General features: G+C 72.5%; 194 protein-coding genes, 3 rRNA genes, 2 pseudogenes and 2 riboswitches (2 of these 201 only partly in view). Of the genes and pseudogenes, 136 read left to right on the plus strand and 63 right to left on the minus strand.

All coding sequences use genetic code 11. The features are described 5' to 3' along the window. From AC3IX6_RS31345 to AC3IX6_RS31390, 10 genes are all read left to right on the plus strand, one after another. Positions 1–1,082, plus strand: the 3' portion of a protein-coding gene (locus AC3IX6_RS31345) for a quinone-dependent dihydroorotate dehydrogenase (RefSeq protein WP_489366623.1). 28 nt of this gene lie to the left of the window's left edge; only the last 1,082 of its 1,110 coding nucleotides appear in the window; its start codon lies off the left edge, out of view; its stop codon occupies positions 1,080–1,082. Positions 1,083–1,087: 5 nt separating this feature from the next. Then, the gene (gene pyrF, locus AC3IX6_RS31350; protein WP_489366624.1) at positions 1,088–1,930 is read left to right on the plus strand and encodes an orotidine-5'-phosphate decarboxylase; all 843 of its coding nucleotides are present in this window, start codon (positions 1,088–1,090) and stop codon (positions 1,928–1,930) included. 257 nt (positions 1,931–2,187) lie between these two features. Then, positions 2,188–3,045: a dihydroorotate dehydrogenase electron transfer subunit gene (locus tag AC3IX6_RS31355; protein WP_489366626.1), complete on the plus strand. Its 858-nt coding sequence runs from the start codon at positions 2,188–2,190 to the stop codon at positions 3,043–3,045. A 26-nt stretch (positions 3,046–3,071) separates the two neighbouring features. Continuing rightward, positions 3,072–4,007: a dihydroorotate dehydrogenase gene (locus AC3IX6_RS31360; protein WP_489366628.1), complete on the plus strand. Its 936-nt coding sequence runs from the start codon at positions 3,072–3,074 to the stop codon at positions 4,005–4,007. Positions 4,008–4,252: 245 nt separating this feature from the next. Continuing rightward, positions 4,253–4,576: an integration host factor, actinobacterial type gene (gene mihF, locus AC3IX6_RS31365; RefSeq protein WP_243334344.1), complete on the plus strand. Its 324-nt coding sequence runs from the start codon at positions 4,253–4,255 to the stop codon at positions 4,574–4,576. A gap of 61 nt (positions 4,577–4,637) precedes the next feature. After that, positions 4,638–5,201, plus strand: coding sequence for a guanylate kinase (gene gmk, locus AC3IX6_RS31370; RefSeq protein ID WP_243334346.1), 564 nt, complete (start codon positions 4,638–4,640; stop codon positions 5,199–5,201). A gap of 79 nt (positions 5,202–5,280) precedes the next feature. Continuing rightward, a complete protein-coding gene (rpoZ, locus tag AC3IX6_RS31375; RefSeq protein ID WP_266910431.1) occupies positions 5,281–5,553 on the plus strand; it encodes a DNA-directed RNA polymerase subunit omega in 273 nt (90 codons plus the stop codon). Between the two features lie 108 nt (positions 5,554–5,661). Further along, complete coding sequence (gene coaBC / locus AC3IX6_RS31380) at positions 5,662–6,891, plus strand: bifunctional phosphopantothenoylcysteine decarboxylase/phosphopantothenate--cysteine ligase CoaBC (protein WP_489366631.1); 1,230 nt, start codon at positions 5,662–5,664, stop codon at positions 6,889–6,891. Between the two features lie 195 nt (positions 6,892–7,086). Beyond that, positions 7,087–8,295 (plus strand): methionine adenosyltransferase, encoded by a 1,209-nt coding sequence (metK, locus tag AC3IX6_RS31385; RefSeq protein WP_266876502.1) that lies wholly within the window; start codon positions 7,087–7,089, stop codon positions 8,293–8,295. Between the two features lie 243 nt (positions 8,296–8,538). Further along, positions 8,539–10,641: a primosomal protein N' gene (locus AC3IX6_RS31390; RefSeq protein ID WP_489366633.1), complete on the plus strand. Its 2,103-nt coding sequence runs from the start codon at positions 8,539–8,541 to the stop codon at positions 10,639–10,641. Between the two features lie 422 nt (positions 10,642–11,063). On the opposite strand, the gene AC3IX6_RS31395 is transcribed toward AC3IX6_RS31390, so the two are convergent. Next, on the minus strand, positions 11,064–11,588 hold the full coding sequence (locus tag AC3IX6_RS31395) for a hypothetical protein (protein WP_489366635.1): 525 nt from the start codon (positions 11,586–11,588) through the stop codon (positions 11,064–11,066). 261 nt (positions 11,589–11,849) lie between these two features. On the opposite strand from AC3IX6_RS31395, the gene fmt reads away from it, so the two are divergent. From fmt to AC3IX6_RS31430, 7 genes are all read left to right on the plus strand, one after another. After that, complete coding sequence (gene fmt / locus AC3IX6_RS31400; protein ID WP_489366637.1) at positions 11,850–12,797, plus strand: methionyl-tRNA formyltransferase; 948 nt, start codon at positions 11,850–11,852, stop codon at positions 12,795–12,797. 69 nt (positions 12,798–12,866) lie between these two features. Beyond that, entirely contained in the window at positions 12,867–14,315 is a 1,449-nt protein-coding gene (locus AC3IX6_RS31405; protein WP_489366639.1) for an RsmB/NOP family class I SAM-dependent RNA methyltransferase, read from the plus strand. A 174-nt stretch (positions 14,316–14,489) separates the two neighbouring features. Beyond that, on the plus strand, positions 14,490–15,176 hold the full coding sequence (gene rpe, locus AC3IX6_RS31410; RefSeq protein ID WP_266910447.1) for a ribulose-phosphate 3-epimerase: 687 nt from the start codon (positions 14,490–14,492) through the stop codon (positions 15,174–15,176). 138 nt (positions 15,177–15,314) lie between these two features. Beyond that, positions 15,315–16,328, plus strand: a complete 1,014-nt coding sequence (locus AC3IX6_RS31415; RefSeq protein ID WP_250741550.1) for a sugar-binding transcriptional regulator — start codon at positions 15,315–15,317, stop codon at positions 16,326–16,328. A 136-nt stretch (positions 16,329–16,464) separates the two neighbouring features. Further along, complete coding sequence (locus tag AC3IX6_RS31420) at positions 16,465–16,689, plus strand: hypothetical protein (RefSeq protein ID WP_243334368.1); 225 nt, start codon at positions 16,465–16,467, stop codon at positions 16,687–16,689. A 49-nt stretch (positions 16,690–16,738) separates the two neighbouring features. Continuing rightward, complete coding sequence (locus tag AC3IX6_RS31425) at positions 16,739–17,224, plus strand: guanyl-specific ribonuclease (protein ID WP_489366641.1); 486 nt, start codon at positions 16,739–16,741, stop codon at positions 17,222–17,224. Next, positions 17,221–17,652 (plus strand): barstar family protein, encoded by a 432-nt coding sequence (locus AC3IX6_RS31430; RefSeq protein WP_489366643.1) that lies wholly within the window; start codon positions 17,221–17,223, stop codon positions 17,650–17,652. The genes AC3IX6_RS31425 and AC3IX6_RS31430 overlap by 4 nt, the downstream gene beginning before the upstream one ends. A gap of 51 nt (positions 17,653–17,703) precedes the next feature. Here AC3IX6_RS31430 and AC3IX6_RS31435 read toward each other — a convergent pair whose 3' ends face one another. From AC3IX6_RS31435 to AC3IX6_RS31455, 5 genes are all read right to left on the minus strand, one after another. Further along, the gene (locus AC3IX6_RS31435; RefSeq protein WP_489366644.1) at positions 17,704–18,183 is read right to left on the minus strand and encodes a group II truncated hemoglobin; all 480 of its coding nucleotides are present in this window, start codon (positions 18,181–18,183) and stop codon (positions 17,704–17,706) included. Continuing rightward, positions 18,180–18,509 carry a putative quinol monooxygenase gene (locus tag AC3IX6_RS31440; protein ID WP_382969922.1) on the minus strand — a complete coding sequence of 110 codons (330 nt, stop codon included), beginning with the start codon at positions 18,507–18,509 and terminating at the stop codon, positions 18,180–18,182. Before AC3IX6_RS31440 ends, AC3IX6_RS31435 begins: the two co-directional genes overlap by 4 nt. 90 nt (positions 18,510–18,599) lie before the next feature. After that, positions 18,600–19,097, minus strand: coding sequence for a hypothetical protein (locus AC3IX6_RS31445; protein WP_489366646.1), 498 nt, complete (start codon positions 19,095–19,097; stop codon positions 18,600–18,602). A 70-nt stretch (positions 19,098–19,167) separates the two neighbouring features. Next, on the minus strand, positions 19,168–20,811 hold the full coding sequence (locus tag AC3IX6_RS31450) for an FAD-dependent oxidoreductase (RefSeq protein WP_489371616.1): 1,644 nt from the start codon (positions 20,809–20,811) through the stop codon (positions 19,168–19,170). 131 nt (positions 20,812–20,942) lie between these two features. Then, on the minus strand, positions 20,943–21,215 hold the full coding sequence (locus AC3IX6_RS31455) for a UBP-type zinc finger domain-containing protein (protein ID WP_489366648.1): 273 nt from the start codon (positions 21,213–21,215) through the stop codon (positions 20,943–20,945). A 287-nt stretch (positions 21,216–21,502) separates the two neighbouring features. On the opposite strand from AC3IX6_RS31455, the gene AC3IX6_RS31460 reads away from it, so the two are divergent. The 28 genes from AC3IX6_RS31460 to AC3IX6_RS31595 all read left to right on the plus strand — a co-directional run bounded on the left by AC3IX6_RS31460 (position 21,503) and on the right by AC3IX6_RS31595 (position 50,253). Beyond that, positions 21,503–22,327: a type 1 glutamine amidotransferase domain-containing protein gene (locus AC3IX6_RS31460; protein WP_274547903.1), complete on the plus strand. Its 825-nt coding sequence runs from the start codon at positions 21,503–21,505 to the stop codon at positions 22,325–22,327. 53 nt (positions 22,328–22,380) lie between these two features. Further along, positions 22,381–24,045 (plus strand): thiamine pyrophosphate-binding protein, encoded by a 1,665-nt coding sequence (locus tag AC3IX6_RS31465; RefSeq protein WP_489366651.1) that lies wholly within the window; start codon positions 22,381–22,383, stop codon positions 24,043–24,045. 66 nt (positions 24,046–24,111) lie between these two features. Beyond that, positions 24,112–24,543 (plus strand): nuclear transport factor 2 family protein, encoded by a 432-nt coding sequence (locus AC3IX6_RS31470; protein WP_489366653.1) that lies wholly within the window; start codon positions 24,112–24,114, stop codon positions 24,541–24,543. Between the two features lie 20 nt (positions 24,544–24,563). Continuing rightward, positions 24,564–25,019: a nuclear transport factor 2 family protein gene (locus AC3IX6_RS31475; RefSeq protein WP_489366655.1), complete on the plus strand. Its 456-nt coding sequence runs from the start codon at positions 24,564–24,566 to the stop codon at positions 25,017–25,019. 13 nt (positions 25,020–25,032) lie between these two features. Then, positions 25,033–25,404, plus strand: coding sequence for a nuclear transport factor 2 family protein (locus AC3IX6_RS31480; RefSeq protein ID WP_489366657.1), 372 nt, complete (start codon positions 25,033–25,035; stop codon positions 25,402–25,404). An 11-nt stretch (positions 25,405–25,415) separates the two neighbouring features. Continuing rightward, positions 25,416–27,020 carry a GMC family oxidoreductase gene (locus tag AC3IX6_RS31485; RefSeq protein WP_489366658.1) on the plus strand — a complete coding sequence of 535 codons (1,605 nt, stop codon included), beginning with the start codon at positions 25,416–25,418 and terminating at the stop codon, positions 27,018–27,020. After that, complete coding sequence (locus AC3IX6_RS31490) at positions 27,013–27,663, plus strand: DJ-1/PfpI family protein (RefSeq protein WP_489366660.1); 651 nt, start codon at positions 27,013–27,015, stop codon at positions 27,661–27,663. The genes AC3IX6_RS31485 and AC3IX6_RS31490 overlap by 8 nt, the downstream gene beginning before the upstream one ends. 8 nt (positions 27,664–27,671) lie before the next feature. Next, positions 27,672–28,127: a VOC family protein gene (locus AC3IX6_RS31495; protein WP_489366662.1), complete on the plus strand. Its 456-nt coding sequence runs from the start codon at positions 27,672–27,674 to the stop codon at positions 28,125–28,127. Between the two features lies 1 nt (position 28,128). Continuing rightward, on the plus strand, positions 28,129–29,949 hold the full coding sequence (locus AC3IX6_RS31500; RefSeq protein WP_489366664.1) for an AGE family epimerase/isomerase: 1,821 nt from the start codon (positions 28,129–28,131) through the stop codon (positions 29,947–29,949). A gap of 36 nt (positions 29,950–29,985) precedes the next feature. Beyond that, the gene (locus tag AC3IX6_RS31505; protein WP_489366666.1) at positions 29,986–30,360 is read left to right on the plus strand and encodes an STAS domain-containing protein; all 375 of its coding nucleotides are present in this window, start codon (positions 29,986–29,988) and stop codon (positions 30,358–30,360) included. Next, a complete protein-coding gene (gene glgX / locus AC3IX6_RS31510; protein WP_489366668.1) occupies positions 30,357–32,492 on the plus strand; it encodes a glycogen debranching protein GlgX in 2,136 nt (711 codons plus the stop codon). Before AC3IX6_RS31505 ends, glgX begins: the two co-directional genes overlap by 4 nt. A 24-nt stretch (positions 32,493–32,516) precedes the next feature. Beyond that, positions 32,517–32,828, plus strand: a complete 312-nt coding sequence (locus AC3IX6_RS31515; RefSeq protein ID WP_266959239.1) for an STAS domain-containing protein — start codon at positions 32,517–32,519, stop codon at positions 32,826–32,828. 5 nt (positions 32,829–32,833) lie between these two features. Beyond that, complete coding sequence (locus AC3IX6_RS31520; protein ID WP_489366671.1) at positions 32,834–33,298, plus strand: ATP-binding protein; 465 nt, start codon at positions 32,834–32,836, stop codon at positions 33,296–33,298. After that, entirely contained in the window at positions 33,280–34,539 is a 1,260-nt protein-coding gene (locus tag AC3IX6_RS31525; protein WP_489366673.1) for a PP2C family protein-serine/threonine phosphatase, read from the plus strand. The genes AC3IX6_RS31520 and AC3IX6_RS31525 overlap by 19 nt, the downstream gene beginning before the upstream one ends. Continuing rightward, entirely contained in the window at positions 34,539–35,291 is a 753-nt protein-coding gene (locus tag AC3IX6_RS31530; protein WP_489366675.1) for a MinD/ParA family ATP-binding protein, read from the plus strand. Before AC3IX6_RS31525 ends, AC3IX6_RS31530 begins: the two co-directional genes overlap by 1 nt. 88 nt (positions 35,292–35,379) lie before the next feature. After that, positions 35,380–36,120 carry a type 1 glutamine amidotransferase domain-containing protein gene (locus AC3IX6_RS31535; RefSeq protein ID WP_489366678.1) on the plus strand — a complete coding sequence of 247 codons (741 nt, stop codon included), beginning with the start codon at positions 35,380–35,382 and terminating at the stop codon, positions 36,118–36,120. Positions 36,121–36,163: 43 nt separating this feature from the next. After that, the gene (locus AC3IX6_RS31540; RefSeq protein WP_489366680.1) at positions 36,164–37,648 is read left to right on the plus strand and encodes an aldehyde dehydrogenase family protein; all 1,485 of its coding nucleotides are present in this window, start codon (positions 36,164–36,166) and stop codon (positions 37,646–37,648) included. A 38-nt stretch (positions 37,649–37,686) separates the two neighbouring features. Next, complete coding sequence (locus AC3IX6_RS31545; RefSeq protein WP_489366682.1) at positions 37,687–38,301, plus strand: NADPH-dependent F420 reductase; 615 nt, start codon at positions 37,687–37,689, stop codon at positions 38,299–38,301. Beyond that, positions 38,286–38,810, plus strand: a complete 525-nt coding sequence (locus tag AC3IX6_RS31550) for a (2Fe-2S)-binding protein (RefSeq protein ID WP_489366684.1) — start codon at positions 38,286–38,288, stop codon at positions 38,808–38,810. The genes AC3IX6_RS31545 and AC3IX6_RS31550 overlap by 16 nt, the downstream gene beginning before the upstream one ends. A gap of 5 nt (positions 38,811–38,815) precedes the next feature. Then, positions 38,816–41,230, plus strand: coding sequence for a xanthine dehydrogenase family protein molybdopterin-binding subunit (locus AC3IX6_RS31555; RefSeq protein WP_489366686.1), 2,415 nt, complete (start codon positions 38,816–38,818; stop codon positions 41,228–41,230). After that, complete coding sequence (locus AC3IX6_RS31560; protein WP_489366688.1) at positions 41,227–42,051, plus strand: FAD binding domain-containing protein; 825 nt, start codon at positions 41,227–41,229, stop codon at positions 42,049–42,051. Before AC3IX6_RS31555 ends, AC3IX6_RS31560 begins: the two co-directional genes overlap by 4 nt. A gap of 35 nt (positions 42,052–42,086) precedes the next feature. Then, a complete protein-coding gene (locus tag AC3IX6_RS31565) occupies positions 42,087–43,421 on the plus strand; it encodes an MFS transporter (RefSeq protein WP_489366690.1) in 1,335 nt (444 codons plus the stop codon). Beyond that, positions 43,418–44,977, plus strand: a complete 1,560-nt coding sequence (locus AC3IX6_RS31570) for an ATP-binding protein (protein WP_489366692.1) — start codon at positions 43,418–43,420, stop codon at positions 44,975–44,977. The genes AC3IX6_RS31565 and AC3IX6_RS31570 overlap by 4 nt, the downstream gene beginning before the upstream one ends. Before the next feature lie 12 nt (positions 44,978–44,989). Beyond that, a complete protein-coding gene (locus AC3IX6_RS31575; RefSeq protein ID WP_243334431.1) occupies positions 44,990–45,331 on the plus strand; it encodes a nuclear transport factor 2 family protein in 342 nt (113 codons plus the stop codon). Positions 45,332–45,432: 101 nt separating this feature from the next. After that, on the plus strand, positions 45,433–46,080 hold the full coding sequence (locus tag AC3IX6_RS31580; protein ID WP_469685446.1) for a TMEM175 family protein: 648 nt from the start codon (positions 45,433–45,435) through the stop codon (positions 46,078–46,080). Between the two features lie 72 nt (positions 46,081–46,152). After that, positions 46,153–47,466 (plus strand): IS701 family transposase, encoded by a 1,314-nt coding sequence (locus AC3IX6_RS31585; protein ID WP_489366695.1) that lies wholly within the window; start codon positions 46,153–46,155, stop codon positions 47,464–47,466. Then, complete coding sequence (locus tag AC3IX6_RS31590) at positions 47,466–48,674, plus strand: XdhC family protein (protein ID WP_489366697.1); 1,209 nt, start codon at positions 47,466–47,468, stop codon at positions 48,672–48,674. The genes AC3IX6_RS31585 and AC3IX6_RS31590 overlap by 1 nt, the downstream gene beginning before the upstream one ends. Before the next feature lie 70 nt (positions 48,675–48,744). After that, positions 48,745–50,253 carry a GuaB1 family IMP dehydrogenase-related protein gene (locus AC3IX6_RS31595; protein WP_266910514.1) on the plus strand — a complete coding sequence of 503 codons (1,509 nt, stop codon included), beginning with the start codon at positions 48,745–48,747 and terminating at the stop codon, positions 50,251–50,253. 237 nt (positions 50,254–50,490) lie between these two features. Here the strand turns inward: AC3IX6_RS31595 and AC3IX6_RS31600 are convergent, their stop codons facing one another. Beyond that, positions 50,491–50,844, minus strand: coding sequence for a hypothetical protein (locus AC3IX6_RS31600; RefSeq protein ID WP_489366699.1), 354 nt, complete (start codon positions 50,842–50,844; stop codon positions 50,491–50,493). Between the two features lie 212 nt (positions 50,845–51,056). Here AC3IX6_RS31600 and AC3IX6_RS31605 point away from each other — a divergent pair, with 212 nt between their 5' ends. Both AC3IX6_RS31605 and AC3IX6_RS31610 read left to right on the plus strand, forming a co-directional pair. After that, on the plus strand, positions 51,057–51,854 hold the full coding sequence (locus AC3IX6_RS31605) for a VOC family protein (RefSeq protein WP_489366701.1): 798 nt from the start codon (positions 51,057–51,059) through the stop codon (positions 51,852–51,854). 283 nt (positions 51,855–52,137) lie between these two features. Continuing rightward, complete coding sequence (locus tag AC3IX6_RS31610; protein WP_489366703.1) at positions 52,138–52,707, plus strand: sigma-70 family RNA polymerase sigma factor; 570 nt, start codon at positions 52,138–52,140, stop codon at positions 52,705–52,707. 36 nt (positions 52,708–52,743) lie between these two features. Here the strand turns inward: AC3IX6_RS31610 and AC3IX6_RS31615 are convergent. From AC3IX6_RS31615 to AC3IX6_RS31655, 9 genes and pseudogenes are all read right to left on the minus strand, one after another. Continuing rightward, positions 52,744–55,647, minus strand: a pseudogene (locus AC3IX6_RS31615) (ATP-binding protein); the annotation flags it as partial. Between the two features lie 56 nt (positions 55,648–55,703). After that, complete coding sequence (locus tag AC3IX6_RS31620; protein WP_489366704.1) at positions 55,704–56,939, minus strand: sensor histidine kinase; 1,236 nt, start codon at positions 56,937–56,939, stop codon at positions 55,704–55,706. Further along, positions 56,936–58,738, minus strand: a complete 1,803-nt coding sequence (locus AC3IX6_RS31625; protein ID WP_489366706.1) for a sodium/solute symporter — start codon at positions 58,736–58,738, stop codon at positions 56,936–56,938. The genes AC3IX6_RS31620 and AC3IX6_RS31625 overlap by 4 nt, the downstream gene beginning before the upstream one ends. A 318-nt stretch (positions 58,739–59,056) precedes the next feature. Further along, entirely contained in the window at positions 59,057–59,332 is a 276-nt protein-coding gene (locus tag AC3IX6_RS31630; RefSeq protein ID WP_489366708.1) for a hypothetical protein, read from the minus strand. 295 nt (positions 59,333–59,627) lie between these two features. Further along, entirely contained in the window at positions 59,628–60,500 is an 873-nt protein-coding gene (locus AC3IX6_RS31635; protein WP_489366710.1) for a LytR/AlgR family response regulator transcription factor, read from the minus strand. Between the two features lie 218 nt (positions 60,501–60,718). Then, entirely contained in the window at positions 60,719–61,663 is a 945-nt protein-coding gene (locus AC3IX6_RS31640; RefSeq protein ID WP_489371617.1) for an SCO0930 family lipoprotein, read from the minus strand. A 153-nt stretch (positions 61,664–61,816) separates the two neighbouring features. Continuing rightward, on the minus strand, positions 61,817–63,025 hold the full coding sequence (locus tag AC3IX6_RS31645) for a GDSL-type esterase/lipase family protein (RefSeq protein WP_489366711.1): 1,209 nt from the start codon (positions 63,023–63,025) through the stop codon (positions 61,817–61,819). Next, positions 63,022–63,885: an SDR family NAD(P)-dependent oxidoreductase gene (locus AC3IX6_RS31650; protein ID WP_489366713.1), complete on the minus strand. Its 864-nt coding sequence runs from the start codon at positions 63,883–63,885 to the stop codon at positions 63,022–63,024. The genes AC3IX6_RS31645 and AC3IX6_RS31650 overlap by 4 nt, the downstream gene beginning before the upstream one ends. Further along, positions 63,882–65,006: an LLM class flavin-dependent oxidoreductase gene (locus AC3IX6_RS31655; protein WP_489366715.1), complete on the minus strand. Its 1,125-nt coding sequence runs from the start codon at positions 65,004–65,006 to the stop codon at positions 63,882–63,884. The genes AC3IX6_RS31650 and AC3IX6_RS31655 overlap by 4 nt, the downstream gene beginning before the upstream one ends. Before the next feature lie 310 nt (positions 65,007–65,316). Between AC3IX6_RS31655 and AC3IX6_RS31660 the strand changes: the two genes are divergently transcribed. Together AC3IX6_RS31660 and AC3IX6_RS31665 are read left to right on the plus strand one after the other, a co-directional pair. Then, positions 65,317–66,795 carry an amino acid permease gene (locus tag AC3IX6_RS31660; protein ID WP_489366717.1) on the plus strand — a complete coding sequence of 493 codons (1,479 nt, stop codon included), beginning with the start codon at positions 65,317–65,319 and terminating at the stop codon, positions 66,793–66,795. A 10-nt stretch (positions 66,796–66,805) separates the two neighbouring features. Further along, the gene (locus tag AC3IX6_RS31665; protein WP_243334460.1) at positions 66,806–67,261 is read left to right on the plus strand and encodes an Lrp/AsnC family transcriptional regulator; all 456 of its coding nucleotides are present in this window, start codon (positions 66,806–66,808) and stop codon (positions 67,259–67,261) included. A gap of 39 nt (positions 67,262–67,300) precedes the next feature. Here the strand turns inward: AC3IX6_RS31665 and AC3IX6_RS31670 are convergent, their stop codons facing one another. From AC3IX6_RS31670 to AC3IX6_RS31695, 6 genes are all read right to left on the minus strand, one after another. Further along, on the minus strand, positions 67,301–67,492 hold the full coding sequence (locus AC3IX6_RS31670; RefSeq protein WP_489366719.1) for a DUF1059 domain-containing protein: 192 nt from the start codon (positions 67,490–67,492) through the stop codon (positions 67,301–67,303). Positions 67,493–67,578: 86 nt separating this feature from the next. After that, the gene (locus AC3IX6_RS31675) at positions 67,579–68,712 is read right to left on the minus strand and encodes an LLM class flavin-dependent oxidoreductase (protein WP_489366721.1); all 1,134 of its coding nucleotides are present in this window, start codon (positions 68,710–68,712) and stop codon (positions 67,579–67,581) included. 47 nt (positions 68,713–68,759) lie between these two features. Further along, positions 68,760–70,139 (minus strand): NtaA/DmoA family FMN-dependent monooxygenase, encoded by a 1,380-nt coding sequence (locus AC3IX6_RS31680; protein ID WP_489366723.1) that lies wholly within the window; start codon positions 70,137–70,139, stop codon positions 68,760–68,762. 26 nt (positions 70,140–70,165) lie between these two features. After that, positions 70,166–71,374, minus strand: a complete 1,209-nt coding sequence (locus tag AC3IX6_RS31685; RefSeq protein ID WP_489366726.1) for an LLM class flavin-dependent oxidoreductase — start codon at positions 71,372–71,374, stop codon at positions 70,166–70,168. 69 nt (positions 71,375–71,443) lie between these two features. Continuing rightward, a complete protein-coding gene (locus AC3IX6_RS31690; RefSeq protein ID WP_489366728.1) occupies positions 71,444–71,554 on the minus strand; it encodes a putative leader peptide in 111 nt (36 codons plus the stop codon). 98 nt (positions 71,555–71,652) lie between these two features. Beyond that, positions 71,653–72,360 (minus strand): GNAT family N-acetyltransferase, encoded by a 708-nt coding sequence (locus AC3IX6_RS31695; protein ID WP_489366730.1) that lies wholly within the window; start codon positions 72,358–72,360, stop codon positions 71,653–71,655. 168 nt (positions 72,361–72,528) lie between these two features. Between AC3IX6_RS31695 and AC3IX6_RS31700 the strand changes: the two genes are divergently transcribed. The 4 genes from AC3IX6_RS31700 (at position 72,529) to AC3IX6_RS31715 (ending at position 75,929) form a co-directional block, all read left to right on the plus strand. Then, positions 72,529–72,657 carry a hypothetical protein gene (locus tag AC3IX6_RS31700; RefSeq protein WP_489366732.1) on the plus strand — a complete coding sequence of 43 codons (129 nt, stop codon included), beginning with the start codon at positions 72,529–72,531 and terminating at the stop codon, positions 72,655–72,657. A 44-nt stretch (positions 72,658–72,701) separates the two neighbouring features. Next, positions 72,702–73,136, plus strand: coding sequence for a hypothetical protein (locus AC3IX6_RS31705; RefSeq protein WP_489366734.1), 435 nt, complete (start codon positions 72,702–72,704; stop codon positions 73,134–73,136). 210 nt (positions 73,137–73,346) lie between these two features. Then, positions 73,347–74,147 carry a carbon-nitrogen hydrolase family protein gene (locus tag AC3IX6_RS31710; protein WP_489366735.1) on the plus strand — a complete coding sequence of 267 codons (801 nt, stop codon included), beginning with the start codon at positions 73,347–73,349 and terminating at the stop codon, positions 74,145–74,147. A gap of 84 nt (positions 74,148–74,231) precedes the next feature. Further along, positions 74,232–75,929: a flavin monoamine oxidase family protein gene (locus AC3IX6_RS31715; protein ID WP_489366737.1), complete on the plus strand. Its 1,698-nt coding sequence runs from the start codon at positions 74,232–74,234 to the stop codon at positions 75,927–75,929. A gap of 72 nt (positions 75,930–76,001) precedes the next feature. Here AC3IX6_RS31715 and AC3IX6_RS31720 read toward each other — a convergent pair whose 3' ends face one another. The 4 genes from AC3IX6_RS31720 to AC3IX6_RS31735 all read right to left on the minus strand — a co-directional run bounded on the left by AC3IX6_RS31720 (position 76,002) and on the right by AC3IX6_RS31735 (position 80,170). Further along, a complete protein-coding gene (locus tag AC3IX6_RS31720) occupies positions 76,002–76,613 on the minus strand; it encodes a hypothetical protein (RefSeq protein WP_489366739.1) in 612 nt (203 codons plus the stop codon). A 99-nt stretch (positions 76,614–76,712) separates the two neighbouring features. Beyond that, positions 76,713–77,363, minus strand: a complete 651-nt coding sequence (locus tag AC3IX6_RS31725) for a DUF5995 family protein (protein ID WP_388498396.1) — start codon at positions 77,361–77,363, stop codon at positions 76,713–76,715. Between the two features lie 76 nt (positions 77,364–77,439). Further along, entirely contained in the window at positions 77,440–78,864 is a 1,425-nt protein-coding gene (locus AC3IX6_RS31730) for a uracil-xanthine permease family protein (RefSeq protein WP_489371618.1), read from the minus strand. Between the two features lie 88 nt (positions 78,865–78,952). Further along, positions 78,953–80,170 carry an MFS transporter gene (locus tag AC3IX6_RS31735; protein WP_489366741.1) on the minus strand — a complete coding sequence of 406 codons (1,218 nt, stop codon included), beginning with the start codon at positions 80,168–80,170 and terminating at the stop codon, positions 78,953–78,955. A 54-nt stretch (positions 80,171–80,224) separates the two neighbouring features. On the opposite strand from AC3IX6_RS31735, the gene AC3IX6_RS31740 reads away from it, so the two are divergent. Next, positions 80,225–81,415 carry an ROK family transcriptional regulator gene (locus tag AC3IX6_RS31740; RefSeq protein ID WP_489366743.1) on the plus strand — a complete coding sequence of 397 codons (1,191 nt, stop codon included), beginning with the start codon at positions 80,225–80,227 and terminating at the stop codon, positions 81,413–81,415. Positions 81,416–81,484: 69 nt separating this feature from the next. On the opposite strand, the gene AC3IX6_RS31745 is transcribed toward AC3IX6_RS31740, so the two are convergent. Further along, the gene (locus AC3IX6_RS31745) at positions 81,485–82,231 is read right to left on the minus strand and encodes an SDR family oxidoreductase (protein ID WP_489366745.1); all 747 of its coding nucleotides are present in this window, start codon (positions 82,229–82,231) and stop codon (positions 81,485–81,487) included. A 193-nt stretch (positions 82,232–82,424) separates the two neighbouring features. Next, positions 82,425–84,797, minus strand: coding sequence for a chitinase C-terminal domain-containing protein (locus tag AC3IX6_RS31750; protein ID WP_489366747.1), 2,373 nt, complete (start codon positions 84,795–84,797; stop codon positions 82,425–82,427). 409 nt (positions 84,798–85,206) lie between these two features. Beyond that, positions 85,207–85,337: riboswitch (FMN riboswitch) on the plus strand. Between the two features lie 153 nt (positions 85,338–85,490). Here AC3IX6_RS31750 and ribD point away from each other — a divergent pair. The 10 genes from ribD to AC3IX6_RS31800 all read left to right on the plus strand — a co-directional run bounded on the left by ribD (position 85,491) and on the right by AC3IX6_RS31800 (position 94,247). Further along, complete coding sequence (gene ribD, locus AC3IX6_RS31755) at positions 85,491–86,648, plus strand: bifunctional diaminohydroxyphosphoribosylaminopyrimidine deaminase/5-amino-6-(5-phosphoribosylamino)uracil reductase RibD (RefSeq protein ID WP_489366748.1); 1,158 nt, start codon at positions 85,491–85,493, stop codon at positions 86,646–86,648. Beyond that, positions 86,649–87,287: a riboflavin synthase gene (locus AC3IX6_RS31760; RefSeq protein WP_489366749.1), complete on the plus strand. Its 639-nt coding sequence runs from the start codon at positions 86,649–86,651 to the stop codon at positions 87,285–87,287. Then, on the plus strand, positions 87,284–87,937 hold the full coding sequence (locus tag AC3IX6_RS31765; RefSeq protein WP_489366750.1) for a nicotinamide mononucleotide transporter family protein: 654 nt from the start codon (positions 87,284–87,286) through the stop codon (positions 87,935–87,937). Before AC3IX6_RS31760 ends, AC3IX6_RS31765 begins: the two co-directional genes overlap by 4 nt. Continuing rightward, a complete protein-coding gene (locus tag AC3IX6_RS31770) occupies positions 87,934–89,232 on the plus strand; it encodes a bifunctional 3,4-dihydroxy-2-butanone-4-phosphate synthase/GTP cyclohydrolase II (protein ID WP_489366751.1) in 1,299 nt (432 codons plus the stop codon). Before AC3IX6_RS31765 ends, AC3IX6_RS31770 begins: the two co-directional genes overlap by 4 nt. Before the next feature lie 63 nt (positions 89,233–89,295). Then, complete coding sequence (ribH, locus tag AC3IX6_RS31775) at positions 89,296–89,784, plus strand: 6,7-dimethyl-8-ribityllumazine synthase (protein ID WP_150520523.1); 489 nt, start codon at positions 89,296–89,298, stop codon at positions 89,782–89,784. A gap of 32 nt (positions 89,785–89,816) precedes the next feature. Next, on the plus strand, positions 89,817–90,095 hold the full coding sequence (locus tag AC3IX6_RS31780; RefSeq protein ID WP_266876437.1) for a phosphoribosyl-ATP diphosphatase: 279 nt from the start codon (positions 89,817–89,819) through the stop codon (positions 90,093–90,095). A 111-nt stretch (positions 90,096–90,206) separates the two neighbouring features. Then, positions 90,207–91,055, plus strand: a complete 849-nt coding sequence (gene hisG / locus AC3IX6_RS31785; RefSeq protein ID WP_266876436.1) for an ATP phosphoribosyltransferase — start codon at positions 90,207–90,209, stop codon at positions 91,053–91,055. A 77-nt stretch (positions 91,056–91,132) separates the two neighbouring features. Continuing rightward, positions 91,133–91,597: a PH domain-containing protein gene (locus AC3IX6_RS31790; protein ID WP_489366752.1), complete on the plus strand. Its 465-nt coding sequence runs from the start codon at positions 91,133–91,135 to the stop codon at positions 91,595–91,597. 200 nt (positions 91,598–91,797) lie between these two features. Beyond that, a complete protein-coding gene (locus AC3IX6_RS31795) occupies positions 91,798–93,207 on the plus strand; it encodes a hemolysin family protein (protein WP_489366753.1) in 1,410 nt (469 codons plus the stop codon). Continuing rightward, positions 93,204–94,247: a hemolysin family protein gene (locus tag AC3IX6_RS31800; protein WP_489366754.1), complete on the plus strand. Its 1,044-nt coding sequence runs from the start codon at positions 93,204–93,206 to the stop codon at positions 94,245–94,247. The genes AC3IX6_RS31795 and AC3IX6_RS31800 overlap by 4 nt, the downstream gene beginning before the upstream one ends. Positions 94,248–94,300: 53 nt before the next feature. Here the strand turns inward: AC3IX6_RS31800 and AC3IX6_RS31805 are convergent, their stop codons facing one another. Together AC3IX6_RS31805 and AC3IX6_RS31810 are read right to left on the minus strand one after the other, a co-directional pair. Continuing rightward, positions 94,301–96,253, minus strand: a complete 1,953-nt coding sequence (locus AC3IX6_RS31805; RefSeq protein ID WP_489366755.1) for an AAA family ATPase — start codon at positions 96,251–96,253, stop codon at positions 94,301–94,303. Between the two features lie 400 nt (positions 96,254–96,653). Beyond that, entirely contained in the window at positions 96,654–97,289 is a 636-nt protein-coding gene (locus tag AC3IX6_RS31810) for a uridine kinase family protein (RefSeq protein WP_489366756.1), read from the minus strand. A gap of 362 nt (positions 97,290–97,651) precedes the next feature. On the opposite strand from AC3IX6_RS31810, the gene AC3IX6_RS31815 reads away from it, so the two are divergent. The 3 genes from AC3IX6_RS31815 (at position 97,652) to AC3IX6_RS31825 (ending at position 99,873) form a co-directional block, all read left to right on the plus strand. Further along, complete coding sequence (locus AC3IX6_RS31815; protein ID WP_489366757.1) at positions 97,652–99,082, plus strand: C39 family peptidase; 1,431 nt, start codon at positions 97,652–97,654, stop codon at positions 99,080–99,082. 85 nt (positions 99,083–99,167) lie between these two features. Further along, the gene (locus AC3IX6_RS31820) at positions 99,168–99,593 is read left to right on the plus strand and encodes an SPW repeat protein (protein WP_382969758.1); all 426 of its coding nucleotides are present in this window, start codon (positions 99,168–99,170) and stop codon (positions 99,591–99,593) included. Between the two features lie 121 nt (positions 99,594–99,714). Beyond that, positions 99,715–99,873: an SCO1431 family membrane protein gene (locus AC3IX6_RS31825; RefSeq protein ID WP_243341628.1), complete on the plus strand. Its 159-nt coding sequence runs from the start codon at positions 99,715–99,717 to the stop codon at positions 99,871–99,873. Here the strand turns inward: AC3IX6_RS31825 and AC3IX6_RS31830 are convergent. Genes AC3IX6_RS31830 through AC3IX6_RS31840 form a run of 3 tightly spaced genes read right to left on the minus strand, consistent with a single transcriptional unit; the run spans position 99,870 to position 102,282 of the window. Next, a complete protein-coding gene (locus AC3IX6_RS31830) occupies positions 99,870–100,784 on the minus strand; it encodes a hypothetical protein (RefSeq protein WP_489366758.1) in 915 nt (304 codons plus the stop codon). The two genes, AC3IX6_RS31825 and AC3IX6_RS31830, sit on opposite strands and share 4 nt — an antisense overlap. Then, positions 100,781–101,743: a DUF6114 domain-containing protein gene (locus tag AC3IX6_RS31835; RefSeq protein ID WP_489366759.1), complete on the minus strand. Its 963-nt coding sequence runs from the start codon at positions 101,741–101,743 to the stop codon at positions 100,781–100,783. The genes AC3IX6_RS31830 and AC3IX6_RS31835 overlap by 4 nt, the downstream gene beginning before the upstream one ends. Next, complete coding sequence (locus AC3IX6_RS31840; RefSeq protein WP_489371619.1) at positions 101,734–102,282, minus strand: DUF6230 family protein; 549 nt, start codon at positions 102,280–102,282, stop codon at positions 101,734–101,736. Before AC3IX6_RS31840 ends, AC3IX6_RS31835 begins: the two co-directional genes overlap by 10 nt. A gap of 208 nt (positions 102,283–102,490) precedes the next feature. On the opposite strand from AC3IX6_RS31840, the pseudogene AC3IX6_RS31845 reads away from it, so the two are divergent. From AC3IX6_RS31845 to AC3IX6_RS31855, 3 genes and pseudogenes are all read left to right on the plus strand, one after another. After that, a pseudogene (locus AC3IX6_RS31845) lies at positions 102,491–103,012 on the plus strand (TetR/AcrR family transcriptional regulator); the annotation flags it as partial. Positions 103,013–103,573: 561 nt separating this feature from the next. Further along, positions 103,574–104,743, plus strand: a complete 1,170-nt coding sequence (locus AC3IX6_RS31850; RefSeq protein WP_489366760.1) for an acyl-CoA dehydrogenase family protein — start codon at positions 103,574–103,576, stop codon at positions 104,741–104,743. 62 nt (positions 104,744–104,805) lie between these two features. Further along, positions 104,806–105,138 carry a GNAT family N-acetyltransferase gene (locus AC3IX6_RS31855; protein ID WP_489371620.1) on the plus strand — a complete coding sequence of 111 codons (333 nt, stop codon included), beginning with the start codon at positions 104,806–104,808 and terminating at the stop codon, positions 105,136–105,138. 4 nt (positions 105,139–105,142) lie between these two features. Here AC3IX6_RS31855 and AC3IX6_RS31860 read toward each other — a convergent pair whose 3' ends face one another. Further along, on the minus strand, positions 105,143–105,358 hold the full coding sequence (locus tag AC3IX6_RS31860) for a hypothetical protein (protein ID WP_450910404.1): 216 nt from the start codon (positions 105,356–105,358) through the stop codon (positions 105,143–105,145). A gap of 86 nt (positions 105,359–105,444) precedes the next feature. Beyond that, the gene (locus AC3IX6_RS31865; RefSeq protein WP_489366761.1) at positions 105,445–106,314 is read right to left on the minus strand and encodes an AraC family transcriptional regulator; all 870 of its coding nucleotides are present in this window, start codon (positions 106,312–106,314) and stop codon (positions 105,445–105,447) included. Between the two features lie 511 nt (positions 106,315–106,825). On the opposite strand from AC3IX6_RS31865, the gene AC3IX6_RS31870 reads away from it, so the two are divergent. After that, complete coding sequence (locus tag AC3IX6_RS31870; RefSeq protein ID WP_489366762.1) at positions 106,826–107,959, plus strand: Rv3169 family protein; 1,134 nt, start codon at positions 106,826–106,828, stop codon at positions 107,957–107,959. A 52-nt stretch (positions 107,960–108,011) separates the two neighbouring features. Beyond that, the gene (locus AC3IX6_RS31875) at positions 108,012–109,115 is read left to right on the plus strand and encodes a phosphotransferase family protein (protein WP_489366763.1); all 1,104 of its coding nucleotides are present in this window, start codon (positions 108,012–108,014) and stop codon (positions 109,113–109,115) included. Between the two features lie 27 nt (positions 109,116–109,142). On the opposite strand, the gene AC3IX6_RS31880 is transcribed toward AC3IX6_RS31875, so the two are convergent. Beyond that, positions 109,143–109,592 carry a hypothetical protein gene (locus AC3IX6_RS31880; RefSeq protein ID WP_489366764.1) on the minus strand — a complete coding sequence of 150 codons (450 nt, stop codon included), beginning with the start codon at positions 109,590–109,592 and terminating at the stop codon, positions 109,143–109,145. A gap of 218 nt (positions 109,593–109,810) precedes the next feature. Here AC3IX6_RS31880 and AC3IX6_RS31885 point away from each other — a divergent pair, with 218 nt between their 5' ends. The 4 genes from AC3IX6_RS31885 to fxsA all read left to right on the plus strand — a co-directional run bounded on the left by AC3IX6_RS31885 (position 109,811) and on the right by fxsA (position 113,957). Beyond that, on the plus strand, positions 109,811–110,251 hold the full coding sequence (locus AC3IX6_RS31885) for an Lrp/AsnC family transcriptional regulator (protein ID WP_326593949.1): 441 nt from the start codon (positions 109,811–109,813) through the stop codon (positions 110,249–110,251). A gap of 215 nt (positions 110,252–110,466) precedes the next feature. Then, positions 110,467–112,116, plus strand: a complete 1,650-nt coding sequence (locus tag AC3IX6_RS31890) for an amidohydrolase (protein WP_489366765.1) — start codon at positions 110,467–110,469, stop codon at positions 112,114–112,116. A gap of 337 nt (positions 112,117–112,453) precedes the next feature. Next, the gene (locus tag AC3IX6_RS31895; protein WP_489366766.1) at positions 112,454–113,248 is read left to right on the plus strand and encodes a polyprenol monophosphomannose synthase; all 795 of its coding nucleotides are present in this window, start codon (positions 112,454–112,456) and stop codon (positions 113,246–113,248) included. A gap of 115 nt (positions 113,249–113,363) precedes the next feature. Further along, complete coding sequence (gene fxsA / locus AC3IX6_RS31900) at positions 113,364–113,957, plus strand: FxsA family membrane protein (RefSeq protein WP_489366767.1); 594 nt, start codon at positions 113,364–113,366, stop codon at positions 113,955–113,957. A gap of 147 nt (positions 113,958–114,104) precedes the next feature. Here the strand turns inward: fxsA and AC3IX6_RS31905 are convergent, their stop codons facing one another. From AC3IX6_RS31905 to AC3IX6_RS31915, 3 genes are all read right to left on the minus strand, one after another. Next, on the minus strand, positions 114,105–114,479 hold the full coding sequence (locus AC3IX6_RS31905) for an RNA polymerase-binding protein RbpA (protein WP_007262928.1): 375 nt from the start codon (positions 114,477–114,479) through the stop codon (positions 114,105–114,107). 320 nt (positions 114,480–114,799) lie between these two features. Then, the gene (locus tag AC3IX6_RS31910) at positions 114,800–116,182 is read right to left on the minus strand and encodes an MFS transporter (RefSeq protein ID WP_489366768.1); all 1,383 of its coding nucleotides are present in this window, start codon (positions 116,180–116,182) and stop codon (positions 114,800–114,802) included. A 68-nt stretch (positions 116,183–116,250) separates the two neighbouring features. Then, positions 116,251–117,021, minus strand: coding sequence for a glycerophosphodiester phosphodiesterase family protein (locus tag AC3IX6_RS31915; protein WP_489366769.1), 771 nt, complete (start codon positions 117,019–117,021; stop codon positions 116,251–116,253). Positions 117,022–117,234: 213 nt separating this feature from the next. On the opposite strand from AC3IX6_RS31915, the gene AC3IX6_RS31920 reads away from it, so the two are divergent. Next, positions 117,235–118,737 carry an SCO1417 family PLP biosynthesis transcription factor gene (locus tag AC3IX6_RS31920; protein WP_489366770.1) on the plus strand — a complete coding sequence of 501 codons (1,503 nt, stop codon included), beginning with the start codon at positions 117,235–117,237 and terminating at the stop codon, positions 118,735–118,737. A 27-nt stretch (positions 118,738–118,764) separates the two neighbouring features. Here the strand turns inward: AC3IX6_RS31920 and AC3IX6_RS31925 are convergent, their stop codons facing one another. After that, positions 118,765–120,402: a P-loop NTPase family protein gene (locus AC3IX6_RS31925; RefSeq protein WP_489366771.1), complete on the minus strand. Its 1,638-nt coding sequence runs from the start codon at positions 120,400–120,402 to the stop codon at positions 118,765–118,767. Positions 120,403–120,452: 50 nt separating this feature from the next. Further along, positions 120,453–120,647 (minus strand): hypothetical protein, encoded by a 195-nt coding sequence (locus tag AC3IX6_RS31930; protein WP_007262923.1) that lies wholly within the window; start codon positions 120,645–120,647, stop codon positions 120,453–120,455. 280 nt (positions 120,648–120,927) lie between these two features. On the opposite strand from AC3IX6_RS31930, the gene AC3IX6_RS31935 reads away from it, so the two are divergent. Beyond that, entirely contained in the window at positions 120,928–121,380 is a 453-nt protein-coding gene (locus AC3IX6_RS31935; protein ID WP_489366772.1) for an ankyrin repeat domain-containing protein, read from the plus strand. 344 nt (positions 121,381–121,724) lie between these two features. Then, positions 121,725–123,131 carry a HEAT repeat domain-containing protein gene (locus AC3IX6_RS31940; protein WP_489366773.1) on the plus strand — a complete coding sequence of 469 codons (1,407 nt, stop codon included), beginning with the start codon at positions 121,725–121,727 and terminating at the stop codon, positions 123,129–123,131. 344 nt (positions 123,132–123,475) lie between these two features. Here AC3IX6_RS31940 and AC3IX6_RS31945 read toward each other — a convergent pair whose 3' ends face one another. The 3 genes from AC3IX6_RS31945 to AC3IX6_RS31955 are packed head-to-tail and all read right to left on the minus strand — an operon-like array spanning position 123,476 to position 125,780. Then, positions 123,476–124,339, minus strand: a complete 864-nt coding sequence (locus AC3IX6_RS31945) for a 5-oxoprolinase subunit C family protein (protein ID WP_489366774.1) — start codon at positions 124,337–124,339, stop codon at positions 123,476–123,478. After that, on the minus strand, positions 124,336–124,968 hold the full coding sequence (locus AC3IX6_RS31950; RefSeq protein ID WP_489366775.1) for a 5-oxoprolinase subunit B family protein: 633 nt from the start codon (positions 124,966–124,968) through the stop codon (positions 124,336–124,338). Before AC3IX6_RS31950 ends, AC3IX6_RS31945 begins: the two co-directional genes overlap by 4 nt. Then, a complete protein-coding gene (locus AC3IX6_RS31955) occupies positions 124,965–125,780 on the minus strand; it encodes a LamB/YcsF family protein (RefSeq protein WP_489371621.1) in 816 nt (271 codons plus the stop codon). The genes AC3IX6_RS31950 and AC3IX6_RS31955 overlap by 4 nt, the downstream gene beginning before the upstream one ends. A gap of 116 nt (positions 125,781–125,896) precedes the next feature. Here AC3IX6_RS31955 and AC3IX6_RS31960 point away from each other — a divergent pair, with 116 nt between their 5' ends. The 3 genes from AC3IX6_RS31960 (at position 125,897) to AC3IX6_RS31970 (ending at position 134,211) form a co-directional block, all read left to right on the plus strand. Continuing rightward, complete coding sequence (locus AC3IX6_RS31960) at positions 125,897–127,402, plus strand: hypothetical protein (protein ID WP_489366776.1); 1,506 nt, start codon at positions 125,897–125,899, stop codon at positions 127,400–127,402. Between the two features lie 1,114 nt (positions 127,403–128,516). Continuing rightward, a complete protein-coding gene (locus AC3IX6_RS31965; RefSeq protein WP_489366777.1) occupies positions 128,517–129,440 on the plus strand; it encodes a hypothetical protein in 924 nt (307 codons plus the stop codon). A gap of 109 nt (positions 129,441–129,549) precedes the next feature. Further along, complete coding sequence (locus AC3IX6_RS31970) at positions 129,550–134,211, plus strand: hypothetical protein (protein WP_489366778.1); 4,662 nt, start codon at positions 129,550–129,552, stop codon at positions 134,209–134,211. A gap of 54 nt (positions 134,212–134,265) precedes the next feature. Here AC3IX6_RS31970 and AC3IX6_RS31975 read toward each other — a convergent pair whose 3' ends face one another. Beyond that, positions 134,266–134,739 (minus strand): hypothetical protein, encoded by a 474-nt coding sequence (locus AC3IX6_RS31975; RefSeq protein WP_489366779.1) that lies wholly within the window; start codon positions 134,737–134,739, stop codon positions 134,266–134,268. Positions 134,740–135,098: 359 nt separating this feature from the next. Here AC3IX6_RS31975 and AC3IX6_RS31980 point away from each other — a divergent pair, with 359 nt between their 5' ends. Genes AC3IX6_RS31980 through AC3IX6_RS31995 form a run of 4 tightly spaced genes read left to right on the plus strand, consistent with a single transcriptional unit; the run spans position 135,099 to position 139,704 of the window. Further along, positions 135,099–138,212 (plus strand): sensor histidine kinase, encoded by a 3,114-nt coding sequence (locus AC3IX6_RS31980; RefSeq protein WP_489366780.1) that lies wholly within the window; start codon positions 135,099–135,101, stop codon positions 138,210–138,212. After that, a complete protein-coding gene (locus AC3IX6_RS31985) occupies positions 138,209–138,646 on the plus strand; it encodes a roadblock/LC7 domain-containing protein (protein ID WP_243341589.1) in 438 nt (145 codons plus the stop codon). Before AC3IX6_RS31980 ends, AC3IX6_RS31985 begins: the two co-directional genes overlap by 4 nt. Positions 138,647–138,656: 10 nt before the next feature. Continuing rightward, positions 138,657–139,100, plus strand: coding sequence for a DUF742 domain-containing protein (locus AC3IX6_RS31990; RefSeq protein ID WP_489366781.1), 444 nt, complete (start codon positions 138,657–138,659; stop codon positions 139,098–139,100). Further along, positions 139,081–139,704, plus strand: a complete 624-nt coding sequence (locus tag AC3IX6_RS31995; RefSeq protein WP_489366782.1) for a GTP-binding protein — start codon at positions 139,081–139,083, stop codon at positions 139,702–139,704. The genes AC3IX6_RS31990 and AC3IX6_RS31995 overlap by 20 nt, the downstream gene beginning before the upstream one ends. A 444-nt stretch (positions 139,705–140,148) precedes the next feature. Here the strand turns inward: AC3IX6_RS31995 and AC3IX6_RS32000 are convergent, their stop codons facing one another. From AC3IX6_RS32000 to AC3IX6_RS32015, 4 genes are all read right to left on the minus strand, one after another. Continuing rightward, the gene (locus AC3IX6_RS32000; RefSeq protein WP_489366783.1) at positions 140,149–141,348 is read right to left on the minus strand and encodes a lipid-transfer protein; all 1,200 of its coding nucleotides are present in this window, start codon (positions 141,346–141,348) and stop codon (positions 140,149–140,151) included. Then, the gene (locus tag AC3IX6_RS32005) at positions 141,345–141,785 is read right to left on the minus strand and encodes a Zn-ribbon domain-containing OB-fold protein (RefSeq protein ID WP_489371622.1); all 441 of its coding nucleotides are present in this window, start codon (positions 141,783–141,785) and stop codon (positions 141,345–141,347) included. The genes AC3IX6_RS32000 and AC3IX6_RS32005 overlap by 4 nt, the downstream gene beginning before the upstream one ends. Positions 141,786–141,849: 64 nt before the next feature. Then, positions 141,850–142,230, minus strand: coding sequence for an Mpo1-like protein (locus tag AC3IX6_RS32010; protein ID WP_489366784.1), 381 nt, complete (start codon positions 142,228–142,230; stop codon positions 141,850–141,852). Positions 142,231–142,243: 13 nt separating this feature from the next. Then, the gene (locus AC3IX6_RS32015; RefSeq protein WP_489366785.1) at positions 142,244–142,969 is read right to left on the minus strand and encodes a M15 family metallopeptidase; all 726 of its coding nucleotides are present in this window, start codon (positions 142,967–142,969) and stop codon (positions 142,244–142,246) included. 416 nt (positions 142,970–143,385) lie between these two features. Here AC3IX6_RS32015 and AC3IX6_RS32020 point away from each other — a divergent pair, with 416 nt between their 5' ends. After that, on the plus strand, positions 143,386–143,904 hold the full coding sequence (locus AC3IX6_RS32020) for an NUDIX domain-containing protein (protein ID WP_489366786.1): 519 nt from the start codon (positions 143,386–143,388) through the stop codon (positions 143,902–143,904). Between the two features lie 90 nt (positions 143,905–143,994). On the opposite strand, the gene AC3IX6_RS32025 is transcribed toward AC3IX6_RS32020, so the two are convergent. Then, positions 143,995–146,610, minus strand: coding sequence for a glycoside hydrolase family 31 protein (locus AC3IX6_RS32025; RefSeq protein WP_489366787.1), 2,616 nt, complete (start codon positions 146,608–146,610; stop codon positions 143,995–143,997). 249 nt (positions 146,611–146,859) lie between these two features. Here AC3IX6_RS32025 and AC3IX6_RS32030 point away from each other — a divergent pair, with 249 nt between their 5' ends. Together AC3IX6_RS32030 and AC3IX6_RS32035 are read left to right on the plus strand one after the other, a co-directional pair. Then, the gene (locus AC3IX6_RS32030) at positions 146,860–148,839 is read left to right on the plus strand and encodes an acetoacetate--CoA ligase (RefSeq protein ID WP_489366788.1); all 1,980 of its coding nucleotides are present in this window, start codon (positions 146,860–146,862) and stop codon (positions 148,837–148,839) included. A 70-nt stretch (positions 148,840–148,909) separates the two neighbouring features. Beyond that, complete coding sequence (locus AC3IX6_RS32035; RefSeq protein WP_489366789.1) at positions 148,910–149,827, plus strand: DUF8829 domain-containing protein; 918 nt, start codon at positions 148,910–148,912, stop codon at positions 149,825–149,827. 103 nt (positions 149,828–149,930) lie between these two features. Here AC3IX6_RS32035 and ptsP read toward each other — a convergent pair whose 3' ends face one another. Continuing rightward, a complete protein-coding gene (ptsP, locus tag AC3IX6_RS32040; RefSeq protein WP_489366790.1) occupies positions 149,931–151,601 on the minus strand; it encodes a phosphoenolpyruvate--protein phosphotransferase in 1,671 nt (556 codons plus the stop codon). A 74-nt stretch (positions 151,602–151,675) separates the two neighbouring features. Continuing rightward, positions 151,676–152,125 carry a PTS sugar transporter subunit IIA gene (locus AC3IX6_RS32045; protein WP_250751358.1) on the minus strand — a complete coding sequence of 150 codons (450 nt, stop codon included), beginning with the start codon at positions 152,123–152,125 and terminating at the stop codon, positions 151,676–151,678. Positions 152,126–152,866: 741 nt separating this feature from the next. Between AC3IX6_RS32045 and AC3IX6_RS32050 the strand changes: the two genes are divergently transcribed. The 13 genes from AC3IX6_RS32050 (at position 152,867) to AC3IX6_RS32110 (ending at position 169,063) form a co-directional block, all read left to right on the plus strand. After that, positions 152,867–154,391: ribosomal RNA gene (locus AC3IX6_RS32050) — 16S ribosomal RNA — on the plus strand. A 283-nt stretch (positions 154,392–154,674) separates the two neighbouring features. After that, positions 154,675–157,798: ribosomal RNA gene (locus AC3IX6_RS32055) — 23S ribosomal RNA — on the plus strand. 74 nt (positions 157,799–157,872) lie between these two features. After that, positions 157,873–157,990, plus strand: a 5S ribosomal RNA gene (gene rrf / locus AC3IX6_RS32060). Together the 16S, 23S and 5S rRNA genes form the textbook arrangement of a ribosomal RNA operon. Before the next feature lie 130 nt (positions 157,991–158,120). Next, a complete protein-coding gene (clsA, locus tag AC3IX6_RS32065; RefSeq protein ID WP_250745186.1) occupies positions 158,121–158,711 on the plus strand; it encodes a cardiolipin synthase ClsA in 591 nt (196 codons plus the stop codon). A gap of 100 nt (positions 158,712–158,811) precedes the next feature. Then, a complete protein-coding gene (locus AC3IX6_RS32070) occupies positions 158,812–161,307 on the plus strand; it encodes a sugar phosphate nucleotidyltransferase (protein WP_489366791.1) in 2,496 nt (831 codons plus the stop codon). A gap of 133 nt (positions 161,308–161,440) precedes the next feature. Then, the gene (locus AC3IX6_RS32075; RefSeq protein ID WP_489366792.1) at positions 161,441–162,343 is read left to right on the plus strand and encodes a DUF881 domain-containing protein; all 903 of its coding nucleotides are present in this window, start codon (positions 161,441–161,443) and stop codon (positions 162,341–162,343) included. Continuing rightward, positions 162,340–162,672 carry a small basic family protein gene (locus AC3IX6_RS32080; protein ID WP_112452698.1) on the plus strand — a complete coding sequence of 111 codons (333 nt, stop codon included), beginning with the start codon at positions 162,340–162,342 and terminating at the stop codon, positions 162,670–162,672. Before AC3IX6_RS32075 ends, AC3IX6_RS32080 begins: the two co-directional genes overlap by 4 nt. 5 nt (positions 162,673–162,677) lie before the next feature. After that, on the plus strand, positions 162,678–163,568 hold the full coding sequence (locus tag AC3IX6_RS32085; protein WP_489366793.1) for a DUF881 domain-containing protein: 891 nt from the start codon (positions 162,678–162,680) through the stop codon (positions 163,566–163,568). A 483-nt stretch (positions 163,569–164,051) separates the two neighbouring features. Next, positions 164,052–164,591 carry an FHA domain-containing protein gene (locus tag AC3IX6_RS32090; protein WP_302171634.1) on the plus strand — a complete coding sequence of 180 codons (540 nt, stop codon included), beginning with the start codon at positions 164,052–164,054 and terminating at the stop codon, positions 164,589–164,591. Between the two features lie 19 nt (positions 164,592–164,610). Then, positions 164,611–165,384 carry a transcriptional regulator FtsR gene (gene ftsR / locus AC3IX6_RS32095; RefSeq protein ID WP_489366794.1) on the plus strand — a complete coding sequence of 258 codons (774 nt, stop codon included), beginning with the start codon at positions 164,611–164,613 and terminating at the stop codon, positions 165,382–165,384. A 107-nt stretch (positions 165,385–165,491) separates the two neighbouring features. Then, complete coding sequence (locus tag AC3IX6_RS32100; protein WP_250745191.1) at positions 165,492–165,965, plus strand: bifunctional nuclease family protein; 474 nt, start codon at positions 165,492–165,494, stop codon at positions 165,963–165,965. Positions 165,966–166,145: 180 nt separating this feature from the next. Continuing rightward, a complete protein-coding gene (locus AC3IX6_RS32105; RefSeq protein WP_489366795.1) occupies positions 166,146–166,811 on the plus strand; it encodes a MerR family transcriptional regulator in 666 nt (221 codons plus the stop codon). A gap of 167 nt (positions 166,812–166,978) precedes the next feature. Then, positions 166,979–169,063 carry a DNA polymerase IV gene (locus tag AC3IX6_RS32110; protein WP_489366796.1) on the plus strand — a complete coding sequence of 695 codons (2,085 nt, stop codon included), beginning with the start codon at positions 166,979–166,981 and terminating at the stop codon, positions 169,061–169,063. A 511-nt stretch (positions 169,064–169,574) separates the two neighbouring features. Here AC3IX6_RS32110 and AC3IX6_RS32115 read toward each other — a convergent pair. Next, positions 169,575–169,940, minus strand: coding sequence for a PRC-barrel domain-containing protein (locus AC3IX6_RS32115; RefSeq protein ID WP_489366797.1), 366 nt, complete (start codon positions 169,938–169,940; stop codon positions 169,575–169,577). A gap of 119 nt (positions 169,941–170,059) precedes the next feature. Continuing rightward, positions 170,060–170,158, plus strand: a riboswitch (glycine riboswitch). 198 nt (positions 170,159–170,356) lie between these two features. Between AC3IX6_RS32115 and gcvP the strand changes: the two genes are divergently transcribed. Beyond that, complete coding sequence (gene gcvP / locus AC3IX6_RS32120) at positions 170,357–173,242, plus strand: aminomethyl-transferring glycine dehydrogenase (RefSeq protein WP_489366798.1); 2,886 nt, start codon at positions 170,357–170,359, stop codon at positions 173,240–173,242. Positions 173,243–173,313: 71 nt separating this feature from the next. Here the strand turns inward: gcvP and AC3IX6_RS32125 are convergent, their stop codons facing one another. Both AC3IX6_RS32125 and AC3IX6_RS32130 read right to left on the minus strand, forming a co-directional pair. Further along, on the minus strand, positions 173,314–173,520 hold the full coding sequence (locus AC3IX6_RS32125; protein ID WP_112451479.1) for a DUF5999 family protein: 207 nt from the start codon (positions 173,518–173,520) through the stop codon (positions 173,314–173,316). Positions 173,521–173,789: 269 nt separating this feature from the next. Then, positions 173,790–174,410: a hypothetical protein gene (locus tag AC3IX6_RS32130; RefSeq protein ID WP_469688305.1), complete on the minus strand. Its 621-nt coding sequence runs from the start codon at positions 174,408–174,410 to the stop codon at positions 173,790–173,792. Positions 174,411–174,923: 513 nt separating this feature from the next. Here AC3IX6_RS32130 and AC3IX6_RS32135 point away from each other — a divergent pair. Together AC3IX6_RS32135 and AC3IX6_RS32140 are read left to right on the plus strand one after the other, a co-directional pair. After that, positions 174,924–176,471 (plus strand): glutamate-cysteine ligase family protein, encoded by a 1,548-nt coding sequence (locus tag AC3IX6_RS32135; protein WP_489366799.1) that lies wholly within the window; start codon positions 174,924–174,926, stop codon positions 176,469–176,471. A gap of 226 nt (positions 176,472–176,697) precedes the next feature. Next, positions 176,698–177,441, plus strand: a complete 744-nt coding sequence (locus tag AC3IX6_RS32140; RefSeq protein ID WP_489371623.1) for a CPBP family intramembrane glutamic endopeptidase — start codon at positions 176,698–176,700, stop codon at positions 177,439–177,441. Positions 177,442–177,472: 31 nt separating this feature from the next. Here the strand turns inward: AC3IX6_RS32140 and AC3IX6_RS32145 are convergent, their stop codons facing one another. Then, the gene (locus tag AC3IX6_RS32145) at positions 177,473–178,291 is read right to left on the minus strand and encodes a PhzF family phenazine biosynthesis protein (protein ID WP_489366800.1); all 819 of its coding nucleotides are present in this window, start codon (positions 178,289–178,291) and stop codon (positions 177,473–177,475) included. 281 nt (positions 178,292–178,572) lie between these two features. Here AC3IX6_RS32145 and AC3IX6_RS32150 point away from each other — a divergent pair, with 281 nt between their 5' ends. Next, positions 178,573–179,184 (plus strand): PadR family transcriptional regulator, encoded by a 612-nt coding sequence (locus AC3IX6_RS32150; RefSeq protein ID WP_489366801.1) that lies wholly within the window; start codon positions 178,573–178,575, stop codon positions 179,182–179,184. 92 nt (positions 179,185–179,276) lie between these two features. Here the strand turns inward: AC3IX6_RS32150 and AC3IX6_RS32155 are convergent, their stop codons facing one another. Beyond that, on the minus strand, positions 179,277–179,705 hold the full coding sequence (locus tag AC3IX6_RS32155; RefSeq protein WP_266910679.1) for a type II toxin-antitoxin system Rv0910 family toxin: 429 nt from the start codon (positions 179,703–179,705) through the stop codon (positions 179,277–179,279). Between the two features lie 202 nt (positions 179,706–179,907). Here AC3IX6_RS32155 and AC3IX6_RS32160 point away from each other — a divergent pair, with 202 nt between their 5' ends. Together AC3IX6_RS32160 and AC3IX6_RS32165 are read left to right on the plus strand one after the other, a co-directional pair. Next, positions 179,908–180,867, plus strand: coding sequence for an EamA family transporter (locus tag AC3IX6_RS32160; protein ID WP_489366802.1), 960 nt, complete (start codon positions 179,908–179,910; stop codon positions 180,865–180,867). Positions 180,868–181,032: 165 nt separating this feature from the next. Next, positions 181,033–182,091 (plus strand): DMT family transporter, encoded by a 1,059-nt coding sequence (locus tag AC3IX6_RS32165; protein WP_489366803.1) that lies wholly within the window; start codon positions 181,033–181,035, stop codon positions 182,089–182,091. Here AC3IX6_RS32165 and AC3IX6_RS32170 read toward each other — a convergent pair. Next, a complete protein-coding gene (locus AC3IX6_RS32170; protein ID WP_489366804.1) occupies positions 182,078–182,809 on the minus strand; it encodes a pyridoxamine 5'-phosphate oxidase family protein in 732 nt (243 codons plus the stop codon). The two genes, AC3IX6_RS32165 and AC3IX6_RS32170, sit on opposite strands and share 14 nt — an antisense overlap. A 37-nt stretch (positions 182,810–182,846) precedes the next feature. Here AC3IX6_RS32170 and AC3IX6_RS32175 point away from each other — a divergent pair, with 37 nt between their 5' ends. Beyond that, positions 182,847–184,178 (plus strand): aminotransferase class I/II-fold pyridoxal phosphate-dependent enzyme, encoded by a 1,332-nt coding sequence (locus AC3IX6_RS32175; RefSeq protein WP_489366805.1) that lies wholly within the window; start codon positions 182,847–182,849, stop codon positions 184,176–184,178. A 32-nt stretch (positions 184,179–184,210) separates the two neighbouring features. Here AC3IX6_RS32175 and AC3IX6_RS32180 read toward each other — a convergent pair whose 3' ends face one another. Then, positions 184,211–185,221 (minus strand): DMT family transporter, encoded by a 1,011-nt coding sequence (locus tag AC3IX6_RS32180; RefSeq protein ID WP_489366806.1) that lies wholly within the window; start codon positions 185,219–185,221, stop codon positions 184,211–184,213. Between the two features lie 75 nt (positions 185,222–185,296). On the opposite strand from AC3IX6_RS32180, the gene AC3IX6_RS32185 reads away from it, so the two are divergent. Continuing rightward, complete coding sequence (locus AC3IX6_RS32185) at positions 185,297–186,253, plus strand: LysR family transcriptional regulator (protein WP_489366807.1); 957 nt, start codon at positions 185,297–185,299, stop codon at positions 186,251–186,253. Here the strand turns inward: AC3IX6_RS32185 and AC3IX6_RS32190 are convergent. After that, on the minus strand, positions 186,250–186,675 hold the full coding sequence (locus AC3IX6_RS32190; protein WP_489371624.1) for a pyridoxamine 5'-phosphate oxidase family protein: 426 nt from the start codon (positions 186,673–186,675) through the stop codon (positions 186,250–186,252). The two genes, AC3IX6_RS32185 and AC3IX6_RS32190, sit on opposite strands and share 4 nt — an antisense overlap. A gap of 169 nt (positions 186,676–186,844) precedes the next feature. On the opposite strand from AC3IX6_RS32190, the gene AC3IX6_RS32195 reads away from it, so the two are divergent. Beyond that, positions 186,845–187,459 (plus strand): cysteine hydrolase family protein, encoded by a 615-nt coding sequence (locus AC3IX6_RS32195; protein WP_489366808.1) that lies wholly within the window; start codon positions 186,845–186,847, stop codon positions 187,457–187,459. Between the two features lie 63 nt (positions 187,460–187,522). On the opposite strand, the gene AC3IX6_RS32200 is transcribed toward AC3IX6_RS32195, so the two are convergent. Together AC3IX6_RS32200 and AC3IX6_RS32205 are read right to left on the minus strand one after the other, a co-directional pair. Continuing rightward, positions 187,523–189,550, minus strand: a complete 2,028-nt coding sequence (locus AC3IX6_RS32200) for a glycosyl hydrolase family 8 (protein WP_489366809.1) — start codon at positions 189,548–189,550, stop codon at positions 187,523–187,525. 270 nt (positions 189,551–189,820) lie between these two features. Continuing rightward, positions 189,821–193,192, minus strand: coding sequence for a CHAT domain-containing protein (locus tag AC3IX6_RS32205; RefSeq protein ID WP_489366810.1), 3,372 nt, complete (start codon positions 193,190–193,192; stop codon positions 189,821–189,823). Between the two features lie 536 nt (positions 193,193–193,728). Here AC3IX6_RS32205 and AC3IX6_RS32210 point away from each other — a divergent pair. The 23 genes from AC3IX6_RS32210 (at position 193,729) to AC3IX6_RS32320 (ending at position 228,326) form a co-directional block, all read left to right on the plus strand. Then, positions 193,729–197,232, plus strand: coding sequence for a CHAT domain-containing protein (locus AC3IX6_RS32210; protein ID WP_489366811.1), 3,504 nt, complete (start codon positions 193,729–193,731; stop codon positions 197,230–197,232). Next, complete coding sequence (locus AC3IX6_RS32215; RefSeq protein ID WP_489366812.1) at positions 197,229–197,972, plus strand: hypothetical protein; 744 nt, start codon at positions 197,229–197,231, stop codon at positions 197,970–197,972. The genes AC3IX6_RS32210 and AC3IX6_RS32215 overlap by 4 nt, the downstream gene beginning before the upstream one ends. Positions 197,973–197,986: 14 nt before the next feature. Then, complete coding sequence (locus tag AC3IX6_RS32220; RefSeq protein WP_489366813.1) at positions 197,987–198,658, plus strand: RES family NAD+ phosphorylase; 672 nt, start codon at positions 197,987–197,989, stop codon at positions 198,656–198,658. Between the two features lie 73 nt (positions 198,659–198,731). Further along, entirely contained in the window at positions 198,732–199,853 is a 1,122-nt protein-coding gene (locus AC3IX6_RS32225) for a hypothetical protein (RefSeq protein WP_489366814.1), read from the plus strand. 138 nt (positions 199,854–199,991) lie between these two features. Further along, complete coding sequence (locus AC3IX6_RS32230; protein ID WP_489366815.1) at positions 199,992–200,234, plus strand: hypothetical protein; 243 nt, start codon at positions 199,992–199,994, stop codon at positions 200,232–200,234. After that, positions 200,227–200,997: a vWA domain-containing protein gene (locus AC3IX6_RS32235; RefSeq protein WP_489366816.1), complete on the plus strand. Its 771-nt coding sequence runs from the start codon at positions 200,227–200,229 to the stop codon at positions 200,995–200,997. Before AC3IX6_RS32230 ends, AC3IX6_RS32235 begins: the two co-directional genes overlap by 8 nt. Further along, on the plus strand, positions 200,994–201,842 hold the full coding sequence (locus tag AC3IX6_RS32240; protein WP_489366817.1) for a protein phosphatase 2C domain-containing protein: 849 nt from the start codon (positions 200,994–200,996) through the stop codon (positions 201,840–201,842). The genes AC3IX6_RS32235 and AC3IX6_RS32240 overlap by 4 nt, the downstream gene beginning before the upstream one ends. A gap of 2 nt (positions 201,843–201,844) precedes the next feature. Continuing rightward, complete coding sequence (locus AC3IX6_RS32245) at positions 201,845–203,050, plus strand: hypothetical protein (protein WP_489371625.1); 1,206 nt, start codon at positions 201,845–201,847, stop codon at positions 203,048–203,050. Then, positions 203,038–203,688 carry a 4Fe-4S single cluster domain-containing protein gene (locus AC3IX6_RS32250; RefSeq protein ID WP_489366818.1) on the plus strand — a complete coding sequence of 217 codons (651 nt, stop codon included), beginning with the start codon at positions 203,038–203,040 and terminating at the stop codon, positions 203,686–203,688. The genes AC3IX6_RS32245 and AC3IX6_RS32250 overlap by 13 nt, the downstream gene beginning before the upstream one ends. Beyond that, positions 203,685–205,142, plus strand: a complete 1,458-nt coding sequence (locus tag AC3IX6_RS32255; RefSeq protein ID WP_489366819.1) for a hypothetical protein — start codon at positions 203,685–203,687, stop codon at positions 205,140–205,142. The genes AC3IX6_RS32250 and AC3IX6_RS32255 overlap by 4 nt, the downstream gene beginning before the upstream one ends. Beyond that, positions 205,139–207,238, plus strand: a complete 2,100-nt coding sequence (locus AC3IX6_RS32260; protein ID WP_489371626.1) for an AAA family ATPase — start codon at positions 205,139–205,141, stop codon at positions 207,236–207,238. Before AC3IX6_RS32255 ends, AC3IX6_RS32260 begins: the two co-directional genes overlap by 4 nt. Then, a complete protein-coding gene (locus tag AC3IX6_RS32265) occupies positions 207,235–209,412 on the plus strand; it encodes an Hsp70 family protein (protein WP_489366820.1) in 2,178 nt (725 codons plus the stop codon). Before AC3IX6_RS32260 ends, AC3IX6_RS32265 begins: the two co-directional genes overlap by 4 nt. Then, positions 209,412–210,602: a TRAFAC clade GTPase domain-containing protein gene (locus AC3IX6_RS32270; protein WP_489366821.1), complete on the plus strand. Its 1,191-nt coding sequence runs from the start codon at positions 209,412–209,414 to the stop codon at positions 210,600–210,602. The genes AC3IX6_RS32265 and AC3IX6_RS32270 overlap by 1 nt, the downstream gene beginning before the upstream one ends. Next, positions 210,599–213,139: a GTPase-associated protein 1-related protein gene (locus tag AC3IX6_RS32275; RefSeq protein WP_489366822.1), complete on the plus strand. Its 2,541-nt coding sequence runs from the start codon at positions 210,599–210,601 to the stop codon at positions 213,137–213,139. Before AC3IX6_RS32270 ends, AC3IX6_RS32275 begins: the two co-directional genes overlap by 4 nt. 6 nt (positions 213,140–213,145) lie before the next feature. Continuing rightward, positions 213,146–214,693: a TRAFAC clade GTPase domain-containing protein gene (locus AC3IX6_RS32280; RefSeq protein WP_489366823.1), complete on the plus strand. Its 1,548-nt coding sequence runs from the start codon at positions 213,146–213,148 to the stop codon at positions 214,691–214,693. A 285-nt stretch (positions 214,694–214,978) separates the two neighbouring features. After that, entirely contained in the window at positions 214,979–216,820 is a 1,842-nt protein-coding gene (locus AC3IX6_RS32285; RefSeq protein ID WP_489366824.1) for a hypothetical protein, read from the plus strand. A 29-nt stretch (positions 216,821–216,849) separates the two neighbouring features. Further along, on the plus strand, positions 216,850–218,064 hold the full coding sequence (locus tag AC3IX6_RS32290; protein WP_489366825.1) for a hypothetical protein: 1,215 nt from the start codon (positions 216,850–216,852) through the stop codon (positions 218,062–218,064). After that, on the plus strand, positions 218,061–220,640 hold the full coding sequence (locus AC3IX6_RS32295; protein ID WP_489366826.1) for a hypothetical protein: 2,580 nt from the start codon (positions 218,061–218,063) through the stop codon (positions 220,638–220,640). The genes AC3IX6_RS32290 and AC3IX6_RS32295 overlap by 4 nt, the downstream gene beginning before the upstream one ends. Then, positions 220,637–222,034, plus strand: a complete 1,398-nt coding sequence (locus tag AC3IX6_RS32300) for a serine/threonine-protein kinase (RefSeq protein WP_489366827.1) — start codon at positions 220,637–220,639, stop codon at positions 222,032–222,034. The genes AC3IX6_RS32295 and AC3IX6_RS32300 overlap by 4 nt, the downstream gene beginning before the upstream one ends. Beyond that, positions 222,031–223,608: a vWA domain-containing protein gene (locus tag AC3IX6_RS32305; RefSeq protein WP_489366828.1), complete on the plus strand. Its 1,578-nt coding sequence runs from the start codon at positions 222,031–222,033 to the stop codon at positions 223,606–223,608. The genes AC3IX6_RS32300 and AC3IX6_RS32305 overlap by 4 nt, the downstream gene beginning before the upstream one ends. Next, positions 223,605–224,264 carry a 4Fe-4S single cluster domain-containing protein gene (locus tag AC3IX6_RS32310; RefSeq protein WP_489366829.1) on the plus strand — a complete coding sequence of 220 codons (660 nt, stop codon included), beginning with the start codon at positions 223,605–223,607 and terminating at the stop codon, positions 224,262–224,264. Before AC3IX6_RS32305 ends, AC3IX6_RS32310 begins: the two co-directional genes overlap by 4 nt. Continuing rightward, positions 224,254–225,642, plus strand: coding sequence for a hypothetical protein (locus AC3IX6_RS32315; protein WP_489366830.1), 1,389 nt, complete (start codon positions 224,254–224,256; stop codon positions 225,640–225,642). Before AC3IX6_RS32310 ends, AC3IX6_RS32315 begins: the two co-directional genes overlap by 11 nt. After that, a complete protein-coding gene (locus AC3IX6_RS32320; protein WP_489366831.1) occupies positions 225,639–228,326 on the plus strand; it encodes an AAA family ATPase in 2,688 nt (895 codons plus the stop codon). Before AC3IX6_RS32315 ends, AC3IX6_RS32320 begins: the two co-directional genes overlap by 4 nt. Here AC3IX6_RS32320 and AC3IX6_RS32325 read toward each other — a convergent pair. Then, a complete protein-coding gene (locus AC3IX6_RS32325) occupies positions 228,304–229,272 on the minus strand; it encodes a hypothetical protein (protein ID WP_489366832.1) in 969 nt (322 codons plus the stop codon). The genes AC3IX6_RS32320 and AC3IX6_RS32325 overlap by 23 nt on opposite strands. A gap of 112 nt (positions 229,273–229,384) precedes the next feature. Here AC3IX6_RS32325 and AC3IX6_RS32330 point away from each other — a divergent pair, with 112 nt between their 5' ends. Both AC3IX6_RS32330 and AC3IX6_RS32335 read left to right on the plus strand, forming a co-directional pair. After that, complete coding sequence (locus AC3IX6_RS32330) at positions 229,385–229,714, plus strand: CU044_2847 family protein (protein ID WP_489366833.1); 330 nt, start codon at positions 229,385–229,387, stop codon at positions 229,712–229,714. A gap of 5 nt (positions 229,715–229,719) precedes the next feature. Beyond that, positions 229,720–230,686, plus strand: partial view of a tetratricopeptide repeat protein gene (locus AC3IX6_RS32335; protein WP_489366834.1) — the start only. Its footprint extends 3,413 nt past the window's final position; 967 of the gene's 4,380 nt are visible here — the first part of the coding sequence; it begins with the start codon at positions 229,720–229,722; its stop codon lies off the right edge, out of view.

The raw sequence follows: 230,686 nt of genomic DNA on the forward strand, positions 1-230,686 counted from the left end.
TCAAGCGGATGGACCCGGAGCAGGCCCACTACATGGCCTTCCGCTGGATCCGCCTCGCGGCCCGCACCCCGGTGCTGCGCACCTTCGTCGCCGCCTACCTGGCCCCCCGGTACGCCTCCCTGCGCACCGAGGCCCTCGGCCTGCGGATGCACGGCCCCTTCGGGCTCGCGGCCGGCTTCGACAAGAACGCCGTCGCCATCGACGGGATGTCGATGCTCGGCTTCGACCACATCGAGATCGGCACCGTCACCGCCGAGGCCCAGCCCGGCAACCCGAAGAAGCGGCTGTTCCGGCTGGTCCCGGACCGCGCCCTGATCAACCGCATGGGCTTCAACAACGAGGGCTCGGCAGCCGTGGCGGACCGCCTGGCGGCCCGCGTGCCGGTCTTCAAGACGGTCGTCGGCGTCAACATCGGCAAGACCAAGGTCGTCCCCGAGGAAGAGGCCGTCGCCGACTACGTCGCCTCCACCGAGCGCCTCGCCCGGCACGCGGACTACCTCGTCGTCAACGTCTCCTCCCCGAACACCCCGGGCCTGCGCAACCTCCAGGCCACCGAGTCGCTGCGGCCGCTGCTCAGCGCCGTGCGCGAGGCGGCCGACCGCGTCGTGACCGACCGGCGGGTCCCGCTGCTCGTCAAGATCGCGCCGGACCTCGCCGACGAGGACGTGGACGCGGTCGCCGACCTGGCCCTGGAGCTGGGCCTGGACGGCATCATCGCGACGAACACGACCATCGCCCGCGAGGGCCTGGGCCTGAAGTCCGACCCCTCGCTGATCAAGGAGACCGGCGGCCTGTCCGGCGCCCCGGTCAAGGAGCGCTCGCTGGAGGTCCTGCGGCGGCTGTACGCCCGCGTGGGCGACCGGCTGGTCCTGGTCGGGGTCGGCGGCATCGAGAACGCCGAGGACGCCTGGCAGCGGATCCTGGCCGGCGCGAGCCTGGTCCAGGGCTACAGCGCCTTCATCTACGAGGGCCCCTGCTACGCCCGCGCCATCCACAAGGGCCTGGCCGCGCGCCTGGCCGCCAGCCCGTACGCGACGCTCGCCGAAGCGGTGGGCGCGGAAACCCGAAAGGCCGCGCTGTGACCTCTGTGACTTCTGTGATTCCCTTCGGTACGCGGCTGCGCGAGGCGATGGACACCCGCGGGCCGCTGTGCGTCGGCATCGACCCGCACGCCGCCCTGCTGGCCTCCTGGGGCCTGAACGACGACATCGCGGGCCTGGAGAAGTTCTCCCGCACGGTCGTCGACGCGCTCGCCGACTCCGTCGCGGTCTTCAAGCCGCAGGCGGCGTTCTTCGAGCGGTTCGGCTCGCGCGGGATCGCGGTGCTGGAGCAGACGGTGGCCGACGCCCGTGCGGCGGGCACGCTGGTCGTCATGGACGCCAAGCGGGGTGACATCGGCTCGACGATGGCCGCGTACGCGGAGACCTTCCTCTCGCCCTCCTCGCCGCTGTTCTCCGACGCGCTGACGGTCTCCCCGTACCTCGGCTACGGCTCGCTGAAGCCGGCCGTCGACCTGGCGCGGGAGTCGGGGGCCGGTCTGTTCGTGCTCGCCCTGACCTCCAACCCGGAGGGCGCGGAGGTCCAGCGGGCGGTGCGGGCCGACGGCCGGACGATCGGCGCGACGATGCTGGCGCACCTGGCGGCGGAGAACGCCGGGGCCTCCCCGATGGGCTCCTTCGGAGCCGTGGTCGGGGCGACGCTCGGGGACCTGTCCTCCTTCGACCTGGACATCAACGGGCCGCTGCTGGCCCCCGGCATCGGGGCGCAGGGCGCCACCGCGGCGGACCTCCCGGCGGTGTTCGGCGCGGCCGTGCGCAATGTGGTGCCGAACGTGTCGCGGGGCGTGCTGAAGCACGGGCCCGACGCGGCCGCGCTCCGCGCTTCGGCGCAGGCCTTCGCGGACGAGATCCGCGCGGCCGTAGCGGCGTAGCCCTGCGGGGCCGTCCCCGACCCGCCCTTCCCCCGTTCCCCCGTTCCCCGGTGGTCCGGGGGTCCGGGGGTCCGGGCGCAGCCCGGGGAACGGGCGAAGGGCGGGGAGGGGAACTTCGCCCCGCGCAGCGGGGAAGCGGGGCGGGCCAGGGCGTAGGGCCCGGAGGGTCGGGGCTTCGGACCGGTGCGGTGGCGGGTGGCCCCGGGCGATCATGGGGTGGGGGGTTACACCCCCTACCCCCGATCGGAGCGCCCCGCGTGCCCCCAGTACAGACCGCCGCCACCATCCGGCGGATCACGCCCGTCGGGGCCTACCACCACCTCGTCCTCGACGCCCCCGGCGTCACGGGAGTGCGCCCCGGCCACTTCGGCGCCCTGGCCATCGGCGGCGCCGACACGAGCACACTGCTCCGCCGCGCCTTCTCCATCCACCGCGCCGACCCCGCCACCCGCACCGTCGAGTTCGTCTTCGCCGAGGCCGGCCGCGGAACCAGGGCGCTGGCCGCGCACCGCCCCGGCGACACCGTGGACCTCATCGCCCCCCTCGGCACCCCCTTCCCGCTCCCCGACGGCCCCGTCGGGGCGGTCCTGGTCGCCGGGGGCTACGGCAGCGCCCCGATGTTCGGCCTCGCCGAGGAGATCGTCGGGCGTGGCGGCCGGGTCGCCTTCGTGCTCGGTGCGGCCACCGAGGACCGGCTGTTCGGGGTCGAGCGGGCCGAGGCCCTCGCCGAGCACGTGTACGTGGTGACCGACGACGGTTCGGCCGGTCGGCGGGGCCGGGTGACCGACGTGCTCCCCGAGGCCATGACGGTGACCGGCGCCACCGAGGTCCACTCCTGCGGTCCGATGGGCATGCTCAAGGCCGTCACGGAGATAGCCACCGCCGCCGGAGCCGCCAGCCACACCGCCGTCGAGGAGGCCATGGCCTGCGGGATCGGGATCTGCATGAGCTGTGTCCTGCCCGTCACCGGCCCCGACGGCGTCACCCGTTTCCTTCGCTCTTGCACATCGGGCCCCGTTTTCGACGGCACCACCGTCCGCTGGGACGACGCCGGAACCCTCCCCGACGACCTCGAAGGCGCGGCCGCCATGACCCCGAAGGCGAGCGACCGGTGAATCCGCTGAACCCCGAAGATGTCGACATGTCGGCCCCCCTCGGTGCCCGTGTCGTCCTCCCCAACCCCGTCTCCACCGCCTCCGGCTGCGCCGGCTACGGCCGCGAGCTGCACCGGTTCACCCCTCTGCACGAGCTCGGCACCATCACCACCAAGACCGTGATGCCCTACGTCCGCTCCGGCCGAGCCACTCCCCGGATGGCCGAGACCCCCAGCGGGATGCTGAACTCCATCGGGCTCCAGGGGTCCGGCATCGACCACTTCGTCGAGCACGAGCTGCCCTGGTTGGCCGAGCGCGGGGCGCGGGTGCTCGTATCGGTCGCGGGGGAGCGGACGGAGGAGTTCGCCGAGGCGGCCGCCCGGCTGACCGGGCAGCCCGGCGTGGTCGGCATCGAGGCCAACATCTCCTGCCCCAACGTCGCGAACCGCGGTCTCGTCTTCGCCTGCGACGCCGACGCCTCCTTCGAGGTGGTCAAGGCCGTCAAGGCGGCCGCCGACCCCGCACTGCCCGTCTACGCCAAGCTGACCCCCGACGTGACGCGGATCACCGACATCGCGGCCGCGTGCACGGAGGCGGGCGCCGACGGCCTCTCGATGATCAACACCGTCCTCGGAATGGCCATCGACACCGACACCATGCGCCCGGCCCTCGCCGGGGTCACCGGAGGCCTCTCCGGCCCGGCGATCCGGCCCGTGGCCGTCCGCTGCGTCTTCCAGGTGTACGGGGCGATGCTGGCCGGCGCCGTCCGGCGGGTCCCCATCCTCGGGATGGGCGGGATCGCCTCCGGCCGGGACGCACTCGAATTCGTCCTCGCGGGTGCTTCGGGGGTGGCGGTCGGGACCGCCCTGTTCAACGATCCGTCCGCACCCCTGAGGATCCGCGACGACCTGCGCGCGGCACTCGCCGTCCGCGGGATCGGGGCGTTCGAGGACGCCGTCGGACGGTCTCATCGCACTCTCTGACGAAATTCGAACGTCTTTCACCGGACAAATCCGGGGTGGTTTGTCCGTGATGTACGGTTCAGTGGAGGCTGACCAGGACTTTTCGTCCGTTCTCGCTGACTGGAGCGGTCATGGCCGCTAGTCTCCGAGCAGAGTGAACGAGCAGCGATCGAGCACCACCGCTGTTCGGGCACTCGCCTGGTGTGATGCCTTCCGGCATTCCACTGGTCCGTATCCGACAGTTCGACATCCGAGGTGACGTAGGCGTGGCTCTTCCGCCCCTTACCCCTGAACAGCGCGCAGCAGCGCTCGAAAAGGCCGCCGCGGCTCGCCGGGAGCGGGCCGAGGTGAAGAATCGACTCAAGCACTCCGGCGCCTCCCTGCACGACGTCATCAAGCTGGGGCAGGAGAACGACGTCATCGGCAAGATGAAGGTTTCCGCTCTCCTGGAGTCCCTGCCTGGCGTCGGCAAGGTGCGCGCCAAGCAGCTCATGGAGCGCCTCGGCATCTCCGAGTCCCGGCGTGTCCGAGGTCTCGGTTCCAACCAGATCGCCTCTCTGGAGCGTGAGTTCGGCGGTAACGCCGCCTAAGGCGTCGTCCGAAGTTCTCCCGGCGTTCTCAGGCAGTCCCGAGAAGCTGGATAATCGCTCTATGGCAGCAGAGGTTCGTCCGCGGCTGACCGTGCTCTCCGGCCCTTCGGGGGTCGGCAAGAGCACGGTCGTCGCGCATATGCGCAAGGTTCACCCCGAGGTCTGGCTCTCGGTGTCGGCCACCACCCGCAAGCCGCGGCCCGGTGAGCGACACGGAGTCCACTACTTCTTCGTCAACGACGACGAGTTCGACAAGCTGATCGCCAATGGCGAGCTGCTGGAGTGGGCCGAGTTCGCGGGCAACCGCTACGGCACACCGCGCGGCGCAGTGCTGGAACGCCTGGAGAACGGCGAGCCGGTCCTGCTGGAGATCGACCTCCAGGGCGCACGGCTCGTACGCGAGTCCATGTCCGAGGCACAGCTGGTCTTCCTGGCTCCTCCGAGCTGGGACGAGCTGGTCCGCCGGCTCACCGGCCGGGGCACCGAAACCGCGGAGGTCGTCGAGCGCAGGCTCGGCGCCGCCAAGATCGAACTGGCTGCCGAATCCGAGTTCGACACCACCCTGGTCAACACCTCGGTCGAGGACGTCGCGCGCGAGCTGCTAGCCTTGATGAATGTCGTCTGATCGTTGACCGGTGTTCAACCGGTCCGGACGGTCCGGATTCGACATTTCTAGGTCTTACCCCATCTTCGGAAGGTAGAGCGTGTCCTCTTCCATTACTGCGCCCGAGGGCATCATCAACCCGCCGATCGACGAGCTGCTCGAGGCCACGGACTCGAAGTACAGCCTCGTGATCTACGCGGCCAAGCGCGCGCGTCAGATCAACGCGTACTACTCGCAGCTCGGTGAGGGCCTGCTCGAGTACGTCGGCCCGCTGGTGGACACCCACGTCCACGAGAAGCCGCTTTCGATCGCGCTGCGCGAGATCAACGCGGGTCTGCTGACCTCCGAGGCCATCGAGGCCCCGCCTCAGTAAGGCACGAGTTTTCCTTTCACCACAGGCCCGGCAGAACATCTGCCGGGCCTGTGGTGTGTCATAGGTGCATAGGTGTCAGAGCGGTCGTCCGTCGAAGGGGCGTGTGTGGTGGGTAAGCCGAAGGTCGTGCTCGGAGTCAGCGGCGGGATCGCCGCTTACAAGGCCTGCGAGCTGCTGCGCCGGCTGACCGAGTCCGGGCACGACGTACGCGTGGTGCCGACGGCGGCGTCGCTGAACTTCGTCGGGGAGGCCACCTGGGCCGCCCTCTCGGGGAACCCGGCCTCCACCGAGGTCTGGGAGAGCGTCCACGAGGTGCCGCACGTGCGCATCGGGCAGAGCGCCGATCTCGTGGTCGTCGCCCCGGCCACCGCCGACATGCTCGCCAAGGCCGCCCACGGGCTGGCCGACGACCTGCTCACCAACACCCTGCTCACCGCACGGTGCCCCGTGGTGTTCGCACCCGCGATGCACACCGAGATGTGGGAGCACCCGGCCACGCAGGAGAACGTGGCCACGCTGCGCCGTCGCGGAGCCGTCGTCATCGAGCCCGCCGTCGGCCGGCTCACCGGCAAGGACACCGGCAAGGGGCGGCTGCCCGACCCCGAGGAGATCTTCGAGGTGTGTCGCCACGTCTTGAGAAGGCACGGTCTGGCCCGCGGGGTGGCCGAGCCCGACCTCGCCGGCCGGCACGTGGTGATCAGCGCGGGCGGTACCCGCGAACCGCTGGACCCGGTCCGCTTCCTCGGCAACCGCTCCTCCGGCAAGCAGGGCTACGCCCTCGCCCGTACCGCCGTCGCCCGCGGGGCCCGGGTCACCCTGGTCTCCGCCAACACCGCGCTCGCCGACCCCGCCGGGGTGGACCTCGTACGGGTCGGGACGGCCCTGCAGCTGCGCGAGGCCGTGCTCAAGGCCGCAGCGGACGCCGACGCGGTGGTGATGGCCGCGGCCGTGGCCGACTTCCGGCCGGCCGAGTACGCGGGCGGAAAGATCAAGAAGAAGGACGGGCAGGAGCCCGCACCGGTCACCCTCGTACGGAATCCGGACATTCTCGCGGAGATTTCCGCCGACCGCGCCCGGGAGGGCCAGATCGTGGTCGGTTTCGCCGCCGAGACCGACGATGTACTCGCCAACGGGCGGAGCAAGCTCCTCCGCAAGGGGTGTGACCTTCTCGTCGTCAATGAGGTGGGTGAGGCGAAGACCTTCGGTTCCGAGGAGAACGAGGCGGTCATCCTGTCCTCCGACGGAAGCGAGCTCGCCGTCCCCTATGGTCCGAAGGAATCGCTCGCAGACGTGATTTGGGATCAGGTGGCACCGCGCCTCGGCGCGCGACGCGCCTGAGCGGAGGCCCTTTCCGCGGGCTGCTCCTTGGGTAAGAATGGAGTGTCGCAGGTCACACGGCTCCCATAGGGCGAGACGGGTGGTCCGGCGAACGGTGGCGACCGATAAACTGCAGCCGGAACGTGATCGGGCGCAGCCTCCGATGTGGTTCCACCAATATTTCAGCCAGCAGCCGCTGCAACCCCAGGGAGCGTTGTGTCCCGTCGTCTCTTCACCTCGGAGTCTGTGACCGAGGGTCACCCCGACAAGATCGCTGACCAGATCAGCGACACCATCCTCGACGCGCTCCTCACCGAGGACCCGACCTCGCGCGTCGCCGTGGAGACCCTCATCACCACCGGTCTCGTCCACATCGCGGGAGAGGTGACGACGAAGGCGTACGCGCCGATCGCGCAGCTCGTCCGCGACAAGATCCTCGAGATCGGCTACGACTCCTCGAAGAAGGGCTTCGACGGCGCCTCCTGCGGCGTGTCGGTGTCCATCGGTGCGCAGTCCCCGGACATCGCGCAGGGCGTCGACACCGCGTACGAGAAGCGGGTCGAGGGCGACGAGGACGAGCTCGACAAGCAGGGTGCCGGCGACCAGGGCCTGATGTTCGGGTACGCCTGCGACGAGACCCCCGAGCTCATGCCGCTCCCGATCCACATCGCGCACCGCCTGTCCAAGCGGCTGTCCGAGGTCCGCAAGAACGGGACCATCCCGTACCTGCGTCCCGACGGCAAGACCCAGGTCACCATCGAGTACGACGGCGACAAGGCCGTCCGCCTCGACACGGTCGTCGTGTCCTCGCAGCACGCGGCGGACATCGACCTGGACTCGCTGCTCGCCCCGGACATCCGCGAGTTCGTCGTCGAGCACGTCCTGAACCAGCTCGTCGAGGACGGCATCAAGCTCGACACCGAGGGCTACCGCCTCCTGGTCAACCCGACCGGCCGCTTCGAGATCGGCGGCCCGATGGGCGACGCCGGCCTGACCGGCCGCAAGATCATCATCGACACCTACGGCGGCATGGCCCGTCACGGTGGCGGCGCCTTCTCGGGCAAGGACCCGTCCAAGGTCGACCGCAGCGCCGCGTACGCCATGCGCTGGGTCGCCAAGAACGTGGTCGCCGCCGGTCTGGCCTCGCGCTGCGAGGTCCAGGTCGCGTATGCGATCGGCAAGGCCGAGCCCGTCGGTCTGTTCGTCGAGACCTTCGGCACGCACAAGGTCGACGTCGAGAAGATCGAGAACGCCATCGGCCAGGTCTTCGACCTGCGTCCGGCCGCGATCATCCGCGACCTCGACCTGCTGCGCCCGATCTACGCCCAGACCGCCGCCTACGGCCACTTCGGCCGCGAGCTGCCGGACTTCACCTGGGAGCGCACCGACCGCGTGGACGCCCTGCGCGCCGCTGCCGGCCTGTAGGACCCGCCTGATCGACGGACGGCCCCGGACCCTCGCGGTCCGGGGCCGTATTCGTTGGTGCGGCCGCTCCCGCGCGGATACGCTGGCGCAGCCCTCCCGGTGCGAGGGGCGACGGCTTCATCTGGAGCGGGGTGCGAACCCCGTGTTGAAGGACCGCAGGACCGCCGCCGCCCGACCAGATCTCGGGAGGGCCCGCCCGCACCCCACCCGCCGCTGTCGGTGGCGTTTGGTAAGAATGCTGGTGTGAGCAGCGCGAATGATTCCCCGCCGGAGCAGCTGGCGCTGATGCGGGAGATGGTCGCCGAGGCGAAGGCCAAGGCGCCCAAGGCCAAGCCGCGGACCTGGCGCGGGGCCTCCGTCGCCGAGGAACTGCCCGTGGCCCGGGTCCTCGTGAACAAGGGCGTGCTCCACCTCGACCGGCTCTTCGACTACGCGGTCCCCGCCGAGCTCTCCGAGTCCGCCCAGCCCGGCGTCCGCGTCCGGGTCCGCTTCGGCGCGGGCTCCCACCGGGTGCACGGCGGCCGCCGCGAGGGCGGCGGACTCATCGACGGCTTCGTCATCGAGCGCCGCGCCGAGTCCGACTACAACGGAGCCCTCGCGGCCCTCGCCCAGGTCGTCTCGCCCGAGGTCGTGCTCGGCCCCCGCATGCTCGCCCTCGCCCGCGCCGTCGCCGACCGGTACGCCGGCAGCCTCGCCGACGTGCTCCAGCTCGCGCTGCCCGCGCGCAGCGCCCGCGCCGAGGCCAAGCCGTCCCCCGAGCCGCTGCCCCCGCCCCCCGCGCCCGAGCCCGCGGGCTGGGAGCGGTACGGAGCGGGCCCCGGCTTCCTGCGGGCCCTGGCGGGCGGCGGCACCCCGCGCGCCGTCTGGACGGCCCTGCCCGGCCCCGGCTGGGCCGACGAGCTGGCCCGCGCCATGGCCGCCACCCTCGCCTCCGGACGCGGCGCCCTCGCGGTGGTCCCCGACGGGCGCACCGCCGCCCGCGTCGACGCGGCGCTGACCGCCCTGCTCGGCGAGGGGCGGCACGCGCTGCTGACCGCCGAGTCCGGGCCGGAGAAGCGCTACCGCGAGTGGCTGGCCGTCAGCCGGGGCTCCGTGCGCGCCGTGGTCGGCACCAGGGCCGCGATGTTCGCTCCCGTACGGGACCTCGGGCTCGTCGCCGTCTGGGACGACGGCGACTCCAGCCACAGCGACGTGCACGCCCCCTTCCCGCACGTGCGGGAGGTACTGGAACTGCGCGCGGTCACCGACGGCTGCGGCTTCCTGGTGGGCAGCACCAGCTGCACGGTGGAGGCCGCGCAGCTCGTCGAGTCCGGCTGGGCCCGGCCGCTGGTCGCCGACCGCGAGACGGTGCGCACGTACGCGCCCCGGATCCGGACCGTCGGAGACGAGCTGCTGGCCCGGGACGGGGCCGCGCGGGCCGCCCGGCTGCCGAGCCTCGCGTGGGAGACCGTACGGGAGGGGCTGAAGACCGGGCCCGTGCTCGTCCAGGTGCCCCGGCGCGGGTACGTGCCCCGGCTGGCGTGCGAGCGGTGCCGGACGCCGGCGCGGTGCACGGTCTGCGCGGGGCCGCTGGAGGCGCCCGACGCGCGGGACCTGCACTGCGGGTGGTGCGGGCGGGCCGAGTCGGCCTGGCACTGCGAGGAATGCGGATCGTTCCGGCTGCGGGCCCAGGTCGTGGGCGCGCGGCGGACCGCCGAGGAGCTGGGGCGGGCCTTCCCGGCCGTCCCCGTACGGACCTCCGGGCGCGACCACATCCTGGACGAGGTGCCGGACCGGCCCGCGCTGGTGGTGTGCACGCCCGGCGCCGAGCCGGTCGCGGCGGGCGCCGGGTACGCGGCGGCGCTGCTGCTGGACGGCTGGGCCATGCTGAGCAGGCCCGACCTGCGGGCGGGCGAGGACGCGCTGCGGCGGTGGATCGCGGCGGCCTCGCTGGTACGGGGGGACGGACAGGTGGTGGTCGTCGCCGAGCCGACGCTGCGGCCGGTCCAGGCGCTGGTGCGGTGGGACCCCGTCGGGCACGCGGTCCGGGAGCTCGCGGAGCGGGCGCAGCTCGGGTTCCCGCCGGTCTCCCGGATGGCGGCGGTCGCCGCGGGCAGTGCGGAGGCCGTGCAGGCCTTTCTGGCGGGGGCCGGGCTGCCGCCGGACGCGGAGGTGTTGGGGCCGGTGCCGGTTCCCGGGCGGCGGGGGGAGGCCTCGCCGGGGGAGCGGGCGCTCGTGCGGGTGCCTCCGGGGAGCGGGGCCGTGCTCGCCGGCGCGCTGAAGGCGGCGCAGGCCGCGCGGATGGCCCGGGGGGGCCCGGCGGAGGAGGCGGTCCGGATCCGGATCGATCCGCTGGACATCGGCTGAGCGTGCCTTGCGCGGCGCTGGCCGGGCCCGGGCGGATGGCCCTGCGGGGCGGAGTCCCCGCTGCGACCCTTGCCGCTGCGCGGGGCGGAGTTCCCCTACCCGCCCTTCCACCGTTCCCCGGGCGCTGCCCGGACCCCCCTGGGGCTCCGCCCCGGACCCCGGTCCTCAAACGCCGGACGGCTGGAAAGCCCTGGGGCTCCGCCCCGGACCCCGGTCCTCAAACGCCGGACGGGCTGAGAGGGACCCCGGTCCTCAAACGTCGGACGGCCGGAAAGCCCAGCCCGGGGAACGGGTGAAGGGTGGGTAGGGGACCGCTCTGTTCCGTCGCGGTGCCGGGAACGACGGAGCCCCCGGCGGGGCGGCCCTGGGGGCGCTCCGGCGGGGGCCGGTCGTCGGGGGTCGGCGTCCCGACGGGGGGTGGGTCAGCCGTTGCGGGGGCCGGGGAAGGCGGCGGGGCGGGACGAGGCGCCCGCCTCCTCGCGCACCGGCTGCGGCGGCACCGAGCGCGCCGCCGGGACGGTGGGCAGGGGCCCCAGGGTCCGGGTCGTCGTGCCCTCGGCCAGCGGCTCCCGCTCGGCGCTGCCGGGCTCGGCGCTCTGCGCCCGCCGGGCGCCGTAGCGCCGGTGGACGGCCTGCTTGGTGACGCCGAGCGCCGAGCCGACCGCGTCCCACGAGAAGCCGAGCGAGCGGTCGAAGTCCACCGCGGCGGTGACCAGCGTCTCGACGCTGTCCCGGAGCTCCTGCGCGAGGCGGACGGTGGGTGCGGGTGCCCGGCCGTAGACGACGAAGCCCGTGGAGGGCCCTGAGCGGCGCGGGCGGTAGACGTTGCCGAGCTGGGCGGTGAGCGTACGCAGAGCATCCACCTGCCGGCGAACCCGCTCGATGTCCCGCACCAGGAGGTGCAGGCTGGCCCGTGCTTGGGCGTCGTGGGTGGCGTGGTCGGCCATGAAGAAGCCTCTCGAACCGGTGCTGAAGAGCGGATAGGGCCGCAGACACCGTTCTGTTTCGCGGCCCGTTTCGGTCAATCTCTTTTGACCAACGCGCTACCCGGTGGGCAGGTCACGCTATGGGGGCGTGTCGGCATATGCGAGGAGCGCGCGTGTGTGCGTACGCCCCCTCGGGCGGGCGGCGCGACGCAGGTGGGACCGTGGGCGGTCAGACCATAGACTGGTGTGCTGCTGACAGCCGAGATAGCGAGGTAGACCCCAGTGAAGCTCGTCTTCGCAGGCACCCCCGAGGTCGCCGTGCCCGCCCTGGACGCTCTGATCGCCTCCGGGCGCCACGAGGTCGCCGCCGTCGTCACCCGGCCCGACGCGCCGGCCGGCCGGGGCCGTCGCCTCGTCGCCAGCCCCGTCGCCGAGCGCGCCGAGGAAGCCGGCATCGAGGTGCTCAAGCCCGCCCGGCCGAGGGACCCGGAGTTCCAGGCCCGGTTGAGGGAGATCGGGCCCGACTGCTGCCCCGTGGTCGCGTACGGCGCGCTGATTCCCAAGGGCGCCCTGGACATCCCCAAGCACGGCTGGGTCAACCTGCACTTCTCGCTGCTGCCCGCGTGGCGCGGCGCCGCGCCCGTGCAGCAGTCGATCATGGCGGGGGACGAGGTCACCGGTGCCTCCACCTTCCGGATCGAGGAGGGGCTCGACACCGGCCCGGTCTTCGGGATCCTCACCGAGGAGATCCGGCCCACCGACACCAGCGGTGACCTGCTGACCCGCCTTGCCTTCGCCGGCTCCGGGCTGCTGGTCGCCACCATGGACGGCATCGAGGACGGCACCCTGCGCGCGGTGGAGCAGCCCGCCGACGGGGTCTCGCTCGCGCCGAAGATCACCGTCGAGGACGCCCGGGTCGACTGGAAGGCGCCCGCGATGCGCGTCGACCGGCTGGTGCGCGGCTGCACCCCGGCGCCCGGCGCGTGGACGGTCTTCCGGGGGGAGCGGCTCAAGCTGGTCTCGGTCGCACCGGTCGCGGACCGGACCGACCTGGAGCCGGGCGACCTGGGCGTGGCGAAGAACAACGTCTACGTCGGCACCGGCTCGCACGCCGTGGAACTGCTCTGGGTGCAGCCGCAGGGCAAGAAGCCGATGAAGGCCGCCGACTGGGCGCGCGGGGTGCGGATCGCTCCGGGTGAGCGGCTGGGCGGCGGGGCCGACGTAGGCTGATTTCGCAGTTCTTCGCGTTCCCCTTTCTGTTTCTTGCAGTTCTTCCCGTAACCCCGGAGCACCTTTCACGTGAGCGAGCAGCCTCGTAGCAAGCCGGCCAAGTCGGCCAAGCCGCACCGCAGGCCCAAGAAGGACCCCGTCCGCATGCTGGCCTTCGAGGTGCTGCGGGCGGTGGACGAGCGCGACGCGTACGCGAACCTCGTGCTGCCGCCGCTGCTGAAGAAGGCCCGCAAGGACGAGACCTTCCAGGCGCGGGACGCGGCGCTGGCCACCGAGCTCGTCTACGGGACCCTGCGCCGCCAGGGCACGTACGACGCGGTCATCAAGGCCTGCATCGACCGGCCGCTGCGCGAGGTCGACCCGCCGGTGCTCGACGTGCTCTCGCTCGGCGCGCACCAGCTGCTCGGGACCCGCATCCCCACCCACGCGGCGGTGTCCGCGAGCGTGGAGCTGGCCCGGGTGGTGCTCGGCGACGGGCGGGCGAAGTTCGTCAACGCGGTGCTGCGCAAGATCTCCGCGCACGACCTGGAGGAGTGGCTGGAGAAGGTCGCCCCGCCGTACGAGGACGACGCCGAGGAGCACCTGGCGGTGTTCCACTCGCACCCGAGGTGGGTCGTCAGCGCCCTGTGGGACTCGCTGGGCGGCGGCCGCGCCGGGATCGAGGACCTGCTGGAGGCCGACAACGAGCGGCCCGAGGTGACGCTCGTGGCGCGGCCCGGCCGGTCCACGGCGCAGGAGCTGCTGGAAGCGGTGGGCGAGGACTCGGCGCTGCCGGGACGCTGGTCCCCGTACGCGGTCAGGATGGCCGAGGGCGGCGAACCGGGCGCGCTGGAGGCGGTCCGCGAGGGCCGCGCCGGCGTGCAGGACGAAGGCAGCCAGCTGGTGGCGATGGCCCTGGCGGCCGTCCCGGTCGAGGGCCGCGACGAACGCTGGCTGGACGGCTGCGCCGGACCGGGCGGCAAGGCGGCGCTGCTCGCGGCGCTCGCCGCCCAGCGCGGTGCGTTCCTGCTGGCCTCCGAGAAGCAGCCCCACCGGGCGCGGCTGGTCGAGCGGGCGCTCGCCGGCAACCCGGGCCCCTACCAGGTGATCACGGCCGACGGAACGCGCCCGCCGTGGCTGCCGGGCTCCTTCGACCGCGTCCTGATGGACGTGCCCTGCTCGGGCCTGGGCGCGCTGCGCCGCCGTCCCGAGGCGCGCTGGCGCCGCCGGCCGGAGGACCTGGAGAGCTTCGCGCCGCTCCAGCGCGGGCTGCTGCGCGAGGCGCTCTCGGCCGTCCGGGTGGGCGGCGTCGTGGGCTACGCGACCTGCTCGCCGCACCTCGCGGAGACCCGGGTGGTGGTGGAGGACGTACTGAAGGGACGCGGTGCGGGCGCGGCCCCGATCGCGGCGGAACTGATCGACGCACGGCCGTACATGCAGGAGGTTCCGGCACTGGGCGACGGCCCGGACGTACAGCTGTGGCCGCACCTGCACGGGACGGACGCGATGTACCTGGCGCTGATCCGCAGGACCGGATAGCGGGTCGCCGCGGTCGCGGCGCCCTGCGAGCGCCCGCCGCCGCAGGGCGGCGGGCCCCCGGTCCCGCCCGCGGGGATCCCCGATCCGGCCCGCGGGGATCCCCGATCCCGCACCCCCGCCCTCCAGTTCCGGGGTAGTGGCCGGAAGGCGTTGGCGGCATGGCACGCTTGGGGCATGGCCGTTCAGATCAATCCCAGCATCTTGTCCGCCGACTTCGCCCGGCTCGCCGAGGAGGCGAAGGCCGTTCAGGGGGCCGACTGGCTGCATGTCGATGTCATGGACAATCACTTCGTCCCGAACCTCACGCTCGGCGTGCCGATCGTGGAGTCGCTCAGCCGGGCGACGGACATCCCGCTCGATCTGCACCTCATGATCGAGGACCCCGACCGCTGGGCGCCCCAGTACATCGAGGCCGGCGCCGGTTCCGTGACCTTCCACGCCGAGGCCGCGGCCGCGCCCGTACGGCTGGCGCGGGAGATCCGGGCCAAGGGGGCGCGGGCGTCCATGGCGCTGAAGCCCGCGACGCCCATCGAGCAGTACGAGGACATCCTTCCCGAGCTCGACATGCTGCTGATCATGACCGTGGAGCCCGGCTTCGGCGGTCAGCCCTTCCTCGACATCATGCTGCCCAAGATCCGCCGGACCCGGGAGCTCATCTCCAAGCACGGTCTGGAGCTGTGGCTCCAGGTCGACGGAGGCGTCTCCGCCACGACCATCGAGCGGTGCGCCGAAGCCGGCGCCGACGTGTTCGTGGCGGGCAGCGCGGTCTACGGAGCGGTCGATCCGGCGGCAGCCGTACGCACGCTGCGTGACCAGGCGGGTGCGGCGATCGCCGCCGCGCCCTGGGCTTGCGACCACTGAGACAAGGCTTGGTGAACAGCTCGGTGAACGGGAGCTGTCCAGGCTGATCAACGGCCGTCGGATCTGACAGGATGAACGGCGAGTCGAGAGTGTGAACACGATGGTGTGAACAGCAGTGAGGAGAACGCGGTGTCTGCAATGTCGGCGGGACGGTCAGCCCTGCGGATGGGACCCGCGGAGCTGGTGCAGGCGGCGGCCATGGCGCGCCGCTTCTACCTGGAGGGGAAGTCCAAGATCCAGATCGCCGAGGAGTTCGGCGTGAGCCGCTTCAAGGTGGCCCGGGTCCTGGAGACCGCTCTGGAGCGCGACCTGGTACGCATCGAGATCCGCGTACCGGCCGAGCTGGACGCGGAGCGGTCCGACGCGCTGCGCGCCCGGTACGGACTGCGGCACGCCGTGGTCGTGGAGTCTCCGGCCGATGCCACCGAGGACGCGCCGGACCCGGAGAACCTGGGTGCCGTGGCGGCCGATCTGCTGGGTGAGCTCGTCAACGAGGGGGACGTGCTCGGCCTCGCGTGGGGGCGGTCCACCATCCACATGGCCGCCTCCCTGCACCGGCTGCCCCCCTGCACCGTCGTCCAGCTGACGGGCGTCTACGACGCCGGTACGGCCGAGCGCGGGTCCGTGGAGGCCGTGCGCAGGGCCGCGCAGGTGTCGGGCGGCGACGCCCACCCCATCTACGCGCCGATGCTGCTGCCCGATCCGGCCACCGCGGCCGCCCTGCGGAGCCAGACGGGGATCGCGCGGGCCTTCGAGTACTTCGACAAGGTCACCGTCGCCGCCGTCTCCATCGGGTCCTGGGAGCCGGGCATCTCGACCGTCCACGACATGCTGAGCGACGAGGAGCGGGCGCACTACGCCTCGCTGGGCGTCGCCGCCGAGATGTCCGCCCATCTCTTCGACGCCGAGGGGCGCCGGGTCGGGCGGGACCTCGGCGAGCGCTGCATCACCGTGGAGGCGGACCGGCTGCGCCGGATCCCCGAGGTCGTCGCCATCGCCGGCGGGCTGCGCAAGGCGTCCGCGATCGGGGCGGTGCTGCGCTCCGGCCTGGTGACCAGTCTGGTCACGGACACGGCCGTCGCGGACTATCTGCTCACCGAATCGGAGCCCGGTCTGCGGCCGGCACTGGAGCGGGCCGACCCCGACGAGTGATTGTTCGGATTGGTCCGATTGTCCGGACGAATGCCGGTCAAACGCGGGCACGTGAGGTTCGCCGATGCGGATGGTGCCGTAATTGAGATCCGAACGGCGGACCGTTCGACGGCCTGCTGGGCGCATACTGGGTGCAATGACAAAGTCCGCAGTACCTCGCCGCCATCTGCCGTCCAGCCCGTTCAAGGCCCCCGTGGAAGCGCCCCTCCGGCACTTCAGCGTCGGCGACCGGGTTTCTCACGATGAGCACGGCCTCGGCCGTGTCGTCGCCGTTGAGGAGGGGATCGCTGTCCTCGTCGAATTCGGGCCTGAGGTCCGTAAGCGCATCCTGAGTCCGTACACCAAGATGTCCGCCCTCTGAAGACACCGCGCGATTCGCGGGAGAATCGGATATTTGGCACGATCGGTGCATGATCTTTCGGAACGTGCCCCGATCGTTGCTGCGTGTGCTGGGGGCCGTGTTCCTCTGCGCGGCGCTGGTCGGTGCGGTGGGTTGCAGCGGGAAGAAACCCGCGCCTGCCGCGGCCACCAGTACGAGCGCGAGCGCCGGCTCCGGCGTTGACGTTGCCCCGAGCGGGGCGGCGAGTTCCGCCGTGCCGACGCCCGGATGGGCGAAGGGCATGGCGACGGTACGGGCTTCGGCATTGCCGCAGCAGGCCCGGGACGTGCTGGCGCTGATCGACAAGGGCGGGCCGTACCAGTACCGGCAGGACGGGACCGTCTTCGGCAATTTCGAAAAGGTCCTGCCGCAGAAGAAGCGCGGCTATTACCACGAGTTCACCGTGAAGACGCCCGGTGAGCGGGACCGTGGGGCCCGGCGGATCGTGACCGGTGGGGGCGGGGAGTTCTTCTACACGGACGACCACTACGAGACCTTCAGGGCGGTTCTCCGATGACCTTGGACCCGCGGCCCCTGGCCCCCGCGCTCGAAGCGGCCGAGGCCGCCGGATGGGCGACCGTACGGCTGGATCTGGACGGCGTACGGAGCAAAGCGGAGCTGATGCGGCGGTGTGGGGCCGCGCTGGAAGTTCCCGAGTACTTCGGGGGGAACTGGGACGCGCTGGCCGATGCGCTGCGGGATCTGTCGTGGTTGCCGGCCGCGGAGGGGCGGCTGCTCGCGGTGACCTCTTGGCGGGGATACGCGGAGGCTCGGCCCGCGGACTGGGAGACCCTGCGCGAGATCCTGGAGGAGGCCGTCGACTTCTGGCGGGCCGAGGTCGGGGGCGATGCGCCGGGGCTGACGGTGCTGCTCGCCGAATCCGGCCCGGGCCCGGCCGCCGGGGCTCCGCCCCGGACCCCGCGCCTCAAACGCCGGCGGGGCTGAATTCGGGCTGGATGGGTCCGGCGGAGCCCGGGGGCTCCGCCGGGTTCCGGATCAGGACTTCGGGATCCACGGTGGGGTCTGGCCCCAGGACCAGACCGGGATGTCGGCCGCGTCGACCGGGGGTGGGTTGGGGCCCGAGTAGATCAGGGCCATGCGGGTGCCCCACTCGATGTAGTACGCGAAGACCGCGCGGAACTCCGGGTCCGTGGGCAGGCCCACCTCGTCGGCCGTGTCCGTCAGGAGGTCCACCCAGCGGCGGCGCTGCTGTTCGGTGATGCCGCGGCCCAGGTGCTTGGTGGCCATGTGCTGGTGGCCGCCGTGGGACGCGGTGTACTGCTTCGGGCCGCCGAAGACCTCCGCCAGCCAGACCGCCACGTGCTGGGGGTGTTCCGCGTCCATGCCCGCGAAGACCGGGGCCAGGATCTCGTCCCGCAGGGCGTGGGCGTAGAAGACGTCCGTGAGGCGGTCCATCGCCTCCGCGCCGCCCATCCATTCGTAGATGGTGGGCGTGGTGTCGGGTGTGGTGCTCATGACGGGGTGGAAGCCTTTCCGGGGCCGGCCACCTTGGTGACGAGGTAGTGCTTCATTTCCTCGATGGCCGTGACGTACGGGCGGATCGCGCTGAAGAACGCGGGGAAGTGCTCGCCCTTGCGGAATCCGTTCAGGTGGGCGTCGATCGAAGTCCAGCGGATGCGCAGGATGTAGCGCTCGGGCTCCTCCTCGCTGCGGGCGAGTTCGTAGTCGATGCACTCCGGCGAGGCGGCCAGGGACTCGGAAGCCCTGACGTACGCGTCTTCGAAAGCCGGCTGATCGTCCAATGCGATCCGGTAACGGATGTATTCGACGGTGGTGGTCATGGTGCGGCCTCTCCCTGGGGTCGGGCGTTGATCGCCGGTGGTCCGTGTCAGGCTTGCGCGATCTTGCGGGCGCCGGGGGATCTTTCGCCGTTATGACCCGGACTTCTGGGAGTCGGCGAGGTCCGGACCCTCCGCGCGGACCTGCTGGACCCGGTCCAGGGACTCGCGCAGGTCCGTCAGCCAGGTGTCGGTGTTGCGTCCGACCAGGCGGACGCACCAGGCCAGGGCGTCGGCGCGGCTGCGGGCGACGCCGCCCGCGACCAGGGTGTCGAGGACCTGGCGCTCGGGCTGGCGCAGGCGGGTCATGACGGGGACCGCGAGGTGGGTGAAGAGGGTCCGCTCCTCGCCCGACTGGGCGGCCCAGGACACCTTGCGGCGGTAGAGCTCCTCCGCCTCGCGGGCCACCTCGACGCGCTGTTCCCGGGTGCGCTCGCGGAAGGCCGCCACCGATTCGGTCGCGGGGACCTCACCGACGACGGTGATCTCCTCCCGGTCGACCGTGACCGAGAGGAGCGACGCGTAGACGTCCACCGGCAGCCGCTCGGCGAACCAGGAGCGGAGCTGCTCGTTCTGCTCGGATGTAATCATGTAATCAACGGTGCGTCCGGGCAGAGCTTGATCGCAAGTGGGCCGGCGCGGTGTTCCGCGGTGTTCGCTCTCAGCCCATCGAGCGGTAGCGGTGGATCAGGGAGACCGCCATGGCTCCCTCGCCCACGCCCGAGGCGACGCGCTTGACCGAGTGGGCCCGTACGTCCCCCGCAGCGAAGACCCCGGGGACGCTGGTCTCCAGCGGGTACGGGGCGCGCTCCAGGCTCCATTCCTCCGGGAGTTCGCCGCCGTTGGAGATCAGGTCCGAGCCGGTGAGCACGAAGCCGTACTCGTCCCGCTCCACCACCCCGGCCAGCCACCCCGTGTGCGGGCGGGCGCCGATGAAGGTGAACATGAACCGGGCCGGGATCTCCTTGTCCTCGCCGGTCTCGGAGTTGTGCAGGGTCAGGCGTTCGAGGTGGTCCTCGCCGTGCAGGCGGACGACCGTGGTGCGGACCCGCACCTCGATGTTGGGCGTGCGCTCGATCTCGTCGATCAGGTAGCGGGACATGCTGTCGTCGAGCGAGGCCGCGCGGACCAGGATCGTGACCCGGGCGGCGTACTTGGCGAAGTGCACGGCGGCCTGGCCGGCCGAGTTGGCCCCGCCCACGATGAACACGTGCTGGGAGATGCACGCCGAGCTCTCCGTGGTCGCCGCGCCGTAGTAGAGCCCGGCGCCCTCGAAGCGGTCGGCGCCCGGGGCGTCCAGGCGGTTGTACGAGACCCCGGTCGCCAGGAGCACCGTCTCGGCGCTGATCTCCGTACCGTCCGCCAGGGTCAGGATCTTCGCCGGATCGTCGCGGGTCAGCGAGGTCACCTCCACCGGGTGCAGGATCTCGGCTCCGAAGCGGGACGCCTGGATGGTGGCGCGGCGGGTCAGGTCGCCGCCGGACAGGCCCGAGGGGAAGCCGAGGTAGTTCTCGATCAGGCTGGAGGTGCCGGCCTGGCCGCCCGGGGCGCGGGAGTCCAGCATGAGCGTGGACAGGCCCTCGGAGGCCGAGTAGACCCCGGCCGCGAGGCCCGCCGGGCCCGCGCCGACGATGACGCACTCGTAGTGCGGGCGCGAGGCGGTGGTGGCCAGCCCCAGGCGCTGGGCGAGCTGCGTGTCCGTCGGCGCGGAGAGCACCGAGCCGTCCGGGAAGCGGACCAGGGGCAGGGCGGCGTCGGGCTGGGCGGCGGCGATCACGGTCAGCGCCTCGGGGTCCCGCTCCACGTTCAGGAAGCGGAAGGGCTGGCCGTTGCGGGTGAAGAAGTCCCGGACGGCGTGCGTGCCGGGGGAGACCAGGTGACCCGCGACGATGATCCCGTCGTACGCCGGGCGGTAGGTGGCGAGCCAGTCGGAGAGCAGGTCGTCCAGGACCGGGAAGAGCCGCTCGTGCGGCGGGTCCCAGGGCTTGAGCAGGTAGTAGTCCAGGCGGACCCGGTTGATGGCGGTGATCGCCGCGTCCGTCTCGGCGTACGCGGTGAGGAGCACGCGGCGGGCGTCGGGGAAGCGGCTGACGGCCTCCAGCAGGAACTCGACCCCGGTGACGTCCGGCATCCGCTGGTCGACGAGGAAGAGCGCCGGGTCGTGGCCGCGCTCGTCGAGGGAGTCCAGGATCTTGAGGGCGTCGGCGGCCGAGGAGGCGCCGAGCACCCGGTAGCGGTCTCCGTACGCGCTGCGCAGGTCGCGGCGGACGGCGCGCAGCACCTGCGGGTCGTCGTCCACGGCCAGGATGACGGGCTTGCGGTTCTCCGCGCGCGCCGCGGCTTCGGCGGTCGCGGTGGCGGTGCTGGTGGGTGCGGTGCTCGTGGGCGCGTTGCCCGTGGGCGAGGTGCCCGCGGCGGCGCTCTCCGGGGCCGCGCTCACGCCGGGTCCAGCATCAGCTTGTCGGCGTAGCACCAGGCCCAGTCCTCGCCGGGCTCGTGGGAGGCCGCGATGGGGTGCTCGGTGGCCCCGTAGTGCCTGGTGGCGTGACGGTTCTTCGAGGAATCGCAGCAGCCGACGTGCCCGCAGCTCAGGCACATCCGCAGGTGCACCCAGGTGTCACCGGAGACGAGGCACTCCTCGCAGCCCTCGGTGCCCGGTTTCACCGGACGTATCCGATCGATGTGGGTGCACAACAGGTCCATCGTCATCGTCCCCGTCCCTCTCTCGCGCTCTCGCGCTTCGCGCCCGTGATTGCAGCGCGCCCGTGATTCCGGCGCGTCCAGACCATAAGGCGGGGCCCCTGCGACGGTTCAGGGATTCGGACGAAGTCAGGTAGTCCGGAAGCTACTTCATGACATCGCCGGACGACTTCCTGAGGTGCCCCCACGACCTGGCCGACTACCTCACGAAGTCGCACACCAGCGCTTTGACGGGAACCCCGGGCGCGGCCAGTGTGGGGGACGCCAACGACAACAGGCGGCGCCTGGAGGAATCCGTGAGCAGAAAGATTCTGGTCATTGTCTCCGAACATGGTTACTGGGCCGAAGAACTGATCGGCCCCGTATCCCAGTTCGACGAGCAGGGCTATGAAGTCGTATTCGCCACGCCGACCGGAAAGCGTGCCCACGCTCTCCCGCCGAGCCTCGACGCGAACTACATCGATCCTCCGCTGGGACGCTCGGTCACCACCGAGGAGAACGCCCGGCTGGGCCGGGAGTTCGAGCAGTCGAGCCGGCTCGACTCCCCCCTCGACATCGAAGCCTGGGCCCCCGAGCGCCCGTACACGAGCGACTCGGCCTATCTGCCCAAGCTGGAGCAGTACCACCGCGATCTGGACAAGCTCCAGGCCGACATCGCCGGCTTCGACGCGGTGCTCATCGTGGGCGGCAGCGGTCCGATCGTCGACCTCGCCAACAACGAGCGCGTGCACGCCCTGATCCTCGCCTTCAAGAACGCGGGCAAGGTGGTCGCGGCCGAGTGCTACGGCGTCGCCTGCCTGGCCTTCGCCCGGGACTGGGGCGACCGCCGCAGCATCATCTGGGGCAAGCACGTGACCGGCCACTGCAAGGAGTACGACTACAAGGACGGCACCGGATTCCTCGGCACCGATTTCAACATGGGGCCGCCGCCGTATCCGCTGGAGTACATCCTGCGCGATGCGACCGGGCCGCGCGGCGCGTACCACGGGAATTTCGGCCACCCCCTGTCGGTGATCGTCGACTTCCCGTTCGTGACCGGTCGTTCGACCCCCGACTCGTACCTCACGGGGCAGAAGATCGTGGAAGTCCTGGAGAACGGTCTCACCCGGTACGGCTGGTAATTCCGGTAACTCCGGCAATCCGGAACGACGGTACGCAAAGGAGGGGGAGTTCGATGAGTTCTGGAGCCACTCCCGGACGGGAAAGGCTGATCGACCAGTTCAAGGCCGACGGCCTGAACGTCATGTTCGGAAATCCGGGGACGGTGGAACAGGGATTCCTCGACGCGGTCGACGCGGCGGAGGACTTCCACTACGTCCTCGCCCTCCAGGAGACGGTGGCCGCCGGGATCGCCGACGGCTACGCCCGCGCCACCGGCGGGGCGGCGCTGCTCCAGCTCCACTCCGGGGTGGGGCTGGGCAACGGCATCGGCATGCTCTACCAGTCGCTGCGCGGCCACACCCCGCTCGTCGTGGTCGCCGGCGACGCCGGGGTGCGCTACGACGCCATGGACGCGCAGATGGCGTCCGACCTCGTGGCGATGGCGAAGCCGGTGACCAAGTACGCGACCCGGGTCACCGACCGGCACTCCGTGCTGCGCACGATCCGCCGGGCGGTGAAGATCGCCCTGACCCCGCCGCGCGGCCCGGTGTTCGTGGCGCTGCCGATGGACGTGCTGGACGAGCTCAACTCCGAGCTCGTGCTGCCCGCCACGGTGCCGCTCACGGACGTGGCGCCCTCGCCCGCCTCGGTGGGGCGGGCCGCCGAACTGCTCGCCTCCGCCGAGCGGCCGGTCGTCCTCGTCGGGGACGGGGTCGCGCTCTCCGGGGCGCAGCGCGAACTCGTCGCCGTCGCCGAGCTGCTCGGCGCCGACGTGTACGAGGTCGACTCCTCCGAGGTGAACATCGCGGCCTCGCACCCGCTGCGCCGCGGTCAGACGGGCCACATGTTCGGCCCGCACAGCAAGGAGCTGATCGGGCGGGCGGACGGGGTGCTGATCGTCGGCACCTACGTCTTCCCCGAGGTGTTCCCGGAGCTGGAGAGCCCCTTCCGGGCCGGCGCGCGGGTCGTGCACATCGACCTGAACGCCTACGAGATCGCCAAGAACCACCCGGTGGACCTCGGGCTCGCCGCCGATCCCCGGCAGGCGCTGCGCGCGCTGGCCGGCGTACTGGAACACCTGCTCACCCCCGCGCAGCGGGCGGCGGCGGCCGGGCGGCTGGACGCGCGGACCCGGGAGCGGGTGCGGGCGGACCAGGCCGAGCGGGAGGCCAAGGCCTCCGAAGAGGCAGCCGGTTCCCCGATGGCGGTGTTCCTGCGGACCCTGGCCGAGCGCACGGGCGGGGACCTGATCGTCTTCGACGAGGCGCTGACCACCTCCCCGCTGGTCACCCGGTACCTGCCGCCGGAGCGGCCGGGCGACTATCACCTCACCCGGGGCGGATCGCTGGGCGTGGGCTTCCCGGGCGCGGTCGGCGTGAAGCTGGCCCGGCCGGAGCGGCTCGTCGTCGGCTTCGCCGGCGACGGCGGCTCGATGTACACCTACCAGGCGCTGTGGACCGCGGCCCGGCACGGCATCGAGGCCAAGTTCGTGGTCTGCAACAACCGCAAGTACCGGCTGCTGGACGACAACATCGCCCAGTACTGGCGGGAGCGGGAGATCCCGCAGCACGGCTTCCCGGGCTCCTTCGACCTCTCGCACCCCGAGATCGACTTCGCCGCCCTGGCCCGGTCGCTCGGGGCGGGCGGGATGCGGGTGGAGAAGCCCGACGAGGCCATCGCCGCCGTGGGCCGGATGCTCGCCCATCCCGGGCCGTTCCTGGTCGACGTCCAGATCTGACACCGCCGGATCCGACGCAGCACGACCGCCATCCCACACGCGCACGGACAGACAGGAGGAGACCGCATGCCCGCCGAGCGGCTGACCGAGGACGCGATCCGCGCCTTCGCCGAGAAGTGGTACGTGGCCCTGGACCAGCACGTCCAGCCGGACCAGGTGCTGGCCCTGATCACCGAGGACCTGGAGTTCAAGGTCCCGGAGGACACCTTCCTCGGCCACCAGGGCTTCGGCCGCTGGTACGAGGCGGTCACCAACCGCTTCTTCGACGAGGTGCACACGGTCACGAAGGTGGAGCCCGTCATCGAGGGCGACCGGGCGATCGTCCGGGTCCTCGTCAACTGGCAGGCCAAGATCTGGGACCCGCCGGCCGCCCGCAGCGTGTGGCTGGGCTTCGACGCCGACCAGACCTGGACCGTGGTCGCCGGCCCCGACGGGCCGCTGATCCGGCAGTACACCGTCAACGAACTGGCGGCCATGCCCGGTTCCGCCTCCCTCTGAACGCCGAAGGAGAAGCGACGATGACCGAAGTGACACGGGAACGGGTCGAGGCGGCGTACCGCGCCCTCGGCTCCGGCGACCGGGCCAGGATCCTGGAGTACTACGCCGAGGACCTGCGCTGGCAGGTCCCCGGCAACCACCCGCTCGCCGGCTGGTACGAGAGCCTGGACGCCTTCCTGGAGCTGATGGGCCAGACCCACAAGCTCACGGGCGGCACCTTCCGCATGGACATCGAAGCGGTCCTCGTCGGCGAGGACTGCAGCGCGGACGTCTGCCGCAACGTCGCCGTGCGCGGCGGCGCCGACGAGTCGAGCGGGTCCCCGTACGAGCGGATGGACTACCCGGTCTTCCACTTCATGCGCTGGCAGGACGGCCGGATCGTCGAGGGCCACGACGGCCTGTTCGGCGACAACGCCACCGCCTTCAGCCAGTTCTGGGCGCCCTTCGCGCCCGACGGAACCCGCAGGGACCAGTAGGGGGTTGAGCGCCATGGACGCACGGCAGATCTTGCAGAAGTACTACGAGTACGCCAACGCCGGTGACTGGGACAGCTGGTGCGACCTGTTCGCCGAGGACCAGGTCATGGACGAGCAGCTCGCCGGCCACATCGAGGGCCTGGAGACGCTGCGGTCGATGATGAAGGGCATGGGGACGATGTACCGGGTCTTCCGCAACGAGCCCGTGCACTTCCTCGTCGACGGGGAGAAGGCCGCGGCCGTCTCCCACCTGACCGCGGTCACCCCCTCCGGGGACGAGATCGAGGCCGAGGTCATGAACTTCTTCCGGATCGTGGACGGAAAGATCGCCTACATGGCGAACTACCACGACACGGTTCCCTTCCAGGTGCTCGGCCAGGGCTGAGGGGGCGCGCGATGGCCGTGGATGAGTACGACTACATCGTCGTGGGGTCCGGCACCGCCGGCAGCGTCCTGGCGAACCGCCTCTCCGAGGACCCGGACGTCACCGTCCTGGTCCTGGAGGCGGGAGCGGGCCGCATCCCTCCCGAGGTGGACGATCCGTCCTCCTGGTACAAGCTGCTCGGCGGGCCCGTCGACTGGGGTTACACCAGCGTCCCGCAGCCCGGCCTGGACGGCCGCCGCACCTACGAACCGCGCGGCAAGGCCCCCGGAGGCAGCAGCAACCTCTACATCATGATGCACATCCGGGGCCACGCCTCGGACTTCGACAACTGGGCCTACCAGGGCGCGGCCGGCTGGGCACACGAGGACGTACTGCCCTACTTCGCGCTGCTGGAGGGCCAGGAGGACGCCACCGCGCCCACCACCGGCACCCGCGGGCCGCAGCGGATCACCCACGCCGGGCGGCACGGCCCCAACCCGGTCTCCCGCGCCTTCATCGACGCGGCCGTCGAGCTCGGGCACGAGGAGATCGCCGACTTCAACACCGACGGGCCGCGGCGCGGACTCTTCGGCACCGGCTGGCACCACATCGACGTGGCCGACGGCCGCCGCCAGGGCGTCCTCGCCGCCTACCTGGAGCCGGCCCTCGACCGGTCCAACCTGACCCTGCGCACCAGTGCGCAGAGCACCCGGCTGCTCTTCGACGGGGACACCTGCACGGGCGTGGAGTACGTCCAGCTCCAGGCCCCGGCGGAGATCCCCGGCCGGACCGTGCGCGACGGGCACAGCACCACCTCCGAGCCCGGGTTGCACACCGTACGGGCCCGCCGGGAGGTGATCGTGGCCGCCGGGGCGATCGAATCGCCGAAGCTGCTGCTGCTCTCCGGGATCGGGCACCCCGAGCAGCTGCGCGAGCACGGCATCGCCGCCGTCGCGGAGCTGCCCGGGGTCGGCGAGAACTTCCACAACCACGTACTGACCGGCCTGATGGCCGAGGTCACCCAGGAACTGCCGCCGCCCGCACAGAACTTGTCGGAGAGCGCGCTGTTCCTCTCCTCCCGGCCCGGTCTGCCGGCGCCGGACCTGCAGATCGCCTTCGTCCACGTGCCCTTCGACGTGATCGTCGGCCAGGACCACCCGAACACCGTGTCCATCCTGCCCGGTGTCGTCCGGCCCGTGTCGCGCGGCTGGATCAAGCTGGCGAGCGCCGATCCGCTGGCCCACCCGCTGATCCACCCGAACTACCTGGGCGACCGCTGGGACCTGGAGCGGATGGTGCAGGGCGTCAAGACCGCCCGGGAGCTCTTCGCGACCTCCGCCTTCTCGCCCTGGTACAAGCAGGAGCTCCAGCCCGGACCGGGCTACGTGTCCGACGAGGACCTGCGCACCTTCGTGAAGCAGAAGTCGGAGAGCTACCACCACCAGGCCGGCTCCTGCCGCATGGGCATCGACGACCTCTCCGTCGTCGACCCCGAACTGCGGGTGCACGGCGTACGGAACCTGCGCGTCGTCGACGCGAGCGTGATGCCCGCCGTCCCGTCGGGCAACTGCCACACCGCCATCGCGATGATCGCCGAGCGCGCGGCGGACTTCCTGAAGGGGGTGTCCCGTGCCTGATGTGGTCCTGCGCGAGGGTGCGCTGACCGGAACCCGGATCGCGGTCCTGGTCGAGAGCGACTTCTACGAGCCGGAGATCTTCTACTACGGCCACCGGTTCGCGGAGGAGGGCGCCGAGGTCGACTTCCTGACCCGGCTGTGGGGCAACGACTCCATCACCTTCCTGGGCCACGAGTACCGGGCGCCGTTCACCGCCGACAAGTCCCTGGAGGGGCTGAGCGACGAGGAACTGCGCCGGTACGCGGCGATCATCGTGCCCTCGGGCATGGTGTCCGACCGGCTGCGCTACACCGAGGACGTGGACGTACTGGCCCCGGCGACGGAGCTGCTGCGCCGGGCCTTCGAGGAGCCCACGGTCCTCAAGGCGGTCATCTGCCACGGCATGTGGCTGGCCGCCTCGATCCCGGACAAGATCCGCGGCCGCAAGGTCGTCTGCCACAACAACCTCATCGGCGACGTCCGGAACATGGGCGCCGAGTACGTGGACGAGGACGTGGTGGTCGACGGCGACCTGGTCACCGGCCGCACCGGGGCCCACCACCACCTGTTCGCCCGCCGGATCATCGAGCTGATCGCCGCCGACCGGGGCGCCCGGCGCGCCCAGGGCGTGCAGGACGCCCGGGCCGCCCGGGGCACCGGCTGATGGCCCCGATGGTCTGGTCGCACGTGGGCCTGAACTGCGCGGACCAGAAGACCACCGAGGACTTCTACACCCGGTACTTCGGCTTCACCCGGGCCCGGGTGGTCGATCTCGGAGACGCACAGATCATCTTCCTCCGTCAGGGGGACGTGTACCTGGAGCTCTTCGCGGCGGGCACCGAGCCGGCCGGCACGGCCCAGCACGACGGGCCGGCGGCGCCGGGCCGGATGCGGCACCTGGCCTTCCAGACCGACAGCGTGGACGCCTTCCTGGCCACGCTCGGCGAAGCGGCCGAAGTGACCCTGGGGCCACTGGACTTCGACGACTTCATCTGCGGGTGGCGGACCGTGTGGGTCCGCGATCCCGACGGGGTGATCGTCGAGGTCAGCCAGGGATTCGAGGACGAGCACGGCCACGAGCACGGCCACGAGCAAGGCCACGACCACGAAGAAAAGGACGGTGTATGACATGGCGGACGCCGTGAGCTTCTCCTTCTCCGACACGATCGCCGGCTACGTCGGCCGCTTCGACTCCGAGTCCCGGCTGCTGCGGCTGAAGACCTCGGACGGCCGCGAGTTCGACGTCTCCCTGACCGGGGACCCCAGCGCCGAGCTGGTCCGCAACCTGGACGAGCCGTACATCGACGCCTCCGGGCACATCGACGAGATGCTCTCGCCGGGGCGGTTCCTCTACGTCTACGGGGTGCACTACCCCGAGCAGGGCGGCCGCTTCGAGGCCAAGCGCCTGGTGTTCCTGGGCCGCGGGGCCGAGGACTACCGCTTCGAGGAGCCCAGCTGGTGGATCAAGCAGATCGAGTCGCTGGCCGACTTCTACAAGCGGGCGCAGTTCGGCGACGGGCCGGTGGACTTCACCGAGTACCGCACCGAGATCCGGCTCGGCGGTGACAAGACCGCCAGCCACGTCCAGGAGACCGACACGATCTCCCGCCTGGTCTACGGCATGGCCTCGGCCTACCTGCTGACCGGCAAGGACGAGTACCTGGAGGTCGCCGAGCGCGGCACCGAGTACCTGCGCAAGCACATGCGCGTCGTGGACAGCGAGGAGGACGTGGTCTTCTGGTACCACGGCATCAGCGTCGACGGGGACAGCGAACGCAAGCTGTTCACCTCGGAGTTCTCCGACGACTACGACGCGATCCCGATGTACGAGCAGATCTACGCGCTGGCCGGCCCGATCCAGACCTACCGGGTCACCGGCGACATCCGGATCAAGAACGACGCGGACGCCACCATCCGGCTGTTCGACAAGTTCTTCAAGGACCCGGAGCAGGGCGGCTACTACTCGCACATCGACCCGATCCTCTTCAGCGCCGACCACGAGTCCCTCGGGGAGAACGCGGAGCGCAAGAACTGGAACTCGGTCGGCGACCACGCGCCCGCGTACCTGATCAACCTGTACCTGGCGACCGGGGAGCAGCGCTACGCGGACTTCCTCGAGTACACCTTCGACACGATCGCGGACAAGTTCCCGGACTACAAGAACAGCCCCTTCGTCCAGGAGCGCTTCTTCCGCGACTGGTCCCACGACACCGCGCACAGCTGGCAGCAGAACCGCGCGGTCGTCGGCCACAACCTCAAGATCGCCTGGAACCTGATGCGGATGAACTCGCTGAAGGCCAAGCCGGCCTACGAGGAGCTCGCCCGCAAGATCGGCGAGATCATGCCGGCCGTCGGCAGCGACGTGCAGCGCGGCGGCTGGTACGACGTGGTCGAGCGCGTCAAGTCGGGGGACGAGGAGACGTATCGTTTCGCCTGGCACGACCGCAAGGCCTGGTGGCAGCAGGAGCAGGCGATCCTCGCCTACCTCATCCTGAACGGCACCGTCGGCGGTGACGGATTCCTGCGCGAGGCCCGGCAGGCGGAGGCCTTCTACAACACCTTCTTCCTCGACCACGACGAGGGAGCCGTCTACTTCAACGTGCTCGCGAGCGGGACCCCGTACCTGCTCGGGACCGAGCGGCTCAAGGGCAGCCACTCGATGTCCATGTACCACTCGGCGGAGCTCTGCTACCTGTCCGCCGTCTACAACAACCTGCTCATCAACGGCCGGGAGATGGACTTCCACTTCCAGCCCGACCCGACGAACCTGCCCGACCGCGTGCTGCGCGTCTCGCCCGACCTGCTCCCCGCCGGCTCGGTGCGGATCGCGTCCGTCGAGATCGACGAGAAGCCGTACACGGACTTCGACGCCGACGGACTCACCGTCCGGCTGCCCGACGTCCAGGGCCGGGTCAAGGTCAAGGTCCGGCTGCGCCCGACCGCCCAGTAGCGCTCAACGGGGGCGCCCCACTCAGAGGGGAAAGCAATGACCCTGAACGTGAAGGAACGCCGCAACAAGGCGGGCACCGTGCTCGTCGCCACCGGCGAGATCAACAGTGAGACCTCCGGATCGCTGCTGCAGAGCCTGCTGCCGCTGGTCCGTGAGGGCCGGCCGCTGCGCATCGACCTGACGGCCGTCAGCTACGTCTCCAGCGCCGGGCTGCGCACCCTGCTCGTCGTCTACCGCGAGGCCCAGCACGCCGGGGTCGCCGTCACCCTCTACGGGGTGAGCGAGGAAGTCCGGTTCGTCATGTCGGCCACCGGCTTCCTCGACTTCTTCTCCACCGGAGAGGCCGAGGCGGCCGCCGCCAAGGCCGCCGCCAAGACGGCCGCGAAGCCCGCCGCAAGGGCCGCGCGATGAGCGAGCCGGCGTCCGAACAGGTGCTGCGCGTCGACGCGTACCCGACCCACGAGGTGGGCGGGTACCGCGTCCGCGCCGGCAAACCGTTCCCCTTCGGGGCCAACGTGGTCCCCGGCGGGGTCAGCTTCTCCGTCTTCTCCGACCAGGCCACCTCCATGACCCTGGTCATCTTCAAGCGCGGAGAGCCCGAGCCGATGGCCGAGCTGGAGTTCCCCCAGGAATTCCGCACCGGCAGCGTCTTCGCCATGACGGTCTTCGGCCTCGACCACGAGAACATCGAGTACGGGTACCGGGCCGACGGCCCCTACGACCCGGTCACCGGCCACCGCTTCGACGCCCGCCAGGTGCTCTCCGACCCGTACGCCCGGCTGATCGCCGGCCGCGACGTGTGGGGCGTGGAGCCGGACCGCAGCCGCGGCTACCAGTACCGCTCCCGCGTCTGCCTCCAGGACTTCGACTGGGGCGACGACACCCCGCTGGGCATCCCCGCCGAGGACCTCGTCGTGTACGAGACCCACGTGCGCGGCTTCACCCGGCACCCCTCCTCGCAGGTCACCGCCCCCGGCACCTTCGCGGGGCTGCGGGAGAAGATCCCGTACCTGAAGGAGCTCGGGATCAACTGCATCGAGCTGCTGCCGGTGTTCGAGTTCGACGAGAGCGACAACCCGCGCACCAACCCGGAGACCGGCGAGCAGCTCTTCGACTACTGGGGCTACAACACCGTCTCCTTCTTCGCCCCCAAGGCCGGCTACGCGGCCACCGGACGCTACGGCATGCAGGGCGACGAGTTCCGCACCCTGATCAAGGACCTGCACGCGGCCGGCATCGAGGTCATCCTCGACGTCGTCTTCAACCACACGGCCGAGGGCAACGAGCACGGCCCCACGATCTCCTTCAAGGGGCTCGACAACGCCACGTACTACATGCTCACGCCCGAGGGGTACTACTTCAACTTCAGCGGCACCGGCAACACCGTCAACTGCAACCACCCCGTCGTGCGCAACTTCGTCCTCGACTGCCTGCGCCACTGGGTCGCCGACTACCACATCGACGGATTCCGCTTCGACCTCGCGGCCATCCTCGGCCGCTCCCCGGACGGCACGCCGCTGCCCAATCCGCCGCTGCTGGAACTGCTCGCCTTCGATCCCGTCCTGCGGCACACCAAGCTCATCGCCGAGGCCTGGGACGCCGGCGGCCTCTACGAGGTCGGCAACTTCCCGGCGTACGGCCGCTGGGCGGAGTGGAACGGCAAGTACCGCGACACCGTGCGCAGCTTCCTCAAGGGCGACCCCGGGGTCACCGGGGAACTCGCCACCCGGCTCGCCGGCTCGCCCGACCTCTACTCCAGCCGCGGGACCTCGGCATCGGTCAACTTCCTGACCGCGCACGACGGTTTCAGCCTGGCCGACCTGGTCTCGTACAACGACAAGCACAACGAGGCCAACGGCGAGGGCAACAACGACGGCGGGAACGACAACGCGAGCTGGAACTGCGGAGCCGAGGGACCGACCGAGGATCCCGAGGTCAACGCGCTGCGGCTGCGCCAGATGAAGAACGCCCTGGCCATCCTCTTCACCAGCCAGGGCATCCCGATGCTGCTGTCCGGCGACGAGGTGGCGCGCACCCAGCAGGGCAACAACAACACGTACTGCCAGGACAACGAACTGTCCTGGTTCGACTGGAGCCAGGTCGACGAGAACTCCGAACTGCTCCGGTTCACGCGGGAGATGATCGCCTTCCGCAAGCACCACCGCGAGCTGCGCTCCACCTCGCACCCCACCGGACAGCTCCGGGACACCCTGGGGCTGCCCGACATCAGCTGGCACGGGGAGCGGGCCTGGCAGCCCGACTGGTCGGCGGAGAGCCGGCTCCTGGCGGTCGCCCGCTGCGGCACCGGTGACGACGACGTGGTGTACGCGGCCATGAACTCCCACTGGGAAGCGCACGACCTGGAACTGCCCGCCCTCCCGGGCGGCCGCAGCTGGCACCTCTTCGCGGACACCGGGGCCGAGGCCCCGCACGACATCCGCACCCCCGGCGCCGAACTCGAACTGGAGAACGCCGGGAAGTACCTCATCGGTCCGCGCTCGGTCGTGATCCTGGTCGGCCGCACGCCCGACACCGAGCTCTAGCCCCCGTACCGAAGGAGACCTGACATGCCGCTTTCCGTGTCCCTGAGCGTCGAGGGCGACACCACCGTGATCGAGCTGGAGGGCGAACTGGACGCCAAGACCGCGCCGGACTTCCACCAGACCATCGAGAAGGCCGCCGGCCACGGCACCAGCACCGTCGAGATCCGCATGGCCGGCGTCGGCTACATGGCCAGCGCCGGACTGCGCTCCCTGGTCTTCGCCCAGCAGAAGGTGGGGGAGCACGTCACCATCAAGGTGGTCGGTGCCATCGAGCCCGTGTCCCGGACCATCCGGACGGCCGGTCTCGACCGCAGCATCGTGCTCTCCGACGACTGAGTCCGATGGACGAGGCGGTCAAGACGGCGAGGATGTCCGCCGAGCTGGAAGTGCCCGCCACCCTGGGGGCACTGGGCGACATCGCCGCGCTCGTCCGGCGGCTGGCCGGCAGTGCGGGCCTGGGCAAGGGCGCCTCGTACCGGATCCGGCTGGCGGTGGACGAACTGGCCACCAACATCGTGATGCACGGGTACCGGGGCGGCGACGGACGGATCACCGTCCGGGGCCGCTCCGGGCCGGGCCGGGTACGGATCTCCATCGAGGACCGCGCCCCGGCCTTCGACCCCGTCCAGGGGCGACTGCCGCCCGACCCGCAGACCGCTCCCGAGCGGCGGCGGATCGGCGGACTCGGCATCCACCTCGCACTGACCAGCGTGGACGAGTTCGACTACGTACGCAGGGACGGCCGCAACATCAGCACGCTGACTGTGATGGCTGAGGGGACGGACCCATGCCCTCCACGACCGTGATCATCCTCGACGAGTACCCGCCGCCGCCTCTCGAACTCCTGGGAGCACTGGAGGAGATGGGCGCGGCACTCGTCCCGCGCACGCTGGCCGAGCTGCTGGCCGGCCCACTGGAGGAGCTGCCCGAAGCGGACGTGCTGCTCGCCCCGGCCCAGGCCGACGGAGAGGCCGTACGGACCGCCGTGCGCCGACTGCGCCGCTGGGCCGGGGCGCCCATCGTGGTCGTCTGGACCGTGACGGAGTTCGCCGCCCTGGAGGAACACGTCCGGATCGGCCACGACTACCTCGTACCCCCCTTCCTGCCCGCCCTCGTCGGGGCCCGGCTGCACAGCTGCTCGGAGCGCGCCGGACTCGGCCGCACCCTGCGCGAAGCCGATGCCCGCGCCGAACTCATGGGCTACGAGAAGGAGTTGGAGATCGGCCGGGAGATCCAGGCCGGCTTCCTGCCGGAATCACTGCCGGTCCCCGAAGGCTGGGAGATCGACGTGTGCTTCCGGCCCGCCCGGCAGGTCGCCGGGGACTTCTACGACGTCTTCGAGCTCTCCCGCGGCAGACGCCTGGCCTTCGTCGTCGCCGACGTCTGCGACAAGGGGGTCGGAGCCGCGCTCTTCATGGCGCTCATCCGCTCCCTGCTGCGGCACACCGCCGAGAACAGCGGCCTCCAGCACCTGGTGGCCGCCGGCCGCACCGGCAACAGCCGGCGCATCCCCGTGGTGGGCGCCACGCCGCTGCTCAACGCGGTCACCGCCACCAACGGCTACCTGACCCGCAACCACCTGCGGCAGGGCTACTTCGCCACCCTCTTCTTCGGGGTGCTCGACCCGCTCACCGGATCCCTCGTCTACATCAACGGCGGCCACAACCCACCGCTGCTGCTGGACGCCGACGGCGGCGAGCCGCGCGCGCTCGAGGTCACCGGCCCCGCCGTCGGGGTGCTCCCGGACTGTGTGTACACGCTCGGCTACGCCCAGTTGAACCCGGGCGACACGCTCTTCGTGTTCACCGACGGAGTGCCCGAGGCACGCTGCCCCAGCGGCGGCTTCCTCGGCGACGAGCGGATGCTGCAGCTGCTGTCCGGGCCCCCGGTCAGCGGCAGGGAGGTGGTCGACCGGATGGACACGGCCGTACGCGAGCACACCGGAACAGCCGAACAGCACGACGACGTCACCATGCTGGCCCTGCACCGGCCACGCGCGGCGCGGGGGCCGCACGCGGGCGGGGCCGATCGCCAGGTCGTGGCCTGATGACCCTGACCATCGTGGTGCACTCGTACCGCGGCGGTACCGGAAAGTCCTCGGTACTGGCGAACCTGGCCCTGCTCCTCGCGGGCGAGGGGCGCCGGGTGGGGGTGATCGACACGGACATCCAGTCGCCCACCCTGGACCTGCTCTTCCGGCTCGGCCCCGGCCCCTCGCTCGCCGACTACCTGCTCGGCCGGTGCGAGATCGAGGCCGCCGCCCAGGAGGTCGCCACGAGCTGCGGCCGCAGCCTGTACGTCGTACCGGCGCGGACCGGGACGGCGGCCCTGCGCGAGCTCATGACCACCGGCTACGACGTGGGGCTGCTGCCCGAGGGCTTCGACCGGCTGGCCCTGCACCACGCCCTGGACGTCCTGCTGCTCGACACCCATGCCGGGCTCAACAACGAGTCGGTCACCGCGATGGCCAGCGCCGACGTACTGCTGATCATGGCCCGGGCCGACCGGATCGACCTCCTCGGCGTCGAGGAGACCATCGCCCTGACCGGCCGGCTCGCCTGCCGGCGGACCCTGGTGATGAGCATGGCGCCCGAGGGCATCGACCGGCAGGCGGCCCGGCGGCGGGCCGAGGAGGTCTACCGCACCCCGCTGGCCGGAATCCTTCCCTATGTTCCGGAAATGGCCGCGCTCTACGGGGAACGCATATTCTCCGAAGCTCATCCCGACCACCCCCTGGTCGGTGAATTCCGCACCATCATCTCGGCGTTGGACGCACGTGACGAAGTATCGCGTGCCTGACGTCTCCCCCTTACGCCCCTAGCGGGGGGCGTGTTGAATCGGCAGCGAATCCAGCGCAGCCGGAACATCCGGAAGAAGGAGAAGAGTCATGAAGATTCTCGTCGTCATGACGGCCAAGGCCACGCTTCATCTGCTGGACGGGGAACAACACCCCTCGGGATTCTGGGCCGAGGAATTCGCCGTTCCCTACACCCTCTTCAAGAACGCGGGCCACACCGTGGACGTGGCCACGATCGCCGGCGAGACGCCGACGGTCGACGCGACCAGCATCGACCCGCAGTTCCTCCAGTGGGTCCGCCCCCAGGGCTCCGCCGACACGGACACGGCCAGCGCCCTGGAGTACAGCCGCGTCATAGAGAGCACCCCGCAGCTGAGAAACCCGATCGCCCTGGAGACCCTGGGCGAGAAGGACATCGCCGACTACGACGGCATCTACATCAGCGGCGGCCACGGGGCCATCGGCGACCTGCCCAAGTCCGACGAGCTCGCGCAGATCCTGCGCTGGGCCATCGCCCAGGACAAGCCCCTGGCCACCGTCTGCCACGGGCACACCGCCCTGCTGGCCCTGCGCGACGGCGAGGGCCAGTGGCCCTTCGCGGGCTACCGGATGACCGCCTTCTCGCACAGCGAGGAGCTCGTCACCAACATGGCCGGCCGCCTCCCGCTGATCCTGGAGGCCGAACTCACCCGGCTCGGCGCCCGCTACGAGAAGGCCGACGCGATCTGGGACTCGCACGTGGTGGTGGACCGCAAGCTCACCACCGGCCAGAACCCCTACTCCTCCAAGGCCCTCGCGGAGACGTTCTTACGTCAGCTCGCGCAGGGCTAGCCGTAGAGCCCCTCGTACCCGAAACCGGAAGGCAGCCACAGCCATGACCAAGCGCGCGCTCAGCGACCAGCCCTTGGCCAACCCCGGGAAACTGTTCATCGGCGGCACCTGGGTCGAGGCCCGGGACGGCCGTACCGAACCGGACATCAGCCCCGTGGACGGCCAGGAGATCGTGCCGGTGGCCCAGGCGGCCGCCGCGGACGCGGACGCGGCCGTGGCCGCCGCCCGTACGGCGTACGAGGAAGGTCCCTGGAGCAGACTGTCCGCCCAGGAACGCGCGCTGCGGCTGAACCGGGTCGGGGAGCTCATCGAGCGCGACCTGGAGGAGATCGCCCTGCTGGAAACGGTGGACATGGGCAAGCCGTTCGCCTTCTCCTCCACGGTCGACGCCCCCATGGCCGCCCAGCTCATGCACTACTACGCCGGCGCCGTGACCCGGGTGGACGGTTCCTCCCGGGCCCCGGCCGGCGGGCAGCTCGCGTACACCCTGCGCGAACCGCTTGGCGTGGTCTGCGCCATCACCCCCTTCAACTTCCCGCTGCTGCTGTCGATGACGAAGATCGCCCCGGCCCTCGCGGCCGGGAACACGGTGGTCCACAAGCCCTCGCCCGCCACCCCGCTCACCGCCCTGAAGATCGCCGAGCTGTTCCAGGAGGCGGAGATTCCGGACGGAGTGCTGAACGTCATCACCGGTCCGGGCGTGGAACTGGGTGAGACCCTCACCGGACACCCCGGCATCGACAAGATCGCCTTCACCGGATCCACCTCCGTGGGCCAGTCGATCATCCGCAAGGCGGCCGGCACCCTGAAGAAGGTGACGATGGAGCTCGGCGGCAAGTCCGCCAACATCGTCTTCGCCGACGCCGACCTCGACGCCGCCGAGGAACTCGCCTTCTTCGGCATCTACTACAACAAGGGCGAGATCTGCACCGCCGGCTCCCGGCTGCTGCTGCACCGCCCGATCCACGACGAGATGGTCGAACGGCTCGTGGCCCGCGCGGCCGCCCTGCTGCCCGGCGACCCGCGCGACCCGGCCACCCTCTTCGGACCGCTCGCCCACCGCGGCCAGTTCGACAAGGTCAGCTCGTACATCGAGGTCGGCGAGAAGGAAGGCGCCGTCCTGCGCACGGGCGGCACCGGCTGGACCCCCGAGGGGGCCTCGTCCGAAGGCCTGTACTTCCTGCCGACCATCTTCACCGGCGTCGACAACGGCATGCGGATCGCCCAGGAGGAGATCTTCGGACCCGTCCTGTCGATCATCCCCTTCGACACCGAGGAGGACGCCGTGCGCATCGCCAACGACAGCGCGTACGGCCTCGCCGCCGGCGTCCACACCAAGGACCTGCGGCGCGCCCACCGGGTCGCCTCGCAGATCAAGGCCGGGACCGTCTGGGTCAATTGCTACAACCAGTACGACCCCTCCGTGCCCTACGGCGGCTACAAGGCCTCCGGCTACGGGCGCGAGTGCGGCCCCGAGTCCCTGGAGAGCTACACCCAGACCAAGTCGGTCTGGATCGGAATGGACTGACATCCCCCGCCCGTACTGAGACCACCTGAGGAGCCCCCATGCGGATCGGCGTCATCGGAACGGGCCGGATCGGATCGACCCTGGCCAGGATCCTCGTGGCGGCGGACCACCAGGTCGTGCTCGCCAACGCCCGCGGCCCGCAGAGCCTCGCGGCCCTGCTGGCCGAACTGGGCCCCGCGGCCTCGGCGGCGTACCCCGCCGAGGCCGCGGCCCGGGCCGAAGTCATCGTCCTGATGGTGCCGTTCGACAGCGTCCAGGGACTGCTGCCGCAGGAAGCCGTACGGGACACCGTGCTGGTGGACGCCACCAACGCGTTCACCGGCCCGGGCAACGCACGTGATCTCGGCGGCCGGGGATCCAGCGAACTCGTCGCCGAATGGTATCCGGGGACCCGGATCGTGAAATCCCTGAACACCATGCATTTCGAGACGCTCGCCGTCGCCGGCACCGCGCCGGGCCCGCGTCTGGCCCATTTCACGGCGGGCGACGACGGGAAAGCCAAAGAAATAGTCGCGGGAATCATCACGGATCTCGGATTCGCTCCCGTGGACACCGGTCCGCTGCACTCCGGAGGAATTCTCCAGCAGCCCGGCGGGCCCCTCTTCAACCGGCCGCTCACGGAAGCGCAGGCGCTGGCATGGACCTCTCACTGAACGTCAACGGCAGACCCGAGCAGTTCTCGGCGCAGCCGAACGAACTGCTCGTGGAACGGCTCCGCGACGGCCTCGGACTGACCGGCACCAAGGTCGGCTGCGACACCGGCCAGTGCGGAACCTGTGTCGTCCGGCTCGACGGCCGCTCCGTCAAGAGCTGCCTGATCCTCACCGCGGCAGCCGCCGGCTCCGCGGTGACCACCATCGAGGGGGTCACCACCCCCGGCGGTGAACTCACCGGCCTCCAGGAGGCCTTGCGCGAGGAACACGGCACCCAGTGCGGCTTCTGCACCCCCGGGATGGTCATGGCCCTGGGCGAGCTCGTGGAGAACACCGAGCACCGCGAGCCGCCCACCGAGCCCGAGATCCGCGAGTGGCTCACCGGCAACCTGTGCCGCTGCACCGGCTACCACAGCGTGGTACGAGGAGTGCAGCGCGCCTGCTCCGCGGCCCGCGCGGACGCGTCCGCGCAGCCGGCCACGGCCGCCGTGTCCGGACAGGAGGGGTGAGGGAGATGACCGCAGTCACGGGGGAGACCCCGCTCCAGGGCAACGGCCTGCTCGGACAGCCGCTGGACAGCCGCGAGGACCCGCAGCTCCTGCGCGGCGAGGCCACGTACGTGGGCGACATCGATCTGCCGGGCACCGCCCACATGGCGATCCTCGGCAGCCCCGTCGCCCACGCGAAGATCCTCTCCATCGACACCAAGGCCGCCGAGCAGCTGCCGGGCGTGCTGAAGGTGGCCACCGCGGCCGACTTCACCGACGTCATGCCGCTGCCCTGCATCTGGATACCCGGCGGGGTCGAGAGCCACTTCCCGCCCCACCCCTACGGACTTCCCGGCTCCCGCCCGGTGCTGTCCGGCGACACCGTGCGCCACGTCGGCGACCCCATCGCCGCGGTCGTCGCCGAGACCCCGCGCCAGGCCGCCGCGGCGCTCGCCGCCATCTCCGTCGAGTACGAGCCGCTGACCGTGGTGACCCGCGCCGACGAGGCCCTCGCCGAAGGCGCCCCCCAGCTCCACGAGGCCGTGCCCGGCAACCTGAACGCGTACTGGACCTGCGGCGACAAGGACCGCACCGACGCGGCCATCGCCGCGGCCGAGGTCACGGTAGAGCTCGATCTGGTCAACCAGCGCACCATCAACAGCCCCATCGAGCCGCGCGGCGCGGTCGGCGACTACAACGCGGCCACCGGCGAGTACACGCTGTACGCCTCCACCCAGGGACCGCACAACCACCGCTTCCTGCTCTCCGCGCTGGTCCTCGGCATCCCCTTCAACAAGCTCCGGGTCGTGGCCCCGACCGTCGGCGGCAGCTTCGGCACCAAGGGGTACCTGTACCCCGACATGCCGCTGGTCCTGCTGCTCTCCAAGGCGCTCGGCCGGCCCGTGAAATGGGTCGACACCCGCACCGGCCTGATGAACTCCACCGTCCAGGGCCGCGACCACCGCCAGCACGTCACCCTGGCCGGCACCCGCGACGGCCGGATCACCGCCGTGCGCTGCACGAGCTACGCCAACCTCGGCGCCTACCCCTCCACCATCGGCCCCGGCGTCGCCACCGCCCTGATGGGCCGCTCCATCAGCGGCATGTACGACATCGACGCCGCCTTCTGCGAGGTGTACGCCGCCTTCACCAACACCGTCTCGCTCGGCGCCCAGCGCGGCAGCGGGCGCGCCGAGGCCGCGTTCCTGATGGAGCGGCTCGTGGACCGCTACGCCTCCGAGATCGGCATGGACCCGGCGGCGGTGCGCCGCAAGAACCTGGTGCCGAAGGAGAAGTTCCCGTACGACAACGGCCTCGGCTGGACCTACGACTCGGGCGACTACCAGCTCAACTTCGACCGGGCGATCGAGCTTTCGGGCTACGCCGACATGCCCGCCCGCAAGACCGAGGCCCGCGCCCGCGGCAAGCGGCTCGGCGTCGGCATCGCCTCCTACGTGGCGATCTGCGGGGTCGGGCCCTCCACCCGGATGTCCAAGGAGGGCATGCTCGGCGGCACCTGGGAGAGCGCGAACATCCGCGTCCACCCGACCGGCGAGGTCACCGTCACGGTCGGCTCCGCCTCCACCGGCCAGAGCCACGGCACCGTCTTCGCGCAGGTCGCCGCCGACGAGCTCGGCATCGACCCGGCGACGGTCCAGGTGTACGAGGGGGACACGCTCAAGGCCCCGTACGGGCAGGGCACTTACGGCTCGCGCTCCTACAGCATGGCCGCGCCGGCCATCGCCCTCACCGCCCGGAAGATCAAGAGCAAGCTGGTCAAGGCCGGAGCCGTCTTCCTCGGCGTCCCCGAGGACAAGGTCGTCTACGCGGACGGCAAGGTCTTCGAAGAGGGTCACGAAGGCGACCCCGAGAAGACCAAGACCTTCGCCGAGCTGGCGATGGCCATGTGGTACGGCTGGGGGCTCCCGCCCGAGATCGAGCCCGCCCTCGACGAGACCACCCACTTCGACCCGCCGGACTTCAACTACCCCTTCGGGACGCACGTCGCGGTCGTCGAGATCGACGAACTGACGGGCGAGACCGAGGTGGTGGCCTACACCGCCGTCGACGACGCGGGCAACATCGGCAACCCGAAGATCGTCCTCGGCCAGATCGAGGGCAGCATCCTGCACGGCCTCGGCCAGGCCCTCATGGAACACGCCGAGTACGACCCGGACGGGCAGCTCGTCAGCCGCGACCTGAACCACTACGCGCTGCCGCGCGCCATCGACGCACCCTTCTTCACCCTCGACAAGACCACCACCCCCTCCCCGCACAACCCCCTGGGGGCCAAGGGCGCGGGGGAGATCGCCACCGTGCCGCCCGCCGCGGCCGTCGTCAACGCCGTCGTCGACGCCCTGTCCGACCTGGGCGTCCGGCACATCGACATGCCCGTCACCCCCGAGAAGGTCTGGCGCCGCCTGAGAGGGGAATCCCAGTGATCCTCACCGAGTTCGACTACGTACGCCCCGTCGGCCTCGACGAGGCCCTGACCCTGCTGGCCGGCCGGCCCGGCGCCCGGGTGCTGGCCGGCGGGCAGAGCCTGCTGCCCGGTCTGCGCACGGGAGAGGACCGGGCCTCCCTGCTCGTCGACCTCCGCCGGCTCGAAGAGCTCCGCGGGATCGAGCGGACACCCGCGGGGATCCGGATCGGCGCGCTGACCACCCTGGCCGAACTGGCCTCGGACCCCCTGGTGCTGGCCGAGGCCCCGGAACTCGCCGCCGCGGCCCGCGCCAACGGCGACCCCCAGGTCCGCAACCTCGGCACGGCCGGCGGCAACCTCGCCGCCACCGGCCGGGCCACCGACCTGCCCGTCGCGGCCATCGCCGCCGGAGTCACGGCCGAACTGGCCGGCCCCGGCGGGGTGTCGACGCTCCCCGCCGAGGAACTGGCCGCCTCCGGCGTCCCCGCGGGCACCGTCATCACCGCCCTGCTCGTCCCGGCCGCCGGCCGCGCCGCCGCCTTCGAGAAGACCGCCGACCGGGCGACCCGCTACCCGGTCTGCGCCGCCGCCGTACGGATCACCCCCGACGGGCCGCGCATCGCGGTCACCGGAGCCACCGCCCGCGCACTGCGGCTGCGCGGGGTCGAGGAACGCATCGGCGGGGGCCCGTACACCACCGAGAACGTGCTCGCGGCCTTCCGCGCCGAACCCCGGGAGCTGTTCGTCCCGGGGCGCGGCACCTCGGCCGAGTACCTCGGCCACCTCGCGGGCGTACTCACCGCCCGCGCGCTCACGAGGGCCGTGCAGGCACCCGCCTGACCGCCCACGACGGGGGAGTTGAAGCAGTGGAACCGTTGCCCACGACAGCACGGACCGCGCCGTCCGCGACCACCACGGGGGTCACCTTGCGCCCAGCCGCCGGCGCCGCAGACGCACCGGGAAGCTCAGGCTTCTGGGTGGTGGGCGCGGTCCTCGTCCTGCTGATGCTCTCCTCCTCCGTCCCCTCCGCCCTCTACGTGCTCTACCAGCAGGAGTGGGGCCTGTCCTCCGGCGTGATCACGGTGGTCTTCGCCCTGTACGCCGTCACCGTGCTCGCCGGACTCCTGCTGTTCGGCTCGCTGTCCGACACCCTCGGCCGGCGGCCCGTACTCGCCGCGGGGCTGGTCCTCGCGATCGTCTCCATGGGGCTGTTCGCCTCGGCCCGGGGGCTCGGCCTGCTGCTCGCCGCCCGCGCCGTGCAGGGGCTCGCGGTGGGCCTGGCCACCGGGGCCATGGGCGCCGCCCTGCTGGAACTGGCCCCGCGCTCCCGGCCCGCGCTCGGCGCCCAGGTCAACAGCGCCGGGCCGACCGTGGGCATCGGCCTCGGCGGCATCGGGGCCGGGCTGCTGGTGCAGTACGCACCCGCTCCGACCGTCCTGACCTACGTGCTGCTCGTGGGGGCCTTCGCGGTCTCCCTGGTCGGTGTGGTCCGGATGGCGGAGAGCGCCCCGGGGCGGGCGGGCGGCGGGCCGGGTGGCGGGGGGCCGGGCGGCAGCGGACCGACCGGTGGCGGACCGGGTGGCGGCCGGTTCAAGATCACCCCGCACCGGATCCACATCCCCGCCGCCGTGCGCGGCCGCTTCGCCGTGCTGATCCTGACCATCGTGGCCGTCTGGTCGGTCGGCGGCTTCTACCTCTCCCTCGGCCCGCACCTGGCCCTCTCCCTGCTCGAGAGCACCAACTACCTCGTCGGCGGAGCCACCGTGGCCCTCCTCGCCGGAGCCGCCACCGCCGCGCAGCTCCTGCTGGGCCGCACCGAGGCGCTGCGCACCGCCGTCCTCGGCCTGCTGGGCCTGCTCGGCGGGCTGACCCTGGTGCTCCTCGCGCTCGGGCTCGGCTCGGCCCCCGTGTTCCTCGTGGCCACCGCCGTGCTCGGAGCCGGCTGGGGCGCCGCCTTCCTCGGCTCCTTCCGCGCCCTGAGCGCGCTGGCCGAGCCCGCGCACCGGGGCGAACTGACCGCCGCCGTCTACGTGTTCGCCTACCTCGCGATGAGCGTGCCGGCCGTGCTCGCCGGACTGCTCACCAACATCCACGGGCTGCACCGCACCTCGGTCGGCTTCATGGCCACTGTCGCCGCGGTGTGCGCGCTGGCCCTGCTGGTCACCCTGCGGCTGGCGGCCCGGAACAGGACGCAGGGGAGTACCGCATGAGCGGGACCCCGGGCACGGCCGCGCTGCGCACCGCCCTGCGCGGGCTGGAGATCTTCGAGGGTCTCACCGAGGAGCAGCTGGACTGGCTGGTCTCGGTCTCCGAACCCCGGGTGCTCGCCGACGGCGAGGTCCTCTTCCGGGACGGGGAGGAGGCCACGGGCTTCCACGTCCTGCTCTCCGGGGGCCTGGTGGTGACCAAGGTCGTCGACGGCCGCGAGGAGGTCCTGACCCGGCACTCCACCGAGGAGGAGAGCGCGGCCGCCGAGGACCACGACGGCAAACCCTCGGCCGCCCACCGGTTCACCGGCGAGCTGCCGCTGCTGACGGACGGGGCGTACGTGGCCACGGCCGCGGCGAGCGGCCCGGCCACCACCGTGGTGGCGTACGCGAAGCCGGTCTTCTTCGAGATGCTGACCCGCTGTCACGGGGTGGCCGCGGTACTGATCCCCGTGCTGGCCTGGCGGATCAAGTCCTCCGAGGTCCAGGCCCGCAAACGGGCCACCGTCGAAGCGCTGGGCACCCTCGCGGCCGGCCTCGCGCACGAGCTGAACAACCCCGCCGCCGCCGTGGCCCGGGCCGCGCAGGAACTGGCGCCCGCCCTGGACCAGCTCACGCGCACCGCCCAGGCCTGGGGCGCGGCAGCCACCCACGCCGAGCGCTCCGTGTTCGACCAGCTCGCCGACGAGCTGGACAAGGCGGCCCCGCCGGTGGTCACCGACCCACTGGCCCAGGCGGACGCCGAGGAGGAGATCGCCGACTGGGCCGAGGAGGCGGGCGCGGAGCGGGCCGGGCTGCTCGGCTCCGGGGTCTCCGACCTCGGACTGGACCTGGGCGGGCTGCTGGAGCGGCTGGAGGGGGTCGGTGAGCCGGCCCTGCCCGCGGCCCTGGACCACCTGGCGGCCCTCCTGGAGATCCGCTCGCTCGCCGCGGAGCTGCGGGCGGCCGGTCCGCGGATCTCCCAACTCGTGTCGGCCACCCGGGATTACGCCAATCTCGACCGGGCCCCCGAGCAGCGCTTCGCCGTGACCGACGGACTGGAGAACACGCTGGTCGTGCTGCGATCGAAGCTCGCGGGGATCGGGATCGTGCGCGCGTACGACCCGGATCTGCCCGAACTGACGGGCTATCCGAGCGAGTTGAACCAGGTGTGGACCAACCTGGTCGACAACGCCGCGGCCGCCATGGAAGGCGCCGGAACCCTCACCCTGCGCGCCCGGGTCGAAGGCGTCTGCCTGGTGGTGGAGATCGCCGACACCGGCTCGGGCATCCCGGAGGAATCCCTGCCGCGGATCTTCGAACCCTTCTACACGACCAAGGACGTGGGCAAGGGCACGGGCCTCGGCCTGCACCTCAGCTACCGCATCGTGACCCAGCGCCACCACGGCTCGATCACGGCCCGCTCGCGCCCGGGGGAGACCCGGATGACCGTCAGGCTGCCGCTGTCCGGGACCGATCCGTCCTGCGCCGTGCCGGCCGTGGACCCCACGGATCCCATCGATCTCACCGATCTCACCGATCCCACAGATTCCACCGATCCATCCCCATCGAAGAGCTGAAAGGGAGTCGACATGCCCAAGTACGACATCTCCACGCTGCACCCGGTGTTCGTCCGGCAGATGGACGCGCTCGCCGCCCTGGACATCGAGGCGGTCATGAAGAACTACACCGACGACGCCGTGCTGTTGCGCTTCGAGGGCGTCTCCGTCGGCATCGACGCGGTGCGCGAGACGTTCACCGGCTACCTGACGGTGAAGCCCACCCTCGTGGAGCTCCAGGAGTACGTCGAGACCGACGACACCATCTTCTACCGGGCGATCATGAACCTGAACGGCGAACCGGAGCACGCGTTCGGGACGCTCGTCGTCCGCGATGGCCGGATCTGGCGGCAGACTGCCGGATTCGGCGGCTGATTGCGGAAATCTGGGTAGCGTGTGCGGGGAGGGTGGGGATGTACGCCCTCCCCGTATGTGCGACAACCGTAGATATATGCAAGAAGCGTGAAGGGGAGGTCATGGAAACGGAAACCGGCCGGGTCGAGGCATTCAGTGATGGCGTATTCGCGGTCATCATCACCATCCTTGTCCTGGAATTGAAAGTTCCGGAAGAAACCGGATCCGACTTCTGGCACGGAGTGCGCGAGCAGTGGCCGCACTACGCCGCCTATGTGGTGAGTTTCCTCATCATCGGCGTGATGTGGGTGAACCACCACACCATCTTCAGTCACATCAAGCGCGTCGACCGTCCCTTGCTGTTCCTGAACCTCCTGGTGCTGATGGTCGTCTCGGTGGTCCCGTACACGACCAATGTGCTCGCCGAGCACCTCATGGAAGAAGGCGGATCGGCCAATGCCGCGGCCGTCCTCTACAGCCTGCTCACCGTGGCCTACGCCTTGGCGTTCCTGGCCTTCTGGTGGTACGTCACCCGGCTCGGACACCTCTTCCACGATCAGGTGGACAAGGCCGGCGCCCGAGCCACCAGGGTCCGCTTCGGTCTGGGTGCCATCGCCTACCCTTTGACCGTCGTCCTGGCCTTCGTGTCCGCTCCGCTCACTCTCGTCGCACACTTCCTGATCGCGCTCTACTATGCGGCGAACCAGATCCCCATCCCCCTCGTGGTAGAGGAAGAGCGGCTCGAAACTGCGAGCGACCTCAGGAAGTAGCCGCCGGGACCTACGGCCGTTCTCCGCGGTCAAGTAGGGTATTGGATCTAGCTGGTCGCGGGGGAGGCCCAGATGTCTCGCGTAGTCCTGCCGGAGGAATCCACGAAGGAAATCTCCGAATTGATCGACGTTCTGATCTCGCTCTTCTTCGAGTCGTTACCGCGGCGGGACCAGCGAAACTGGGCCCGCGTATACCTGAACGGCCTGGTGCGGACCAACGGCAAGAAAACAATTCGTAACATCGCCGGAACCGGGGCCAGTTCCGTCGAGCAGAGCCTCCAGCAGTTCATCAGCAAATCCCCCTGGGACTGGACACCCGTCCGCCGCTCCCTCGCCCAGCACCTCGAACGCACCGCGCAGCGCCCGCTGGCCTGGGTGGTGCAGCCCATGGTCATCGAGAAGGCCGGCGACCGATCGGTCGGTGTGGGGCGGCAGTTCGTCCCCCAGCTGGGACGTACCGCCAACTGTCAGCAGGCCAGCGGGATCTGGCTCACCTCCAGCGATGCCGGCTTCCCCGTCGAATGGACCCTCACCCTCCCCGGTCCCTGGACGGCGGAACTCCTGCGGCGCCGCCGGGCCGGGATCCCCGACACGGCCCGCTCGCTCACCCCCGCCCAGGACGCGATACACGCGGTCCAGCGGATGGCCGCCACCTGGCAACTCCAGCGCAGGCCCGTGGTGATGGAAGTCTCCAACAGCGAACTGCCGCAGTGCATCGAGTCGTTCGCCATGCAGGACATCCCCTTCGTATTCAAAGTGGACGGCACCCTGCCCGTCTCCTTCGGCGGGGCGGGCCGGCACAAGCCCGGCCCGCACACCGCGCCGGCCCGCGAGCTCATCGACTCCCTGCGCTCCCAGCGGCGCGTCGTCGAATGGACCCGGCACGGCCGCGCCGAGGGAGCGGTCACCCTGCTCACCTCGGCCGCCATCTTCGCCACCCCCGGCGAGGACCGCCTCGTACCGGCCCCGCCCACCCCGCTGCTGCTCGTCGGGGCCTGGACCGAGGCCGCCCTGCTGCCCACGGAGTTCTGGATCACCAACATCGGAGACCGGCCGCTCGCGCAGCTGTTCCTCCTCGCCAAACTCACCGACCGGGTCGCCCTCGACTTCGCCGAGGTCTGCGAACCCGCCGGGATCCGCGATTTCGAGGGCCGCTCCTTCCGCGGCTGGCACCACCACGCCACCCTCGCCAGCGTCGCCCACGCCGCGATGCTGCTGGGCGCCCGCGGACGGGGCCCCCACCCGTCACAGGCCGAGCCGTACCCCGGCCCGGCCCGGATCGCCCCCACCCGTACGGTCGCCGCCGCGCACGCCGCCGGAGCCCCGACGCTGCCGCCGAGACCGGTCATCCCCGGGCAGAGCCCGCGCCGCGAGTACATCCGCTGATGCTCGACATCGCCGAAGAGCTACGCGCGTGGTGCGCCGCCGGCCGGGACTTCGCGGTGGCCACGGTGGTCGCCGTCAGCGGCAGCGCGCCGCGCGGTCCGGGCGCCTCACTGGCCGTCGACACCGGGGGCACCGCGCTCGGCTCCCTCTCCGGGGGCTGCGTGGAATCCGCCGTGCACGAGCTGTGCCTGGAGGCGATCACCTCCGGGCAGAGCAGCGTGCACCGCTTCGGATACAGCGACGACGACGCCTTCGCGGTAGGGCTGACCTGCGGGGGAGTCCTCGACGTCCTGATCACCCCGGTGCGCCGGCACGACCCCGTGCGCCCCGTCATCGGCGCCGTGCTCGACGCGGCCTGCGGCGGAGCCCGCTCCGCACTGGGCCGGGTGGTCCGCGGGGCGCCGGAGCAGCTGGGCCGGGCCATCGCCGTGCACGCCGACGGTTCCTACGAGGGCCGCCTCGGCGGGGGCGCCGAGCTGGACCGGGCCGCCGCCGAGCGGGTCCGGGGCTGGCTCGCGGCCGGCCGCACCGGCACCGCCGAGCTGGGCACGGCGGGCGGGCTCTGCGGGCAGCCGCTGACCCTGCTGGTCGAATCGGCCGCCGAGCCGCCCCGGCTGCTGGTCTACGGGGCCATCGACTTCGCCGCCGCCCTCACCCGCGTCGGCGCCTTCCTGGGCTACCGGGTCACGGTGTGCGACGCCCGGCCCGTCTTCGTCACCGCGGCCCGGTTCCCCGACGCGGCCGAGGTGGTCGTGGACTGGCCGCACCGGCACCTGTCCGCGGAGTGGGAGGCGGGCCGCCTGGATTCCCGTACGGCGGTGTGCGTCCTGACCCACGACGCCAAGTTCGACGTCCCGCTGCTGACGCTCGCGCTGCGGCTGCCGCTGGGCTACGTGGGAGCCATGGGCTCGCGCCGCACCCACGAGGAGCGGACGCGGCGGCTGCGGGCGGAGGGCGTGCCGGCGGCCGCGCTGGCCGGGCTGCGGTCACCGATCGGCCTGGACCTCGGCGGGGCCACCCCCGAGGAAACCGCGCTCGCCATCGCCGCCGAGTTCACGGCCGTGCGGTACGGAGGAACGATTCTCCCGCTGGCCTGGAGCCGGGGCGCCGTCCACGGCCGAGCCGTCCCGCCGGTGCCCGTCCCGCCGGTGCCCGTCCCGCCGGTGCACGCCCCGGCAGTGCCCGTCCCCAGGACCAAGGTCCCGTAGGAAGCGACCATCCGGCCCCAAATGTCCTGGACGATCGGCCGGGGCGGTGTGAACTCCAGGTCGTGTGAGAATGAAGTACGTGCGTTCCTCGACTGCCCTGTCGGGGTCACCTCCGAACGACTGGGATGTTCAGCACGTGCGTTTTCTCAATGACCTGAAGCCGCCGTACGACCTTACGTACGACGATGTATTCATGGTGCCGAGCCGCTCCGCGGTAGGTTCCCGCCAGGGCGTCGACCTTTCCGCGCCTGACGGCACCGGCACCACCATTCCGCTGGTCGTGGCCAACATGACCGCCATCGCCGGCCGCCGGATGGCCGAGACGGTCGCCCGCCGCGGCGGCATCGTCGTCATCCCGCAGGACATCCCGATCGACGTCGTCACCGACGTGATCTCCTGGGTGAAGACCCGCCACCTCGTGCTCGACACCCCGATCACGCTGGCCCCCACCCAGACCGTCGCCGACGCGCTGTCCCTGCTGCCCAAGCGGGCCCACGGCGCCGGCGTCGTCGTCGACGCGGACGGCCGCCCGGTCGGTGTCGTCACCGACCACGACCTGACCGGCGTGGACCGCTTCACCCAGCTCTCCGAGGTCATGTCGAAGGAGCTCCTGCTCATCGACGCCGACATCGACCCCCGCGAGGCCTTCACCAAGCTCGACGCCGGCCACCGCAAGCTGGCCCCCGCCGTCGACAAGGACGGCAAGCTCGTCGGCATCCTCACCCGCAAGGCCGCGCTGCGCGCGACCCTGTACACCCCCGCCACCGACGCCAACGGCAAGCTGCGCATCGCCGCTGCCGTCGGCATCAACGGCGACTTCGTGGCCAAGGCCAAGCAGCTGCTCGACGCGGGCGTGGACACGCTCGTCATCGACACCGCGCACGGCCACCAGGAATCGATGATCAGCGCGATCAAGGCCGTCCGCGCCCTCGACCCGCAGGTCCCGATCGTGGCCGGCAACATCGTCGCCGCCGAAGGCGTCAAGGACCTGATCGACGCCGGCGCCGACATCATCAAGGTCGGTGTGGGCCCGGGCGCCATGTGCACCACCCGCATGATGACCGGTGTGGGCCGCCCGCAGTTCTCCGCGGTGCTGGAGTGCGCGGCCGAGGCGAAGAAGCACGGCAAGCACGTCTGGGCCGACGGCGGCGTCCGTCACCCGCGCGACGTGGCGATGGCGCTGGCCGCCGGTGCCTCGAACGTCATGATCGGCTCCTGGTTCGCCGGTACGTACGAGTCCCCGGGCGACCTCCAGCAGTCGGCCGACGGCCGCCTGTACAAGGAGTCCTTCGGCATGGCCTCCGCGCGCGCGGTCCAGAACCGCACCTCGGAGGAGTCCTCCTACGACCGCGCCCGCAAGGGTCTCTTCGAGGAGGGCATCTCCACCTCGCGGATGTTCCTGGACCCGGCCCGTCCGGGCGTCGAGGACCTGATCGACTCGATCATCGCGGGCGTCCGCTCCTCCTGCACCTACGCCGGTGCGGCCTCCCTCGCGGAGTTCGAGGAGAAGGCCGTCGTCGGCATCCAGTCCGCGGCGGGCTACGCCGAGGGCAAGCCGCTGCACGCCAGCTGGAGCTAGTCGCTCGACACCACACTGCGCCGGGGTCCCCACGGGGGCCCCGGCGCAGTGCTGTCCGCCGCTCGGTCGAGTGGTGCGCTGGCGCCCCGGCCCAGAATGTCGAGCGCCGAGGACGCGTCGCGCCGACCCGGGCCGTGGAAAGGTGAAGACAGGTGGACACGTTCAGCCGAGACTTCGGGCGGACTTCCGTCGTTCCTCCAGGGAAGGTGGTGCGGGACTGGAGCCGTGGGGGAAACCTCACCCGTGCCCGCGGACCCGGCGCGGGAGTTCCTCGTTCCCGACTACATGCGGTTCAGCCACGGCGAAACCGCGAGGCACCTCCACCACCTGCTCGAAGAGGATTCCCACGCGAACATGTGGGTGGACCACGTCTTCGGCGAGGAGGGCTTCAGGCTCTTCACCAAGAAGGTGGAGGGAATGCTCGACGCGTACCCGCTCTCCGAAACCCTCGTCGCCCTGTATTTCCTCGTGATCAGGCGCCCCGAATCGGCCACGCCCTTCGTCCTCGCGCCCGTGGTCGACGCCCCGGTCCAGTACCTGATCGGCATCTTCACGGCGGCCGGAACGGCCGATTCCCGCGGGATAGCGCATCTACGGAGCTCCGGCCCTCCAGCGCCTCCGGGAACTGCGCGAGGAGCACGCGCTGACCCGCTTCGCCCGCCGGGCCTTCGGGGACGTGCGGCCGTAGCTCCCGCCCTCCGCGTCAGCTCCCGCCCTCCGCGTTCCGCGCCCTGCGGACCGACGGGCGGGGGCAGGTGTCCGGTGCCACGCTGGTCGTACTCGATCCGCGAAAGGCAGTCGTCATGATCACCACTGACTTCGTCCCCGGCTCCCCCTGCTGGCTCGACCTCGGCGCACCCGACGTCCCCGCCGCCGTGGCCTTCTACGGGGCCGTCCTCGGGTGGGACTACGAGTCCATGGGCGCGGGGGAGGACATGGAAGGCGGCATGTTCCGCAAGGACGGCAAGATCGTCGCCGGGCTGGGCAAGCTCACCGAGGAGGGCGCCCGCCCGGCCTGGATGATCTACTACAGCGTCCCCGACGCCGAGGCCACGACCCGAGCCGTCCGGGACGCCGGCGGCACCGTCCGGGTCGAGCCGCGGAAGCTCGACGAGTGGGGCACGATGGCGCAGTTCAGCGACCCGCTGGGGGGCCAGTTCGCCGTCTGGCAGCCCGGGGAGAACAAGGGCGTCGACCTCGTGGACCAGCCGGGCTCGCTGTCGTGGACCGAGCTGTACACCAGCGACGCGACGGCCTCCCGGGAGTTCTACGGGAGCGTCTTCGGCTGGCAGTTCAGCGATATGCCGATGCCGGGCGGCGAAGGCACGTACACCCTGATCACCCCCGCCGGGCAGCCCGAGGGGAGCATGCAGGGCGGACTCATGGAACTCTCCGCGGACGACCTCGCCGTGGCGGGCGGACGGCCGTACTGGCACCCGGTCTTCCACGTCACCGACTGTGACGCGGCCGTCGCCGGGGTCACCGCGGGCGGCGGCAGCGTGCAGATGGGGCCCGCGGACGCCGAGGGCGTCGGCCGCCTCGCCGTCTGCCTCGACCCGTCGAACGCCGACTTCGTGGTGCTGGACCCGTCCCAGGACTGAGCCCCCGTCCCGGGCCCGGACCTCCGCGGATTCCCTCCGGCTCCCGTTTCCCCGGCCCGGCCCCCCTTCCCCCGGCCCCGCAGCCGTCCGCCCGGACGGCCGCGGGGCCGTTCGCGTACCGCCGGGACCGCCGCCGCCCGCCCCGTCGCTGGACAGGGGACGACCGTTCACCGACGGGGGACGACCGGTGGGCGCAGGGCGCGCCGGGATACGTCAGGCGGCGGATAACTCCACGCGCGCGGTCAGGCACGCTCGGTACATCCCGACCCGGAAGGGGCAGCCCATGTCGCCCATGTTCGCGACCGCCGGCACCGTCACGGTCAGCCGCCGCCGCACCGACGCGTACGCCCTCGCCCGGCTGGAGAGGGAACACGGCAAGGCGCTCTACGGATTCCTCCTCGGCCTCACGTTCGGTGACCGCCACCGGGCCGAGGACCTCGTCCAGGAGACCCTGTTCCGCGCGTGGAAGCACCCCGAGGCGCTGGAGAGCGGAGCCCACGCCTCCATGCGGCCCTGGCTGTACACCGTCGCCCGGCGCGTGGCCATAGACGCCCGCCGGGCCCGCCTGTCGCGCCCCGCGGAGGTCGGGCCCGACGGGCTGGAGCAGTCGCCCGCCGACGAGGACCGCACCGAGCGGTCCGTCGCCGTCCTCGACGTCCGCGAGGCCCTGCGATTACTCAGCCCCGATCACCGGGCCGTCCTCCTGCTCATCTACTTCCGCGGGGCCAGCGTCTGCGAGGCCGCCGAAGCGCTCGGAGTGCCGGCCGGCACGGTCAAATCCCGTACGTACTACGCCCTGCGGGCCCTGCGCGCCCTCCTGCCCGGCTACGATGACGGCCACCTCCGCGCGTGAGCGGACCTCCAGCTTCGCCAGGATGTGCGAGACGTGGGTCTGCACGGTCCGGCGGGACAGGAACAGCGCCGAGGCGATCTCGGGGTTCGTCCGGCCCCGCGCGACCAGCAGCGCCACCTTCAGTTCCGCCGGAGTCAGCGCCTCCCACCCCCGCGCCGGCCTGCGCCGCGCGGCCCGGCTGCCCCTGCGCACACCCAGGCTCCGCAGCCGTGCGTCGGCCCGGGCGATGTCCCACCGGGCGCCGAGCAGCTCGTACGAGGCCACCGCGCCGGTCAGCGCCGACCGCGCGCCCGGCAGGTCCCCGTGCCAGGCCCGGGCCACCGCCAGGTCCTCCAGGGTCTGGCCCGCCACCAGACCGCCCCGCGCCAGCGCCGCCGTCTCCGCCAGCAGCTCCGGGTCCTGCGCGAACAGCCCGCGGCAGCGCAGCAGCGCCAGCGCCGGACCCGGCTGCTCCGGCAGGGCCGCCGCCGTGCGCGCGCAGGCGGCCACCGCCGACCGGGCCGCCTCGGTGTCCCGGTCCTCCAGCGCGAGCCGGACGGCCTCCGACAGCGCCCAGGGACGGTCGAAGGCCACCGCCTCGTCCACCCCGTCCTCCAGCGCGGGCAGCAGCGCGTCCAGTGCCTCGCGGGGGCTCCCGTCGCGCTCCGCCAGCAGGGCGCGGGCGAGCAGGACGTGCGCGGTGTGCCGACGGGCCGCGGGCGGCTCGTACGCGTCCGGGCCGAGCACGGCCAACTCCGCCCGGGCGGCGTCCCGTTCGCCCCGGTGGCCCAGGATCAGGGCGCGCAGCCCGCGGGTCAGCACCGGCAGCCAGCCGTCCGAGACGGGCATGCCCTCCGCCCGGGCCAGGCCGGCCAGCGCGGCGTCCCAGTCGCCGAGCCGGTAACGGAGATCGGCCAGCAGGGCCTCCGTGACCACGAGCCGGCCCGTCGAACCGGTCCGGGCCGCCAGCTGCCGGGCCTCCCGCAACGCCGCCGCGGCGGCGTGCGGCTCGTCGAACCGCAGATGGCCCTCGGCCTGGTTGGCGAGCAGCAGCAGCCGCATGTCGTTGGCGGCCGGGCTGCGGCGGGCGTGCGCGATCCCGGCCGCCACGTGACGCAGTGACTCCCGGCCCCGGTTCAGGTGGAACAGCGCGAAGGACATGGCGTGTTCGGCCTCCGCGCCGCAGAGCGGATCGCCGAGCAGTCGCGCCCGCGCGACCAGCGGCCCGGCCAGCGCGTACGCCTCCTCCGGCCGGTGCAGATCGGCCAGCGCCAGGACCCGACACGCCTCCAGCCGCAACCGCAGCCCCGCACGCCACGCTCTCCCGCCGGCGGCCCCTTCGACCAGAGCCTCTTCGACCAGAGCCGCCTCGGCCTGTGCCTCCTCGACCGGCGTCCCCTCGATCGGTGCCTCTTCGGTCAGAGCCTCCCCGATCGGTGGTTCCCCGGGCGTCACCGCATCGGACAGGGCCTCCTCGGACAGGGCTTCCTCGGTGACCTTCAGGGATTGGGCCATGTCTCCCTGGATCATCAGCGCCGACACCAGCTTGAAGGCGAGTGCGGTCCGGCGCCCGGGATCCTGGGCCCGCTCCCGCAGTGTGCGGAGCAGTTCCACGGACTCGGGTCGGCGCAGCATCAGTGCGGCGTCGGCGAGTCCGTCCTCCAGGGCCTCCCGGTACGGACTCCCGGCCCGGCCGGGCGGCCGCTCCGCGGCCTGTTCCACGGCGCGGCCCAGCAGAGCGGCCGCCGTTTCGGGCGCCACCGCGATCAGGGCCTGCGCCGACTCCGCCGTCCACCGCACCGCCCACGGGTCCAGCGCCCCGCCGGCCAGCAACTGCCCCGCGGTCCGGGCGGGATCGAGCCCGGCCTCGGCGAAGGCCCGCGCGGCGTCCTGGTGGAGGACGCTGCGGGCGGCCCGGGGCAGCTCCTCGTACAGGGCCAGCCGCACGGCCGGCTGCCGGAACCGCAGGGCCTCGCCACCGGCCGGGAGCCCGCCGGGCAGCGGCCCCGGTTCCAGTACGCCGGTCAGGAGGGGGGTCTCCAGGTCCGCGAGCAGGTCCCGGACCGGGAGCATCCGTACGAGGGCCAGCTCGCGCGCCGTGAAGGCCGGTCCGAGCAGCGCCGCGTGCCGGAGCGTGGCCAGGGCCGCCGGGGGGAGCCGGCTCAGCTCCCGGGTCGCCGCCTCCGGGGGCGGCGGCAAGTCCGCGACGGGGAGCGTCAGTTCGGCGGTGCCCGCACCGACTTCGATGATCCCGGACCAGTGCGCGAGCAACTCCCGCAGCAGCCGGGGATTGCCGCCCGCGTGCCCGGCGGCCTCGCGCAGCCGGGGACCGGGCGCCGCCCCCAGCACCTCCCGCACCAGCGCGGCCGACTCCGCCCCCGTCAGCGGATCCAGCCGGAGCGTCCGGCCGCCCGGCCCGCCGCCCAGGGAGGCGCACAGCTCCTCCACCTCCGCCCGCCGGGGCAGCCGCCGCCGGGCCGCGAGCAGCAGCAGCGGCAGCCGCTGTGCCGCGCGCGCGAGGTGGCGCCACAGCAGCAGGGAGGCCGGATCCGCCCACTGGAGGTCGTCCAGGGCCAGGAGCAGCGGCCGCCGCGCGCACCACTCCTCCACATCGGCCGCCAGCAGGTCCACGGCCGCCAGCAGCGCCCCGCCGGGTTCCGCCGACCGGGCGGCCTCCCGCAGCAGGGCCAGCGCCCGCGCCCGCCCGGGGCCGTCCGGATGCAGGCAGTCCAGCGCCGCGCGCAGCGGAAGTCCGGTGCCCAGCGCCTCGGCGGCCCCGTACCGGACCCGGCAGCCGAGCGCGGCCGCCTCGGTCAGCCCCTCGCGCAGGAAGGAGGTGCGGCCCGCGCCCGGCTCCCCCTCCACCACCAGGCAGGCTCCGCCGCCCTCCGCACCTGCCCGTACCCATGTCCGCAACGCGTCACGGCACTCGTCACGGTGTTGTTCTCGCCCGACCCGCACGTCGGCGATCCCTCCGGTCGTTCGCGCCCCCTCCAGGATGGCAGCTCACGGTCCGGTCAGCGCCGGGGAATTCGGCCAGGTGGGGCCGAACTGTGCACCCCCGCACGGTATTTGGGAATCCGCACCGTTATCTTCATGCCCGCGCCCACACCCGTTTCGATGACCAGCCCGTGGCCGTCCCCGTAGACCTGGCGCAGCCGCTCGTCCACATTGGGCAGTCCGATGCCCGAGGAGGAACCCGGCTGCTCCCCGGCCAGGATCCGGCGCAGCAGGGACGGATCCATCCCGACGCCGTTGTCCTCGATGGTGATCAGCGCCTCCGCGCCCGCGTCCCGGGCCGCGATGGTGATCCGGCACTCCTCGGTGGAGTCCTCCAGCCCGTGCTTGACCGCGTTCTCGACCAGCGGCTGCAGGCACAGGAAGGGCAGCGCCACCGGCAGCACCTCCGGCGCCACCTGCAAGGTCAGCTTCAGTCGCTCCCCGAACCGGGCCCCGGCCAGCGCCAGGTACTGCTCGATGGACCGCAACTCCTCGGCCAGCGTGGTGAACTCCCCGTGCCGCCGGAAGGAGTAGCGGGTGAAGTCCGCGAACTCCAGCAGCAGGTCCCGGGCCCGCTCCGGATCGGTGCGCACGAACGAGGCGATCGCCGCAAGGGAGTTGAAGATGAAGTGCGGGGATATCTGCGCGCGCAGCGCTTTGATCTCGGCCTCCATCAGCCGGGTCCGCGAACGGTCCAGCTCGGACAGCTCCAGCTGTACGGACACCCAGCGCGCGACCTCGGTGGCGGCCCGCACCAGCACCGCCGACTCCCGTGACCCGTAGGCCACCAGCGCGCCCAGCATCCCGTCCTCGCCGGTCAGCGGGGCGACCACGGCCCACTTGAGGGGGCAGTCGGGACGCTCGCACTCGGTGCGCACGCTCTGGCTGCGCCCCGAGTCCAGCATCACCGCGACCCGAGCCATCGCGCGGCGCTCGTGGTGGTCGGCGCCGGGGCCGTCCCAGGCGAGGACGCTCTCGCGGTCCGTCAGGCACAGGGCCTCGGTGCCGAGGAGGGAGCGCAGGCGGCGGGCGGCCTTGCGGGCGGCGTCCTCGGTGAGTCCGGCGCGCAGCGGGGGAGCGGCGAGCGAGGCGGTGTGCAGGGTGTGGAAGGTGGCGCGTTCGACGGGGGTGCCGAGGTCGAGGCCGAGGGCGCGCTCGCCCCGGCGGGCCTGCCGGCGGCCGCCGATCCAGCCGAGGCCGAGCAGCAGTGCCCCGCCGGCCGCGCCGAGCACCGAGAGCAGTGCTCCGGTCATGGTGTGCCGCCCTTCGCCCAGCCCGTGCCAGCTCCCGTGCCCGCTCCCGTGCCCGCGGCCCCGCCCCCGACACCGCCGGCCGCGGGGGCCAGGTCCGCCACGTCCTCCGGCAGGTGCAGCCGTGCCAGCGTCGCCGCCGTGCCCGGCGGGATCCGCCCGCGCGTACCCAGCGACACCAGCACCATCGTCAGGAAGCCGAGCGGCACCGACCACACCGCCGGCCAGGCCAGCAGCGTGTTCGCCCACCCCGCCGGAGCCAGCCCGGCCCGCGTCGCCAGCACCGCGCTCAAGGCTGCCCCGCCCCCCGTCACCAGCCCGGCCACCGCCCCGGGCGGCGTCAGCCCGCGCCACCAGATCCCCAGCACCAGCAGCGGACAGAAGGACGACGCCGACACCGCGAAGGCCAGCCCCACCGCGTCCGCCACCGGCACCTCGGTCACCGCCAAGCTCCCGGCCAGCGGCACCAGGATCGCCACCAGCACCGCGACCCGGAAGCTCCGCACCCCGCGCGAAGGCAGCACGTCCTGGTGCAGCACTCCCGCCACCGCCATCGTCAGCCCCGAGGCCGTGGACAGGAACGCCGCGAACGCGCCCCCCGCCAGCAAGGCCCCCAGCAGCTCCCCGGCGAGCCCGCCCACCACCCGGGCCGGCAGCACCAGCACCGCCGCGTCCGCCTCCCCGGTCAGGGCCAGCTCCGGGGCGTAGATCCGGCCCAGCGCCCCGTACACCGGCGGCAGCAGGTAGAAGGCGCCGACCAGGCCGAGCACCACCAGCGTGGTGCGCCGCGCCGCCCGGCCGTTCGGGCTCGTGTAGAAGCGCACCGCCACGTGCGGCAGCCCCATGGTCCCGAGGAAGGTGGCCAGGATCAGCCCGTACGTCGCGTACAGCCGCAGCTCGGGCCGGTCCCCGGACAGCGGCTCCGACCAGCTCGACACGCCGGGCGCGGCCTCCGCCCGGCTCTGCGGCACCGCGGAGTCCGGGGCGAACTCCAGCCGCGCGTGCGCCCGTACGGAATGCTGCCCGGCGCCGAGGGTCACGGACTGCCCCGCGTACGCCTGCCCGTCCACCTGGCCGGTGACCGTCACCGTCAGCGGTGCGTCCAGGGACAGCCGTACGTCCTCGGCCAGCGTGACGGCGGTGTGCTCGCGGAACACCGCCGGGGCGTCGAAGGAGGCGCGCGGGGCGCCGTCCCCCGCCCAGGCGGCCAGCAGGAAGAACGCGGGCACCAGCAGGGCGGTGAGCTTCAGCCAGTACTGGAAGGCCTGCACGAAGGTGATGGACCGCATCCCGCCGGCCGCCACCGCCGCCGTCACCACGCAGGCGACGACCACCCCGCCCACCCAGTGCGGGGCCCCGGTCAGGATCTCCAGGGTCAGGCCCGCGCCCTGGAGCTGCGGCAGCAGGTACAGCCAGCCGACGCCGAGCACGAACAGCACCGCGATCCGGCGCACCGCCTGCGATTCGAGCCGTGCCTCGGCGAAGTCGGGCAGGGTGTACGCGCCCGAGCGCCGCAGCGGGGCCGCGACCAGCACCAGCAGCACCAGGTACCCGGCGGTGTAGCCCACCGGGTACCAGAGCATCTGCGGCCCCTGGAGCAGCACCAGCCCGGCCACGCCGAGGAAGGAGGCCGCCGAGAGGTACTCGCCGCCGATGGCCGCCGCGTTGAGGCGCGGGCCGACCGTGCGCGAAGCCACGTAGAAGTCCGAGGTGGTCCGGGAGATCCGCAGGCCCAGCGCGCCGACCAGCACCGTGACCAGGACGACGACGGTGACCGCGGTCAGCGCGTACGTCTGGTTCACCGGCGGGTCCTTCGGCTGGGGCGCGGGCGCGCGGGGCGGCCCGCGGGGGGTGTCGGGTCCCGGCCGTCTGCCGGGGCTCCGGGAGTCTACGCACGCGCCCGGAGCGGGCAACAGGCCCTCTGGGGCCCGTCGCCAAACTCCCGTCTGCCCCGCGGCGTCTGGTGCGTGCTCTCGCCGCACCGGGCGAAAGCCCAGGTACGTCCAGTACGCGGACTTCCGCCCGGCACGCCGAGAGCACGCACCAGACGCCGCAGGGCCGCCCTTCGGGCGACGACGGGAGTTTGACGACAGGCCCCGGCAGATCAGGCCGGATATGGCTCAGCGGGCGGGATCGCGGTGCTCCGCGCAGTCCCGCAGGGCGATCTCCAGCTCCACGTACGATTCCTCGGCGCGCCGGAAGGCCAGCGTCAGGGCCGCCTCGGCCCGGGGCGGCAGGTGTCCGTATACGCCCTCGTGGGCCTCGTAGAGCACGTCGGCCCAGCGCGCGGCCGCACTCCGCAGCCGGGCCAGCAGCGCTTCGGCCTCGGCGGGGCCGGCCGGGCGGGTGCGGGGCAGTCCGGTCAGTGCGTCGAGCAGCGCCTGGATTTCGGACATCTGCCACCTCCCAGGGCCGAAGATCCACGATACCCGCGGGGGCCCGCGCGGGTGGCCGGTCCGGCCGGTGCTGCGGCCGACGGCCCGGGCGGATCGCCGTACGCCGCTCCGGGCGCGGTGAACGGCGCCTCAGCGCGCCGGACGGTCGGCGCGCCCCCGCCGGGTCGGCTCCGCGCACTCGGGGGCGTGGCCGGAGGGGGCGGGCCCTGCGGGGCTGTCCCCTACCCACCCTTCTCCCGTTCCCCGGGGCTGCGCCCCGGACCTGCTCGGGGCTGTGCCCCGGACCGGGGTCGGTTCAGCTCATTGCCTGGCGCATCAGCAGGTCCCTCAGCTCCCGTGTGTGCCTGCGGCTCACCTGGAGTTCGGCCGTGCCGACGCGGACCGTGGTGGTGCCGGCGTCCAGGCGCAGTTCGTCGATGCGGGCCAGTGCGACCAGGTGGCGGCGGTGAATGCGGACGAAACCGCGGGGTGCCCACCGCTCCTCCAGCGTGGACAGCGGGATCCGCACCAGGTGGCTGCCCTCGTCGGTGTGCAGCCGGGCGTAGTCGCCCTGGGCCTCCACGTACGCGATGTCCGCGATCGCCACGAAGCGGGTGACGCCGCCCAGTTCGACGGCGATCTGGTCCGGCGCGCGGTCCGCGCCGCGGGCGGCGGCGGCCGCGGCGGCCGCGGCGGCCGCCGCGACGGGGGCCCCCGGGGCCTCGGGAGCGGCGGCGCGGGCGGCCGGTACGGTGGGCACGGCCTCGGGGGCGGCCGCCGGGGGCTGCTCACCGGACCGGCCGGACTGCGCGCAGGCCCGCCGCACGGCCTCGGCCAGCCGCTCCGGCCGGACGGGCTTGAGCACGTAGTCCACGGCCTTGAGGTCGAAGGCCTGTACGGCGAACCCCTCGTGCGCGGTGACGAACACGATCAGCGGCGGCCGCGCGAACCCGGCCAGCAGCCGGGCGATGTCCAGCCCGGTCAGCCCCGCCATGTGGATGTCGAGGAAGACCACGTCGATGACGTCGGCCCCGTCCGGGCCGCTCTCCAGCGCCCGGGTGATCCGGCGCAGGGCCTCGGTGGCGTCCGAGGCGCCCTCGGCGCTGAGCACCCGGGGGTCCGAGCGCAGCAGGTAGAGGAGCTCTTCGAGCAGGGGCTTCTCGTCGTCGACGGCCAGTACGCGCAGCATGATGCGGAGTCTAGGTTCCGCCAGGCCGGGGCGAAACGGTGCGCGGCCCCCGCCCCGGGGGGAGGGGAGGCGGGGGCCGCGCGGTCGGTTGGTCCGGGGAGCCGGGCCCGGGGGACCGGCTCAGGGGACCGGCCTCAGGGGACCGGCCTGAAGAGGCCGGTCTCAGCGAGCCGGTCTCAGGAGGACGGTCTACTGGAGGCCGGGCCCAGGGGGACGGTCTACTGGACGGTGATGAGCTTGCCGTCGGGGGCGACCGCGTACCAGGTGCCGCCGACGCCCTGCCCGTTGATGTCGCCGGCCTTCTTGTCACCGGTGAAGGTGTAGACGGGCCAGCAGTTCACCGTCTGCTGCTTCTTGCCGTCGGGGCGGTCGAGCACGAGGTAGTTCTTCTCGATGATCCCCTTGGCGTTCGCCTGGTCCACCGGCGGCACGACCGGCCACTTGGCCACGCAGTCGCCCTCGCACTTGGAGACCATGGGCCAGGCGGTGTCGGGCTTGAACCGGTAGACCGTCATCCCGTTGCCGTCGACGATGTGGTCGCCGAGCTTCGGGTCCTTGGCCACGGTCAGCGCACCGGAGGTCTGGCCGCCGCCGCTGGGCGTGGGGGCAGCCTTCGCCGCCTTCTTGCCGTCGGGGGCCGCCGCGAACCAGGTGCCGCCGACGCCCTGTCCGTTGGTGTCGCCCGCCTTGGTGTCCTTGCTGAACCGGTACACGGGCCAGCCCGCCACCGTCAGCTGCTTGCTGCCGTCGGTACGGACCACCTCGCCCAGCAACGCCGGGTCCATGCCCGCCGCGGCGGTGGCATCGCCGGCCGCGACCACCGGCCAGGTCTTCGCGCAGTCCCCGTCGCAGTTGGACTTGGACGGCTTCGCGGTGTCCTTGTCGAAGCGGTAGAGGGTGAAGCCCGCGCTGTCGGCGAGGACGGAGCCGAGCTTCTCGTCCTGGGCGATGGCCAGTTGACCGCCGGGCTTGGCGGCGCCCGCCGTATCGGCGCCCGAGCCCGAGCCGTAGCCGTCGCCCGAGGAGGGGGCCTGGGAGGGAGCGGCGACCGCTCCGGCCGGCTTGGCGGTGTCGCCCGCCGAGTCGCTCCCGCCGCACGCGGTCGCGGTGAGTGCGACGACGACCGCCACGGCCGCCAGGGTGGTTCCGCGCTTGATGCCCATCTTGATCTCTCCCACGTGTGTGTCCCTGCCTGCGCCGCCGCGTCCGTCCATCCGTCCGAGTGGAGCGGAGTGGAGTGGAGCGGCGGCAACTGTGTGCAGGACACGCCCGGTCGGAGCCGATCTGTTCAATTCCTCCGATGTGGGCTGTTTCACTCACCCCGGGCCGAACCCGGCCCGCTTCATGGCCGTGGCCACAGCGAGGCCGAGCGTGCGGTGTCCGGCGTCGTTGGGGTGCAGCCCGTCCGCCAAGTGCTCGGGGCCCAGCAGCTCCCGCCCCGGCAGCAGCACGAGCCGCTCGTCCCCGGCGGCGATCCGCTCCCGGGTGGCGCGCTCCATCGCGTCGCGCAGGGCGCCCAGGGTGGCGCCCAGCTTGTTCGGGGTGCGCTCCGCGTCGGGGCGCAGCACGGGGGAGAGGAGGAGCAGCGGTGTCCGGGGGTGGCCCTGGCGGACCAGTTCGAGGAACGCGCGTGTGGTCTCGTACAGCAGGGGGGCCGAAAAGGGCACGCGGGACCAGCAGTTGGTGCCGAAGGCGAGGGTGAGGGCGTCGGCGGGGAGTCCGGCGATCTGCTCGGCGCAGGCCAGCTCCCCGCGCGCGGCGCCCGCGTAGCCGAGGTTGACGGTGTCCCAGCCGAGCGCGCGCCCGGCCACCGAGGGCCAGCCGTGCGCGGGCCGGGTCGACCACCAGCCCTCGGTGATGGAGTCGCCGTGCACCACCCAGCGGGTGGCGGGCGGTGCGGGGGCGAGCGGGCCGCCGATCCCGCGCAGGCCGAGGATCAGCGGGGACTGGGTCTCGGGCGGATGGATGGTGAACGGGCCGGAGCTGCCCGGCAGTTCCAGGCGTACGACGGCCTCGGCGGCCGGCTCGGTGTACAGCTCGCCGACCACCCCGTGCCGGTCCCACAGGGCGAATCCGTGCGCGAGGTCGCGCAGCGCGTCGGTGGGGCCGGGCACGGTAGCCCGGTAGTGGATCTCCACCGCCCGGGCGCCGGGCGCGGTGAACTCCAGGCGCACGCCGATGGGCAGGGTGGCCCGCTCGCCGGTGTCCCAGGGCAGCCGCATGGTGTCGGCCGGGTCGGCCCGCACGGGGCGGCCCCCGTCCAGCCAGGCCACACCGCGCAGGAAGGGCGCCGGGTCCAGCCACGGCCCGGCCTCCGCGCCGCCGGGCGCGGGCGCGGGCACGGAGGCGGCCGCGCCGACGCCTGCACCCATGCCGGCGCCGGCGCCTGCACCCGCACCCGCACCCGCACCGAAGCCCGCGCCCGCCCCTGCACCCGCGTCTGTGCCCGCCTCTATGTCTACGCCCGCCTCTATGTCCACGCCTGCCTCCGAGTCCGCGTCCGGCCCGGCTTCCCGTGTGCTCATCGTGCGCCTCCGACCGTCGGGTACGGGAACTTCACGCCGACGCCGCCGTCCACGACCAGCGTCTGGCCCGTCATGTACGAGGACTGCGGCGAAGCCAGGAAGTACAGCGCGGCCGCGATGTCCCGGGTCTCCGCGACCCGGCCCAGCGGGGAGTTCTCCGCGTTGAGCCGGCGCCCCTCGGGACCCAGCAGGGCGGCCACCCGCGGGGTCCACACCACCCCCGGTGCCACCGCGTTGACCCGTACCCCGCGCGGGCCCAGCTCTACCGCCGCCGAGCGCACCAAGGACATCAGGCCGGCCTTCGCGGCCCCGTACGCGGCGTGCAGCGGGGCGGCGGTGAGCCCGGAGACGGAGGCGACGAAGACCAGCGGTCCGCCGCCTGCCGCGGCGACGGCCTCGCCGCCGTACTGGACGGCCAGCCAGGCGTGCCGCAGCACCAGATCGAAGTGCCAGTCCCAGCCCTCGTCGTCCAGCTCGGGCAGCGCGGCGTACCGGGCCATGCCGACGATGTCGACGACCCCGCCGACCGGGCGGCCGCCGAGCAGTTCCGGCGCCGCGGCGAAGAGCTCCCGTACGGCCTCGCGCCGCGTGACGTCGGCGGCGTACGGGACGCCCCCGGTCTCGGCGGCGACCGCCCGGGCCCGCTCCTCGTCCACGTCCACGCACAGCACGCGGGCGCCGCCCGCGGCCAGCGCGTGCGCGGTCTGGCGGCCGATGCCGTTGCCCGCGCCGAGCAGGACGAGGGCCCGGCCGTCGAGCCGGTGCAGGGCGGCGTAGTCGGGCACGGGGGAGGTGTCGGGGGACGCCTCGGGGGACGCCTCGGGGGTGGCGTCGGGGACCGTGGAGGGGTCGCTGCTCACGCGGAGGCCCTGCGGGGTGTGTAGCGGGCCAGTTCCGGGATGACTTCCTTGCCCAGGATCTCCAAGGTCCGCAGGATCTCCCGGTGTTCGAGGTACCCCCACTGGACGTAGCAGATGAGCTGGTCGACGCCGAGGTCCGCGTACCGCTTGGCCTTGGCGACGATGGTCTCCGCGTCCCCGATGAGGATCATGTCCCCGTCGCTGAACTCCCGTACGGGTACGTTCCCTTCGAGGATCGGCCTGAGCAGCGGGAAGGTCCGCTCCCGCTCCTCGGGGCTCAGGTGGGGCAGTTCCCACTCCAGGGTGAACTGCGCCAGGTTGGAGTACCACCAGGCGACCGAGTCCCAGACCCGGGCGCCCGGGGCGGTCCGCGCCGGGGTGGCGTGGACCAGGGTGTAGGCGGCGACCCGGTCCGTGGTGACGTCGGTGAGCGGGCGCGGGGTGGCGGCCGCGGCCCGGTAGGCGGCGACCTGGGCGGCCATCGCCTCCAGCGGCTGCATGATCGAGAAGGAGAGCAGCCCGAGGCCGTGCCCGCCCGCGACCTCCGCGGAGCCGGGGGAGGTGGCCGCCATCCAGGCCGGCGGGTGCGGATCCTGCACCGGCTTGGGGGTGACCATGCGGCGCGGGAAGCTGAAACGCTCCGATGCGTACGCGAAGTACTCCTCGCGCCACATTCCGGTCACGATCTCGACGGCCTCGCGCCAGTCGTCGCGGGACTTCTCCCGGTCCACCCCGAAGGCCGTCTGCTCCATGGGTGTGGACCGGCCGGTGCCCCATTCCACCCGGCCGCCGGAGAGCACGTCGACGGTGGCGACCTTCTCCGCGATGCGCTGCGGCGGGGTGAAGGCGAAGGGGGTCAGGGTCACGCCGAAGCCCAGCCGGATCCGCTCGGTGAGCCCGGCCAGGTGTCCGAGGAGCACCTCGGGGGCCGGGCAGTGCGAGCGGCCCTCGCGGAAGTGGTGCTCGACCGCCCAGACGGTACGGAAGCCCATCCGGTCGGCGAGCCGGATCTGCTCGACCGCCTCCCGGTAAGCGCGCTGCTCAGCGGCCCGCTGGCCGTGCGGGTGGGCTCCCCGCCAGGGCCGCGGCACGTCGATCTCGTAGAGCACGTCCAGGTCCATGGCGGCACGCTGCGGCAGATCTGACGAAGTGTCAAGAATGCGGGTCAGGATCGCCCGCGCACTGATCGATCATCCCCGCGCAACAAAGGACCATCCAGGACAGATCCGCGCAACGATCAGTCGCCAATGTGCAAGGATGGTGCATTACGGGCGGTATCACTCAGCTCGTAGGCTCACTCGCTGTACGTGGAGTGGCGTGGACCGCCTGCTCGGCGGTCCCCCATGCCCAGGCCCTTCTCGGCCTGCTCCTGCTCCGGACCGCTGCGGTCGACGCCTGAAACCCCACCCGCAGTGACAAAGGAGTCCCCTCGTGCTCGACCACGGCCAGGCGCCACCGCTCGCCCCCGCCCCCGAGGCGCCGCGCAAGCCCGCCCACCCGCTCCTGCGCCGCAAGCCGGTGGAGCAGCTGGTCGCCGAGGGCGGCCAGGGTGAGGGCGGCTCCCTGCGCCGCTCGCTCACCATGTGGCAGCTGACCATGATCAGCATTGGTGCGACGCTCGGCACCGGCATCTTCGTCGTCCTCGGCACCGCGGCCCCCAAGGCCGGCCCCGCCGTCACGATCTCCTTCATCATCGCGGGCCTGACCGCCCTGTTCTCGGCGCTCTCCTACGCGGAGCTGGCCGGATCGGTGCCGGTCTCCGGATCCTCGTACTCGTACGCGTACGCCACCATGGGCGAGCTGGTCGCCTGGATCTGCGGCTGGTGCCTGATCCTGGAGTACGGGGTCTCCGTCGCGGCGGTCGCCGTCGGCTGGGGCGAATACCTCAACGAACTCCTCGACGGCACCATAGGGATCACCATCCCCGAGCGGTTCGCCGCACCCCTGGGCGACGGCGGTTACATCAACCTGCCGGCGCTCGTCGTCGTCCTGCTCGCCATGGTCTTCCTGATGCGCGGAGCCAAGGAGAGCGCCCGGATCAACTCGATCATGGTCGCCGTGAAGATCGTCACGCTGCTGCTCTTCATCTGCATCGGCTTCATGGGCTTCAAGTCCGGCAACTACGCGAACTTCAACCCGCTCGGCAACATGGGCGTCGTCGCCGGGGCCGCGACCCTGTTCTTCTCCTACATCGGCTTCGACGCCGCCTCCACCGCCGGTGAGGAAGCCAAGAACCCCAAGCGCGACCTGCCCCGCGCGATCATGCTCTCGCTGCTGATCGTCACCGTCCTCTACGTCCTCGTCGCCTTCGTCGCCATGGGCGCCATGCCGTGGACCCAGTTCGAGGGCACCGAGGCCGCGCTCGCCCAGATCATGACCGACGTCACCGGGCACAGCATCTGGGGCGTCGTCCTCGCCGCGGGCGCCGTCGTGGCCATCGCCTCGGTCGTCTTCGCCGTGCTCTACGGCCAGACCCGCATCCTCTTCGCCATGTCCCGCGACGGTCTCGTCCCCAAGGTCTTCGCCCGGGTCAACCCCCGCACCGGCGCCCCCCGCGCCAACGTGGTGATCGTCTCCCTCTTCTGCGGACTCCTCGCCGCCACCGTCCCGCTCGGCAAGCTGGCCGACGCCACCAGCATCGGCACCCTCTTCGCCTTCGGCCTGGTCAACATCGCCGTCATCATCCTGCGCTTCACCCGCCCGGACATGCCGCGCACCTTCAAGGTGGCGCTGTTCCCGCTGACCCCGATCCTCGGGTTCATCGCCTGCGGCGGCATGATGACCCAGCTCGACGTCGCCACCTGGAAGGTCTTCGGTGGCTGGATGGCAGCCGGGCTCGTGATCTACTTCCTGTACGGCATCCGCCGCTCCCGTCTGGCCGCAGCAGACCCGGCCGCAGCAGAGAAGTGATCCACGCGCAGTGCGACTGAACGATCTCGACGAACGCATCGTGCACGCCCTGGCCAAGGACGCCCGCCGCTCCTTCGCGGACATCGGCTCCGAGGTCGGACTCTCGGCCCCCGCCGTGAAGCGGCGCGTCGACCGGCTGCGCGCCGAAGGAGCCATCACCGGCTTCACCGTCCGCGTGGACCCCGCCTCGATGGGCTGGGAGACCGAGGGCTTCATCGAGATGTACTGCCGCCACAACACCTCGCCGGACGACATCCGGCGGGGGCTGGAGCGCTACCCCGAGGTGGTGTCCGCGTCGACCGTCACCGGCGACGCGGACGCCCTCGTCCAGATCTTCGCCTCCGACATGCGGCACTTCGAGCGGGTCCTGGAGCGGATCGCGGGCGAGCCCTTCGTGGAGCGCACCAAGTCCGTGCTCGTCCTCTCCCCGCTCCTGCGCCGCTTCACCTCGGGCGCACCGGCGTAACACCCCTGGGGCCACGCCGGCGCGCCGTACCTACGGGCCTCAGGCGTGCTGCGGGACCTCGTCCTTCATCAGGCCGCGCAGCTGCTCGCGGAACTCCGGGGTGTCCGTGTGGCTGTGCACGTCGACGGCGTGCTGCACGGAGGCGCGCAGGAGCTCCTCCTCCTCACCCGCAATGGTGAGGGAGCAGTTCATCTCGCTCGGGTACTCCCTGCAGTCCAGAACCTTGCGCATGATGTACCTCCCGGGGACAGGCGGACTCACCTCCCACGATGCTCTCCCCGGGCCCGCGGCGAAAGTCGGGGCGTCCCCCCACCGCGTCACCCCCGCCGGGCCCACTCCGCGGCCAGCAGGCGGTACGAGCGCACGCGGTCGGCGTGCGCGTGCGTGATCGTGGTGATCAGCAGCTCGTCCGCGCCGGTCGCGTCCCGCAGCCGCTCCAGCTGATCGGCGACGGTGGCCGGCGAACCGGCGAACTGCGTCTCCACCCGGTCCGCGACCAGCTCGTGGTCCGCGGCCTCCCAGCCCCGGGTCAGCGCACGGGCCTCCTCCGGTGCGGGGAAGGGGATCGCGCCCTCACCGGACCGGATGCCGTGCACCCAGGGCGCGTACCCGGTGGCCAGCTCCCGGGCCTCGGCGTCGTCCGGGGCCACCACGACATCGGCGGACACGGTCAGGTGCGGCCGGTCCAGCCCGCCCGGCCCGGCCGAGGGCTTGAAGGCCGCCCGGTAGGCCTCGGCGGCCTCCAGCACGCTCGCCGGGCTGACGTGGTAGTTCGCCGCGAACCGCAGCCCGTTCGCACCGGCCGTCTCCGCGCTCACCCCCGCGCTGCTCCCCAGCACCCACACCTGCACCTCGGCGCCCTCCCCGGGCACGGCATGCGCCTCCACCCCGTCCGCCGAGCGGTACTCCCCGCGCAACAGGGCCAGTACGTCGCCCACTTGCTCGGAGTACTCCTGCGCCGTGGCCCCCGGCAGCTGCAGCAGCCGCTGGTGGAGCGCGATCCGCGGATGGTCGCGCAGGTGGGCGAAGGAGAAGGGCTTCGGTATGCGCAGGCCGTTCTCCGTGGTGTACGCCACCGGCGGCTCGGCCCCGGCACGGCGCGCCGGCGGGCCGCCCGCCGAGCGGCCCAGCCCCAGGTCGATCCGCCCCGGGTGTACCGCGTCCAGCAGGCCGAACTCCTCGACCGTCGACAAGGCCGTGCGGTGCCCGAGCTGGACCGCCCCCGAGCCGATCCGGATCGTGGAGGTGGCCGAGGCGGTCAGCGCCAGCACCACGGCGGGCGAGGTCCCCGCGACCCCCGGATTCAGGTGGTGCTCGGCGAACCAGTAGCGGGCGTAGCCGAACCTCTCGGCCTGCCGGGCCAGGTCGACGCTGGCGCGCAGGGCCTCGGCCGCCGTGGAGCCGGACGGGATCGGGACGAGGTCGAGGACCCCGAGCGGGATACCGGGCATGGTGTGCCCCCTTCTGTGGGACGGGCTTCGGACGGGGTCCTGCGCGGTCAGCCGCGCGCGGGGGCGAGTACGGGGGCGCCGGCGCGGGGCGCGGCCAGCCCGAGGTGGTCGCGCAGCGTCGGGCCGTCGTACTCCCGGCGGAACACCCCGCGCTCCTGGAGCAGCGGGACGACGGTGTCCGCGAAGGCGTCGAGCCCGCCCGGGGTCAGGTGCGGGACCAGGATGAACCCGTCGGCCGCGTCCGCCTGGACCAGGGTGTCGATGGCCTGGGCGACGGTGAGCGGCGAGCCCACGAAGGACTGCCGGGCGGTGGTCTCGATCACCAGCTCCCGGATCGACAGGCCCCGGGCGGCCGCCCGCTCCCGCCACTCCCGTGCGACGGCCACCGGGTCGCCGTGCATGCGCACGCTCGCCCGTCCTTGCGCGATGGTGTTCTCCCCGGGCTCGGGATCCACGTCCGGCAGCGGCCCGTCCGGGTCGTAGCCCGACAGGTCCCGGTTCCACACGTGCTCCAGGTGCTTGATCGCGGTCGCCCCGCTGACCTGAAGGCGCCGCACCTCGTGCGCCAGCTCCCGCGCCTCGGCGTCCGTGTCGCCGAGCACGAAGGTCGCCGCCGGGAGGATCTTCAGCTCGTCGGGGGTGCGCCCGTACCGGGGCAGGCGCCCCTTGACGTCCGCGTAGAACGCCCGGCCCTCCTCCAGCGTGCCGTACCGGCCGAAGACGGCGTCCGCGGAGGCCGCGGCGAACTCCCGCCCCTCGTCCGAATCGCCCGCCTGGAAGATCACCGGCCGGCCCTGGGGGCTGCGCGGCACGTTGAAGTGCCCGGAGATGTCGAACTGCTCGCCCCGGTGGGCGAAGGCGCCGGGGCCCGCGTCGCGCAGGAACTCCCCGGAGACCGGGTCGGTGAGGATCTCGCCGCCGTCCCACGCGTCGAAGAGCTCGTGGGCGGTGTCCAGGAACTCCCGTGCCCGCTCGTAGCGTTGCTCGCGCGGCAGGAACCCGCCGCGCCGGAAGTTCTCCCCGGTGAAGGCGTCCCAGGAGGTGACCACGTTCCAGGCGGCGCGGCCGCCCGACAGGTGGTCGAGGGAGGCGAACTGCCGGGCCACCTCGTACGGTTCGTTGAAGGTGGAGTTGATCGTGCCGGTCAGCCCGAGGTGTTCGGTGACGGCGGCGAGCGCCGCCAGCACGGTGAAGGTGTCCGGGCGGCCCACCACGTCCAGATCGTAGATCTCGCCGCCCTGTTCGCGCAGGCGCAGGCCCTCGGCGAGGAAGAGGAAGTCGAACTTCGCGCGCTCGGCGGTCCGCGCGAAGTGGACGAAGGAATCGAAGTCGATCTGGCTCCCGGCGGCGGGGTCGCTCCACACGGTGGTGCTGTTGACCCCGGGGAAGTGCGCCGCGAGATGGATCTGCTTGAGCGGCTTGCTCATGGGTGCTGTCGGTCCTTCCTGGGGGATCAGGCGGCGGGGGAAGCGGTGGCGGCGGGCGCCGGCGGGCCGGCGGCGTACCGGTTCGCCGGGCGCGCCAGCCCCAGCAGGCCGCGGAGCGAGGAGGCCTCGTAGGAGCGCCGGAACGCCCCGCGCCGCTGGAGTTCCGGGACCAGTCCGCGGGTGATCGCGGGCAGGTCGTGGGCGAGCACCCCCGGCCGCAGCCGGAAGCCGGTCAGCCCGGCCTCGCGCCACTCCAGCAGCAGGTCGGCCAGGTCCGCCGGAGTGCCCGCGAAGACACGGGCATCGCCCGTGTACGCGGCTCCGTGCGCGGCGTCCAGCCGCTGGAGGCGCCGCTCCGCCGTCGCCGGCTGCTCGTCGAGGAAGACCGTCAGCTCGCCGAACAGGTGCGGGGTGGCGGGGAGCGCGGCGACGGCGGCCCGGACCTCGCCGGCATCCCGCGCCGTCACGTAGCCGATGTCGGCCGACCGGGCGAGGAAGGGGTACACGGCGGCGTCCGAGGCCAGTGCGCTCACCGGGGGCAGGCCCTGGGGCGGCCGCGGGGTGATCGAGGGTCCCTTCACGCTGAACCGGGGGCCCTCGAAGTCGATGTAGTGCAGCTTGGCGCGGTCGATGAACCGTCCGGTGGCCACGTCGCGGATCTCGGCGTCGTCCTCCCAGCTGTCCCACAGCCGCCGCACCACCTCGACGTGATCGGCGGCCTCCCCGTACAGCTCGGCCGGGTCCAGGGGCCCCGTGCGGCGCCCGAAGTGGCGTACCTCGTCGGGCCGTTCGGAGATCTGGATGCGCAGCCCGGCGCGCCCGCGGCTCACGTAGTCCAGGGTGGCGAGCGCCTTGGAGACGTGGAAGGGCTCGGTGTGGGTGGCCACCACGCTCGGCACCAGCCCGATGTGCCGGCTCAGCGGCGCCACCCGGGCGGCGACCAGCACCGCATCGAGCCGGCCCCGCACCAGGTCGGTGCGGCCGTCGGGCCCGGCCGGATCGGTGGACTGCAGGCTCAGCGAGTCCTCGAAGGTGACGAAGTCCAGCAGTCCGGCCTCGGCCTCGGCGACGAGCGCGGCCCAGTAGCCGGCGGTGAACAGCCGGTCGGCGTCCGCACCCGGTTCGCGCCAGGCGGCGGGATGCCAGCCCGCCCCGTCGAGGGCCACGGCGAGGTGCAGCGCGGGGGAGGGGGAAGGGAAGGGGGAAGGGGAGGGGGAAGAAGGGTGCACGGGCATGACGGAACTGCCTCCTGATCGGGCGGCGCGGCGAAGGACGGAGCGATGCGCGGAAACGCGGAACGCTGATCAGGAACGACAGAGGGAACCGGCGACGCGCAGCAGGTCGATGTGCGCGCGGGAGTGCAGGTGCACGGCACGGCGCGGGGTGAGGGCGGCACCGGCGGTTCGTACGGTCATGCCGGCACCCCCTTCGCTCGTCGGTCGTGATCCCCGGTCGTGCTTCCGACGCTAGATCAGAGGGGACCGGGTCACAACGAACGGAATGTCAATCCGTGTTAATGCTTCGTGTCGGGCGTGCGAAGCCCGATGAAGACCGGCTCGCGGCGCAGGGCGAACCCCATCGAGAGGTACAGCCCCACGGCCGCGGTGTTCTCCGCCGCGGCGTGCAGGAACGGGGAGTCCCCGCGTTCCTCCACGGCGGCCACGACCGCGCGGATCAGCCGCCCGGCGAGCCCCTCGCCACGGTGACCGGGATGCGTGCACACGGCGCTGATCTCCGACCAGCCCGGCGGCCGCATCCGCTCGCCCGCCATCGCGACGAGCCGGCCGCCGCGGCGGATCCCGAGGTACGTGCCCAGCTCGACGGTGCGCTCCCCGAACGGGCCGGGCCGGGCCAGCTCGACCAGCTCCAGCATCTCGGGCACGTCGGCCGGCCCCAGCAGGACCGCCTCCGGCTCCTCCTTGCCCCGTACCGCCCGGCCGTCCAGCTGTACGCCCGGTATCGACATCAGGGTCTCCCAGCCCGCGGGCGGGGTCGGCAGCCCGGTCACCCAGACCTCCTGACCCGGGCCGGCGAGCTCGGCCAGATCCGCCCAGGCCCGCGGATCCTCCGGGTCGCGGAGCGCGGCGAAGGGCGACACCCCGGCCGCGTACCGGGCGGCGAGCCCGGCCGGACCGGTCTCGGCGAAGTCCCGGTGCGGGCCGTCGAGCGCGGCCCAGACGGGGTTGTCGAGGACCGCACCGGGCCGGGACTCACGGGACATGGGCGGGAGCTTCCTTCCATCGGGCGCGGGCACTCGGGCGGGCGCTCGGCCGGGCACGCGTACGGGCACGCGTACGGGCACTCTTGCGGGCGGTCTTGACGGCCCCTGGCGGTGCCATGAGACTGCGAACGCCAGCCTAATGGGGGCAGCGCACAGGAGGGGGGCCCGGTGGACCAGCTCACCACACCCTCCACCCCACCCTCCTGCGCCACCACCCCGCTGCGCCGCTCCTGGCTCACCCGCCGGCTGCACATAGACCTCCTCCGCGTCTGCAGCGCCACGGCCCCGGCCTCCTGAGGCCCCGCCGAACACGCGCGTACGCACACCGACCGAGGAGACCCATGTCCCAGACCCATGTCCACACCCCTGTCCACACCCATGTCCAGACCCCTGCCCGGACCCCCCTCCAGGCGCCTGCCCGGGCCGCCGCCCTCCGCGGCCGCATCGGGACCGGGTTCTCGCCCGAGCCGCACCGCTACCGGCTCTACGTCGCCGCCGACGACTGTCCGAGCTGCCTCGGCGTCATCGCCGCCTTCGCCGACCTGGGCCTGCGGGACACCGTGGCGCTGACCGTCCTGCGGCCCGGATCGGACCCGGCGGGACACGAAGCGCTCCGCCGCGCCTACGAGGCCGCCGGGCACGACCACGACGGCACGCTCACCGTCCCCGCCCTCTGCGACGGCTGGAGCGGCCGGGTGGTCTCGAACCACGCTCCCGACATCCTGGAAGACCTGCGCAGGCTGAGCGTCCACCCGGCCTTCCGCCCGGCCCCGTAGAAGATCTGCAGAAGATCCGTAGAAGACCCGTAGAACAGCCGAAAAGGCCTTCCGGACCGTTCGCGGAGCCTTCGCGCAACGAATCGCCGCTTCCTCCCGTCAATGCGCAACGAATCGATGCGCGGAGCGCAACGGTCACGGCTTGTCCCGGTCGAACGCGCGAACGTACCGTCTAAGGACCCCCACCCCTCCTGCCACAGAGGTACGCCCATGCCCCCGCTGCGCACCGCCCTCCTCCAGAGTTCCGGACGGCTCGGCGACACCGCCGACAACCTGAAGGCGCTCGAAGAGGCCGCGGCACGCGCCGCACAGGCGGGGGCCGGGCTCCTCGTGACCTCGGAGATGTTCCTGACCGGCTACGCGCTGGAGCTCGAGGACATCGCCCGGCTCGCCGAACCGGCCGACGGCATGTCCGCCCGCGCCATCGGCGAGATCGCCCGCCGGCACGGGCTGGCCGTGCTCTACGGCTACCCCGAGCGGGACGGCGACGCCGTCTACAACGCGGCGCAGCTCGTCGGCCCCGACGGGGAACGGCTCGCGAACTACCGCAAGACCCATCTCTTCGGCTGCTTCGAGCAGGCGGCCTTCACCCCCGGTGACACCCCGGTGGTCCAGGCGGACCTCGGGGGCCTGCGCGTCGGCGTCATGATCTGCTACGACGTGGAGTTCCCCGAGAACGTCCGGGCGCACGCGCTCGCCGGCACCGACCTCCTCCTGGTGCCGACCGCGCAGATGCACCCCTTCCAGTTCGTCGCCGAACAGCTGGTCCCCGTACGGGCCTTCGAGAACCAGATGTACATCGCGTACGTCAACCGCACCGGTCCGGAAGGCGAGTTCGAGTTCGTCGGCCTCAGCTGCCTGGCCAGTCCCGACGGGGTCACCCGGACCCGGGCCGGCCGCGGCGAGGAGCTGGTGTTCGGCGAGGCCGACCCCGAGCTGCTGCGCGTCTCGCGCGAGACCAACCCGTACCTGCGCGACCGCCGCCCCGGTCTGTACGCCTCGCTCGTCTGACCGCGCCCCCCGCGAACGGCCGTCGCCTCTCCCCCCCCGCTTGCCCTTCCCCCCCCTGCCCCACCCCGCTAGGAGTCGTACCCCATGACGTCCACGGTGCCCACCACCGCCGTCCCGCACAGCGACGGTCAGATGCCGATCACGATGTTCGGACCGGACTTCCCCTACGCGTACGACGACTTCCTCGCCCACCCGGCGGGCCTCGGGCAGATACCGGCGACCGAGCACGGCACGGAGGTCGCCGTCATCGGCGGCGGGCTGTCCGGCATCATCTCCGCGTACGAGCTGATGAAGATGGGCCTCAAGCCCGTCGTCTACGAGGCCGACCAGATCGGCGGCCGGCTGCGCACCGTGGGCTTCGAGGGCGCGGGCACCGAGGAGCTGACCGCGGAGATGGGCGCCATGCGCTTCCCGCCGTCCTCCACGGCCCTCCAGCACTACATCGACCTCGTCGGCCTGGTCACCGAGCCCTTCCCGAACCCGCTCGCCGAGGCCACCCCCTCGACGGTGGTCGACCTCAAGGGCGAGACCCACTACGCCGAGACCATCGCCGACCTCCCGCAGGTCTACCGCGACGTGTCCGCCGCGTGGAACGCCTGCCTGGACGAGGGCGCCGACTTCTCCGACATGAACACCGCGATGCGCGAGCGGGACGTCCCGCGCATCCGGGAGATCTGGGCGAAGCTCGTCGAGAAGCTCGACGACGAGACCTTCTACGGGTTCCTCTGCAAGTCCGAGGCCTTCAAGTCCTTCCGCAAGCGCGAGATCTTCGGCCAGGTCGGCTTCGGCACCGGCGGCTGGGACACCGACTTCCCGAACTCGATCCTCGAGATCCTGCGCGTCGTCTACACCGAGGCCGACGACCACCACCGCGGCATCGTGGGCGGCTCGCAGCAACTCCCGCTGCGCATGTGGGACCGCGAGCCGGAGAAGATCGTGCACTGGGCCCAGGGCACCTCCCTCTCCTCCCTGCACGGGGGCGCCCCGCGCCCGGCGGTCACCCGCCTGCACCGCACGGCGGGCAACCGCATCACGGTCACGGACGCCACCGGCGACATCCGCACGTACCGCGCCGCGATCTTCACGGCCCAGTCGTGGATGCTGCTCTCGAAGATCGCGTGCGACGACACGCTCTTCCCGATCGACCACTGGACGGCGATCGAGCGCACCCACTACATGGAGTCCTCGAAGCTCTTCATCCCGGTCGACCGCCCCTTCTGGCTCGACAAGGACGAGGAGACGGGCCGCGACGTCATGTCGATGACCCTGACCGACCGCATGACCCGCGGGACGTACCTCCTGGACAACGGCCCCGACAAGCCCGCCGTCATCTGCCTCTCCTACACCTGGTGCGACGACAGCCTGAAGTGGCTGCCGCTGTCCGCGAACGAGCGGATGGAGGTCATGCTGAAGTCCCTCGGCGAGATCTACCCCAAGGTCGACATCCGCCGCCACATCATCGGCAACCCGGTGACCGTGTCCTGGGAGAACGAGCCCTACTTCATGGGCGCGTTCAAGGCCAACCTGCCGGGCCACTACCGCTACCAGCGCCGCCTGTTCACCCACTTCATGCAGGACCGCCTCCCCGAGGACAAGCGCGGCATCTTCCTCGCGGGCGACGACATCTCCTGGACGGCGGGCTGGGCGGAGGGCGCGGTCCAGACGGCCCTCAACGCCGTCTGGGGCGTCATGCACCACCTCGGCGGCTCCACGGACTCCACCAACCCCGGCCCGGGCGACGTCTACGACGACATAGCCCCGGTCGAACTCCCGGAGGACTGACCCCACCGGTCCCCTCCGGCCCCCTGACGCGGGCCGCCACCCGCGCGCGCGAGCGCGGGCGGCGGCCCGTACTCATGTCCGGGGCGGCCGCTCCCACTCCGCGTCCCCGCGCCAGACGGCCCGCCAGCGTGCCTCGCACGCGCTCCAGCGGTTGGCGTCGTCGACCGCCTCCACGACCGGCGCTCCCTGCGCCACCCCGCAGTGCGCGCACAGCGCGTACACGCGGTGGCCGTCGCTCCAGCTCAGGCGCGAGTGATCGGCCTCGCACACCGCGCAGCCCTCGCCCGTGTACTCCCGCGCGCGCAGGATCCGCGGCATCGCCTCGGCCAGCGGGCCCAGCGGATGGAACTCCGGGTTCGGACACGGCACCAGGGGCCGCGGCTCGGGCGGGTTCGCCAGGCGCACCCCGGCCCGCTTCTGGAGCCGTCTGGCCTCCTGCCAGTCCAGGATGCCCGCGACCCACACCTCCCGGGCGGCTTGCAGCTCCTCCACTGCCCGCCCCAGCGAGTCGGGGTCCCGGGCCGGGTCGCGGGGGATGCGCGCACTGCCCCGCAGGTGGTGGAACGTCGCGCGGAGCCCGTACGGGGCGAACTGGGTCAGGCAGGTGCGCAGGGCCGACATCCGCCGGTAGGCCGGCAGCGCGGCGTCGTGCACGCGCAGCCGGTGCGTGGCGAAGCTGGTCACGGCCCGAGCCTAAGGGGTGGCCCGTAAGGCTGTCCGTCTCCAACGGGAGACAGCCCGTTTCGGTCAGCAGAAGATGAGCTCGACGTCGATCACGGGGTTTCACCCCGTAGGCGTCAGCAGGCAGCGGCCGACCAGGCCGACGCCCGCGTCGAGGGACTCGGTGAACTCCTCCGCCAGGTCGGGGGAGCGGCGCAGCGACCAGAGCAGGCGGGCCGACGCCCAGGCCCCCGCGCGGGCCCGCTCCAGGCTCCAGGCGCCGAGGAGGTGCGTCAGCGGGTCCGCGATCTCCAGCAGGTCCGGGCCCGGCATCAGGTCCTCCCGGATGTGCTCCTCCAGGGAGACCAGGGTGTCGCCGACCCGGTCGAAGTCCGCTTCGAGCGCGGCCGGTTCGCAGTCGAGCGAGCGGCAGGTGGCGACCACCGCCAGCGCCAGGTCGTGGCCGATGTGGGCGTTGATCCCGGCCAGCGCGTGCTGGAGCGGCCGGATCCCGGGGTGGCGGCGGTACTGGAGGAGCGGCCGCCAGCACGCCGGGGCCCGGTCGGCCTCCACCGCCGTCAGGTAGCGCTCGGCGAAGCGGACGCTGAGCGCTTCCGCCCGGCGGGGCGAGGGGAACGCGCCGTGCGCGATCCCCTCGTGCAGGGTCTGCGTCACCGTGAGGTACACCCGGTTGAAGACGGCGACGCCGTCCCGCTCGGGGAGCCGCTCGTCCAGGGCGCGCATCCGCGCCAGCACCGCTTCCATGGGGACCATGGGACGCAGCGTCGCAGCCGCCGGCCGGGATCAGGGGAACTTGGCCGTACGCTTCGCCGGTTCGGGCGAAACTCCGTCAACCCCGCTTGTCGCCGGGCTCCCCGGCAGGGCTCCCGCCCGCTCCGGCGGCCGTCTCGTCGTACGCCGACGTACCCGAGTCCAGCAGCGGCTCCTGCTGCTTCAGGTGGGCCGGCGCGAAGTACCGCAGCGCGTGGTAGCCCGTGATCACGACGATCGTGCCGAGCGCGATCCCGCCCAGCTCGAAGCTGTCGCTGATGTTCAGCTTGACCCCGCCGACGCCGATGATGATGCCCGCCGCGGCCGGCACCAGGTTCAGCGGATTGCGCAGGTCCACCCGGCCGTTGATCCAGATCTGCGCGCCGAGCAGGCCGATCATGCCGTACAGGATCACGGTGATCCCGCCCAGCACCCCGCCGGGGATCGCGGCGACGACCGCGCCGAACTTGGGGCACAGGCCGAAGAGGAGGGCGAAGCCGGCCGCCGCCCAGTAGGCCGCCGTGGAGTAGACGCGGGTGGCGGCCATCACGCCGATGTTCTCGGAGTACGTGGTGTTGGGCGGGCCGCCCACCGCCGTGGACAGCATCGAGGCGGCGCCGTCGGCCGCGATGGCGGTGCCGAGCTTGTCGTCGAGCGGGTCGCCGGTCATCTCGCCGACGGCCTTGATGTGTCCGGCGTTCTCCGCGATCAGCGCGATGACCACCGGCAGCGCGATCAGGATCGCCGACCACTCGAAGGCCGGCGCGTGGAAGGTCGGCAGCCCGACCCAGTCGGCCTTGGCGACCCCCGACAGGTCGAGCCGCCAGTGGTCCACGGCCTCGGGACCGCCCACCGTCGAGTGGATCTTGCCGAAGACGAGGTCGAAGACCCAGGAGATGCCGTACCCGAAGATCAGGCCGAGGAAGATCGCGATCCGCGACCAGAAGCCCCGCAGGCAGACCACGGCCAGCCCGGTGAACAGCATCGTCAGCAGGGCCGTCCACTGGTCCTGCGGCCAGTACGTGGACGCCGTCACGGGTGCCAGGTTGAAGCCGATCAGCATCACGACCGCGCCCGTCACCACCGGCGGCATCGCCGCGTGGATGATCCGGGCGCCGAACCGCTGGACCGCCAGCCCCGCCAGGAACAGCGCCGCGCCGACCACGAAGACCGCGCCCGTGACGACCGCGCTGTCCCCGCCGCTCGCCCGGATCGCCGCCGCGACGCCCACGAAGGAGAGCGAGCAGCCCAGGTACGAGGGGACCCGGCCGCGGGTCGCCAGCAGGAAGATGACGGTGGCGACACCCGACATCATGATGGCGAGGTTGGGGTCCAGCCCCATCAGGACCGGGGCCACGAAGCTCGCCCCGAACATCGCCACGACGTGCTGGGCGCCCAGCCCGGCGGTCCGCGGCCACGACAGCCGCTCGTCCGGCCGCACCACCGCGCCGGGGGCGGGGGTCCGCCCGTCTCCGTGCAGGGTCCAGCGCACGCCGAGGCCCATGTTCCACCGCTTTTCGTTCGTTCTTCGTTCTTCGTCGTGCATCAGGAGCGTGGCCACGCTACGAGGCCGTAGGTGACCAGGCGACATATTACGGCCGGATAGGTGCAGGTTCGTCCCGGTTGACGGCCGGGACCTCCGCCGCCACCGGCCGCTGCCGCAGTACGGTCGCCCCCACGATCAGCGCGAAGGACAACAGTGTGACCAGCCCGAACGACACCACCAGCGAGGTCGCGTCGGCCACCGCGCCGATCGCCGACGGGGCGATCAGCCCCGAGGTGTACGTGATCGTCGCGACACCGGCGATGGCCTGCGCCGGGGCCGGCCCGCTGCGCGCGGCCGCCGCGAAGGCCAGCGGGACCACCACCGCGATGCCGAGCCCGATCAGCCCGAACCCGGCCAGGGCGGCGGCCGGATGGTGGACCGCGACCACGAGCAGCCCGCCCGCGGTGGCCAGCGCGCCGCCCACGCGGACCGTGCGTACGGCCCCGAACCGGTCCACGACCTTGTCCCCGACCAGCCGGGCGAGCGCCATCGTCAGCGCGAAGGCCGTGGTCGAGGCGGCGGCGAGACCGGCGTCCGTGTGCAGCACGTCCCGCAGGTACACCGCGGACCAGTCCAGGCTCGCGCCCTCCGCGAAGACCGCGCAGAAGCCGATCGCGCCGATGAACAGCGCGGACTTGGGGGGCAGCGCGAAGTGCGGCGGCGCCTCCTCCCCGGCCGTGTCGGTCCGCAGGTCCAGGACGCCCCGTACGGCGATCAGCCCGGCCAGCGTCAGGGCGAGCGCGGCGACCAGGTGGTGCAGCCGGGCATCGGCGCCGGCGTGCGCGGCGACCGTGCCGGCGGCCGAGCCGATCAGGGCGCCCACGCTCCACATGCCGTGCAGCGAGGACATGATCGAGCGCCCCAGCCGGTTCTCGGTCTCCACGCCCAGCGCGTTCATGGCCACGTCCGACATGCCGGCGGTGGCTCCGTAGACGAAGAGCACGAAGCAGAGCGTCCACAGGTTCGGGGCGAGGCTCGGGAGGATGAGGGCGAGCGTCCACAGGCTCAGCAGCATCCGCAGGGCGGTGCGGGCGCCGAACCGGTGGTTGATGCGGCCGGCCAGCGGCATCGTGAGCGCCGCGCCGAGCGCGGGGAAGGCGAGGGCCAGGCCCAGGGTGCCCGCGCTGAGCTGCGCGTGGTCCTGGATCCAGGGGATGCGGGTCGCGAAGGAGCCGGTGACCGCGCCGTGTGCGCAGAAGACGCCGGCGATGGCGAAGCGGGCATGGCGCAGTCGCGCCGGGCTGAGGTCGGTTTCCCCGGTCATGACTCGTAAACTATCAGGGACCCTGCCTGATAGTTAGACCCCGGAACTCCTAGGATGGGCTTCGTGACTCCTGCCAAGGCCCTGACCACCGCCGCCACCGCCACCACCCGCGCCGCGTCCCCCGCTCCGTCCCCCGCCTCGCCGAGCACGGCCCGCGCCATCAACGACCGGCTCGCCCTCCAACTCCTCCAGGAGGAGGGAGCCCTGACGGCGCCCCAGCTCAAGGAGCTGACCGGCCTGTCCCGGCCCTCCGTGGCCGACCTGGTGGAACGGCTCACCGGAGCCGGACTGATCGAGGTCGTCGGGGAGTCCGGCGAACAGCGGCGCGGACCCAACGCCAAGCTCTACGGGATCGTCGCGCGGCGGGCCCACCTCGCCGCGCTCGACGTACGGACGGACAGCGCCACGGCGGTCGTCGCCGACCTCCTCGGCCGGCCGCTGGCCCAGGCGGCCCTGCCGGTGGACGCCGTGGAGGAAGCGGTGGACCGGCTGGAGGAGCTCGTCCGGGAGGCGGGCGCCGACCGGCTCCACACGGTGGTGATCGGAGCGCCGGGGCTGGTGGCCCCGGGCACCGGAGAGCTCCGCGACACCGCGGGCCTGCCCGCCTGGCACCGGGACCTGGTCGCGGCGGTGCAGCGGCGGCTGCCGGCGGTGGTCGTGGTGGAGAACGAGACCAATCTGGCCGCCCTGGCCGAACAGCGGGTCGGAGCGGCCCGGGACCTGGACTCCTTCGTGCTGCTCTGGCTCGGCGAGGGGGTCGGCGCCGCCGTGGTCCTGGACGGGCGGCTGCGCCGGGGCGCCTCCGGCGGAGCCGGGGAGATCGGCTTCCTGCCGGTGCCCGGGACGGGCGGCCTCCCGTCGGCCACGAACTGCGACGGCGGCTTCCACGAGCTGGCCGGGCGGGCCGGGGTGGCCGCGCTCGCCGCCGCCCACGGCTACGACGGGCCGGTCGAAGAGGCCGTCGCGGGCGCCGCCGGACCGGCCTTCCTCGACGCCCTGGCCGACCGGCTGGCCCTCGGGGCGGCGGCCGTCGCGGCGATCCTGGACCCCGGCTGCGTCGTGCTCGGCGGGGAACTCGGCCGCGTGGGCGGACCCGCCCTGGCGGCCAGGGTCGCCCGCCGCCTCACCGCGCTGAGCCCGGTCCCGACCGAGGTCCGGGCCGGCACCCTCGGCGACACGGCCGTGCTCACGGGGGCCCGGCTCGCCGCCCGCGAATCGGCACAGTCCGTCCTCTTCCCGGCCTGAGGCCCGGGGCCCGCCCGCTCCGGCCTGCCCGGCCCCGCGCCGATGGTCCGTAGAAAGCCCTCAGCCGGATCAGCCGGCTCCGCGGGCGGCCAGGTACTGCGCGAAGGTCTTCTTTCCCACCGCGTGCGCGGGCGCCAGGTTGCCGCCGCGGACGAATCCGGCGTACGCCTTGCCGGCCAGGGGGAGCGGCACCACGCGCCGGTGGATGCCCCGGGCGGCCAGGTACGCGCGGCCCAGATCGGTCAGCGTGTGGGTCTCGGGGCCGCCCATGTCCGGGACCCGGCCCGCCGGGTCCGCCGTCGCCAGCTCCGCGAGCCGGTCCGCGACCTCCTCGGCGGCGATCGGCTGGACCCGTACCCCCTTGGGCAGCAGGACCACCGGCAGCTTCGCCGCCGTTCCGGACACCCGGGCCACCAGGTCGTGGAACTGCGTCGTCCGCAGAATGGTCACGCCGAGCCCGGAGGCCTCCAGCAGCCGCTCCACGGCCAGCTTGCTCCGGTAGTAGCCGAGGGGGACCGCGTCCACCCCCACGATCGAGATGTAGACGACGTTCCGGACCGTCCCGGCCCGCCGGGCCGCCTCGATCAGGTGTCCGGCGGCCACCTCGTCACCGCCGCGCGTCGCGGTCGCGCAGTGCACGACCACCTCGGCGCCCGCCATGGCCGCGTCGAGTCCGGCGCCGTCCATCAGGTCCACCGGGTGGACGGGTGCGTGCCGGCTCAGGACGCGGACGTCCTCGTGGCCCGTCTCCCGCAGCCGGGCGACGACCAGCGCCCCCAGGTTCCCCGTGCCTCCCGTGACCAGGATGCCGCCCATGGTGTCCGCTCCCTTCCCAGGCCGGCGCGCTCAGGTCCGAGCCCGCCACCTGGGACCGTACAGCCCGCGGGGCCGGGGGAGTTGGCGGGACCCGGCAAGATCACCGGACCGTCCGGGGAAACGCGAGGACCCGGTGGCCGCCGGGCCACCGGGTCCTCACACCTCTTCGCCTACGCGGTCACCGCGCGGGTTGTCAGCAGGCGCCCTGGTCCTTCCAGACGCCCCACTCGCCCGTGGTGCCGGGCGTTTCGTTCTGCGTCCACCACTGGGCCTTCCAGTTGCGGCCCTGGTGCGAGACGACGTTGCCGCTGTTGTAGACCGTGCCCGCCACGTACGCCGGGTTGGTGCACGTGCCGCCCGGAGGGGTCGTGGGCGGGGTGGTCGGCGGCGTGGTCGGGGGAGTCGTCGGCGGGGTGGTGGGCGGCGTGGTCGGCGGGGTCGTGGTGCTGCCCGGCTGGACCACCGTGGTGCCGCGCGCCAGGTCACCGGCGAGCGCGTACGTCGTGCCGGAGATGTTCACCGTCCAGTTGGAGGGCGTCGAGACCGGCAGGTAGTAGTTGAAGGCCAGGTCGACCGAGGCGCCCGGGGCGAGCGTCTGCCACGCCGGGAGCTTCAGCGAGACCCGGTGGAAGTCGCCCTTCAGACCGCCGACGTTGCTGCCGGTGTGGTCGCTCTTGATCACCTTGGTGCCGAAGCCCGACTGGTCGGAGGCGTTGGCCGGCGACGAGGTCGAGTAGTCGAACTGGAACTCCGTGCCGCCCGGAAGCGTCGCGTTCGTGTTGTTGGTGATCTTGAGCTTCGGGGTGATCGGGTAGTTGGAGTCGCCGAGCTTGAACTCGTTGAACTCCGTCTTGATGTCCACGGCCTGCGTCGGCAGCGCGGTGTTCGACTTCTTGGCGCCGTACGGAGTGGCCGCCTTGAACTTGTCGTACATCACGGAGGTGAGCGTGTCGCCCATCTCGTACTGGCCCTTGGCGGCGTTCCAGCCGTAGTCGCCCGCCATCTCCCAGACCATGGTGCCGCCGATGCCGCGGTCGACCACGTAGTCGGCCTTGGCCGCCACCGACTGCTCGTCCTCCGTGGAGAGGAAGACCTTCTTCTGCGCGTTCCACAGCCACGGCGCGACCAGGGTCGAGTCGTACTTGCGGGCGTAGGTGCCGGTCAGCGTGGTGTTCGCGGGGAAGCCGTACGTGGTGACGTAGTCGCCGACGATCCCCTTCTCGAGGTTCTTGGCGTGCCACATCGGGTTGGAACCGGCCGGCGACTCGACGCCGTTGGTGTCCTTGTCGTGCCACAGGTTGTCGATGCCGGTCGCGCCGTCACCGCACTTGGTCAGACCCGCGCCTGCCGGGCAGGTGGTCGCGGAGGCCTTGCCCCACAGACCGTCGGTGCCGCCCTGGACGTTCTTGTGGCCGCGGGTGTAGTAGGGCAGGCCGATGTTGATGCGGCCGGCCGGCATGGAGCCGCGGAAGTAGTGGTAGGCCCAGTCGGTGTTGAGGTAACCGATGTTGCCGTACTGCGAGCTGCCGTAGACGTTGGCGGCCGCCAGTTCGGCGTCCTTGCCGTCGTCGAAGAGCGAGGCGTTGGGACCGACGTACTCGTTCCAGGCGCCGTGCAGGTCGTAGGACATGATGTTGACGTAGTCCAGATACTTCTGCATCTGGAAGGTCTCCATGCCGCGCAGCAGGTAGCCGGAGGACGGGGCGGCGACGGTCAGCAGGTAGTGCTTGCCGTCGGTGGCGCCGGCCCGGTCGAGCTTCTCGCGCAGGGACTTCATCAGGACGTCGTAGCCCTTGACCAGCCCGGCCCGGCGGGCGTTGGACAGCTGCCAGTCGAGCGGGTTGCCCGCGTCCTTCATGGTGGTCGGGTACTCGTAGTCGATGTCGACGCCGTTGAACCCGTACTTGCGGATGAACTCGACCGAGGAGTCCGCGAAGGTGTCGATGCCGGCCTGGTTGACCGAGCCGTCGGCGTTGGTGGCCATCGAGTAGAAGCCGCCCGACGCGACGCGGTTGCCGTCGTCACCGAAGTAGCCGCCGGTCTCCGCCCAGCCCCCGACCGAGATCAGCGTCTTGACGTTCGGGTTCTGCTTCTTGAATTTGTTCAGAAGGTTGAAGTTGCCTTTGTAAGGGAGGGCGGGGTCCATCTCGGCACCCGCGACGCCCGGCCAGGTCATCCCGGTGGCGGAGTTGTTCGCGTTGTCCGCGCCCACCGAGATCTTGTTGTTGCCGTCGACGTGGGCGAAGGCGTAGTTCAGGTGGGTGACCTTGGACCACGGGATGTTGCCGGGCAGGTAGGCGGGAGTGCCGTCCTTGCCCGTGCGCCAGCCCGTGAAGTAGCCGATGACGCGGCGCTGGTGGTCGGCGCCCATCTTCTCGCGGCCCTCGGTGTCGTAGACCGAGCAGTACGGGACGTCCACACCCGCGGTCTTGTACAGACCGTCGGGACGACAGGACTCGTTGTCGGCGGCGTGCGAGACGCCCGCCGAGAGCCCCGCGACCAGAAGCCCGGCGATTGCGGCGCCGGACGTCAGGAGCATGGCCCTCGTCTTGGTGGGGGACAGCATTGTGCCTCCTGGGGAGGGGAGGATGGCAGGACACAACAGGCTCATACGTGGTGCGTGTTGGCCCGTGACGTGCGCACATCTGACGGGCTGTCTCCCGGGGAAGATGAAGGGAACGTTAAGAGGACTAGACCAACCCGTCAATAGGTCTGGACCAAAGTGCGCGATCCGGCAAGACCCGTCGCGGTCTCCGGCAAGCTGCCGGCGGGGGCTCGGCAAGCCCCGGGGAGGGTTCGGTGAGCGCCCGGCGGGGACTCGGCAAGGGGGGTGGCGGTGATCCGGCAAGGGGGCGCGGATCGGCCGAACGGCGCAATCGGCGCGCTCGGGAGTGACCCGAGGTGTGACCCAGGCCACATTGACTCACCTGTATGGCCGCCGATCACCCGTGGCACACTGGCTTCAGTACCAGTAGCAGCGCACTCCGGGGTCGGTGTAATTCCGAACCGGCGGTTATAGTCCGCGACCCGTCCGCAGCCAGCGGCCGGTTGACCAGGTGAAATTCCTGGACCGACGGTTAAAGTCCGGATGGGAGGCAGTGCGCGGCGGGCCAGTTCACCGGTACGCCGCCGTCGGCGGTCCACAGGCGCGTCCCTCGGGACGTGCCGTCGAGCGGACCGTGTTTTCCGGCCTCGGCGTCCCCGCGTGCGCTTCCCGCTTCATCTGTCGTATCCCGACAGGCCCCGGAGTCCGTGCCCGATGAGGCAGGAGGACCCGGTGGCGACACACGCCGCGCACGCAGCACCCGACGCGGGCACCCGCGCCATGCGCCGAGCCATCGAGCTCGCCGCCCGCGGACTCGGCTCCACCAGCCCCAACCCGGTCGTCGGCTGCGTCATCACCGACGCCTCGGGCAGCATCGTGGGCGAGGGCTGGCACGAGCGGGCCGGCGGCCCGCACGCCGAGATCCACGCCCTGAACGCCGCGGGCCCCGCCGCCCGCGGCGGCACCGCCTACGTCACCCTCGAACCCTGCAACCACACCGGCCGTACGGGCCCCTGCGCGCAGGCCCTCATCGCCGCCGGGATCACCCGCGTGGTCTACGCGGTCCGCGACCCGAACCCGCAGGCCAGCGGCGGCGGCGCCACCCTGCGTGCCGCCGGGATCGACACCGCGGCCGGACTGCTCGCCGAGGAGGCCGAGGCGGGCAACGCCGCCTGGCTGACCTCCGTGCGCCTGGGCCGCCCGTACATCCTGTGGAAGTACGCCGCGACCCTCGACGGCCGCATCGCGGCCGCCGACGGCACCAGCCGCTGGATCAGCTCCCCCGAGTCCCGCGCCGACGTCCACCGGCTGCGCGCCGAGTCCGACGCCGTCGTCGTCGGCTCCGGCACCCTGCGCGCCGACGACCCGCACCTCGCGGTCCGGGGGATCGACGGCTTCACCGCCGCCGACCAGCCCCTGCGCGTGGTCCTGGACACCCACGCCACCATCCGGCCCACCGCCCGGGTCCTGGACGAGGCCGCGCCCACCCTGATCGCCGTCGCCGAGGATGCCGACACCCGCCACCTCGCCGGAGTGGAGCTGGCCCGGCTCCCGTACGACAAGTACGGGATCTCCGTGGACGCCCTGCTGCGCGAGCTGTACGGGCGCGGCATCCGCTCCGTCCTCCTCGAAGGCGGCCCCACCCTGGCCGGCGCCTTCGTCGCCGCGGGGGCCGTCGACAAGGTCGTCGGCTACCTCGCCCCCGTCCTCCTCGGCGCGGGCCCCCTCGCCCTCGCCGACGCCGGCATCGGCACCCTCGCCGACGCGCTCCGGCTCCGGATCACCGAAACCGTCCGCATCGGCACGGACATCCGCGTCACCGCCGTCCCCGCGTCGGCCCCCTCCGCCCCCACAGCCCTCAAGGAGCACTGAGTGTTCACCGGAATCGTCGAAGAACTGGGCGAGGTCGTCGCCGTCGAGGAGCTCGCCGAAGCCTCCCGCTTCCGCCTGCGCGGCCCGGTCGTCACCGACGACGCCAAGCACGGCGACTCCATCGCCGTGAACGGCGTCTGCCTGACGGTCGTGGAGACCGGTGACGGCGAGTTCACCGCCGACGTCATGCAGGAGACCCTGAACCGCTCCAGCCTCGGCGCCCTCACCCGGGGCTCCCGGGTCAACCTGGAGCGCCCGATGGCGCTCGGCGGACGGCTCGGCGGCCACCTGGTCCAGGGGCACGTGGACGGAACCGGCGAGATCATCTCGCGGACCCCCTCCGAGCACTGGGAGATCGTCAAGGTCGCCCTCCCGGAGAACCTCTCGCGCTACGTCGTCGAGAAGGGCTCCATCACGGTCGACGGCGTCAGCCTCACCGTGGTCGAGGCCGCCGCCGACTGGTTCACCATCAGCCTCATCCCCACCACCCTCGCGCTGACCACCCTGGGCATCAAGAAGCCCGGCGACCCGGTCAACCTCGAGGTCGACGTCCTCGCCAAGTACGTGGAGCGGCTGCTCGCCGCCGGGGTCACGCCCCTGGCCTCAGACGTGCTGCACGGTGAGGGGGAGTCGAAGTGAGCGCCCTGACCTGGCTCAACACCGAAGCCTTCGAGATCTTCGACCAGAAGGTCATCTGGTCCGACATGATCGGCAACCTGATCGGCCTGGGCGCCCTCGCCCTCGGCTGGCGGCGCTCCATATGGACCTGGCCCGCCCAGCTCCTCTCCGGCCTGATCCTCGTCGGCGCCTACGCCTCCGCCCATCTCGCGGGCGGGGTCGGCAAGCAGCTCCTCGTCATCGGCGTGGCCGTATGGGGCTGGCGCGCCTGGCAGCGCGGCAAGCAGGACGCCCAGGACGGCTCCATCGCCGTCCGCACCGCCTCCTGGAAGGAGCGCGGGCTCCTGCTGGCCGGCGCGGCCGCCGGGACCCTGGCCGTCGGCGGACTGTTCACCCTGTACCCGAGCCTGTCGTGGAGCCCGTGGGCCGACGCCTACATCTTCGTCGGCACCATCGTCGCGATGGTCGCCCAGGCCCGCGGCCTGGTCGAGTTCTGGTTCGCCTGGCTCCTCGTCGACCTGGTCGGCGTACCCCTCGCCTTCAACAGCGGACTGGCCTTCTCCGGCCTCGTCTACGTCGTGTACTTCGCCCTCGTCGTCTGGGGCGCCTACGACTGGTACCAGCGCTCGCGCACCACCACCGCCCCGGCTCTGGAAGGAGCAACGGCATGACCCCGAACCCCGTCCTGAAGCCCGTGCCCGACGTCGAGCAAGAGGTCTTCCGGCTCGACCCCGTCGAGCAGGCCATCCGCGACATCGCGGCCGGCCGTCCCGTGGTCGTCGTCGACGACGAGGACCGCGAGAACGAGGGCGACCTCGTCATCGCGGCCGAGAAGGCCACCCCCGAGATCATCGCGTTCATGATGAGCGAGTGCCGCGGCCTGATCTGCGCCCCGCTGGAGGGCGACGAGCTGGAGCGGCTCGAACTCCCGCAGATGGTCCAGCACAACACCGAGTCGATGCAGACCGCCTTCACCGTGTCGGTCGACGCGAGCGGCGCCCACGGCGTCACCACCGGCATCTCGGCCGCCGACCGCGCCACCACCCTGCGGCTGCTGGCCGACGGGGTCTCGGGCCCCGAGGACTTCGTCCGCCCCGGGCACGTCTTCCCGCTGCGCGCGAAGCCCGGCGGCGTCCTGGTCCGCAACGGCCACACCGAGGCCGCGGTCGACCTCGCCCGCCTCGCGGGCCTGCGCCCGGCCGGCGCCATCGTGGAGATCGCCGGCGAGGACGGGGTGATGCTGCGACTGCCCGAGCTGATCCCCTTCGCCCGCAAGCACGGTCTGACGATCATCTCCATCGAGGACCTGATCGCCTACCGCCGCTCCGCCGAGCCGACCGTGCGCCGCGAGGCCCAGGTCAGCCTGCCGACCTCCTTCGGCCACTTCACCGCGTACGGGTACCGCTCCACCGTCGACGGCGTCGAGCACGTCGCCCTCGTCCACGGCGAGATCGGCGACGGCGAGGACGTCCTGGTCCGCATGCACTCCGAGTGCCTGACCGGGGACATCTTCCAGTCGCAGCGCTGCGACTGCGGCCCCCAGCTGCACACCGCCATGGAGCGGGTCCAGGCGGCCGGCCGCGGTGTGATCGTCTACCTGCGCGGCCACGAGGGCCGCGGCATCGGCCTGCTGTCCAAGCTGCGCGCGTACGAGCTCCAGGAGCGCGGCCGCGACACCCTCGACGCCAACCTCGAACTGGGCCTGCCGGCCGACGCCCGCGACTACGGGGCCGGCGCCCAGATGCTCGCCGACCTCGGAGTCCACAGCGTCCGGCTGCTGACCAACAACCCCGAGAAGGCGGAAGCCCTCATCAGCCACGGCATCAAGGTTTCCGACCGGGAGCCGATGCCCATGGAGGCGGGCGAGCACAACCTGCGCTACCTGCGCACCAAGCGGGACCGGATGGGCCACGACCTGCCCTGGCTCGACGGGGCAGCGACCACGTCCGCCTGCGGCAACCAGTAACACCACACCCGAGCACCACCCCACACGCGGTAACACCGTACGAATGCAACGAGGAGCAGAGCTGTGAGCGGCAAGGGCGCACCCGAACTGAGCGTGAAGAACTGCGGAGACCTGCGCGTCGCAGTGATCGCGGCCCAGTGGCACGAGAAGGTCATGGACGGCCTGGTGGACGGCGCCCTGCGGGCCCTGCACGAGCTGGGGATCGACGAGCCCACCCTGCTGCGCGTCCCGGGCAGCTTCGAGCTCCCGGTCGTGGCGAAGGTACTGGCCGGTCGCGGTTACGATGCCATCGTCGCCCTCGGCGTGGTCATCCGCGGCGGCACCCCGCACTTCGACTACGTCTGCCAGGGCGTCACCCAGGGCCTGGTGCAGGTGTCGATCGACACCGGAGTCCCCGTCGGCTTCGGCGTACTGACCTGCGACAACGACGAGCAGGCGCTGGACCGCGCCGGGCTCGAGGGGTCGAACGAGGACAAGGGGCACGAAGCGGTCACCGCCGCCGTCTCCACCGCCATGACCCTGCGGACCGTCAGCGAACCCTGGCGCCAGTAGGCGGCCGCGGACCCCGTATTCTGAGGACCATCATGGCGAACAAAACCCCCAAGAGCTTCGAAGAGCTCTTCACCGAGCTCCAGCTCAAGGCCAACGGTGACCCCAGCACCTCCCGTACCGCCGAGCTGGTCGGCAAGGGCGTCCATGCCATCGGCAAGAAGGTCGTCGAAGAGGCCGCCGAGGTCTGGATGGCCGCCGAGTACGAGGGCAAGGAAGCCGCCGCCGAGGAGATCTCCCAGCTGCTCTACCACGTCCAGGTGATGATGGTGGCGCGCGGGATCACCCTCGAAGACGTCTACGCGCACCTCTAGGCCGCAGCAGTTCTCAGGCCGCGCGGGCCCCGGCACACCCTGCCGGGGCGTCCGCGCGTCCACCACACGTACCAGCACACCCTTTCGCACCTACGCACCCGAGGAAGCCCCATGCTGCGCATCGCCGTCCCCAACAAGGGTTCACTCTCCGGACCGGCGTCGGCGATGCTCCATGAGGCCGGCTACCGGATGCGCAAGGAGTCCAAGGAGCTCGTGGTCGTCGACCCCGAGAACGAGGTGGAGTTCTTCTACCTCCGCCCCAAGGACATCGCGATCTACGTGTCCTCCGGCAAGCTCGACATCGGCATCACCGGCCGCGACCTGCTGCTCGACTCCGGCGCCAGCGCCGAGGAGATCCTGCCGCTGAACTTCGGCCGCTCCACCTTCCGCTACGCCACCATCCCCGGCACCGCGAAGGGCCCCGAGGACTTCCACGGGATGACCATCGCGACCTCGTACGAGGGAATCGTCGCGAAGCACCTCGCCGACCAGGGCATCGAAGCCTCCGTCGTCCACCTCGACGGCGCGGTCGAGACCGCCATCCAGCTCGGCGTCGCCCAGATCATCGCCGACGTCGTCGAGACCGGCACCAGCCTGCGCAACGCCGGACTGGAGGTCATCGGCGAGCCGATCATGACCTCCGAGGCCGTCGTCATCCGCGGCAACGGCACCGACCCGGAGGACCCGCGGGCCCAGCAGTTCCTGCGCCGCCTCCAGGGCGTCCTGGTCGCCCGCAGCTACGTGATGATGGACTACGACTGCCGCGCCGAGCACCTGGAGCGCGCGGTCGCCCTCACTCCGGGCCTGGAGTCGCCGACCGTCTCCCCGCTGCACAACGAGGGCTGGGTCGCCGTCCGCGCCATGGTCCCCGCCAAGGAGGCCCAGCGGATCATGGACGACCTGTACGAGCTCGGCGCGCGCGCCATCCTCACCACCTCGATCCACGCCTGCCGCCTCTGACGCGTACGACGGCACCACGCCGCTCGCACCCTCACCGCTCGGCACCACCCGGCACCACCCGAAGGCACCTGACGAACATGGCCGACGCCACCGCCCAGCCCGCACCGCCCGCCCTCCCGGTCACCTTCCGGCCGACCCGCACCCGGGCCGTCCTGCTGGGCGTGGGCGCCGTCATGTTCGTCACGATCACGGCCATCGCCCTGGGCCTCGAAACCCTGCACCCCGGTGAGCGGATCGCCTTCGTCTTCACCGCGGCCCTGCTCTCCTCCGTCCTCGTCCTGCTCAGCCGCCCCAAAGTGGTGGCCGACGAGACCGGGGTCACGGTCGTCAACCTGACGACCACCCGCCGCCTGGAGTGGGCGCAGATCCTGCGCGTCAACCTCCGCCCCGGCGACGCCTGGGTGTTCCTCGATCTGAGCGACGGCACCAGCCTGCCCGCCCTCGGCATCCAGCCCGGGGTCGCCAAGGCCCAGGCGATCGGCGACGCCCGCGCCCTGCGCGCCCTGGCCGAAGCCCGCGGAACCGGCTCAAAGAACGACTGAGCCCGGCCGACCTCGTCGCTGCGTCCCATTGCGGCGGCGATCTCAATGACTAACCTGGTGTGGGGGCGCGACCGTGCGCCCTCCCACCGGCCCCGGGACCCCGAGGCCCGTGGGCACCTGCGACTCGAGGAGTGACTCCCTCCAGCAATGGACGGATCGTCCGGTAGTACACGCGCCGCCCTCCCCACGGAGGCGGCGGCATGACCATCCCGCTACTCCTGCTCGTGGCGGCATTCGCCCTGATCCTCGCCAACGGTTTCTTCGTGGCAGCCGAATTCGGCCTCGTCACCGTCGAGAGACCCGAGGCCGAACGCGCCGCGGCCGAGGGCGACCGCCGTGCCCGCACGGTCGTCGCAGCCCTGCGGGAGCTGTCCTTCCAGCTCTCCGGCACCCAGCTCGGCATCACCATCACCTCCCTCGTGGTCGGCATGCTCGCCGAGCCCGCCCTCGCCGCCCTGCTGGCCGGGCCGCTCGAAGCGACCGGCCTCCCCAAGGGCGCCGTACCCGGCGCGGCCGTCGTCATCGGCATGCTGCTCGCCTCCGCCGTCCAGATGGTCGTCGGCGAGCTCGTCCCGAAGAACTGGGCCGTCTCCCGGCCGCTCCAGGTGGCCCGTTTCGTGGCCGGCCCGCAGCACGTCTTCTCCCGGGTCTTCCGGCCCGTCATCGCGGGCCTCAACGCCGTCGCCAACCGGCTCGTCCGGGCGCTCGGCGTGGAGCCCACCGAAGAGATGGCCTCCGCCCGCACCCCCGGCGAACTGGTCTCCCTGGTCCGCCATTCGGCCCAGGCCGGAGCCCTGGAACAGGACACCGCCGACCTCTTCGTACGGACCCTCTCGCTGGGCGAGCTCACGGCGCAGCTGGTCATGACCCCCCGGGTCAAGGTCAGCGCCCTCCAGCACACGGCCACCGCGGCCGACGTGCTCAACCTGACCCGCGCCACGGGCCTGTCCCGCTTCCCCGTCTACCGCGAGCGCATCGACGAGATCACCGGGGTCGTCCACCTCAAGGACGCCCTCGCCGTGCCCGAGTCCGAGCGCGCCCGCACCAGCGTCAGCGGGATCTGCGTGGCCCCCCTGCTGGTGCCCGGCTCCCTGCCGGTGCAGCCCCTGCTGGAACGGCTGCGCAGCGAACAGCCCATGGCCGTGGTCGTCGACGAGTACGGCGGCACCGCCGGCGTCGTCACCCTGGAGGACATCGTGGAGGAGCTCGTCGGCGAAGTCCGCGACGAGCACGACCTCGCGGAGGACGGCAGCCCCGAACTGGCCGCCGTACCCGCCGAGGACGGCCGCCCCTCCTGGGAGGCCGACGGGAGCTGCCGCGTGCAGACCCTGCGCCGCATAGGCCTGGAGGTCCCCGAAGGGCCGTACGAGACCGTCGCCGGGCTCGTCGCCGACCTGCTCGGCCGCATCCCCGCCCCCGGGGACCGCGCCGAACTCCCCGGCTGGAAGCTCTCCGTGCGCCAGGTCCGCCGCTACCGCGCCGAGCGGGTCCGCCTCGTGCGCACCGCTCCCGCGGGCCCCGGCGCACCGGGTTCCGACGGGCAGAGCTTCTACGGGTTCGGCCCGGGCCCTGCCGCCCCCGCGGAGCTGGCACGGGTGGGTGGCCGGTGAACGCGCTCCAACTGCTGTTCGCCCTGCTCCTCGTCCTGGCCAACGGCTTCTTCGTCGGCGCCGAGTTCGCCCTCGTCTCCGTCCGCCGCAGCCAGATCGAACCCCTGGCCGCCGACTCCAAGCGAGCCCGCCAGGTGCTGCACGGCCTGGAGAACCTGCCGCGCATGATGGCCGCCGCGCAGTTCGGCATCACCATGTGCTCGCTCACCCTCGGCGCCGTGGCCGAACCCACCGTGGCCCGGCTCCTGGAGCCCGTCTTCCACGCCGCCCACGTGCCCGAGGGGCTGATCCACCCGCTGGGCTACGCGGTGGCCCTCACCGCGGTGATCTTCCTGCACCTGGTCATCGGCGAGATGGTCCCCAAGAACCTCGCCATGGCCGCCCCCGAGAAGACGGCCCTGTGGTTCAGTCCCGGACTGGTCGCCTTCGCGCGGGTCTGCGGGCCGGTCACCACGGCGCTGGGCGCCTGCGCCACGCTGATCCTGAGGCTCTTCAAGGTGGAGCCCAAGGACGAGGTCGAGGCCGTCTACACCTCCGCCCAGCTCGGCCGCCTGCTCAAGGACTCCCGGCAGGCGGGTCTGCTGGAGCCGGTCGAACAGGAGCGTCTGGAGGACGCGCTGGAACTGGGCAGCCGCCCGGTCACCGACGTCCTCCTCGCCCCGGACCGGCTGGTCACGGTCGGTCCGGCCGTCACCCCGCGCCAGATCGAGCAGCTGACGGTCCGCACCGGGTACTCCCGGTTCCCCGTCCGCACCGACAGCGGTGCCTTCATGGGCTACCTGCACGTGAAGGACGTCCTCGACCTGGAGGACCGGGAACGGGCCGTGCCCCAGCGGGTCTGGCGCCGGATGACCACGGTCTGCTCGACGCTCCCGCTGGACGACGCGCTGACGGTGATGCGCCGCGACGCGACCCACTTGGCGCAGGTCGCGGACCCCTCCGGCCGGGTCCTCGGCCTGGTCGCCATGGAGGACGTCCTGGAGACGCTGGTAGGGGAGGTCCGCGATCCTGCCCACCGGGGGTACGCGCGAAGCGCGTAACGGGCCGCCCTGCGGGGGCTGGTAGGGGACAGCCAGCCCCGCGCAGCGGCGCGCTACAAGGGCGGCGGGTCCGGCCGCTCCTGGGGGCCCCGGCCCGACAGGACCTCCCCGTAGGCCTGCATCAGGTCCGCCAGCCGCAGGGTGGAGAGGTCCTCCCGGGAGGGATCGCCGGTGAAGCCGGACAGCCGCAGGTCCCGGTACGCGCAGCTCTTCTCGTACAGCGTGCGCAGGAACCGCCCGTTGCCCAGCTCGTCGATCCACCCCTGCTCCACCACGTGCCCGCTGATGCTCCGCAGCTCCTCCAGCGCCTCCTCGTCCCACCGGTCGCCGTTGGCGTCCGCGAGAACCCCGCCGATCGACGTGAGTTCCAGCGGCCGGTAGCTGGGGAAGTCCACCCGCGTGGTGAACCGCGAGGACAGCCCCGGATTCGTGGCGAGCAGCCGGTCCATCCCCGCCGGATAGCCCGCGAGGATCACGACCAGGTGGTCGCGGTTGTCCTCCGCCCGCTTCAGGAGCACCTGCAGGGCCTCGTCGCCGTACGCGTCACCCTTGCTGTAGCCGGAGTTGGACAGGCTGTACGCCTCGTCCACGAACAGCACCCCGCCGATCGCCGAGTCGATCAGCTCGTTCGCCTTCACGGCGGTCTGCCCGAGGAACTCGCCGACCAGGTCCGCGCGCCCGGCCTCCACGAGATGGTCGCCGCCGAGCAGGCCCAGCGCGTAGAAGACCCGGCCCAGGATCCGCGCCACCGTGGTCTTCCCCGTGCCCGACGGCCCGGAGAAGACGAAGTGCCGTTTCGGCGGCTGCACCGGCAGCCCCTGCCCCGTCCGCAGCCTGGCCATGTGCAGCTGCGCGGAGAGCGCCTTCACCTGCCGTTTGACCGGCTCCAGGCCCACCATCCGCTCCAGCTCCGCGAGCGCCTCGGCCAGCGCCGCCGGATCAGCCGGCCCGGCCGGCAGTCCCACCGGTCCCGGCTGGGCGGGCAGCGAGGCCTTGTGCCGCACACCGGCGGGCAGACCCGCGCCGGGCCCCGGCGCACCCGGGCCGTGCCGCGGCTCCGGCGGATCGGCCGCCGTCAGCGGGTCCGGATCCGGCTGTCCGTCGGCGGCGATCCCCTGGACCGGTCCGCCGCCGCCCAGGGCCACCGCCGCGAAGTCCCCGCCCGACGGGGCCGCTCCGTGCCCGCCGAAGGCCTCGTAGCCGGCGCCGCTCGCGTACCCGGCCAGGCCGTCGGCGTCCTCGCTGTCCTCGATCGCCGTCAGCCGGGCCGCCGTGTCCATGAACGCCGGGTCCACCCGGTGCACCGCCCGGTACAGCGGCAGCGCCGCCGCGCTGCGCCCGGTCCCCTCGTGCGCCCGCGCCAGCCAGTACCGCAGCTCCTTGCGCTGGGGCTGCTCGCTGCGGCAGCGCATCAGCGAGGCCGCCAGCAGCGGCTCGGCCTGCCCGTACATCTCCAGCCGGACCCGGGCCATCCCGCCGAACAGGCCCGCCTCGATGCCCAGGAGCGGATCGTCGACCAGCGATTCGGTGGAGCGCACCAACTGCTCCCAGTCCTTGACCAGGTAGGCCCGGCAGGCGTGCAGGAAGCGCACCTGGGGGTCGGTGTCCACGGGCGGCAGGGCCGCCAGCGCCTGGTCCAGCTCGGGCACGTGGCGCCCGTCGAGCCAGTGCGAGGCGTGCGCCAGCAGCAGGTCCCGCCTGGTCTCCAGGACCGGCTGCACCCACCAGCCCAGCCAGTACCAGGAGTTCAGCGTCCGCCGGTGGCGGGCCCGCTGCTCCCCGAAGCGGTCCCGGTGGGCGTACATGCGCAATAACGCGTTGGTGGTGTCGACGCGGAGCGCGTGCAGGCCCAGCCAGGCATCGGCCATCCCGGGATCGAGTCGTACGGCCGCCCGGAACTCCTCCTCGGCCTGCGGGTAGGCGCCCATCGTGCAGGCGTCCACTCCTCGCAGCCAGGCGAGTTCGGCCGGGGCGTGCGCGCTGCTGCCGTGCGCGGCGAAGTCCATCACATCCCCCACAAGCCTGCCCCCGTGGTGCCCAGCAACCCCCGCGATGCGTACGCGAGTTGTCCCTGCGCCGATGAAATCAGGGGTGCATCGTACCTGCGGTTACGCACCTTACGTAGGGTGCGTCGAAGAAGGGCCGGACGCAGATCCGGAGGGTCCTCGGTGACTCAGGGTGAGGAATCGGCCGCGATGTGCCCCGTGCGACGCCGTGACGGAGGTGCGCCGGGCGGGATTTCACGGAGCGCCGGAGGGCAGAACGAAGCCCCCGATCACGGGGGAACAATCGGGGGCTTCGCGTCCGCGGCGGCCGGTGAGGGCCGCTTCTTCAGAACGTAAGGCCGTCCCCGCCCCGGGTCAAGCGGCCGGGAGGCACCCGCGAAGAGGGCCCTTCCATCACCCCTCAGGCCTGGGGGGCCTCGTCACCCTCCGTCACGCGCGCGCCGGTTCCCGTCGCCCCGGCCGCCCCGGAAGTCCACTCGTATCCCGTACTGCTCTGCCGCACCAGGGTGTCCGCGAAGGGGCGCGAAGGATCATCCGAGAAGTGCGCGCGCTCCGCGCGCTCCCATCCGTCCCAGAAGTCGGAAAGTTCGCGCCCGTCCCGGTTGCGCCCGCGCCCCCAGGACTTCGCACGCGGCGTCTCCATCCACAGCAGCCGCGCCAGGTGCGGGCGCAGGGCGCGCCGTCCGGCGCCGACCCCCTCGACGAGCAGCACCGGACCGGGCTCCAGCACCCGCTCCGGCCCGAACCGCCGCTCGACCCAGTCGTACGGCGCCCAGTGCGCGGCCCGCCCCGCGGCGAGCGGCTCCAGCACCTGCGCGCGCAGCCGCCCCACCCAGCCGAACAGCTCCTCATGGGTGGCCACATCGTCCAGCCGCAACACGGGAACCCCGCCCAGCGCCTCGGCGAGCGCCCCCGCGAAGGTGGTCTTCCCGGACCCGGCGTGCCCGTCGATCCCGACGAGGCGGACGGGCCCGAGAGAGGGCGGCAGGGCGAGGATCTCGCGCGCGAGGGGCTGAAGTCCCGACTGATCTTCCACGCCCCCACCGTATGACCTCCGCCCCGCCGCGTGCCGGCATGCCCCTGCGGGAGCTGTCCCCGACCCACCCTTCCCCCGTTCCCCGGGCTCCGCCCGGACCCCTCGCCGGAGGTCTTTTCAGCCGTCCGGCGTTTGCGGACCGGGCTCTGGGGCGGAGCCCAGGAGGGGTCCGGGCACAGCCCGGGGAACGGTGGAAGGGGCGGGTAGGGGACAGCCCCGCAGGGCCCGCCCCGGGGGACGGGGGAGAGAGGGGCCGCGCGCCGTCACCCCGACACGGCCCCCCGGCTTCACGGCCCCGCACGCGGGAACTGGAAGGGTGGGCGGGAGCCGACCCGCCGCACCGACCCCTGGGGGCCACGCCGATGACCGCACCCACACCCCGCCGCGCCCTACTGGCGGTAGCCCTGGCGGCAGCCACCGCCGCCACCGTCCCCGGCGGCCGAGCCTCCGCGGCCGGCCCGAAGCCCGCCCCCGGGGACCCGGGGCGGGCCCCGGCCAGCCCGCCCCCGGCCGGGGCCCCGGGAGGGGCTCCGGCGGAGGCCGCCGCCGGAGCCACCCGCAAGACGGTGGACAACCGCTTCTGGTACTCGTACGCCCACTGGACCGCCGGCCTCCACCAGGGCACCACCGCCATCGGCGGCGCCCGCCCCGGCCTGGAGATCAAGACCCCGACGGGCCGCACCGAGTACAAGGACCCGCACACCGCGAAGAAGAGCACCTGGGAGTACGCCACCTGGACCTCCCCGGTCCACACCTCGACCGTGCCCGCCACCGAGGCCATCGCCTCCTGGAACGCCCGCACCCCGGCCGGCACCTGGATCCAGGCCGAACTGCGCGGCACCTACACCGACGGCGTCGCCACCCCCTGGTACGTGATGGGCCGCTGGGCCTCCGGCGACGGGGACATCCGGCGCACCTCCGTGGACGGGCAGACCGACGGCAAGTCCACCGTCTGGACCGACACCCTGGCCGTGGACGCCCCCGCGAGCGGGCTGCGGATCAAGGACTGGCGGCTGCGCCTGACCCTGTACCGCAAGCCCGGTGCGAGCCGCGGCCCCACGGTGTGGCTGGCCGGCGCCATGGCCTCGGACGTACCGGACCGGTTCACCGTCCCGGCCTCCACCGCCGCCGGCGGGGCCCACGAGCTGAAGGTGCCGAGGTACTCGCAGGAGACGCACGCCGGCCAGTACCCCGAGTACGACAACGGGGGCGAGGCCTGGTGCAGCCCCACCTCCTCGCAGATGATCATCGAGTTCTGGGGCCGCAGGGCCAGCACCTCCGCCGTGTCCTGGGTCGACAAGGGCTACGCGGACCCCCAGGTCTGCCACGCCGCCCGCTCGACCTACGACGCCGCGTACAAGGGCTGCGGAAACTGGCCCTTCAACGCCGCCTACGCGGCGACCTACCGGCAGCTCGCGGGCGTCGTCACCCGCCTGGGCTCCCTCGCCGACCTGGAGACCCTGGTGCGGGCCGGGGTGCCGGTCATCACCTCTCAGTCCTTCACGGCCGAGGAGCTCACGGGCGCGGGCTACGGCACGGCCGGCCACCTGATGACCGTCATCGGCTTCACCGCCTCGGGCGACGTGATCGCCAACGACCCGAACTCGGCCGACAACACGGCCGTGCGCCGCGTCTACCGGCGCCGGCAGTTCGAGAACAACTGGCTGCGGACCAAGCGCCACAACGCGGCCGGCAAGGTCGTCTCCGGCACCGGAGGCGTCTGCTACCTCTACGGTCCGATCCGGCCGAACCCGGTCCAGGTCCTCGCGCTGCGGGCGGTCGGCGTGCTCTGAGATTTTCGCGTTGCCCCGAATGGCATGTAAGTGGAACATAAAGGGCAAAAGGGCAATAGGAGCTTCTCATAGGAGGCAGCCCGCCATGACCACCCAACCGAGAATCGAACACCACCCCGACCTCGCTGAGATGCGCTCGCGGTTCGAGCGGGTCACCAGCACTCCGAGTGCCCAGATCGTCGAGGCACTGGCCCTGATGACGGGCCTGTACATCGCCGCCTCGCCGTGGATCGCCGGATTCAGCGGGCTCAGCTCGCTGGCGATCAACAACCTGATCGCGGGCCTGGCCTACTGCCTGTGCATGAGCGGACTCGGCTCCGCTTACGAACGCACCCACGCCATGGCCTGGACGGCGGTCGGTCTCGCCGCCTGGACGATCGTCGCGCCCTTCGTCATCTCCGGCGACGTCAGCACCACCCGCACGGTGTGGAGCAACGTCCTCGCCGGCGGTATCGCCTTGTGCCTGGCCCTGGCCATGGCGGGCATGGCGGGCCGCGACCGCACCACCTGATCCGGTACGCACGCACCCTTCGCGCCCCCGGTCCGCAGCACGCGGACCGGGGGCGTGAGACATGCCACCAGTGACCATCGTCTCTACCGCGAAGGGCGCCCCCGCTGTCACATTGGAGGGCATGACCGCACACAGCGCCGCCCTGACCGCCCGCGCCCGCAACCTGGTCCGCACCGGCGGCCCCGAGGACGATTCTTCCTCCTGGCTGGAGCACGTGCTCGGCTGGACCCTGGTCGTGGTCGTGGCCATGTTCGTCACCCAGGTCGGCTGGTTCTTCTAAGCCCCTGCCCGGCCCCCGCCCCCGCCCCCGCCCGGCTCCGGCTCCGGCTCCGGATCCACCGTCCAGTGCCGGTCCGGCACCCCCACCAGCCCGTACAGCGCCCGCACGGGCGAGCGCGCCGGCAGCAGCACCACCCCGGCCACCAGGGCGAACACCCCGAGCCCGGCCCACCAGCCCAGCAGCCGGACGAGCACGCTCGCGCCCAGCGCCCCCGCGAACGGCAGCCCGTAGACCCCCGCCCCGGCGATCGCCACCGCGACCACCCTGGGCACCTTGAGGTCCGCCGCGGCGCCCGGCAGCCGCCAGCCCTCCACCAGCCAGCCGATCTCGGCCAGCAGCATCGTGCCGATGACGGCCGTCCCGAAGATCAGCACGGCCAGGAAGGTGCCCGAGGTCGCGAAGGCCAGGACGCCGTTCACGACACCTTCCGCCGACCAGTCGGCCAGGGCCCGCGGATCGGCGCTCAGCAGCCGCTCGTACCCCCTGCCGTCCCACCCGTGGATCAGGGTGAAGAACAGCAGGAAGTACCCGGCCACCGCCTGGAGATACCCCCAGTACCCGGCACCGACCAGGACGAACAGCCGCGCCGCCAGGAATCCGAGCAGCGCGCCGACCACCACCGAGGCCCCGTAGAAGAGCGCGAAACCGGCCCACACCCCGTCGTGGTCGCGGGCCGCGTGCATCGTCGACCAGGCCGGGTTCTGCCAGAGCAGGTACGCCCCGGTCGGGGCGGGCAGCAGGGCCGCGTAGAGCAGGGTGAGCGCCAGGTACGGATGGGACGCGCGGCTCCTCGTACGGACCCCCTCGCCCCGGACCGACCGCTCCCACCACTGGAGCTGGCGCCCGGCGGCCACCGCGAAGGTGGCGCCGATGCCGTACGCCCACAGCGGTGCGGCCTGGAGGGGGATCACGAGGCCACCAGCCGCAGGTCGTCGGTCTTGATCACGTCGGAGGTGACGAGCGCCTGCTCCGCGCTCACCTGGGTCATGAAGACGAACGGCGGGATGACCGGGGGAGCGGGCAGCCCGTCCGGGCTGAAGGTCACGCACAGCAGTCCCTCGATGCACCCGCTGAACCTCGTCAGGTACAAGGTCACGTCGCCGCTCAGGTCGAGCCTCTTCGCGGCGAGCCCGTACTCCTCGCGGCCGTCACGGCTGCGCAGCCTGTAGTCGGTGAGCGTGGCCGCCCGCATCCGCAGCACCAGCACCTTCAGCGGGCCGTCCACCGTGGGCACGTGCGTGATCCCCGCGAAGGCGAACCCCTGCGGGGCGAAGAGCGAGGTGGTCACGGTCGGGGGAGTGCGCGCGGCCATCGGCGGACCGGCCGCGGCGGCCCTCGCCTCCCCGGCGCCCGCCACCAGCGAGGCGAGCAGCACCACCGGCAGCGCGGCCGCCAGCGTGCGCGGCCCGCTGCCGTCCAGGCTCGGGACGTACGGGCCCTGCTCGCCCGCCTCGGGATCGGGCAGCGGGGTCCAGCCGAAGGCCAGCGCGCTGCCCGCGATGCCGAGCAGCATCCCGACGAGGAAGCCTCCGAGGTTGGTCGCCACGAAGGACAGTACCGAGAGCAGCAGCGCGTGGATCGAGACGTAGGCCCGGGCCTGGGGCAGCAGCCACAGGAACAGACCGGCGGCGATCAGCGCGATCCCGATCCCGATGGCGGCGATCCCGCCGAGACCCAGGCTGACCAGTACGGTGAGCGGGGAGAGCGGGACCAGCAGCAGCTCGGTCCCGCCCAGGATCACCAGCAGCCCGCCCCAGAAGGGGCGGGTGCGGCGCCAGGCGCGCAGCCGCCGCCGCGGGCCGGGCAGCGGGAGGCGGCGATCCAGCCACCCGCTGCCCGGCCCGGCGGGCCCGCGCAGGCCTAGAAGCACTTCCTGCCGTCCAGGCTGACGTTCAGCTTCAGGCCCTTGAGGTGGAAGTTGCCGCCGGTCGCCGACCAGGCGTGCGACTTCACGTCCACGACCTCGATGTCCCCGGCCTGCAGGCCGAACTTGCCGGCCTCGCCCTTGATCCCGCCGACCTGGTCGAGGGTGGAGGCGTCGCGGCCGATCTGGGCCGTCCCGAAGACGGCGTCGCCGGCCAGGTCCTCGCCGTCGATGACGAGATTGCTGGCGGTGACGTTGCCGGCCGGGCCGCCGGCGGTCAGCTTGAAGACCACCTTGCCCACCGGGGTGTCCACCTCGGCGGCCTGGCAGATGTCCGTGAGGGTGGCCTCGCCGATGCCGAGCAGCGCGACGGGATGGCCCTTGCCGTCGACGGAGCGGTCCGTCTGCACGTAGGAGGCCAGGCCCTTGCTGCTCAGCTTGGACGAGGAGACCTGGAAGCTGGTCCCCGAGACGGCGAAGGAGGCGGCGAGCGCGCCCTGCGCCATGACCATCGCCATCGCCCCGACCGCGACGACCGCGGGCATCGCGACGGCGGCCGTCTTCTTCCAGTTGGCGCGTCCCTCGGGGGTTCTGCCCGGTGTACTCGATGTACTCGGTGTGCCCGTCCTGCCGTTGCCCATGATGGTGTTCCTCCCGTACGTCGTCCGGTGCGCAGGGGGAGTGCAAAGGGGGGGTGCCCAGGGGTCTGCCATACTGCGGGCTTCCTGTGGCAGTTCGAGGCTAGGGCTGAATTTGAATAATAGTCAACAGCGCGGAACGACCGGACGTTCGCAGGTTCGGCGGGCCGAACTCATAGCGATCGGGCGGAAGTTGTTCGCCGACACCTCGTACGACGCGCTTTCCATGGATGACATCGCCAAGCACGCGGGCGTGGCCAAGGGGCTCATCTACTACTACTTCAAGAGCAAACGCGGCTACTACCTGGCCATCGTCGAGGACTCGGTGGCCGAGCTCGTGGCCCGTGCCGCGGGCGAGAGCGAACTGCCCAACGCGCAGCGGGTGCGCACCACCATCGACGGCTACCTGTACTACGCCGAGCACCACCAGGCCGCCTACCGCACCATCGTCACCGGCGGCGTCGGCTCGGACTCCGAGGTGCTCGCCATCCGCGACGCCGTCCGCGAGGAACTCATCGCGACCATCGCGGAAGGCGCGTACGGCCGCCGCGAGATCCCGCCGATGGCCCGGCTGGCCCTGGTCGGCTGGCTGGCGGGCGTCGAGGGCAGCACCCTCGACTGGATCGGCCCGGCGGACGCCCCGGCGCAGGCTCCGGTCCCGGCTCAGGCCCAGGTCCTGGTCCAGGCCCAGGTCCAGGTCCCGGTCCAGGTCCCGGCTCAGGGTCCCGACCAGGCCCTGACGCAGGTCCCTGCCCAGTCCCCGGCCGAGGTCCCGACGGAGGCGGACGTGGACGTGGACGTGGACGCGGACGTGGAGGCGGACGCGGACGCGGGCCCACCGGCCCGGGCCGAGACCCCGGCCCCGGGACCGGCCAGGGAGGGCCGCGGGCCAGGAGCTCCCGGCGACCCCGGCCACCCCGACCGGGCCGAGTTCGGCGCCTTGCTGGTGCGCACGCTGCGCGCGACCCTGACGGTGATCGAGGATTTCGTCCCCGAGTGCCCGGCCCCGCCCGTCCCCGAGGAGGATCTCGTACCCGTGACGGGAAGCCCCTGATCGGGCATACTCAACCGCCGCAGCCCCTTGAACTGGACCTTCCCGCGATCCGGGAGGGCACCATCGGCTGTGAGCCCCGAGACCCGGCGACGCGTACCACCCTCACGCGCCGCCCCGTGCTTGACGAGTGAGGAGAGCGCAGCCATGACCGACCGCGCGCCGCAGGTGGACCGATCGCTGCCGACCGAGGAGTCCCGCGACCTGCTCGCGCTCGTACGCGAGATCGCGCAGCGGGAGATCCGCCCCCGGGCCGCCGAGGAGGAGGACGCCGGCCGCTTCCCCCGGGAGGTCTTCGCGCTCCTCTCCGAGTCCGGTCTGCTGGGGCTCCCGTACGCCGGTGAGTTCGGCGGCGGCGACCAGCCGTACGAGGTCTACCTCCAGGTGCTGGAGGAGCTGGCCGCGGCCCGCCTGACCGTCGGGCTCGGTGTCAGCGTGCACTCGCTGGCCTGCCACGGCCTGGCCGGCTACGGAACCAAGGAGCAGCAGGGCGCCCACCTGCCCGCCATGCTCGGCGGCGGGCTGCTCGGCGCGTACTGCCTCTCCGAGCCCGCCTCGGGCTCGGACGCGGCCTCCCTGACCACCAAGGCGGTCCGGGACGGCGACGACTGGGTGATCAACGGCACCAAGGCCTGGATCACCCACGGCGGGGTGGCCGACTTCTACACGGTGCTGGCCCGCACGGGCGTGGACGGCCCGAAGGGCATCACCGCCTTCCTGGTCCCGGGCGACGCGCAGGGCCTCACGGCGGCGGTCCCCGAGAAGAAGATGGGCATGAAGGGCTCGCCCACCGCCCAGCTGCACTTCGACGGCGTACGGGTCCCCGACACGCGCCGCATCGGCGAGGAGGGCCAGGGCTTCACCATCGCCCTGGCGGCCCTGGACGCCGGCCGCCTCGGCATCGCCGCCTGTGCGATCGGCGTGGCCCAGGCCGCGCTCGACGAGGCCCTGGCGTACGCCCTGGACCGCAAGCAGTTCGGGCACCCCATCGCGGACTTCCAGGGCCTGCGGTTCATGCTGGCCGACATGGCGACGAAGATCGAGGCGGGCCGCGCGCTGTACCTGGCGGCGGCGCGGCTGCGGGACGCGGGCAAGCCCTTCTCCCGCCAGGCGGCGATGGCGAAGCTCTTCTGCACCGACGCGGCGATGGCCGTCACGACGGACGCGGTCCAGGTCCTGGGCGGCTACGGCTACACGGCGGACTTCCCGGTCGAGCGGCTGATGCGCGAAGCGAAGGTCCTCCAGATCGTGGAGGGCACGAACCAGATCCAGCGCATGGTCATCGCCCGCCACCTGGCGGGCCCGGAATCCCGCTGACCGGCCGGCCCGGGGCGGAGCTGACCGTACGGGAGGCCCTGTCCGACGCCGAGCTGAACGGACTGTTCTCCGCGTCCTGGCCGGGGCACCGGGACGCGTCCTTCGCGCCGGTCCTGGCCCGCAGCCTGACCTGGATCGCGGCGCGCGGCGGCGGGCGGCTCGTCGGCTACGTCAACGTGGCCTGGGACGGGGGCGCGCACGCCTTCGTCCTCGACACCACGGTGCACCCGGACGAGCGCCGCCACGGGCTCGGAGTGCGCCTGGTCCGGGCGGCCGCCGAGGAGGCGCGGGGTGCGGGCGCGCAGTGGCTGCACGTGGACCACGAGCCGCACCTCGGCGCGTTCTACGCCCGGTGCGGTTTTCGCCCGACGGCGGCGGGCCTGCTCGCCCTGTGAGCGGTCAGCCGCCGAAGAGGGGGCCGGTCGGCCAGATGGGGGAGGAGGCGATCCGGGACCACTCCGGATCGCGCTGCCCCGGTACGGTCCGGCCGTCCTCCTCCCACCGGGTGAGCAGCGCGCGGTAGATGGGCGGGTCGGGTGCCTGCCGAACCGATTCTTCGTACCCTGCGGCGGGCGCCCGCCGGCGGCGCCCCACCCTCGGCGTGGAAGTCTCCATCGTGGTCATACCGGGCCAACGCGCCACCGGACCCACGGGTAACCCCGCCCATCCGTTCGAGCTTTCCCCTCGGTGGCCGCAATCCGTCACGCCGGTTCGACGGGCAGCCACAGCTCGCAGGTCGCGGTGCTGAAGTCGTCCGCGCGCTCGAGGAACGCGACGATCGAGGGGCCGGGCCGCAGGCGCCACGGGTTGGAGGGGAACCACTCGGTCGCGGTCGCGGCCCAGGTCGTCTGCAGGGCCTGCGGATGGGGTCCGGAGGTACGGAAGACCGCCCACCTCCCGGCCGGCACCTCGATGGCGTCCAGGTCGCCGGGGGCCGCCGTCTCCCGGGACACGGCGACTCCGTGCAGGTAGGTCAGCTCGCTCCCCTCCGCGCCGTCGGGGTCGACGTCGTCGGACACTTGCAGCAGGCCGCCCGGCTCGGTGTCGCCGAGGGCCTTGAGCCGGAGGTGCTCCCCGGGCGGCAGTGCGGTGATGTGCCGCTGGATGTGCGGGTTGACGCCCTGGTGGACGAGCGGGACCCGGGCGGCGTGTCCGACCAGCCGGAACGCGGGGCGGTCGACGAGGCGGGTGTCCATGGGGATGCTCCCTTCGACGGTCAGGCGGATCCTGAGCCGTGGCTGTGTGCGCAGGGGGCCTCCGTCGCGGCGCACGTCACGGGGGGCGGCACCGTGGACCGCGCGGAACGCGCGCCCGAACGCCTCGGTCGAGCCGTACCCGTACCGGACGGCGATGCTCAGCAGATCGCCGTGGCCGCGGACGACATCGGCGGCGGCGACGGTCATGCGGCGCCGGCGCACGTACTCCGACAACGGCATGCCGGCCAGCGACGAGAACATCCGGCGCAGGTGGTACTCGGTCGTGCCGAGCTCCCCGGCCAGTCCGCGGACGTCGAGCTCCTCCGCGAGGTGTTCCTCGACGAGATCGACGAGCCGGTTGAGTGCCGAGATCACGAGGCCCCCTTTCACCGCCAACCCTGCCCGCCCGCACCCCACCGGGACCCGACCCCTCCGATCCGATCCGATCCGATCATGCACCCCAACCCAACACCAACCCCGCTCCCACCCCGGCCGCCCCCAGTCGGCCCCCTCCCGGGTCCCGGGAGGGTCCCGGAGGATCCCGGAGGGGTCCGGGAGGATCCCGGAGGGGTCCGGAGGGGTCCGGGAGGGTCCGGGAGGGACCTGGGAGGGTCCGGGAGGGACCTGGGAGGGACCCGGAGGGCTCCGGGAGGGTTCCGGAGGGGGCCGGGAGGGACCCGGAGGGGTCCGGGAGGGGTCCGGGAGGGGTCCGGGAGGGGTCCGGGAGGGGCCCGGCCACCCCGTCCACGGCCCGGCCCCAACCGGGCCCCCGCACGACGTGTCTCCCTGCCAGTTCGTGCCACAACCCTGTTCCGCACCCCCCGATCTGACGTACCGTCATTTCCGCCCAGGTGTCATCCCTCGCACCTATCCCCGGAGGTTCGCCATGCCCGCCGACCGGCCCGTACCGCTCGACGAATACCCCATCCACCAGGCCCCGTTGTCGATGAAGCACCTCGTCACCGGCGACCGGAACGCCTACGACCGCTGCATCTTCCACGTCTTCGACCACGCGGGCCGCGCCGTCCTGATCCTCGGCCTCGGGGTCTACCCCAACGCCGGTGTCATCGACGCCTACGCCACCCTCCGCGTCGGCGACGAACTGCTCGCGGTCCGCGCCTCCGACGCCCTCACCGACGACCGCATGAACCTCTCCGTCGGCCCGCTCCGCATCACCGTCGACGAACCCCTCCGGCGGATCACCCTCTCCTGCGCCGCCGACCCCGAGGACCCCGACGGGCTCTCGTACGACATCACCTGGACCGCCGAGTTCCCCGCCGTCTGGGAGCCGCACCACACCCAGCGCCGGGGCGACCGCCTGATCCTCGAAGGCCGCCGCTTCGTCCAGGCGGGCGGCGTCACCGGCACCATCCGGGCCAAGGGTGAGGAGTTCATCCTCGACGCCGACTGGACCGGCACCCGCGACCGGAGCTGGGGGGTGCGCCCGATCCCCGGCGAGGAGGGCGGCCGGGCTGCCGAGGAGCACCGGCCCGAGGGCTTCCACTGGCTCTGGATACCCGTCCGGTTCGAGGACCGCTTCCTGATGGTCATCACCCAGGAGGACGCCGACGGCCACCGGGCCCTCAGCGAAGCCGTCCAGGTCTTCCCCGAGGGCAGCGGCCGTCACGACGTACAGCTCGGCTGGCCGCACACCGACGTCCGCTACCGCCCGGGCAGCCGCCACCCCGAGAGCGCCGTCGTCCACCTCACCGATCCGGCCGGCCGCAAACCCCTGGAACTCGGCGTGGAGATCCTGGCTTCCTCCCCGCTCGCCGTCGGAGCCGGCTACCCGCCCGCCTCCGACTGGCAGCACGGCACCTGGCAGGGCCGCGGCTGGACCGACCGCCGCACCTACGACCTCTCCGACCCCGCGGCCCACCCCATGGCCGCCTTCGGGGTCACCGACCACTCGGCCCGCTTCACCCTCGAAGGCCGCACCGGCTACGGCATCTTCGAACACGGCAGCTTCGGCCGCCACGACCCCAGCGGCTTCGCGGACTACAGCTCGGTGGCCCCGTAACACAAGCACCTCAACCTCAACCTCAACAGCCAAGCCAGAGAAGGGGTTTCCCATGGCAGGACCGGCACCGCGCCCCCGTACCTCCACCCGCGAACCCGAGGAGCTGGGCCGGCGCCTCGCCGCCTGGCTCGACACCGAGCTCCCCGGCGCGAAGGTCACCAACATCTCCGTCCCCGGTTCCAACGGCATGTCCAGCGAGACCCTGCTCTTCGACATAGAGCACCCCGACGCCCCGATCCACGCCTGCGCGCTGCGCCTCGCCGCCGACCCGGCCGCCTACACCGTGTTCCCCACCTACGACATGCCCCGCCAGCACCGGGTCATGAGCCTGGTCGCCGCCCACACCGACCTGCCGGTCCCGAGCGTGCAGTGGCTGGAAGAGGACCCCGGCCCGCTCGGGGCCCCGTTCTTCGTGATGGCCCGCGCCGAAGGGCGCGTACCGCCCGACGTGATGCCCTACACCTACGAGGGGAACTGGCTGCACGCCGCGACCGACGCGCAGCGCGCCGTGCTGCAGGAGTCGAGCATCGCGCTGCTCGCCCGGCTGCACGACCAGTTCCCGCCCGAGGAGGCGCGGTTCCTCCTCCCGGAGGGCGACGGGAGCCCGCTTCGCCACCACGTCGAAGCCCAACGCGCCTACTACGACTGGGTGGTTGAGGGCAAGTCCCGATCACCCCTCCTGGAGCGGGCGTTCGCCCGGCTCGAAGAGCTCTGGCCCGCGGACGAGGGCGGCCCGGCCGTCCTGAACTGGGGCGACGCGCGCATCGGCAACGTCATCTACCAGGCCGACGGCTTCGAACCCGTGGCCGTCCTCGACTGGGAGATGGCGGCCTGCGCCCCGCGCGAGGTCGACCTCGGCTGGACCGTCTACCTGCACCGGTTCTTCCAGGACCTGACCGTCGGTTTCGGCCAGCCGGGCCTGCCGGGCTTCCTGCGCCGCGAGGACATCGAACGCCGGTACGCCGAACTCACCGGGCACGCGCCGCGGGACATGGAGTTCCACACGCTCTACGCCGCCCTGCGGCACGGGATCGTGATGCTGCGCATCGCCTACCGGCAGGCGCACTTCGGCGAGGTCGAGATCCCGGCGGATCCCGACAGCCTGATCCTGCACCATGCCAGCCTCACCGCCATGGTGCAGGGAACGTACTGGTAGACGGCCCGGCAGCCGTCCGGCCCGGGCTCAGGCGGCCTGCGCGTGCTGGCGCATCTGCGGCATCGCCGCGGGCGCCGGCATCCGCACGGGGCGCGAGCCGGGGCCGCCGACGTGCGAGAAGGGCTGCGTCCGCCAGTCCAGGCCCTGCGGAAGCGCCAGGTGGACGACGGGCTCCAGCTCCGGGGCCTCGTCGTGACCGAAGTCGAGGGTGGGCAGCGCGTCGGAGGCGGGTCGCCCGGTACCCGCGCACACCGTGAGCCCGAAGGGGTTCCACGGGGTCAGGCAGAGGGCGTGCTCCGGCAGGAACTCCTCGTCCGCGACGAGGGCGATGGACTGCCCGCAGTCGGGGCAGGTCGCGTGGTGGATCTCGAATCCCTCGGCGTCGTATTCGAGGTACTCGTCGTCGTCGGCGTAACCGCTCTCGACGATTTCCAGGGGCTCCGGTTCGATGCGACCGGCGCGCTTGGTGTTCAGCATGGATGTACTCCCCCTTGGGTGGGCCGGGCGGGCAGGTTCTTCGGCCACGGCCACCCCAAGCACTTCCCGTCGCGCGGCACGAGTAACCACATCCGGCCGCCGTACGCCCGCATACCCCTGTGGCCTTGGTCACATGCCCGCCGCAGGTGCCACCTCAATCCGTGGACACGGCTGGGCCTGAACGGTTCGGGGCCGTAGGTTGTGCGGCTATGAGCGCAATGGAGGAGCTGGACCGCCAGATCGTGGATCTGCTCGTGCGGGACGGGCGGATGAGCTACACGGACCTGGGCAAGGCCACCGGACTGTCCACGTCGGCGGTCCATCAGCGAGTACGCCGCCTGGAGCAGCGAGGGGTCATCCGCGGCTACGCGGCGGTCGTCGACCCCGAGGCCGTCGGCCTGCCCCTGACGGCCTTCATCTCGGTCAAGCCCTTCGACCCGAGCGCCCCCGACGACATCGCGGACCGGCTGTCCGGGGTGCCCGAGATCGAGGCCTGCCACAGCGTCGCGGGCGACGAGAACTACATCCTCAAGGTCCGCGTGGCCACCCCGCTGGAGCTGGAAGACCTCCTGGGCCGCCTGCGCGCCCTGGCCCACGTCTCCACCCGCACGACGGTCGTCCTCTCCACCCCGTACGAGGCCCGCCCGCCCCGGGTGTAGACCCAAACCCAGCCCCGGCCCGGGAAATCAAGCCCCTCCGGCGTTTGAGGAGCGGGGGCCCGGGGGCCGGCCCCCGGAAACGGCGCCGCACGCGACATGCGGGTCCGGGGCGCAGCCCCGGGGAACGGGCGAAGGGCGGGTAGGGGAATCACCCCCCAGCCCCCTGCAGAGGGGCCGTGTTCCGGGAGGCGGATCGCACCCGCCAGACTGTCGGCATGACAGACCGCACCACCGCCGACTCCGCCACAGCCGCCGGAGCCCACCCCACCACCGCCGGAGGCCCCCGCACGGTCCTCCTCCGCGGCGGCGAGGTCCACAGCCCCGCAGACCCCTTCGCCACCGCGATGGTCGTCGAGCGCGGCCACATCGCCTGGGTCGGCTCCGAGGGCGCCGCCGACGCCTTCGCGCAGGGCGTGGACGAGGTCGTCGACCTCGGAGGGGCGCTCGTCACCCCCGCCTTCACCGACGCCCACGTGCACACCACCTCCGCGGGCCTCGCCCTGACCGGCCTGGACCTGTCCACGGCCGCCTCCCTCGCCGAAGCCCTCGTCCGCGTGCGCGCGTACGCGGACGCCCGCCCCGCCGACCGGGTGCTGCTCGGCCACGGCTGGGACGCCGCCCGGTGGCCCGAACGCCGCGCCCCGCGCAGGCAGGAGCTCGACGAGGCCGCCGGCGGCCGCCCGCTCTACCTCAGCCGCATCGACGCGCACTCCGCCGTGGTGACCACGGCCCTGCTCCGGCTCGTTCCCGAGGTGCGCGCGGCCGCCGACGAGCCGCTGACCCGCGATGCCCACCACGCCGTGCGCCGTGCCGCGCTCGGCGCCCTCACCCCGGCCCAGCGCGCCGAGGCCCAGCGGGCCGCCCTCGACCGGGCCGCTTCCCTCGGGATCGGCTCCGTCCACGAGTGCGGCGGCCCCGAGATCTCCTCCCCGGAGGACTTCTCCGGCCTCCTGGAGCTGGCGCGGACCCACCCCGGCCCGCGGGTCTTCGGCTACTGGGCCGACCGGGACCTCGCCCGGGTCAAGGAACTCGGCGCCGTCGGGGCGGCCGGCGACCTCTTCGTCGACGGAGCCCTCGGCTCGCACACCGCCTGCCTGCACGCCCCGTACGCCGACGCGGACCACACCGGCACCGACTACCTCGACGCGCGGGCCGTCGCCGAACACGTGGCCGCCTGCACCGAGGCGGGCCTCCAGGCGGGCTTCCACGCCATCGGGGACGCCGCGATCACCGCCGTGGTCACCGGGGTCCGGGCCGCCGCCGACAAGGTCGGCCTGGACCGGATCCGCGCGGCCCGGCACCGCGTCGAGCACGCCGAGATGATGACCCCGGCCACCATCGCCGCCTTCGCGGAGCTCGGCCTCACCGCCTCCGTACAGCCCGCCTTCGACGCGCTGTGGGGCGGCGAGGAGGGCATGTACGCCGACCGGCTCGGCGCCGAGCGCGCCCGCACCCTCAACCCGTACGCGGCCATGCTCAAGGCCGGCGTCCCGCTCGCCTTCGGCTCCGACGCCCCGGTCACCCCCCTCGACCCCTGGGGCACCGTCCGCGCGGCCGCCTTCCACCACACCCCCGCCCACCGCGTCTCCGCACGGGCGGCCTTCGCCGCGCACACCCGCGGTGGCTGGCGGGCCCTGGGCCGCGACGACGCGGGCATCCTCGTCCCCGGCGCCCCGGCCGACTACGCGGTCTGGGACACGGCCGAACTGGTGGTCCAGGCCCCCGACGACCGGGTCGCCCGCTGGTCCACGGACCCCCGTTCCGGCACTCCCGGACTGCCGGACCTGACCCCCGGCGGCGAGCTGCCGGTCTGCCTCGCCACGGTGGTCGGCGGCCGGGAGGTATTCGTACGGCCACAGGGGTGATCCGGGTGGCCGTGGTTCGGTGAGGGCGGCCGGACCCGGATAGGTTCGGCCGGGTCCACCACCGGACGTCCGAACCGGACGGAGCCGATCGCTCAGCCGCGCCCGCGCCTCGGGGGCGAGGGAAGGTTTCGCCGCAAGGGTGTCCCCCCTGCTCCGCAGGAGACTTGGGGGCGGGTGGCCTCAGATCGGGGCCCTGCGGTCCAGTAGACAACGGTCAGGCGGCTCGCAGCCAGCGGGAGCCGGTCCGGCCCGAAGGACCGCGGGCCCCGATCGCTGTTCTAAAATCATCCTCTGCGACACGACGTACAGGATGTACGAGAACGCAAAAGGGGAATCAGTGAGCGACGGCGGACAGCGAAGCTACGGACCGCTCGGCACGGCCTTGGTGATCATTCCGACCTACAACGAGGCGGAGAACATCGGGCTGATCGTCGGCCGCGTCCGCGCGGCTGTACCCGGGGCCCACGTCCTGGTCGCCGACGACAACAGTCCGGACGGCACCGGAAAGCTCGCCGACGAGCTGGCGGGCGCGGACGACCAGGTCCACGTCCTGCACCGCAAGGGCAAGGAAGGCCTCGGGGCCGCCTACCTGGCCGGCTTCTCGTGGGGTCTGGAGAACGGCTACGGCGTCATCATCGAGATGGACGCCGACGGCTCCCACCAGCCCGAGGAGCTGCCCAGGCTGCTCACCGCGCTGGAGGGCGCCGACCTGGTGCTGGGCTCCCGCTGGGTGCCGGGCGGCCGGGTCGTCAACTGGCCCAAGAGCCGCGAGTTCCTCTCCCGGGGCGGGTCCACCTACTCCCGGCTGATGCTGGGCGTCCCGATCCGCGACGTCACCGGCGGCTACCGTGCCTTCCGCCGCGAGACCCTCGAAGGGCTGGGCCTGGCCGACGTGGCCTCCGCCGGCTACTGCTTCCAGGTCGACCTGGCCCGCAGGGCCGTGCAGAAGGGCTTCCGCGTCGTCGAGGTGCCCATCACCTTCGTCGAGCGCGAGTTCGGCGACAGCAAGATGAGCAAGGACATCGTGGTGGAGGCCCTCTGGAGGGTCACCCAGTGGGGTCTGAAGGAGCACGCCGGCAAGCTCTCGGACAAGGTGTCGGACAAGCTGACGGCCAAGGCCCGGAACAAGTAGCCCGCGCCGGGCCGGGAGAAAGAGCCCGCAGCGGGGCGGGGCCGGGACACCCCTAGGGGATGTCCGGTACCTCCGGCTGAGGACGTCTTTACCCCGGCCCAGGCACACTGGGGGTATGACGACCGGAGTTCCGACCTCTACGGCCCCCCGGCGGCGTTCGCCCGCCCGTACGTACCTTCCCCTGGCCATCGCGGCCTGGCTGATCCTGGAGATCTGGCTGCTCGGCCAGGTCGCCGGACTGATCGGCGGCGGCGGTGTCGCCCTGCTGCTCGCGGGCGGCCTGGTGCTCGGTGCGGTGGTCATCAAGCGGGCCGGGCGCCGTGCCTTCAAGAACCTGACGGACACCTTCCAGCAGGCCCAGGAGGGCCGTCAGCCGACTCCGCCGCAGCCCGGCAAGCCCGGCACGGGCAACGGCCTGACCATGCTGGCCGGCCTGCTCCTGATGATGCCCGGCCTGATCTCGGACGCGGCCGGCCTGCTGCTCCTGCTCCCGCCCGTCCGCGCCCTGATCGGCCGCCGGGCCGCCCGCTCCCTGGAGCGCAAGATGGCCTCCGCGCCGGCCGGTTCCTTCGGCGACGCCTTCCAGCAGGCCCGCATCCACTACCCGGACGGCAAGGTCGTCCCGGGTGAGGTCATCCACGGCGAGGTCATCCGCGAGGACGGCCCGCAGCGGCCCGACACCGGCCACCGCCCGCCGCTGACCCCCTGACCGGGGCGGTACGCGGAGGGCACGGAGCACACGGAGCACACGAAGAAAGCCGAGGGGCCCCACCACACAGTGTGTGGTGGGGCCCCTCGGCTTGGTGCTGTCTTACGGTGCTGCGGGTGCTGCTTGCCGCTGTGTGGCGTCCGGCTGTCAGGCGGACTTGCGGCTGTCGCGCGGATGCACGGCAATGTTCATGGCGCCGGAACGAAGGACCGCGAGCCTCTCGGCCAGCACTTCCTCCAGCTCCTCGCGGGTGCGCCGCTCCATGAGCATGTCCCAGTGCGTTCGCGCAGGCTTGCCCTTCTTCTCTTCGGGCCCATCCCCGTCAACCAGGAGTGCCATGGCGCCACACGCCTTGCACTCCCACTCCGGCGGAATTTCTGCCTCAACCGAGAACGGCATCTCAAATCGATGTCCGTTCTGGCATGCGTACTCCACCGCCTGGCGCGGGGCCAGATCGATGCCGCGGTCCGTCTCGTAGCTGGTAACCACGAGCCGCGTACCGCGGAGAGCTCGCTCACTCATGAATCGTGCCTCCCGGGCTTGTCGCCCACAGGACAGGTGTCGCTGTCGTCGTCATCCGGTCAACGTCCGGTCGGCGGTATAGATTCCCGCTCCGGGTCATGCGTCGCCCGTCGTACCGCCCCTTGTTGTACCCACCAGTGCCCGTTTTGTCACATCTGGCAGCAGATGTCACCCAACGTCTTCACTTCATAAGCACGCAGTAACGGTCCGCCTGGCAGGCCAAAGGCGTACACTACCGGCCCTTAGCTTGAACGTCGAAATTCGTTCCGAATTCGCGCGGCTGTGACCCCTCGGATCCGTCGGATGCGGCGGATCCCCGGTCAGATCCGCTCGGGTACAGGATTCCCCGCCGCCTCCACCGCGCGCCGCACCGGCACTCGGGCGAGCAGCACGAAACCCAGTGCGAAGAAGACCACCAACGAGATGATCGCGTCCCGGTAGCTGCCCGTGACCTGGTACGTGAGCCCGAAAACCAGCGGGCCCACCCAGCTCAGCCCCCGGTCGCTCATCTCGTACGCCGAGAAGTACTCGGCCTCCTTGCCCGCCGGAACCAGGTGCGAGAACAGCGAGCGCGACAGCGCCTGACTGCCGCCGAGCACCAGTCCGATCATCGCGGCGAGTGCGAAGAACCACACCGGGGTCCGGGCCGGCAGGAAGTATCCGGCGGCCAGCGTCAGGCCCCAGGCGGCCAGCGATCCGAGGATCGTCCGCTTGGCGCCGTACCGGAGGGCCAGCCGGCCCATCCCCAGCGCACCGGCCACCGCGAGGACCTGCACGAGCAGGATCGCTCCGATGAGGGTGGACTGCTCCAGCTTCAGCTCCTCCGACCCGTAGATCGAGGCCTGGGAGATCACCGTCTGCACGCCGTCGTTGTAGATCAGGTACGCCAGCAGGAACGACAGGGTCAGCGGGTAGCGCCGCATGTCCTTCAGGGTGGCGATGAGCTGCTTCCAGCCGCTGACGGCCGGGGCCGTGCCCGGCTCCCGGACCACGGCGCGGTCCCGCAGCCGGCGCAGCGGGATCAGCGCGAAGGCCCCCCACCACAGGCCTCCGGAGGCCAGGCAGATGCGGATCGCCATGCCTTCGGTGAGGCCGAAGGAGTCGTGTCCCATGTAGAGCACCAGGTTCATCACGAGCATCAGCGAGCCCGCGGTGTACCCGAAGGCCCAGCCGCGCGAGGAGACCGTGTCCCGCTCGTCCGGCGTGGAGATCTGGGGCAGATAGGCGTTGTACAGCACCATCGAGACCGACAGCGAGGCGTTCGCGATGATCAGGAGCAGTCCGCCCAGCAGGTAGCGCTCGCCGGCCAGGAAGAACATGCCGGCCGTCGCCGCGGCCCCCGTGTACGCGGCCACGGCCAGCAGCGGCTTCTTGCGGCCGGTCCGGTCCGCGACCGCCCCCGCCAGCGGCATGAGCAGCACGGCCAGGATCACCGAGGCGGACACCGTGTAGGCGAAGAACGAACCGGCCCGCACCGGGATGCCCAGCGGATGCACGAAGCCCTCGGCGTCGGCCGCGGCCTTGGCGATCGAGGTGAGGTACGGGCCGAGGAACACGGTGAGCACGCTCGCCGAGTACACGGACACCGCGAAGTCGTAGAAGTACCAGCCGCGCTGCTCGCGCTTGCGCGCGGCCGTCGCCGCCGCGGCGGCTCTGCCGTCCTCGGCCCCCGGTTCCGCCTCGTCCGTCGTCTGCGCACTCATTGGTGCCCCCTCGCTGGTCCCCGTACCGCTGCGGCCGCCGCCACCGGGCGCGCAGCCGAACGGGCCGGTCAGGCCCAGGCTCCGCGCCGGTCCAGCACCGTGCGCAAGATGTCGATCCGGTCGGTCATGATGCCATCGACTCCCAGGTCCAGGAGAGCCTCCATGCGTTCCGGTTCGTTCACGGTCCACACGTGCACCTGGAGCCCCCGCTCGTGGGCCGTCCGCACGAACCTGCGGTCCACCACGCGGATGCCCGCCTGGGTCTCCGGCACCTGCGCCGCCACCGCGCCCGCGCGCAGCGCGGCCGGGATCGCGTACGACCGCAGCCGCAGTCCGAAGACCCCGGCCACCCCGTACGAGGTCGCCAGCCGGGGCCCGGCGATCTTCTGGGCCCGGGCGACCCGGCGCTCGGAGAAGGAGCCCACGCACACCCGGTCCCAGGCCCCGGTCCGCGCGATCAGGCCGACCAGCGGGTGCACGGCGGACTCGTCCTTGATGTCCACGTTCCACCGGGCGTCGGGGAACTCCTCCAGCAGGTCCTCGAAGAGCGCGAGGGGCTCGCTGCCGCCGGCCCGGACCTCGCGGAGCCGGCTCCACGGCAGCTCGCGGATGCGCCCCTGCCCGTCGGTGACCCGGTCCAGGGTGGCGTCGTGGAAGGCGACCAGTTTGCCGTCGGCACTGGCGTGCACATCGGTCTCGAAGTACCGGTAGCCCGCGGCGGCGGCCCGCCGGAAGGCGGCGGCGGTGTTCTCCAGACCGTCCGCGGCCCCGCCGCGGTGCGCGAAGGGGATCGGACCCGGATGGTCGAGATAGGGGTGGGGGAGGCGTACGTGCGTCACCGCGGCAGTATGCCCCCTGACCGCGCCGGGCCGGGAGCGCCCCCGTGTCCGGCCGGTGAACGCCCTCCCCCGCCCCTGGGTCCCTTGTGTCGCATTGGCCCCCCCGGACCCGGGCTCGTGCCGCTCCCGTGGCACTCTGGACCCCAAGGAACGATCCAATGTCGCGCCTCAGGGGCCGACAGGGGCCAATTCAGCGAAGGTGGACCGGAACACATGGCGCAGTGGACCTCGGCCGTCGGTGCCGCACAGCTCGGCCGGCTCATCACCTCCCAGCAGGGCCGTGCCGCCGCGCCCGGCGGGCGCAAGCTGCCCGCGTACCGCACGCTCGCCGACGGCATCCGCCTGCTCGTCCTCGAAGGCCGCATCCCGGTCGCCGCCCGGCTCCCCGCCGAGCGGGAGCTGGCCGTGGCCCTCTCCGTCAGCCGCACCACCGTCGCCGCCGCCTACGAGGCCCTGCGCGGCGAGGGGTTCCTCGAATCCCGCCGGGGCGCGGGCAGCTGGACCTCGGTGCCCGCCGGCAACCCGATGCCGGCCCGCGGCCTGGAACCGCTGCCCCCCGAGTCCCTCGGCTCGATGATCGACCTCGGCTGCGCCGCCCTCCCGGCCCCCGAGCCCTGGCTCACCAAGGCCGTCCAGGGCGCCCTGGAGGAACTCCCGCCGTACGCCCACACCCACGGGGACTACCCGGCCGGGCTGCCCGCGCTGCGCCGCATGCTCGCCGACCGCTACACCGAGCGCGGCATCCCGACCATGCCCGAGCAGATCATGGTCACCACGGGTGCGATGGGCGCCATCGACGCCATCTGCAGCCTGTTCGCGGGGCGCGGCGAGCGGATCGCCGTCGAATCCCCGTCCTACGCCAACATCCTCCAGCTCATGCGCGCCGCCGGGGTCCGCCTGGTGCCCGTCGCCATGGGGGAGGGACTGACCGGCTGGGACATGGACGTCTGGCGCCAGGTGCTCCGCGACTCCGCGCCCCGCCTCGCCTACGTGGTCGCCGACTTCCACAATCCGACCGGAGCCCTGGCCTCCGACGAACAGCGCCGCGCGTTGGTGGACGCGGCCCGTTCGGCCGGCACCGTCCTCGTCGCCGACGAGACCATGGTCGAGCTCCAGCTCGACCCGGCGCTGGAGATGCCCCGCCCCGTCTGCTCCTTCGACCCGGGCGGCTCCACCGTCATCACCGTCGGCTCCGCCAGCAAGGCCTTCTGGGCCGGCATGCGGATCGGCTGGGTCCGCGCGGCCCCCGACGTCATCCGCAGCCTCGTGGCCGCCCGCGCCTACGCCGACCTGGGCACGCCCGTGCTGGAACAGCTCGCGGTGGACTGGCTGATGCGCACCGGAGGCTGGGAGCAGGCCGTGGAGATCCGCCGCGACCAGGCCCGCGAGAACCGGGACGCACTGGTGGCGGCGGTCCGCCGGGAGCTGCCCGACTGGGAGTTCCGGGTCCCGCTCGGCGGCCTGACCCTGTGGGCCCGCGCGGGCGGGCTCTCCGGCTCCCGGCTCGCCGAGGTGGGGGAGCGGGTGGGCGTACGGGTCCCCTCGGGGCCCCGCTTCGGTGTCGACGGGGCCTTCGAGGGGTACGTCCGGCTCCCCTTCACCGTCGGCGGCCCAGTGGCCGAGGAGGCCGCCGCCCGGCTGGCCGCCGCGGCCCGGCTGGTCGCCACCGGAGCGGGAGGCGGCGGGGCGGAGCCGCCGCGCACCTTCGTCGCGTAGGGCCGGACGGGAGTGTGACGACAGGCCCTACGGGGCGTCCGCCGGGACCTCGGGGATCTCCGAGGCGTCGATCGCCGGGCCCTGCGCCTGGGCGGGCGCCTGGACGATGTGCAGCGGCTTGCCCAGGGTGACGTGGTCCGGGACGGGCTTGGGCGGCGCCTGCCGCTCGGGCAGCAGGTCCAGTACGGCCTGCCGGTGTCCCGGGTGGGTGGCGTCGTCGTACGGGTCCGGGGTGGCCGGCACCTGGAGCCGGTGCACGGGACCGGCGCCGAGCCGGGCGTACCCGCGCCCCGGCGGCAGGACGGCCGTCGGCGTGGTGTGCGGGGGCAGTCCCAGTACGTCGGCGATCTGCTGGATCGTGGCGGCTCCGAGCACCGCCCGGGCCCTCGTGTGCTGCCAGACGGAGTCGTTCAGCAGCTCTAGGTGGTCGAACTGCTCGGCCACCACCACGGTGACGTGCGCGGCGCGCCCGTGCCGCAGCGGCACCTGGAGCTGCGCGATCGGGTCGGGGGCGCCCTCGGCGGTGGCCAGGTGGGCCAGCACGCTGGGCCGGTCGAGCAGGATCCACAGCGGCCGCCGGGTGTCCTCGGGGGCGGGCCGGCCGGCTTCGCGGGCCCGGTGGGTGGCGATCAGGCGCCGCTCGGTCTCGCGGGCGGCCCATTCCAGGGTGGCCAGCGCCCCGGTCGGCCCGCACTCCACGGCGAGCACGCCGGCGCGGCCGGAGAGGCAGGAGTACTCGCCGGTGCCGCCGCCCTCCACGATCAGTACCTCGCCCCCGTGCCGCAGGGCCTGCAGGGCGATGGAGCGCAGCAGCGTGGACGTACCGCTGCCGGGCTGGCCCACGGCCAGCAGATGGGGTTCGGCGGAGCGGGAGCCGGTGCGCCAGATGACCGGCGGCATGTCCCGGGGCTCGTCGCCGTCCAGTACGGGCAGGGTGCGCTGCACGCTGCCGGGGTCGGTGAAGCCGAGCACGGTCTCACCGGGGGAGGTGACGAAAGGCTGGGCGGCGATACCTGTCGGCAGCGCCGCCAGCACGCTCAGGTCGAGCTGGTTGCCCTCCTCGTCCCAGTCGAAGAGATACTCCCGTCCGCGCCCGGACTTGGCGTGCAGCAGTGCCTCGATCCGGGCCCGCGACGCGGCCTCGCCATCGGTGAAGTAGGCCGGGTAGCGGATGTGGAGCCGGGTGACGCGGCCCGCCTCGTCGAACTCGTAGCCGCTGAAGGCCTTGTCCCACTCCCCGCCGTGGGCGAAGAGGGGACTCGGGTCCTCCGGGATGGAGAAGTACGGCACGAGGGCTTCGTAGAGGGAGCCGAGCCGTTCGGTCTCGGCATCGCTGGGCCCGGTCTTCACCGGGGTGCGGTCGCGTCCCTGCCAGGCCGCCGCCGCCATGAGGGTGATCAGGGCGGTGAGGGGGCCGTAGGGGACGAGCGCGACCACGAGGACGCAGGCGGCACCCAGGAACAGCGCGGGACCACGCTTGTCCTTGGGGGTGTCGCACCATTTGCGGCGTCCGGCCGAGGCCAGGACGCGCAGACCGCGTCCGATGGTGAGGAGCGGATGGAGGACGTCCGTGGCGCTGTCGGCGGCCGTGCGAGCGAAGTCGCGGCCCCGGGTCAGCGACACGGTGCCGCTGCTGAGGATGCGGGGAAGTGGGCGCCGGGCCACGGGCGTCTCCTGGAGTTGTGGATGCTTCGGGTGGGTGCCGGGGCCGGGCGCTAGAGCTTGATCCCGCCGAGAAGGCTCGCGAGGCTCGCCGTGCTCGCCGTGATGCTGGGGGCGATGGCGGAGCCGGCGAGGAAGAAGCCGAAGAGCGCGCACACGAACGCGTGCGTCAGCTTCATGCCGTCCTTCTTGAAGAACAGGAAGCAGATGATGCCGAGCAGGACGACACCTGAGATGGACAGGACCATGAGTCAGTTCTCCTGGTGGGTGGGGACAGTCACCATCAGTTCTTCCAGGCTCACAGGAAGTATCAATGCGATAAAAGGTGCATACGGGTGAATCCAGCAATTTTTCACTTGACCGGCCCATCCCGGCTGGCGCGCCTGGCGGGTTGGGGGCACGGGGGCCGCAAGGTGATCATTGCCTCGGCCCGCGCCTCTCATGTGCAGGTCCGGGCGCTACTCTGACGCTTCACCCGTACGGACGCAGTGCCGTGCGCAGCCCTGCCCGTGAAAGGCGGTACGACCGATGACCGAGCACGTCGAGAACGGCTCCCAGGCCTCCCAGGACTCCCGGGCCTCCCAGGACTCTCCGGGCGTTCCCGACGAGGACGTCGTCGAGCTGGCCACCAAGATCTTCGACCTCGCCCGCAGGGGTGAGACCGAGACCCTCGCCGCGTACGTCGACGCGGGCGTCCCGGCGAACCTCACCAACGACCGCGGCGACACCCTCGTCATGCTCGCCGCCTACCACGGCCACGCCGAAGCCGTCACGGCCCTGCTGGCCCGCGGAGCCGAGGCCGACCGCGCCAACGACCGCGGCCAGACCCCGCTCGCCGGGGCCGTCTTCAAGGGCGAGGAGGCCGTCATCCGCGCACTGCTCGCCGGCGGAGCCGATCCGAACGCCGGAACGCCCTCCGCCGTGGACACGGCCCGCATGTTCGCCAAGGCCGACCTGCTGGAACTTTTCGGAGCCAAGTAGTCCGCTTTTGGCCGCTCCCTGGCCGGTTCTGGACTGGTCCAGACCTCACGGGTTGGTCACGGCGGCCTTAAATGTGGTCGCGGCGCACAAACCGCCTGGGTCATCATGGCGTCGGATTCGATTCGCGGACAGGACGGACGGGCAGGAGCGGGCAGGACACAACGGGTGTCCGACCCCCACTCCTGCCGGGGGACCGCCGCCCTGGCCGAGAAGCACCGACGAGAGTGAGAAGGCAATGGTCTACATCGAGCGGAACCTGACGGCGGACGTCCTCGCATGCTGTTACGCGGCCCTGTGAATTCCGATTCCCGGTTGCGTCCCCAGCTTGATTTGAGGCCATTCCCATGTTCGAACCAGTCATAGCGCCGAGCGGCACCCTGCTCGGTCTCCTCCAGCGCGGCCGCGGCGACGGCACGCTGCACGCACTCGCGGCGCCCAGGGCCGAGGCCCTCGCGGCGCTCAACCACTGCGTGGCCGGCGATCCGCGCCAGGACTGGCAGGTCGAGAACCGCTCCCTGTACTACGCACGCCTGTACCTGGATCTCGACGGCCCCCTGGGCGAGATCGAGGCCCACCTCTTCAGCGTCGACGACCTCGTCGACGAGGACGACCACCGCACGGGCCTCGCCCTGTCCGTCCTCGGACACCTGGCCTCGTACGGCCGCGACGACGCGCTCATGCTGCTGCGCCGCTACGCCGCCACGGGTGCCAACTGGGCCTGGGCCCTCGACGAGCTCGCCCTGCGCGACGACGACGAGGGGCTGCGCTCGCTGGCCGCCCCCGTCCTCGCCCGCTTCCCCGCCACCGCCGAGGGCGAGGCGCGGCTCGCCGCCGCCGTCCGCGACGCCTACGAGCCCAGGCCCTGGTGCCTGTGGGAAGAGGCCGCGGAACCCAACGCGTACGCCGAGCGGCTGCGCGCCGCCCGCCAGCAGGGCTCCTTCGACCGCTGGCAGCGCCAGCTCACCCCCCGCGGCCCCCAGCCCGGCTGGGGCGTCCAGGCCGTCTTCGACTGGGCCGCCGACGGACTGCGCCGGGGCACCCCCCTGCACGTCCCGGCCGCCCGCTGCCTCGCCGCCGTGGCCACCCCCGAGGACCGCTCCGCGATCCTGGCGGCCGCCGCCGGGGCGTCCGGAGAGGCCGCCCGCGCCACCGCGCTGCACCACCTGGTCCTCGCCGAGCCGGAGAACCCGGCCGTACTGGACCTCATCGAAGCCGCCGGCGACGAGCCGGCCGTAGCCGCCTACGAGCGCATGTGCGGCCCCGCCGCCGTCGAGCGGGCCCGGCGCTGGGCCCAGCGCCCCGACGCCCTGGGAACGGCCGCGGCGACCCTCCTGGCGGCCCGTGGCGGAGCCGAGGACGCCCCGCTCGTCCTCGGAGCCCTGCGTTCCACCGTCCGCGGCTCCGGCCCGGACTCGACGCCGCTGTTCACCCTGGTCGACGGAGCCGGCCGGCTCCGCATCGCCTGCGCGGCCCCCGTCCTGCGCCACATCTACCGCGAGACGGCCTCCTCCGCCCTCCGCGGCCGCGCCGCACGCGCCCTGGCCGCCACGGACCCCTCCTTCGCGGCGGGCTTCGCCGTCGAGTGCCTCTGGGACTGCGAGGAGACCACCCGGGAGGTGGCCGCCCGCCACGCCGAAACGGCCGACGCCCGAGTGGCCCCGCGCCTGCGCCGCCTGGCGGCCGACCCGGCGGAAGAGGAAGACGTCCAGTCGGCGGTCCGCAGCCGCATAACCCCGGAGTCGACGGTGTAACCCCACCCACAACCCGGGCGGGGCCGCCACCCACAACCCGGGCGGGGCCACCACCCACAACCCGGGCGGGGCCGCCGACCACCACCCCGGCGGGCTGGACCTTCCAGCCCGCCGGGGTGTGGTCTTTTCAGCCGTCCGGCGCTTGAGGACCGGGGTCTGGGGCGGAGCCCCAGGGTCTTCCAGCCCGTCCGGCGCTTGAGGACCGGGTCAGGGCGGAGCCCTGGGAACGGTGGAAGGGCGGGTAGGGGACTTCGCCCCGCGCAGCGGCAGCCGCACCCCGCGCACGGCCGGGCCCCGGCCCGCCACAGGGGCCGGCGGGAAGCATCCCGGGCACCCGGTCCCGGTCAGAGCCGAACGAACCGCACCGCAACCCCCGGCCCCACCTGCGCCACCGCATCAAGCGCGGAACCCCCCACAACCCCCACCACCGGATACCCCCCGGTCACGGGATGATCGGCAAGAAACACCACGGGCTGCCCATCAGGCGGCACCTGCACCGCCCCCAGCACCATCCCCTCACTCGGCAGCTCCCCACCCCGCGCCCGAACCAGCGCCGGCCCCTCCGTCCGCAGCCCGATGCGGTTCGAGGCGGCCGAGACCCGGTAGGTCGCCCGCAGCAGCCGCCCCGTCACCGACTCCGCCGTGAACCAGTCGGCCCGCGGCCCCAACCGCAGCGGAAGCACCAGTTCCGAGGGCGGACCCGGCGCCGCCGGGACATCCACCCCGGCCACCGGATCCGGACCCGGAGCGCCCACCGGCAGCAGCGCCCCCGCCACCAGGACCGGAGGCCCGAGGCCCGACAGCAGATCGGTCGAGCGACTGCCCAGCACCGGCTCGACCGCGAACCCTCCCCGCACCGCCACGTAGCCGCGCACCCCCGACTCCGCCCGGCCCACCTCCAGCTCCTCCCCGGCGCGCAGCAGAACAGGGGCGCCCCAGGCCACCGGGCGCCCGCAGACCCGTACCGCACACGGCGCCCCGGTCACCGCCACCGTCACAGGGCCGCCCACCGCCCGCAGCCCCACGCCGTCCAGGGTCGTCTCCAGGACGGCCGCCCCGGGCGGATTGCCCAGCAGCCGGTTCGCCAGCCCCCGCGCCCCCGTGTCGAGGGCCCCCGACCGGGGGACCCCGAGGTGGGCGTACCCGGGCCGCCCCAGGTCCTGGACGGTGGTCAGCGCGCCCGCCCGTACGACCTCCAGCCCCCTCACGCCGCGGCCCCCGCTCCGGCCGGAGCGAACCGCACCCGCACCCCCGGCGCGAACAGCGCGGCCGGCTCGCGCGCCGGGTCCCACAGCACCGCGTCGGTGGACCCGATCAGTTGCCAGCCGCCGGGGGAGGAGCGCGGGTAGACCCCCGCGTACTCGCCCGCGAGGGCCAGCGAGCCCGCCGGTACCGCCGTACGGGGCGTCGCGCGCCGGGGCAGGTGGAGGCGGGCGGGCAGGCCCGTCAGGTAGCCGAAGCCCGGGGCGAACCCGCAGAAGGCCACCCGGAAGGTGATCCCGCCGACGATGCCGGGCACCTCCTCGGGGGACACCTCCCACAGCGCGGCCACCTCCGCGAGGTCCGGGCCGTCGTAGCGCACCGCGACCGTCACCGGGGGCGGCCCGTCGGCCGGCGCGAGCGGGGAGACCCGCCAGCGGGCGATCCGGGCCGCGAGGGCGCGCGGCTCCCGCACCCCGTCCAGCAGGACGGTCCGGGCCGCCGGCACGATCTCCCGTACGCCGCCCAGCTCGCCCGCGTCCCGGCGGCGCAGCAGCTCCGCGTGGAGCGCGGCCACCTCCTCGGCGGAGTCCACCTCCAGCAGCAGCGCCCCGGCGCCTGCTTCCAGCGCCCTCACGCGAAGGCCTCCACCCGGACCCCGGCGCGGCCGAGCGCCCCGCGCACGCGCAGGGCCAGGTCCGCGGCGCCGGGGGTGTCCCCGTGCAGGCACAGGGAGCGGGCGGCCACCGGGATCCGGGAGCCGTCGGCGGCCGTCACCACGTGCCCGGCGGCCATGTCCACCGCGCGGGCCACCACCGCGTCCGGGTCGTGGACCACGGCGCCCGGCTCACCGCGCGGTACGAGGGTGCCCGCGGGGGTGTACGCACGGTCGGCGAAGGCCTCCGGGACGGCCGGCAGCCCGGCCCGCCCGGCGGCGGCGAGCAGCAGGGAACCGGGCAGCCCGAGCACCGGGAGCCCGCCGGGACCGGCCGCGAGCAGCACTCCCGCCACCACGGCGCCGGCCTGGTCCTCGTCGTGCACGGTGCGGTTGTACAGCGCGCCGTGCGGTTTCACGTAGGACACCCGGGACCCGGCCGCCCGCGCGAAGACCTCCAGCGCCCCGATCTGGTAGGCCACCTCGTCGGCCAGCTCACCGGCCGGCACGTCCATGGAGCGGCGGCCGAAGCCCGCCAGGTCCCGGTACGAGACCTGCGCGCCGATCCGCACTCCGCGCGCGGCCGCCAGCTCGCAGACGCGGCGCATGATGGACGGGTCGCCGGCGTGGAAGCCGCAGGCGACGTTGGCGCTCGTGACGACGGACAGCAGGGCCTCGTCGTCGGTCAGCGTCCACCGCCCGAAGCCTTCGCCGAGGTCGGCGTTGAGATCGATCACGGGGGTGCCCGCCGGAGTGTCCGCCGGGGTGTCCGCCGGGGTGTCCGGCGTGATCATGGAAGCCATGCGGTGAGCGTAGAACAGGCCGCGGACCCTCGCGGGCGGCCGGTCGGGAGGATCGGGCGAACCATCCCGTTTGGGATGTTGTCAGGGTCAGCGCCTAGTCTTTGCCCGTGACTTTCCCTGCCCCGGCGAAGACCCTTCCCTCCCCGGCGTCGGGCCCCGCCGCCGACGAGGGCCTGGCCCGGCGGCTGCGCGCGCTCGCCTGCACCGCCCCGCTCCACGACCTCGACGTGCGCAAGGCCAATCTGGCCGGCGAGTACGGGGTCTACGCGATGGCGGAGGTCGCGCTCGCCGCGATCGACCTGGTCACGCTCAACATGGACTTCGACACCGGCGCCGACCACGAGCAGATAGTGGCCCGCCTGCTGCCGCGCGTCGCCGCCCAGGCACCGGCGCGCCCGGCGGCCGAGCACGAGCGGGTGGCCCGCTGGGTGCTGGAGAACCTCATCAACGTCGGCAGCGTCGACCGCGGGTTCCGCGCGATCTACGGCACGTTCGGCCCCGACGGGGTGTACGTCCGCCGCGACTACGACTTCAAGCTGATCGAGGAAGTCCCGGGCTACGGCGGCGCGGTGTACCTGCGCACGACGGACGAGGCCGTCAACGTCCTGGTCGGCGCCCTCGACACGGACGTCACCAGCGCGCAGATCGCCGCCGAGGTCAAACTGGAGGTCCTGATCAGCCGGGGCCGGCTCGCCGACGCCCAACTCGCCGCCGAGCAGGCCCGCTACCGCACCGTCCAGTACGCCGAGACCCTGCGCCGCACGCTGGACGCGACCCGGCGCAACGTGCGGGCCGTGGACTGGCTGGTGACCGTCCCCGACATGATCGCCGAGGCCCTCGACCACGTCGCCGACCGCTACCGCCACGAGAACGCGATCCTGACCAACATCCGCAAGGCCCGCGACGAGGCGGAGGAGCCGGACAACAAGCGGCGCGCCGCCGAACTGGTCGACATCGTCAAGGACTGCATCCGCCGGCACACCCAGCTCCAGTCCCGGCTGCTGGACGCGGGCCCGCTCTTCCGCGCCGAACAGGACCGCCAGGCCTTCGCCGCCCCCGCGCCGCGCTCCGGGATCGACCTGTACGGACAGCTCGTCGCCCCCCTGCTGCCGCTCCCGGTCGCCCAGGCCATCCGGGTCACGGACGCCTTCTTCGCGTCGGGCGCGGGCCTGCGCACCCCCGTCTCGGTCCGCGTCGCGGACCTGGTGGAGATCCTCCTCACCCCGCCGGTGGAGCGTGAGCACCTGGGTCTGGAAATGCCGGAGCCGGACCTGATCGCCACCCCGGACGACAGCCGCTTCAGCGAGGAGCAGCTCGCCGCCGCGATGACACTCCTCGAACTCCCGCACAACGCCCCGCGCCGGCTGTCCGGCCTCCTGGCGGAGGCCCGCCGCTCCGACCCCGACCTGCCCTACCTGGTCGCCCTGCTGGCCGTCCACGCGGCGAGCCCGGCGGTGGGCACGGCGTACCGCCAGGGCGAGGAGCGGCTCCTCTTCGCGGTCGACGACGGCACGGAACTCCAAGACCCGGAATTCGGCGGCGCGGACCTCATCGTCGGCACCGCCCTCCTGGACGCGGCAGCCATGACGGCAGACCGCACGGAGGCGGCATGACCCCGCCCTGGCCCTGTCCGGGCGATGAACCATGCCGCCACGGAGCCGCCCCCTCCGGCCCTGCCCGCCGGGATGCCGCCCCCTGTGGAGCCGCCCGCTGGGGGACTGCCGTCTGTGGAGCCGCCTGCTGGGGGGCTGCCCTCTGTGGAGCCGCTCGATGGAGGACTGCCCGCTACGGAGTGGCCCCGTACGGACCGGCTTCCCACGGAGTGGCCCTTCACGGACCGGCCCTTCACGGACCGGCTCCCCACGGACCGGCTCCCCACGGAGCGGCTCTTCACGCACCGGCCCTGTGCGGACGGGCCTTGCAGGGGACGGCTCCGCGCGGACCGGCCTCGCAGGGAACGGCTCCGCGCGGACGGGCCTTGCAGGGGACGGCTCCGCGCGGACCGGCCTCGCAGGGAACGGATCCCCGCGGTGCGGGCCGCACGGAGGGGCACCGCTACGCGGCCACGCCCGGCGGGTCCGTTGCGCGGGGCGTCGGCCGTACGGTCCGGCCCGGTCGAGGCCTTGCTTCGGGCTCCGTGTGTACGGCCGCGTCCGGCCGGGGCCGGGGCGTTGCCGGGGTGGCCGGCCGCGCAGCCAGGGTCGTAGGCGGCAGCATCCGTGAGGCCCGTTGCCCCGGACCCGACGGGGCCCCGGCCACGTACGTCGTCCAGTGCCCGGGCGTCCCGTCCCCGACGCGGGTGACGACCCCCGTCACCGGGGCGGAGCCCCTGCCGGCCCGGTCCCACCGGGGGGTGTGGGGGCTCGCCCCCGCTTTCGGGAAGGGGCGGGGCGGGGCAAGAACCGTCCCCGCCGCCCCCACGACCGGCCCCGCTGCCGCTGCCGCTGCCGCTGGCTCCGGTCCCGCCGCTGGGCCCACCGGGCCCACCGGGCCTACCTGGTCCACCCGGTCCACCCGGCCTACCTGGCCTACCTGGTCCATCTGGTCCACCCGGCCCCCCGAGCCCGCCCGGCCCGCCGAGCCCGCCGGGCCTGCGCACGCCGGCGTCGGACCTGTCGCGGGGCGGCCCGCGCACGCCGGGCCGCGAGCCGCCGGGCCGCACAACGCCCGTGCCGGGCACCCCCGCACCCGGTACCCCCGCACCCGCACCACCGAGGAGATCCACCCGTGAGCGACCACCACGCCGAGCAGCACCCCGCGTGGAGCGAGCCCGACGCGCACGAGGCCCCGACTCCGGTCCAGGCCCCGCAGGGACCCGCCCCGCAGGGCCCCGTGACCCCGGCGGACGCCGCGGACGCGGCCCGGCTCGTGGCGTTCGGGCTCCAGCCCAAGCTGCTGCCCGCCCGCGACGCGGAGTACGCCGAACTGCTGCGCCGCTACCGCGAGGACTCCGCCTTCGCCCGGCTCGCCGACGCCGTCGCGACGGGCCTCGGCCTCGTCGTCCTGGAGGTGTCCTCCCGCGCGGGCATGGCCGTGGCCGCCGGTGAGGACTCCGTCTTCGCCGTCCGCATGGGCGACTACGCCCGCCGCACCACCGCCGACTCCGCGGACCGCTTCCTGCACGGCCTCGCCCACCTCGCCGTAGCCGCCCTGGCCTTCCCCCGCCCCGAGGACCTGGCCGACGACGGCTACATCGGCCGGATCACCGTCAACGGCGTCGATGCCTTCGTCCGGCAGACCTGCCGCCGCCTGGAGGAGCGCGCCGAGGAACTCGGCGAGAACACCGACCCGGCCTCCGACGCCCCCGGCCTGGAGGCCGCCTGGCGGGTCTACGCCCGCCGCAGCGCGACCGGCGCCACCAAGGACGCCCGCCGCCTGGCCGGTTCCACCACCGGCATCGTCGGCAAGGCCGCCGCCTTCCTCACCGACTCCGGCTTCCTCCAGCGCACCGGGGACGAGGCCGGAGGCACGTACCGCACCACCCCCCGCTACCAGCTCCAGGTCCGTGACATGGCGGGCAGCGCGGCCATGGCCGAGCTCCTCGACCTGGGCGTCGTCCCCGTCAGCGACGGCTCCGCGAGCCTGCTGCCGCCGCCCGAGGGCGACGACCTCGAACTCGCCGCCGACGCGGGCCTGCCCTTCCACCCCTGAGCCGCCCCGACAGCCCACCCGCCTCCCGCCACCCACCGCCCGCTTCCGGCCACCGGCCCCCGCCACCCGTCCCCGTACGACCTACGAAAGACCACGAGAGTCCGCCGCCATGTACGAGCTGTCCCGGATCCGCCTCTACTCCATCGGGCCCGCCGGCGCGCGCTACGCCGACACCGTGCTCGACCTGCGCGGAGTCGGCGAGCCGGTGCCCCACCCGGCGCCCACCCAGGCGGAGTTCTTCGAGGACGAGCCCACCGGCCCGCCGCGCCGCCCCGCGCCCGCGGGCGTGCTCTTCCTGGAGAACGGCGGCGGCAAGTCGGTCCTGCTCAAGCTGATCTTCTCGGTGATGCTGCCCGGCCACCGCAACACCCTGGGCGGCGCCAGCTCCGGCGTCCTGCGCAAGTTCCTGCTGGCCGACGACTGCGGCCACGTGGCGCTGGAGTGGCAGCACACCCAGACCGGCGAGTGCGTGGTCGTCGGCAAGGTCAGCGAATGGCGCGGCCGCCAAGTCTCCAACGACCCGCGCAAGTTCGCGGAGGCCTGGTACTCCTTCCGCCCCGGCCCCGGCCTCAGCCTGGACAACCTCCCGGTGGCCGAGGCCACTTCGGTGCGCCCGCCGGTGGAAGGCGCCTCCGGCGCCCAGGGGCGGCGCCGCACCATGAAGGGCTTCCGCGACGCCCTGACCGAAGCCGGCAAGGCGTACCCGCACCTCGAGGTGTACTTCGAGGAGATCCACGACCGCTGGAACGAGCACCTCACCGAGCTCGGCCTCGACCCGGAACTCTTCCGCTATCAGCGCGAGATGAACGCAGACGAGGGCGAGGCCGCCGGCCTCTTCGCGGTCAAGAAGGACTCCGACTTCACCGACCTGCTGCTGCGCGCCGTCACCGACACCCGGGACACCGACGGCCTCGCCGACCTCGTCCACGGCTTCGGCAACAAGCTCGGCCGGCGCGCCGAGCTGATGGCCGAACGGGAGTTCACCGCGGGCTCCGTGGACCTCCTCACGAAGATCGTCGAGGCCGCCGCGGCCCGCTCCCGGATGCGCGACGTCCACGCCGGCGCCGAACGCCGCACCCGCACCCTCGCCCGGCGCCTGTCCGCCCGCGCCGGCGAGGAGCGCGGCCGCGCCGCCGACCTCGCGCAGCGGGTCACCGCAGCCGCCCACCAGGTCACCGCCGCCGAGTCCGCACGCACCCGCAGCGCCGCCGTCTCGGCCGAACTCGCCTACCGGCACGCCTCGCTGGCCCTGACCGTCGCCGACAAGGCGGCCGCCGCGCAGCGCCGCGAACTCCTCGAAGCCCGCACCCTGCACTCCGCCTGGCAGGCCGCCGAGCACGTCCTGCGCCACCGCTCAGCCGCCGACCGCTCCGCCCGGGTCGCCGCCGCGATCCTGGAGGCCGAGCGGGACGCCGCCCCGGCGCTCGCCGCCCGGGCCACCGCCGCCACCGAGCTCGTACGGGCCCTGCACGCCGCCGCCGAGCAGGGCGAGCGGGCCGCCAACGAGGAGGAGGAGCGCTCCGCCGTCCTCCAGGAGACCGGCGAGTCCTCCCACCGCGCCGCCACCGCCGCCGCCACGGCCGCCCAGCGCGCCCGCAGCGAGGCCGAGCACCTGCGCGCCCGCCTCGCCGAGGTCCAGCAGGAGACCGCCGAGGCCGTCCGGGCCGGCTGGCTCGACGACTCCGCCCCCGACGCCGACCCGGCGCGCGCCGCGCTGGCCGCCGCCGACGCGGAGAAGACGGCCGTGGCCGCCTGGGACGAGTCCCGCGAGGCCTCCCGCTCAGCCGCCGAGGCCGCCCGCGAGGCCGCCGCGGCGGAATCCCGCGCGGAACTCACCGCCGCCCGTGCGGCGGACGCCGCCGACGCGGCCGAGGCCGCCCACGACGCCGAGCACCGGGCCGCCGCCTCCCTCGCCGGGGCCCCGCGGCTGGCCGCCCTCCTGGGCGCCCCGTCGGCCCCCGGCACCGCGGACGCCCCCGCCGCCGCGCAGGACCCCGCCACGGGCTCGGGCACGGGCACCGCGCCGGGCACGCCCGGGAACGCCGCCACCGCCGGCTGGCTCACCGTCGAGGACCTCGACCGGGGCGCCGACGAACTGCGCGACCTGCTGACCCGCGGAGTCGCGGCCGCCGAACGCCAGCTCTTCGATCTGCGCACGGCCGCCGCCGACGACTCCCGCATCCTCGGCGCCCTCGGCGACGGCGGACTGCTGCCGCCCGGCCCCGACGTCCTCGCCACCGTCGAGTTCCTCGGCGAGCACGGCATCCCGGCCCTCCCCGGCTGGCGTTACCTCGCCCAGTCGGTGGATCCGGTCGATCACGCCGCGGTCCTCGCCGCCCGCCCCGAGCTCGTCGACGGCGTGATCATCACCGACCCCGACACCCACTCCCGGGCCCGCGAGGTCCTCTCCGGCGCCGCCCTGCTGCCCCGCTCCACGGTCGCCGTGGGCACCGCCGCGGCCCTGCTGGCGCCGGTTCCCCCGGCCGGTGACGCCGAGGGGTCCGGCATTTTCATCGTGCCGCCGAACCCGGCCATGCACGACGAGCACGCCGCCGACGAGGAGCGCCAGGCGCTGCGCGCCCGGGCCACGGCCCGCGACACCGAGATCCGCGAGCTCGCCGCCCGCCTGTCCGGCGACCGCGAGCTCGCCGCCCGGCTGCTGTCCTGGCGCACCAGCTGCCCGCCCGGCCGCCTCGCCGAGCTCGCGGAGCAGGCCGCCGCCGCCCGCGGCTTCGCCGAGGAGACCGACGCCGAGCTCGCGGAGGCCCGTACCGTACGCGCCGAGGCCGACGAGGCCGCCGCCGACGCCGCCCGCGTCCGCGACGAGCGCCAGGACACCGCCCAGCGCGCACGCCGGGTCGCGGACGCCCTCGCGGGCCTCGCCTACCGGCTGCGCGAGCGCGCCGGCTGGCAGACCAAGCTGCGCGAACTCGCCGACGACGCCGCCGAGTCCGAGGCCCGCGCCGAGGTCTGCCTCGACCGGGCCCGGGCCGCCGACGAGGACCGCCGCGCCGCCCAGCGCGCCGCCGACGACGCCCGCCGCACCGCCCGCGCCCTGCGCGCCGAGCGCGCCGAGATCGCCGGAGCCCCCGATCCGCTGCCCGAGGGCGACGGCACGGCCAAGGCGCCGCTCCCGGCGCTGCGCGAGGCCTACCGCGCCGCCTCCCAGCTCTACGAGAAGGTCGGCGTCGGCGCCGACCTGCGCTCCGAACAGGCCCGCGCCGAGAGCGACGAGAGCGTGGCCCTCGCCGAGCTCGACCGCCTCACCAACAAGGTGCGTACCCGCGCCGCCCAGCTCCTCGAAGGCACCGACGGAGCCGACGGCCCCTCCCGGCAGGCCGCGGCCGCCCGGGCCGAGGCCCTCGTACAGATGCTGGAGACCCGTGCCTCCACCGCGAGCGAGCAGCTCGGCCGGCTGCGCGGCGAGGCCGAACGGCACGCCCCCGCCGAGGGCGAGGCCCACACCGAGCTGCCCGAGGAGCTGATCCCCGACAACGTCGAGGAGGCCCAGGCCAGGCTCCGCACGGCCACCGCCCAACTCGCCGCCCACACCGCCGCCGTGGAGTCCGCCCGCGCGGCCCACGCCGACCTGTTGCGCGCCCACCGCACCGCCGAGGAGGGCGCCGGCGGCTTCGACGAGACCGCGGCCATGCTCCGCGACCTCCTGCGGGACCACACCCACCAGGAGGACGAGCAGGAGCCGGTGGCCCACCCGGGCAGCCTGGAGGAGGCCCGCCAGTCGGCCACCGAGGCCCGCCGCTCGCTACGGGGCTGCGCCGCCGACCTGTCGGCCGCCGAGGCCGCCGTCCGCGAGGCGAGCGACATCCTGGTCCGGCACGCCAACGCCAACCGCTACGAGCAGGTGCGCACCCCCGCGCGCCAGCAGATCCGTGAACTGCCCGCCTCCGCCCTGCCCGAGCACGCGGCGGCCTGGGCCGTCGCCTTCGCCCCCCGGCTGCGCGTCCTCACCGACGAGCTCGCGCAGCTGGAGCGCAACCGCGACAGCATCGTGGACCGGCTGCGCGGCCTCGTGGAGTCGGCCCTGGCCACCCTGCGCTCCGCCCAGCGGCTCTCCCAGCTCCCTGAGGGTCTGGGGGAGTGGTCGGGCCAGGAGTTCCTGCGCATCCGCTTCGAGGAGCCCGACCAGGCCACCCTCACCGAGCGGCTCGGCGAGGTCATCGACGAGGCGACCCGCGGCGCCCTGAAGAAGAGCAGCACCGCCACCTTCGGCGAGGGCCGCCGCGACGGCATGTCGCTGCTGCTGCACGGGGTCTCGGCGGCCCTGGAGCCCAAGGGCATCGCGGTGGAGATCCTCAAGCCCGACGCGGTGCTCCGCGCCGAGCGGGTCCCGGTGGGCCAGATGGGCGACGTGTTCTCCGGCGGCCAGCTGCTCACCGCCGCGATCGCGCTGTACTGCACGATGGCGGCGCTGCGCAGCAACGACCGGGGCCGGGACAAGCACCGGCACGCGGGCACGCTCTTCCTCGACAACCCGATCGGGCGCGCGAACGCCACGTACCTGCTGGAACTCCAGCGGGCCGTCTCGGACGCCCTCGGCGTCCAGCTGCTCTACACCACGGGCCTGTTCGACACCACGGCCCTCGCCGAGTTCCCGCTGGTCATCCGGCTGCGCAACGACGCCGACCTGCGCGCGGGGCTCAAGTACATCAGCGTCGAGGAGCACCTGCGCCCCGGCCTGCCGCAGCAGTTCGCGGACGGGGAGACGATCCACGGCGAGATCACGGCGACCCGCATGTACCGCCGCAGTTAGGCCCCGCGGAGCGCCCGGCCGGCCGTGCACCTCAGCCCCGGCCGGGCGGTCCCCTCAGCCCCGCCCCGTGCTCGTCCCCGTCGGCGGCGGCCAGATGCCGGTCGCCTCGCCGCGCACGGGCGCCCGGGGCGGCAGCGGAGGCGCCGAGCGGGCCTCCCGGCGGGCCCTGCGGCGCTCGCGCCGCCGGCCCCGCGCCGTGCTGCTGGGCTCCGAGAGGACCCCGTAGCGCTGGTTCCACGCCTGCCGGGTGATCAGCACGTCGAGCACGCCCCACGTGGCCACGACCGTCCCCGCTATCGCGACCAGCGACAGCGGAAGGCCCAGCCAGGAGCCGGTGACCGTCAGGAAGAAGGCGATCGTCGCGTCCGTCAGCGTCACGGCGACGATCAGCACCGCCCGCACGGCGGACCTCCGCACCGGGTCCGGCATGCGCCGCCGTCCCGTCGGCTGGTCCACCCACAGGACCCGCCCCCGCTGCGCCCCGGGCCCCGCGCCGTCGTCGCCATCGTCCTCGTACCTCTTCGCCATGGTCGGCTCCCTCCCCTCCTCGCGGCCGCTCATGCCCGCCCCGAACAGGTAGACGCGCGAAGCGGCCGAGAGATTCCCGGATCCCGGACGCGCCGGACGCCCCGAAGTATCGCGGAACGAAGAATTCCAGCCATCCATTCCGCTACGGGAACCGAGGCCCCACCGAGTGTCATCTGCCACATATCGGGCCGCACTTCACCGGATCTATCGGACAACTCGTGATCTTCGTCCAGGGGTCAGGCCGAAAACGTCCGGACAGGCCTTCGAAGGTTCACTGTGGCAGTAGTAGGCTCACGCCGTTTAAATGACGGAACACCAACCCCCGGTAACGGGGTTGAGCTGGGGAGGCTGGGGAGGCCATGCGCTTTCGCGGGAAGTCCATCCGCCGGAAGATCGTGGCGTTGCTCCTTGTGCCGCTCGTCTCCCTGACCGCCCTCTGGGGCTTCGCAACGGTGATCACCGGCCGCCAGGCCGTCCAACTGCTCGGTGTCGCCTACGTCATCGACAAGGTCGGCTACCCGGTGGAGGACGTCGTCCGCGTCATCCAGAAGGAGCGCCGCCAGACCCTCGTGGTCATCGGCGACCCGCGCGCCTCCAACGCCACCACGGAGCTGGCCAAGAGCCGTGCGGCCACCGACGAGGCGGTGGAGAGGATCTCCGCCGACGCCAAGGACCCCGAGGTCGTCGACGAACTCACCCCGTCGACCGCCCGGCACCTGAACTCCATCCTCGAAGCCTTCCGCAGCATCGGAGCGCTGCGCGGCGCGGTGGACGGGGGCTCCGTCGACACCAACCAGGCGCTGGAGCTCTACAACCGGCTCGTGGACCCCTGCTACGACTTCCTCATGAACCTCCACGCGCTCCAGGACGTGGAGATGGACAAGCAGGGCCGCGCCCTCGTCGGCATCACCCGTGCCCGCGAGACGCTCTCCCGCGAGGACGCCCTCGTCGCCGGGGCCCTGGCCGCCCGCAACGTCAGCCAGGCGGACATCCGGCACGTCTCCGACTTCGTGGCGAACCGCAAGCTGCTCTACGAGTTCAACCTCGCGATCCTCCCCGCCGCCGACCGGGAGCAGTTCGAGCAGTACTGGAACAACCCGGAGAGCCGCGCCCTGCGCGAGGCGGAGGAACGCTTCCTCGTCCAGGGCGCGACCCACAGCCCGCGCAACGTGACCGCCGTCCAGTGGGACCAGGCCACCGGCAAGGTGCTCGAAGACCTCGCCGTCATGGGCACCGCCGCGGGCGACCGCTACCAGAAGCGCGTCGAGCCCGTCGCCATGGACGTGCTGGTCCAGGCCGCCCTCGCCGGAGTGCTCGGGTTCATCGCCCTCGTCGTCTCCCTCGTCCTGTCCGTGCGCATCGGCCGGGACCTGATCCGCGACCTCTCCCGGCTCCGCAAGGAGGCCCACGAGGTCTCCGGCATCCGCCTCCCCGGCGTGATGCGCCGCCTCGCCGCGGGCGAGCACGTGGACGTGGAGACCGAGGCCCCCCGGCTGGAGTACGAGAAGGACGAGGTCGGCCAGGTCGGCCAGGCCCTCAACACCCTCCAGCGCGCGGCCATCGAGGCCGCCGTCAAGCAGGCGGAGCTCCGTCGCGGCGTCTCCGAGGTGTTCGTCAACCTGGCCCGCCGCAACCAGGTGCTGCTGCACCGCCAGCTCACCCTGCTCGACACCATGGAGCGGCGCACCGAAGACACCGAGGAGCTCGCCGACCTCTTCCGCCTCGACCACATGACCACCCGCATGCGCCGCCACGCCGAGGGCCTGGTGATCCTCTCCGGCGCCGCGCCCTCCCGCCAGTGGCGCAAGCCCGTCCAGCTGATGGACGTCGTACGGGCCGCCGTCGCCGAGGTGGAGGACTACGAGCGGGTCGAGGTGCGCAGGCTGCCGCGCCTGGGCATCGCCGGCCCGGCCGTGGCCGACGTCACCCACCTCATCGCCGAACTCCTGGAGAACGCCACCGTCTTCTCCCCGCCGCACACGGCGGTCCAGGTGCTCGGCGAGCGCGTGGCCAACGGCTTCACCCTGGAGATCCACGACCGGGGCCTCGGCATGACCCCCGAGGCGCTCTTCGACGCGAACCTCCGGCTCACCGAGACCTCCGAGTTCGAACTCTCCGACACCGACCGGCTCGGCCTGTTCGTCGTCAGCCGGCTCGCGCACCGGCACGAGGTCAAGGTCCGGCTCCAGATCAGCCCCTACGGAGGCACCACCGCGGTGGTCTTCCTCCCGGTGGCCCTGCTCACGGAGGCCCCCGAGACCAACGGCACCGGCATCCGGCTGGCCGGTGGCAGGGTGTCCGGAGGCGCGGTGGGCTCCGCCCGCCCGAAGGCCGTCGCCGAGGGCAACGGCGCCGACCGCCGGCTCCCGGCCGGCGCCGAACTGCGCGGCCCCGTCGAGCTGGAGGCCCCGATCGGCATGCTGGGGCTGGACGAGCCCGTCCCGGCCCCCGAGGACGTCCCCACCGGCATCGCGGGCTCCACGGGGCCCATCGGGCTCACCGGGGTCTCCGGAGCCAAGGGCAGGCCCGCCATGGCCACCCTCGACGACGAGACCCCGCCGAACGGCATCTCGCGCAACTCCCTGCTCGGCCTGCGCCCGGCCTCCCGCCCGCACACCGACCGGCACACCGACCGCGGCGGCCCCCGCAAGGGCGACCGCAGCGCCGACCGCATGGGCGAGCGGGCCGCCGACGGCTCCGGCGACCGCGCGGGCCTCTGGAAGGGCGACCGGTCCACCGAGGCCCCCGCCGAGCGGGGCGGCGCCCGGCTCGGCGAGGGCTTCCGCGACCGCAGCCGTGACCGCCGCGACCGCGACCACCGGGACCGTGACCACCGCGAGCGGGAGCCCCTGCCGCCCACCGGCCCGGTCCGCCTGGAGCCGGCGCGCGCGGACTCCGTCCGTCCCGACGGCGCCCGCTCGCCCGGCGCCGTCCCGCTCCCGCGCCGCCGTCCCGCCCCGACCCTGGTGGCCGAGCACGGCCGCCGCGTGGAGCCCCGCCCCGTATCGGCGGTCCCCGACCCCGCACAGGAGGGCCCGATCCCGAACGGCCCGGTCCCGAACGGCCCGGTCCCGAACGGCCCGATCCCGAACGGCCCGGCACACTCCGGGACGGCACACCCCGGCCCGGCACACCCCGCGACGGGCGGATCCGCCGGGGCGACCCTGCCCCGGCGGATCCGCCAGGCCAGCCTCGCGCCCCAGCTCAAGGACGGCCCGGCCCCGGCACCCGCCGGAGCCGCCGCCGACCCGGTGGCCGACCGCGACGCCGAGGAGGTGCGCCGGCGCATGTCCTCGCTCCAGCGCGGCTGGACCGCGGGCCGCGACCACCACGCCCGGCAGCAGGCGGAGCAGACCACGCACGCCGACCAGACGCAGCAAGCGCAGCAGAACGCACCACACCAGTCCGTGACCGGGCCCGGCACTCCTGCCGCCACCGGTCCCGGAAGCGAGAACGAAGGGGACGGTCGATGACCGCACCGCAGTCCGGCAACGACACCAGGGGCCGTGGCTCCGGCCCCCTCAACTGGCTCCTCGACGAGCTCGTCGACCGGGTCGCCAGCATCCGCAAGGCGGTGGTCCTCTCGGGCGACGGCCTGCCCACCGGCAGCTCCAAGGACCTCACCCGGGAGGACAGCGAGCACCTGGCCGCGGTGGCCTCCGGTTTCCACAGCCTCGCCAAGGGCGTCGGCCGCCACTTCGACTCGGGCCGGGTCCGCCAGACCGTCGTAGAGCTGGACGAGGCGTTCCTCTTCGTCATGGCGGCCGGCGACGGAAGCTGCCTGGCGGTGCTCGCCGACGCCGACTCCGACGTCGGCCAGGTCGCGTACGAGATGACCCTCATGGTCAAGCGGGTCGGTGACCACCTGGCGACCGCCCCGCGCACCGGGCTGCCAGCCGGAGGGTGAGTCGGACGGCATGAGCGATCCAGGCCAGGACCACCCCGCCCACCCGCCCGGCACCGCCGACGCGGCCTCCGACGGCGCCGCCGAGCAGTGGTTCGACGACGACGCGGGTCCGGTGGTGCGTCCGTACGCGATGACCCGCGGCCGGACCAGCCACGCCGGACAGCACCGCCTCGACCTGATCGCGCTGGTGGTGGCCGAGTCCGCGGCCGACGACCCGGTCTGGGACACGACGCTGTCCCCGGAACACGCCGACATCCTCGGGCTCTGTCTGCTCCGCCCGCAGTCCGTCGCGGAGCTCGCGGCCGAACTCGACCTCGCGGTCGGGGTCGTACGCGTCCTGATCGGCGATCTCGTCGACGACGAACTGGTGCACGTGACCCGGCCGGTCCCCCCGGCCGAACTGCCCGACGAATCCATTCTGCGTGAGGTGATCGATGGCCTTCGGGCGCTCTAGCCGCACCGGCGCCATGCATGCCGTGACGCCGGTCGAGCCGCTGACCCTGAAAATCCTGGTCGCGGGCGGTTTCGGGGTGGGCAAGACCACCCTGGTCAGTGCGGTGAGCGAGATCAGACCGCTCCGGACGGAGGAACGCCTCTCCGAGCCGGGCCGGGCCATCGACGACACCGGGGGAGTGGAGGGCAAGAGCACCACCACGGTGGCCATGGACTTCGGGCGCATCACCCTGCGCGAGGACCTGGTGCTGTACCTGTTCGGCACCCCCGGACAGGACCGCTTCTGGTTCCTGTGGGACGAGCTGGCCCAGGGCTCGCTCGGTGCCGTGGTCCTCGCGGACACCCGGCGGCTCTCCGACTGCTTCGCCGCCATCGACTACTTCGAGCGCCGCGAGATCCCCTTCGTGGTCGCCGTGAACTGCTTCGACGGAGCCGAGCAGTACCCCGTGGTGACCGTACGGGAAGCCCTGGACCTCGTTCCCGAGGTACCGGTGCTGCTGTGCGACGCACGGGACCGGGAGTCGGTGAAGGACGTCCTGGTGGGGGTCGTGGAGCACGCGATGACCCTGGCCAGGGCCCGCCGCCAGAGCCTGACGGCGCCTTAGGCCGTCTCTTTCGGATCTTGCCGGTCAGGCCCGCGTCGTCCGGTGCCGTGCCTCGGTGTGCTGCCGGGGCTGCCGCGTACTGGACGTACTCGGGTGCCTCGGCAGTGCGGCGAGGTGCGGTGCCGGGCGGCGCGGGCCAGGCAAGATCCGAAAGAGACGGCCTAGGGCCTGTCGGACCGGGCCGCGACATGGAGGCGGCCCGTACCCCCGCCGACTGGGGTACGGGCCGCAGCTCTCATGGGGGGATCCGGTGTCCCGGTGGCGGCGCGGGACCGTGGAGAGAGTGTGAACCCGCCACTGGGGGCCGTCAAGCATTCGGACAGCAGCCGCAGTTCAGCGGCGCACCGGGCGCCGAGCGGCCCAGGAGAACCGCCCGGCGCACGGCGATGACGCCCCTCGGCGCACGCTGACGACTGCCTCTCGGCACACGCCGACGAGGGCCGCTCAGCGCACGGCGACGACCGCCGAGCCGTGCCCGAACAGGCCCTGGTTCGCGGTGATTCCGGCCCGCGCCCCCGCCACCTGCCGCTCCCCGGCCGTGCCCCGGAGCTGCCAGGTCAGCTCGCACACCTGCGCGATGGCCTGCGCCGGCACCGCCTCCCCGAACGACGCTAGCCCACCGCTGGTGTTGACCGGGATCCGGCCGCCCAGCGCGGTCGCGCCCTCCCGCACGAGCTTGGCCCCCTCGCCCTCGCCGCACAGGCCGATGTCCTCGTACCACTCCAGTTCCAGCGCGGTGGACAGGTCGTAGACCTCGGCGAGCGAGAGGTCGTCCGGCCCGAGCCCCGCCTCCTCGTACGCGGCCCGCGCGATCGAGGCCCGGAAGGAGCCGGCCCCCGCCACCCCGGCCGTCACCGAGTCGGTGGCGATGTCCGGCAGGTCCAGGACCGTACGGGGATACGTGGGCGTCACCGTGGACACGGCCCGGATCCGCACCGGGTCCGCGACTCCCCGCGAGCGGGCGAAGTCCATGCTGCTCAGGACGAGCGCCGCGCCCCCGTCGGAGGTGGCGCAGATGTCGAGCAGCCGCAGCGGATCGGCGACGATCGCCGAGGCGGCCACCTCCTCGGCCGTCACGGCCTTGCGGTAGCGGGCGTTCGGGTTGAGCAGCCCGGCCGCCGCGTTCTTCACCTTGACCTGCGCGAAGTCCTCACCGGTGTCCCCGTACAGGGCCATCCGGCGCCGGGCGTACAGCGCGAAGTACGCCGGGTTGGTGGCCCCCAGGACCCGGAAGCGCAGCCAGTCCGGGTCGTCCGGCCGGTCCCCGCCGGCAGGCGCGAAGAACCCCTTCGGGGCGGCGTCCGCCCCGACCACCAGCACCACGTCGGCGAGCCCGGCCAGAATCTGCGCCCGGGCCGCGCCGATGGCCTGGGCGCCGGACGCGCAGGCCGCGTACACGCTGGTCACGCGTGCGCCCTGCCAGCCCAGTGCCTGCGCGAAGGTGGCTCCGGCCACGTAGCCGGGGTAGCCCGACCGCACGGTGTCGGCCCCCACGATGGACTGCACGTCGGTCCAGTCCAGCCCGGCGTCGGCGAGCGCGGCCCGCGCGGCGGCCCGCCCGTACTCGACGAAGCTGCGGCCCCACTTGCCCCACGGGTGCATGCCCGCCCCGAGGACGGCGATGTCGGCGACGGCGGCGCTCATCCGGCCACCACCCCCACGGGCCGGAACTGCCAGGTGGTCCAGGCGGTGCCGTCGGCATCCTCGTTCAGCACGCCGCCGACCACCTCGACCTCCATCCCGACCGCCAGATCGCCGACACCCACCCCGGGCACCGCCTGCCCGAGCACGACCATCCCCTCGGCCTCCAGCTCCACGGCGACCAGGGTGTACGGGGTCCAGGACGCGTCCGGGTCGGACACGTACGGCGCGGGCGGCCGGTACCGCCCGTCCGTGTAGGACCAGACCCGGCCGCGCGGGGACAGCGGGGTCTCGGCGAGCTCGCCGCCGCCCGGGCAGTGCGGATTGCGACAGTACGTGTCCTCGCGCGGGAAGAACACGGCGGCGCAGGCGGAGCACCGGGTGCCGAGCAGACGGAATCCGCCGTCCGCCTCGTCCCCGGTGAACCACCCGCTGACCACGGGTGTGCGTGTGCGTTCCAAGACCCCTCCCGAAACCGATATCTGACGAACCGTCAGAAGTCTGTCAGGGAACGAGCGGGAGCGCACCCCCGGGAGCGCAGTCCTCGCACGGGTTCTCGGCGAGCCACTTCCGCGCGATCTCGCCGAGCTCCGCGTCCCGCCCGGCCAGCATCATCCGGATCATCTGCGCGTCCCCGCGCAGCGACCAGGCCGGATTGCCGAAGGTGGCCGGGTTGTTCCGCTCGATCAGGAAGTGCGCCGGCCACGCCGTCCCGTACCCGATCAGGGGGAGCGCGGCCAGGTACCGCTTCCGGCCGCGGGCCAGCCCGTAGACGGTGAGGGCGAGGCCGGAGAGGGTGCCGGTGAGGTGGATCCAGCGGGTGGCGGCGCGGGAGTGCATGGCGACGTAGTAGGGCCAGAACTCCTCGTAGGAACTGAATGTCATGCGGGCACGGTACTCAGCGGTGCACGGAGGCGACAGAGACGGGAAAATCGAAGTACGTGTCCGGGAACGCCTCCGGTGCGTACGTGAAGTGCCACCACTCCTGGGGCAGGTTCACGAACCCCTGCCGACCGAGCACCCGCCGCAGGAGGTCCCGGTGCTCACGGGCCGGACCCGTCACCCGCGGGCTGTCGGTGTGCGCGAGCGGATCGAAGAAGTCGAAGGGCGTCCCCATGTCCAGGGGCCCCCGGCCCACCTCCGTCAAGGTCACGTCGACGGTGCTGCCCCGGCTGTGCCCGGACCTCTCGGCGATGTACCCCTCCGGGATCAGCCGGTCCTTGGCCACCTCCGGATAGAACTCCGCCTTGGTCCGCTGATCCGACCCGTCCCGGGCCCAGCGCACGAACCGGTCCACGGCCCGCTGCGGCCGGTAGCAGTCGTACACCAGCAGCGAGTACCCGCGCCGCAGCACCTCCCGCTGCGCCCGCCGCAGCGCCTCGGCGGCGGGCCGGGCGAGCAGACAGACGGGCTCGTCGTAGCCGTCCACGACCGCCCCGGTGAAGTTCCGCGACGTGGCGTACCGCATCTCCTGCCCGATGCTCGCATCCACCTCGGCGACTGCAACGAACCCCCTGGCCGCCCCGGCCCGCCCGGGCGAGCCCGCCCCACCGTCCACCGCTCCGGGTCCGACCGCCACCCCCGGCGTGCCCGCCACGCCCACCGCGCGTGGCGCAGTTCCCACTCCGGGCGCAGCCTCCGCGCCTGGCGCAGCCGCTGCTCTGGGCGCACCCGGCGCCCCGGGCGCTCCCGGCGCTCCCGGCGTGCTCGACACATCCGCCGTGCCCACCGTCCCCGGCGCAGCCACTGCTCGTGGCGCGGCCACCGTCCCCGGCGCGGCCACCGTCCCCGGCGCGGCCGCCGCCCCCGACGAGCCCGGCACGCCGATCACGCCTGGCGCAGCCGCCATGCCGGGCCTGGGCGCCGAGCCAGGCGCAGCCACCGCTCCGGGCGTGCCGGGTGCCCCCGGCGCACCCATCGTCCCCGGCGCGGCCAGCGCTCCCGGCGCTCCCGGCGTGACCACCGCCGCCGCCATTCCCAGCGCGCCCACCCATCCCGCAACGACCGCCATCCTCATGTCCCTTGGCATACCATCGCCGCATGCCGGCGCACCTGAAGGACTCGCACTGCTCCGCCTGTGGAGCCCTGTTCGATTCGACCGAATGGCCCCGTACCTGCCCCTCGTGCGGCGCGGTCGCCTACCGCAACCCCCTCCCGGTCGCCGTCGCCCTGCTCCCGGTCGAGGACGAGCTCGGCACCGGCCTCGTGGTCATCACCCGCACCATCGAGCCCGCCCGCGGCGGCATCGCCCTGCCCGGCGGGTTCATGGACTTCGGCGAGGACTGGCGCGAGTCCGTCGTCCGCGAACTCCGCGAGGAGACCGGCATCCACGCCCCCGCCTCCGAGGTCGTCCTCGCCGACACCCTCAGCTCCCCGGCCGGCCACCTGCTCGTCTTCGGCCTGCTGCCCGTCCGCCCGGCCGCCTCCCTCCCGGCGTCGGCCCCGACCGACGAAACCACCGGCTGGCACATCCTGCGCGGCCCGGAGCAACTGGCCTTCCCGCTCCACACGAAGGCCGCCGGGGCATGGTTCGAGGGCCGGTACGCGCGTACGACCTAGAGGGTGTGCCGGACGCCGCTCCCTGATCCGGCCCGACCGGCAGGGCACCCACCAAGGGCGGCCGGCCCCGACCGCTCCGCCCCGTCCACCTCAGAGCCCCCGCAGCACCACCCCGTCCACCCGCTCCCCGGCCTCGTCCTCCACCACCACCGCGTCCCCGGACCACCGCACCACGTACCGTTCCACCTCGCCCGGCTCGAAGCCCGGCCCCGGGTCCCGGATCACCACCCCGCCGCCCGTGCGGCCCCGCGCCGGCGCCCACGCCTCCAGGGCCACCGACCCGTCGGCCGCCCGCACCGGCAGCAGCGCGCCGGCCCGGGCCAACACGGGGATCCGGTCCGCCGGGGCCTCCAGCAGGATCTGGCCCGGCCCCTCGTACGCCCGGCCCGTCGCCGTGTCGTACCAGCGCCCGCGCGGCAACCGCACTGCCCGCCGGTCCGACCCGCACTCCAGCACCGGAGCCACCAGCAGGGCGTCACCGAGCAGGAACGCGTCCTCGCAGTCCCGTAGCGCCCGGTCCTCCGGCGCACCCCACCACAACGGCCGCACGTACGGGGCCCCGGTCCGCCGCGCCAGATGGGCCAGGGTCACGAAGTACGGCCGCAGCCGCTCCCGTTCCGCCAGGAGGGACCGCGCGGCCCGGGTGGTCTCCTCCCCGAACTCCCACGGCTCCCGGCGCCCGGCGAAGATCGCCGAGTGGGTCCGGAACAGCGGCAGGTACGACCCCAGTTGCAGCCACCGCAGGTACAACTCCGGTGAGGGCGAACCCCAGAAGCCGCCGATGTCCGGCCCCGAGTACGGCACCCCGCACAGCCCGAGGCCCAGCACCAGCGCCAGCGAGGCCCGCAGCCCGTCCCAGCTGCTCTCCACGTCGCCCGACCACGTGCCCCCGTACCGCTGCATCCCCGCCCACCCCGACCGGGAGAAGAGGAACGGCCGCTCGGCCGGGCGCAGCCGTACGAGTCCCTCCCAGCCGGCGCGCGCCATCGCGAGGGCGTACACGTTGTGCGCCTCCCGGTGGTCCCCGCCGGCCCCGTCCAGCGCGTGCCGCGCGGAGCGGGGGAGCGTCCGTTCCCCGAACGGGGCGAAGGAGACCGGCTCGTTCATGTCGTGCCAGACCCCGGCGAAGCCCTGCGCGAGCCGCTCCTCGTACAGCCCGCCCCACCATCGCCGCACCGCCGGATCCGTGAAGTCCGGGTACGCGCACTCGCCCGGCCACACCTCGCCCCGGACCTCCCGGCCCGCCCCGTCCCGTACGAACGCCCCGTGCGCGCCGACCCCGAGCCCCGCCGCGTGCACCGGGTCGCCGGCCTTCACCGCCGGATCGACGATGGAGACCAGCCGGACCCCACCGTCCGCCAACTCCCGCGCCAGCCCCGGCAGATCAGGGAACCGCTCGCGGTCCACGGTGAAGACCCGGTGGCCGTCGTAGTGGTCGATGTCCAGATGTACGGCCGACAGGGGCAGCCCGTGCTCGGCGTACCCCGCCACGATCCGGCGCACCTCCGCCGCGCTCCCGAACCCCCACCGCGCGTGCTGGTACCCGAGCGCCCACTCCGGAGGCACCGCGGCCCCGCCCGTCAGCCCGGACCAGCCCTGCAGCACCCGCCCGGGCGGCCCCACCAGCACCCAGCAGCGCAACGGGCCGCCCTCCATGCGAAGTTCGCAGGAACCGGGCCGGTCCGCCCCCGAGCCCGCGCCCTCCTCTCCCTCCCGCAACACCACCCGCCCGTCCCAGGAGTTGTCGTGGAACACCAGGTGCGTGCCCGCGTCCGCGACCACCAGCTGCACCGGCATCGTGATGTACAGGGGCTCCTCGCCGGACCCGGACCCGAACCCGCCCTCGGGATCGGTGTTCCACAGCCGGTAGCTCCCGTCCCGCAACCGCGGCCCCACCGCCCGCCCGCCCAGCCCGAACACCCGCGCGTCCGCCGCCACCTCACTCCGCAACAACCACCGCGAGCCCCCACCCCCGCGACCCGTACCGCCGTCTCCGCGACCCGTACCGCTGTCCCCGCCGCCCGTGCCACTGACGCCGCCCGCTCCCGCACCGCCGCCCGGCCCGCTCGCTCCGTCCCCGCCGCCCGTACCCGGAGCTGCGCCCGCGTCGCCGACGCGCCCGCCCGCTTCCTCGGCCCGCCCCATACCCCCGGCTCCGTCGGCGCCGGCCCCGGCACCGCCGTCCGTTCCGCCCGCGCTCCCCTGCCCCGCCGCACCGCCCCCGAACCCGGCGGATCCCACCCGTACCGGGTCCCACCACCGCGGCGGCAGGTCCCGCCGCAGCACCGTCCCGCCAGGGGTGCGCACCTCCACCGCCCCGTGCCGGGACACCGCCACCGTCACGCGTTCGGACACCACCCGCCACCCGCCGTCGGTGTCCGGCTCCAGCTCGGCGCGCGGATCGGGCTCCGGCCCGCTGCCCACCACCGCGTACGAGGGCGTCGGCGCGGCACCGTCCCAGCCCCAGAACACCGCCCCGCCCACGGCGACCCGGACCAACAGCTCCGAACGGGTGAACCGGAGCACCCCGCCGCCCGGCCGGGCCTCGGTACCGGTCAGCAGACCCGGCACCCGCGCCCGCTCCGCACCCCGGGGCGCGAGCCCCGCCGCGTCCACGCGCCGGTTGCGCCACGCGGAGCGCCACGCGCGCCGCCCCCGCTCGTCGCCGAGGTCCTTCACCGCACGCACCAGCCCACGACCGTCCATGGCGCCCACCCTGCCACCGCCACCCGGCCCAGAAGGCGCCGTTCAACTGCCGTTCACCCGCAAAAGGATCACCGCCGACCGTCGATGACGGCTCTGGTGCGGATGTCGATCACATGGCATCGTCCCTGTGAGCCCCCGTGCGCACACCCCGCGCGCGATGGCACCGTACGAACAGCACATGTCACACCACACGCCAGACCACGACACGCCCACGAAGCGCGAACCGCAGACGTGACCGGGAGCCGACGCATGACCGCAGCAGCCACCTCCTCCGAGCCCCTCTGGTCCCCGGGCCCCGACCGGATCGCCGCGGCCCGGATCACCGCCTTCCAGGCCTGGGCCGCCGAACACCACGGCGCCCCCGCGGACGGCGGCTACCCGGCCCTGCACAGCTGGTCCGTCGACGCGCTGGACAGCTTCTGGCAGGCGGTCGCCGAGTGGTTCGACGTACGGTTCACCACCCCGTACGAGGCCGTCCTCGCGGACCGCTCCATGCCGGGCGCGGTCTGGTTCAAGGGCGCCACCCTCAACTACGCCGAGCACGCCCTGCGCGCCGCCGAGGACCCGGCCCGCGCCGCCGACGCGGCCCTGCTGCACGTGGACGAGACCCACGAGCCCACCCCCGTCACCTGGGCCGAGCTCCGCCGCCAGGTCGGCTCGCTCGCCGCCGAACTGCGCGCCCTGGGCGTGCGCCCCGGCGACCGGGTCAGCGGCTACCTCCCCAACATCCCCGAGGCCGTCACCGCACTCCTCGCCACCGCCGCCGTCGGCGCCGTCTGGACCTCCTGCGCCCCCGACTTCGGCGCGCGCAGCGTCCTGGACCGCTTCCAGCAGGTGGAGCCGGTGGTCCTCTTCACCGTCGACGGCTACCGCTACGGCGGCAAGGAGCACGACCGCCGCGACACCGTCGCCGAACTGCGCGCCGAGCTCCCCTCGCTGCGCGCCGTCGTCCACATCCCGCTCCTCGGTACGCCGGCCCCCGCGGGCGCCCTGGAATGGTCGGCGCTCACCGCGGCCGAGACCGAGCCGGTCTTCGAGCCGGTCCCCTTCGACCACCCGCTCTGGGTCCTCTACTCCTCCGGCACCACCGGCCTGCCCAAGGCCATCGTCCAGTCGCAGGGCGGCATCCTCCTCGAACACCTCAAGCAGCTCGGCCTGCACTGCGACCTGGGCCCCGAGGACCGCTTCTTCTGGTACACCTCCACCGGCTGGATGATGTGGAACTTCCTCGTCTCCGGCCTGCTCACCGGAACCACCGTCGTGCTCTACGACGGCAGCCCGGGCTACCCCGACACCGGTGCCCAATGGCGCATCGCGGAGCGCACCGGGGCCACGCTCTACGGGACCTCCGCCGCCTACGTGATGGCCTGCAGCAAGGCGGGGGTCCACCCCTCCCGCGACTTCGACCTCTCGGCCGTGAAGTGCGTGGCCACCACCGGATCCCCGCTGCCGCCCGACGGCTTCCGCTGGCTCCACGACGAGGTGGCCGAGGACCTCTGGATCGCCTCGGTCAGCGGCGGCACCGACGTCTGCAGCTGCTTCGCCGGCGCCGTCCCCACCCTCCCGGTCCACATCGGCGAGCTCCAGGCCGCCTGCCTGGGCACGGACCTCCAGGCCTGGGACCCCTCCGGCAAGCCCGTCACCGGCGAGGTCGGCGAGCTCGTCGTCACCAACCCCATGCCGTCCATGCCGATCCGCTTCTGGAACGACCCGGACGGCAGTCGCTACCGCGACAGCTACTTCGAGATGTTCCCCGGCACCTGGCGCCACGGGGACTGGATCACGATCACCGACCACGGCTCCGTGGTCATCCACGGCCGCTCCGACTCCACGCTGAACCGCCAGGGCGTCCGGATGGGCTCCGCGGACATCTACGAGGCGGTCGAGCGACTCCCGGAGATCAAGGAATCGCTGGTCATCGGCCTGGAAGAGCCGAACGGCGGGTACTGGATGCCGCTCTTCGTCCACCTCGTGCCCGGCGCCGTCCTCGACGACGCCCTCCGCTCCCGGATCAAGGCCACGATCCGCGAGGAGCTCTCCCCGCGCCACGTCCCCGACGAGGTCATCGAGGTCCCCGGCATCCCCCACACCCTCACCGGCAAGCGCATCGAGGTCCCGGTCAAGCGCCTCCTCCAGGGCGCTCCCATGGCCAAGGCGGTCAACCCCGGCTCGGTGGACAACCTCGACCTCCTGCACTTCTACGAGGAGCTCGCCCGCACCCGCGGCTGACGCGAGCGGCCACTGTCAGTGGCCGTGATTACTCTGAGTGAGCAAGTGATCGCGCCACTCAGGGGGAACCATGCCACGCTCGAACGACACCGGGACCGCCACCACCACGGGGCGTCCCGCCCGCACCGGCAGGCGCCGCACCCTGCGCCGCGAAGTCCCCAGCACCGTCGGCGTCCTGGCCGACGCCGGGGACTTCGCAGCCATGCGCGGGTACCGCAGCTTCACCTTCGACGACCACCGCGACTACCTGGACCACGTGGACCGGCTGCTCCGCTCCCTCGCGGCCCAGGGCATCCACACCACCGTCGCTCTCTTCGACCCGGTGGAGTACGCCGAATTCTGCGCGGACCGCGGACTGGACCCGGACACCCCCGGTGCCCGCACCCGCTTCACCGCCGAACTGGGCGGCGCCACCGGCGGCCTCCCCTATGCCGGCCAGCCCATCGACGAACTGCTCCCGCTCCTCGTGGACGCGGCCGTCCGGCAGGCCACCTGGGAGTACGCGAGCACGCTGCTGGCCGAAGTGGGCCGGTGCGCCGACTGCGGGGAGGACATCGGGACCGCCTCCTTCGAGCGCGCCGCCGAGGCGCTCCGGCGCCTCGTGGACCGGGCCGGTCCGGGCCACCACCACCTGGTGTGCAGCGTCCCGGCGCCGGAGGAACAGCTCGTGGCGGTCCTGCACGCCGACACCGGACCCGACGGCCGGCCCCGGGTGGACGGCCGGGACGGCCTCGACTTCGTGACCGTCCTCGCCGCGGGCCTGGCACTCGGCGGGCCCGGGGGACTGGTCCTGCGCAGCACCGCCGAGGGAGACCGGGACCGGGTCCACGGCTGGCGCCTGGACCGCGGCCGCCTGGTACCCCTCTCGGCGGCGGCGGTCTTCAACGCCTACTGCACCGACGCCGACACCGGAGAGCCCGTGGGCCCCGAGCCCGGCGTCGAGTACTGCCCCGGCTACGAGGTGGACGAACCGGGCCCGCACCACTGAGCCGGGCGCACCCCGCGCGTCCGGCAACGGCCGAGGGGCCCCCGCCACCGGCGAAGGCCCCTCGAACGTCGCTCCGCACCCACCGGCGCGGTGCTTTCCCGTGCTACTCGCCGGACAGCACCGCCTGGGCGGCCACCCGGGCCTCCTCGGCGGTGTCCGTGGCACGCGCGGCGGCAGCCGCACGCTCGCACTGCGCGAGGGTGTACTTGGCCAGCGTCGCCCGCACGTAGGGAATCGAAGCGGCACCCATCGAGAGCGAGGTGACACCCAGACCCGTCAGCACGCAGGCCAGCAGCGGGTCGGAGGCGGCCTCGCCACAGACGCCGCAGCTCTTGCCCTCGGCCTTGGCGGCCTCGGCCGACATGGCGATCAGGTCGAGCAGCGCGGGCTGCCACGGGTCCTGCAGCCGCGATACGGCACCGACCTGACGGTCGGCGGCGAAGGCGTACTGGGCCAGGTCGTTGGTGCCCAGCGAGAGGAACTCGACCTCCTGGAGGATCGAGCGCGCCCGCAGCGCGGCGGAGGGGATCTCCACCATCGCACCGAACTTCGCCTTCAGACCGGCCTCGCGGCACGCGTCCGCGAACGCCTTGGCGTCGATGCGGTCGGCCACCATCGGGGCCATGACCTCGAGGTAGACCGGCAGCCCCTCGACGGCCTTGGCCAGCGCGGTGAGCTGCGTACGCAGCACGTCCGGGTGGTCGAGCAGCGAACGCAAGCCCCGGACACCCAGAGCCGGGTTCGGCTCGTCGGCCGGGGTCAGGAAGTCCAGCGGCTTGTCGGCGCCGGCATCCAGCACGCGTACGACAACACGACCCTCGGGGAAGGCTTCGAGGACCTTGCGGTACGACTCGACCTGCTTCTCCTCGGTCGGCGCGTGCTTGCTGTCGTCCAGGAAGAGGAACTCGGTGCGGAACAGGCCCACACCCTCGGCCCCGGCATCGACGGCCGCCGGCACGTCCGCCGGACCGCCGATGTTGGCGAGCAGCGGCACCTTGTGACCGTCGGACGTGGCGCCCGGGCCGGAAGAAGCGGAGAGAGCAGCCTTGCGCTCGGCGGCCGCGGCCTCCAGCTCGGCCCGCTTCGCCGCGCTCGGCTCCACGAACAGGTCGCCGGTGCTGCCGTCGACGGCGATGACCGTACCTTCGGCGATCTCACCGGCACCCGGCAGCGCCACGATGGCCGGCACGCCCAGCGCCCGCGCGAGGATCGCGCTGTGGCTGGTCGGGCCGCCTTCCTCGGTCACGAAACCGAGGACCAGCGCCGGGTCGAGCAGAGCGGTGTCGGCGGGAGCCAGGTCCCGCGCGATCAGCACGTACGGCTCGTCACTGTCGGGCACGCCCGGCATCGGCACGCCGAGCAGGCGCGCGACGATGCGGTTGCGCACGTCGTCCAGGTCGGCCACGCGGCCGGCCATGTACTCACCGGCACCGGCGAGCAGGTCACGGTAAGAGGCGAACGCGTCGTACACACCGCGCTCGGCGGTGCTGCCGACGGCGATGCGCCGGTCGACGTCCGCCATGAGCTCGGGGTCCGTGGCGATCATCGCCTGGGCCTCGAGCACGTGCTGGGCCTCGCCACCGGCCAGCTGGCCCCGGGCGATCAGGTCGGCCGATACAGCCTCCACGGCCTGACGGGCGCGCCCCTGCTCGCGCTCCGCCTCGTCCGCGGTGATCTGCTTCGCCGGCGGTTCGAGAACCGCCGTGCCCATGTGCCGAACCTCGCCGATCGCCACACCGTGGCTCACGCCGACGCCTCGCAGCGTTGTCTCCATTTCACCTGTCTCCGCTTGAGCGGCGGGTCCACCCGCCGCGTTGGATGTCCGGATCGCCCGAGCAGGCGGGTACGTCACTGCCAGCCGAAGAGGACGTCTCCGGCCTTCATGTCTCCGGCCTCGACGACATCGGTGAGGGAGTCGGCAGTCGCTTCCAGCGCCACGACGGGGCAGATGGGGGACTTGCCGGCAGCCTCGACGGCCGCGGGGTCCCAGCGAATGACCTCCTGGCCGCGGGTCACGGTGTCGCCCTTGTTGACGAGGAGCTCGAAGCCCTCGCCATTGAGCTGAACGGTGTCGATACCCAGGTGCGTCAGAACACCGTGGCCCTCGCTGTCGACAACGACGTACGCGTGCGGGTGCAGGGAGACCACTACACCGTCTACGGGGGACACAGCCGCCGAAGGCTCGCGTACGGGATCAATGGCGGTACCCGGTCCCACCATCGCGCCGGAGAACACCGGATCGGGCACTGCCGCGAGTCCGATGGCGGTCCCGGCAAGTGGGGACGTCACGCTGGTCATGGGGGCCTCCCAGGGGTGGGGCTTCGTCGTGTCGCCGTCACTACCTGTCGCGAACGGCGTACTCTCCAGAAGGATAAGTCACAAGATGTTCGGGTTCGCCCGATGTTGGTCCCGAACTGGACTGGTCCTTCGGCACGGAGACTAGTGGACTAGACCGGTGGACTAGACCATACGCCTGAATCGATTTGCTTGGGCCCTGGCCGACCTGTACTGTCGTGACTCCCGCCAGGAAGCCCCGCGTGAACATTTCGCGAACGGCCGATGGACGGGACTCCTCCTCTCTCTTGTTCTGATCTTGATCTCGCCTTCTTTCCGCATGCCTATTCGGCAAAACGGAGAGTGGTCAGAGAGAAGGAAAAGGGCTGATAGAGTCGGACTCGCCGGAAAGGGAAAACGCGAAAGCGGATGACCTGGAAGGTGGAAAACAAGCGAGACAGACTCTGATAGAGTCTGAAACGCAAGAACAGAACAGAACGAAAGCCCGGAGGAAAGCCCGAGAGGGTGAGTACAAAGGAAGCGTCCGTTCCTTGAGAACTCAACAGCGTGCCAAAAATCAACGCCAAAAAGTTGATACCCCGTCCATTTCGGTGGATGAGGTTCCTTTGAAAAAGACCTGTGAGGTCGCGGCTTCGGCCCTGACGCTTGCAGGCAATTACACAGCGAGGACGCAGTGGACGGTCGGTCTTATTCCGACATGACTGTCCCGCTCTAAGTGCGTGTGCACCGGATAACCGGTAAACATTCATGGAGAGTTTGATCCTGGCTCAGGACGAACGCTGGCGGCGTGCTTAACACATGCAAGTCGAACGATGAAGCCCTTCGGGGTGGATTAGTGGCGAACGGGTGAGTAACACGTGGGCAATCTGCCCTTCACTCTGGGACAAGCCCTGGAAACGGGGTCTAATACCGGATAACACTCCTGCCTGCATGGGCGGGGGTTAAAAGCTCCGGCGGTGAAGGATGAGCCCGCGGCCTATCAGCTTGTTGGTGGGGTAATGGCCCACCAAGGCGACGACGGGTAGCCGGCCTGAGAGGGCGACCGGCCACACTGGGACTGAGACACGGCCCAGACTCCTACGGGAGGCAGCAGTGGGGAATATTGCACAATGGGCGAAAGCCTGATGCAGCGACGCCGCGTGAGGGATGACGGCCTTCGGGTTGTAAACCTCTTTCAGCAGGGAAGAAGCGAAAGTGACGGTACCTGCAGAAGAAGCGCCGGCTAACTACGTGCCAGCAGCCGCGGTAATACGTAGGGCGCAAGCGTTGTCCGGAATTATTGGGCGTAAAGAGCTCGTAGGCGGCTTGTCACGTCGGATGTGAAAGCCCGAGGCTTAACCTCGGGTCTGCATTCGATACGGGCTAGCTAGAGTGTGGTAGGGGAGATCGGAATTCCTGGTGTAGCGGTGAAATGCGCAGATATCAGGAGGAACACCGGTGGCGAAGGCGGATCTCTGGGCCATTACTGACGCTGAGGAGCGAAAGCGTGGGGAGCGAACAGGATTAGATACCCTGGTAGTCCACGCCGTAAACGTTGGGAACTAGGTGTTGGCGACATTCCACGTCGTCGGTGCCGCAGCTAACGCATTAAGTTCCCCGCCTGGGGAGTACGGCCGCAAGGCTAAAACTCAAAGGAATTGACGGGGGCCCGCACAAGCAGCGGAGCATGTGGCTTAATTCGACGCAACGCGAAGAACCTTACCAAGGCTTGACATATACCGGAAAGCATTAGAGATAGTGCCCCCCTTGTGGTCGGTATACAGGTGGTGCATGGCTGTCGTCAGCTCGTGTCGTGAGATGTTGGGTTAAGTCCCGCAACGAGCGCAACCCTTGTCCTGTGTTGCCAGCATGCCCTTCGGGGTGATGGGGACTCACAGGAGACCGCCGGGGTCAACTCGGAGGAAGGTGGGGACGACGTCAAGTCATCATGCCCCTTATGTCTTGGGCTGCACACGTGCTACAATGGCCGGTACAATGAGCTGCGATACCGTGAGGTGGAGCGAATCTCAAAAAGCCGGTCTCAGTTCGGATTGGGGTCTGCAACTCGACCCCATGAAGTCGGAGTTGCTAGTAATCGCAGATCAGCATTGCTGCGGTGAATACGTTCCCGGGCCTTGTACACACCGCCCGTCACGTCACGAAAGTCGGTAACACCCGAAGCCGGTGGCCCAACCCGTAAGGGAGGGAGCTGTCGAAGGTGGGACTGGCGATTGGGACGAAGTCGTAACAAGGTAGCCGTACCGGAAGGTGCGGCTGGATCACCTCCTTTCTAAGGAGCACAGTACCGATTGCAGACAAACGTTCTGCACGGTCAGCTCAGGGTGGAACGTTGATTAGTTGGCACGGTTTCCAAAACCTTCTGTGAGTACTGCTTCGGCGTGGAAAACAGTAAGAGTGGCGGGGATCGTGCTTGGCACGTTGTTGGGTATCTGAGGGTACGGCCGAAAGGTCTTATCTTCGCGATGCCGGCCCCAGTGAACTTCGTCTTCGGATGAGGGTGATGGGTGACTGGTCGTTGCTTGAGAACTACACAGTGGACGCGAGCATCTGTAGGCCAAGTTTTTAAGGGCGCACGGTGGATGCCTTGGCACCAGGAACCGATGAAGGACGTGAGAGGCCGCGATAGGCCCCGGGGAGCTGCCAACTGAGCTTTGATCCGGGGGTGTCCGAATGGGGAAACCCGGCAGTCGTCATGGGCTGTCACCCACTGCTGAACACATAGGCAGTGTGGAGGGAACGCGGGGAAGTGAAACATCTCAGTACCCGCAGGAAGAGAAAACAACCGTGATTCCGGGAGTAGTGGCGAGCGAAACCGGATGAGGCCAAACCGTATGCGTGTGATACCCGGCAGGGGTTGCGCATGCGGGGTTGTGGGAATTCTTTTGATCGGTCTGCCGGCCGGTCGGCGAGTCAAAAACCGTTGATGTAGTCGAAGGACATGCGAAAGGTCCGGCGTAGAGGGTAAGACCCCCGTAGACGAAACATCAGCGGCTTGCTTAAGAATCTCCCAAGTAGCACGGGGCCCGAGAAATCCCGTGTGAATCTGGCGGGACCACCCGCTAAGCCTAAATATTCCCTGGTGACCGATAGCGGATAGTACCGTGAGGGAATGGTGAAAAGTACCGCGGGAGCGGAGTGAAATAGTACCTGAAACCGTGTGCCTACAAGCCGTGGGAGCGTCGCTGTATGTGCTTGCACATACAGTCGTGACTGCGTGCCTTTTGAAGAATGAGCCTGCGAGTTAGCGGTGTGTAGCGAGGTTAACCCGTGTGGGGAAGCCGTAGCGAAAGCGAGTCCGAATAGGGCGATTGAGTTGCACGCTCTAGACCCGAAGCGGAGTGATCTAGCCATGGGCAGGTTGAAGCGGAGGTAAGACTTCGTGGAGGACCGAACCCACCAGGGTTGAAAACCTGGGGGATGACCTGTGGTTAGGGGTGAAAGGCCAATCAAACTCCGTGATAGCTGGTTCTCCCCGAAATGCATTTAGGTGCAGCGTCACGTGTTTCTTGCCGGAGGTAGAGCACTGGATAGGCGATGGGCCCTACCGGGTTACTGACCTTAGCCAAACTCCGAATGCCGGTAAGTGAGAGCGTGGCAGTGAGACTGTGGGGGATAAGCTCCATGGTCGAGAGGGAAACAGCCCAGAGCATCGACTAAGGCCCCTAAGCGTACGCTAAGTGGGAAAGGATGTGGAGTCGCAGAGACAACCAGGAGGTTGGCTTAGAAGCAGCCACCCTTGAAAGAGTGCGTAATAGCTCACTGGTCAAGTGATTCCGCGCCGACAATGTAGCGGGGCTCAAGCGTACCGCCGAAGTCGTGTCATTGCAGCAATAGGGCCAACGCCCGCTGTGATGGGTAGGGGAGCGTCGTGTGCCGGGTGAAGCAGCAGCGGAAGCTAGTTGTGGACGGTTCACGAGTGAGAATGCAGGCATGAGTAGCGATACACACGTGAGAAACGTGTGCGCCGATTGACTAAGGGTTCCTGGGTCAAGCTGATCTGCCCAGGGTAAGTCGGGACCTAAGGCGAGGCCGACAGGCGTAGTCGATGGACAACCGGTTGATATTCCGGTACCCGCTTTGAAACGCCCAATATCGAATCAGGCGATGCTAAGCCCGTGAAGCCGTTCCGGACCCTTCGGGGAAAGGAAAGTGGTGGAGCCGGCGAACCAGACTTGTAGTAGGTAAGCGATGGGGTGACGCAGGAAGGTAGTCCAGCCCGGGCGGTGGTAGTCCCGGGGTAAGGGTGTAGGCCGAGGGGTAGGCAAATCCGTCCCTCATATAAGGCTGAGACCTGATGCCGAGCCGATTGTGGTGAAGTGGATGATCCTATGCTGTCGAGAAAAGCCTCTAGCGAGTTTCATGGCGGCCCGTACCCTAAACCGACTCAGGTGGTCAGGTAGAGAATACCGAGGCGTTCGGGTGAACTATGGTTAAGGAACTCGGCAAAATGCCCCCGTAACTTCGGGAGAAGGGGGGCCATCACTGGTGATCGGATTTACTCCGTGAGCTGGGGGTGGCCGCAGAGACCAGCGAGAAGCGACTGTTTACTAAAAACACAGGTCCGTGCGAAGCCGTAAGGCGATGTATACGGACTGACGCCTGCCCGGTGCTGGAACGTTAAGGGGACCGGTTAGTCACATTTCGGTGTGGCGAAGCTGAGAACTTAAGCGCCAGTAAACGGCGGTGGTAACTATAACCATCCTAAGGTAGCGAAATTCCTTGTCGGGTAAGTTCCGACCTGCACGAATGGCGTAACGACTTCTCGACTGTCTCAACCATAGGCCCGGTGAAATTGCACTACGAGTAAAGATGCTCGTTTCGCGCAGCAGGACGGAAAGACCCCGGGACCTTTACTATAGTTTGATATTGGTGTTCGGTTCGGCTTGTGTAGGATAGGTGGGAGACTTTGAAGCAGCCACGCCAGTGGTTGTGGAGTCGTCGTTGAAATACCACTCTGGTCGTGCTGGATGTCTAACCTCGGTCCGTGATCCGGATCAGGGACAGTGTCTGATGGGTAGTTTAACTGGGGCGGTTGCCTCCCAAAAAGTAACGGAGGCGCCCAAAGGTTCCCTCAGCCTGGTTGGCAATCAGGTGTTGAGTGTAAGTGCACAAGGGAGCTTGACTGTGAGACCGACGGGTCGAGCAGGGACGAAAGTCGGGACTAGTGATCCGGCGGTGGCTTGTGGAAGCGCCGTCGCTCAACGGATAAAAGGTACCCCGGGGATAACAGGCTGATCTTCCCCAAGAGTCCATATCGACGGGATGGTTTGGCACCTCGATGTCGGCTCGTCGCATCCTGGGGCTGGAGTCGGTCCCAAGGGTTGGGCTGTTCGCCCATTAAAGCGGTACGCGAGCTGGGTTTAGAACGTCGTGAGACAGTTCGGTCCCTATCCGCTGTGCGCGTAGGAATATTGAGAAGGGCTGTCCCTAGTACGAGAGGACCGGGACGGACGAACCTCTGGTGTGCCAGTTGTCCTGCCAAGGGCATGGCTGGTTGGCTACGTTCGGGAGGGATAACCGCTGAAAGCATCTAAGCGGGAAGCCTGCTTCAAGATGAGTATTCCCACCTCCTTGAGAGGGTAAGGCTCCCAGTAGACGACTGGGTTGATAGGCCAGATGTGGAAGCCCGGTAACGGGTGGAGCTGACTGGTACTAATAGGCCGAGGGCTTGTCCTCAGTTGCTCGCGTCCACTGTGTTAGTTCTGAAGTAACGAACTGTGTCCATATCCGGTTGGTTAACTTCATAGTGTTTCGGTGGTCATAGCGTTAGGGAAACGCCCGGTTTACATTCCGAACCCGGAAGCTAAGCCTTTCAGCGCCGATGGTACTGCAGGGGGGACCCTGTGGGAGAGTAGGACGCCGCCGAACAATCATTGTAGAAAGCCCCGTACCGGGTAACCGGTACGGGGCTTTTCTGCGTTTACGGACCGGTGCACCGGCTCCTGTAGGGTCAGGGGGCATCGTTCGACATTTCTACAGTCACAGTGGAGGCCCCCGGGTGGAGGTCCAGGAGACTCGGGTTCAGACTGACCGAATTTTCACCATTCCGAACATCCTGAGCATGGCACGCCTCGCAGGCGTACCCCTGTTCCTGTGGCTGATCCTGGCCGAGCACGACGGCTGGGCTCTTGCCGTCCTCATGCTCAGCGGGATCAGCGACTACCTCGACGGGAAGCTCGCACGGCGATGGAATCAGATCAGCAGCCTCGGCCGGCTGCTGGATCCCGCCGCGGACCGGCTCTACATCCTGTCCACCCTGTTCGGTCTCACGTACCGCGAGATTCTGCCGCTGTGGCTCACCGGGGCGCTGCTCGCGCGTGAGCTGATGCTGCTGGTCATGGTCTGGATCCTGCGCCGGCACGGCTATCCGCCGCCCCAGGTCAACTTCCTCGGCAAGGCCGCGACCTTCAACCTGATGTACGCGTTCCCCTTCCTCCTGGTCAGCACCTGGTCGGGTTGGTTGGCCTGGATGGGGTCAGTTTTCGGATGGGCGTTCGCCGGATGGGGTACAACGCTCTATTGGTGGGCAGGAGTCCTTTACGTGGTGCAAGTCCGCCGGCTCGTGAAGGCGGACGCCACGGCCGATTGAGCTCGCTCGGCGCCTGACTGACGCGGAGGAGTGTTCCAGTCACCGTCCGGGACGGGTGAGATCGGCGATGACGCCGTCTCTCAAGGAGGACTCTTCCGACATGAAGGCCGTCGTGATGGCCGGTGGCGAAGGCACTCGGCTTCGTCCCATGACCTCAAGCATGCCCAAGCCGCTCCTGCCGGTGGCGAACCGGCCGATCATGGAGCACGTGCTCAGGCTGCTCAAGCGGCATGGACTCAGCGAGACCGTGGTCACCGTGCAGTTCCTGGCGTCGCTCGTCAGGAACTATTTCGGTGACGGCGAGGAGCTCGGCATGGAGCTCACCTATGCCAACGAAGAGAAGCCACTCGGTACCGCCGGCAGCGTGAAGAACGCCGAGGAGGCGCTGAAGGACGACACCTTCCTCGTCATCTCCGGCGACGCGCTCACCGACTTCGACCTGACCGACCTGATCCGTTTCCACAAGGAGAAGGGCGGACTCGTCACGGTGTGCCTCACCCGGGTACCGAATCCGCTGGAATTCGGCATCACCATCGTGGACGAGGAAGGCAAGGTCGAGCGTTTCCTGGAGAAGCCGACCTGGGGCCAGGTGTTCTCGGACACCATCAACACCGGCATCTACGTCATGGAGCCGGAGATCTTCGACTACGTGGACGCGGACGTCTCGGTGGACTGGTCCGGCGACGTCTTCCCTCAGCTGATGAAGGAAGGCCGGCCCATCTACGGCTACGTCGCCGAGGGCTACTGGGAGGACGTCGGCACCCACGAGAGCTACGTCAAGGCCCAGGCCGACGTACTCGAGGGCAAGGTCCAGGTCGACATGGACGGCTTCGAGATCTCCCCCGGCGTGTGGATCGCCGAAGGGGCCGAGGTGAGCCCGGACGCGGTGCTGCGCGGACCGCTGTACATCGGGGACTACGCCAAGGTCGAGGCCGGCGTGGAGATCCGCGAGCACACCGTCATCGGATCGAACGTGGTCGTCAAGAGCGGTGCCTTCCTGCACAAGGCCGTCGTGCACGACAACGTGTACATCGGGCCGCACAGCAATCTCCGCGGCTGTGTCATCGGGAAGAACACCGACATCATGCGGGCCGCCCGGATCGAGGACGGGGCCGTCATCGGCGACGAGTGCCTCGTCGGCGAGGAATCGATCATCCAGGGGAACGTGCGGGTCTACCCCTTCAAGACGATCGAGGCGGGCGCCTTCGTCAACACCTCGGTCATCTGGGAGTCCCGGGGGCAGGCACATCTGTTCGGCGCGCGCGGGGTCACCGGGATCCTGAACGTGGAGATCACCCCGGAGCTGGTGGTCCGGCTGGCCGGTGCCTACGCGACGACCCTGAAGAAGGGGGCGACGGTCACCACGGCCCGCGACCACTCCCGAGGTGCGCGAGCGCTCAAGCGGGCCGTGATCTCGGCGCTCCAGGCCAGCGCCATCAACGTCCGGGACCTGGAGAACGTACCGCTGCCCGTGGCGCGGCAGCAGACCGCGCGCGGCAGCGCCGGCGGGATCGTGCTGCGGACCTCGCCGGGAGTGCCGGACTCCGTCGACATCATGTTCCTCGACGAGCGCGGGGCCGACCTCTCCCTCCAGCAGCAGCGCAAGCTCGACCGGGTCTACGCGCGCCAGGAGTACCGGCGGGCGTTCCCCGGAGAGATCGGTGACCTGCAGTTCCCGGGAAGCGTCTTCGACGCCTACACCGGTTCGCTGCTGCGGCGCGTGGACACCACCGGGGTCGCGGACTCCGGGCTCAAGGTGGTCGTGGACGCGTCCAACGGCAGCGCCGGCCTGGTGCTGCCCAGCCTGCTGGGCCGGCTCGGGGTGGACGCCCTCACCGTGAACCCGGGACTCGACGAGTCCCGGCCCACCGAGAGCACCGAGTCCCGGCGGGCGGGGCTGGTGCGGCTCGGGGAGATCGTGGCGTCCTCGCGGGCCGCCTTCGGCGTGCGCTTCGACCCGGTGGGCGAGCGGATCTCCCTCGTGGACGAGCGCGGCCGGATCATCGAGGACGACCGGGCGCTGCTGGTGCTGCTCGACCTGGTGGCCGCGGAGAAGCGCAGCGGCAAGGTGGCGCTGCCGGTGACCACGACCCGGATCGCCGAGCAGGTGGCGGCGTACCACGGGACCCAGGTGGAGTGGACGACTACCTCGCCGGACGATCTGACCCGGGTGGGCCGGGCGGAGAACACCATCTTCGGCGGTGACGGGCGGGGCGGTTTCATCGTCCCGGAGTTCAGCAGCGTCTTCGACGGCTCGGCCGCCTTCGTGCAGTTGATCGGGCTGGTGGCGCGGACACAGCTCACGCTGAGCCAGATCGATGCCCGGATCCCGCGGGCGCACGTGCTCAAGCGGGACGTGCCGACCCCGTGGGCGGTGAAGGGGCTCGTCATGCGGCGGGTCGTGGAGGCGGCCGGGGACCGGCAGGTGGACACCACCGACGGGGTACGGGTCGTGGAGGCCGACGGGCGCTGGGCGCTGGTGCTGCCGGATCCGGCGGAGGCGGTCACCCACCTGTGGGCCGAAGGGCCCGACGACGCGTCCGCGCAGGCGCTGCTGGACGGCTGGGCAGCGGTGGTGGACGGCGCCGGGCACTGAGGGGCCCGTACGGCAGGGCCTAGGCCGGAACGGAACGGCGCGGGGCCGAAGGTCCGGTGGAGCGGGCGGGGCGTAGGCCCCGGCCGGTCCACCGGGCGTCCGCATTCGGTGGGAGCGGCGCCGACATGCGACGATGTGCGGCATGTCGCAGCCGCCCCACAACCGCAGTTCGGCACCTCCCGCGCGGCCGGACGCCTCCATGTCGCTGCTGACGCACGTGATGGACCACTCGCTCGACGAGGGTTACGCGGAGGCCTCGGCCCGGCGTGAGGCCGAGGGCACCTCCGGCCTGCCGCGGACCCTCAAGGCCAAACTGGGTCTCGCCGCAGGGCTCGTGCTCGCCGCCAGTGTCGTCACCCTGGGCGCCGCGCAGGCGCGGGCGACCGCGCCGGTGCTGGCCAAGGAGCGTCACGAGCTCATCGACCGGGTCGAGCGGGCCGACGCACGCGCGGACGGCCTGGAGCGGGACATCGAGCGGCTGCGGGACACCGTCGCCGCCCGGCAGCGCGAGGCCCTCAAGCAGCACGGTGGGGAACAGGGCCAGCTCGTGGCGCTGCTGTCCGGGGCCACCGAGGTGCACGGGCCCGGGATCAAGCTGACGGTGGACGACGCGAAGGGCTCGACGACCGGAGACGGCTCGCAGCCGCGCGAGAGCGCCGGCTTCTCGGACACCGGGCGGCTCCGCGACCGCGATATGCAGAAGATCGTCAACGGACTGTGGCAGTCGGGGGCGGAAGCGATCTCGATCAACGGGCAGCGGCTGACGTCGCTCTCGGCGATCCGGGCCGCGGGTGACGCGATACTGGTCGACAACAGGCCGCTGGTGCCCCCGTACGAAGTACTGGCGATCGGCGACAAGAAGCGCCTCGGGACCGCGTTCCAGGACTCCGCGGACGGCCAGTACCTGCACGTGCTGCAGGAGAACTACGGCATCCGCTACTCCTTGTCCTCCGAGGCCGAGATGCGCCTTCCGGCCGCGTCGAGCCTGACCGTACGTACGGCTACAGCAGCAGAGCAGCAGAAGGGTGCATCGTGATCGCGGTACTGGGCCTCGTGGTCGGAGTGGTGGTCGGACTTCTCGTCCGGCCCGAAGTGCCGGCCGTGGTGGAGCCTTATCTGCCGATCGCCGTGGTCGCGGCGCTGGACGCGGTGTTCGGAGGCCTGCGCGCGATGCTGGACGGCATCTTCGTGGACAAGGTCTTCGTGGTGTCGTTCCTGTCGAACGTGGTTGTGGCGGCGCTGATCGTCTTCCTCGGCGACAAGCTGGGGGTCGGCTCACAGCTGTCCACGGGTGTGGTCGTCGTCCTCGGCATCCGCATCTTCTCCAACGCCGCGGCCATCCGCCGGCACGTGTTCCGGGCGTGAGGCCGATGAGTACGAACGACACCCCGCCCGAGGAGCCCGGGGCCGCGTCCCAGCGGCCGAAGGCGCAGCCTCCGCTGGAGCCGTCGGCCGGGGCCGGGGAGCGGGTTCCGGAGGAGAGCGGAGCCGCGCCCACCGGATACGCGCCGGCCGGGCCGCCGGAGCAGAGCGTCCCCGAGCAGACCGGGCGGCAGCGGCTGGCGGCCGGGTTGTGGCCGCCGCGGGTGAGCCGTGCCCAACTGATCGTCGCGGTGCTGCTGTTCGTCCTGGGGCTCGGTCTGGCCATCCAGGTACGGTCCAACAGTGACTCCAGCGCGCTGCGCGGAGCCCGTCAGGAGGACCTCGTACGGATCCTCGACGAGCTCGACGGCCGGACCAAGCGGCTGGAGGACGAGAAGCAGAAGCTCGAGGACCAGCGCAGGGAGCTGGAGAGCAGCTCCAACCAGGCCGAGGAGGCCCGGAAGCAGACCGTGGAGAAGGAGCGCCAACTCGGGATCCTGGCCGGTACGGTGGCCGCGCAGGGGCCGGGGATCGTGCTGAAGATCACGGACCCCAAGGGCCAGGTGCAGTCGGACAAGCTGCTGGACACCCTTCAGGAGCTGCGGGCGGCCGGGGCCGAGGCGATCCAGATCAACGGGGTGCGGATCGTGGCGGACTCGTACTTCTCGGACGAGGAGGACGGGGTCGCGATCGACGGTAAGAAGATCACACAGCCCTACGAGTTCAAGGTGATCGGCAAGCCGCAGGACCTGGAGCCGGCGCTCAACATTCCCGGTGGCGTCGCCCAGTCGCTGGAGAAGGAGCAGGCCGTCGTCAGCGTCACACGTCCGGCGAAGATCGTTGTGGATGCCTTGCGGGCTGCGAAGCAGCCTGACTACGCTCGGTCGTCATCGTCGTGATGCGGGAGGTGCGGGAGACGGGCTCACGCGGGCGAATGCCTGCGGGGGGTCGACGCACCGAAGTCGCGGTGCGTGGTGGAAACTGTCTGATGGTTACGGACGTTGTAAGTATGTCCGGGTCGGCAGGTGTTGCATTCGGAGTTCGTCCTGCCCCACGGGCGGGTCTGTTTCGGTCAAGGGGAATCGCCCGTGAAGTTGTTTGAGAAGTTGTTCGGCAAGAAGAACCGCGAGGAAAGCGGTGCGGCCAGGCACCGCGCGGGGCATGGAGACGTGGAAGGGCAGGGCGACCGGCCGCTCTTCCGCGACGAGGTCGCCGGAGCGGGTGACATTTCGGGCGCGCACGGCGCGTCGACTGTTGACCCTGCCGGTACCGGACGCATAGGTTTCGGTGAACCATCAACCTCAAGTACGGGTGGAGGGTTTGCCCCCGACCCGTATGCCACCAATGCCTCCGCGGGGCAGCCGCGGCGCGAGGAGCCGTCCATGTCGGCCGAGCAGATTTGCAGCAGGTGCGGGCACCGCAGCGATGCGGCGAGCCGGTTCTGCTCCAACTGCGGGGCGCCGCTGCGGGCGGGTCTGACGCCGGAGCGAGCCTCGGAGACCACGTCCACCATCTCGATCTCGGGCCTGGAGGCCTACGAGGCCGAGGTGTCGGGACAGACGCACGTGTCGTCCTCGCTGTCCCCCGAGGCCCAGGCCGCGGTGGAAGCGCTGCCCCCGGGTTCCGCCCTGCTGATCGTGCGGCGCGGCCCGAACTCCGGCAGCCGGTTCCTCTTGGACGGTGAGCTGACGACGGCCGGCCGGCACCCGCAGAGCGACATCTTCCTGGACGACGTCACCGTCTCCCGGCGCCATGTCGAGTTCCGCAGGAGCCACGACGGTTTCACCGTCGCCGACGTCGGCAGCCTCAACGGCACGTACGTGAACCGTGAACCGATCGACTCCGTCGCCCTGCACAACGGCGACGAGGTGCAGATCGGCAAGTACCGGCTGGTCTTCTACGCGAGCCTGCGGGGGCACTGACCCTTCAAGGGAAGGTCCCATGCTGCGTATCCCGGCAGGCGGTGCCGCCAAGAGCGGCGCCGCCGGTACGGCCTCCTCGGGCGTGCGGCTGGTGAGCATCGGAACGGTGCTCACGATGCTGCGTGACGAGTTCCCCGAAGTCACGATCTCGAAGATCCGTTTCCTGGAGGCGGAGGGGCTCGTCGAGCCCCGGCGCACACCTTCCGGATATCGCAAGTTCAGCACCGACGACGTGGAGCGCCTCGCCCACGTCCTGCGGCTCCAGCGCGACCACTACCTTCCGTTGAAGGTCATCCGCGAGCAGCTCGACGCGCTCGCGCGGGGTGAGCAGATCCGCATCCCGGCGCCCACGGCGCACGGGGAGTCCGTCGACCCCGCGAGCCCCGTCGCCCTCTACGGCGAGGTGGGCCGGGAGCGGCCCACCGTGGCCCGGGTGGGCCGGGCCGAGCTGATCGCCGCCGCGGAGGTGGATGAGGTCCAGCTCGTGGAGTGGGAGTCGTACGGACTCATCGCCGAGGCGCCCGGCGGCGGTTTCGACGCCGAGGCCGTCACCGTGGCCCGTCTGGTGGCCGATCTCGGCCGATTCGGTCTGGAGCCGCGCCACCTGCGGGCGATGAAGGCCGCCGCCGACCGGGAGGCCGGTCTGGTGGAACAGGTGGTATCACCGCTGCGCCGGCACCGCAATCCGCAGACCAGGGCCCATGCGGAGGCCACCATGAAGGAGCTCGCGGGGCTCTCCGTACGGCTGCACGAGGCCCTCGTACAAACTGCTCTCGGGGTCCGGCTGCACTGATTCCCGAGGGGTTTTCGGGCCACTTCGGGCGACTTCGGAGGGGCTTCGGGGCAGGCTTGGGGGAGCCCGACTACCCAAACCTGCCGAGCAGGTCCTAGGGTTGCTGTGTGAACGAGCTCGACGTTGTGGGTGTCCGGGTGGAAATGCCCTCGAACCAACCGATCGTGCTCCTGCGTGAAGTGGGAGGCGACCGGTACCTCCCCATCTGGATCGGACCAGGGGAGGCGACCGCCATTGCCTTCGCGCAGCAGGGCATGGCCCCTGCCCGGCCGCTGACGCACGACCTTTTCAAGGACGTGCTGGAGGCGATCGGCGAGGAGCTCACCGAAGTCCGGATCACGGATCTGCGGGAGGGTGTTTTCTACGCGGAGCTCGTCTTCGCCAGCGGAGTCGAGGTGAGCGCGCGGCCTTCCGATGCCATAGCGCTCGCCCTGCGGACCGGGACGCCGATCTTCGGCAGCGACGGCGTGCTCGACGACGCCGGAATCGCGATCCCGGACGAGCAGGAGGACGAGGTGGAGAAGTTCCGCGAGTTCCTCGACCAGATCTCGCCAGAGGACTTCGGCACCGGCCCGCAGTGAGGCGCAGGTCGCGCCGTCCTCCCGGATATTTCAGCCCATTCGAGTAGCCTTTCCCCGCAATGGGGTACGGGAAACCACTCTCAGGGTGATTATCACTCGGCGTGCCGAGTGTGGCGATCGTTGACGCACCCCTGGTGACTGCCTACCTTCGAGGTGGCAGGTCAAGGACGGAGGGTCGGCGTGAGAGTCACGGGCGACGGTATGACCGGGGGCATCCCCGCACGGAGTGACGGTGGGCCGTACCCGCTGCACGGTGGTGCGGTGAACTCCGCGCGCCGTCAGCCGGAGCCCGCGCCGGTCGGTTCGGTGGGGCAGGTGGGGTCAGTCGAGTCGGTGGGTGGCGAGTCCGCACCCGAGCAGGTCGGATACCGGGGGCCGACGGCGTGTGCCGCGGCCGGCATCACGTACCGGCAGCTCGACTACTGGGCGCGCACGGGGCTGGTGGAGCCCACGGTGCGCCCCGCTTACGGGTCGGGGACGCAGCGGCTGTACAGCTTCCGGGACGTGGTCGTCCTCAAGATCGTGAAGCGCTTCCTGGACACCGGGGTGGCGCTGCAGAACATCCGCACCGCCGTGCAGCACCTGCGCGACCGGGGTTTCTCGGACCTGGAGCGGATGACGCTGATGAGCGACGGCGCCACCGTGTACGAATGCACCTCGCCCGACCAGGTCGTCAGCCTGCTCCAGGGTGGCCAGGGTGTCTTCGGCATCGCCGTGGGCGTGGTCTGGCGCGATGTCGAGAACGCGTTGTCGCAGCTGCACGGGGAGCGCGTGGACACGGGCGAGACGGTGGTCGGGCACAACCCGGCCGATGAGCTGGCCGCCCGGAGGAACCGGGCCGTCTGAGGGGCTTTGCGCCAGTCGTGTGGCCGGCCGGTCGTCTGATCGGCCGGCCTTTCGGCTTTGAGCGGTCCGTCCGGCCCCGGTGGTCCGACCGGCCCCGGCGGTGGGCCGGGGTCGGCGGTGGGCCGGGTTCGGGCCGATTGTCAGTGGTGTAGGGCAGCATCGGAGCTGTGAGAGCCGCGCCGACCATCCTGCACCTGGACATGGACGCCTTCTACGCCTCCGTGGAGCAGGCGTCGAAGCCGAGCCTGCGCGGCAAGGCCGTCATCGTCGGCGGGCTCGGGCCGCGCGGGGTCGTCGCCACCGCCTCCTACGAGGCCAGGCGCTTCGGGGTGCACTCGGCCATGCCGATGGCCCAGGCGAGGCGGCTCTGCCCGAACGGCGCGTGCCTGATTCCGCGCTTCAGTCTGTACCGCGAGGTCAGCGACACGGTCATGGGGATGCTCCGGGAACTGTCCCCCCTCGTGGAGCCGCTGAGCCTGGACGAGGCCTTCGTGGACCTGGAGGCGGGGGGCGTCGCCTTCGACGCGGAGACCGCGCGGGCCGTCGGGGAGCGGCTGAGGGCCGACATCGCCGCCGCGACCGGGCTGAGCGGGTCGGTGGGGCTCGCGGGGTCCAAGATGCTGGCCAAGGTCGCCTCCGAGGAGGCCAAACCGGCCGGGCTGCTGCTCATCGAGGTGGGCACGGAGCGGGCGCACCTCGCACCGATGTCGGTACGGACCCTGCCCGGGGTGGGGCCGGCCACGGGGGAGCACCTGAGGCGGGCCGGGATCACGACCGTGGGGGAGCTGGCGGAGGCCGGTGAGGACGAGCTGGTCCGGATGGTGGGGCGCTCGCACGGGGTCGGGCTGTACCGGATGGCGCTGGGTGTGGACGAGCGGCCGGTGGTCGCCGAACGCGATGCGAAGTCCGTGTCGGTGGAGGACACCTTCGACGTCGACCTGCACGACCGGGTGCGGATCCGCAACGAGGTGCAGCGGCTCGCGGACCGCTGCGTGGAGCGGCTGCGCGGGTCGGGGCACTCGGGGCGGACGATCGTGCTCAAGGTCCGGCGGTACGACTTTTCCACCCTGACCCGCTCCGAGACCCTGCGGGGGCCCACGGACGACCCCGCGGTCGTGCGGGAGGCGGCGGCGCGGCTGCTGGAGGCGGTGGACACCACGGGCGGGGTGCGGCTGCTGGGGGTGGGGGTGACGGGGCTCGCTGACTACACGCAGGAGGACCTCTTCGCTTTCGCCGATGCGATGGCTGCGCGGGCTGGGGCGGGGGTGGGTGGCGGTGGTGCGGCTGGCGCTGCCGCGGGTGCGGATCGTGCCGAGGCGGCCTTGCCGTCTGGCGGGGGTGTGGGGCGACCTGCGGCCGGAGCTGAGGGTCCGGCCCGGGGGCGGGGTGCCGGGCCGGGGCAGGCCGAGGGTGCCGGGCAGGGCGTCCCCGCTGCGGCGGTGCCGGGCGAGCACGCCGGACAGAGCCGGGTCGCCGGGGCGGGCCAGGGGCAGGCGGCTGGGCAGGAGCAGGCTGAGGGCGGCGGGCCGGGGCAGGGGTCCCGGTCGGGGCTGGGGGAGAGCGGCGGGCCGGCTCAGCAGGGCCCTGAGCAGGGGCAGGGCGAGCTGACTGGGCCGGGCAGGGGTTCCGGGGCGGGCCGAGAGGACAGCGCCGGGCAGGGTCAGGGCGACCTGTCGGGGCAGGCGCAGGGCGTTGGGCAGGGCCAGGGTGGCGCGCAGGGGCAGGCGCGGGGCGTTGGGCAGGGTCAGGGCGACCTGTCGGGGCAGGCGCAGGGCGTTGGGCAGGGCCAGGGCGACCTGCAGGGGCAGGGGCAGGGGCAGGGGCAGGGGCAGGGGCAGGGCGTTGGCCAGGGCCAGGGTGACCTGTACGGGCAGGAGCAGGGTGAGGTTGCCGGGCCGGGGCAGGGTTCCGGGGCCGGGCAGGGCCAGGGCGTTGGCCAGGGGCAGGGCGATCTGCACGGGCAGGAGCAGGGCGTTGGGTACGGGCAGGGTGCGGTCGCTGGGCCGGGGCTCGGGGGTTTGGTTGAGCGGCGGTGGGTGGCCGGGAGTGATGTGCGGCATGCGGTGTACGGGCCCGGGTGGGTGCAGGGCAGCGGGGTCGGGCGGGTGACCGTACGGTTCGAGCAGCCCGGATCCGAGCCGGGCCGGGTGCGTACGTTTCTGGTGGACGACCCCGAGCTGGAGCCGTCCGATCCGATGCCGCTGGTCGGGGACCAGGCTGTGGGAGTCGGGGGCTCGACGGCTTCGGAGTGAGTTTGGTTGGGACGTCCTGCCGTTCCGCAGCGCCGCGCTGTCCGGCTGCGGCCGGCAGTGTGCGCCGCGCTCTGGTGCGGCTGGGCGGGGCGAGGTCTGGTGCGGGGGATGGGTGGGAGGGGCCGGGCCCTGCGGGGCTGTCCCCTACCCGCCCTTCCACCGTTCCCCGGGCTCCGCCCGGACCCCTCGCCATGTGCGGTGCCGTTCCCAGGGGCCTGCCCCGGCTCCTCAGGCCGGCCTCCGGACCCCCGGACCCCCGGTCCTCAAGCGCCGGCCCTCGGGCCCCGCCTCCCCGGGCTGGGTTCTGGACCGTCGGTTCTCAAGGGCCGGGGCCTGGCTGGTCGGGCTGGTTTCTGGACCCTTGGTACTCGAGCGCCGCCCCCGGGGCTTGGCTGGTCGGGCCGGGCTCTGGACCCTTGGTTCTCGAGCGTCGGCCCTGGGGCTTGGGTTCTCGGGGCCGGTCCCGGACCTTCGGGTGTCAGGTGTCGGAGGGGCTGGTGGGTGGGCGGGGTCAGGGGGTGTCGGGGGTTTTGTGGCCGAAGTCGTGCTGGAAGTCTGTGGGGAGGGTGAGGTCCAGGCCGTAGTGGTGGTAGAGCTGCAGCTCCTGTTCGGGGGAGAGGTGGCGGCCGACGCCGAAGTCGGGGGCGTCCTTGATGAGGGAGCGTTCGAAGGGCACGCGCAGGGTGTCGCCCACCATCTCGCTGGGCTCCAGCGGGACGAAGGCGTCCCGGCTGAAGAGTCCGGTGCGTACGGCGGCCCATTCCGGGACGCCCGTGGCGTCGTCGAGGTAGACCTCGTCGACGGTGCCGATCTTGGTGCCATTGCGGTCGAACGCCTTGCGGCCGATCAGGCTGCGGGGATCGATGTCGGTCTGCACGGTCCGGTCCCTCCATTGGGGCGCAACTCCTCCGTAATGACTACAAAAGTGCATTTCCGGAGAGGGGGCCACTCGAGGGAGGGCCGCAGATCCTCGCTGGTAGGCTGGGTGACGGCTGTTGACCCTGTGCGGGAGAGTCCTCCGAGTGAGTGAGACGGAGGCGCCGAAGGAGCAAATCCTCCCCGGAATCTCTCAGGCATACGTACCGCACGTGGTGAGGCCACTCTGGAAAGCAGGGGCGGGTACCGGGCGCGCAGTGCCGGTCCCTCTCCTCACCGACGGTGAAAGCCGGTCCTCGTGGGCGATCCCCGCGCGGCCCGGTGAAGCTCTCAGGTTGTGATGACAGAGGGGGAGGCCGTCCGGGTGCCCGCGCCGTGGTGCCCCTCGCAGGTCGTACGACCAGGAGGCCTCCGTACATGACCGCCAACCGCATTTCGCTCTCCCAGCTGGAGCGAGGCATCCCCTTCGAGCAGCGCCACATCGGCCCGGATGCCGAGGCGCAGGCGAAGATGCTCGCCCATGTGGGCTACGGCTCCCTGGACGAGCTCACCGCAGCCGCGGTGCCGGATGTGATCAAGACCACCGCCGCGCTGAACCTGCCCGAGGCGCGGACCGAGGCCGAGGTGCTCGCCGAGCTGCGTGAGCTCGCCGACCGCAACCAGGTCCTTGCTCCGATGATCGGGCTGGGTTACTACGGCACCTTCACGCCGCCGGTGATCCTGCGCAACGTCATGGAGAACCCGGCCTGGTACACGGCGTACACGCCGTACCAGCCGGAGATCTCCCAGGGCCGCCTCGAAGCCCTGCTGAACTTCCAGACCGTCGTCGCCGAGCTGACCGGCCTGCCGACCTCCGGTGCCTCCCTGCTCGACGAGGGCACGGCGGCCGCCGAGGCCATGACCCTGGCCCGCCGCGTGGGCAAGGCCAAGGGCAACGTCTTCCTCATCGACGCCGACGCGCTGCCGCAGACCATCGCGGTGATCGAGACCCGTGCCGAGCCGATCGGCATCGAGGTCGTCGTCGCCGATCTGAGCGAGGGGATTCCGGCCGAGATCGCCGAGCGCGGCGTTTACGGCGTGCTCCTCCAGTACCCGGGTGCTTCCGGCGCCGTGCGGGAGATCAAGCCGGTCATCGAGCAGGCGCACGCGCTCGGCGCCATCGTCGCCGTCTCCGCCGACCTGCTCGCCCTGACGCTGCTGACCTCGCCGGGCGAGCTGGGCGCGGACATCGCCGTCGGCACCACCCAGCGCTTCGGCGTCCCGATGGGCTTCGGCGGACCGCACGCCGGCTACATGGCCGTCCAGGCCAAGCACGCCCGCTCGCTGCCCGGCCGCCTCGTCGGCGTCTCGGTGGACGCGGACGGCAACAAGGCCTACCGCCTGGCGCTGCAGACCCGTGAGCAGCACATCCGCCGCGAGAAGGCCACCAGCAACATCTGCACCGCGCAGGTGCTCCTCGCCGTCATGGCCGGCATGTACGCCGTCTACCACGGCCCGGACGGGCTGCGGACGATCGCCCGCCGCACCCACCGCTACGCCAGCCTGCTGGCCGCGGGCCTGACGGCCGGCGGGGTCGAGGTCGTGCACGGCTCCTACTTCGACACCCTCACCGTCCGGGTTCCGGGCCGGGCCGCCGAGGTCGTGGCCGCCGCCCGCGAGGGTGGCGTGAACCTCTTCCAGGTCGACGCCGACCTCGTCTCCATGGCCTGTGACGAGACGACCCTGCGCGCCACCGTCGAAGCCGTCTGGGCCGCCTTCGGCGTCACGGCGGACATCGAGGCGCTGGACGCGAGCACCGCCGAGGCGCTGCCCGAGGGCCTGCTGCGCTCGGACGAGTACCTGACGCACCCGGTCTTCCACCAGCACCGCTCCGAGACCGCGATGCTGCGCTACCTGCGCAAGCTCTCGGACAAGGACTACGCGCTGGACCGCGGCATGATCCCGCTGGGCTCCTGCACCATGAAGCTCAACGCGACCACCGAAATGGAGTCGGTCACCTGGCCCGAATTCGGCCAGTTGCACCCCTTCGCCCCGGTCGAGCAGGCCGAGGGGTACCTCACGCTCATCACCGAGCTGGAGGAACGTCTCTGCGAGGTCACCGGCTACGACAAGGTCTCCATTCAGCCGAACGCCGGCTCCCAGGGTGAACTCGCCGGCCTGCTGGCCGTCCGCGCCTACCACCGGGCGAACGGCAACGAGCAGCGCACCGTCTGCCTGATCCCGTCCTCCGCGCACGGCACCAATGCCGCGAGCGCCGTGATGGCCGGCATGAAGGTGGTCGTCGTCAAGACCGCCGACGACGGCGAGGTGGACGCGGACGACCTGCGCGCCAAGATCGAGCAGTACCGCGACGAGCTCGCCGTGCTGATGATCACGTACCCCTCCACGCACGGTGTGTTCGAGGAGCACGTCGCCGACATCTGCGCCCAGGTGCACGACGCCGGCGGCCAGGTCTACGTGGACGGCGCCAACCTCAACGCCCTGGTGGGCCTGGCCAAGCCGGGTCACTTCGGCGGCGACGTCTCGCACCTGAACCTGCACAAGACCTTCTGCATCCCGCACGGCGGCGGCGGTCCGGGCGTCGGCCCGGTCGGTGTCCGGGCGCACCTGGCCCCGTACCTGCCCAACCACCCGCTCCAGCCGACCGCCGGTCCCGAGACGGGCGTCGGCCCGATCTCGGCCGCTCCGTGGGGCTCGGCCGGCATCCTGCCGATCTCCTGGTCGTACGTGCGCCTGATGGGTGGCGAGGGCCTCAAGCGCGCCACCCAGGTGGCGGTGCTCGGCGCCAACTACATCGCCAAGCGCCTGGAGCCGCACTACCCGGTGCTCTACACCGGCCCGGGCAACCTGGTCGCGCACGAGTGCATCATCGACATGCGCCCCCTGTCGAAGGCGACGGGCGTGAGCATCGACGACATCGCCAAGCGCCTGATCGACTACGGGTTCCACGCGCCGACCATGTCCTTCCCGGTCGCCGGCACGCTCATGATCGAGCCGACGGAGTCCGAGGACCTCGCCGAGATCGACCGCTTCTGCGACGCGATGATCGCCATCCGCGCCGAGATCGAGCGGGTCGCGGGCGGCGAGTGGCCGGTGGACGACAACCCGCTGGCCAACTCCCCGCACACGGCGGCGGCGCTGGGCGGCGAGTGGAACCACCCGTACACCCGCGACGAGGCCGTCTTCCCGGGCGGGGTGTCGGCCGCGGAGAAGTACTGGCCGCCGGTGCGCCGCATCGACGGTGCCTTCGGCGACCGGAACCTGGTGTGTTCCTGCCCGCCGCTGGACGAGTACGACAACTGATGAAGTGACGTGACGAAGGGGCCGGTCCGGGAGTTCTCTCCTGGGCCGGCCCCTTTCGTTTCCGTCGTCGGCTAGGCCGCCTTCATCACCTGCGTCGCCGCGAGCGGGCGGTGCGGGGCGATGATCTGGCCGTCCGGCAGCAGCTCACCGGTGTCCTCGAACAGCAGGACGCCGTTGCACAGCAGGCTCCAGCCCTGTTCCGGGTGAACGGCCACGGGGTGCGCGGCCTCCCGATCGGCGGAGTCGGCGGACGGGCATGCTGGCTTGTGCTGGCACATGGATGCGTTCTTTCGCTGCGGTGTGGTCTGTGTGCTGCGGCTCGATGCGTTGTTCATGGCCGCCCCCCGTATCAACGACTTGGCTCGGTCAGAGTCCCCAGTGTTCCCCCACGGCACGGTGTCCGGAGGGATTTCCCGGCAGCTGTCCTCATAGATTGATGACGCATCACCCGTGCGGGCGGTTCAGCTCAACTCCCCTGTCATTTCGGATGGTTCACGGGGGGCCCGAGTGGGCTAGGCCGAATGGGCAGAACCGGCCAGGGGCCGGTTCAGGCGGCCGGCGCGGCCATGGAGGGCGGCACCGGGGGAGCCGTCGGCGTGAGCCGGTGGGTCAGTACGGGCAGCAGCTCGGACACGGGGTGCGGGCGGTAGGCGGCGATGCCCGGCGGGGCGGGGGCGAGGGGGACCAGGAGGTCGGCGGCGGCCGGCAGGCCGGCGGAGGCATCGGCGCCCACGGATCCGTGCAGCCACAGGGTCAGCATGTACAGCTCCGGTACGGACAGCAGGCGCGGCTGGTAGTTCTTGCCGAGCGATTCGGCCTGGCGCAGCGCGCGTTCGGTGGCGGCGACGTAGGGGCCCTCGAAGAAGTGGGAGAAGGCCCATCCGTCCGGGGTCAGCCGGGTGTCGGCCGCCGCGACGTAACGGTCCCCGCTGCGGATCAGGAACCGCCAGCCGGTCAGCCGGGTGCGCGGCGGCCTGCCGCCGGCGGTCAGGCCGGAGATGTGCAGCCGGTCCAGGACGTGGACGGGCAGCGGCAGTTCGGCGGTCATCGGTCCCTGGAGGGAGCGCAGGGCCGGGGTGTGCGCCTCGTGGACGGCGGTGGGGGAACCGAGGGCCGCGAGGACGCTGCGCAGGGCGGGCGCGGGAGCCGGAGGGACGTGCAGCGGCATGATGGGTCGCCTCTCGCTTGGGAGACCTGTGGAACGGGGCGGGTACGGGGTGCGGACGGCGCTGTCGCATTCTGGGGTCAGAGGGGGGCTGAGGGGCAATGACCGCGCGCCAACTCTCTGCCTCGCTTGCGGAGTTTATCTGACATGTGTTCACGCAGTGTTTCGGCTAGCTGTCCCGCCTATTGCCGACAAGGCGGTTACCGGTCCCGCTGACGTGGCATTCATGCCGGGTGCGCGCAAAAATTCCGCGCTGACCTCGGAGGTTACCGGATGGGGGCTCGGCTGAAAAGCGTCGGTTATCGGTAACCGGCAAGGTCTACGCTGTATTTGCGTAGAGGGGCTTGCCAGGTGAATGTGCCAAAGCGCCCGTCGGCCAAACCGGCGCGCGCTCCCCGCCAGTCGCGCCCCTTCCGCGTTATCGATCACGCCGCCGGGGCATCATCGACCGTAACGCGCGCCCGGGCGGCGGAGCCATTGTCCGCCGGCCGGGCCCAGTCGAGGAGGGACGCTCCGATGGGGGAGAAGGTCGTGGCGGGCGGATTCGACCTGTCCGATCGGCAACGGTACCGGAGGAAGCTTCACGAGTGCCTGGAGGTACTGGAGCGACTTCTGGAGGAGAAGAGGTTCGATCGCCCCAAGAACATGATGGGGCTGGAGATCGAGTTGAATCTCGCGGGTGCCGACGGGTTGCCGAGAATGGTGAATGCGCAGGTCCTCGAGCGTATTGCGAGCAACGATTTCCAGACCGAACTGGGAATGTTCAACCTGGAGGTGAACGTACTTCCGCACCGGCTCGGCGGCCGGGTATTCGACCAGCTCGCCGAGGAACTGAGCGCGGGTCTCGGCTATGCCCACCGACAGGCTCTGGAGGTCGACGCCGGGGTGGTCATGATCGGAATTCTGCCGACGATCTCCCGCACCGACCTGGTCACCGCCAACCTCTCGGCGGTGGACCGCTACTCCCTGCTCAACGAGCAGATCCTGATGATGCGGGGCGAGGACTTCGTCCTCGACATCGAGGGGGTCGAGCGGCTGACCTGGACCTCCGGGTCGATCGTCCCGGAGGCCGCCTGCACCTCCGTACAACTGCACCTGCAGGTGACCCCGGCACGGTTCGCGGACGTGTGGAACGCGGCCCAGGCGGTGGCGGCCGTACAGATAGCCGTGGGCGCCAACTCGCCCTTCCTGTTCGGGCGGGAGCTGTGGCGGGAGTCGCGGCCCCCGCTCTTCCAGCAGGCCACCGACACCCGGCCGCCCGAGCTCCAGGCGCAGGGGGTGCGTCCGCGCACCTGGTTCGGCGAGCGGTGGGTGGACTCGGCGTACGAGCTCTTCGCCGAGAACGTCCGCTACTTCCCGGCGCTGCTGCCGATCTGCGACGAGGAGGAGCCGCTGCGGGTGCTCGCCGAGGGCGGGGTGCCGAGCCTGCAGGAGCTGGTGCTGCACAACGGCACCGTCTACCGCTGGAACCGGCCCGTCTACGGGGTCGCCGACGGGGTGCCGCACCTGCGCGTGGAGAACCGGGTGCTGCCCGCCGGCCCGACGGTGGCCGACGTCGTCGCCAACGCGGCCTTCTACTACGGGCTGGTACGGACGCTCGCGGACGAACAGCGCCCGGTGTGGAGCCGGCTGCCCTTCGCGGAGGCGGAGGCCAACTTCGACGCGGCCTGCCGCTACGGCATCGACGCCCGGCTGCGCTGGCCGCGCCGGGGCCGGGGCGGGGGGCTGGCGAGCGTGCCCGCGGTCCGGCTGGTGCTGGAGGAGCTGCTGCCGATGGCGGCCGCCGGACTGGACGCGTGGGGGATCGAGCCCGCCGACCGGGACCACTACCTCGGCATCATCGAAGAGCGGTGCCGGCGCCGGGTGAACGGGGCGACCTGGCAGGTGGACACCTACCACCGGGCCCTCGCGGGCGGGCTGGAGCGGGACGCGGCGCTGGCCGCGACCACGCGCCGCTACAGCGAGCTGAGTCACCGGGGCGATCCCGTGCACACCTGGCCGGCGGGGCTGGGGGGTGGCGCCGCGGCGGCCGGACCGGCGAGTGGGGCGGCGGCCGTGGACTGAATTCCGCGTTCCGTGCGGTTCCGTGTGGTCCCGTGCCGGTCCCGCGCGGTCTCGTCCGGTCCCGCCCGGTGATCCCCTTGCTCCGTGGAGGAGGCAGTATGGGGTGATCGGGGCGGGACGCCCCGCGAGATGTCGCAGCGGTGCGGGACGGGAGACGGGCGTGCGGACGGAGCCGGAACCGGAGGTCGGGGAGCTCGAGCTCGGCGAGCGTGCGAGCGGGCGCGGGATGCTGCGCACCGAGACGCTGCTCGTGCTCGCGCTGTCCCTGGGCGCGAGCGGGGTCTCGGCGCTGATCAGCTTCATCGGCTCGCTGACCAAGCCGGGCGGGCTCAAGGACCAGGCCGCCACGCTCAACGGCTCGTACGCCCCCGGCCGGCCCTGGCTGGACCTGGCCTGGCAGCTGTTCGGCATCGCGAGCGCCCTCGTCCCCGTCCTGCTCGTCGCGCACCTGCTGACCCGTGAGGGCGCGCCCGGGCTGAAGGTACTGGGCTTCGACCGCACCCGGCCCTGGTGGGACCTGGGCCGGGGAGCGCTCGTCGCCGCCTGCATCGGCAGCGCGGGACTGGCCTTCTACCTGGGGGCGCGGGCGACCGGCTTCAACCTCACGGTGGTGCCGGAGGCGCTGCCCGACGTGTGGTGGAAGTTCCCCGTGCTGATCCTCTCCGCGGTGCAGAACTCCGTGGTGGAGGAGGTCATCGTGCTGGCCTACCTGCTGCGCAGGCTCGGGCAGCTCGGCTGGTCGCCGATGGCCGCGCTGATCGCCAGCTCCGTGCTGCGCGGCTCGTACCACCTCTACCAGGGCATCGGCGGATTCATCGGCAACGTGGTGATGGGCGTGGTGTTCGTCCTCGCCTACCGGCGCTGGGGCCGGGTCGGTCCGCTCGTCGTCGCGCACGCGCTGCTCGACATCGTGGCCTTCGGCGGGTACGCCCTGCTGGCGGGCAAGGTGGGCTGGCTGCCCACCCCGTAGGCCCCACGGCGTAGGCCCAGTGCCCGGCCGCCTACGGTGCGGTGAGGAGTTCGCCGTCGATGACCGTGACCGCGCGCCCGATCAGCAGCGTACGGTCGCCCAGCAACCGGACCCGGACGAGGCCGGTGCGGGCTCCGCCCTGGAGGCCGACGAGCTCCGTGCGGCCCAGCCGGCCTGCCCAGAAGGGGGCCAGGGCGGTGTGGGCGGAGCCGGTGACCGGGTCCTCGTCGATGCCGAGCGCGGGGAAGAAGCCGCGCGAGACGAAGTCGTAGCCGCGCGAGGGGTCCTCGGCCGCCGCGGTGACGACGATCCCGCGCCGGGAGTGGCCGCGGAGGGCGGCCAGGTCCGGCGCGAGCTCCCGTACGGCCCGCTCGTCGGCGAGCTCCACCACGAGGTCCCCGATGTGCGCCGAGGTGTCGTGGACCGACTTGACCGGGGCGCCGAGCGCGCGCTCCACGGCGGGGTCCGGATCGACCTCGGTCAGGGAGGAGGTCGGGAAGTCCATGACCAGGGTCCCGTCCCCGGCGGCCGTGACCTCCAGGATTCCGCAGCGCGCGGAGAAGCGGACCGTCCCGGTCACGAGGCCGCTCTCGGCCAGGACGTGGGCGGTGGCCAGGGTCGCGTGGCCGCACATGTCGACCTCGGCGGCCGGGGTGAACCAGCGCAGCGCCCAGTCCGCGTCGCCGCCCGGCGGGAGGGGGTGGGCGAAGGCGGTCTCGGAGAGGTTGACCTCGGCGGCGACCTGCTGGAGCCAGGCGTCCGGCGGGAACCCGCCTTCGAGGAGCAGGACCCCGGCGGGGTTCCCGCCGAAGGGGCGGTCGGTGAAGGCGTCGACGATTCGGATGCGCATGTCACCGACGGTAGGGACGCGGCGGAGCCGCCTGCAAAGGCCAATTCGGGATGACTGGACTGGTCACCCGCCCGTGTTCCCGGCCACCTCTCCCTGCGCCGCGGCGATCCGGTCCTCGGTGGACTCCACGATGTCGCCCGTCTCCTCCGGGCGGGCCGGCGGGCACGGGGTGTTCGTTGAGTGAGTTTCCGATATATCGTTGACGCATCGCGATGGGTCAACGATAGTAGAGGCATCGCATCAGCGACAACGAATCACCGAATGAGGAAAGGAGCGCAGTCATGCGTTCGCACGGACAGCACGGACACGACCACGGACATGAGCACGGACGGGGTCACGGCCACTGCGGGCCGGACCGTCGGGAGGAGTTCCAGCGGCGGCGTGCCGCCTTCGGGCCGTTCGGGCCGCCCTTCGGCGGCGGGCCCTTCGGTGGCCGCGGCGGGCCGCGCGGCCGGGCCCGGCGGGGTGATGTGCGCGCCTCCATCCTGGCGCTGCTCACCGACCGGCCGATGCACGGCTACGAGATGATCCAGGAGATCGGCGAGCGCAGCGGCGGGGCGTGGAAGCCCAGCCCGGGGTCGGTCTACCCGACCCTGCAGCTGCTGGAGGACGAGGGCCTCATCACCAGCGAGAGCGAGGGCGGCAAGAAGCTGTTCACGCTCACCGACGCCGGTCGCACCGAGGCCGGGTCCGGCCCGGACGCCCCCTGGGCGGAGGCCGGCCGGGGCTTCGACTTCGAGGCGATGAACGAGGTCCGGACGGCCGGCTTCGGCCTGATGGAGGCCTTCGGGCAGGTCTTCAAGACCGGCACTCCCGCGCAGCGGGAGAAGGCCCTCACCGTCATCAACGACGCCCGCAAGAAGCTCTACCTGATCCTGGCCGACGAGCACTGAGCCACCCGACACGACGGCGCGCCCCGCGGGAATCCCGCGGGGCGCGCCGTCGTGTCCGTGGGCGTACGGACCTGCTCGTTCGGGAGTGGTGCTCAGGCGACCAGGCCGGAGAGCTTGCGGAGCGACTCGTTCAGGGCGGCGGTGGCCGAGTCCTTGAGCTTGCCCGCCATGAGGGAGACCGCGGCGCCGGTGAACTCGCCGTCGATGCGGACGGTGGTGGCCCCGCCGTCCGGGATCAGCGTGTAGCGGGTCAGGACGGCGACGCCCATCGGGCCCTTGCCGGTGATCGCGAAGACGCGCTCGTCCTCCAGCTCCGAGACCGTCCAGAGGACCTCGGCGGGGAAGCCCATCATCTTCATGTTCTCGGCGAAGGTGGATCCCACCGCCAGGGTCTCGGGGCCGCCCTTCGGGAAGTTGGTGTGGGTCATGCTCCACTGGCCGTAAGCGTCCCAGTCGGTCAGCTGGGACCAGAGCTTCGCGGCGGACGCCTCGATGCGTGATTCCGCGGTGACTTCAGCCATGCGACCACCCCTTCTCGTCAGGTACGTGCGGCGGAAGGTAGTCCCGGCGGACGCAACATTCAAGACTGACGACCTGTCAGATATGGAGCGGCGGGGCGGAGCGGGGCGGGTGCGGGCCCGGCCGGTGTCGGGTCGGTCTCGGGAGCGTCTCAACAGGCGTCACGGCCACGTCGCTCCTGACGGAGCCTGCCATGATGTCCGAATGCAAGCGTCAGGGAGACATGCCGGACTGGGCCTCGCCCTCATTTCGGCAATCGCGTTCGGTGGTTCGGGTGTGGCGGCGAAGCCGCTGATCGAGGCGGGTCTGGACCCCCTCCACATGGTCTGGCTCAGGGTGGCCGGGGCGGCGCTCGTGCTGTCCCCGCTGGCCTGGCGCCATCGCGATCTCGTACGCCGCAAACCCCTGCTGCTCGCGGGCTTCGGCCTCGTCGCCGTGGCCGGGGTCCAGGCCTTCTACTTCGCCTCCCTGTCCCGGATCCCGGTCGGCGTGGCCCTCCTGCTGGAGTACCTCGGCCCCGCGCTGCTGCTCGGCTGGATCCGCTTCGTGCAGCGCAGGCCCGTGACCCGGGCCGCCGCGGCCGGCGCGGCCGTGGCCGTCGTGGGCCTCGCCTGCGTGGTGCAGATCTGGGCCGGGCTGAGCCTCGACCCGCTCGGCGTGGTGCTCGGCCTCGCGGCCGCCTGCTGCCAGGCCTTCTACTTCGTCTTCGCCGACCAGGGCAGCGACGGGGACGACGTGCCCGACCCGATGGGCATGATCGCGTACGGCATGATCGTCGGCACCCTCGTGATGACCGTGATCGCCCGCCCCTGGCAGATCGACTGGCAGGTACTGGGCGGCGACGCGGCGCTCGGGGACCTGATGGTGCCCGCGCCGGTGCTGCTCGGCTGGGTGGTGCTGATCGCGACCGTGTTCGCGTACCTGACCGGCGTGGTCTCCGTGCGCAAGCTGTCGCCGCAGGTCGCGGGCGTGGTGGCCTGCCTGGAAGCGGTCGTGGCGACCGTACTGGCCTGGGTGCTCCTCGGAGAGCACCTCTCGACCTGGCAGATCATCGGCGGCGCGCTCGTGCTGGGCGGGGCCTTCATCGCGCAGACCTCCCGGAAGGTCCCGCCCGGGGTCGCGGAGCCGGTGGCCGCCCTGGACCGCGACCCGAGCAAGGTCTAGGCTCTCGATCATGCCGACGACCGTGCTTCCGCCTCCCGCCGCCTAGCGCGGGCGGCTGCCACCACGTAGGAGAACCCGGCCCGGGCCGTGACCCGGGCGGATTCGCGCTGCCCGCGAAGCGATGACCTGCACTTTTCATCCTTCACGCACGCGCGGAGACCTCTCGTGTCGATTCAGTCGGTCCAGTCGGACCACACGCCCGCCACCGGGCGCAGCCTGCTCTTCCTCGTCATCGCCGGAACCGCCTGGGGCACGGCGGGGGCGGCGGCCTCGCTGCTCTACCTCGCCAGTGACCTCGGCCCGCTCGCCCTGTCGTTCTGGCGGTGCGCGGGCGGGCTGGCGGTACTGCTCCCGGTACTCGCCGTACGACGCCGCAGCCCGCGGGGCGCAGGGGCGGGCGCCGTTCGGGCGCGGGCCTCGGTGGGGTCGCTCATCGGGACCGGGCTGCTGTTCACCCTCTTCCAGTCCGCCTACTTCGCCGCCGTGCGCGAGACCGGCCTGGCCGTGGCCACCGTGGTCACCCTCGGATCGGGGCCCGTGCTCATCGCGCTCGGGGCCCGCTACTGGATGGGGGAGCGGCTCGGCCGGGGCGGGACCGTCGCGGTCGTCGGGGCGCTGGCCGGGCTGGCCGTACTCGTCCTCGGCAGCGGAGGCGGCGAGGTGCGGCCGCTCGGCGTCGGCTGGGCGCTGCTGTCGGCCTCCGGCTACGGGGCCATGACCCTGCGGGCCCGGCTGCTCGGGCGGCGCGGGACGGGAGGTGACCCGCTGGTCACCACCGTCTGGTCGGTCGGGGTGGGCGCGGCGTGCCTGTTGCCGTTCGCCCTGGTGGAGGGGCTGATGCCGCACACCGCGGAGCCCGTCCGGGTGCTCTGGCTGCTCGCCTACATGGCCACCGTGCCGACCGCGCTGGCCTACGCGCTCTACTTCAGCGGGGCCGCCGCGGTTCGGGCCGCGACGGTCTCCGTGATCATGCTGATCGAGCCCGTCGGCGCGGCGGCGATCGCCGTCCTGGTGCTCGGGGAGCGGCTGACCGGCCCGGTGGCGCTGGGCACCGTACTCCTGCTGACGGCCGTGGGGGCGCTGATCGCCGCCGAGTCGCGGCGGCCGGCGGAGGCCCAGTCCCCGCAGACGCGGGAGGAGGCGACGCCGGACGGGCAGACGGGGGAGGGCGGGCCGGAGGTCCGGCCCGCCCTTGCCGACGAGGCGGCCGTCAGAGTGCGGTGACGTAGTCCGGGACGGGGATGCCCGGGGCGAGGTCGGCGGCCGGGACCGGGGTCCCGTACGCCGGCGCGACCGGGACCACGCCGGACCAGAACGGCAGTGTCAGGTCCTCGGCGTCGTCGCCCGGGCCGCCGCTGCGGACCTTGGCGGACACCTCGTTCAGGTCCAGGCGGATCACGGCGGTGGCCGCGAGCTCCTTGGCGTTCGCCGGCCGGGAGTCGGCCGAGCGGCCCGGAACGACCTGGTCGACGAGGGCGTTGAGCGCGATCCGGCGCTCCTCGGGGTCGGTGACCTCGTAGGCGGTGCCGTGCACGACCACCGAGCGGTAGTTGAGCGAGTGGTGGAAGGCGGAGCGGGCCAGGACGAGGCCGTCGAGGTGCGTCACGGTGAGGCAGACCGGCAGCCCCGGGTCGGCCTTGCGGGCGGCGAGGAGCGGGCGCGAGCCGGTGGAGCCGTGCACGTAGAGGGTCCGGCCGACCCGGCCGAAGAGGGTCGGCAGGACCACCGGCGCGCCGTCGCGGATGAAGCCGAGGTGGCAGAGGTAGGCCGCGTCCAGTATCGAGTGCACCGTCTCGTGGTCGTAGTGCGCGCGGTCGCGGTACCGGCTCGGAACGGTACGGTCGGTGGGCGCGTACCCGGCGGCCGACGCCTCGGTGGGCGTGGGCGCGGCCGCTGCCGTCGACGTCTCCGTGGTGGTCTCGGGGGCAGGCGTGACGCTCATCGTGCGGACTCCGTTGTATTAGTGCATACTTGGCTTTGTGCTAGGAGAGTATCTGATCATCGGGCGGCGCGCATCGGAAATCGCCGCGAGTGTGGAAGCGGGCGTCGCCTCGGGCGAGCTCGCGCCGGGAGCGTTGTTGCCGCCGATGCGGGAGCTCGCCGGAGTGCTGGGGGTGAACCCCAACACCGTGGCCGCCGCGTACCGCACGCTGCGCGAACGCGGGGTCATCGAGACCGACGGGCGCCGCGGCAGCCGGGTGCGGGCCCGCCCCGCGACCGCGCCGCGCGACGAACTGCGGATGACCGTCCCGGCGGGGGTGCGCGACATCGCCTCCGGCAACCCGGACGTGCGGCTGCTGCCCGCGCTGGACGAGGCCCTGGCGGGCGCGGCCCGCCGGTACGCCGCCGAGCCGACGCTCTACGGCCACGACCCGGTCGTCCCGGAGCTGGCCCGGCTGGCCAGGGCCGCCTTCGACGCGGACGGGGTGCCGGCCGGGGAGGTGGCGGTGACCTCGGGAGCGCTGGACGGCATCGAACGGGTACTCGCCGCACACCTGCGGCCCGGGGACGCGGTGGCGGTCGAGGACCCGGGGTGGGGGAGCGTGCTCGACCTGGTCCCGGCGCTGGGGCTGAGGGTGGTGCCGGTGGCCGTGGACGACGACGGACCGCTGCCCGGCTCGGTGGAACGGGCGCTCGCGCAGGGGGTCCGGGCCCTGCTCGTGACGGCCCGGGCGCAGAACCCGACCGGGGCGGTGGTGAGCGCGGAGCGGGCCGCGGAGCTGCGGGCGGTGCTCGCCGGGCATCCGGAGGTGCTGGTCATCGACGACGACCACGGACACGGCATCGTGGACCTGCCGCTGAACGCGCTGGGCGGGGCGACCCGCCACTGGGTGCTGATCCGCTCCACCGCGAAGGGGTACGCGCCGGATCTGCGGCTCGCCGTGCTGACCGGTGACGGGGTGACACTCGACCGGGTCCGGGGGCGGCAGCGACTGGGCCCGGGGTGGGTGAGCAGGCTGCTGCAGTACACCGCGGTGGAGCTGTGGAAGGCCGGTGCGGTCGACCACGCGGCGGTCGCGCGGTCCTACGCCGAGCGCCGGGACGGGCTGGTCGCGGCGCTGGCCCGGCGCGGGGTGCGCGCGCAGGGGCGGAGCGGCATGAACGTGTGGGTGCCCGTCGCCGAGGAGACGGCGGTGGTGACACGGCTGCTGGGCGCGGGCTGGGCGGTGGCGCCGGGAGCGCGGTTCCGGGTGGAATCGGGGCCGGCCGTGCGGATGACGATGTCGACGCTGTCCCCGGCGGACGTGCCGGGGCTGGCGGAGGCGGTGGCCTCGGCTGTCCGCCCGGCGGCCGGGGGGCGGCTCGACTGAGGGCCTGACCGGCAAGATCCGAAAGAGACGGCCTAGCGGCGTCGGGTCTGCGTGAGGGCCGCGCCGGCCAGGACGACGGCCGCGCCCACCGGAGTGTTCCAGTGGAGCTGTTCGTCCAGGAGGAGGACGCCCGCCGTCGTCGCGATGACCGGGATGAAGTACGTGACCATCTGCGCGGTGGTCGGGCCGATCTCCGTGACCAGGCCGTACTGCATCTGGAGGGCCATGCCCGTGCCCAGGGCGCCCAGGGCGATCACCGACAGGGTCGGCCAGAGCGGGAACGAGGTGGGCGCCGAGGTGAACAGTGCGCTGATCACTGCCAGTTGGAGCGTCGAGGCCAGGAGCTGGGCTCCGGTCAGGGCGACCGGGGAGCCCGGTGTGGAGGCCAGGGTGCGGCGTACGTAGATCCAGCCGATCGGGTAGCAGAGCGCGGCCAGCAGGGCGAGCGTGGTGCCCTTGGCGTCGAGACCCGAGAAGCCCTGCCAGGCGCCGAGGACGGTCAGGACGCCGAGGAAGCCCAGGCCCAGGCCCGCGAAGCGGCGGCGCGTCGGGCGGTCCTCCGAGAGCGCGACCAGGGACAGGGCCATGCCCCACAGGGGTGAGGTGGCGTTGCAGATGCCCGCCAGGCTGGAGGGGATGCTCAGTTCCGCGTACGCGAAGAGGGAGAACGGGGCGGTGTTGAGCAGCAGCGCCGCCACCGTCAGGTGGGCCCACGTGCGCCGGCCCCGGGGGAGCGGTTCGCGGCGGATCAGGAGCACCGTGAGCAGGGCGAGCGCCCCGAAGAAGACCCGGCCGAGGGCGACCTGGAACGGGGCGTACGCCTCCGTGCCCACCTTGATCAGCAGGAAGCTGAAGCCCCAGATCACCGAGAGGACCGCGAAGCGCAGGCGCCAGTCCAGCCGGGCGGTGGCGAGGGCCTTGGCGGCCGGGCCGTCTGCGGGGGGCGGGGTGGGTGCCGGGGCGGGGGTCGGGGACAGGCGTGGGGCGGTGGTGCCGGGTGGAACCGGGGTGCTCGGTGGGACCGGGGTGCTGGGGGCGCTCATGACAGCCACCTTCGCCCCTCGTGACCTCGTAGGACAAGCGAAAGTTGTTGGGCGTGACGTCGTAGGATTGCTTACATGTTGAACTTGGAGCGGCTGCGCACCCTCGACGCACTCGCCCGCCACGGCTCCGTCAGCGGCGCCGCCGACGGGCTCCACGTCACCACCTCCGCCGTGTCCCAGCAGATGGCCAAACTGGAACGGGAGGTCGGCCAGCCCCTCCTGGCCAAGAACGGGCGCGGGGTGCGGCTCACCGATGCCGGCCGGCTCCTCGCCGAGCACGCGGCCCGGATCATCTCCCAGGTCGAGCTCGCCCAGGCCGATGTCGAGGCCCGGCGCGGGTGCGCGGTCGGCGAGCTGCGGATCGGCGCCTTCCCGACCGCCATGCGGGGGCTGCTGCCGCAGGTCCTGGCGGAGTTGCGGGCCGAGCACCCCGAACTGCGGCCCCGGGTACGGGAGCAGGAGCCGGAGGAGAGCATGACGGCGGTGGTCCGGGGCGACCTGGACATGGCCCTCGCCATCGACTGGCACAACAAGCGGATGCCGGTACCGGCCGAGCTCACGCGGGCCCATCTCCTGGACGACTGCATGGACATCGCGGTGCCGGCGGGGCATCCGCTGGCCGGCCGCGCCGGGATCTCGCTGGCCGAGTTCGGCGAGGACGACTGGATCTCCTGGACCGAGGGGCAGTTCTGCCACGAGTGGCTCGTCTCCACGCTGCGCGGCACCGGCATCGAGCCCCGGATCGCGCACATCGCCGAGGAGCACCACACCCAACTGGCCTTCGTCGAGGCCGGACTGGGCGTGTGCGTGGCCCCCCGGCTGGGGCGCGGACCCGTGCCGCCCGGCGTCCGGCTGCTGCCGGTGGCCGACAGCGTCCGGCGCCACGTGTACGTCGTCTGGCGGGCCGACGCCGACCGCCGGCCCTCGATCCGGGCCGCCGTCGAGGCCCTGAGGAGGGCGGCCTCCGCTGCTGCCGGGGAGGCCCGGGCGGTCGGCGGGGTGGTCGGCGGGGTGGCCGGCGGGGCGGTCTAGATCTTGCGGAAGTCCCAGGACACGATCGAGTCGGGTGTCAGCCGGATCCAGGCGTGCCGTCCGTCGTGCGGCATCTCCGTGATGCCGAAGTTCTTGACCGGGAAGAGCCGCTCCGGCTCCGCCAGTTCCTCGCACGGCTCGCCCGTGCGGGGGGCCTCGCCCACGAAGACGGCCGTACCGGACAGTTCGACCCCGCGCAGCTCGTCGTAGGCCTCGCCGGAGTCCACGACCACCGAGATGCGGGGATCCTTGCGGAGGTCGGACCAGCGGCGGCTGCGCGTGATCGAGTACAGCCACAGGGAGGTGCCGTCCCAGACGAACCAGAGCGCGCCCACGTGCGGGCGCCCGTCCGGGGAGACCGTGGCCACCCGGCAGGTGCGCTGCTCGCGCAGGAAGGCGTCCGTTTCCTCGCCGGTCATCATGATGCGGCGGCCCCGCCGCTGCGCCCTGTCCGCGGATGCCGTTTCCGCGGATGCCGTTTCCGTGGGTGTCCCGTCCAGCTGCGTGCTGTCCATGTGGTCCGCGCCCCTTCACATCTGACTATGTGTCAGGAATCATGCGTGCTCTTCCGTCGCCACGCCAGGGGGAGCCATGGCCGATCTCGATCCCGCCACCACCGCACTGCTCACCGTCGAGTGCCAGAACGGTGTCGTCGGTGAGGAGAGCGCCCTGCCCGAACTGGCGAAGGAGGCGCGGGACTCCGGCATGCTGGACCGGGTCGCCGCGCTGGTCGAGGCCGCGCGCGGGGCCGGGGTGCAGGTGCTGCACGCGGTTGCCGAGCGGCGGCCGGACGGGCGCGGGGCCAATGCCAACGCACGGCTGTTCCGGGCGGCGGGGAAGCTGCCGGTGCGCCAGTTGGCCGGCAGCCCGGCCGTGGAGGTCGCCGCGCCCATCACCGTCGCCGAGCAGGACCTCGTGGTGCGCCGGCTGCACGGGCTCTCCCCGATGGCCGGCACCGACCTGGACGCCCTGCTGCGCAACCTCGGTGTCCGCACCCTCGTCGTGACCGGGGTCTCCTCCAACATCGCGATCCCGAACACCGTCTTCGACGCGGTGAACCTCGGCTACCAGGTCGTGGTCCCCTCCGACGCCATCGCCGGGGTGCCCGCGGCCTGCACCGCCGAGGTGATCCGCAACTCCCTCTCCCTCGTCGCGGCCATCACCACGGCCGAAGCCCTCATCGCCCAGTGGTCCCCGGCGCGCTGAACACGGGTACGGCCGCACCAGCCGGTGCGGCCGTACCGTCAACTTCTTTTCAAGCCAAGGGTGTTACGGGACCCAGTGGTTCCCGGAGGCGGTGATCATGACCTGGAGCTGGATGCTCGCCGAGAAGTAGCTGCTGGTGTCGATCGGGGCGGCCAGCATCTTGTTCCAGAGCGCGTCCAGCCAGGCCTGGCTGCCCGGGTCGGTCATGGCCGCCAGCGCGAACGGGGCGAAGTACGCCGCCTCGCTCCCGGCGGAGATCTGCGTGCCGTCGAGCTTGTAGCCGATGGCTATCTTGTTCGGGTCTCCGCCCGTCTTGGCCTTGATCCAGGTGTTGAGCTTCCGTGCCGACGCGAGGGACTTGGCGTCCCCGCTGGTCACCGCGTCGTCCGCGATGCGCCACGGGGTCCGGCAGGCGTTCCACCAGTAGGCGCCGTCGTTCGGGTCCTCGAGGACCTGGCCGGGGGCGGGCTTGGGGGTGGTGTTGGTGTTGACGACGAAGTCGGGCAGGAGCCCGGTGTTCGGCGCGTAGGACGCCTGCAGGTTGGTGATCTGGTTCTGGTGCGCGGTGCGGACGGTGTCCCAGGCCGCGTCGCCGGTCGCCGTCCGGAAGGCCCGGAAGTGGTCGACCATCCAGTCCGAGGTGCGGGTGATCCAGTAGTACTGGTCGCCAGAGCTGCTCCAGTCGCCCAGCTTGAGCAGGTTGGTGGACGGATTGAGCTCGTCCTTCTTGATCGCGTTGATGTGCTTGATCGCGAGGGCCTTGTAGTTGTACGTGCCCGAGCTGCCCCACTGCTTGTCGGCGAGCAGCAGCCCGTACGCGACGTCCATGTCGCCGTCGGTCGCGCCGTCACCGCCGTTGACGCTCCGGCAGGCGGTGTCCTGCTCCGCGGCCAGCAGGTCGGGGTTGACCGACGAGGGGTGGTCGATCGTCCACTTGGTCAGACCGTCGAAGATCTTCTTCGCGTCCGGGTCGGCGCCGGCCATCGTCGCGGCGATCACCATGCCGTACCCCTGCGCCTCGGCCACGTAGGGGTGGTCGGCGTCGGGGGAGATGACCTGGTACCAGCCGTTGCCGCAGTTCTGGCGGACGAAGGCGGACTTCCAGTGGGTGTAGTAGTCGATGGTCTTCTGGTCGAGCGTGCCCTGGGCGCCGCTCGGCTTCAGCGTCCCGGCGACGTACGGTCGGGTGTGGCTGCCGAACGGAACCGCCGTACCGGAGCCGCTCGCGGGCCGGGTGGTGACGCTGAGCGCGTTGCTCGCCGCGGAGGTGTTGCCCGCGGCGTCCCGTGCCTTGACCGTGTAGCCGTAGCCGGTGGAGGCCGTGAGGCCGGTGTCCGTGTACGAGGTCCCGGTGGCGGTCGTCACGAGCGTGGCGCCGCGGTAGATGTCGTAGCCGGTGACGCCCACGTTGTCGGTGGCGGCGTTCCAGGCCAGCGAGACGCTGTTCGCGGTGGTGGCCGTCGCGCGCAGACTGCCCGGAGTGCTCGGTGCGGTGGTGTCGGATCCGCCGGAGGCCGGGGAGCCGTAGACCTCGAACTCCCAGAGGGAGTAGCCGTACGCGGTGCCCCGCGCGGTGCCGTGCATGCGGACGTAGCGCCCGGTCCCGGTGAGCGTCAGGTCGTCGGTCGCTCCGTTCCCGGTGCTGGTGGAGTAGACGTCGGTCCAGTTCGTCCCGTCGCTGGAGGTCTGGATCTTGTACGTCTTCCCGTACGCGGCCTCCCAGTTGAGCTTCACCCGGCTGATGGTGTGCGCCGATCCGAGGTCGATGCGGATCCACTGCGGATCCACGCCCTCCGCGCTGGCCCAGCGGGTCGAGGCGTTGGCGTCCACGGCCTTGCCCGCCTCGAAGCCACCCCCTTCGATCGAGGACGCGGTCGTGGGCTTTCCGGTCGAGACCAGCGCCGCGGCGGACTCGGCCGCGGTGGCGGCAGTGGCCGAGACCCGGGCTCCGGCGGCCGTCGCGGCCGGGGTGCCGAGGGCGGTGAGGCCCGCCATGGCGGCGGCGAGGGCGGCGAAGCCCGCCAGCGGGCGGTGCCAGTGGGGGCGGCGGCGGTCTCTGTGCGCGGAGCGTTGCTGATGTGCTCGTGACATCGGGCGTCCTCGGGTGGGTGCTGCACGAGTGGGGGGAGCGGCCGGGTCGGGTCTCCCGGCCAATGGTTAGGAATGGTTCCTAACCATTGGCGGAGAGAGTAGAAACGGAACGGGGTGTCGCGCAAGACCCCGGGCGCGATCCATCGGCCGTGCGCGGCAGTTCACGCCGGAGTCACATCGCCCGCGGCCCCTACACGGTGCTGTCGCGCACGGCGATCCTGGCGGGCCGCGCGTCGGCCGCGCCGCCGCTGCCCGGCGCACCCGCCGCGTTCACGAACCCGATCCGGCTCGATTCCTGACCCGGGACCGGCCCGGATGGCCCTGGTGGACGAAGGCGGCCCAGACCGCCGGGTGGTCCAGCTCCGGACCGCCGGCCAGTTCCTCGAGCAGGCTGTCGCTGAGGGAACCCGGATCCTCGCGCTCCGGGTCGAGCATCCACATCTGGGCGGAGTGGAGCGCGTCCACCGGGCTCAGCCCCTCGACGGTCAGGTAGTGGTGGAACACGGCCATCATCAGGGCCGCGGCCGAGTCCCTGGTCGCCCACCGGGACCCCACCACGTCCCGCGCGCCGTTCGCCACGAAGGCGCTCGTCAGGGTGAGCGCCTCGTCGTGGTCGCGCTTGCTCAGGTCCGTCTCGCAGGCACTGAGCACGACCAGGGGGCCGTCGGGGGCGTTCTGCTCCCCCGTGGGGTGATCGAGCAGCCGCGAGACGGTCAGCAGGTCGGTGGTCCGGTTCCCCTCCGGCCCGTCCTTGTCGGGGGCCAGGCGCAGCGCCGACGCGGTCGGGTTGGTGCCGGCCGAACCGTGACAGGCCACGTGGAGCAGGGAGGGGGACCCGGCGAGGGCGGCGAGGAGGTCGCTCGGCGTGCCGGCCGCCGCGGGTTCGACGGGGGGCTCGTAGAACTCCCCGTACAGGCGCGCCCGCGGGTACAGGGTCTGCCGGAGCGCCAGCACCTCGAGCTCCGCGTACGGGAGGCTCATGGTCGGGTCCGCCACCAGGACGGGGGCGTCCGCCGGGGCCCGCCTGCCGAGCCGCACCGTGTTGAGGAACTGGCGGCCGGACGCCGCGTAGCTGATGACCATGATCTGGCACACGTAGTCACTGGGCGCCCCGGCCGGCAGCCGTGCCGCGTGCCAGGGCACGACACCCAGGCGGCCGCAGGGCACCAGCACGATCCTGGGCCCGCCGGGTCGGCCCCTGCGCCGGTTCTCGTTCGCGGCGAGCCGTTCGGCGACGCCCGAGATCACCGGGAGGATCACCGCGTCCGTCGCCCAGTCGCAGAGCTCGGACAGCGCGTCCTCCCAGGTCTGCGCGGCCCCGGGTGCGGGGGGCCGGACCTGATACGCGGCCGAGGCGTCGAGGAAACGCTCCAGGGGGCCGCTCTTCTCGCCGGACAGGAACGGCAGCGCCCGTACGCCGGTGCCCACGTCCGGGCCCAGCACGACCGCCATGCCCGGCGTGGTGCCCTCGCCGGCGAGCAGGTACACCAGTGCGTCCGCGTCGCTCTCGGCCAGCCCCGCCTTCAGCTCGTCGACCGTGGGGGTGCGGAAGAGGGCGCCGTCCCGCTCGCGGTGGCCCAGGGCCTCAAGGGCCCGGCGCCGCAGGGAACTCGGCAGCTCGCGGGGGAGCGCGTCGGGTACCGCTCCGGCTCCGGGTGGGGAGCCGTCCGCTCCCGGTGCCGCTCCCGGTGCCGGTGCCGCCGCGCGCCACTCCTGCGCGAGGCCGTGGTGGCCGCGGGCCTCCAGCAGTTCCGGTACGGCCCGGGAGGCGGACGCGGCTTGCAGCACCAGGGCCCGGCCCAGCTCCAGCGCGGCCACCGCCTCCTCGACCCGGCCATGGGAAGCGGCCCAGATGGCGGCCTGCACCCCGCGCTCGGCCCCGGTACGGGCGCTCAGCAGGCCGTGGTCGGTGCCCGACTGCAGGACGACGTCACCGGCGAGAGCCTGGAGGGATTCCATCGCCGCGTCCGTGGCGGCGTCCTGGTCGGCCTTGTCCCGGGTGAGGCGCAGACGCATCCGGTAGTACTCCGCGAGCTGCCACAGTGCGGGAAAGGCCACGAGCTGCGACCGGCCCTGCCGGACCTCGTCACGGACGTGCTCCAGCCCGCTGATGGCGGCGTCCAGGTCGGCGGGGTCCTGCGTGGCGGAGTACCGGAGGCCCGCCGTCATGGCGGCGAGGTAACGGGTGCTCGTCGAGGCGCCCGGGGGCGGCGGAGCGGGGCTGGGCAAGAGGTCCGCCGTACGGCTCATGACGGCCCGCGAGGCCCGCATCCCCTCGACGAGCGTGGCGAGTTGATCCGAGGGAAACGCGGCCTCGTCCGCCGGCCGGGCCGCCAGGGCGGCCTCCTGCTCCTCCAGACCGCGCAGGACGGTCTCCTCGTCAGCCGTGAGTACGCCGACCGCTACGAGTCCGGAACCGTGGAGGAGCATCACCATCCAGCGGAACGGATTCTCGGCGGCCACGGAGGCTTCCAGCGCTTCCAGTTCGCTCATCAGCCGCAGGAGCTCGCCCTCGTCCTCCCTCTCCAGTGCGGCCCGCATGCCGGCGAACAGACCGGTCGCCCGGGCCGCGACGGCCAGGTCGGCCCTTCTGGTATCGCCGTCCCCCGGTTGCGCGAAGTGGTCGACGATGGAATCCACGTGCCGGAGGGCCTCGGCGCCGTCGACCAGGCTGCCCCCGAGGGGTGCGGCCGTCTGCAGCACCATGCGCATCAGGTACTCGATCTCGGATGCCCGGTCGTGCCCCGTGGGCAGGCTGTCCAGCTGTCCGCCGAGCCGCTGGAGAAGCCGGTTGACGGTCTCGGGATCTCCGGTCCTCATCGCCTCCGACAGGCCGAGCACGGTGGTGAGCCACGCGTTGGTGGCGACAAGATCGGCCTGGTCCTCCGGCTCGGGTTCAGGCTCCGGAGCGGAAGTCGGCGCGGTGGTGCCCGGTTCCCGTGGGGCCGAGGGGTCGGGGCCCGGCGGGATCAGGCCCAGCAGCGTCTGCAGGTGATCCCTGAACGGAAGGTCGGGGGGCAGCATGGCCAGGAGCGCGGCGGGGTCGGAAAGGTCGCTCTGCACCATGTACGACAGGATGTCCTGCATCTGCTGCACAGGGCCCTGGAGTTCCGATGGCAGCATCGGCAGCTTGCCGATCTCGGCGGCCAGCGCCGCGACCCGTGCAGCCTCGGCGGCGTTCTGCGCGGTGGTTTTCGTCAAGGACTGGTCGAGGACGGACCACATGTCCGGGTGTGACCCGGGCGCGTGGCCCGGCTGCGCCGGGACCGACACCATCAGCACGAACATCGCCGCCCACTGCCTGCCCTCGTCCGTCATCAGCTCCCCGGCGGCCGTCGCCGGATCCCGCACCTCGTCCAGGAGGCTCCGGGCCCGTTCCGGGTCGCCCGGTCTGCCCTGTCCGGACACGTAGCGCTTGGCGTGCAGGGCGCCGAGCACCAGGGTGACCCTGCCGAGCAGCAGGCGGTCGTGGTCCAGGAGCTGCCGCAGCCTCGAGAGCTCGGCGATCGACCCCTCGAACTCCTCCGCGGGCACCGGGCGGTTCTCGTCCCCCCGCCCGATCAGGTGGGCCGCGCGTTCCGTCGCCCCGACGGCCCAGGCACGCACCGCCCGGACCCCGCCGGCCTCCTCCTCGTCCACCATGTCTCCGCGCCCCCGTCCGCCCCGGTGAATCCATCAGGTCGTTCCCTGCGGCCCATGATGGGCGCAGGGCGGCTTCCGTAGGTACCTGATCGTCGCCAACTTCCCATGAGCCGACCTGAATTCGCCCGGAAGGCACCCGGGTGGCACTCCGCCGGAGCTTTCGTTCCCGGCCCGGGCGGGAACGGGGCGAACACCGGGCGAGATCCGGGTGCGGCCTTCACCGGCACGCCGTCCGATGCTTCGCTGATCGTGTGGGGGGAGCAAGGGGGAGGGGGCGGAGCGGACATCGGTGGGCCGCGCGTACGGCAGCGGCCCACCGAGGCCCGTGACCGCCACCGGGAGGTCCGTGCGGGGGAGACGAGGGCGGAACCGGGCGCTTCCCGGGCGGAGTCGGGTCGTCGGCGGGGCGAAGCGGGTGAACTACGGGCGGTCCGCGCGACGGATCGGCATAGTGGGGGTGATCCACGGCCTGTTGAGGGCTACTGAGGACTGCTGAGGCTGTTGAGGGCTGTGTACGGGGGGCCCGGAGAGGCGGGATGCCGGTGAGTCGGGAGGAGAGCGGTGGCGTCGAGGGCCTGCGCACCTGGGTGTCGGACGCCATTGGGCGGGTGAAACGGCAGCTCCCCGGCATGGGCGGCGGTCCGGTGCCGCCGCATGCCGCCATGGCCTCCGTCGCCGAACTCGACCAGCTTGCCCGGCTGCTGGACCACGACGAGGCCTTGCTCGGCTCGGTGAACGTGTGGCTGGCGGGTGCGCTGACCCTGCGGGACGCGGCGGGGTCAGGCTCGGCCGGCGACCGGGAGCGGGCCGAACGGCTGCTCCGGGAGGCCCGGGACCGTACGGCGCCGCTGGGGGCGGTGGTGACCGAGGAAGAGCGGCGGTGGGCGGCCCTGTTCCTCATGAGTCACGTCTCGCCGGTCCAGCCGCAGCCGGGACACTTCGCGGCGTCGCCCGACCTCTCCGGCTACGTCGACTGGCTCCGGCAGGCGGGAACCGCCGGGATGCTGGCCAAGGCGAACGAGGTGGGCACGCTGATGAACGAGGCGGCGGAGCTGCCGCTGTCTCCGGAGCTGCTCGGTCCGATGCGCCAGGCGCAGGCGCTCTTCGCGTCCCCGTCCGCTCAGGGCCTCTCCGATCTGGTGGCGGGGATGGTGCCACCCGGTTCGCCGTTCGCGGATCAGCTGAACCAGATGATCGACCGGATGTTCGGGGCGATGGCCGCGCAGGCCCCGCCTTCCGCGGCGTCCCCGGGGCCGGTGTGGGAGCGGGACACGGACCCGGACCCGGCCCCGGACCCGGACCCGGCCCCCGAACCGCAGCAGAAGCCGGAGCTGGAGCCGGAGTCGGAGCAGGGCGCCGAGCAGGATGCGGAGCAGGACACCGAGCCGAAGCAGAAGCCGGATCCGCAGCCGAAGACGTCTCCCGAGCCCAGGGAGCAGACGGCCCCGGACCCCGGGTCGCGGCCCGCGCTCGACCCCGATGCCCTGCGGAACATGATCGCCGCCATGGACGCGGTGAACGCGGCCAGCCAAGGACTCGACTCCGTCCTGGGAAGCGGCGACCCGCACGTGCTCAACGAGCTTCTCCAGAGGCTCCGTTCGGTACAGGACCTGCCCATGCCGAGCTCCGAATCGGCGGCGTCGGCGACGGCGGCCCTGGAGAGCCTGCGGGCACTCCTGCTGAGCATCAGTTCGACGGTGGGCGGCAATTACCAGGACCTGTCGGCCGGCCGTGCCCACATCGGCGCGGTCGCCGACCACTTGAAGAGGTCGGCCGGCAGCCTGCCTCCGGGGTTGGGGGATCCTGCCGCCTTCGCCCGTGCGATGGAGATCGTCTTCCATGCGATGGAGGCGAGGGAGACGGAGGATGTGCCCAGGCTCCGGGAACTCCTGGAGGAGGCCGAAGCCCTGGGGGCGGCCGTCGCCGAGAGCGTCCCGCTCCGGTTCGCCGTCGACTGGGCACTCGGCACGGTCCACGCTTCGCTCGGCCTGCTGACCCGGGACAAGGAAGCCCTGTTGAGGGCCCTGCCCCACATCGAGCGGGGGATGACCCGTGCCGAGGCGAGCGGGCTGCCGATCGCCGACGAGCTGTCCGCGCCGTGGGCGAGGGAGCTCGACCTGATCCGCACCGCCCTCACCGGCGAGCGGGCCGGCCCGGTCCCCGACCACGTTCCCCCGCCTCCGGACGCCTCGATGGAGGATCTCTACACCTCCACCCTCTCCCTGGGGATGCGCTTCGGCCTCGACCGCGACCCGGCGGTGCTCGATGCCCTGATCGAGGAACTCGAACGGCTCCGGGTCGGCATACGGGAGGGCCGCGCGCCGCGGATCGCCGCCGACGCGCTGTGGCAGCTGGCCGAGTCGTACCACCTGCGCCGGATCCTCGCGAAGGTCGAACCGGACCCCGAGGACACGGCCGTCGTGGACGCCGCCGGGGAGGCGCTGACGGCCCTCGCCGCCGACGTCCTCCTCCAGTCGGGCGTCGAACACGGGCTGCTGGCCGCCCGTACCGGGGCGAGCCGGGGCGTACGGGCGGCCCGCATGGCGGCTGCGTACGGCAGGCTGCACGAGGCCGTGGCGGCCCTCGAACTGGGGCGGGCCCTGGTCCTGCAGGCGGCCTCCACCGCCTCGGCCGTACCCGAACTGCTGGAGGTCGCCGGACGCCACGACCTCGCGGAGGCCTGGCGGGCGGCCGGCGGGGACGAGGCCCCCGGGGACGCGGGAGGGGTTCCGGGCCTGCTGCCGAGCACGCTGCGCCGCGAGGCCCTCGATGCCCTCGGGTACCGCGGGGAGGGGGGCCTCCTGGGTACCCCCACGCTGAGCGACCTCGCGGACGGGCTCGCCGACGCCGGTGCGGACGCGCTCCTCTACCTCGTGGCCGGAGACACCGCGGGCCCGGGCCTGGCGATCGTGGTGGGGCCGGAGCTCGGAGCCGGTTCGGGAGCGCTGCCGGAACTGCGCGACGTCGAGGGCGGGCCCCTCGCACGGTACGTGGAGGCAGCGGCGGCGCGGGACGCCGGCCCGCACGACCCGTCCGTCGCCCAGGCGTGGGAAGAGGCCCTGGAGGAGCTGTGCGACTGGGCGTACCAGGCTCTGGGCCCGCTCCTCGGCGAGATCGAGGAGCGCCTGGCGACAGCCGGTGAAGAGCGCCGGGACGGTCCGCCCCGCATCGTCCTCGTGCCCTGCGGGCGCCTGGGCATCGTGCCGTGGCACGCGGCGAGGCTGCCGGCCGAAGCGGCCCACGACCGGCTCCTCCAGACGACGGTCATCAGCTACGCGGCGTCCGGCGGACAGTTCCTGCGCACGGCACGACGCGCTCCGAGGGAGCCGGCCGGTTCCCCCGTGCTGGTGGCCGACCCGACGATGAGCCTGGGGTACGCCGATACGGAGGTCACCAGCCTGCGGGACGTCTTCTATCCGCAGGCCCGGCTGTGCGGCGCGCTGTACGACGAGGAACTGCCACCCGGCACCCCCGATGCCGTCCTGGGCTTCCTCGCCGACGGCACCTCCTTGCTGCACGTGGTCTCACACGGATCGGCGGGCACCCGTCCCACCGTCTCGGCCCTGGATCTCGTGGCCGACGACGCGTACACACCGGCCCCGTTGACCGTGACCCGGCTCCTCGACCACGGAGGCCGACAGGAGGCGCCCGACGGTCCGTTGGTCGTGCTGAGCGCGTGCCAGACCGACCTGAGCATGCGCGACCACGACGAGGCGCTCACCCTCACCACCGCGTTCGTCGCCGCCGGAGCGCGGGACGTCGTGGGATCCCGGTGGCTGGCCCAGGACAGTGCCTCGGCGCTGCTGATGGCGGTGTTCCACCACCACCTCGTCATCGACGGGCTCGGCCCGGTGGACGCCCTGAGGGCCGCACAACTGTGGATGCTCGACCCCGACCGGGAGAACCCGGGTTCCCTCCGGGGCGACCTGCTCCGGGAGATGGGACAGCCGGGACTCGAACGGACCGCGCTCTGGGCCGCCTTCATCCATCAGGGACATCCGGGCCGGAGCTCGGCGGACACAGCGGAAGGGACAGCATGAACGAGGAGGGCCGCGAGCCGTCCGTGGAGCCGTTGCTCGCCCTGATCGGCGAGCACCGGGAGTCCATCCGTGCCGCGCTCGACGACGGGCAGTACGCGCTGCTGCTCACCCGGCTGAAAGCGCTCGCCGAAGCCTCGCCGGGCAACGGCATGGCGGTCCCCAGGGCGCTTCAGGGCGTCAGAATGGCCCTACGGCCACTGCCGTTCGGGCATCCGGTGCGCAGGGCGGTCGACGGGACGCGGCTGGTTGCCGCGCCTCCCGGGCCGCAGACCGTGACGGAGGCGCTGAACCTGATCGACCTGCTGGGGGCGTCGGCCCAGGACCCCGGTCCGGTGCCTGTCCCGGAGCCCGTCCCGGAGTCGGTCCCGGAGGCCCCGGAGCCCGCCCCGGCGGGCCGCGGTGACCGCGCGGCCGACCCGCTGCTCCGGGCGCCGGCCCTCTCGGCGGCCGAGGCGACGGCCCGCTGCGGCGGGGCGCCACCGCCCGAACTGATCAGACTGCCGGACCCGCCGAACGGCGACCGCTACCCGGAGTTCCAGTTCCCCGCCGGCGGCGGCACCCCGTACGCGGTGGTGCTCGAGGTCAACCGGCTGCTCATGGCTGAGATCGACCCCCGGGGCGCCGCCTCGTGGTGGTACGGCGGCAACGCCTGGCTGAGCGGGCCCCCGGTGTCGCTGCTGGGCCGGATGCGCGACGACGAACTCGTCGGTGCGGCCACCGCACTCGTGGAGGGGGAGTGATGAGGGGCAACTCCATGCCGATGATCAGGCTCTTTCCGATGATCAAGGAGGAACTGCACCCCAACTTCAGGGTGATCCCGGCCGGCACGGAGCTGTGGCGGGTGCACAAGGCCAAGTACCGGCCGACCCAGTTCAACCCGACCCTCGCGGACATCCACTTCGAGGGCGGCCGCTTCGAAGGCACGGTGCTGGACCCGTACCACAGCCTGTACCTGGCCGACAGCGCCCTGACGGCCGTCGCGGAAAGCGTGCTGCGCTCCGTGCCCTGGACGGGTGAGAAACGGGTGATCCCCTACGCCCTCGTCCAGGGCAGGGCCTTGAGCGCGCTGCGCACCACGTGCGAACTGAAGGTGGTCTCCCTGGTCGGGGAGGCCGACCTCGCGGCGGTGCGCCGGAACGCCGAACTCCTGGACGACGAGAGGAGCTACGCGAAGGCGCGGCGCTGGGCGAGCGAGATCCGGGCGCAGGCTCCCGATGCCATGGGGCTCGTATGGCAGTCCCGCCGGAACCGGCCCGAGCACGCCGTGGTGCTCTTCCACGATCGCTTCGACGACCGCCACGGCCGGGCCCTGGACGTGCTGCCGGACCGGGGTGTCGAGGACCTCGGATCCCCCGCGGGCCTCAAGGAAGTGAACCGGCTCCTCGACCCGTTGTGGGCGGAGGTGTCCGAACCCATGGGGTGGTGACGCCCGTACGGCGGTCCGCCGCGCGTCCGCCCGCGGCTTGTCCGCCTGTGAAGGGTGATGTCATCGTGAACCCATGGCCTTACCCCTTTCTGATTACACGTCACTTCTCGCCGAGCTGAAGGAGGTCAGGCGCGCGGGACTGATCCGGCTGCGGGGGCGTGCGCTGCCCGGGCTCGAGGCGGCGGCGACGACGGTCGCGTCCGGTGGTGCCCGGCCGCAGGGGGCGCCCATAGAGGTGTTGTTGCGGAGCGCGGTGGCGCGTCTGGACGCGGGGACGCTGCGCACCGCCGCCGAGTACACCCTGGGCCTGGCCCAGGGAACCCGGGACTGGCCGGCGTCCTCCCGGCGCGCCAGGGCGGCCTCGGTCTACGGAGTGAGCGTCGAGCGGTTCCGCAAGGATCAGGAGGTGATGGTCCTCGGCCAGGTCGCCGAGCACATCGTGCGGCTGGCGGCGGACGCGGCCGCGCCGGGCGGACCGGCGGGGGAGGCGGGGCCGGTGGACGGGGGCGGGGCGGGCACCCACCGGTCCGTGGAGGTCCGGGCGGCCGGCCGGACCGTGGGCCTCACGGTGCACGTGCACCCCGTGGACCTGCTGCGCGACGTGGACGTGGTCGTCTCACCGTCCAACGTCCATTTCGCGCTGCCCGAGTCCTACAAGTCGTCCATCGCCGCATCGCTGCGGCGGGCGGCGGCGGTGCACGGGATGACCGGCGAGCTCCTGGCCGACCCGCTGCCCGCGGAGCTGCTCATGTGGGCCGAGCAGCACGGCACTTCGGGCCGCGCGGTGCGGCCCGGCACGGTGGCGGCCACCGGGGCGGGGGCCCTGGCCGCACAGGGCGTACGGCGCATCTACCACGCGGCGATCGCCGTGCCCCGGGCCGGGACCAACGACTACGACGTACTGCCGGCCGATGTCACCCGGGCGGTGTCCCGGGCCCTGGCGCTGCTGGCCGAGGAGCGCGACGGCCACGTACCGCCGCTGCGCTCGGTGTGCTTCCCCCTGCTCGGATCCGGCCGTGGCGGACTGTCCTACGAGGTCAGCCTCGGTGCCGTGTGGGCGGCGGTCGAGGCGGAGCTGGCGCGCGGGGCGCGCTGGGACGTGCACTTCGTGGTGCGCACCCCGCGGGCCGCGGCGGTGGTGGAGCGCATCGCCGCCGGAATCCGCCCGGCGCACGACCAGAGGCCGACCGGCTGACCCGGTGCAATGGAGGGGCGCCCCGGTGCGCACGAGGGGCGCACCGGGGTCGCGCAGGGGGGGGTGCGGGGGGATCATGGCCTGGGTAATCTTCGTTGGCACGACCACAGTTGATGATCTGTCACCTAGCGTGGGCGCATGAGCGGTGGGATGGAAGAGTGGGGGATCGGGGCGACGGGGCGGGTGATCACCTGGCCCGATCCCGATGCGTACGTCCTGGTCGAAGGAGTGCTGCTGCGCATGTTCCCGGAGCCGGCGGAAGCGGCACCGGGCACGGAGGTGGTCGTGGGGTACGAGGCCTCGCGGCAGCTGCGCGTCGCCCGCGAGACGGCCGGGGCGGACCAGGGCGCGGACCAGGGTGGGGTGTGGGGGGATGAGTGAGTACGGCTTCGGACTGGCGCAGGGCAATGACGAACGGCAGCCCGTCGTCCTGCTCCTCGACACGTCGGCCTCCATGGGGCGCCCGGCCGGGAGCCCCCGGATCGAGGAGCTCAGCCGGGCGCTGGCCGACTGGTTCGACGGGGTGCGGGCCGAGCCGAGGCTGCGTGCGCGCGTCGAGGTGTGCCTGATCACCTTCGACTCGCAGGTCCGGGTCTTCGACCCGGACCGGGAGCAGCTGGTTCCGGTCGCGGAAGCCGCACCGGACCGGCTCTTCGTACCCGTGGACCGGATGCGCCCGCCCCGGCTGGAGGCGTCCGGCCTCACCCGCATGACGGAGGCCGTCGAGACCGCCCTCGAGCTGGCCCGGGCGCGCCACCGGACGCTGCAGGAGCAGCGGGTCCAGGTGCGCAGGCCGTTCCTGTGGGTCCTGACGGACGGGGCCCCGAGCGACGCCGACGGGCGGCCCATGGACCCCGCCGCCCTGGCCGGTACGGCGGAGAAGGTGCGGCGCGGCGAGGAGCGGGGCGAATGCGTGCTCCAGGCGATCGGCGTGCGCGGCGCCGACCTGGAGCTGCTGCGGGTCCTCGCCCCCAAGGGCGCGCTGATGCTGGAGGGCCTGGACTTCGGGCAGATCCTCGATCTGCTGTTCCAGAGCTCGGACCGGATCGGGGCGGTCCAGGCCGCCGACGAGATCCACGGGCAGGTGGCCGACCTGGTGGACCGGCAGCGGCGCCTGCGCCTGCTCGAGGAGCGGTACCAGTGATCGTCGCGGGGGCCGCGGTCCAGGGGACCGCGCACCTGGCCCGCGGGCAGGGCTGCCAGGACGCCTTCAAGGCGGTCGAGCTGGGCGGGACGGCGGTGCTGGCCGTCGCGGACGGCGCCGGCGGCAGGGAACGCAGCGCGCTCGGCGCGCACATCGCCGTGGACGCCGCCTGCCGGACCCTGTCCGAGGGCATCCCCGGGGCGGGGGACGCTCCGGAGGTGTGGACCGGGTGGATAGCCCGGACCGGCGCCAGGATCGTCGGGGACTACCGGCGGGCGGTGGAGGGCGTGTTGTCGGCGGTGGCGGAGCCTTCGGAGCAGGTGTCGCCGTCGGAACAGGTGGAGCACGTGGAAGCCGGCGCGCTGGCCGCCACGCTGGCGGCGGCCGTCGTCCGGCCGCCCTGGGTGGCCTTCCTCGCGGTCGGCGACTGCTTCGGGACGGTACTGACCCGGGACCCCGACGGGTCCGGACCGGCCGGCGAGGAGCGCGAGCGGTGCCACCTGGTCCTGCCGCCGCCCGCTCCGGGCGCGCCGGAGACGGTCTTCCTCTCGTCGCCCGGGGCCGAGCTGCGCTTGCGGTCCTTCGTGGTGTGGGAGCCGCGGCTGACCGGGGTCGTGCTCGCCACCGACGGGTGTGCGGCCCTGACGCTCGACCACCCCTCCGTACGCGAACTCCCGCCCGAAGCGGGGCCGTTGCCCTCCGAGCGGTTCTTCTGCGGTCTCGCGGCCACGCTCCGCGCCAACGGCGGTGACGCCACACCCCTGCGCGCCCTGCTCTCCGGGCCCGGGGCGGCGCGGACCGGTGACGACCTGACGGTGCTCTGCGCTCTCACGGACGGCGGGTGACGATGGCCCTCACGGTGGTGTCCGACAGCGGACGCACATGGCACCTCACGCAGCAGATCGGCAGCGGCTCGGAAGGGGTCGTCTTTGCCGTGGACGACGCACGCCCCCTGGTGGCCAAACTCGTCCTCGACCCGCCCGACCCCGCCGCCTACCGGCGCCGCATAGCCCGGCTGGTCCGCCAGCGCCGCCAGCCGCGTTCCGTCCGGCTGCTCTCGGGGACGCCCGCGCGGGTCGCCTGGCCGATGGCCGGGGTCCGGGCCGGCGGCCCGGGCCGCGACGGAGTGGACGGCTACGTGATGACCGACATGCGCCACGCCCATCAGCCGTTCGCGTACCTGCTGACCCCACAGGCCCGCCAGATGCTGCTGCCCCGCGCGACGTGGGCCACCGCACTCGCGGCCGCCCTCTCGCTCGCCCGTCTCCTCACGGACCTGCACGCCGAGGGCTATGTGGTGGGCGACCTGAAGCCGGACAACCTCTGGGTCGACGGGCAGGGCGGCGTCGGCATCGCGGACGTGGACTCCTGGCAGTTCACGGACGGGGGCGAGGCGTTCCCCGGGCGGATGGGCAGCCCTGGCCACACCGCGCCCGAACGGATCGGCGCCCCGGCCGGCACCGCGCCGGACCGGGCGTCCGACGAGTTCGTCCTCGCCGTCCTGATCCACCAGTTGCTGATGTGCGGACTCCACCCCTTCGCCGGGCACCCCTCGGGGGGCGGCGACTACCTGTCGTACGACGACAACGTCCTGCACGGCCGGTGTCGTCTGCTCGACCGGACCTCGGTGTTCCTGCCCCGCTCCGCGCCGCCCGTCGACCTGCTCCCGCGCCGGCTCACCGCGCTCTTCCGGGCCGCGTTCGGCGGGATCCGGCCTTCCGCGTCGGTCTGGGGCGAGGCGCTGGCCGCGGAGTCGGATCCGGCGCGGCTGAGGACCTGCCGGCGCAGCGCCCTGCACGTGTACACGGCGGAGCGGCCCTGGTGCCCCTGGTGCGACCTGGCCGAACGCGGGGCGGACGGCTATCCGGTGCCGGACCCGCGGCCGGGTACGGACGGGGTGGCGGCGGATGCCGGTGACACGAAGGGCGGCAAGGGCGTGGGGGACGGCAAGGGCATGGGGGACGGCAAGGGCGCGAAGGACGCGAAAGGCGCGAAAGGCGAGAAGGACGCGAAACGCGGGAAGGGGACGGAGGACGCGGCATGGCAGAGGTGACCATGCTCTCGGTGGCACGGCGGCTCGACCGCTGCACCGTTCTCGGACCGGGGGTCAGGGCCGTGATCTGGGTGCAGGGCTGCCCGCTGCGCTGCCGGGGCTGCGTGGCGGCGGAGACGCTGCCCTTCGAAGGGGGCACCGCCCACACCGTGGAGGAACTCGCCGACTGGATCTGCGGGTTGCCCGACATCGAAGGCGTCACCCTGTCCGGCGGCGAGCCCTTCAGCCAGGCGGCGGAACTGGCCTCGCTGCTCGACGCGGTCCGGGCGCGGCGCCCCGAACTCAGCGCGATGGCCTACTCCGGATTCCGGTACGAGGCCCTGCGCCGCGGCGGCCCCGACCGGCAGGCCCTGCTGGGCCGCCTCGACCTGCTCGTCGACGGCCCCTACGTGGCATCCCGGCAGCACGGCCTGCGCTGGCGCGGCTCCGCCAACCAGCGCATCATCGCGCTCTCCGGCCGCTACGCGGACGTGGGGACCGAGCCCGACCACAGTGCGGGCGTCGAAATGTCCCTGGAGGCCGACGGATCACTGTCCTGGGCCGGGGTGCCGCCGACTCCCGGCTTCCGTGAGGGGCTCGAGGAACGACTCGCGGCACGGGGCTTCGTCCTGCGCGCCGGGGAACGGAGGGAAGCATGAGCGGATCACCGAAGTACAGCACCGTCACGGTCACGCCGGCCTACGCGCGGATCGAGGCGGAGAGGCGCCGTGCCAGGGAGGCGGCACGCCGCCGGATGGAGGCGCAGCGCGCCAGGGAACGGGCCGAGCGCGCCGCCCAGCGGGCCCGGGAACTCGCCGCCCGCCGGGAGCGCGCCAGGGCGGAGGCCGGGCGCCGGGAGGCGGAGATCACCCGGCGCCGGTCCGCTCAACAGGACGCCCACGCCGCCCGGGTGCGCCGGGAGCAGGCCGACGCGGACATGCGCCGACTGGCCGAGGTGCGTCAACTGCTGGGCCGGGCCCGCGCCGAGGACTCCGGCGTGCGCGTGCTGCGGGAGCGGCTGGACCTGCTCCAGAGCCGTGTGGAGCAGGGCGAGGAAACCGGCCGGGAGATCGAGGATCTGCGCGGCCGGGTCGTCGTGCTCGGCGGGGAGGCGGAGACCTCCGGCGGGGACGCCGATCACGGGGCCGTCCTGGCCGGCCTGGAGGAACGGCTCGCCGAGATCGGAGCGGGGGCCCGTGAACGCGACCCCGAGGGACACGGGCGCTGCCTCGACCTGCTCGCCGAGCTGCGCGCCACGGCCGGGCCCGATGGGCAGACGCGGTTCCAGGCGATGCTCGGGACCGCGGAGCACGCACTCGCCCGGCATTCCGCGACCGTCGGGGAGCGGGTCGCCGAGGAACGCCGTGAGGCGGAGCGGGCGCGCGAGGCACAGCTGCAGGCGGAAGAGCGTGCGGCCGAGCAGGAGGCGGCGCGGCAGGCCGCGCTGGAAACCGAACAGGAGCGGGTGACGGCGATCCTCGACGAGGCCACGGACCGGCTCGACGTCGTACGGCAGTCCGTGGGAGAGGCGGCGGCCGAGGCCCGGGAGCTCGCCGACCCCGCACTCGCCGAGCGCATCGAGGCGGCGCTGACCGCCGTCACGGGACCGCTCGCGGCGGGCGCGCCGGCGCAGGCGCTGGCGGCGGTCGCGGCGCTGGAGGAACTGCTCGTCGGAGCGGAAGCCCAGCTGGACGAACTGCAGTTGGCGTACGCGCGCCGGATGGACCTCGCGCAGGCGCTGCAGGACGCCATGATCGGCGAGGGCTTCGCCTTCGCCGGGGGAGCGGAGCAGGCCGGAGAGCTGCTGCTCAGCTTCGAGCGCCCGACCGGAGCGACGTACCAGACCACGATCACCACGGACGGCGGCGGCACCCCCGTCCTCGTCTACCAGGTCGACGGCGAACCCGATGTCACCCTGCGCCCGGATCCGGAGGTCGCGGAGTGCGACCGCACCGAGGACCTCCTGGGGCGGGTGCACGAGGCGATCGTCGAAGGGGACGGCTTCGTTCCCGGGGAACTCACCTGGCAGGGCAAGCCGCCGGGCTCGCGGGGCAAGCCGCTGACGGAGGCGGAGCAGCGGCCGGACACGGAGGAGTGGAGTTGGACCGGGTGAGCACGGTCGGCTGGACGAAGCTGGAGAACGGCGCCGGCGGCCCGGCGCGTCCCCCGCGTACGGAGCACACCGGCGGGGCCGCCGGGGACGGGCAACCGGTGGTCGCGGACGGCATGATGCCGCTGTGGGCGGTGTCCCTCGGCTGGGAGCTGAGGCGCGGGCGCCAAGTGATCCTCAACGGTCAGATCAGGGACCGCTGGTGGTTCGAGGACCGGCCGGCCTCCTTCCGCGAGGTGGTCGCCGGTCTGCTGGAAACGCGCGGCGCCGAGGTCGTCGGCTGGTGGGATCCGGTGGGCGGGCTCTCCTTTCCGCTGTCCGGTCACGCCGAGCGCTTCGACGAGCTGCGCGAGGGGCGGTCCTCCGGGCGCGAGCGGACCCCGGACGGGGCCGCCGGGACCGGAACGCCCCCGGACGGCGCGGGAGCGCGGCCGCCCCAGGGGCGCGGGGACGCGGAGGGACCGCCCGACGGCGCGCCGGACGCGTCCGCCCGCGCCCGGCGCGGAGACGAGCGGGACCGGGGCCGCGAACGCCTGCTGGCGCCGCGCCAGTCGGGCCGGCCCCGCTCCTTCGATGACGTCGTCGCCACCGTGCACCGCCTGGTGGCCCAGCCCGACGCGGCGGTCGCCTTCGTCTTCGAGGACGTCGATCACCACCTGCCGCCCGGCCGGCCCGAATCGCACCTGGGCTACCTGAGGCTGCGCGCCGCGATGACGGACGCCGTGACCCCGCGCTCCGCCGCGGGCCCGGCGCCGCACGCGCGCAACGCGGTCCTGTGCGCGGTGGGCGACGTCGGGCGGCTGCCCGGCTGGTTCCACCTGGAGGACCCGAGGGTCGCCGCACTGCACATCGGCCCGCCCGACCCCAGCGAACGGCGCCTGTGGCTCACCTGGCTGCTCCGCCACTTCAACGGGGCGCACGAGGCCTCGCGCGCCGATCTCGAAGCCCTCGTGGGAGCCACCGACGGCATGCTGGGCTGGGACATCGAATCCCTCGCCAGGACCTCGTGGGTGCGCAACGCGCCCTTGCGGAAACCGGACAAGCTGCTGGAGCTGCACCGGCTCAACGTGAGCGTCGACCCGTGGACCCAGCTCGACCGGGAGACCGTCGCGGGCGCCGCCGGGGTCCTCGGCTCCCGGGTGGTCGGCCAGACCGCGGCCGTGAACGCCGTGACCTCCGCCCTCCAATCCGCTTTCGTGGGCGTGGACTTCGGCAGCTCGGGGACCGCACGTCCCCGGGGCGCCTTCTTCTTCGTCGGACCCACCGGCGTCGGCAAGACCGAACTCGCCAAGGCGGTCGCCGAGTTGATGTTCGGTGATCAGAGCGCCTACGCGCGCTTCGACATGAGCGAGTACCAGCAGGAGCACGCCGCCGAGCGCCTGGCCGGAGCGCCGCCGGGCTACATCGGCCACGAGCAGGGCGGCGAGCTGACCCGCCGCGTGCAGGAACGGCCGTTCAGCGTGCTGCTCTTCGACGAGATCGAGAAGGCCCATCCCAAGGTGCTGGACAAGTTCCTGCAGATCCTGGAGGACGGCCGGCTCACCGACGGGCGCGGCCAGACGGCGTACTTCTCCCAGTGCCTGATCATCTTCACCTCCAACACGGGGGCGGACCAGGTCCGGAGCCTGCTGGAGGAGCGGGACGAGCTCTCGTACCCGCAGCTGGAGGCGCACTTCACCCGCGCCGTGGAGGAGAAGTTCCGGCAGATCGGCAGGCCGGAGATCTACGGCCGGCTCAAGCCGGGCGTGGTCGTCTTCGACATGCTGCGCCCCGAGCACGTCGCCAGGATCGCCGACCGGCTGCTCGGAGAGCTCGCCGAGTCGGTCCGGGAACGCCACCGCGTGGAGCTGGTTCCCGACCCGGCCACCCTGCACCCGTGGATCACGGAACGGATGTCGGACCCGGGGCACCAGGCGTACGGCGGGCGGCAGATCCGCAACGAACTGGAACTGGTGCGCTCGGCCGTCGTCGGCCATCTGCTGGTGAACCGTCCGGAGCCGGGCAGCCGGATCCGGGTCGGCCTCGGGGCCGACGGCCGGCCGTGGGTCACCGCCGACGGGGCGGGGCCGTTCGCGGGCGAAGGGAGCGTACGGTCATGATCGCCATCGACCTGGGACACCGCTTCGGGCGGGTCGCGCGGGTGGGCCCCGACGGCCTGCCGGAGGTGACCACGGCCGGGCTCGCCGGTGTGGACGGCGTCCTCGACCCGGTCCGGGCCCTGCCCCGGCTGCTCGGATCCGCCCCGGCGGGAGAGGGCGGCCACGGGGCCGAACCGGACCGCGCGGCCGCTCTCGGACTCCCCGTGTCGGGCGGGCACGAGGACGAGCTGCGGTACGCGGCGGAGCGCTCCGGGCTCGAGGTCGCCCGCGTCGTACCGGAGCCCGTGGCCGTGGCCCTGCACTACGGGGCCGTCGCGCAGGGCGTGGACCACACGGTCCTGGTCTGCGACCAGGGGGCGACCACGCTGGACCTGAGCGTCCTGGCCATCGCCCCCGACCTCACCGTGCACGTGGTCCGCGGCCTCAGCCTCCGCCTCGGCGGCGACGACTGGGACGCGGCGCTCGCCGCCGGACTCGCCGGCCGCCTGCCGGACGGCGTGGACCCGCTCGGCGCGGCGGAGGTCCTGCGGCGGGCGCTCGGCGACGCGGACTCGGTCACCGAGGCCGTGGAGGACGCCACCGGCGGCCGGCATCCGCTGACCCTGGACCGGAGCGACTTCGAGCGGGCGGTGACCCCGCTGCGGGAGCGCCTGCTCGCCGCCGTCGCGGAGCAGCTCGCCGCCGCGGAACCGGCCGTGGACACGGTGCTGCTGGCCGGCGGGATGTGCGCCGAGCCCGGCCTGCGGACCGGGATCGAGGCCCTGCCGGCCGCGCAGGGCCTGACGGTGCGCTGCGACCGCCCCGAACTCGCCGTCGTGCTCGGGCTGCTGGAGCTGCGCGACTTCGGGGTGCTGCGCGTGGTCTCCGGATCCGCCGGGCGGCCGGCACGGGCGGAGGGCGGGTACACCGGCCGGGACTCCGGCCACCCGCGTACGGAGACCGGCCGCGTCGGCGGGAGCCCCCGGTACACGGGCGGCCCCGACCCCGTGGACACCTTCCCGGACCCCGAACCCGCCGGCGCCCTGGCGGACCCGGAGCCCCGTACCGGGCGTCCCCCGCTGGAGGACCCCGAGCCCGCCCCGCGGCAGGGCGGCGGGCCGGCCGGGCAGGAGGGCGCCTTCGCGTCCCCCGGGCCCGGAGCGGCCGGGCGCTCGCACACCGAGCCGCCGGAAGGCCCGTACGCGGAGCCGCCGCAGGCGCCGTACACCGAGCCGCCGCAGGCCTCGTACGACCCGTACGCCGGATCCCCGACGGCCGGACCCGGGTCCACCGGTGCCCCCGGCCCGCCGGAGGCGTCGCAACCGCCTCCGGTGAGCGCTCACCACCCCGAGCCCGAGCCCGACCGCGTGCCCGAGCCCGACCGCGTGCCCGAGCCCGACCGCGTGCCCGAGCCCGACCGCGTGCCCGATCCCGACGGCGAGCCCGAGCCGATACGCGAGCCCGAGCCCGATGACGCGTACGAGTCGCCGACCCGGCCCGGCAGCGATCCGTACGACCACCCGACCGTGGCCCCGCCGCGTTCCTCCGTCGATCCGCGGACCCTGTTCGCGGTCCCGGTGGACCAGCTCCAGGCCGTCCGGCGCGGGGACCACCTCCTCGTGCTGTGGGCGTGGCCCGACGGGGCCCTGAGCGCACGGGTGCGCTGGCGCCGGGAGGGGAACACCTCCGGGGCGGCCGCGCACGCGGGGGACACCGTGTGCCGGCGCCGGGTGTACGAGCACGACGGCGGGTTCGACCTGGCCGTCGGCAACGGGGCCGTCACGCTCACCGTGGAGGCCCTGGTGCCGGATCTCGGCGATGACTGCGAGGGAGCGTCCTCGCTGATCGTCCCGGCCGCCCCGACGGTCGTCTCGTACGAGCCGAGCGTGCGCCGCCGCCTGACGGGCCGGGTGGCCTCGGTCACCTTCACCTCCGAGGACGGCTGCGACCTGCCCGGTCTGCGCATCGTCCACAGCCTCGGCCGCTTCCGCCCCACCAGTACGGCCGAGGGCACCGTCCTGCACGAGGTGCCCGCACAACGGCTGTCCGCGGCAACCCCCTTGACCGTGGAGTTCCCGCTGCCCGCCACGCGCGGCCCGTCCTGGCTGGTCTGCTTCCCGGCGCACGCGGACGCGGGCACCGACTTCGGTATCGACATCCGCCCGACGGCCCTGCACAGACTGCGAGTCACCTGATGGCCAAACGCCTCATCTGCCCCTACTGCTACGAGAACTTCGCCCCGCGCGAGATCCGGTTCCGCTGCAACAGCCGCCTGAGCCGGACGGGAAAGCAGTGCGAGCGGCGCCGCGACCAGGTCCTCGACCAGCGGAAGGGGCCGCGCCGCAGCCACGACCTCGGACCGGACTTCGCGGGCGACGGCCGCAAGCCCACGGCCGTCTGCCCGGACTGCGACGGCGAGACCACCTACCGGATCTGCCCGGTCTGCCACTCCGAACTGCCCGTCCAGTTCGGCATGATGGACAACCGCCTGATCGCCATGGTCGGGCCGAAGGCGTCCGGCAAGACCGTCTACATGACGGTGCTGCTCCACGAGATGCGCAACCGGGTCGGCGAGGCCTTCGGAGCGGCCCTGATGGGCTCGGACGACGAGACGATGCGGCGCTTCAGCTCCGACTACGAGGACCGCCTCTACCGCGACAACCAGATGTTCCCCGGCACCCAGACGGCCTCCACCAACCTCAACCGGGTGGACCCGCTGGTCTTCCGCTTCGGCCTGCGCCGGCGCACGCTGCTCGGCGAACGCCCGCAGCACACCGTCCTGTCCTTCTTCGACACGGCCGGTGAGGACTTCAACTCCCGCGAGAACGTGGAACTCAACACCCGCTACCTGGCCGGCGCCGACGGCATCGTGCTGCTGCTCGACCCGCTGCAGATGCCGGGCGCCCGCGACAACGCCCTGCCCGGCACCCCGCTGCCGGGCAGCGAGGGGCTCGACCCTCCCATCAACGTCCTCTCCCGGGTGACCAACCTGCTGCTGTCCCGCGGCTCCGGCCGGGCCGCCCAGAAGATAGACATCCCGATCGCCGTCGTCTTCTCGAAGATGGACGCCTTCTGGCACCTGCTCGACGCCGGCAGTCCGCTGCGCGACCACGCACCCGTGCGGGACCGCTTCGACGTGGGCGACAGCCTGAACGTCCACGAGGAGGTGCGCCGGCTCCTCAAGGACTGGGACGGCGTGCCGATCGACCACCTGCTGGACAACCACTACTCCCGCTACCGCTACTTCGGGGTCTCCGCGCTCGGCCGCCATCCCACCACCGACGCCCGGGTCGCCGCCACCGGCATCCAGCCGTACCGGGTGGCCGACCCCCTGCTCTGGCTCCTGAGCGAGTTCGGCTCGGTGCCGAAGGCGGGCCGGGGATGAAGCACTTCCAGCAGCTCTACTACACCTCCTGCGAGCACGGGCTCAGCGGGTTCTCCGGATTCCAGTTCAACGCCGTCAGCGCGGGCGTCACCGCGGGCACCCGGCAGGCCGTGGAGGCCCTGGCCGGGTACGAGCCGCCCCGCTCCCTGGTGGAGTCGGACACGCCGGAGCTGCTGGAGCGCTGCCCGGTCAACCTCTGCTACCGGCCCTACGACCGCGAGGGGCGCCGCGCCACCGCGCTGTGCGTGCGGTACGTGGGCCGCGACTCGGCGCGCCGCTTCGGCAACTACTTCGCCCACGCCCTGCACAGCGAGGACTTCCGGGAGGCCGCGGGCGGGATGCTCGGGATCGAGCTGTGGAACTCGCCCGCGTGGACCCGCACGGTGGCCCCGGCCACCGAGATCCCGGTGCTCTCGGCGCCCGCGCCCGGACCGCTCGACGTCCGGTCCGTGAGCGCGTTCCTGCGCGGGCATCCCCACGCGGACCGGCTGCCGGAGCTGCTGGCCGCCGTGTTCGCCGCGCTCACCGAACACGGCTCGGTCGTGGTGGTCGACCGGGACACCGAACGGATCGCGCACTGGTTCGCCGCGGTGTCCTACCTGCTGCCGCCCCCGCTCGCCCGCGGGCTCTCCTTCGCCACCTACGTCTTCCGCCCGGCCCGCAGCAGGCTGCACCTGATCGGCACCGTGCCGGAGGCGCAGCTCGCCTTCGGCACGGACGACGAAGCGGCCTACACCGTCTTCGACTTCTCGCGGGGCGTCTTCCCCGAGGTGCCCGTCAGCGACCTGGTGCGCCTCCTCACCCGGATCGGCGTCGGCTCCGTCCGGCTCGTCTGGTCCTGGACGGCCGACTACACGCGGGGCGGGGAGCAGACCCCGGACGACTGGCACGCCCCCGTCGCCGCCGCGGCCTGCGCGGGCGGCATCACGCTCGCCAAGGCCGACGCCCACGCGGTGATCGACTGGCTGGCCGGGGCCGACCACCTGGGCGCACTCGGGGCGACCGTCGCCGAGGACATCCACCGCAAGCACCGGGACCTCGACGACGGCCGGCTGGCCATGCTGAGCGCGGCCGCGAAGGCCGGGGGCAACATCGACGTGCACCGGGAGATCGAGGGGAAACTGCACGGCTCCCGGATGCGGGCCTACATCCGCGCCGCCGAGGACGCCGCCCCGCCCGTACCGATCGACGACCCGGCGGCACGCGAGCGGGCCACCGCGCTGTGGGAGCGGCTCGCGGCTGATGCGCGGACCCCCCGCGAGCGGACGCGCATGCTGCTCTGGGCCATCGGCGCCGTGCTCCCCCTGGCGGCGGAGGTCCTCGAGCGGGAGACCCGCGACCTGGCCCACGCCCTGCTCGGTTCGAGCGCCCACACCCCGCACCACGAGGTGGCCGAACTCCTCAACCGCCTTCCACTGATGAGGGAATCCCTCGCCGGGGCGGTGGAGGAGGTCCTGAAGGGACGCGCCGGGCAGGAGCAGCTGCTGTCGCAGTTCCCCGCCGATCTCCTGCGCGAAGCCGACCTGGCGAGCCGCCCCCTGGTCCTGGAGCACCATCTGCGGGCGCGGGCCGAACGCATGCCCTCGGACACGATTCCGATCATGTTCAAGATCCTGCGGGTCCGGGGGCGCACGTCGCCCGACGAGGAGCTGATGAGCGCCCTCTGGCGACCCTCGCGGACCTGGACCCACGGAGAAGCGGCCTGGATCGCCGAGCAGCTTCCCGCCTCGGAACCGGTGGACGAGGCGGTCGGCGCGTGGTTCCGCCGCGCCCTGGGCCAGGACATCCACGACGAGGAGTCACTGGCGGCCTGTCTGCGGCTGTGCGCACTGCTCGCCGACCAGGGCCGCTTCGCCTGGCTGCCCGCGGACGTGGGGGACCGGGTACGGATCGCCCTCGATCTGAACAGGGCCCTCCACGAGGCCGCCGAGGCCACGGACCTCCTTGCGGCGTTCGAGGTCCCGCCGATCCTCAGGTGGGCCGCGACGCTCGCGCTCACGCGCCTGTGCCTGGTGCCCGCCATGCTGTGGCTGCCCGCCGACACCCTGCGGCTGCGCGGCCGGCTGAGGGAGCTCAGCGACCGCGACCTCGACCGCTACCTGTCGGACGTGTACGCCAGGGTCACGGCCGGTGAGGGCATCGGCGACGTGCTGCTCAGCCATGTCGCCACCGCGGCCACCCTGCCGCGGCGGGCCCTGCGCACCCGGGCCCAGGAGGAGCTCGTGACGGGGATCCGCGCCCATCCCGCCGCACACTGGCGCCTGGCGGACCTGGCACGCCTGGAGGCGGCCGTACGGCCCCACCAGCCCCAACTCGCCGACCAGTACGCCGAGGAGGCCGAGGCCCGGCGGCAGAGCCCGCAGCGCCGGCCCTGGTACGCGGCCTTCGGCCGCCGCTCGGCGCCCCCCGCCCCGGACCCGCGCGGGGCGAAGGCTTCCGAGCCCCCGGCACCCGGCGCGTCGGGTACCGGTACGCCCCGTCCCGACACGTCACGGAAGAAGAGTCCCGACCCGTCACGGAAGAAGAAAGGACAGTGACCCGCCATGGATGAAATCATCACCTTCGTCCTCGTCCCCGCCCTCTACCTCATCGGGCTCGGCGCGTTCCTGCCCTTCGTCCCGCTCATCGCCGCCCTGCGGGGCCTCGCCCTGGTCATGCAGGTGCTCGCCGGGTACGGACGCACGGTGGTCGGCGTCGTGCACCGGCGCACCCCCGAGTTCCAGACGATCGCGCCCTACCGTCCGCAGGACGAGCAGGTGAAGGCGTACCGGAACTACTTCTTCGGACCGGCCTCCCGCGACCTGCGCCAGATCCTCGTGCTGGAGCGCCGGTCGTACGCCACCACGGTCCGCGACTCCTTCCGGGCCGTGACCACACGGCAGTTCACCGCTCCCGCGCGCAACCGCGCCTTCACCGTCCCGTACGGCCTGGCGCTCTACCTGGGACTCTGCACGGGCCTGGTGCTCGCCCTGCCGCCGCTCGCCGTGCTGATGACCCTGCACGCCTCCGTCCTGGCCCTGCTGGCGGGCGGGGCCCGGCTCCTCGCCGGCACGCTGCGCGCCCTCGACCGGGCGGTGCTGTGGGTGAAGCACCTCCGCACGGGAATGCTGTGCCCGCACTGCTTCGAACGCGTTCCGTACCCCGCCTACGACTGCCCCCGCCCCACCTGCCGTCGCCGGCACGCGGACATCCGCCCCGGCACGTACGGCATCTTCCGGCGGCGCTGCCAGTGCGGACAGCGCATGCCGACCCTGCTGATGCTGATGAGCCGGGACGCGCGGCTCCAGGCGTACTGCGTCCACCCCCACTGCGGGAAGCCGATGAACACCGACGCCGGCCACATGCCCGAGGTGGTGATACCGCTGATCGGCGGACGGGCGGCGGGCAAGACGCAGCTGATGGCGGCCATGCTGCTGTCCCTGGAGCGCGCGGCCGCGAACGGCGGGCCGGCGCTCACCCTCGCCGACGAGGAGTCGGAGGCCAACTACCAGGTGCTGCGCGAGGTGCTGCGGATGCGCGGGAACACGCGCGCCACCCAGAAGGCCCTGCCCCGGGCCCACTCGTTCGTCCTCGGCGGCGGCCGTTCCCGGCGGCTGGTCCATCTCTTCGACACGGCCGGCGAGCGGTTCGTCGACCGCGAGGAAACCGATGCGCTGCGCTACGCGCGGGCCGCGCGCACCTTCGTCTTCGTCCTCGACCCGATGGCGGTGAAGGCGTTCTGGACCACCATGGACCCCGCGCCGGGCCCCCTGCTGGACCGCACCCTGGGCTCCACGGTCGATCCCGAGGAGGTCTTCGCCCGGTCGGTCCAGGCGGTGACCGCGATGGGCGCCCCGCTGCGGCGCTCGCGCCTGGCGGTCGCGATCAGCAAGACGGACCTGCTCGCCGAACACGGCCTGGTACCGGCCGGCCTCGACGGCGGCGAGGCGCGGGCCTGGCTCTGCGAGGTGCTCGGCCTGCAGAGCCTCGTCCGCGCCATGGAGCTGGACTTCCAGGAGGTCCGCTTCTTCCGCACCGCGGCCGTCGCGGACGAGGACGCCCAGGTGGACGACAGCATCGATCGGTTCGCCGAATGGTGCCTGCAAGGGTGAGCGGATTTGTCTCGGGCGAACCGAAGAGGTGATCGGGTGGTCGGCTGGTGTGTAAAACGCGTCACATTCGGTCTGGCATGTGCCACCATGATTTCTCGAAGTCAAGTGAGCCGGTTATCCGCCGCTTGACGGTGGGGGTTCGAAATGGCGTGCGAATGGCCGATGTCGGCGATTTGCTCCAGGGGTGGGAGTCATCGGATGTGGGGGACCCTCGTTGATCAAGCATGCCCTGTGTGCGCAACTCCCGAAGAGGACGAGGGGCTGTGTGCCGCCTGTCGGTGGCGGATGCGCGGCGAACTGGTCCTGGGGGAGTTGACGGAGCAGGACCTGAGCCTGGCGGCCGGGGCGGTGGAGGCCGCCGGACGCGCCTGGGACCTCCGGGCGGCGGCGCTCTCGGGCGGTGCGGGCGACGGTGGCGTTCTCTCGGCGGTGATCCGCGGCGGGCCCCCGAGGTCCGGCGGGCAGGTGCGGCAGGAGCCGCCCGGACCGGCGGATCCGCCGGAGGGCTCATCGGGCCCGGGCTCGGAGTCGGCGGTGCCGCCGGAGATCCTCGATGATTTGATCTTCGGCCGCGTGAAGGATTTGCTGTTCGTGGAACTCGCGCCCGATCGCATGAACGTGATCAAGGCGTACGTGGACGAGAGCGGAATACCCCGGCAAACCGATGCCGGAAGTACGGAATGGCGCACGGTCGTGCCCGCGCTGGACCAGCGCCCGGACATTCGCCGTTTTCAGCTCGCCGGCGGCATCGGCGCGTTATCCCCGGTCAGCCGCACGGAATTCGACGCGGCCGTGCTGCACTGGCTGACGGCGTCCTTACCGCAGCACCGCGGCCGGTCCGTGGTGCTGCTGACGGGCCACCGCGGCTGGACCCTGCTGGACCGGGCCGCCGCCGCGATCCGCGACACATATGGCTTACGGGCCGAACTGGGCCGGGGGAGCGGGGACGCCGCCGGGGCCACGACGGCGGAGGCCGTGCGGGAGCTGCTGCGCACCGCGCCGCTGCTCGTGGACCACTCCCTGCTGCTGGCCCGGGCCGATCGCCGGACCGGCGAGGTCCGCGTCCAGAGGCACGTGCTCTTTCCCGCGGGCGTCCGGCTCCGCCGCGGGAGGAGCGCGACCGCCACGGTCACCGTGCACGGCGGGGCCGCCGACAACGCCTCCGTGCTCCTGCCGGTGGTGGCCGGCGAGGTCCCCCAAGGCACCGACGGCTCCGGCGGCACGGTCCTGAGCGTGCGGCGTACCGCTCTCGCGGCGCTGGAACCGGCCCGGCTGGCCTTCGTACTGCGCGGTCCCGGAGAGGTCGAACTCGTCGGCCCCGGGGGCGGCGCGCCGCAGGAGGAGGGGACCGCCCCGGACCTGCCCGCCCCCGACCTGCCCGCCCTGATCAGGGGCCTGCCCCGGCGGGTCGTCCGGCCGCCGCTGCTGGAGGTCTTCTGCACCGTCGAGCTGAGCGGCGCGGACACGGCCGAGACCGAGGAGCGGCTGGCCTTCGTGGGCGACCTCATCACCGCGCTCGCCCGGAGCCACGGCACCGGCAAGGGCCTGCGGACCGGAGTCGTCGGCCACTACGACCACGCGATCCACGAGAACGGCTACACCCCCCGGAGCGTCCTGCTGATGCCGCCGGTCCCGGCGGGGCCCGCCGGGGAGGCGCTCTCCGTGCTGCGGACCTGGCGGCCCGCGCGGCGCAGGCAGGACACGGTGTCCTCGCTGGAGGACGCGCTCAAGAGCCTGGTTCCCCTCGCCGCGGCACCGACCCGCGGCGGCGAAGCCGTACGGAAGATCGTCCTGATCGTCGCGCGCAGGCCGCCCGCACCGCCGCGACAGTACGGAATGGTGCCGTCCTGCCCACTGGGCGCGGACTGGCAGACCGAGCTCGACCGCCTGCGGGACGCCGGTGTACGGGTGATGACGAGGGCGGACCCGGCCACCGGGTCGCTGTCGAACGAACACGCACGGGCCGGCGTCACACGCTACGAGACCACGGCATGGGCCGCACTGTCCCGTGACGGCTCCTTCCGGCCGGGCACCGACTCGGCCGCCGACGTGGCCAAGGCCATCGGTCCGCCCTGGCAATCGGACGGCCCGCCCTGCCCGTTGGCCTTCGCCACCCCCCTGATCTGACCGAATAGCTCCGGCGCGAGGAGAGTTCCATGTCCGAGGAGTACTACGACCCGAACGAGAGGGTCTCCGACGGCACACCGGCCGCAGGCACCCCCGCGCCCACCGCCGGTGAGCGGCCCAAGCCCGACGGCCCGCCGCATCCCACGGACCGGTACCGGTCCGGTCCCGCGCCCATCCCCGCGGCCAGGCCGGCCGACAACGCCCTCGCGTACGAGTACACGGTTCCGCAGGCTCCCGTCATGGACGGGAACCGGCCGCCGGGCGTGATCCCCGTGCCGCCGGCGGGGGCGGAAGCCACGGACCGCGTCCGCATAGGGCTATGGGGCGCGCCGCGCTCCGGCAAGACGAGCTTCCTCGGCGCCCTGCCGATCGCCGCGATGCAGTCCCAGCGGCAGGGGCAGGGCAGCTGGCGGATCAGCGGTATGACGAGAGAGGCCAACGGCTTCCTCAACGACAGCGTGACGCGGCTGTCGACCAGGCGCGTCTTCCCGCAGGCGAGCGTGGGTCTGCGCGGCATGAGCTGGTCCGTCCAGGGCGAGGATCCGTCCTCGGGCCGCAAGTGGGGCCGCCCCCGTTCGACCAGCTTCGTCCTGGACATCAACGACGCGGCGGGCGAGGTGTTCCAGGGCAACAACCCGCTGCACGAGGAGATCACGGACCAGCTCTCCCGTGCCCAGGGCCTGATCTACCTCTTCGACCCGCTGGGCGACGCCGAGGAGGCGACGGAGAGCTTCAGCTTCTTCTACGCGACGCTCAACGAGCTGAACTCCCGGGTCCGGGACCGGGGAGGCCACCACGGGAACCGGCTTCCGCACCATGTCTCCGTCTGCGTGGCCAAGTTCGACCACCCCGCCATCTTCGAGCCCGCCGTGAAGGCCGGCTGGGTCACCCAGGACTCGGTGGGATCCAGACTCCCGCGCGTGCCCGAGCACCAGAGCGCCCGCTTCTTCCAGTGGATGTGCGAGGAGTTCCGGGGCTCCAACGCCCGGCTGGTGCGCGACGGGCTGGCCACCTTCTTCCACCCCGAGCGCATCTCCTACTACGCGACCTCGGCCATCGGGTTCCGGCTCAATCCGCAACACGTCTTCGACTACCACAACTACGCCAACGTGGAGATGGTCGAGGGGCGCCCCCGGATCTGCACCTCCCCCGAGCCCATCAACGTCCTCGAACCCCTGATCGACCTGGAACGCAGGATCCACGCCAAGCAGCCCCGCTTCGGATTCAAGCGGGGCGGTCAGTGAACGAGCTCCCCGGTACCGTCCGGTTGTCCGCGGACTGGGCGGTCGTGGGCAAGCACCCGGGCCGGACCATGGGATACGAGGTGCTGGCCGGCAGCCTGCCGCCCGACCGGGCCCAGCGGTACTACTGGGGAGCGGCCACCGGAACCCCCGACGACCTCGCGCCCGCGGACGGGCTGCCCTGGCGGGTGTTCCTCGGCGGCGTACCGGGGGAGGCGAGCTGCGCCTGCGTGCACGTCGAGACCACCTGGGACGGCAGCTTCGACGGCACCGGAGTCGCCAGCTACACCTGGCGGCTGTGCGTGCTCGGCTGGAACTCCGCGGGCGCCGACGGGCTGACCTGGAGCGCACTGGACCGGGCCGCCCCCCGCGAGCAGCCCGACACGGCCGGGGCCGCCGTGAGCATCGAGGTGCCGCGCACCCGTGCCGCCGAACTGGCCGACACGGTGGACCGGTTGGGTTTCGACTGGGCGGCCGGGATCGCGGCCCTGCTGCTGGAGGGGCGGCAGGTCGCGCTCGTACCGCCGCCCGGGGCGCGACTGCCGGGCGTCGACGAACGGGTCCTGATCCTCGACGCCGTCTGCTCGCTCCTGCCGTACGGTTGCCGCGCCTGGCTCAGCGCCGCGACCTGGACCGGCCAGTCCGAACACAAGCTGCTGCTGGTCTTCGCGCCGACCGCGCGCACGGAGCAGTTCGAGACGTGGCTGGGCGGGGCCCGCCCACCGGAGCCCCGCGGCTCCGCGGCCCGCGACTACCTGTACGAGCTGCTGAGGATCCGGGCCAAGCGGGGATCCACGGAAGAGCTGGTCGCGCACCTCCTGCGCGCCACCGAGCCCCTCGCGGCCCAGGAGCCGCAAGCGGCGCTGCGGGCGCTGCGCGAGGCAGACCTCGTGGACTCCGTGGTCGCGGACATCGCACGGGGACACGGCGATCTCCGCGACGTGCTGCGGGTGCTGCAACTGCACCCGGCGAGCTCCCTGGGGGACCACCGGATGGCGCTGATCGTGCCCTTCCTCGCAGGCTGCGAGGCGCGCGAAGCGCACGAGGCGCACGAGGCGCTGCTGCGGTGCTGGAGCCACCGGACGCCGCGGCTGCTGGCCGATGACGTCCTCGGCTCACCGGCGACGAAGGAGACGTTCACCCGGGCCACGCACTACCTGAGGGTGCTGGACGGCCTGGAGGCGGACCGTCCCGGCTCGTTCGAGGAGCTGTTCACGATCATGGCCGGTGCGCCGAACCAGGAGCCCGGGTGGGTGGCCGCGCTCATCCACTTCGCGACGAACACGTTCGGGTACCTCGTGGACGCCGTCGACCAGGTGGTGATCGGCTCGCCCGAGGTGGGACGCGCATGGCTGCGCAAGCTCGTCATGGACCACAGCCGCAAGCCGCTGCCGCCGCTCACACGGCTCGTGGGGCTGGCGCTGCGCACCGCCCGCGTCGAGGAGCTGCCCGGATGGCTGCGGTTCGCCGGGCTGCTCGCCGGCGCGCTCCCCGAGGAGCAGGTGGGGCCGTCGGACGCCGCCGAGTTCGCGGACGCCGGCGACGACGCCTGGTCGGTGGCCCTGGCCGGCGCCGCGGCCAACGGCCTCCCGGTCGTCGTCAGCCTCATGTGGTCCCGCCTGCGCGTGCTCGCGTCGAGCAGCCCGCACCGGTTGCTCGACGTGCTGGACGAGGCGGTCGCGCCGGGCGGGCCCCGGCTGACGCCCGGGGCGGCCGCGGACGCCGATCTCCTGGGCGTACTGGCCCGGGCCGCGGCGCAGGGGCAGTCGGGCCCGCCGTCGATGCCCCGGCTCGGCCGGTTCGCCGGCCCCGGCGGCGCGGAGGCCTATGCGGCCGCCCTGTACCGGCGGATCGACACGGATGCCGATCTGAAGGGTCCGGCGATCGGGGCCCTGCTGGGCGAAACGCCCGACGCCGCCTCGTGGGCCGTCGTCCGGTGTCTGATCGGGCGGCTGCCCAGTGCCGAGGAGTCCGTCCTCAACGCCGTGGAAGAGCGGCTGTCGCGCGGCCCGGGGTCGGGCGACTGGATCGACGTGCTCTCCGAGCATCAGGTGAGGACCCTCGGCCGCCGCCGGGAGCTGGGCTGGCTGCCCCGGGTCTGGGAACTGCGCGGCGCCGTCCGCGCCGGTGAGCCGCTCGGCGAACTGGCCGGGATCACGGCCGGGGCGCACATGGACGAGTCCATTTCCGCGCAGTACTTGGACGAGTTGATCGGATACCTGTGCACCTGGGGCCCCGTCACCACCGACAGGTTCGCGCGCGAGCTGAACGGCCGGGTGTCCGGACTGGCCGTCTCCCTGTACAAGGTGCTCGGGCGCAGCGAGCGGGCCGGGCAACTGTGCCAGGAGCTGCATCACTTCCACCACGCGGAGGCGGAGCGCCACCATCAGATGGGGCTGGTGCTGGGCACCGCATCCGGGGGCACTGCGCCGCCGCCCCCGTCGTCCCCGTCGCCCCCGTCGTCTCCTGCTCCGGTTCCCTCCCAGCCGTGGGAGCGGTACGACTACGGTCCGCGACCGGCACCCACGGACAACAAGAAGGGAAGGCTCCAGCGCTGGATGCCCGGGTGGAGGCCATGACGTCGAACGCCCACGCCATCGCCCACGCCCACGCCCACGGCCCCGCTCACGCCATCGCCATCGACGCGGGCGCCCGCTTCACGCGCATCGCCCGCCTCGGCGCCGACGGCGTCCCGGTACTCGCCGGGATGCCCGGCTCGGTCCCCGGCGACGGCCTGCCCGTACCGGCGGACGCGGAACACGGTGCGGCCCTGCGGGACGCGTACGGGGCGTACTGCGCGGGGAACGGCACCCCCGACCGGGTGGTGCTGGTCGTACGCGAGCAGGACCGGGCCGGGCAGGCCCGCCGGGTGGCGGACACCCTGGAGTCCGTGCACGGCACGGGCCCCGCCCCGCGGATCCGGGTGCTGGGCACGCCGCACGCGGTGCTGGCGCTGTTGCGGCACGCGGGGGCGGCGCCGACGGCGCGGTACGCGGTGTGCGAGCTCGGCGCGAGTGCCGTGGAGGTGTCGGTGTGCGTGCCGGCCGGCGGTTCGGTGGGCGTGGCCGGTACGGCCCGCCAGGCGCCCGCCGGGGGCTACGGCGCCGGGCTCGACCGGGCGTTGCTGGCGGCCGCCGGGCTGCCGGACGACGCCGCGGGGCTGCGGACGCTCGCCGGGCTCCGGGCCCAGCCGGGCGCCGCCGCACGGCTCAAGGTCGCACTGCGCCGCGCGCTGGACCGCGGCGGACGGTACGACGAGGCCGCGGTCCACCAGGTGGACGGGCGGGAGATATCCGCCGGTGTGGTGCGCATCGCCCTCGAACGGCTCACGACCGATCTCGACCACGCCCTGGACCACGCCCTGGACCGGGCCCTCGGCGCGGACCCCGCCCCGGGCGGCGCACCGCCCGTGCAGGCCGTCGCGGTGGGGGGCGCGGCCCGGTTCGCCCCCCTCGCCGAACACCTCGCCGCCGGCCGGGGGCCCCTCGTCGCGCTGCCCGGCGGCACCGACCCCGCCCTCGCGGCCGTCTTCGGCGCCGCACTGGTGGCCGCCGGACGGGTCGACCCGGGCGACCGCTACCCGTACGCCGTCTGCGTGGCCACCCACCGCGTCGTCGCCGGTCTGCCACGGCAGGAGGAGCTGGTGATCAGCCGGGCCGGCGCCCTGGAACCCGGGGGGTCCACCGTCTTCGCGGAAGCCGGCGGCCACCGGGTGCGGGTGGCGGCCGGGCCGACACCGGCAGGTCCCGCACGACCCGTGCGGGTGCGGGTGCGCGACGCGGAAGGCGACCGCACGGCGGCCGTGAGCACCGTGACCCTCCCCGACGGCGGACCGGACGACCGCTTCCACATAGGGGTACGCATCGCCGTCGACGGAACGGCCCATCTCGTGCTGCACCCGCTGGGCTCCGCCGCGCCCGGTGAATTCCCGCTCGGCACCCTGCCGACCGAACTCAAGGGAGTACGTCCGTGAAGCACCACGCCCCGGCACGGGCGCCTCGATCCGTGCGGGCCGCGCGAGGATGGGCCGCCCTGGCGGCCGCCGCGCTCCTGGCCGCCTCCCCGGTGGCCGCGAAGGCGGCGCCCGCCGACCCGGCCCCCTCCCGCGCCGAGATCTACCAGGCCCTCGGAGTGAACGACCAGCCCGCCGACTACGTCATCCTCGTGGACACCTCGGGGTCGATGAAGCAGGACGGCCGGTACGACACGGTCCGCTCCACCCTGGGCAACTTCCTGAACGGCATGTCGGCCAAGGACCACGTCGCGCTCTTCACCTTCGACTCCCGGCCGGTCCCGCGCTACATCGGCTCGGCCGGTGACACCGCCGCGATCGTGTCCAAGCTGCCGGGCGCCCCCACCCCCGACGGCGACACGGACATCGGCGCCGCGCTCGACGCCGCGCTGACCGAACTCGGACGCGATCACGCCTCCGAGGTCGCGTCCGTGGTGCTGCTCACGGACGGGGAGCACCATCCCGCCTCCGGCTCCCGCTACCCCCAGCCCACGGGGGAGGCCTGGACCGCTCTGCGTGGGCGGGCACAGGCGATCGCGGAGCGGACCGAACTGGCCGGGTACGCCCTTCCGCTGGGCAACGGTGCGACGGGCGCCGACCGGCTCGCCGACGTCGTACCGAACACGACGCCACTGCGGCCCGACAGCATCCAGGACCTCGGTGCGTACCTGGCCCGCGCCGGGGAGCGCACCCAGGTCCGCAAGGCCCAGCGGCTGCTCGCCGAGGACGTCGGCAAGGGGATGACCGCGGAGTGGGCGGCCCCCGGGCGGAGCGACCTCACCGACGGCTCCGCCACCGGGCGCCTCACCCTGCGCTCGACCACCCGCCGTACGCCGCTGGCCGTCACCGACTTGAGCGCCTCGATCGCGGACCCGTCGGTCACCCTCAGCGGGCTGCCGCCCCAGCTGACGCTGGCGCCCGGTGAGGCCCGGACTCTCGAAGTCCAGCTGCGTGGAAAGCTGTCGGGGGGCTCGCTGCCCCATCGCCGGGTCATGGACGCCGACGCCGAGCTGAAGCTGTCCGGCAAGGTGGCCACTCCGTGGGAGCAGGCGTTCGCCCCGGACGTGCGGCTGAACACCCCCCAGGAGGTGCGCGTCACCGGGGCGGCGGTGCCGCTGCGCGCCGGTGTGGGCTCGGCCGTCTTCCTGCCGGCGCTGCTGGGCGCCGCCGCGCTGGTCCTGCTCGTCGGCTGCCTGCGGTGGCGGCACGTCCGCCGGCCGGCGCTGCGGGGCGAGCTGCTGCTGACCACCCCGTTCGGCGAGGGGTTCACCGACCGCATCGCGCTGTCCGGCCGCGGGGTGGCGTTCCGCCCGCAGTCGGTCGGCGGCCGGGGCCGGGCCCGGGGCCGGCGCCGGCGGGCCGACACCGGCTCGCGGGTCGACCTGCTGATCCGCTACACGCCCGACGGATCCACCGGCCGGGAGAGCTACGCGACCTGTCGGCCCGGCGGGAACGTCGTCGTCAACGGGGTGTCGTTCACCTACCTGCCCGCCCAGCGCGCAGGCCGTGCGCCGGACGCCGGCCGGCCGCGGTGAGCGCCGCCACCGCGGCGCTCAACGTCGCGGCGACCCGAGTCGGCACCGAGGCACTGGGGCCCGGCGTACGGTCCGTGGTGTGGGTGCAGGGCTGCCCCTTCGACTGCGCGGGCTGCATGTCGCCCGACTGGATCGCGGACCGGCCGGCCCGGCAGGCCGATGCCGGGGAACTGGCCGCGGAGCTGCTGGGCGATCCCCGGGTGGGCGGTCTGACCTTCTCCGGGGGCGAGCCGATGCACCAGGCGGCCGGGCTCGCCGAGGTGGCGCGGTTGGCCCGCCGGGAGCGCGACGTCTCCGTGATCTGCTTCACCGGCTACCGCCTGGAGCAGCTGCGGACGAGGCCGCCGTCCCCGGCGGTCGCCGAACTGCTCGCCGCCGTGGACGTATTGATCGACGGCCGCTACGTGGCGGCGCTCGACGACGGCCGCGGCCTGCGCGGCAGCGCCAACCAGCGGATCCACCACCTCACCCGGCGGCTCACGGACTGCGGCTACGACTTCGAACACCGGCCCCGGACCGCCGAGATCGCCGTCAACGGCCCGGAGGCCCTGCTCATCGGCGTACCGCCGCCGGGTCTGCTGGCCGCCTTCGACACGGCGGTCGACTCCGTCCGCACCGGCACGACCACCCGAAGGGAGCCGCCGCATGAGCGGTAGGAAGCGCATTCAGGTAGACGAGTCCGAGTGGTACCGCATCCAGCGCAAGGCGCAGAAGCTCAGGGAGGTGCAGCGCAACCTGCCGCGGCTGCTCGACGACGTGCGCGCGCAGACCCGCGCGGACATCGACCGCACCTTCGCCGCGGTCGAGGAGCGCGGGCGCCGGCAGGACCAGCTGATCCAGGGACTCAGCACACAGACCCGGCAGTTGGAGGCCGACACCTCGCGCAGGCTCCAGGAACAGGCCCGCGAACTGCGCGGGGCCCTGGACGACACGGCGGGCCGGATCCGGGAGGAGACCCGGCAGAGGCTGGCCGAACAGCAGCAGACCCTGCGGCGGGAGATCTCCGCGGAACGGGCCGAGCGGCGGGCCGAGATGGCCCGGCTGTCCGAGAAGGTCGGCGTCCTGGAACGGGACCGGGTGAAGGCCGAGCGGACCGTGCGGGCCTGGATCTCCGACAGCCGGGCCATGGCCGGGCTGATCGCGGAGACGCTGCCGCACGAGCGCTACGCTCCGGGGGTCCTGGAACGGCTGACGAGCAGGCTGTCCACCGCCGAGCAGAACGCTGCGGACGACAGGTTCGACGCCGGGCTCGCCGTGGCGCAGGAGGCGTACCACAAGCTGAGCGAACTCAGGGTGGACATCGCGCAGCGGGAGCTGGAGCGCTGCTCGGCCCAGACCGCCGCCGTCGAGTCCCTGGTGCGCATCGAGAAGCTGATCGAGGGCAACCAGGAGCGCCCCGTCCTCGGGCCGGACGGCGCCGCCCTGGAGGGGTACAAGCTCGACGTCGCCTACTGGGCGAACGGGGAGCTCGACGCGCTGGGCGAGACCACGGCGCAGGCGCTGTCCCGCGCACGCGACGACCGGTCCGACGCCGACGAACTGCGCGGGCTGCGGGAGCAGGCCCCCCGGTTCGAAGGCGAGCTGGAGGACGTCGTGGAACGGGCCGGCATGCGCCAGCTGGCCTCGCAGATCCGGGTCAACCTCGCCGACGCCGTGGCGCAGACGCTCGGGGAGCACGCCTTCTACGACGTCGTCGGCGGCGAGTACCAGGACGCCGATCAGCGGGGCGCGTACTACGCGAAACTCCGCCACGACAACGGAAACGAGATCGTCCTGGACATCTCGGAGGCCGATCGGGACTCGGGGGAATGCGTGATCCGGGTGCACTCCTACGACTACGACGTCACCTCCGAGGCCGTCCTCACGGAGCGGGCCAGGGCCATCGGGGAGGGGCTGGAGGAACAGGGGCACCAGGTGTCGAAGCCGGTGAGCGAGCAGGGCGTTCCCGACGAGGGCCTGCGCACGCGGATCGCGCGGCCCGAAACCGGGGAGTCACGGCCGGGGTCCGGGGAATCGAGGCGGGGTAGCGCGTGACGGACCTGACGAAGCCCGGTCCGCCGTCCGGCCCCGGTCCCGCACCGGGGGCCGGGCCGGCGGTGGAGCGGTTCCCCACCGCGGTGCTGCACGGCGGTGAACCGTTCGCGGTTCTCTACGGCCCCGGCGCGGACGACGTCTTCGTCGACGGGGCCCACCAGGTGTGCTCCCTGGAGGAGACCCTGTGGCGGGCCCTGCGGGCGCAGGGGTACGAGCGCATCGTCTTCAGCTCCCTGACGCAGCCCGTCTACTTCAGGGACCGTGCCTCCCGGGACCTGTGCCGCAGCGGCGGCGCACCGCCGCGCCGGGCACCGCGCACGATGCGGCACACCCAGCTCAGGGGCCCGCTCGGCGACATGCTGGTACCGGGCTTCGGCGGGGGCGCCGCCGGGACGTCCGGGTCGCCCGGGACGTCCGGGCCTGGCGGGACGTCCGGGTCGGCCGCGGGCCCGGACGGCGCCGCGGGAGCCGCCCCGATCGGGAGCGCGCCCGCGCCGTCGACGGCGGGCGTCTCCGATCCGTTCGGGGTGATGACGCTCACCGGGTACCTGCACCGGCGCGAGATCCGTACCGCCGTGGTGTTCCCGTACGCGGAAGAGGTCCTGCGCCACAACAACGCGGGGCGGGTGCTGGCCCAGGCCATGGCCGAATGGGCCCAGCACGGCGACGGCCGCAACCTGTGGGTGCTGGTCTTCCGCAGGCCGACCCTGGAGCGCGTGGCCCAGTACGTCGAGGAACTGCGCGACTACCCGCTGCTGGGGACCTACGTACGCCAGCAGCAGGAGACCCCGGGGCGCCCGGGCACCGCCGAGATCGGCTATCCGCAGGCGGCCGAGGTGGAACGGCTGGTCCACGCGACGCGGCTCCGGGCAGGGCTGAAGATCGCGGACTGGCGGGAACTGGCCCCGATCGTACGGGCGATGTCGGGCCAGCCCGTCAAGACCCGGACCTGGCGGGGCCGGCTGGAAGAACTGGCGAAGGAGGCGGGCACCTTGAGCGGTGAGGCGGTACGGGGCTGGGCCGAAGGGGCCGACACCGATCCCCGTACGGCCTTGGAGCGGCTGCGCGCGATGCCGGGGCTGGACGGGATCAAAGAGCACTTCGAGCACCTGTCGGCCGAGGTGGAGACGGCCAGGGCGCTGGTGCGGGCCGGCCACACCGGGACGTTCGAACCTCCCTCCCTCCACCTGGCGTTCACCGGCAACCCGGGCACCGGCAAGACCACCGTGGCCCGGCTGGCCGGGGAGATCTACCGGGACCTGGGCCTGCTGCGCCGGGGGCACGTGTTCGAGGCGAAGGTGTCGGACCTCGTCGCGGGATACATCGGCCAGACCTCCGGGCGGACGGACGCGGCGGTGGACCGGGCGCTGGACGGGGTGCTCTTCATCGACGAGGCGCACGCGCTCGGCGACCAGCGCGGGGGGTTCGGGGACGAGGCGATCCAGACGCTGGTCAGCCGGATGGAGAACGACCGCCACCGGCTGGTCCTGCTGTTCGCCGGATATCCGGAGAAGATCCGGCAGCTGCTGGCCTCCGACGTCGGCCTGAACAGCCGGGTGACCGTTCTGGACTTCCCCGACTACCCGCCCGAGACCCTCCTCACGATCCTGCTGCGGCGGCTCGCCGAGCGGGGCGTGCCCCTGGAGGCCGCCACCGAGAAGCAGTTGACGGTGATCGTCGCCGAGATGCACCGGACCAGGGGCGAGAACTTCGGCAACGCACGGGACATGCGGACCCTGGCCGACGGCATCTACCGCCTGTGGGCCGCCCGGGTCCGCGGCCAAGTCGGCCTGCCGGCCGCGCCCGAGGACATCCCCGAGGCGCACCGGAGCCATCTGGACCGGCCGTCCCCCGACCCGGACGCCCTGCTGGCGGAACTCGACCGCTACGTCGGGCTCGGCCCGGTCCGGGAGCACCTCACGACCCTGGCCAACCGGCTCCGGCTGCGCCAGGCCGGCGGGAAGGGCGGATTCGCCGCGCCGCACCTGGTGTTCACCGGGCCGCCGGGGACGGGCAAGACCACCGTGGCCCGGCTGGTCGGGCGGATGTTCCGGGACCTCGGCCTGCTGCGCAAGGGACACGTGGTGGAGGTCACCCGCGCCGAGCTGGTGGCCTCCTTCGTGGGGCAGACCGCGCCGAAGGTGCAGCAGGCCGTACAAGACGCCCTGGACGGGGTCCTGTTCATCGACGAGGCCTACAGCCTGGCCCGCGACACGATGGGCGCGAGCTTCGGCCAGGAGGCCATCGACACGCTGATCCGGGAGATGGAGCACTGGCGGGGCCGTCTGGTCGTGATCGCCGCGGGCTATCCGCGGGAGATGGGGGAGTTCCTGGACTCCAACTCCGGGATGGCGTCACGGTTCGAGGACCCGGTGGCGTTTCCGCCGTACTCCGGCGCCGACCTGGCGGAGATCCTGCGCCGGATGGCCGTCGAGCAGGGGTACGCCCTGGGGGCGGGCGTGGCCGACCGGGCCGTGCGCTGGCTGGAGTCGAAGCGCGCGGAGAATCCGGCGGGGTTCGGCAACGCCCGTACGGTGCGCGGGCTGCTGGGGATCATGGAAGGCAGGATGGCCGCCCGGCTCGCCCAGGGAGGCTGGCCGGACGGCGCCGGCTCCGCCGCCCCGCCGGAGTTCCTGCCGGTCGACGTCCCGGAGGTGCCGGTCAGTCGCCCGTACGCCGGATGAGGGTCCGCCCCTCGGCGTCCCGGGAGTCGCGCGCCTCCAGGATGCGGCCCAGCACCTGGTCCGCCGCGCGCAAGCGCCGCTCGATGTCCGCGGTGGTGGCCTCGACCTGCTCCAGGGACGTCTGCTCGGCCGCCGCGGCCTCGGGGGCGCCCGTGCCGGTCCCGGCGGTCAGCGCCCGCGCGAGGTCGCGGTCCGCCTGGGCGTACAGCATCAACGAGGCGACCTGGCCGCCCCGTTCGGCCTGGATCCACTCCAGCCGCTGCCTCCGGGAGGAGAGTTCGGCGGCGCCCTCGTCGTACGTGCGCTCCTCGGCGGCCAGCTCGCCCTGCACGGCCGCGGCCCGTTCGAGCACCTGCCGGGTCTGCGGTCCCAGGGCGGCGAGCCGCTCGTCCGTGAGCCGGATCAGGGCGTCCGCGCTGGTCCGCAGCGTGTCGTCGACCCCGGCGTCCTTGCCGCGCAGCGCGGCGAGCCGTTCCGCGATGGCCCGCTGCTGATCCCGCAGCGCGTCCAGCGCGTCGACCAGCCGCTCCAGCCGGCGCAACTCGTCCACCTGCCTGCGCAGTTCCTCGTGCTGCTCCAGCCGGACGCGCAGGGCCGCCTCGGTCGCCGCGAGCTTCTCCAGCTCCGCCCGCTCGGCCGTGACGCGGTCGGACGCCTCGGCGAGCCGGCGCGCCAGCTCGTCCGTACCGCCGCCCACGCTCTCCCCGGGCATCGCGGCGGCCAGCAGCGACGGCAGGGCGCGGACCAGTTCACGGCCCGCCTCCAGCGCGTCGTCCAGGTCGTACAGGGCCCCCAGGGCCCCGGCGCCGTCCCCGGCGCCGCCCACCCGGCGCACCGCGTCCGCGGCCCAGCGGAAGGCGCTGCCCAGTACGCGCAGGGCGGCTTCCGCGTCGGTCAGGTCGGTGGCCCCCAGCGTGGCGGCAATCTCTCGCTTGGCATCGTCCACAGCGGTCACCGTATCGTCGGGAAGCCGCCCGCATCCGGTGGTTGCGCCACTACTCTGCCTGCAGACCCGGTCGCTCCCCAAGGCGGCCGAAGCGATGAATCCGGGGGGATCCGTGGCCGAGCTGGTGCGTTTCGAGGGTCCTGACGGGACCTCGCTGCTGATCGAGGCCGAGGAGGACGCCCCGGGGCTGGAGCGGATCTCCCGCGACGCCGGCGGCGTGGTGCAGGCGGGCCGCCGGCTGGAGGACGCGCTGGCCGAGGTCCGGCCCGCGATCCGGTCGGTGATCGACTCGGTCAGGGCCCTGGGCCCGGACGAGTACGAGGTCGAGTTCGGGATGAAGCTCAATGCGGAGTCCGGCGTGGTGATCGCCAAGACCGCGGTCGAGGGGCACTTCAACGTCAGGATCCACTGGAGCCGGTCCGCCGCCGACACCACGGGCTGACCCCCTTGTCCGCAGCGCGGGAGCGCCCGCCCTGGCTGGTCAGCATCCGCCGCTCCCGGGACGAGGACCCCGTCGGCGCCGGCCTGCTGGTCACCCCGCGGCACGTGCTGACCTGCGCCCACGTCGTACGGTCGGGCGCGGCGCCGGGCGTGCCCGAGGACCCGGTGTTCGTCGAGTTCCAGTACGCGCAGGCGCACGACCCGCTGCCCGCTACGGTCGTACCCGGCGGCTGGCACCCGCCCGTCGGCGCCGAGTCCGGGGACGTCGCGGTGCTCGAACTCGGCTCGCCGGCGCCGCCCGAGGCGGTGCCCGCCCCGCTGCGGACCACCGACTCCGGCACGTGGGACCACCAGTTCCGCGCGTACGGCTACCCCCGGGAGCACCCGCGCCGTGGGGTTCCGGTGCGCGGCGAGATCATCGGCCCGGCCGGCAGCGAATGGCTCCAGGTCGAGGCGAGCCCGCACAGCGGCTGGTCGCTCGAACAGGGCTTCTCCGGCTCACCCGTCTGGGATGTGAACGGCGAGGGCGTCGTCGGCATGCTGGTCGCCCGCGATTCCGTCGCCAAGATCGACCGGCGCACGGCGTACGCGATCAAGGTCGAGACCCTGGTCCGCTACTGGCCCGCGCTCGCACCGTACGTACGCGACGTCACGACACGGGAGATGACGGAGCGCCTGGAGAGCCTCCTGTGGCTCCCCCTGACCGAGGACGGGGAGATCCCGCGCGTCGACCAGGTGGACCCGCACGACATCGGGGTCTCCCGCTCCAAGTACAGCGACCACCCCGGGCACTCGCCCTACGTATCGCGCCAGCCGCAGGACGGCCAGCTCGACGCCGCCCTGGCCGGCTCGCGCTTCGTCCTGCTGGCCGGGAGGTCCAAGGCCGGCAAGTCCCGCACCCTGTACGAGGCGCTGATGCGCACGATGCCCGACGCCCGGCTGATCGTGCCGCGGCTCGACGGCACGGACCGCC

It is taken from the genome of Streptomyces sp. GL_141 (assembly GCF_057834385.1).

Coding starts and splice junctions, on each gene's coding strand:
- AC3IX6_RS31360 (WP_489366628.1), top strand. CDS start 3,072: ATGTCGGCCCCCCTCGGTGCCCGTGTCGTCCTCCCCAACCCCGTCTCC.
- gmk (WP_243334346.1), top strand. CDS start 4,638: ATGGCAGCAGAGGTTCGTCCGCGGCTGACCGTGCTCTCCGGCCCTTCG.
- AC3IX6_RS31395 (WP_489366635.1), bottom strand. CDS start 11,588: ATGGCCGACCACGCCACCCACGACGCCCAAGCACGGGCCAGCCTGCAC.
- rpe (WP_266910447.1), top strand. CDS start 14,490: ATGGCCGTTCAGATCAATCCCAGCATCTTGTCCGCCGACTTCGCCCGG.
- AC3IX6_RS31415 (WP_250741550.1), top strand. CDS start 15,315: ATGTCGGCGGGACGGTCAGCCCTGCGGATGGGACCCGCGGAGCTGGTG.
- AC3IX6_RS31420 (WP_243334368.1), top strand. CDS start 16,465: ATGACAAAGTCCGCAGTACCTCGCCGCCATCTGCCGTCCAGCCCGTTC.
- AC3IX6_RS31425 (WP_489366641.1), top strand. CDS start 16,739: ATGATCTTTCGGAACGTGCCCCGATCGTTGCTGCGTGTGCTGGGGGCC.
- AC3IX6_RS31430 (WP_489366643.1), top strand. CDS start 17,221: ATGACCTTGGACCCGCGGCCCCTGGCCCCCGCGCTCGAAGCGGCCGAG.
- AC3IX6_RS31435 (WP_489366644.1), bottom strand. CDS start 18,183: ATGAGCACCACACCCGACACCACGCCCACCATCTACGAATGGATGGGC.
- AC3IX6_RS31440 (WP_382969922.1), bottom strand. CDS start 18,509: ATGACCACCACCGTCGAATACATCCGTTACCGGATCGCATTGGACGAT.
- AC3IX6_RS31445 (WP_489366646.1), bottom strand. CDS start 19,097: ATGATTACATCCGAGCAGAACGAGCAGCTCCGCTCCTGGTTCGCCGAG.
- AC3IX6_RS31455 (WP_489366648.1), bottom strand. CDS start 21,215: ATGACGATGGACCTGTTGTGCACCCACATCGATCGGATACGTCCGGTG.
- AC3IX6_RS31465 (WP_489366651.1), top strand. CDS start 22,381: ATGAGTTCTGGAGCCACTCCCGGACGGGAAAGGCTGATCGACCAGTTC.
- AC3IX6_RS31470 (WP_489366653.1), top strand. CDS start 24,112: ATGCCCGCCGAGCGGCTGACCGAGGACGCGATCCGCGCCTTCGCCGAG.
- AC3IX6_RS31475 (WP_489366655.1), top strand. CDS start 24,564: ATGACCGAAGTGACACGGGAACGGGTCGAGGCGGCGTACCGCGCCCTC.
- AC3IX6_RS31480 (WP_489366657.1), top strand. CDS start 25,033: ATGGACGCACGGCAGATCTTGCAGAAGTACTACGAGTACGCCAACGCC.
- AC3IX6_RS31485 (WP_489366658.1), top strand. CDS start 25,416: ATGGCCGTGGATGAGTACGACTACATCGTCGTGGGGTCCGGCACCGCC.
- AC3IX6_RS31495 (WP_489366662.1), top strand. CDS start 27,672: ATGGTCTGGTCGCACGTGGGCCTGAACTGCGCGGACCAGAAGACCACC.
- AC3IX6_RS31500 (WP_489366664.1), top strand. CDS start 28,129: ATGGCGGACGCCGTGAGCTTCTCCTTCTCCGACACGATCGCCGGCTAC.
- AC3IX6_RS31505 (WP_489366666.1), top strand. CDS start 29,986: ATGACCCTGAACGTGAAGGAACGCCGCAACAAGGCGGGCACCGTGCTC.
- glgX (WP_489366668.1), top strand. CDS start 30,357: ATGAGCGAGCCGGCGTCCGAACAGGTGCTGCGCGTCGACGCGTACCCG.
- AC3IX6_RS31515 (WP_266959239.1), top strand. CDS start 32,517: ATGCCGCTTTCCGTGTCCCTGAGCGTCGAGGGCGACACCACCGTGATC.
- AC3IX6_RS31520 (WP_489366671.1), top strand. CDS start 32,834: ATGGACGAGGCGGTCAAGACGGCGAGGATGTCCGCCGAGCTGGAAGTG.
- AC3IX6_RS31525 (WP_489366673.1), top strand. CDS start 33,280: ATGCCCTCCACGACCGTGATCATCCTCGACGAGTACCCGCCGCCGCCT.
- AC3IX6_RS31530 (WP_489366675.1), top strand. CDS start 34,539: ATGACCCTGACCATCGTGGTGCACTCGTACCGCGGCGGTACCGGAAAG.
- AC3IX6_RS31535 (WP_489366678.1), top strand. CDS start 35,380: ATGAAGATTCTCGTCGTCATGACGGCCAAGGCCACGCTTCATCTGCTG.
- AC3IX6_RS31540 (WP_489366680.1), top strand. CDS start 36,164: ATGACCAAGCGCGCGCTCAGCGACCAGCCCTTGGCCAACCCCGGGAAA.
- AC3IX6_RS31545 (WP_489366682.1), top strand. CDS start 37,687: ATGCGGATCGGCGTCATCGGAACGGGCCGGATCGGATCGACCCTGGCC.
- AC3IX6_RS31550 (WP_489366684.1), top strand. CDS start 38,286: ATGGACCTCTCACTGAACGTCAACGGCAGACCCGAGCAGTTCTCGGCG.
- AC3IX6_RS31555 (WP_489366686.1), top strand. CDS start 38,816: ATGACCGCAGTCACGGGGGAGACCCCGCTCCAGGGCAACGGCCTGCTC.
- AC3IX6_RS31570 (WP_489366692.1), top strand. CDS start 43,418: ATGAGCGGGACCCCGGGCACGGCCGCGCTGCGCACCGCCCTGCGCGGG.
- AC3IX6_RS31575 (WP_243334431.1), top strand. CDS start 44,990: ATGCCCAAGTACGACATCTCCACGCTGCACCCGGTGTTCGTCCGGCAG.
- AC3IX6_RS31580 (WP_469685446.1), top strand. CDS start 45,433: ATGGAAACGGAAACCGGCCGGGTCGAGGCATTCAGTGATGGCGTATTC.
- AC3IX6_RS31585 (WP_489366695.1), top strand. CDS start 46,153: ATGTCTCGCGTAGTCCTGCCGGAGGAATCCACGAAGGAAATCTCCGAA.
- AC3IX6_RS31590 (WP_489366697.1), top strand. CDS start 47,466: ATGCTCGACATCGCCGAAGAGCTACGCGCGTGGTGCGCCGCCGGCCGG.
- AC3IX6_RS31595 (WP_266910514.1), top strand. CDS start 48,745: ATGAAGTACGTGCGTTCCTCGACTGCCCTGTCGGGGTCACCTCCGAAC.
- AC3IX6_RS31600 (WP_489366699.1), bottom strand. CDS start 50,844: ATGCGCTATCCCGCGGGAATCGGCCGTTCCGGCCGCCGTGAAGATGCC.
- AC3IX6_RS31605 (WP_489366701.1), top strand. CDS start 51,057: ATGATCACCACTGACTTCGTCCCCGGCTCCCCCTGCTGGCTCGACCTC.
- AC3IX6_RS31610 (WP_489366703.1), top strand. CDS start 52,138: ATGTCGCCCATGTTCGCGACCGCCGGCACCGTCACGGTCAGCCGCCGC.
- AC3IX6_RS31620 (WP_489366704.1), bottom strand. CDS start 56,939: ATGACCGGAGCACTGCTCTCGGTGCTCGGCGCGGCCGGCGGGGCACTG.
- AC3IX6_RS31630 (WP_489366708.1), bottom strand. CDS start 59,332: ATGTCCGAAATCCAGGCGCTGCTCGACGCACTGACCGGACTGCCCCGC.
- AC3IX6_RS31635 (WP_489366710.1), bottom strand. CDS start 60,500: ATGCTGCGCGTACTGGCCGTCGACGACGAGAAGCCCCTGCTCGAAGAG.
- AC3IX6_RS31640 (WP_489371617.1), bottom strand. CDS start 61,663: ATGGGCATCAAGCGCGGAACCACCCTGGCGGCCGTGGCGGTCGTCGTC.
- AC3IX6_RS31645 (WP_489366711.1), bottom strand. CDS start 63,025: ATGAGCACACGGGAAGCCGGGCCGGACGCGGACTCGGAGGCAGGCGTG.
- AC3IX6_RS31655 (WP_489366715.1), bottom strand. CDS start 65,006: ATGGACCTGGACGTGCTCTACGAGATCGACGTGCCGCGGCCCTGGCGG.
- AC3IX6_RS31670 (WP_489366719.1), bottom strand. CDS start 67,492: ATGCGCAAGGTTCTGGACTGCAGGGAGTACCCGAGCGAGATGAACTGC.
- AC3IX6_RS31675 (WP_489366721.1), bottom strand. CDS start 68,712: ATGCCCGGTATCCCGCTCGGGGTCCTCGACCTCGTCCCGATCCCGTCC.
- AC3IX6_RS31680 (WP_489366723.1), bottom strand. CDS start 70,139: ATGAGCAAGCCGCTCAAGCAGATCCATCTCGCGGCGCACTTCCCCGGG.
- AC3IX6_RS31685 (WP_489366726.1), bottom strand. CDS start 71,374: ATGCCCGTGCACCCTTCTTCCCCCTCCCCTTCCCCCTTCCCTTCCCCC.
- AC3IX6_RS31690 (WP_489366728.1), bottom strand. CDS start 71,554: ATGACCGTACGAACCGCCGGTGCCGCCCTCACCCCGCGCCGTGCCGTG.
- AC3IX6_RS31695 (WP_489366730.1), bottom strand. CDS start 72,360: ATGTCCCGTGAGTCCCGGCCCGGTGCGGTCCTCGACAACCCCGTCTGG.
- AC3IX6_RS31705 (WP_489366734.1), top strand. CDS start 72,702: ATGTCCCAGACCCATGTCCACACCCCTGTCCACACCCATGTCCAGACC.
- AC3IX6_RS31710 (WP_489366735.1), top strand. CDS start 73,347: ATGCCCCCGCTGCGCACCGCCCTCCTCCAGAGTTCCGGACGGCTCGGC.
- AC3IX6_RS31715 (WP_489366737.1), top strand. CDS start 74,232: ATGACGTCCACGGTGCCCACCACCGCCGTCCCGCACAGCGACGGTCAG.
- AC3IX6_RS31725 (WP_388498396.1), bottom strand. CDS start 77,363: ATGGTCCCCATGGAAGCGGTGCTGGCGCGGATGCGCGCCCTGGACGAG.
- AC3IX6_RS31730 (WP_489371618.1), bottom strand. CDS start 78,864: ATGGGCCTCGGCGTGCGCTGGACCCTGCACGGAGACGGGCGGACCCCC.
- AC3IX6_RS31735 (WP_489366741.1), bottom strand. CDS start 80,170: ATGACCGGGGAAACCGACCTCAGCCCGGCGCGACTGCGCCATGCCCGC.
- AC3IX6_RS31740 (WP_489366743.1), top strand. CDS start 80,225: ATGGGCTTCGTGACTCCTGCCAAGGCCCTGACCACCGCCGCCACCGCC.
- AC3IX6_RS31745 (WP_489366745.1), bottom strand. CDS start 82,231: ATGGGCGGCATCCTGGTCACGGGAGGCACGGGGAACCTGGGGGCGCTG.
- AC3IX6_RS31750 (WP_489366747.1), bottom strand. CDS start 84,797: ATGCTGTCCCCCACCAAGACGAGGGCCATGCTCCTGACGTCCGGCGCC.
- ribD (WP_489366748.1), top strand. CDS start 85,491: ATGAGGCAGGAGGACCCGGTGGCGACACACGCCGCGCACGCAGCACCC.
- AC3IX6_RS31770 (WP_489366751.1), top strand. CDS start 87,934: ATGACCCCGAACCCCGTCCTGAAGCCCGTGCCCGACGTCGAGCAAGAG.
- AC3IX6_RS31780 (WP_266876437.1), top strand. CDS start 89,817: ATGGCGAACAAAACCCCCAAGAGCTTCGAAGAGCTCTTCACCGAGCTC.
- hisG (WP_266876436.1), top strand. CDS start 90,207: ATGCTGCGCATCGCCGTCCCCAACAAGGGTTCACTCTCCGGACCGGCG.
- AC3IX6_RS31790 (WP_489366752.1), top strand. CDS start 91,133: ATGGCCGACGCCACCGCCCAGCCCGCACCGCCCGCCCTCCCGGTCACC.
- AC3IX6_RS31795 (WP_489366753.1), top strand. CDS start 91,798: ATGACCATCCCGCTACTCCTGCTCGTGGCGGCATTCGCCCTGATCCTC.
- AC3IX6_RS31805 (WP_489366755.1), bottom strand. CDS start 96,253: ATGGACTTCGCCGCGCACGGCAGCAGCGCGCACGCCCCGGCCGAACTC.
- AC3IX6_RS31815 (WP_489366757.1), top strand. CDS start 97,652: ATGACCGCACCCACACCCCGCCGCGCCCTACTGGCGGTAGCCCTGGCG.
- AC3IX6_RS31820 (WP_382969758.1), top strand. CDS start 99,168: ATGACCACCCAACCGAGAATCGAACACCACCCCGACCTCGCTGAGATG.
- AC3IX6_RS31825 (WP_243341628.1), top strand. CDS start 99,715: ATGACCGCACACAGCGCCGCCCTGACCGCCCGCGCCCGCAACCTGGTC.
- AC3IX6_RS31840 (WP_489371619.1), bottom strand. CDS start 102,282: ATGCCCGCGGTCGTCGCGGTCGGGGCGATGGCGATGGTCATGGCGCAG.
- AC3IX6_RS31850 (WP_489366760.1), top strand. CDS start 103,574: ATGACCGACCGCGCGCCGCAGGTGGACCGATCGCTGCCGACCGAGGAG.
- AC3IX6_RS31860 (WP_450910404.1), bottom strand. CDS start 105,358: ATGGAGACTTCCACGCCGAGGGTGGGGCGCCGCCGGCGGGCGCCCGCC.
- AC3IX6_RS31870 (WP_489366762.1), top strand. CDS start 106,826: ATGCCCGCCGACCGGCCCGTACCGCTCGACGAATACCCCATCCACCAG.
- AC3IX6_RS31875 (WP_489366763.1), top strand. CDS start 108,012: ATGGCAGGACCGGCACCGCGCCCCCGTACCTCCACCCGCGAACCCGAG.
- AC3IX6_RS31880 (WP_489366764.1), bottom strand. CDS start 109,592: ATGCTGAACACCAAGCGCGCCGGTCGCATCGAACCGGAGCCCCTGGAA.
- AC3IX6_RS31885 (WP_326593949.1), top strand. CDS start 109,811: ATGGAGGAGCTGGACCGCCAGATCGTGGATCTGCTCGTGCGGGACGGG.
- AC3IX6_RS31890 (WP_489366765.1), top strand. CDS start 110,467: ATGACAGACCGCACCACCGCCGACTCCGCCACAGCCGCCGGAGCCCAC.
- fxsA (WP_489366767.1), top strand. CDS start 113,364: ATGACGACCGGAGTTCCGACCTCTACGGCCCCCCGGCGGCGTTCGCCC.
- AC3IX6_RS31905 (WP_007262928.1), bottom strand. CDS start 114,479: ATGAGTGAGCGAGCTCTCCGCGGTACGCGGCTCGTGGTTACCAGCTAC.
- AC3IX6_RS31910 (WP_489366768.1), bottom strand. CDS start 116,182: ATGAGTGCGCAGACGACGGACGAGGCGGAACCGGGGGCCGAGGACGGC.
- AC3IX6_RS31920 (WP_489366770.1), top strand. CDS start 117,235: ATGGCGCAGTGGACCTCGGCCGTCGGTGCCGCACAGCTCGGCCGGCTC.
- AC3IX6_RS31930 (WP_007262923.1), bottom strand. CDS start 120,647: ATGGTCCTGTCCATCTCAGGTGTCGTCCTGCTCGGCATCATCTGCTTC.
- AC3IX6_RS31935 (WP_489366772.1), top strand. CDS start 120,928: ATGACCGAGCACGTCGAGAACGGCTCCCAGGCCTCCCAGGACTCCCGG.
- AC3IX6_RS31940 (WP_489366773.1), top strand. CDS start 121,725: ATGTTCGAACCAGTCATAGCGCCGAGCGGCACCCTGCTCGGTCTCCTC.
- AC3IX6_RS31955 (WP_489371621.1), bottom strand. CDS start 125,780: ATGATCACGCCGGACACCCCGGCGGACACCCCGGCGGACACTCCGGCG.
- AC3IX6_RS31970 (WP_489366778.1), top strand. CDS start 129,550: ATGTACGAGCTGTCCCGGATCCGCCTCTACTCCATCGGGCCCGCCGGC.
- AC3IX6_RS31975 (WP_489366779.1), bottom strand. CDS start 134,739: ATGGCGAAGAGGTACGAGGACGATGGCGACGACGGCGCGGGGCCCGGG.
- AC3IX6_RS31980 (WP_489366780.1), top strand. CDS start 135,099: ATGCGCTTTCGCGGGAAGTCCATCCGCCGGAAGATCGTGGCGTTGCTC.
- AC3IX6_RS31985 (WP_243341589.1), top strand. CDS start 138,209: ATGACCGCACCGCAGTCCGGCAACGACACCAGGGGCCGTGGCTCCGGC.
- AC3IX6_RS31990 (WP_489366781.1), top strand. CDS start 138,657: ATGAGCGATCCAGGCCAGGACCACCCCGCCCACCCGCCCGGCACCGCC.
- AC3IX6_RS31995 (WP_489366782.1), top strand. CDS start 139,081: ATGGCCTTCGGGCGCTCTAGCCGCACCGGCGCCATGCATGCCGTGACG.
- AC3IX6_RS32000 (WP_489366783.1), bottom strand. CDS start 141,348: ATGAGCGCCGCCGTCGCCGACATCGCCGTCCTCGGGGCGGGCATGCAC.
- AC3IX6_RS32010 (WP_489366784.1), bottom strand. CDS start 142,230: ATGACATTCAGTTCCTACGAGGAGTTCTGGCCCTACTACGTCGCCATG.
- AC3IX6_RS32020 (WP_489366786.1), top strand. CDS start 143,386: ATGCCGGCGCACCTGAAGGACTCGCACTGCTCCGCCTGTGGAGCCCTG.
- AC3IX6_RS32025 (WP_489366787.1), bottom strand. CDS start 146,610: ATGGACGGTCGTGGGCTGGTGCGTGCGGTGAAGGACCTCGGCGACGAG.
- AC3IX6_RS32030 (WP_489366788.1), top strand. CDS start 146,860: ATGACCGCAGCAGCCACCTCCTCCGAGCCCCTCTGGTCCCCGGGCCCC.
- AC3IX6_RS32035 (WP_489366789.1), top strand. CDS start 148,910: ATGCCACGCTCGAACGACACCGGGACCGCCACCACCACGGGGCGTCCC.
- ptsP (WP_489366790.1), bottom strand. CDS start 151,601: ATGGAGACAACGCTGCGAGGCGTCGGCGTGAGCCACGGTGTGGCGATC.
- AC3IX6_RS32045 (WP_250751358.1), bottom strand. CDS start 152,125: ATGACCAGCGTGACGTCCCCACTTGCCGGGACCGCCATCGGACTCGCG.
- AC3IX6_RS32070 (WP_489366791.1), top strand. CDS start 158,812: ATGAAGGCCGTCGTGATGGCCGGTGGCGAAGGCACTCGGCTTCGTCCC.
- AC3IX6_RS32075 (WP_489366792.1), top strand. CDS start 161,441: ATGTGCGGCATGTCGCAGCCGCCCCACAACCGCAGTTCGGCACCTCCC.
- AC3IX6_RS32085 (WP_489366793.1), top strand. CDS start 162,678: ATGAGTACGAACGACACCCCGCCCGAGGAGCCCGGGGCCGCGTCCCAG.
- AC3IX6_RS32090 (WP_302171634.1), top strand. CDS start 164,052: ATGTCGGCCGAGCAGATTTGCAGCAGGTGCGGGCACCGCAGCGATGCG.
- ftsR (WP_489366794.1), top strand. CDS start 164,611: ATGCTGCGTATCCCGGCAGGCGGTGCCGCCAAGAGCGGCGCCGCCGGT.
- gcvP (WP_489366798.1), top strand. CDS start 170,357: ATGACCGCCAACCGCATTTCGCTCTCCCAGCTGGAGCGAGGCATCCCC.
- AC3IX6_RS32125 (WP_112451479.1), bottom strand. CDS start 173,520: ATGTGCCAGCACAAGCCAGCATGCCCGTCCGCCGACTCCGCCGATCGG.
- AC3IX6_RS32130 (WP_469688305.1), bottom strand. CDS start 174,410: ATGCCGCTGCACGTCCCTCCGGCTCCCGCGCCCGCCCTGCGCAGCGTC.
- AC3IX6_RS32135 (WP_489366799.1), top strand. CDS start 174,924: ATGGGGGAGAAGGTCGTGGCGGGCGGATTCGACCTGTCCGATCGGCAA.
- AC3IX6_RS32140 (WP_489371623.1), top strand. CDS start 176,698: ATGCTGCGCACCGAGACGCTGCTCGTGCTCGCGCTGTCCCTGGGCGCG.
- AC3IX6_RS32145 (WP_489366800.1), bottom strand. CDS start 178,291: ATGCGCATCCGAATCGTCGACGCCTTCACCGACCGCCCCTTCGGCGGG.
- AC3IX6_RS32150 (WP_489366801.1), top strand. CDS start 178,573: ATGCGTTCGCACGGACAGCACGGACACGACCACGGACATGAGCACGGA.
- AC3IX6_RS32155 (WP_266910679.1), bottom strand. CDS start 179,705: ATGGCTGAAGTCACCGCGGAATCACGCATCGAGGCGTCCGCCGCGAAG.
- AC3IX6_RS32160 (WP_489366802.1), top strand. CDS start 179,908: ATGCAAGCGTCAGGGAGACATGCCGGACTGGGCCTCGCCCTCATTTCG.
- AC3IX6_RS32170 (WP_489366804.1), bottom strand. CDS start 182,809: ATGAGCGTCACGCCTGCCCCCGAGACCACCACGGAGACGTCGACGGCA.
- AC3IX6_RS32180 (WP_489366806.1), bottom strand. CDS start 185,221: ATGAGCGCCCCCAGCACCCCGGTCCCACCGAGCACCCCGGTTCCACCC.
- AC3IX6_RS32185 (WP_489366807.1), top strand. CDS start 185,297: ATGTTGAACTTGGAGCGGCTGCGCACCCTCGACGCACTCGCCCGCCAC.
- AC3IX6_RS32190 (WP_489371624.1), bottom strand. CDS start 186,675: ATGATGACCGGCGAGGAAACGGACGCCTTCCTGCGCGAGCAGCGCACC.
- AC3IX6_RS32195 (WP_489366808.1), top strand. CDS start 186,845: ATGGCCGATCTCGATCCCGCCACCACCGCACTGCTCACCGTCGAGTGC.
- AC3IX6_RS32200 (WP_489366809.1), bottom strand. CDS start 189,550: ATGTCACGAGCACATCAGCAACGCTCCGCGCACAGAGACCGCCGCCGC.
- AC3IX6_RS32205 (WP_489366810.1), bottom strand. CDS start 193,192: ATGGTGGACGAGGAGGAGGCCGGCGGGGTCCGGGCGGTGCGTGCCTGG.
- AC3IX6_RS32210 (WP_489366811.1), top strand. CDS start 193,729: ATGCCGGTGAGTCGGGAGGAGAGCGGTGGCGTCGAGGGCCTGCGCACC.
- AC3IX6_RS32215 (WP_489366812.1), top strand. CDS start 197,229: ATGAACGAGGAGGGCCGCGAGCCGTCCGTGGAGCCGTTGCTCGCCCTG.
- AC3IX6_RS32220 (WP_489366813.1), top strand. CDS start 197,987: ATGCCGATGATCAGGCTCTTTCCGATGATCAAGGAGGAACTGCACCCC.
- AC3IX6_RS32225 (WP_489366814.1), top strand. CDS start 198,732: ATGGCCTTACCCCTTTCTGATTACACGTCACTTCTCGCCGAGCTGAAG.
- AC3IX6_RS32230 (WP_489366815.1), top strand. CDS start 199,992: ATGAGCGGTGGGATGGAAGAGTGGGGGATCGGGGCGACGGGGCGGGTG.
- AC3IX6_RS32235 (WP_489366816.1), top strand. CDS start 200,227: ATGAGTGAGTACGGCTTCGGACTGGCGCAGGGCAATGACGAACGGCAG.
- AC3IX6_RS32245 (WP_489371625.1), top strand. CDS start 201,845: ATGGCCCTCACGGTGGTGTCCGACAGCGGACGCACATGGCACCTCACG.
- AC3IX6_RS32250 (WP_489366818.1), top strand. CDS start 203,038: ATGGCAGAGGTGACCATGCTCTCGGTGGCACGGCGGCTCGACCGCTGC.
- AC3IX6_RS32255 (WP_489366819.1), top strand. CDS start 203,685: ATGAGCGGATCACCGAAGTACAGCACCGTCACGGTCACGCCGGCCTAC.
- AC3IX6_RS32265 (WP_489366820.1), top strand. CDS start 207,235: ATGATCGCCATCGACCTGGGACACCGCTTCGGGCGGGTCGCGCGGGTG.
- AC3IX6_RS32270 (WP_489366821.1), top strand. CDS start 209,412: ATGGCCAAACGCCTCATCTGCCCCTACTGCTACGAGAACTTCGCCCCG.
- AC3IX6_RS32275 (WP_489366822.1), top strand. CDS start 210,599: ATGAAGCACTTCCAGCAGCTCTACTACACCTCCTGCGAGCACGGGCTC.
- AC3IX6_RS32280 (WP_489366823.1), top strand. CDS start 213,146: ATGGATGAAATCATCACCTTCGTCCTCGTCCCCGCCCTCTACCTCATC.
- AC3IX6_RS32285 (WP_489366824.1), top strand. CDS start 214,979: ATGCGCGGCGAACTGGTCCTGGGGGAGTTGACGGAGCAGGACCTGAGC.
- AC3IX6_RS32290 (WP_489366825.1), top strand. CDS start 216,850: ATGTCCGAGGAGTACTACGACCCGAACGAGAGGGTCTCCGACGGCACA.
- AC3IX6_RS32300 (WP_489366827.1), top strand. CDS start 220,637: ATGACGTCGAACGCCCACGCCATCGCCCACGCCCACGCCCACGGCCCC.
- AC3IX6_RS32315 (WP_489366830.1), top strand. CDS start 224,254: ATGAGCGGTAGGAAGCGCATTCAGGTAGACGAGTCCGAGTGGTACCGC.